The organism is Rhizobium mesosinicum (assembly GCF_019511345.1).
GTDB lineage: Bacteria > Pseudomonadota > Alphaproteobacteria > Rhizobiales > Rhizobiaceae > Rhizobium > Rhizobium mesosinicum.
On record NZ_JAEUAK010000011.1, the window covers coordinates 1 to 191,556 of the forward strand.

Sequence of the window (191,556 nt, forward strand, 5' to 3'; positions counted from 1 at the left end):
GCCCTATATCCGCCCCGGCAAAAGCACAATTGCCGGGAAGCCCAATGCCATCCACCTTCATCGCCAAGGGCGCCGAGGCCTATGAAGCCAGCATGGGCCGCTGGAGCCGCAAGCTCGCCGACCCCTTCCTCGCCTTCGCCGGCGTGCCCGCGCACGGCCGCGTGCTGGACGCCGGCTGCGGCACCGGCAGCCTGACATTGGCGCTGGCAACCCACCCCGAACTCACCGCCATCGAAGCCCTGGATTTCGAAGAAAACTTCGTGGCAGCACTCCGCGCCCGCACCGACGACCCGCGGATCTCCGCCCGCCAGGGCGACGTCTGCGCCCTGCCCTATGACGACAAGAGCTTCGACGCCGCCTATTCCCTCCTCGTCCTGCACTTCGTCTCCGACGCCGACAAGGCCATCACCGAAATGCGCCGCGTCCTCAAACCGGGCGCCACCGCTGCCGCCGCCGTCTGGTCCTACGACGGCATGCCGAGCTGGCGCCTCTTCTGGGACACGATCCGCGCCATCGAACCCGAAGCCGAAGGCAGCGGCATCCCCTCCGGCCCGCGGCCGATGACAGCGGAGGGGGAGCTGCGGGCGCTCTTTGCCAGCGCCGGCTTCGCCGATGTCACCGAAAAGAGACTGACGATCATGATGGACTACGCCGGGTTCGACGATTTCTACCTGCCGAAGGTCTATGGGCAGGGACGTTTCTCGGCGTTTTTCGAGGCATTGCCGGAGGCGCGACGAGAGCGGCTAAGAGAGGCGTTGAGGGCGGCCTATCTGGATGGCAGGTCAGAGGATGGGCAGCGTGGGTTCGAGAGCGTTGCCTTCGCAGTACGGTGTGTGGCTTGACGTGAGCCTTGCTCTGTCAGTCTCATTTGGAGATTGTGCCGTGTGGCACCCCCTCTGGCCTGCCGGCCATCTCCCCCACAGGTGGGGAGATTGGCTGGGGGAGTCGGTTTCCCCAAACAAACAGCGTTTCAAACTGCACCACATGCTCGATGCGCGAAGGTCAAGCCTCTTGTCGATCTCCCCCCTTGTGGGGGAGATGGCCGGCAGGCCAGAGGGGGTGCCACACGGCACGATAGAAATGGCAGACGTCCCGGTTCTCTACAGAACCCGGGACACGCTCTCCCCAAAACCTCACCAGGCCTGCTGCGTCGGCATCACAAATACCTCGGCAATATCCACATGCCTGGGTGACTTCACCGCAAACAGCACCGTCTCGGCAATATCCTCGGCCTTCAGGAATTCCATCTGCGTCTTCAGCTCTTCCATCTGCTGGCGCGCGGCCGGATCTGAGATCTGGTCATAGAGTTCGGTCTCGACGGCGCCCGGCTGCACGCAGGTCACGCGGATATTGTGCTTCTTGCCAAGCTCCATGCGCATGCCGTCCGACAGCGCCGTGACGGCATGTTTCGTCGCGCAATAAACCGTCAGCCCCGCAAAGACCTTGCGGCCGGCAATCGAGGAGGTGTTGACGATATGGCCGGATTTCTGCCGGATCATGTGCGGCAGCACGGCGGCCGTCGTGTTCAGCACGCCCTTGATATTGACGTCCACCATCCGCTGCCATTCATCCACCTTCAGCGCTTCGATATCCGAAAGCGGCATCAGGCCGGCATTGTTGAACAGGATATCGACGCCCCCGAACGCCTGCACGAGCCTGGAAACACCCGCTTCGACCGAAGCGGCGTCCACGACATCCATCTCCAATGCGATGCCCTGTCCGCCTGCCTTTTCGATCCGGGAGACGAGCTCTTCCAGCCGGTCGGCGCGGCGCGCGGCAAGGCCGACCCTTGCGCCATTGGCCGCAAGCTTCAGGGCCGTGGCTGCGCCGATACCGCTCGATGCGCCGGTGACGAGGGCGATTTTTCCTTCGATAGACATGGTCTTTCCCTTTCGTTTCCGTCCTTGAGACGGTTGGTTTCGACGGGAACAGACTAGAAAAACGCACGCATACCTGCGCTCGGCCGCTTGCTGAAACTGTCGCTCATTTGCTGCGAAAAGACAGCATTCCCGCAAGCACGCAGCCGGACTCGCGTGCTGAAACCCTACCCGCGATAATCGCGCGGGCTGACGCCGACCTGCCGGCGGAACACCTGCGCGAAATGGCTGGGGCTGGAATAGCCGAGATCGAGCGCAATCTGGATGATGCTGGCATCCGTCTCGCGCAGCAGCCGGCGTGCCTCGGCCATCTTCAGCTGGATGAAATAATCCGATGGCGAAGAACCGGTCGATTGTTTGAAGACTCGGGAAAAATGAAAGGGGCTGAGCTCTGCCTCGGCGGCAAGGTTTTCGAGATTGAAAGCCCGGTCGAGCCCCGCCTCCATCATCCGCACCACCCTCTGCAGCTTGAAGGCCGGCAGCGCCCCGCGCCGGGCGGGTGCTGCGCCATCCCGCCTGCCGTAATGCCGCACGAGATGGACGGCGAGCGCCTGCGCAATGCCCTGCACCGCCATTTCGCTGGGCTCGGCAGCCTCCGTCAACTCTTTCAGGATCATCCCCATCAACCCCGAAATCGCCTCGTCCCGCGCCCCCGAAACATCCGCCAGCCGAAACCGCTCCGCGCCCTCGGCGCCCAAAACCTCCGCTACCGCCCGCTGGTAGATCGGCAGCCCGAGATAGAGATGCATGACGCAAAGCGCCTCGCCGCCGCTCGTCTCCCACCTGAGCTCATAAGGCGTCTCGCTCTGCGTCAGATAAAAATCCCCCGCCGAGACCTCAACCGACATCCACTCCCCGCCGATATCCCGCTCCTCGATGCGCGCCGAGCCAGAGACGATCCAGACCACGAGAGGCTCGGCGACGGCAGGCACGAGGAGATTGGTTTCCAGCGGCTGGTGGGAGAGAAGGTGGACGGAAATGGTGTTCCACGCCGGGCCTTGGCTGCGGGCGAGAAGGCGGGCGTGGATACGCTGGCTTAGGGCTTCGGGGGTAGATTTTTCGGGCATAAGGGCCGGATTTTTAACTACCTAACTATCCGGGCATTTCCTCAAGCTTTGGTGCTGGCTCCGACAATCTCTGAAATCACACTCTTCATGCCTAAAGGCTTAAAGCCCGCGTCTACCATCTTACTCACGATAAGATTGCGTAAGGCGTCGTAAGCTATTGCGAGTCTTTGGTCATTTACAAACATCTTTAGGATTTCTCTCCCCGGTAAAAGCGATTTCCAACGACCGTTTGCAAATGCTTCCTCAATCTCGCTCTTCCACTCTTCCTGCTTCTTCGACAGTAGCTCTTTAGTTAGCTGATTCTCCGACCTTTCTTTCAACCGTTCAAGCGAACGTTGCGCGGCCTCGGCGATTGGAGCAACGACCTCTTCTGCGGCAGGGTCGAAACGGAGATCTATACATTGAACCATCTGCGAGTTTACATAATCACGCATTCGTTGCCTTAAAAGTCTAGGAACGACTTTGCGCGCCGCCGCTCTCAAGCCATCCAAAGCCGTTTCCGTGTCGATCGAACGCGTATGATCGACGGAATTTACGGCAGCCGCCACAAAACTTGGCTCCAGTAAATAGTTCTCGATATGATACACATCCCACTGGTATCGGCGCAAACCCTTCGGCGTAGCGATATTATCAGAGTCTCTATCAGTAATTGCGAAAAACCGTATCGGAAGATCGCCTTTGCTGTAGGCCCGATTCAAGACATCGTGTAGAGCTTCTACGCGCGCTTTATTACTACCAGAAAGAAGATTAATTCCGGCAACTTCTTTGGCAAAAAGTCGGGCAACAATGCTTTGATCAAAGTCGGTATCTCCACCTCCCTCAAAAAGAATCGCAGTTCCATCAGGTCGATAAGCTGCCAAATCACCGACAAGATCCGCCATTGCCAAATCCAAGTCTTCCGATGCCTTTAGCTCCCGAAGCTGTCCCTCACCATTATCTTGTCCACAAGGATACATGTGGAAAACATTGAATCCTGGCTTCCCAACAGCTTCGCGTAAAAGTGCATCCGAATGTGTCACCAGCCACAACTGGTTATTCAATGACTCGCCAAGATGTTTACGATAAAACTCCGGAAGATTCCTAATCAGGCGGGGATTGAGATGAAGTTCCGGCTCATCAAGTAAAATAATCGAATTCTTTGGAGCAGAACTCCTAATTCTTAGATAACCGTACAGGATCTCTTTTTCCCCCGCTGAAAGTTCATCCAGGTCATGCAGGTTGCCGTTGCCCGTCCTGACCGGAAACTCCAGTCGGCCATCGATAGTTGGCTTCGGTCCAAGAAACTCCTTTCCGGGAAAAAACGTCACAAATAGTTCTTTCAAAGTCTCGGTCAGCCCAGCGGCTGTTGCGTTTTCCGTACCCGCCTTTTCGGCCAAAAGCTCCCGGACGAACCCCGCGGCCATCTCGCTCTTAACGTTCGCGTACTTGTTAGAATAGTTGTACAGTGCGTGCTGACTATAGTTTTGGCTGTTTTGCTCAAGATTCAGGTTAATGCCTTGAACAGCTTCACGACCATAGTGACGTTGCGCGCCGTGATAGTCGATAACACCTAAGTCTTTTGGCCTGAAGTTACTGAAGACTGCAGAGAGAAGTCGAGACCCGCTCAGTTGGAGCTTGCCGCCAGGCTGCATTTCTACATGACCCACAACGGTCTCCTGACGCAACTCTTGCAGAAGCTCCGGCAACTGCGCGGCCACCTGCTCCGCAACCTCAGGCTGGCGCTCTCTAAATTGAGCGGAAAACATTGCCATCCGGAAACCGCCCCATTGGAAAGCCTCTGGAAGCAGCATCCGCCAAATACTTTCTTCAAGTAGACTCGGAGCGTTGGCGTTAATAAATGCCTTTTCATCATCCCTCAACTTGAAAAAGCAATCAATTAGAACTGGCCTACTTGGATCGTTAAAGAAACTCTTAAGATCTTCGGCCCTACTATTTGGATTTACCTGGAACTCTCCGAACCAGTTTTGCCACTCGTTTTGGTGATACCCACCATATACAGATTTCAAAAGTCGGATGGCATCAAATACACAGGATTTCCCCGATCCGTTTTGCCCCGCTATAATAACGGTATCACCAGCGTTACGAATTTCTGCTTTTTCAATCCCACGGAAATTTGAGATCAAAAGTGTATCGATGCGCATAGCATACCTCGAATCATAGCTGACCCAATTATACTACGCCGGCACGAATGGCGCTAAATAATGCTACTGCGGATTTATATCTCGACTTTGTATCCGGTTTACTCGGCTTATTTACTCCGATGAGACCATTGAAATTGAAGAACTGCGAACTGATGACGTTAAACAGAGACACATGTGGCACTGCTATCACCTGGGCAAAATAGATGGTAACTCACCTCCGAACGTCTTTAAAAGAGCAGAGTCATCCCACACCTTCCTCACTCCCCCACAGCACCCCCCGCCTTCTTCCAGGCATCAATCCCACCCTCAATATGGCACGCACTCCCCACTCCTGCATCCTGCGCCGCCTGCACCGCCATCGCCGACCTCTCCCCAAACGCGCAGTAAAACACCACCCTCTTGCCCGTCGCTGCCGCCAGCTCATGCAGCATCCCGCCCTCTGACAAATTCTCCTGCAGATCCGCATAGGGCGCATGCAGCGAGCCGGGGATCACGCCGTGCCGCTCCCGTTCGCTCCTCTCGCGCAGGTCGACGATGACGATATCGCTGCGCCCGCGCAGATCAAGCGCATCCTTCGCGCTCACCGCCCAGCCCTTCCGCGCAATCTCGTCCTGATGCAGCCCGACATGGATGTTGGCGGGGACGGCGACGTCCATCATCTTGGGGTTGGGCAGGTGCAGATTGTTCATCAGCTCGACATATTCGTCGATCGATTTCACCTGCAGGCGCGGGTTGAAGCGTTTTTCCTCGCCGATGGTGGAGACCGTGTCGCCCTTGTAGTCGTGGGCGGGGAAGAGCAGCGTTTCCTCCGGCAGGCGTAAGAGCTTGTTGAAGATCGAGTCATATTGGGCGCGGGGATCGCCGTTCTGGAAATCGGTGCGGCCGGTGCCGCGGATGAGCAGCGTGTCGCCGGTGAAGATGCGGTCGCCCATCAGGTAGGAATAGGAATCGTCCGTATGGCCGGGCGTATAGAGCACGTCGAGGCTGAGGCCCTCGATGGTGACGCGGTCGCCTTCGGCAACGCGCATGGCGACGACATCCGCCTTGGTCTGCTCGCCCATCACGGTGATGCAATGCGTCTGGTCGCGCAACGCGCCGAGGCCGGTAATGTGGTCGGCATGGAGATGCGTATCGACGGCTTTCACCAGCTTCAGGTCCAGCTCGCGCACGAGCTGCATGTAGCGATCCACCTTTTCCAGCACGGGATCGATGATCAGCGCCTCGCCGCCGCGCCTGGAGGCGATGAGATAGGTATAGGTGCCGGAGACACTGTCGAAAAGCTGGCGGAAAATCATCTGTCCCCTCCATTGCTGGCTGGTGCATTCTGGCTCTGAAATGCGAACCCCGCCTGCGGCTGCGATCTCAATCGGACGCATGCGCCTATGATATCTTTACGCCTGACAAAGCGGAAGCAGCCGAACGGGTGAGCGCCATGTTCGGCCCTCGCCCAATATAGCTAGCTGACGTAAGGCAAGGCACACTTTCCCTAGGGTAAGGTCTGCGCCGGCAAGCACTAACTGTATAAAAATAAAGCAAATGACCGGCAGCAAGAGCCGCCGGCCATTAAAAAAGCAATAGCTGAAATAATTCGCCGCGATTCAAAAAGTGAGCTTACGGCTTCGTCATTCCGGCCTACAATGCTCCACGCTGGATGCTGCAAACCAGTGGAGAAGGGTTGCCCACCACTCCTGTATCGCGGGCGGCCCTTCTCCTTCCATAGCGCAAGCGCCGGCCGGATTCTATTACATGCGTAACATTGTGCGTCTGCATGAAGAATTCTCCTTGGTGGGCCCGGGCTGCACGATGACGTGATCTTCCAAAAGTTGAAGAACACAATCTGCGCCCTAGAACGTTCGGGGGGACGTTTGAGGGAATGTCGATGATCAGAGAGAAAATGTCGGCGAGTCAGACGCCGATGCAGGAAGAGGATGTCGCAATCTGCCAGCGCGTCTATGACCATATCTGCGCGGCAAGGCAGATTGCCAGCGACGGCGAACGCGAGGAACTGGCCATCCAGATCCTGCATTTCTATCAACACGGCGTGAAGGACCAGGGAAGCCTGGAGCGGTTGTTGCTGTAGGGTGCCTGCTGGAGAGTCCGACGGCGTGAGGGCCACCATATGCGACACCCATTTGGGCAGTAGGGCTACCCCCAATCTCCCTCATTCCTGTGCTTGTCACAGGAATCCAGCCGGTTGCGTCTTCAAACCGAGAGGACTCTTGAAAGAGAGTGCTTACAGAAAACCACCCGCCGATTGGAACGCGCCTACTTCAGATTCTTCCGCCGCGTGGACACGCGGCTGCTGGATTCCTGTGACAAGCACAGGAATGAGGGAAATTGAGGTGGCCGCGCCCCTCTATCAAAACGTCCAACCCACCGCCCCGACAGTTGACCTACCCATACGAGCCCTACCTAAAACCCGGCTGACATGATCAGGAGGCACAGGTGACGGCACTTATCGAGGATTACGCCCTTATCGGAGATTGCGAAACCGCAGCACTCGTGTCCAGAAACGGCTCGATCGACTGGCTCTGTTTTCCCCGCTTCGATTCTCCCGCCTGCTTTGCCGCCCTGCTCGGCACGGAGGATAACGGTTTCTGGTCGCTCTCGCCCTCGGGCGGGAAATACAGCGTCTCACGCCGCTATCGCCAAGACACGCTCATTCTCGAGACCGAGTTTCAGACCGAGACGGGCACCGCCGTTCTCACCGATTTCATGCCGCTGCGCGATGGCACGAGCGATCTGATGCGCATCGTCGAAGGCAAGAGCGGCATCGTCGCCTTCGACATGGAGCTCAACCTTCGCTTCGATTACGGGCGAACCGTTCCCTGGGTCACGCATGGCGAAGACGGCGGCATCATCGCCATCGCCGGGCCAGACAGGCTGATGCTGAATTGCGCCGTTCCGCTGGAAGGCCGCGGGCTGAGCACGGTCGGCGCCTTCGAGGTTGCGGCGGGCGAGAGCCAGGTCTTCACCCTCACCTGGTCCCCCTCGCATCTGCCGCCGCCGGCCCGGCGGCAGGTGGAATATGCGCTGCCGGACACGGAGGAATTCTGGCAATCCTTCGCTGCCAAGTGCCCCAAGGTCGGCAAATGGACGGAGCAGGTCAAACGCTCCCTCATCACCCTGAAGGCGCTCACCTACATGCCGACCGGCGGCATCGTCGCGGCGGCCACGACTTCCCTGCCCGAAAAGATCGGCGGGCCGCGCAACTGGGACTATCGCTATTGCTGGCTGCGGGACGCGACGCTGACCCTGCTCGCTTTGATGAAGCTCGGCTATTACGATGAGGCCCACGCCTGGCGCAACTGGCTGCTGCGCGCCGTCGCCGGTTCGCCGGCGCAGATGCAGATCATGTATGGCGTCGCCGGCGAGCGCAATCTGCTGGAATGGCAGGTGCCCTGGCTGCCGGGCTATGAAGGCTCGCTGCCCGTGCGCATCGGCAATGCCGCCGCCGAGCAGGTGCAGCTCGATGTTTATGGCGAGGTGGCCGACGCCATGCTGCAGGCGCGCAAGGGCGGCCTGCCGCCGCATCATCGCACGCGCGAACTGGCGACCGCCATCCTGCCCTTCCTCGCAAAGACCTGGGGACAGCCTGATGAGGGCATATGGGAGGTGCGCGGCCAGCGCCAGCATTTCACCTATTCCAAGGTCATGGCCTGGGTCGCCTTCGACCGCGCCGTCAAGATCGCCGAGGAGGACGGCGAGCTCGAAGCCGCCGCCCGCTGGCGCGCGCTCGCCGATCGCATCCATGCCGAGGTCTGCCGGAAGGCTTTCGATCCGGAGCTCGGCTGCTTCACCCAGGCTTACGGTTCCAAGGCGATGGATGCCAGCCTGCTGCATCTCGGCATGGTCGGATTCATCGCGCCGGACGATCCGCGCTATGTCGCGACCGTCGAGGCGGTGGAGCGCAAGCTGCGGCGCGACGGCCTGCTCTTGCGCTACGAGACGCAGGAGGTCGACGACGGCCTGCCATCAGGCGAAGGCGCCTTCCTCGCCTGCAGCTTCTGGCTCGTCGACGCCCTCATCATGATCGGCCGCCGCGACGATGCGCAGCACCTGTTCGAGCGGCTGCTGGCGATTTGCAACGATGTCGGACTGCTGGCGGAGGAATATGATCCCGACGCCAAGCGCATGCTCGGGAATTTCCCGCAGGCGTTCAGCCATGTCGGATTGATCAACAGCGCGCTGAACCTTGCACGGGCGGAGGGGCCGGCGGATCAGCGCTCGGCGTGATGGGTGTGGCAAAACCCCTCCCCAACCCCTCCCCACAAGGGGGAGGGACTAACTTGGGGCGCCCTCCTTACCTCTTCCGAAACGTCTGACATGTGGAAGGCGGGGGCCGCAGTTTAAGCCCCTCCCCCTTGTGGGGAGAGGTTTGGGGCGGGGTCTTTTTGTTTCACGAGACGTTTCTTCAGAAATCCCACTATTCCAAAATCCGAACGATTCATTCGTTTCCCTTTTGTACTCTCAACCCCTTCCATTTCTACATGACAACAGCCATATTCCGCACATGGCAAAATCTCCGAAGAAATCCCCCGCCTCGACCGGTTTCGAGGAAGCCCCCCAATCGTCTTTCGAAGGCGCCCCCCTGTCCGGCTCCGTCGCCGATTGGGTGAAGCAGCTCGAGGCGGATGCGGAGGCCGCCGGCGTCGAAAGCCAGCGCGAAATCGCCTCCAAGGCGGGCAAGCACCGCAAGAAGGTGGAGAACGAGGCGCGCAAGCATACGGAGGCCGTCAGCGTCAACAAGAAGGCGACGGTGAGCAAGACGGCGCGCGGCGTTTCCATCGGCGGTTCGTCCGATCCGAAGATCCGTGCGGCCGCCGGCCTGAACCCGGTCGCGGGTCTCGATATCTCGCTGGAGGATGCCGGCAATCTGGCGCCCGGCGGCGTCACCGCCACGGTCGAGGCGCTGTCGAAGCTGATCGAGAGCGGCAACCCGCTGCACAAGAACGGCAAGATCTGGACGCCGCACCGCCCTGCCCGGCCGGATAAATCCGAAGGCGGCATCACCATCCGCATGGCCTCGGAATACAAGCCCGCCGGCGACCAGCCGACGGCGATCCGCGATCTCGTCAGCGGGCTCGAGACCGGCGAGCGCAGCCAGGTTCTGCTTGGCGTCACCGGCTCCGGCAAGACCTTCACCATGGCCAAGGTGATCGAGGAAACGCAGCGCCCGGCCCTCATTCTGGCGCCGAACAAGACGCTGGCCGCCCAGCTCTATTCCGAATTCAAGAATTTCTTCCCCGACAATGCGGTGGAATATTTCGTTTCCTACTACGATTATTACCAGCCGGAAGCCTATGTGCCGCGCTCCGACACCTATATCGAGAAGGAAAGCTCCATCAACGAGCAGATCGACCGGATGCGCCACTCGGCGACGCGCTCTCTGCTCGAACGCGACGATTGCATCATCGTCGCCTCCGTCTCCTGCATCTATGGTATCGGCTCGGTCGAAACCTATACGGCCATGGCCTTCCAGATGAATGTCGGTGACCGGCTGGACCAGCGCCAGCTGCTGGCCGACCTCGTGGCCCAGCAATACAAGCGCCGCGACATGGATTTCCAGCGCGGTTCCTTCCGCGTGCGCGGCGACACGATCGAGCTCTTCCCGGCCCACCTGGAAGATGCCGCCTGGCGCATCTCGATGTTCGGCGACGAGATCGACGCCATCACCGAATTCGACCCGCTGACGGGACAGAAGACCGGCGACCTGAAATCGGTAAAGATCTACGCCAACTCGCACTACGTGACGCCGCGCCCGACGCTGAACGCCGCCATCAAATCGATCAAGGAAGAGCTCAAGCTTCGCCTCGCCGAGCTGGAAAAGGCCGGCCGCCTGCTGGAGGCCCAGCGCCTGGAGCAGCGCACCCGCTACGACCTGGAAATGCTGGAAGCGACCGGCTCCTGCCAGGGCATCGAAAACTATTCGCGCTATCTCACCGGCCGCGACCCCGGCGACCCGCCGCCGACGCTCTTCGAATACGTGCCTGACAATGCCATCGTCTTCATCGACGAGAGCCATGTCACCATTCCGCAGATCGGCGGCATGTATCGCGGCGACTTCCGGCGCAAGGCGACGCTCGCCGAATATGGCTTCCGCCTGCCCTCCTGCATGGACAACCGCCCGCTGCGCTTCGAGGAATGGGACGCCATGCGCCCGGACACGATCGCCGTGTCGGCCACGCCGGGCAGCTGGGAGCTGGAGCAATCCGGCGGCGTCTTCGCCGAACAGGTCATCCGCCCGACGGGCCTCATCGACCCGCCCGTCGAGGTGCGCTCCGCGCGCAGCCAGGTGGACGACGTGCTCGGCGAAATCCGCGAGACGGCCGCCAAGGGCTACCGCACCCTCTGCACCGTGCTGACCAAGCGCATGGCCGAGGACCTGACGGAATATCTGCATGAACAGGGCGTGCGCGTGCGCTACATGCACTCGGATATCGACACGCTGGAGCGTATCGAGATCATCCGCGACCTGCGCCTCGGCGCCTTCGACGTGCTGGTCGGCATCAACCTCTTGCGCGAGGGCCTGGATATTCCCGAATGCGGCTTCGTCGCCATTCTCGATGCCGACAAGGAAGGCTTCCTGCGCTCCGAAACATCGCTGATCCAGACCATCGGCCGCGCCGCCCGTAACGTCGACGGCAAGGTCATCCTCTATGCCGACAACATTACCGGCTCCATGCAGCGCGCCATGGACGAAACGGCGCGGCGCCGCGAAAAGCAGATGGCCTACAATATCGAGCACGGCATCACGCCCGAAAGCGTCAAGGCCAAGATCTCCGATATCCTCGACTCGGTCTACGAGCGCGACCACGTCCGCGCCGATATCTCCGGCGCCTCCGGCAAGGGCTTCGCCGATGGCGGCAACCTCGTCGGCAACAACCTGCAGGCCCATCTCAACGCGCTGGAAAAGAGCATGCGCGACGCCGCAGCCGACCTCGACTTCGAAAAGGCCGCCCGCCTGCGCGACGAAATCAAACGCCTCAAGGCCGTCGAACTCGCCGCCATGGACGACCCGCTGGCCCGCGAGGAAGCCAAGTCGATGGAAGGCAAGAGCCGCAGCGGCTCCTCCCCTTCTCCCCAGCGGGGGTCCGAAGGACGGGTCGAGACCAGTGGCTCGACCCCGGGTGGTGCCCGCAGGGCGGATGAGGGGGCCACGCCCACCTACTTCACCAAACCCCACCTCGACGACATGGGCCGCCACGTCGCCACTCCCGCCGACGGCAAGAGCCTCTTCCGCCGCAACACGCTGGACGAGATGACGGTGGGCCGGACGGAAAAGCCGGTGACCGGGCATGTGCCGGAAAAGCCGGAAGCCGCCAAGGGCACGAAGCGGTTTTCGCCGTTGCTTGAAGGCCAGCCGGAACGCGACGACGTGCGCCCGCTGGTGCGCGGCACGACGGGTGTCGGGAGTTATGAGGACCCGGGCGAGCAGAAGCGCAAGGGGCGGACGAAGGGCAAGACCGGGCGGCCGGGGCGGTAATGAGGGCGTTTCTTTTGCCGCCTATAAAGCTCAAAGGAAGCCGCTATGTCCGACGCCGTCGTGCCTACGTCCCCGCCGCCGCCCTGGAGACGGCGGATACGACCGAAGAGCAGGTTCCGGCTATGGCGGTGTGTTGAGGCGCCGATACGGAAGATCTGAGCGCATAATACCGGCCAGTTTTAATATTTCTCAAAAGGGAGATTTAACCCCTTGATTTCTGATCGATAATTTTCGGCAAATTGAGATCATTAAGAGCTTTGCCGACCACCTCAATTGCCTGCACCATCTTTTCTAATTCCGCCGGCCCAGGCCCATCCTCGGGCATTACTGGTAACGGGAACATGCCTGATATCGCGCTCATGGCATTTCTTGCACGCGTCGACATCGCGATGTCGGCTGGCGGATTTCCATTTAAGTAATCCAAACTACTATCGATATACTGATAAATATTTATTTTCCCATTCTTGATCCGTACGTCGGGATGAAGAACAAATTTCTCATCTAAATGGGAATCTCCCACCAGATCAATTATATTCGTATAAGCCTCTTCTGTGAAAAGTATTTGCCCTCCGTCTGCCTCCGCCATCACTCTTGCCGCGAGATTCATAGCGTTTCCCGCAACGTTGTAATTTTTGTTCACATCACGATATATGATCGCCTTACCGTCAGAAATTCCGACAGCAAGTTTAAAGTTGGCGTGACAATTACACCAGCCCTGCTGCTCGAACTTGGCGCAGGGCGTTGCCTGATTTCTGGCTTCAGTCGCAGATAGCAAGCTTTTGGCGAAATTCAAATGAACGTCATGCAATCCCTCAAACGGAAAGCAAATTGCAGCTCCGTCCCCAGAGGGGATGAAGATAATATCTTCCTTGAAATTTACTCCATTAGCTTCGGCGTAGGTCAAATATAGTCTGGCAACGTCAGCCCTTGCTTCTTCAAGAACTGTCATAAAGTTTTCTACAACTTGCGCCTGCGTAAGGGAACGTCGGCGTGAATAAGATACAACATCGACAAAAACAATTTTTAGATTTGCCGAATTGTGACGATCTTTGATTATGCCATCTAGCAATTTTGATCCCATGCCATCCCCCGCTTCCTTACTATTTCTACTCACAGTGGCGATAGAAGGTCAACGCTACCCATGACCAAATTTCGGATGTTTCGACTATTGTCCGCTTCATTATCAGGGTTTCCAACACCCGTCCGCTACGTGGACAAATGAAGAGCAGGGCCAGCTACGACAGCCCCTCCACCGCTCATCCCCGCCAATCACGCCCCCTCCCGACCGCAGTGAAAACTCGTGACAAGAAGTGAGCAAAATCCCTGAATTGTGGCAGGTATTCACCAGATTCGATGAACATATCCTGATGGCGGCTACACAGGGCCGTCTTATAGGAAAAGTACCATGTCTATGCTTCGTAAGATCGCAGCAACCGGTCTTGTCTCCCTGACCCTCACAATTGGCTCCATTGCAACAGTAACGCCCGCGCTGGCGCATGGCGGAGGAGGTCACGGGGGCGAGAGCCATGGCGGAGGAGGCGAACACATGGGAGGAATGGGAATGGGCCACTTCGCCGAAAATCGCGGCGGGGGCTTTTTTGGTCGCGACAACTTCGGCCGCGACCGCTTCGATGGACGGTTCAGAGATCGCGACGCCGTTCTGTTCGGGAGCAATGACGACTACGACCGCTGCCAGTGGCAATGGATGGCGGCGCCTGACGGGCGTACGGTCAGGGGCGAAGTATGCTACTGACCCAAGGGAAGCGGAAGGTCTGGCCAGCGAGCCGATGACCGGCCCAAACCGGCAACCGGCACTCGGACGAACCTGACCCGATCTCCGCAGCTTGCCGCAGCTTTTCCTCCTGAAGCGCTGCGGCAAGATCATCGCTGCTGACAGGAACTGTCAGCACGCCTCCCGCACAATACCGGCGCCGCAACCATGCGAACAAAGCGCGCGGCAAAAATGTCCGGCCATGCCGAGGGAAGCGCCGGGCGTCCATCCAGACCGCACCGGAGGAACGCCCCGAAATGAAGCCCCATCACCGCATCTTCTTCATCCAGTTTGCCGTCGCCGTCTCGCTCGGCGCGCTGGTTTCGCGCCTGCCCGATCTGCAGCGCAAGTTCGGCGTCAGCGAAAGCGAGCTTGGCTTGCTGCTGGCTGTGATGTCGACAGGCGTGCTGTTCGGGCTGACATTTTCGGTGCGTTTCATCGAGAGGCTCGGGGCGCGCAGGATGGCCTTCATCACCGTGTTCGGCGCGTCGTTCTTGTTCGCGCTCATTCCCTTCGTGTCCTCAGCGCTGACGGCGCTGCCGTTGTTCTTCATTGCCGGGCTGTTCACAGGCGCCTTTGAGGTCAATGCAAATATCGAAACCGATCGTCACGAGGCGCTGCTCGGCTACCGGATCATGAGCCGGGCGCACGGCATGTGGAGCCTCGGCTTCTTCGTCACTGCTTTCATTGCCGCGGGCCTGCGCCAGGCCGGCGTCTCCATCGAGCTCCACAGCGTGCTCGTCCTCCTGACCGTCCTGATTTCAGGCTCGATCGTCTTTTCCGGCATCAGGAGCGCGCCGCCGCGCAAGGGTACGGAGACGGAAAAGACGCCGCTCGTCGCCTTTCCCACGGCCGGGCTGCTGCCTCTTTGCCTGATCGGCGCCGCGCCGCTTCTGGCGGAAGGGGCGAGTGTGGACTGGTCGGCGATCTATATGCGCGACGTCTTTGCGGCCGCCCCTTTCGTCGGCGGGCTCAGCGTCACGCTCTTCTCGCTCTGCATCGCGATCGGCCGGCTGGGCATGGACCCGATCGTCGACAGATTCAATCCGCGCCCGGTGGCGCTGACGCTGCTGGCGATCGCCGCGGTCGGCCTCGTCCTGGTCGCAACCGCCATGCATCCCCTGATCGCGCTCATCGGTTTCGGGCTGACAGGGATAGGCTGCTCTTCGGTCTATCCGCTGGCGATCTCTGCGGCCGCCCGGCGCACGGACCGCGCGGCCTCCGTCAATGTCGCAGCGCTCGGACAGACGACGTTCCTCGTCTTCTTCGCCGGGCCGCCGCTGCTCGGCTTCATCGCCGAACATTTCGGCATTCGCTTCTCCTATTGGGCGGTCGTGCCGGTCATCCTTGCAGCCCTTCTGGTCAGCCGGGCGCTAGCGGCACCCGCCGCTTCGATCGCCGGTGAACCGGAACCCGTGCAGGCGCGTGGCTAGACCACCATATCTGCTGTAGCCTTTTAGGAATCAGCCCCGGAAATCATCCATGCCAGACATCCGCATCGATCCCTTCCCCTCGCCCGACGAATTCGCCGCGCTATGGGCCGCCGCCTGGGATGGCGCCGAGGCACCGGATTTCGCCCGCATTCTGCCGCGCAGCCTCGTCCATCTCGGCGCCTACCACGAGGGCCGGCTGGTCGGCTTCGTCAATGTCGCCTGGGATGGCGGCGTCCATGCCTTCCTCCTCGATACCACGGTTCACCCGGATCTGCGCCAGCAGGGCATTGCTACACAGCTGGTGATGGAGGCGACGCGGATCGCGCGGGAGCGCGGGGCAGAATGGCTGCATGTCGATTTCGAGCCGCATCTGACCGGCTTTTACCGCGCCTGTGGTTTCAGGCCCACAGAGGCCGGGCTGATCCGGCTGACCTAGAGCTGTGTCTACGACAGAAGCGGCCGATAGCCACCGCCGGGTTCGCGCCGGGTCAGGAAGAAATGCAGGAGATTGGCATAGCCGCGGGCATCGTCGATGGCACGGTGCGTATGTTCGATATTGCCGAGCCATTCGCGTGGATAATGGGCGATATCGCATTCCCAGGGGCTGCGCCCCGTCGCACCCGCCACCAGCGACAGGATGCAGAGCGGCGGATGGCGAAACAGCCGGTCGCCGATCCACGGCCCTTCGAACAGCGGCCGGCCGGTAAAACGCTTCAGGTAATGATCGAGCCAGGGACCGTCGAGCGCCACGGGATGGGCGGCGAAGATCGGCTCGGCCTTGAAGGCTTTCACCCAGGCGACGAAGCGGGCCATGACCTCGGCCGCAGCGTCAGGGTCCTCGGTCGCGGCTGCAAAGGCTTGCGGATGGGCCTGCCAGAAGGCAGTCGTCACCGGGTCGCGCCCCGCGCCCTCCAGCGGCTGCAGCACGGCCTCGAACTCGCCAAGCATCTGCCCGGCCTCGGAAACGGCGACGGAGGCGAAAGACAGCATCGAATGGGCGCCCGGTATCGGGCCATCGAATTCGCAATCGGTGACGATGTAGATATGCGGCACGCGCAGTGTGCTCCCAGAAGTGTTTGGTGTTGGCGAGCATAGCGGGATATTTGCTGGTTGCCATGGGGGTGCGTGGTCTGTCGAACCAGTAACGTGGGACTGAGGTCGGAACTCCCTCTCCTCCCTCATTCCTGTGCTTGTCACAGGAATCCAGCCGGCTTGCGTCTGCAAGCCGAAAAGACTCTTGAAACAGCAGCGACACAGATCAAACTTCAATCATGAAGGGTTATGTCTATATCCTTGCATCGAAAAGAAACGGTACGCTCTATACCGGCGTGACGCGGGATATTGCCGGCCGCCTCTTCGAACATCAGAACGAGCTGACGCCGGGCTTCACTTCGCGATACGGCGTAAAAACACTCGTCTGGTTTGAGGAGCATGACCTGCTGACGGCGGCGGTCACCCGCGAGAAAACGATCAAGAAATGGCCGCGACAGTGGAAACTCAATCTCATCGAATAGAATAATCCGGAATGGGAGGATATTTCCTGGCATTTGATGGGGTTGTAAGGTTGTCGGAAGGTAAGAGTCTTCCTCCGCGTGGACACGCGGCTGCTGGATTCCTGTGACAAGCACAGGAATGAGGGAGGCTGGACGGCGGTCCCCCGCCTCCACCCATCCGCCGAGCCCGCTGCGCCGCAGCCTCCACAAGAAAACGCCCGGCCATCCCAGGACGACCGGGCATTTCTCGACCCGCGCCATATCCGGCTTCGGGAGATCAATTATTATGTGACGCGCAGGCTTCGTCCATCGGGGTGGCGTTGCTGGTGCCGCCCTGGGTCTGCAGCTTGCCGGAGCCGGTGCCGCTGCTGCTGGCGTGGTCTGGGCAGCGGACCTTGTCGGTCTTCGTACCCGTCTTCGTGCTGCCGGTCTTCATCTTGTCCGTCGCCATCGGCTTCTTGACGGTGGTGCCGGCGCCGCCGCCGGAATCGGTGGTGTTCTTGTCCATCGTGGCACCGGTCGGGGCCGGGTTGGACTGGGCGAAGGCTGATGTGGCCATGCCGAGGGCAAGCAGCGATGCTGCGACGATTTTCATCCGCATTGTCATTCTCCTGACAGGATCAATTACTGACCCCTAGGGAACCGCCGACCGCAGACATTGTTCCCTGGATTTTACCCTTTGCGCCCGGGGCCCCCTTTTCAATCTCTGCGCGAGCACCATCTCAAGCTTCAATCATTCTCTGCCGACAAGATCACTCCAGAGGAAAACGGCCCTATAAAGAGGCATGGCGGAAACGAGCCGCCGCGCCCATCGAAAGACTTCAAGCCCGGAAAACCCCGCCGGGCTTTCTTCTTGAGTGCAAGCTCACGCCTCGGCCATGCCGCGAGCAACTGCCCCCCAAGATCAATCCCCGGCAGGTCTGTCCAACTTGATTGCGATCCCAATTTGCGATATCAATTTTGATGTACGTACCTCATACTATTGCGGTCCGCGACGGCGGATGCTCGCTGGCTCAAAAGGGCCGACATCCAGGCCGATCGCCTGAGGGCCGACCACAACGGAACTTCGAAAGGAACTAAGGGATGGCATTCGAGTTCAATCCGGAATTTGCCATAGCGGATGAGCATTCTCTTCGAAGCCTGTTCGACGCGACCCATGCTCTGGCCATCCAGAAGTGTCGCAGCACTCTCGGCATACACGCACAGGAGTTCATCCGGCGCTCGCCATTTCTGTGCATCGGCACACAGAATCCGAACGGCAGGGCAGATGTCAGCCCCCGCGGCGACCCTGTCGGCTTCGTCAAAATCCTTGACGAGCGCACGCTGGCGATCCCCGACCGGCCCGGCAACAACCGTCTCGATACATTGGTCAATATTCTCGCCAATCCGAGTGTCGGACTGCTGTTCATGATTCCGGGTTTCGACGACACTCTGCGCGTGAACGGACGCGCCGTTCTGGTGAGGGATCCGGACCTTCTGGCGAGCATGAGCGTCAACGATCGCCTTCCCAAACTGGCGATCGTGGTCACCGTGGACGAGGTCTTCATGCATTGCGCCAAGGCGTTTCGGCGCTCTCACTTGTGGAGCCCGAAGCATCGCCAGGATCGCACCGAGATGCCGTCACTTGTAAAGATCATTCTGGACGAGACATCAGGCGCTCCTGACGACAAGGATGAGCAGCGCAGAATGGATGCCGATCTCGAGGATGCTTACAAGAGGACGCTGTACTGACGGGCTGCCGGGTCAATGCGATGCGGCGGAGAGGCTACCCGGTGGTTGCCTCAAAACAGACAGCAAAAATGTCGTGCGCACGGCGAGCACAACGTCATCCTATGCTTGCACGAGGACACGGGAAATGAGGGCCACCCCCTACTCCGCTGCCTCCCCGCGCTGCGGCTCCACCACGTCCACCTCTTCCACCGGCCCCAGGACTTCCACCTCATACGAATATCCTTCGAGCATCGTATAGGTATGCTCAATCGTCTCGATCTGCTTTTCCGTCTTGCGGATGGCCTCGGCGATGGCTTCGCCCCGGGCGCGCAGCATGGAGCCGAGCACGTCGGTTTCCGGGCGGCGGCCGAGGCGGTCTATGTGTTTGCGCACGCGGGCGCGGTGGCGTTCGAGTTCCAGGATGTGGAAGCGGCTTTTGACGATATCGTCGGAGAGTTTGCGGCGCATGGCGGCGACAGGGTCGAAGCTGCCGGGTTCGCGCTCGTCGAGGATGACCTCGTTGACGAGCGATTCCAGCATCAGCACGCCTTCGAGATCCCTGGGGTCGGCGAGCTGCGGATCGTAGCCCGTATCGTCATAGACGCGCCGGCGCACCGGATCCTGCAGGAGTTCGTAGGCGATCTGCAGCCGGTTGAAGTGATCGCTATCGCCGCCGGCATCCGGATGCGCGCCCTTGGCGGCCTTGCGCCAGGCAAGCCTGATCGCCTCGGCATTGGCGTCACGCTCCAGTCCAAGCATGGCATAGGGATCGATCACGCCGGCACTTCCTTCATTCACTGCTTCGTCCCTCCGAGACCTAACCGCAGGCGGACGCCGCATCAAGCCCCGAAACACCCTGCCATAATTGCGGCCGCTCGGGACGAAATTGTGGAACGCGCGGATTTTCCCACAGGTGAAGGGTTAAGGCGACGGGTTTTTCCGGTGTTATGACTGGGAGAGAATGCAGGTGGCGTTGGCTGTTAGGAACGGCCGGGTCTGAACCACCCGGAGCCCCCTCACCCTGCCCTCTCCCCGAGGGCAGAGGGAGTGTCGCGCCTGCCGCAAATGTCTTCTCCCCATCGGGGAGAAGATGCCGGCAGGCAGATGAGGGGGCTCTGGACGCCAGCCTTCCTCACTTGCGACTTGGCGAGGCAGGATTGAGACCCGCACGCACCATCGTCCGCAAGTGGCGACTTGTCGCCCAAAAGTTGCAGTCGTCACCTCGTCCCGCTTCGATACACGTTCATCACTCTATGCTAACGCCCCGCCAACCATTTGAATAGACATCGTTTCCCGCATCGCAAAAAGCCATGTCACAATATTGCCGCTTGCTTTTTGCCCGAAATGCTGGCACGAACTGCAACACTCGGGCATTTCGCATGCCGGTGACTGGACTGAAGTGGTAATGCCTCGTCGGAGCGCCAATTCCGATAAGGCGGCATGGGTGACACCCATGCGCGTAGATGTTCTTTCCCCGTACGTGACGTCTCGACTGACCCTTCGCGTCCGGCTTCCAGGGCCGAAAGCGCGAAAGCTAAAGCCGTCCGCCTCCCCACCGCCGGGGGTGCGGATAAACTAACTACCAATGGGAAAAGGACTATCCCCATGGCCACCAAGGGCACCGTAAAATTCTTCAACCAGGACAAGGGTTTTGGTTTCATCACGCCGGAAGGCGGCGCCAAGGACGTTTTCGTCCACATCTCCGCTCTCCAGGCTTCTGGCATCCAGTCGCTGCGCGAAGGCCAGCAGGTTTCTTTCGACACCGAGCCGGATCGCATGGGCAAAGGCCCGAAGGCTGTCAACATCCAGGCCTTCTGATCTGATTCAGATCTTTCTGCGTTAAGCAGGCGACGGCGCTCCCCAAGGGGCGCCGTTTTTGTTTTGCGGGGGTGTGAGGTTCAGATCCGTCCGTACCTCGAAAAAGACCCCTCCCCAACCCCTCCCCACAGGTGGGAGGGGCTTAACGTGCTGCACCCGCTTCCCAAATCTCCGGCGTTTCGAGAGGCGTAAGGCGGCGCCACGAGTTAGTCCCTCCCCCTTGTGGGGAGGGGTTGGGGAGGGGTTTTCATCTCACCGTCAATCCTCCTCACATACCCCGCGAAAACTCCCGCGCCGCGGATGCCGCATGGGAGACGATCGAACGGGCGGTGCTGCCGCTTTTCGCCGAGGTGCCGCTTGGCCGCGTCGGGACGCTGGACGAGATCGCCGACGCCGTCTCCTTTCTCGTCAGCCCGCGGGCGGGGTACATTACGGGGGTGAATCTGAGGGTCGATGGCGGGATGCTGCCGGCGATTTAAGGTCTGAGGACGGGCGGAACCGTAGCTCGACCCCGTTAGCGCGAGGACGAAAAGCTGGAGGAGCGCGCCCTGCACTCATTCGTTCTCGCCGAGATAGCTGCCGATATATTCCCCGCGCTTCCAGAGTAAGGCGCTTCGGACAGCTTCGCATCCTTCAAGTGTCACCGGCCGTAGACATAGGATGCTATCGGCGAGATCTTCTCCCGGCTGCAGGATCGCCTCGATGGCAGCGGCCTCCTGCGCGGTATCGGCATAATCAGGCATCGCCAGTATTTTGCAGTCCGCCACCCTTGCGGCGTCATGCAGCTTGCGCCGGAGCGCGATCAGCTTCGCGTCGTCACCATCATCGGGTGTTTGCTCCATCGCGCCGCCACTCGCCGCGATCTCCGCAAGCAGCAGTTCAAGATCCTCGCCAGCCGTCAGCCTCGTCTGCCATGCTTCCACCGCCTGCCTGCACCGCGCCCGTTCCCGGCCGATCGCCGAAGCGATCGCCCTCTCCTGGCAGAAGCCGCCCGAAAGCTGCGCGGCCCGCACCAGCACCATCAGGTCATCGGGAATATCCGTCAAGAACGCCACCTGCTGCACACAGAAAAGGCCGCCGTTTCAGCCGGCGGGAAGCATGTCACTGCACGGTGATAGGAGCCCGCGGACACAGCCGATAGCGCTGCGATCCGTCCGAATTTCGCCCCGCCAGCGAGTGCTTTGATGGTGGTGATGTCGCTCCTTTCGAGCGGGCAGGCATGCATGCAAAACTCTCCTGTTGGATATCGCTGCCGTCATAGGGTTGTAGCTGCCAATGCCTGCAACAATCAAGGAAATTATTCCTATCTTCGATCACGATCCATATCAGAAGAGACTTTTCAGAGACGTGGCAAACAAAGATAGGTTTGTTCCGCACCGGCACACGGGCGCTCAGACCGGCTCGCTGTGACGCTCTACGAGCTCGGCCCATTCCATTGCCGCGTGGCGGCCGAGGACCGTCTTGTCGTTCCCGATGACGGCGGCGATGCGGCGGAACAGTTCGTCGGCAAAGGGCGCCGGCCAGCCGGATTCGGCGTTGCCGGACGGGCGCAGCATGGTGCCCTCGGCAAGATGGATCGTCTCGACGCTGAACCCCTCATGATCGCCCGAGAGCTCGGCCGAGCCGTAGAGCAGCAGGCCGTTATCGTTCCGTCCGAGGATGGGGATGACGAGCTCATCGAAATCGAACCGCAGGCTGAAGGCATTCATCGGCCGACGACCTCCTGCTGGACGCGTTCCGCGCGGATGAGCTGGGCCTCATAGCGGCCCGCCAGCGAGATCACGAAGCCGGCGGCGAGGAGGAGGCCGGCAAGCGGCGGGAGCCCGCCGATGGCACCGAGGCAGCGGACCGCCTGGCTCGATGCAGGCGTGGGGAAAGACGCCCCGCCCCTTGCTTCAAAATATCTCGATATCATGCTGCAGCTCCTGCTTCGGCTTTCATTTCAGCGATGCAGGAGGATGCGATGCCAATGGTTGAGCGATGGAATGGGCCGGGTCGGGCCTATACGGCCAGCGAACGTATATCCTTGGCGACGTCGGCGAGATCATTGTCGAGCTGGTGATCGCGCCCCGGCAGAGAGCAGAGGACCGCATCCGGGATCGCCCGGGCGTAAGCCTCGATATGGGCAAAGGGCACCGTATCGTCCTCGCTGCCGTGATAGATAAGCACCGGCAGCCCCTCCGGCAGGCTTTCGGAAAAGTCGTCGCGCCCGGCGATCTCTTCGCTCTCCCATCCGCCGGCACCCATGAAGGGCGGCGCGATGAGGATGACGGCGCCTGGATCGAATGCCGGCCAGTCCTCGGCAAGCGTATGCACAAGCACGGTGCCGCCGAAGGAATGGCCGATCAGGATGGCGCCGTCTTCGAGGGTCTGGAACTCGGCGATGACGACAGCTTTCCAGGCCTGATAGTGCGGGTCCGCTTCATCGGGCATGCGGGGATAGTTGATGGCATAGGCCTCGCCGAGTTCACGCGCCAGACTGTCGACGAGCTTGTTGTCCCATTTGTCATGGGTGGTTTCGCCGGCGCCCTGGATGAAGAGGATCTGTATTGGCATGGAAGTGTCCCCCGATGTCGCCATCAGGGAGATGGGTCGATGCAACGGCAGGACAAGACTGACGTCTCCATCGCGATGCCGTTTCTCTTTCACGCAGGCAACCTGCGGACGTCGATCTCAGGAATGCTGGATTCCGAGAAGCTTCTGCTCGAAAACCTCGATCAGCCCGTAGGGAGCCGTTTCGCCGAATAAAAGTGTGCTGAGCTTGGAAGCCTCCACTGCCGCTGTCGTGCTACGAGCAAAAAGCTCTCCTTCATATGCAAGCAGCGCCGCTTCGATATCGCCAGACGATGCCGCGATCGACTTGCCGAGTTCGGCGCCGTCATAAATCGCGAGATTGGCGCCCTCTCCTGAAGGCACCATCAGATGCGCGGCATCGCCGAGAAGGGTAACGCCAGGCACCCGGCTCCAGCGATGCGTTTCCGGCAACGTGTAGATGATACGTGGCACCGGCCCCACGTCGCATCCCGTGATCAGCGCCGTCAACGATGGAGCCCAGCCCTCGAATTCCGTGGCAATGCGGCTTATGGCAGATGCCCGGTCGGAGACATCGATGTTGTCGACCCACGCCTTCGGCCTTTGCAGGGCGATATAGGCGTGCAGCACCCCGTTCGGTTCACGATGCGCCGTGATCCCCTTGCCGGGCGCGAGCGCGAACATGGAGCCGCCGCCAACAGCCTGCGCGCTGTCGGGGTGACGGACATCGGCATCGTTGAGCCATGTCTCGAAGAAGACCAGGCCGGTATAGGTGGGTGTCGCATCAGAGAGGAGCGGCCGCACTTTCGACCAGGCGCCGTCAGCGCCGATCAGCAGATCGGTCGTCACTCTCAGCCCGTTGGCGAATACGAGTTCGTGCCTCCCATTCCCAAAGGATCGCGCCGACGAGAGCTTGCAGCCCCAGCGCACCGCATCCCCAGGAAGAGACTCCAGGAGGATGCGCCTCAGTTGGCCTCGCTGCACTTCGGGACGCCCGCCCTTCCCGTCATCGGGATTGTCCATGAGGAGCGTCCCGTCCCGGTCGAAGAAGCGGGACTGCTGTCCGCCGGGATGGATGAGGTCAAGGAACTGTTCGTAGAGGCCTGCATCCTTCAGGCCGAGCTGTCCGTTGAAATCATGGATGTCGAGCATGCCGCCCTGCGATCTCGCTTCGGGAGAGGCATCGCCTTCGTAGACCGTAGCGCGGATGCCGTTGACGTGAAGGACCCGCGCAAGGACAAGGCCTCCGAGGCCGGCGCCGATGATGATAACAGGAACATGCATGTCGTTCTCCGGAATTATTTAAATGGAATGTCATTCCATACTTGGAATGCCGTTCCATCCATGTCAAGATGAGGCATGAGAAAACCCGATGGAAAGCGAAGACAGGATTCACTCACGAGAGAGCGCGTGGTCGATGCGTCCATCGCCATCCTCGACGAGGGTGGAGAAAAGGGGCTGACCTTTCAGGCGCTTGCGAAGAGACTTAAGACTGGCGCCGGCGCGATCTACTGGCATGTCGAAAACAAGAGCGACCTCCTCGTGGCCGCCTCCGATGCGATCGTAATCAACGTGATCGCCGCGTGTTCGGCCGGCGGATCTCCGGCAGATAAAATTCGAGCCCTCGCCCTCGACCTGTTCGACGCGCTGGACGACCGCCCATGGCTCGGCTCGGCCTTGGCGCAGGCACCTGGGTCGATGCCGACGATCCGGATCCTCGAACATCTCGGCCGGGAGGTTCGGGCTATGGGCGTGCCTCATGAAGACGAATGGACCGTTGTGGCCGCGCTGCTGAACTATGTGCTTGGCGTGGGTGGCCAGAACGCCGCCCACGCCGAGATGGCGCGAATGCAGCATCTCGAGCGCGAAGCATTCCTCGGCGAGATCGCGCTGAGATTATCGGCCCTCGATCCAAAAGATTTTCCCTTCGTGCAGAGCATCGCCCCGAAAATGCCCGATCATGACGACCGCGCCGACTTCCTGACAGGTATCGACCTCTTTCTTGATGGTATTGCTCGAAGGATCGCCGGCAGCCCGATGGCGTCGGACAGAACGACGAGAACAGAAGAGCCGTGACAGGCAAGAGATGATGGAGGCAACGAAACGTCCTCGCCTCCATCAACGGAAAGGCTAAGTCACCCTACGGTGACCATCTTCCCTCGCCTCAAAACCACAGCGATCAAAAACCCGCAAACCGCTGTCACTCCGCCGACGAGAAACACGCTCCCATACCCCGCCCGATCCGCCAGCACGCCCGCCAGCGGTCCGGTCAGCCCGTAAGCGAGATCCTGAAAGGCCGAGAAGCCCCCAAGCGCCGTACCGCGCAGATGCGGTGCCACGAGATGCACGACTTCACGCCCCATGGCCGGAAAGATCATCGAGCAGCCGAGGCCGGTCATGAAGGCGCCGATTAGTGCGACGGTGGGATCGGCAGCGCTCCAGATCAGCAACTGGCCGATCGCTTCGACCGCGAGCGAGACGACAGCGACCGCGAGCCCGCCGTAGCGATCCGGCAGATGGCCGAAGACGAGGCGCACCAGCACGAAGCCGCAGCCGAAGGCGGTTAGTCCCAAACCGGCATGATCCCAGCCGAGACCGCGGAAATAGAGGGTGAAGAAGGAGCCGATCGCGGCAAATCCCATGCCCTGCAGGCAGACGATCAGCCCGTGTACCCAGATGCGGCCGATAACGGCGGCAAGCGGCGGACGCTCCCGGCCAGGATGGGCGGCAACGGCGGGCACGCTGCCGATCGCGGCAAGCCCTAGCAAGGGCAGCACGGCGCTGACGGCCATCGTACCGGCAAAGCCGAGATGATCGAGCAGCAGCAGTCCGACAGGTCCGCCAAGCCCGAGCGCGCCGTAGATCGCCGCCCCGATGAGCGCCAGCACCCGGCCGGAACGGGCCGGCCCGACGAGCCCGATGCCCCAAGCAATGACGCCGACCGCGACAAGACTTTCGCCGAGCCCGATCAAAAGCCGGCCGACGACGAGGATGGCGAAAGCCGCAGCCGGCGCCCGCAGCGAAAGCCCGGCGGCAAGCGAGATCAACGCGCCCGCGACATAAAAGGCGAGGCCGCATTGCACGGCGAGCCTGGCGCCCCTGCTGTCCGCCAGGCCGCCGGCATAGCCGCGGGTAAGGATGGTAGCGAGAAAGGCAATGCCGACACCAAGGCCTGCCCAGCCATTGCCGAGGCCGAGCGAGCGGGTCACGAACACGGGCACGACCGGAAGCGCGATCGCAACGCAGAGATAGGATATGAAGAGGATCCCAACCAGCAGGTAAAGCCTTGCCTGCTCGCAATCACCAGTAAGACGGAAAGCCATGAAAACCTCCTGGCTGTTCCCTCGTCGACGGGCACAAAAAAACGCACTCCGACCGGCGAGGATCGATAAGTGCGTTGCTTGACGTCAAACGCTTACGGCCAGAGGACTGGCATGGGTTGGGAAATACGGGATATGCGGGCGGGTGTCAACGATGGCTGTGCCGTCACGCCACCCCTTCGTCCCTCTCCACGGCGATACCGCACTATCGTCCCGATACGGCCTCCATCAGCGGGCGTCTCATGAAGAGGCTTATGGGTGTCGCCGTATAAGGTGCAAAAGGCTCGCATGGCTTGTACCCGCCGCGGCGATACAGCTGTTGTGCTTCGATGTTGCGTGTTCCAACCTCGAGCAGCATGGTCTGTGATCCGAGCGTCAGGGCCTGGGCTTCCGCTCGCCGAAGCAGCGCCATACCGATACCGGCACCTCGCACGCCGGCATCCACGATCATGCGCTTGAGCTCCGTAGTGCCGTCACCTCGCTCAAACAGCACGCAAAGTCCGACCGCCCTGTCGGCGAGACGCGCGATGAGGACATGCGTGCCCGGTCTTGCCAGCGACGCCGCGGTGATCGGCCGACGGTACTCACCCGGATAGAGCGCTGCGGCGACAGAATCCGACTGCGACAGAAGCCCTGAGACTTCGTGCTGCAGCGCAGGTTCGAGATTGACGGAAACTTCAGACATCACGCCAGCACTCACCTCCTCAACATCGGACGAGCGCAGGTGAGTACGGCTGCCGCAGCTTGTCAACAAGCGCCGTATTCAGATCTGAAACGCCGCCGTATCAGGCCATGAGCGGTGTCGCGTCATCCCAGACGAAGACGCGCAGCCTCTTCTCCTCATTCCTGTGCGTATCCCAGGATTGAGGGAAGAGAAGGACGCGCCCTTACCGCCTCACATCACCTGCACCAACGACGCAACAGCCCCACCTAAGCGGATTTCACCACACCCGCATTGAACCTGGAGCGATCGACGAGAACATCCCGCTTCTGCCCCACGAACAGTCCGATAACGAGATTCCTCGCCTTGATGCTTTCGAGCTCAAGGCGGCGCGCGAGCTTGCGCACCTTGCTGAGCGGCAGGAAGACCAAATCCTTTTCCGGGCGCACGAAATCGGCACTCTCGGCCTCACCCTCCAAAAACCGCTGTTGGATGACGGGTGCCGGCTCGATCTGGTAGGCGGCAAGCCAGGAGCGGTGCCAGAAATGCGCATCGATCAGCGAATAGGTGGTGGTCTCGGTCAGCATGCGTTTTGCCGCCTCGGGGCCGATGACATAGCCCGCCAACCCAACGCGGTTCTGATAGACGCGGGTCGCGCCAAAACGGCCGGCCGCGTCCTGCCAGGCGCGCTTGCGGTTGAGGATATGGCGCCGCGGCGCGAATTCGAGGTCGTAGACGCTGTTCCAGGCATCGTTGCGGGCTTCGATATTGGCGAGAACCGCGGCGATATCGTCCGAAAGCACCGCATCGTCTTCGAGGATGAGCATCTTGGCGCCATGCTCTACAACGGCCTGCCATGCCTTGCGGTGGGACAGGAAGCAGCCGATGTCCTGCCGGCGCGTCGGGCTCGGCCAGTTGCTGGCAGCCGTCTGGCATTCCTCTGCGGTGAGATCGGCAGCTTCGAATGCGTCGAGAAATTCGAAGGACAGGCCATGTGCGGCCATCTGCCGGATCTGGAAGCTCCGCCGAACCTCCTCCGCCTTGCGGCTGATGATCAATATTCTCAAGTAAACTCCCTGGCGCCGAACGTTTGCCATCTCAGCGGAGACATATAGCTATGTTCCGACTTGACCAAAAGCGGGCCGTTGCGGGCGCCACAGTTTTTCAGAAATTCCTTAAACGCCGCCGGCTCACTGCGGATAAAGGGTCGAGACGCGCCCAGCGAAATAATAGGCGACGATGCCGATCCATTCCCGCAGGCCCGTCGTCAACAGGTCGGCATTGTCGATCGGATGGCCGGCCGACAGCGTCAGGCCCTGTCTTCCTGTCGTGCGATAATCGGCGACCCAAGGCGTGACGTCCATGCCGAGATTGCGGAAGATTGCCACCGCCCGCGGCATGTGGAAACCCGATGTCACGAGCAGGCAGTGGTTAAGGTTCAGCCGCTGCAGGATCGCCTTTGTATTGATGGCGTTCTCATAGGTATCGCGCGACTCCGCGTCATATTCGACACGGGCGGGGTCGATATGGAAATCGTCGAACATCCTGCGGATGACATCCGCTTCCTTGACGTTGCCGCCAAGGAGACTGCCATCGCCGCCGGACATGATAATCCTGGCATTGGGATAGACGCCGGCCAGCCGCACCGTTTCTATATAGCGATCGGCGGCGTCATCCAGGTTGTAGCCGCCGCGCACGCCATCAACCTTTGTTGCAATACCGCCGCCGAGCAGGACAATACAGGTGGCATCTGCAGGTGCGGCAGCCGGCCGCGGAAAACGATCCTCCAGCTCCTGCACGATCAGCGCACCTGATGTGGTGTAAAAGCTCACGAAGATGAGCACCAGCGACAGAAGCCCGGCCGCGACGGCGAGCCGCCGGAAGGAAAAGACCATGAGAAGCAGGCTGAACGCCATCAGGAGGAAGCAGATCGTCACCGGCTGGGAAGCGATCCAGAAAAGCTTGGCGAAAACAAACATGGGCGTGCCGGGTTCCTGCGGAAACGCGGCCACGAAAACCTAATTGCGGATTCGGGGCAAGCGGAAGTTGGACGCGACAGGAGTGATCGGGGAAAGGATGCGCCGTGTGGCGACCAATGCTCTCGCAAAATCCTGACTTCGCCCGCCTGATCTTCCCTACCGTTCTCTTTTGAAGATTATCGGTATTGTCGAGTAATATTCAAAAAAGAACGGTATAGTAGCAGAACACACATCGGATCTACAGCAACGAGGTCATTTCACAATCACGATCTATCTATCTGAGGAGGAAGGTAAATGTCGTTTTTGGAATCTCAGGTCAACACGTTCACGGTCAATTTTCAGTACAGTGCTGCGACCACCCAGCTGCCGGGTGGCGGATGGGTGATCACATGGGCCTCGATGCTGCAAGACGGCAGCGGTTCCGGAATCTACCAGCAGGTCTACGACGCGACGGGCGCCCCCGTCGGACCCGAAACCCGCGTCAACACCATCGTAGAGGGCAACCAGGATATGCCGGCCGTGGCGGTCCTTGCCGACGGGGGCTGGGTGATTACCTGGGGAGACCAGGGGATCTCCACGCCCGGTGTCTACCAGCAGGCATTCAACGCTGATGGCACGCCGCGCGGCGGCGAGACCCAGGTCAACACCTATGAAGGCGGCGGACAGGGCTCGCGGTCGGTCATGGGGCTTTCTGACGGGGGCTGGGTCGTCAGTTGGCTGTCGGTCGGCCAGGACGGTTCCGGATACGGGATCTACCAGCAGGCCTTCGCTGCCGACGGCTCCAGGATCGCGGGAGAGACCCGGGTCAACACCCATACCGATGGAAACCAGTGGCTGGGCTCGATGGCGCCACTCGACGGCGGCGGCTGGGTTGCAACCTGGTCATCGCCCGGACAGGACGGTTCCGAAACCGGCGTCTTCCAACAGATCTACAATGCCGACGGCACGCCGCACGGCGGGGAAACCCTCGTTAATACCTACACCAATTCCTATCAGGGCAGCCCAACGGTAATGGCACGCGACGGCGGCTGGGTCGTCGTCTGGGAATCGGCCGGCCAGGACGGATCGAGTGGCGGGATCTATCAGCAGGCTTATAATGCCGACGGAACGCCGCTCGGCACGGAAACGCGGGTCAATAGCACGACGGACGGCAACCAGGCCTATCATGCCTCCGCAGCGTTGGCTGACGGCGGCTGGGTGGTGATCTGGCTCGCGGGCGATGCCCATATGATGCAGCAGGCCTACAACGCGAACGGGACGCCGAAAGGCGGCGAGACGCAGGTCGATACCGACGGTGCATATGCGTCGAACCAGAAGGTGACGGCGCTGGCCGACGGCGGCTGGGTGGTGACCTGGACGGTGATGGGATTCACCGACACCTACTACCATGTCTATCAGCAGGCGTTTAATGCCGACGGGACGAAAAACGGCGATGAAACACTCCTCAACACGCTGACCCACACCTATCATGACATACCCCAGGTGGCGGCACTCGATGACGGCGGCTGGATCGTCACCTGGGCATCCGACAGCGACTACAACGGTCCCTACGCCTATGACTCCGGCATCTATCAGGTGCGCTACGATGCCGACGCCCATGCGGTGGAGCTTCCGAACCACAGCATCTACGGCACCTATCCCGGCATGAGCCTCTTCGGCACGGCCGGCGACGACGCCATCTATGCAAGCGCCGGCGACGATACGCTCTACGGCTATGCAGGCAATGACCATCTTTCCGGAAGCTCTGGCAACGACCGGATGATCGGCGGCCTCGGCAACGACACCTATAGCGTCGACACCACGGCCGACAGGGTCGTGGAACTGGCCGGAGAAGGTACCGACACCGTCCTGACCGAAGTGAGCTATACGCTTTCGGCCAATGTCGAGAACCTCGCGATGGTCGCCGAGGGCAACCTCTATGCGACCGGCAATGCGCTCGATAACGTCATGACCGGCAATAGCGGCAACAACACGCTGGCCGGCGCTCTAGGAAACGATACGCTCCACGGCCTCGACGGCAACGACTATCTCGATGGCGGCGCCGGCAATGACAGGCTGTACGGCGGCTCCGGCGACGACATGCTCGCGGGCGGCACCGGCGAGGACTTCATGGATGGCGGCGACGGAAACGACAAATACAAGGTCGACAGCGCCGGCGACGTGGTCCACGATACCGGCGACGGCCTCTGGGATCTGATCGATACCATCTATTCCACCGCGCAAGCCTATTCGCTCGCCGGAACGGGCGCTGAAGCGCTGATCCTTCAGGCGGGCGCCGTGATCGGGATCGGCGATGGCGGCAACAACCAGATCGTGGGCAATGCGGCTGCCAATACGCTCGTCAGCGGCGGCGGCAGTGACGGTCTGACCGGCGGCGGCGGTGCCGATACGTTCGTTCTCGCTGCACCCGGCCCTTCGAACTTCGTTTCCATCGCCGATTTCGGCGCGGACGATTTCCTGTCGTTCCGGTCCAGCGCTTTCCAGGGCATGACCGCATCCACCCTGGATTTCCATGTCGGCAAAACCGCCATCGGCGCAGACGCCCAATTCTACTTCAACACGTCCGACCGCACGCTCTATTGGGACGAGGACGGCACCGGCGGAGACGGCGCTGTTGGAATTGCCATGCTTAACGGAGCTTATGTCCTGCAGTCCGGCGACTTCCTGTTTGCGTGACTTCCTGTTCGCCTGAGGGGCCTCCTGCCGCCGACACATCGCCAGTCTATTTCGGTGAATGCGGATGCAGGCCATTTCAGCGGGTTGAGGTGCCGAAGTGGTTGTGAGGGTTACGCCTTGCGACGCATGCGTTCGTGCCCTAGCAAGCCCCCTCCCCAACGCCTCCCCACAAGGGAAGGGACTGGGGCAACGCCTCGCTCCTCCTGAAGCGCGAGGATTTGGAAAGCCGGTGCCGCAGGTTAAGCCCCTCCCTCTTGTGGGCCCCTCGTGGGGAGGTGTTTGGGGCGGGGTCTTCTTAAGGACAGAACCGGCACCACAATCTCCTACCGTCCCCCAGCTCCTGCCCGACCAGCGACAGCCAATAGCGCACCCCATGCGCGATCGCCCTGTCGTTGAAATCATAAGCCGGATGGTGCAGACCCGCACTGTCCCCATTGCCGATAAGGATCATCGCGCCGGGCCGTCTCTCCAGCATATAGGAGAAATCCTCCGCTCCCATCGATGGCGCGTATGCCGCATCCACCCGGCCCTCACCGGCAACCCGTGCCGCTGCCGCGACGATCGCCGACGTCCTGCCGGCATCGTTGACCGTGACCGGATAACCCGGTCGCCAGTCGATCTCGGCCTCGGTTTCAAACAGCTTCGCCGTACCATGCACGATCTCACGGAACCGCTGCTCGACGGCCTTCCGCGTGTCCGGCTGCATTGTGCGGATGGTGCCGCCGAGGCGCACCGAGGCGGGAATGACGTTCAGCGCCTTGTCGTTGCCCGCTTCCGAAAAGGTGACGGAGACGACGACCGGATCGAAGGGATCGGTGAAGCGCGAGGCGATCGATTGCAGGGCGGTGACCATGTGGGCACTGACGAGAACCGGATCGCGCGTCATGTTCGGCGAGGCTGCATGCCCGCCCTTGCCGTTGATGGTGATGACGAACCGGTCGGCACCCGCCATGAAGGGGCCTGCGCGCGTGGCAAAGGAACCGATCTCCAGCCCAGGCTCGTTATGCATGCCGTAGACCTCGTCGATACCAAATGTCTCGAGCAGCCCCTCCTCGATCATGACACGCGCACCGCCACCGCCTTCCTCGGCCGGTTGAAAGATCAGCACGACCTTGCCGGCGAAATCCCGGTCTTCGGCAAGGCATTTTGCGGTGGCAAGCAGCATGGCTGTGTGCCCGTCATGACCGCAGGCATGCATGCGGTTGGCATTTTTGGAAGCATAGGGAAGATTGGTCTGCTCCGACATCGGCAGAGCATCCATGTCGCAGCGAAGCGCAATCGTCTTGCCCGGCCCCTTCCTGCCCTCGATGACGGCAACGACGCCGGTCTTGGCAAGCCCGGTCGTAACGCTCTCGCAGCCGAATTCGGCAAGCTTACCCGTGACGAAGGCTGCCGTCTCAGGAAGATCGAAGAGCAGTTCCGGATTCTGGTGGATATGACGGCGCCAGCCCTTGGCCTCCTCGGCGACGGCTTCGATAGTGCTCATGATGGTATCCTCGTGATGGTGCGGCCGGGCGTGGGAAGCGGCGGCCGAAGGTGGGGTGGCGTGAGATTAGCCGCTGCGGCAGCAAGTTGCCACCGGGGAATGGATCGTAACTTCCCGCGCGATTTACCGACCCCTAGACCTCACGTTAACTATCCGGCTTGAGCGCAGTGGTTGGGTCATATGGACGCCTCACCAACAGCAGTCATCCTACCGCGCTGGCATATGCCGAAGCGAACGAAGTAATTGTGCCTAAGCTTTCGAGGCCGCGCGCCGTGCTGCGCTTGGCCTCTGATAGGATTGGGTTCAATATCGTGCTCAAGGCAGGACTTCGTGGCTGCCCTTTCGATAGGCGGCAACCGTCATCCACACGGCCGACAGCAGGAAATAGAAGGCGCCGAACCCGGCATAGGGGGCGATGTCGAGAATGCTCGGTGCCACGGTCCCATAGGCCCGGCTGATCATGAAGCCGCCGGCGAGCGTCGATTGCGCGCCGCTGAGGATCATGACCCATTGCGCGCCGTAGACGCGCCAGCGGCGCACGGCTGCCGCAAGCTGCAACAGGCCGGAGAAGATCGCCCAGACGCCGAAGACAGCGAGCACGGCATAGGTGCTGTTGAGGACGGCGATGATGACGGCAACCGTGGTGACCGTACTGACGGCAACGTTGAAGGTTTGGGCGGGGTTCGCCTTCAGGCCGCCATTCGAGCGGGCGTCGACGAGGTTCGCCACCGCATCCCAGGCCGGATAGATGACGAGCAGCACCGAGGCGAGCGCCGACTGTCCGCCAGAGAGAATGGCGGCGATGATCCAGCCGATCGAGAACAGTGCACGAATGAAGTAGTAGGATCGCAACCAGTTCGATTGCGGGGAAGATTGGTTCTGCATGTCAGGCTCCTTGTTGGCTATCCTACTAGTAGGTAGTTCAATTTGGAGAGTCAATCGTCGGATGCCGCCGCCCTCTGCCGTCAGGAACACAAGCGCGTGAGCACGGCCGGAGAGCCAGCTTGACAGCCTCCCTACCAGCAGATAGGCAAGCTGTATGGAACAGGCGACCTCGGAAAAGATCCTGGATATAGCGCAATCCCTCGTCGTGGCGGGAGGCTATAACGGCTTCAGCTATGCCGATATTTCCGAGGCAGTCGGCATCCGCAAGGCGAGCATCCACCACCATTTCCCAACCAAGGCCGAGCTGGTGCAGGTCCTCGTCGACCGCTATACGCAGCGCGCCGAATCCGGCCTGAACTCGCTGCGCGAGCACGTCCCCGGCCCTGTCGAGCAACTGCAGGCCTATTTGAACTATTGGCAGAAATGCATCCTCGATGCCTCGGAGCCCTTCTGCGTCTGCGCCATGCTAGCCGCCGAAATACAGATGCTGCCGGAGCCGGTCGCAACCCATGTGCGCCGGCATTTCGAGAACCTGGCGGCATGGCTGACATCGGTGCTGAAGGCGGGCGTGGAGCAGAAGCTCTTCCGGCTCGCGAGAGCGCCTGAGGAAGAAGCGCAGATCCTGATGGCGTCGGTCCACGGCGCCATGCTGTCGGCCCGTGCCCTGGGCAACCCCAGCCTCTTTGCCGCGATCGTCGGCCCGCAGCTCGCTAGACTTAAGGCATAGAGCACGCAAGGCATAGAAAAGGCCGCCACGTCATCCCGATGAACCGGATCGGTAAAGCCCGACGGCATCTGCGCTCTGGCGATCATCATCTTAACAAGAGTGATCTCTTCCGCGCTGCGGGCTTGCGCGGCATCAACGGCAGGCCGGCATCGCAATTGCGCGTGACCAGCGTTTCGGTGACGGATTCGTCCGCATAGGTCTCCGGCATCCGGATGTAGGCGGCCGACAGGCGCGGATTGAGGGAAAGGGCCTGCCGAACCAGGAATTCAGCCCTTCAGGCGGCTGAGTTCGAGTGTCAGATCGCCGGTAATGCCCTCCGCAAGGAAACATCGATCTGCAACGGCGCCGGGCGCTACGTCGAACCGCGCCACTGCGATCGAGTTGGTCCGGGGAGATTGCGCAGCATTGGGAGCGGAACGCGTTGGAGCGAACTGCGGCGATGGCAGGCGGACCATGCCAGGTCGGCGGCGGTCGGCATATCGAGGGGAATTTGACCTGGAGCAATGACGACGGGGGAGATGATGCGAGCATAGCCATGTTTGGAGGACCCGACATGACAAGCTCTTCTTCGCTGCGCCAATGCTCCGCCAGTATCATCAGCCAGTTTCATACGCTGTCAGAAAGGCGCCGTCTTCGTAGCGAATTATGGGCGTTACCGCCGGAAGAACGCCAGCGTGTCGCCGACGAGCTCCGTTTGACAGCAACCCAGCTGGAAAGACTCGTCGCAGCCGGACCGAAGGCATCGGTCGAAATCGGAAGCCTGATGGCCGCTCTCGGCATCGAAAGTCTGAAGGTGGAGGCTGACTTCCCGCACCTTATGAACGACCTTCAAGCGACCTGTGCGCAATGCAATGCGAAAAGGGCTTGTCGCCAGGCGCTCGCCGACGGCAATGCGCCGGAGCGGATGGAAGCCTTCTGTCCGAACGCCGACGAATTGTTCGCCCTCGTCGAGCGTCTGGCATAGATCTCCGCGCGGCTTGAAGGAGGTCTAGGAGAAATCCTGTGATTGTGCCAAATTCCCGCACGCACAGCGAGCGCCGGACACGTTCGAGCATCGGGCTTGCGCACCCGACCGGAAAATGGGAGACGTGCGGCCATGAGCGTTCTGGACGAGCCTGAGGCTCAGCCCCGAACTGGCATCTCCAGCGAACCGCGCGCATGGATGCCTGACGTCGGCTTGCGGTCGACGATCATGGCGGTCGCAGCGGTGCTCGGTCTGGCGGGTGCTTTCATCCTTTTCCTGCTGGATTTCGAAACGGCAAGCCGGCTCGCCCTTGCCGTAAGCACCAGTATTGCCCTCGCCTTCCTGCTGATCGACATCGTTGCCAAGCTCAGAAACGGTGATTTCGGTCTCGACCTGATCGCGGCGCTTGCCATGGGCTCGACCCTCTGGTTCGGCGAATATCTGGCCGGAGCGATCGTGGCCCTCATGTATGCCGGCGGCCAGTTTCTGGAAGCCTATGCGCATCGGCGTGCCGACGAAGGCATGACAGCCCTCCTGGCACAGGTGCCGCGAACCGCGCTGCGCCTCCTCGAAGACGGGATGGAAGAAGTCCCCATTCCAGATATTGCGGTCGGCGATATCCTGATGATCCGCAGGGGCGATGTGATCCCGGCTGACGGCACGCTCATTTCGGATAATGCTTCGATCGACGAGTCCGTCCTGACCGGCGAGGCCTTTCCGGTTCACCTGTCGAAAAGCGCACGGATCGAGAGTGGCGCGACGAACGCTGGGGATGCCATCGAAATCAGAGTGGAAAGCCGCGCCGAGGACAGCACCTATTCCGGCATCGTCAAACTGGTCGAGGCATCCCGGCGTTCCAAGGCGCGTTTTGCGCGGCTGGCGGATCGCTACGCGATTGCCTTTCTTCTCCTGACGCTGGCAATCGCGCTCGCCGCCGCCATCCTGTCCGGTGACACGGCGCGCATCGTCGCGGTCCTCGTCGTGGCGACCCCCTGCCCGCTGATCCTCGCCGTTCCCGTGGCGCTGGCGGCCGGAACCTCGAAGGCGGCCAAGGCGGGCGTGCTGGTGAAGGGCGCAGGGCCGCTGGAGATCCTGGCGGACACCTCCGTCGCGGTCTTCGACAAGACCGGCACGCTGACGGCAGGCGACCCTGAAGTCGTCTCGATCGAGGGGCTGGAAGGACCGGAGAGGATCCTGCGCCTTGCCGCATCGCTGGACCAGGCATCATCGCATGTCGTCGGCCGTGCGATCGTCAGGGAGGCCCAGAGGCGCCAGCTGACGCTGTCGCGCCCTACGGATGTATCGGAGCTTCCGGGCGCCGGCATCTCCGGATTTGTCGACGGGATCAAAGTGAGCGTCGGCGGCGACAATTACTTCACGCCGGATGGAAAGCCCTCCCTCCCGCCGGAGAAGAAAGGCAGGATGCAGGCAAAGGTCTTCTTCGATGGCCGGCTTGCCGGCGAAATCGGCTTTGAGGATCGGCTGCGCACAGATGCAGTCGAGCTTGTCGGCAAGCTGCGCAAACTGGGTTTCGGCCGGATCGTACTAGCGAGCGGCGACGAGCGCAGCGTTACCGCTGCCATTGCCGGTTCCCTGTCGCTGGATGCAGTCGAGGCGCGATTGTCTCCCGTCGAGAAGGTCGAAGTCATCACCAGGGAACGGGCGGCCGGAAGGGTCATGATGGTCGGCGATGGCGTTAACGATGCTCCGGCACTCGCAGCCGCCGATGTCGGCATTGCCGTCGGCGCCACCAATCTGGCGGCCGCCGCCGAAGCGGCCGATATCGTCCTGATCCGCAACGATCTGAACAGGATCGCCTGGGCCATCGAAATAGCAAGACGCTCCCGCGCCATTGCCGTCCAGAGCATTTTTGCGGGCATCGGCCTCTCGCTCGTCGCCATGCTCTTCGCCGGCGCCGGCTTTCTACCGCCGGTGACGGGCGCCATGCTGCAGGAAGTGATCGATGTGGCCGTGATCCTGAACGCGCTGCGGGCGCTGCGCTAGATAATGAGCCCTAAGCTTTGCCCAGATGTTTCGGCCAGAATTCCTGATGGATTGCGGCGGCTTCCTCTTCGAGGTTCGTCGGTCCCTCGACGGTCACGATGCGGGCGCCAGTCTGCAGCACCGCCCGGCTCGGCACGTTCAACCCGATCCCGGCAATCTCGCCTAGCCGCACCTCCGAGCACGCAAACACCATGCGCCCGATGCCCGACCAGTAGATCGCCCCGGAGCACATCGCGCACGGCTCCGTGCTGGTGTAGAGCGTGCAGCCGGCAAGATATGCGGTGTCGTAGTGCTGCGCAGCCAGCTTGATCAGGTTCAGCTCGGCGTGGTTGGTCATGTCGCGGCCGGTGAAGACGGTGTTTTCGGCGCGCAGGATGACCGCGCCGTCCTTCACCAGCACAGACCCAAACGGCTCGTCGCCGTGTTCCATCGCAGATTTCGAGAGCGCGATCGCCTCGCGCAAAAACGGCTCGTGGTCTTCCATCAGAGTCTCCCCCAAAGCCCACAGCTAGAGCGGACTGATTTTGTCTCCGATCGAGGGGAATTCCAAGGGCTGCAGCTCAGATTCAACATCGGCGGTCCCGCCGCAGGCAGAAGCAGACAACATCGCCGTCACCTGTGTCCCATCGGGATCGCGGATGGCGGCGACGATATCTATCGGCCTCTCGTTCAGTGGGCGAGGAACAAGGGCAGCTGGCAATCCTCGATCATCCTGCGCGTCACGCCGCCGAACAGGCTCTGCTGCCATCTCGGGTGATTGTAAGCCCCCATGACGATCAAATCCGCGCCCATATCCACTGCATGCCGGGTAATGATCTCGTCGGCGCTCTTGCCTTCGCTCGAAAGGCGATCGATCTGGACCTTGACGCCATGGCGGGCAAGGAAGGCCGCGATATCGGCGCCCGGCTCTTCGCCGTTCACACCCATGCGGGCCACAGGGTCGACCATGGTCACATGAACGATTTCGGCTCCTTCCAGGAGATCGAGCGACTGGCGGGCGGCCCGCGCCGCCTCGTTGCTGGAATCCCATGCCAGCACCACCGCTCTTGGCGACGTGGTGATGGCGTGCCGGCCGCGGTTGATGAGGATCGGCGTCGGCGCCTGGAAAAGCGCGCCATCGAAGATCCGCTTCCTGAGGTCGGCATCCCCGGCAGCATCAGATCCCAGAAGCACGAGATCGGCATAAAGCGCCCGCTCGGCGATATCCTGGTCGGCCCATGCAAATTCCGTATAAAGATCCTGCACCTCGAACGAGAGGTCGGTGGTTGAAAGCGTCTCCTTGATTTTCGCCGCCGCCGAGGCGAGCTCGTCGATCTCCCGCTGCCTCTCATCCAGCCAGATGGTCGAGATCGCATTATATTCCCCGAACGACGGGGCCGCACCGATGGAAACCGCAAGCGCGGTCAGATGTGCCCCATAGGTGGCGCAAAAGCTCGTCGCGCTTTTCAGATCCTGCTCGTATTTGTTGCCTCTGAGGATGCTCAGAACTGTCGTAATGGCCATGATGGCTGCCTCCGTGAATGGATGTCACGAAGCTAACAATCCGGCCCGGTGCGGTCTTTGACATTAGTCAACAACGATCCGCCGCCAAGGCCGATGCCTGCGGCTCCGACCAAAGCGGACGGACCGGAAAAGCGGCGCCATATCAGCCTCTTACTGGCAGTTCGGGCGCACCTGTGCGGACGAATCCGATCCAGGAAGTCCCGCCGACGCGCCGGTGCCTGTCATGCCGTTGCAATCCGGCGTTCCCCTGCCCATCCCATTGCCGGTGCCGGACGGGCCGCGCACTGCCGGATTCGTCGTATCGGGATTGGGCATGGTGCTGTTGGTGTTGGTGTTGTCGATGCTGTTGGCGTTCGGCAACAACGTGTTTCCGGTGCCGGCGCCCGTGCCTGTCCCGATGCCGCCGGAGGAGCCGGAACCGGTCAGACCGCCTCCGGAGGCGCCACCCACGCCACCTGAACTGCCGCCTATCCCGCCTATGCCGCTTCCTGCACCGCCCGCGCCACTGCCAACGCCAGATGACTGCGCCATCGCAGAGGTGGCGAGGCCTATGGAAAGGATGGATACCGTGATGAGCTTCTGAAGCATGAAAACCTCCATGTGCTTCATGGGTCATCAGACAGAACTTGAGGCTCGGCCCGAGGTTCCGTTCATCACGAACAAGTTTCGGCCTTTCGCCGGTCCCGATGCCGTGAGGACATTGGAATTCTGAAAGATCAGCTTACCAAAGGAAGGACAATGTCGAGGTTCTGCATCGTACCGATATGGTTCCAGGGCGGCGAATTGTAGAATTCATATCCCCCATTGCCGTCAGGCAGGAACATTTCGCCGGATGCCGTGAGCCAGTCGACGCTGACGAATTCATAGGTCCGAAGGATCTCAGCGTAAGAACCTGAATGGTTCATGGAAACATAGCGGCCCGCCCGAAACTGCAGCGGCGAAAGAGCGGTATCGTCGATGCGAAAGCCCTGATCCACGACAGCACAGTCGTAGCGGACGAGCTCCCCCGGCGTGATCAGCGGCGTGTCGAGAATGATGCCGACCGGCCGCGCCTCTTCAAGCGGAAAGCCGATCCGCTCCAGATAGCCGGCAAATTTCCGCCAGTTGTCCTCGAACGAGGCGTAGGATCCGTAGAATCGTATGGCCAGAAGCCTCATGTCCGGGCGCTGGCCGACTTTCACGCGCGCCAGGTCCGCCTTCTCCGGTCTCGGCGGAGCCGGCAGCACCTTCTGGGCCGCGACACGGTAATCCGAAGGCGTCAATCCGAATTGCCTTTGGAACGCGCGGATGAAAGCCTCATGGCTGGCATAGCCGGCATTGAACGCGATGTGCGTGATCGGCTGGCCGCTCATCTGCAGGTTCATCGCCGCGCGGTCGAGCCGTGTGCGGCGCATGTAGGCGCTCGGCGACTCCCCCATGACCTCCTGGAACTGCCGCTGGAAATGAAAGGGGCTGAGCCCGAGATGAGCCGAAATGTCCTGCAAGGTCGTCGACGCGGCGGGAGTACGCTCGATCATGCGCACGGCGCGCGCAATCCGCGGGTGGTCGAGCATTCGCGGAGGCGGAGCCTTCCGCAACGAGGACGCATTGTAACCCGCCGGAGGCGGATCGTAAGCCAGCTCCCGATCGGCATTTTCGAAATCATCGTTCATTGAAAACAGCAAAGACTACAGTTGGATAAGGGACTTCAACTTAGCCTCACCGCAAGTTTTATCAAGTCAGCAGACGCGCCTTCCGTGTAGAGAAGCTCATTCATGCGCGATATTTTTAAAACCCCGGCGAGTTTTTTTCATGACATTCTCCCTGTCCGGCCGTCCGGCCCCAACCTTTCGACGGCTGTCCGAGATGCCGGAAAGCAGCGGGAGCAACCTGCGTGATCGAACGTTTCCGGGCAGGCCATTCCTGCGGCAGCTCGTGTTCGGCCCGCTTTCCCTGATTCTTCTTACGATGATGGTGCTGCTTGGCGCGGCAACGTCTTCCGCCCAATCCGCCCCCGTCGTTACCTCCGTTTCGGTCCCTGCGAATGGATATTACGGGAACGGAGACAGTCTGACCTTTGTCGTGCAATTCAACGAGACTTTAATCGTCAGCGGCGCGCCATATGTTTCAGTGATCGTCGGCAGCCAGTCGCGGCAGGCAAGCTATCTCTCAGGAAGCGGGACGAGTTCGCTTCTGTTCCGATACGCGCTCCAATCCGGGGACATGGACATGGACGGCGTGGTGCTCGGCGCGATGAGCCTGAACGGCGGCACCATCGAGAACGCCGGAGGGGAAGCGGCCGACACCACCCTCAACAATGTCGCCCCGACTGCCGGCGTCCTGGTCGACACGCTGGGACCGACCGCCGTAACCGCTGTCGCAGGCACGCCGCCGTCGCACGCCACGCAGGTGGCATTCCAGATCGTGTTTTCCGAACCCGTGACCGGCTTCTCGATCGCAGACATGGTTCTGGCCACGACCGGAACTGCCACCGCTACGCTGGCCAACCTTTCGACGGCCGACAACACCACCTACACGGTGCAGGCGCAGAACATTTCCGGTACGGGCACGTTGCGTTTGAATATTGCACCGGGTGCTGTCATCGATGTTGCCGGCAATACCAACCCGGCGGCAACAGGAACGCCGTGGACCGTCGGCGCTTCGTCCAATGCAGATCTGTCGCAGTTGCAGCCCAGCCAGGGCAGCCTCAGCCCGGCTTTCAATGCGAATACGCTGACCTATTCGATCTCGGTGGCCAACAATGTCACCGCGATCGCGCTGACACCTGTCGTCTCCGAGCCGAACGCGACAGTCACGGTCAATGGTTCTCCGGTCACCTCCGGAGGCGCCAGCAGTTCCATCAGCCTCGCTGTGGGCGCCACGACGATCGCTGTCGTCGTCACCGCGCAGGACAGCACGGTGAAGACCTACAATGTCACCGTGACGCGTGCCGCCTCCGCGGGGCCGACAGCCGCGTCCCGCACCATCAACGTGATGGCGGGCACGACTATCGCAGTCGATCTTACGGCGGGCGCGACCGGGGCACCCTTCACCGCAGCGACGCTCACCTTCCTGCCGAACCCGGAAGCGGGAGGCGTCTCTCTCGACGCAGCGCAGATGCGGCTCACCTTCTCGGCGAGCCCTTCATTCGCAGGCTCGGCTGCGGTCGGCTATACGCTGTCGAATGCGTCAGGCACATCGGACCCGGCAACGATCACATTTGCCGTTGCCGCCCGTCCCGATCCGACTGACGATCCCGATGTGGCCGGCCTTCTCAATGCGCAGGTGGATGCCGCCAGGCACTTTGCCCAATATCAGACGCGCAACTTCAACAGCCGCCTGGAGCAACTGCACGATGAGGGCGAGCGCCAACGCCGATCGCTCGATATCCGCCTCGGGCTTCGCCGCTCCGACAATGGCAATGGTGGGGTCGTCAATACCGAGCGCCAGTACGGCTGGGCAGGCGGCAGCGAGCCTGACCTCACCGGCCCCTCCGTATCCGGCCGGCAAAACAACGGCGCGACCCCGCAGATCCAGGGGCCGGATCTCGGTCCGTTTGCGGTCTGGTCCGGAGGATTCGTCAATTTCGCCGATACCGGCAACGGCGACCTGGACATCGGATCGACCACGGTCGGCGTGAGCGCAGGCGTGGATTACCGCTTCTCCGACCGCTTCGTCGGAGGCTTCGGCCTGGGCTATGGCCACGACAAAAGCGATATCGGGAATGATGGTACGGAAAGCCGTGGCGCGGCCTACAGCGCTGCGATCTACGGCTCCTTCAAGGCCGCGGACAACCTGTTCCTCGACGGCCTGATAGGCGCAAGCCGGCTCGATTTCGATTCAAGCCGCTATGTCGCCTCATCAGGGGATCTCGCTGCCGGAAACAGGGACGGGCGGCAGATGTTCGGCTCCCTCACCGCTGCCTACGAATTCCGGGACAAGACATGGCTCGTCTCCCCATACGGCCGGTTCGAACTGTCCAGGTCATGGCTCGACGGGTTCACCGAGAAAGGCGGGGGCATCTACGGCCTGACCTATGGCGATCAGACGGTCGATACGGCCGCGGGCGTTATCGGCCTCCGCCTGAGCTATACCCTGCTGATGGACTGGGGAGCGCTGACACCAGGCATGCGGGCGGAATATACCCATGATTTCGCGAGCTCCAGCCGGCTGCGGCTCGGATATGCCGACATCGGCACGCTTCCGTACGAACTCGAAGCGGAGGAATTGGGGGACGACTATTCGTCCCTCGGGCTCTCGCTCGATGCTGCCTTACTGAACAACTGGGCGGTGGGCGTGGAATACCGGGCGGCGGTCGGCAGCGGAAGACAGGACCATGCCGTCGGCATCAGGGTCAGGAGTGAATTCTAAAGCAATTCCAGTAAAAGTGCACAGCGGTTTTGCGTCCGGAATTACGTAAAAACAAAGAGATAGAGCAATTCCATCTATTTCCGAACCACCGAAATGTTCTATATCAATGGCAGAGCGCCGGTGTGCCCACATTGCTATGGATCAAAGCGTGGACGGCAGAAATGCGCCATCCGCGGTCAGCGCTGATCGAGCGTCGGATCGCTGTTTAAATGGCCGGAACGCGTACCGTCCTTCGGCCGCGTGTCCAGAAGGCGCGAAAGCACGGTCCGCTTCCTCTTGCGCGGGATGAGATCGATGTCGCTCACGAGCTTTGCGCCGCCCTCGTGCCGCTCCAGGATGATCTTGCGGCTGTGGAACACTTCCAGCTCGGCGCGATGCGCCACACTGACGATGGTGACCTTGGGCAATTCCTCGATCACCATCTCCATCATCCTGTCCTGGCTCTTCTCGTCGAGCGCCGAGGTCGCCTCGTCGAGCACGATGATATCGGGGTTGTGGAGCAGCAGGCGCGCGAAGGCGAGCCGCTGCTTTTCGCCGCCCGACAGGATCTGGTCCCACGGCGCCTCTTCCTCGAGCTTCTCGTTGAGATAGGCCAGCCCCACCTTCTCGAGTGCGTTCTTGATCTCATCCAGCGGCCAGCCGTCTGCGGCATTGGGATAGGCGACGGCGCGGCGCAGCGTGCCCGACGGGATGTAGGGCCGCTGCGGCAGCATGAACAACCGCCTGTCGGGATGGAAATCGACGCTACCGTGACCCCACGGCCAGAGACCCGAAATGGCCCGCACCAGCGTACTCTTGCCCGAACCGGATTCGCCAGCGACTAGCACCCGCTCGCCGGCCTCGATCTCGACCTGGGTTTCCTTGACCACGGCCGTACCATCGTCCAGCGACACGGAGAGATCGTTAAGGCTCAGCATCGCCTCGCTCGCCGTTTCGCCATGCTGGATGCGCCCCAGCGCATCGCTCTGCTCGGCCCGTTCCAGCCCGTCGAGCGACATCATCAGCGAGGCGACACGCCGCGCGCAGGCGTTCCAGTCGGCAAGTCGCGGGTAATTGTCGACCAGCCAACCGAAGGCGGTCTGGACGATGGCGAAGGCTGACGCTGCCTGCATCACCTCACCCAGCGTCATGTTGCCCTCCAGAAATTTCGGCGCGCAGAGCAGTACCGGCACGACGGGCGCGATCAGCATCGATCCGTGCGAGACGAAGGTCGTGCGCATATACTGGTGGGACAGCTTCGCCCATTGGCGGAGCACATTGGCAAACGTCTTGTCGAGGTCGTTGCGCTCCTCCTCCTCGCCGCCGAGAAGCGCGATGCTCTCGCCGTTTTCGCGCACATGCGTCAGCGTATAGCGAAACTCGGCCTCCATCTGGTTCTTGACCTCGGAGACCTGGACGAAATGCCGTCCGATGACGGCGATCGTCGTCGAGGTGATGAGCGCGTAGAGCACGGCCGTCACGACGAGAAAGCCGGGAATGGTGATCGACATCCCGCCGATCGGCAGCGTCAGGGCGCCCCCAATCGTCCAGAGGACCACAATGAAGGTCGAGGCCGAGAGAAAAGCCGAGATGACGCCGGCGATGAAATCGACGGGAGATTCCGTCGCGATGCGCAGATCCTCGGAAATCCGCGCCTCCGGGTTGCTATGATCGCCGCCGATGAGGTTCAGCTGATAGTAGCGACCGTTCGCAAGCCACCGCGCGATCAGCGCGGTCGCAAGCCACCGACGCCAGTGCCGCTGGATCATCATGCGGACATAGACCTGACTGGTGACGAGGACGACACTGCCCGCCACGAGCGGCAGGAAGATCGCGCTCAGATAATAGACGGTGCCGGCATCGTGCCGCTCGATGGCATCGAAGATGCCGCGGTTCCACCTGTTGATCCCGTACTGGAAGCCGACATTCATGCAGATCATGACCAGGAGCCCGATGGAACACGGCCAGGCAAAACCATCGCCCTTGCGGCTCCAGTAGCCCCGCGCGCTGATCCAGAATCGCTTCAGCAGATATTTCTTGCGCGCCCGCTCGGCCTCCTCCGGCGTCAGGTCCGGATCGGATTCGATAACATCTGGCGGCGGCGCGACCTCGACGGTCGATGCCTTCCCCTTGGGTGTCTCCTCGGCACCATCAGGTTTGGCGCCGTCGACCGATGTCGGCTTCAATTTTGCGTCGGTCATGCCAGCGAAAACGGATTACCGATCGAAAGGTTTCACGAGCGGGGCCAAGCTCGGTGCTTGCCGGAAATTATATCGGGAGAACCCGAACCAGGACACAATCGACACGCGAGATCCCTATTCGACGCTTCCATCATGTGGCACTCGCCATCTGATGGCTCTCGCTGTCAAAACCGTAAGCTCGCTGCACCAGAGCGACGCGAACTTCGTATTTCGAGTACCAGTCCTGGCGACCTCGCCGCTGTGCTTCGACATGATCCATGACGCTCTTCCAAGCGCGTATGCTGTCTTCGTCTTTCCAGTATGAGATCAGTATTCCGAAGCCATCTGCGCCGCGAGCGCTTTCGAAGCCGAGATACCCCGGTTGTTGACTTGCAAGTTTGGTCATTGCGTAACCAATCTCGCCATAACCATCGTCTACGTTTGTTCGCTGCGAAGTGAAGCTGACCATATAGTATGGTGGCTCTGGCAGGGCGGCTATCTGCATGTGATTTCCTCTGTTTTCGAAGCAGAAGTTACTTGCGCAATCCATCTTCCATCCATTTCGGCGGGAGCGCTAAGTCTGCTTTCGAGGCCTGAAGCGGACAGGTGGCTTGTTGTTATTGACAGCCAGCACGGTGAACCGTACCTCTCGCTTTGGTCGATTGTTGTCTACAGCCTGTTTGTTGTGTGGGGCTTACAAGCGATTGGCCTTTGGCACCGGAACGCATTCAGCGGCGATAACAAATGACTACCGTGGAGAGGTTTTGTCCCTTTCCGGACCTGTGTCAACGTCGTCATCGCGATGCGGCCGGCATCACATCAGCACCCTCAATGACATAGGTCGCATAGCGATGGTCGCGGATCAGGCTTATCTTTTGCCCCCGCCATTCAAGCAGCATGAAATAGGAAGGACGATCAGACGGTTCGGCTGATACCAGTAATATTTCCCGGCCTTCCAGCCAGGCCGGTTCGAGCCTGACCGGCGGATATTCGGCATAATAGGTGAAAAACCGACCGACATCGGCAGCACCGTCGATTTCCGGCCGCCGCGCCTGACGAAGCCGGACATCGTCGGCCAGCAGGCGACGCAGGGCGTCCCAGTCCCGGGCGTTGAAGAGCGCCGCGAAGTTCAGAACCTCGGGGCTCGGCGGCGGCGCAACTTCCTGCCGCCTGTCGGAGATGGCGCGCAATCTCGCCCGGCCACGAGACAGATGGGCCTTGACGGCATCGACGCTCAGTTCCAGGAGCGCCGCGATATCCGCAAGCGGCTCTCCCAGGACATCCTTGAGGATGACAGTGCTGCGTTGCGTCACCGGCAATTCCGCAAAATGGCTGAGCGCCATCCGCACCGTCTCCTGCCGGATCAGCGCATCCTCCGGGCCGACGGCGCCGATATCGGCGAGATCGAAGGCCGTCTCAAGCGGCTCCGATCGGCGCGTGCTGCGCTGGCGCAGGGCATCGATGGCTCGGTTATGGACGATGCGAAAGAGCCAGGGTCGCAGGGCCGTGTCCGGCGGGATAGAGCCGGCCGTCGCAAATACCCTGGCAAACGCATCCTGAATCACGTCCTCGCCATCGATCACCGAACCCACCAGACGAGAGGCATAGCGATGCAGTTCCGGGCGAAGCGCGTCCGCTTCGCTAGCCAGGGCCGCCAGCAGGGCTTTCCTCTCTTCAGCGTCGAGAGCAGTGTCTTCCGTCATTCGATGACCGTCACCCCCGTATCTCCGCGAACGCCGTAGACCATGGCCTCGGCGAGGTCAGTCCTGCCGATCAGGTCGGCGACCATATCGCCAAACGCCCGCGGCGTCATGTCCGGCCAGGTGGCGGCCTGTTCGGCAAATGTCCGACCCGCCTTCGCAGCGTAAGCCTTAATTCCGGTATCGCCCACGCCGGTTCCGGCAAACATCTGCCGGGGAACGATGACCCGGAAGCGAAGGCCCAGACCGAGTTCCGCCGACAGGCTCTCGGCATATTTTGCAATGAACCACTGCGCGCGCTTCGCTCCCGCATAACCGCCCGATAGCGGCGACCCCTGCACGGCGGCTCCGCTGGAGACCAGCACGACAAGCCCGCCCGGCGCCATCGGCAGGGTCAGGGCAGCCTGTACCCAATGCAGCGCAGCCTTGACGTCCACATTCCAGTTTGTCGTGAACGCCTCCCAGCCAATCCGGTCGATCCGTTCCATGGGCGGCTCCGCACCGGCATTCATGATGACGAGATCGGGCCGCGTCTCTTCCGTGATCCGCCATGCCGCGTCGGCATCGGTTGCATCAGCCGATATGGCGGTGACGGCCGGCTGCTCGCCCGCCTCCTGCACGGCATCAGCGGTTCGGGCGATCACAGTGACTTCAGCCGCGCGAGCAACAAATGCCTCGGCAAGCCCCCTCCCCAAGCCACGGCTCCCGCCGACGACCACAATTCGCTTTCCTTCCAGATCCATCTCTCAGTCCTCATACGGCTCGGGTCCGACCGCTCGACGACGGTCGCAACAACGACGTTTCAAGGAGGAGAAAAGAGTCATCGCCATCTGCGATTTGTGGGGGGCCGGATCGAGCGCGGCGGATGACCCTGATATCTGTCCTCTGCACTCACCGAGGACATCTCGCCCGGAGCCCCCTCACCCTAACCCTCTCCCCGCCGGGGCGAGGGAACGTGGATACGGCGCCTTTTAGAATGGAGACGGTGCGGCAGTTTTCCTTCTCCCCGGCGGGGAGAAGGTGGCCCGAAGGGTCGGATGAGGGGGCCACATCCGCCGTCAGTCATCATTGAATCAACTCTCCCCCTCGACTGTCAAGGCGCGTCGATCCACGAACCAGACACCTGCCGATCAGGCCAACAGCCCGTGCAGCACGAGATCGATATGCGCTTTCACATAGGCATCTCTGTCCAAGGGCCGCCGCTCGTCGAAGAGCAGCTTGAAGAACAGGAAGGTGATGGCGGGAGCCACGACTGCTTCGGAAAAGGCAGCCGGCCCCGAACGGAATTCGCCGAGCCTTACGCCGTCATTGATGACGGACTGCAATTGCATGTCGAGGGGATCGATGAATGCCTCGTGGTGCCTGTCGACGATCTGGGGGAAGCGCGAACCTTCGGCGATGATGAACCGCATCATCTCGCGCAATCTGCGATCGCTGATCATGAGATCGTAGATCTGCTCGATCGTCTTCTGCAACCGCTCCACCGCGGTGCCCTTCTGTTCGGTTACGCGCGCCAGAAAGCCTTCCAACGGCACCGAAATGTGCCTGATCATCGCTTCGAAAAGCTGCTCTTTCGTCTCGAAGTAGACATAGACCGTGCCCTTCGTGACCCCCACCCTGGCGGCAATGTCTTCGACGCGCGTCGCGATAAAACCGCGCTCGACGAACTCTTCGAACGCCGCCTCCAGGATCTCTACCGGCCGGCGGGCCTTCTGCTCGGCGCGTGTCAGTTTGTTCGTATCGGGCATGCCTCACCTTGAGCTTTTTTTGTTGCCGGGCGTCAAGAAATTTTCATTGACTGATCGGTTAGTCAATATTATTCGTCTGCCGAACCAATGCAAGAGGTCAATCATGAAAACTGTCCTTGTTGCCGCCTGGCTGGGTGTAAGCGCCGTCGCGCTTGCCTCATGCGAGGAGAAAAGCGCGAGTGAGGCAAAACCCAGGAATGTTGAAGCCGTCGTGGCCAAGGTCACGCCGGCAGTCGAAACCAACGCCATCACCGGAGAGGTCAGCGCCCGCGTCGAGAGCGATCTGTCCTTCAGGGTCAGCGGGCGCATCGTCGAGCGTCTCGTCGATGTCGGCTCGTCGGTGAAAGCCGGCCAGGTGCTGGCGCGCATGGACGCCGAAGAGCAGAAGGCCGATCTCGGCGTCGCCACCGCGAACCTGCAGTCGGCCATTGCCCAGCGCACGCAAGCCCAGCTGGCCTTCGACCGGCAGCAGAGCCTGTTCAGAACGCAGGTCGCTACCCGCGCTGCACTCGATCAGGCCCAGGAAGCGCTTTCGACCGCCGAGGGCGGCGTGAAACTGGCGCAGGCGCAATTCGATACTGCGCAGGACGCGCTCTCCTATACGGAACTGCGCGCCGATGCCGATGGCGTCATCACCGCCAGAAATGCCGAAGTGGGCCAGGTCGCGCAGGCCGCGCAGCTCATATTCACGCTTGCGCACGACGGACCGCGCGATGCCGTCTTCAACGTCTTCGAGTCCCTCTACCTCGGCCGCAATCTGGAAAGCACTGTCAGCGTCAGCCCCCTCTCGGCGCCGTCCCGCAAGATCGAAGCCTCCGTGCGCGAAATTTCGCCGACGATCGATCCGTCGACCGGAACCATCAGGGTCAAGGTGGGTCTCGAAGCTACGCCGGACATGCAGCTCGGCGCACCTGTCGTCGGCTCCTTCCGCACGAAGGAAAAGGACGCGATCGAGCTGCCGTGGTCGGCCATGGCTTCAAAGGGCGGTCAGCCTGCCGTCTGGATCGTCGATCCCGCTTCATCGAGCGTATCCCTCCGCCCGGTCGATGTCTCCGACTATGAGACCGGCCGTTTTGCCGTACGCGCGGGTGTCGCACCCGGGGACATCGTCGTCGTCGACGGTACGAAATTCCTGCGACCCGGCGAGGTCGTCACCTATGACAAGGAAGCCGCAGAATGAATATCCGCACAACAGCCGGCCTTGCGATCCTCGCATCACTGTTGCTGACCGCCTGCCAGAAGCAGGAGGAAGCTCACGAAGAACCGCCCCGCCCCATCCTTTCCGTCGTCGTCGCTCCGACCGCGGCCTCCGCGCTGACCCTGCCGGGCACCGTCCAGGCGAGGATCGAGACGCAGCTGGCGTTCCGCGTGCTCGGACGCGTCATCGCGCGCAAGGTCAGCGTCGGCGACCTCGTGAAACAGGGTGACGTCGTTGCCGCCATCGATCCCTTGGCGCTGGAGCTTGCGGTCAAGAGTTCGCAGTCCGAGCTTTCTAACGCCCAGGCGCAGCTGGCGAACGCTGCTTCCACCGAAGAGCGCCAGCGCTCCCTGCTGGAAAGCCGGTCGGGAAGCGAAGCGGCCTATGAAGAGGCCGAACTCGGGCGCAGGAGCGCCGACGCTGCGGTCGCCAAGGCGCAGGCCAATCTGGACAAGGCCGAAGAACAGCTGGGTTATGCGCAGCTCAAGGCAGAGTTCGACGGCGTCGTCACGGCGACTTCGGCCGAAGTGGGCCAGGTCGTTTCCGCCGGCCAGAGCATCGTCACCATCGCCCGCCCGGAACAGAGCGACGCGGTGATCGACATTCCCGTCGCAAGCTTCGACGGCCTGAAGGTCGGCTCACCCTTCGAGGTCGCCCTGCAGCTCGACCCGACCATCCGCACGAGCGGCACGGTCAGGGAAATCGCCCCGGAAGCCGAATCCACGACGCGCACGCGGCGCACGAAGATCGCGCTCATCGATCCGCCGCCGGCCTTTCGCCTGGGCTCCGTCGTCACGGCAACCGCGACCGTAGACGCTGAGCCGACGATCCTGCTGCCCTCCTCTTCTGTCCTGATGAAAGACGGAAAGCCTGTTGTCTGGGTGGTCGACACCGCCGCCGCCAAGGTTTCCATTCGTCCGGTCAGGATAGACGGCGACCTTGCCGAGGGAGGCTCCGTCCGCATCGCCGAGGGCGTCAGCCCGGGCGATCGCGTCGTCATCGCCGGCGTTCACAAACTCGCCGATGGCCAGGCCGTCAGAATAGATTGAGGAAATTGCCCGTGAAAAAATTCAACCTGTCCGACTGGGCGCTCGAACACCGTTCGCTCGTCTGGTACTTCATGATCGTCTTCATTCTGGCCGGCGCCTTTTCCTATATCAGCCTCGGCCGTGAGGAAGATCCGAATTTCACCATCAAGACCATGATCATCCAGGTGCAGTGGCCTGGCGCGTCTGCCGAGGAAGTGACCAAGCAGGTCACGGACCGCGTCGAAAAGAAGCTCGAAGAGCTGGAATCGCTCGATTACACGAAGAGCGAGACGGTGGCCGGGCAGACGACGATCTTCGTGGAACTGCTGCCGACGACCAAGGCCAAGGATGTCAACGCCATCTGGATGCGCGTGCGCAACATGATCGGCGACATCAAGGGCGATTTCCCGAGCGGCGTCATCGGGCCGTTCTTCAACGATCGCTTCGGCGACGTCTTCGGCAATATCTACGCCTTCACCAGCGACGGGCTGACGCAGCGCCAGCTCCGCGATCTCGTCGAGGACGCGCGCGCCAAAGTGCTGACGGTTCAAAATGTCGGCAAGGTGGACATTATCGGCGCGCAGGACGAAGCGATCTATCTCGAATTCTCGACACGCAAGATCGCCGCCCTCGGTCTCAACCAGCAATCCGTGATCGAGACGCTCCAGGCGCAGAATGCCGTGACGCAGTCCGGTTTCGTCGATGCCGGTCCCGAGCGCATCGCATTGCGCGTGAGCGGCCAGTTCACCTCGGAGGAAAGCCTCAAGGCGATCAATCTTCGGGTCAACGACCGCTTCTTCCCGCTGACCGATGTCGCCACGATCAAGCGCGGCTATGTCGACCCGCCCTCCGCGCTCTTCCGCTATAACGGCCAGCCGGCGATCGGGCTCGCCATCGGCATGAAGACAGGCGCGAACCTGCTGGAATTCGGCGAAGCGCTCGACAAGGAGATCAAGCAGGTAACGGCCGACCTTCCCATCGGCGTGGATGTCGAACGCGTTTCCGATCAGCCCGCCGTCGTCGACGAAGCCGTGTCAGGCTTCACGCGTGCGCTGTTCGAGGCGATCGTCATCGTGCTTGCGATCAGCTTCATCAGCCTCGGCGTGCGCGCAGGGCTCGTGGTTGCCATCTCCATTCCGCTCGTTCTGGCGATCACCTTCCTGGTCATGGCCTATAGCGGCATTTCTATGCAGCGAATTTCGCTCGGCGCGCTGATCATCGCCCTTGGCCTCCTGGTCGACGACGCGATGATCGCAGTGGAAATGATGGTCGCCCGCCTGGAGGTCGGCGACGACCTCCGGAAGGCGGCGACCTATGTCTACACCTCCACCGCCTTCCCGATGCTGACGGGTACGCTGGTGACGGTCGCAGGCTTCATCCCCGTCGGCCTCAACTCCAGCGCGGCTGGCGAGTTCACCTTCACCCTCTTCGTGGTCATCGCCGTTTCGCTCCTGGTCTCATGGGTGGTGGCGGTCCTGTTCACGCCGCTGCTCGGCGTGACCATCCTTCCGAAAACAATGAAATCGCATCATGAGCAGAAGGGTCGTTTCGGGCGGATCTTCTCATGGCTCCTCGGCGTCGCCCTGCGCTGGCGCTGGATAACCATCGGCGCGACGCTGGCAGTGTTTGCCCTCTCCATCGGCGGCATGAGCCTGGTGCAGCAGCAGTTCTTCCCCTCCTCCGACCGGCCCGAACTGATCGTCGACTGGAACCTGCCGCAAAACAACTCGATTTCGGAAACGAACAAGCAGATGGCGAAGTTCGAAAGCGAGATGCTGGCAAACAACAAGGATGTCGACCACTGGACGAGCTATGTCGGCCAGGGCGCTCCCCGCTTCATCCTGTCCTTCGACGTACAGACGCCAGATGTCTCCTTCGGCCAGACGGTGATCGTCACCAACGGGCTCGACGTGCGCGACAAGGTCAAGGCCGAGCTGCAGGACTATCTGACGAAGACCTTCCCGGGCACGGACGCCTTCGTGAAGCTTCTCGACATCGGCCCGCCGGTCGGCAAGCCCGTGCAATACCGCGTGAGCGGACCCGACATCCAGAAGGTGCGTGATCTCTCCCACCAGCTTGCAGGCATCGTCGGAGCGCATCCGCTGCTCTCCAACATGACCTTCGACTGGAACGAACCGTCGCGCGTCGTCAAGGTCGATGTCCTCCAGGACAAGGCGCGCCAGCTCGGCGTCTCCTCGCAGGATATCGCAACCGCGCTCAACAGCATCGTCGAGGGCTCGGCGGCCACGCAGATCCGCGACGACATCTATCTCGTCAACGTGATCGGCCGCGCCCAGACTTCGGAACGCGGTTCGATCGAGACGCTGCAGAACCTCCAGCTTGCCGGCGCCAACGGCAACTCGGTGCCCCTGTCCGCTGTTGCCAATTTCCATTACGAACTGGAGCAGCCGACGATCTGGCGGCGCACCCGCATACCGACCGTCACGCTCAAGGCAGCCGTCGTTGGACCGACGCAGCCGGCGACGATCGTCACCGAGCTGAAGCCGAAAGTGGACGAGTTCCGCAAGGGTCTTCCGAGCGGCTACAAGATCGTCGATGGCGGCTCTGTCGAGGAAAGCGCCAAGGCGCAAGGCCCGATCGTGGCGGTCGCACCGCTGATGCTGTTCATCATGGCGACGATCCTGATGATCCAGCTGCAGAGTTTCAGCAGGCTCTTCCTGGTCTTCGCTGTTGCCCCCACCGCGCTGATCGGCGTCGTCGCGGCGTTGCTGCTCAGCAATGCACCTATGGGCTTCGTCGCCATCCTCGGCGTTCTGGCGCTGATCGGAATCCTGATCCGCAACTCCGTCATCCTCGTCGTCCAGATCGAGCATCTTCGAAGCGAGGGCGTGCCGCCCTGGCAGGCCGTCATCGAGGCGACGGAGCACCGAATGCGACCGATCATGCTGACGGCCGCTGCGGCGACCCTCGCGCTGATCCCGATCTCCAGGGAAATCTTCTGGGGGCCGATGGCCTACGCGATGATGGGCGGCATTGTCGTCGGCACGGTGCTGACGCTGCTCTTCCTGCCGGCTCTGTATGTTGCCTGGTTTCGAATACCCCGCGAAGCCTGACAACGTAGGCCCGCCCGGATCATTCCGGGCGGGTTTTTCTTCGCCCTGCCGGAAGGCTCGCAAGCGCTCGGTCAGCCGATATAGGCCGCCAGTTCGTCGGGCGTTCCCATCGGAAAGGCGGCTTTCAGATAGTCGAGAAAGGCCGATACGCGCGTACTCAGCAGCCGCCGCGAGGGATAAAGCGTCCAGAGCGCGATCTCCGGCCCGTCGGCATCTCCCCAATGAACCAGCGTGCCGGCGGCAAGGTCGCCACTGACGAGCGAGATGGGAAGGCGGGCAGCACCCACGCCCATGCGCACCGCGTCACGCACCATTGTCAGCGATGACAGCCTGAGCACCGTGTCTACGGCAATGCCCGACCCGGCGCCCGCTTGCCTGACATGCCAGACGGCAGTCTGATCGCCCGCTCCGCGCACGACGGCCGGAACGGCCGAACCATCCGCCGGCCGAGTAAGAGCCGGGTTCGCCACGACCACCAGCCGGTCACGCAGGAAGATTCGCCCGACGAGGCTCTCATCGGGATCCGGATTGACCCGGATCACCAGGTCGTAGCCTTCCTCCACCATGTCGACGGCCCGGTCTTCCGTCGTCACCTCAAGCCGCACGTCGGGATAGGCAAGCGCGAAGCCGGCGGCGAGCTTGCCCATCGCCGTCTGCGAAAATAGCAGCGGCGCACTGATCCGCAGCCTGCCGCGCGGCTTATCCGCACCGGAGGCGATCGCCGCCGCCGTCTCGTCGAGTTCGGTCAGCAGGGCTCCGGTGCGCTCGTAAAGCGCCCGTCCCTCCTCGGTCAGCTTCAAGACACGCGCGCCCCGCTCGAAGAGACGCAGGTCGAGACCTGCCTCCAGCTCCGCAACCCGGCGTGAGAGCGTCGCCTTCGGGCGCCCGGCGGCACGGGCGGCGCGCCCGAACCCGCCATGACGGGCAACGAGATTGAAATCGGCAAGCGCAAGCAGGTCCATGCGTTCCACCTATGAGACGATCTGTCTAAAATCATCGTCTACCGGATCATACCTGAACCGTCCATCTTGATTGTGTCAAGCAAACCGACACCAAAGGAGAAGACGATGATCTATTCAACCGCAACTGTTCCAGTTAATCCGGAAGGCGAGACCCCGCTCACCCGTGCGGAGGCATGGCAGGGCCTCGTCCTCAAGGCCCGCGACGCGCGCCTGTTCCTGCCGCCGAACCTCTGTACGGCGTGCGACGTGGTAGAAGAAAGCGCCACTCATATCGTGCGCGAGGCGACGATCGCCGGACAGGATCTGCGCGAAATCATCACCTTCGAACCGGAAAGCAAGGTCACCTTCTTCCAGGCAACCGGGCCGCGCGAAGGCGCGATCGTCAACGAACTGTTCGAGGACGAGCAAGGTGTCCTGCAGCTGCGCTTCTACTGCTACCTCGGCCTGCGCGGCAAGGAGCCGAACGGGCCGGAGGAACAGGCCGAACAGGCCTGGATGGATGGCGAAAAGGGCTACAGGAGCGCGCTTGTCTCGACACTGAAGCGGACCCGCGAACTTCTCGCAGAAGGCAATCTCTGATCATCGACCAAAACGGAGGGACGGCCCCAGGGCCGGGCGTCCCCCCTTGCGAAAAGGAACGGAGCCATGAGCAATATTCAAACCGATCACCCGAAAATCCTGATCCTCGGCGCAACCGGGCCGACCGGCCGGCTGATCGTCTCCCAGGCGCTGGCGCGCGGCTACGATGTCACCGCGCTCATCCGCTCGCCCGAGAAAGCAGCTGACCTGAAGGGCGCGAAACTCGTTGTCGGAGATGCGCGCGACGAAAAGGTCTTGCGCCAGGCGCTTGAGGGCCGCAACGCCGTCATCAGCGCGCTCGGCACGCCGGCAAGCCCCTTCCGGGAGGTCACGCTACTGTCGACGGCGACGCGCGCACTCGTCGATGCCATGAAGGCCGAGCATGTTTCCCGCCTCGTCTGCATCACCGGCATCGGCGCCGGCGACAGCGCCGGGCATGGCGGCTTCCTGTTCGACAGGCTGATCTTCCCGCTTCTCCTCAAGAAGGTCTATGCCGATAAGAACCGGCAGGAAGCGATCGTGAGAGACAGCGGCCTCGACTGGACTCTCGTGCGTCCGTCGCTTTTGAACAACAAGGCCGGCGATGCGCCGGTCCGTGCGCTGACCGACCTTTCCGGTTTTCATGGCGGCAGTATAGCGCGGGCGGCCGTTGCAGCCTTCGTTCTCCACCAGCTGCGTCAGGACCGCTGGCTGCACCAGGCTCCGCTGATCACGCAGTGAGCCAATGTCCGCTTCGTTTCCGCTGTCGGCAAGTCAGGGGCTGACAGCCGCATCGAAGCTTTCAAGCGCGTCCGTACCGGCTCCGAAGCGCCGGCATTTGAGGGTGGCTTCGGCATAGTAGAGGATGCGCGGTGATCGCCCTACTTGATGACCTTCACGTCGGCCACGCCCTCTTCGAGGCGGCCGTGTTCGACGGGGCTCCGCAGAACGAACATGTCACTGCCGACGTATCCTGGCTGCGATGTGTAATAAACTGCGACCCCATTCGCTTTGGCTTTATCGCACTTCATCTTTTTACCGTGTGAATTGGCGACAACCAGCTGGTGGAGAATGTCGATACGGCCGTGCTTAGGCTGCTCCACGATATCTATATTAGGGTACGCAACAAACTCGCAGTCCCCGTCGAGCTGAACATTCTCGAACACCAGTTTCTTTTCGCCGCTGCGTGCTGTTACGGGGTGGGATTCGCGTTTGGAAGCCGACGTCGTCGTGCAGTTCGAAAGGGAAATCGCCGCGGCTGCCAATATCGAATATGTAAAGATATTTTTCACTATAAACCCTCAACTTTGCTTGAACAAACATTGAATATTTCGGGGAGTCAAGCAGAGTGCACGGCTCAAATCCGGCAGTTTCTCCTGCTCCAAACATTGGCGAGGTTCGATCTTGAAAAGACGTGTCAAGGCGTGTGTGTTCTCGCTTGCAGCAGGGATTGGGCTGCTGGCGGCGGACATGGGAAATGCCGATGACATTCCTTTTTTCGTCAGCCGTGATGTGCCCGATTACAGGGTCCTGATGACGGTTCGAGAGGCCGATCGCCCGCCAAATACACATTTGCGCTCGGTTATTCATCATCATGGATGGACAAGGGTCGAAGAGCATTGGAGCCAGGGGACACGCGTTTCCTATGGAAGCTTCTTCGATAACGTCTTGCTGTCGACATGGAAGCCTCACGACGACGAAGACGTTACTGATATGACCATCACAAATGTCGCGCCGCTACGTAGGGGCATCAGCGTTAAGAACACGAAGGAGGTTGGGACCGCCATCCATCCGGCCGGTGAAGCTTGCAAATGGTGGGAGATCATCGACAAGCCCGAGCTGAAGGGGACTTTCGGACCCTTCGCCTATAGCTGCCTATCACATGATGGCATTGAAGTTGCCACAAAGGGGTTGATAAAGCGCAAGGAGCCTTACGGCGAAACGCAACTGGTCAAACTGGAACGAACACCTGTCGAGGAATCGGAAGTTAGACCTCCGAAGCGGCTCTTCGACCCCGCATTCTGGCTGAAGCCGCTCAGGCACTATCCCAAGAGACCTGCAAATCTTCCCGATTTTGAAGCGAGAATGATTGGCGACCGGTCGGAGAAAAGAGTGCTCAGGCATTATCCCTGGCGATTTGAAGAAGAGCACAGCAAGGATGGAAGGGTGGTGTTTTCGGTCTGGAACATGCTCGACGATCAAAATTTGACTGTCGGTTACTCCAAAACCGAGCGTTACTTCGAGGCTCGTCGCTCATCGATTGATCTTCGGCCATCAAGTAACCCTATCGGTGTTGAGATCGGTCCGACCGACTTGAAAAAGAACGGTCGTTACCTTGGAGAGTCCTGTGCCTGGTTCGAAACAACGCACCTTGCTGATGCGGGCAGGAGCGAATGCCTGACGCCGGATGGTGTGGCGCTGAAAGTCGAGTTCAGCTCGTGGGTGGGTCTCGGTGAAAACTATACCGCCGTCGAGGTCAAGCGTCGCCCCGTTGACCTCAAAGAGATGATCCCGCCGCCGGAATTGATCGATCCGTCATCATGGGGATTCACCGTCAGCGACTGATCTGTCGAGTGCCCGGTTTACTTGTCCACCCTCACACTCAACACGCCTTCTTCAGTGCAAGCCGCCGTTCGACCTCCGCACAAAGGAGGCGCGATCGGGCTGGCTGCGGCCGGATTAGCTGCCGACTGCCGCTCTCAGTCTCTCAAGCGCCTCCCGCACCCGCCCACGCGCGGCTTCCGGAAGACCAAGCACCGGGCGCGGCGGCGAAAACCGGCCGAGGCCGAGGAGATCGGCAATGGTGTACATGACCCGGAAACTGCCGAACTCCTTGAACAGCGCCCAGAGCGGCGCAAAGGCATCGTTGATGCGCGCCGCCTCTTGTGCGTCGCCCGCTTGCGCGGCCCGCGTCAGTTTCAATGCCTCGGCAGGCAGCAGGCCCGCGACCACGCTGTACCAGCCATCGGCGCCTGCCAGCACCGCATCGGCGGCACCCCAGTCGCCGCTATAGCCGACCGCAAAACCGTCAGGTGTCACCGAGCGCAGACTTGCGATCTCAGTCGCGAAATCACCATTGGTGGGCAGCGGCATCTTCACAGCCTTGACGGTGCCGAGCTTGGCGAGACGGGCAATCAGCTCAATGCTGAAGGTGAACTTCGTCGTGCCCGGATTGTTGTAAATGCAGAGCGGCAGCTTGCCGGCATCGGCGACGGCAGCGAAATGCTCGTAGACCTCGTCATCGGTGAGCGGCGTATAGGAGACCGGCGCCAGCAGCAGGCCATCCGCCCCGAGCTCCCGTGCATCTTGCGCCAGCGCCTGCGCCTCGTCCGTCCTGAGCGCCCCGACGCCGACGATGACAGGGATCTTGCCGCCGACCGTGGACATGGCCGTTTCCACCGCCCGGCGCCGCTCTCCGCGCGACAGGAAAGCGTAGGCGCCAGTGCTGCCGAGAAGACCGATGGCGTCGGCGTCGGCGGCCTCGATGCGGGCAAGCAGCGTGGCGAGCGCGTCGGTATCGACAATGCCGGACGGATCGGCCGGCGTGATCGGAAAGGCGGAAAGGCCATGGAAAAGCGGCATCGCGGATTTCCTTTATGCGCGTGACAGCAGGAGCTTCATGCCAGCCGCCCCGAAGACGAGCGCCAGCGTGCCCTCGATCCAGCGGCGCGCATGGCGATACATGCGCACCATCGGCGCAGTGGAAAAGACCAGCGCATAACCGCAGAAGATCGTGACGCTAAGAATGGCGCAGCCCGCAAGGATGATGGCGACCGTCGTCGGCGTCGCACCCGGCCCGAGGCCGAGCGTCATGGTCGCGATCCAGCCGAGCAGCGCCTTCGGGTTGGTCAGATGCATCAAGAGCCCGCGGCGATAGAGGCTGAAGCCGGAGGCCTTGACGGCACCGAGCGGCCTCGCCTGTTTCTCGTCGGAGGTCATGGCCGATCTGCCGGCCTTGAAGGCAAGGAACAGCAGGTAGAGACCGCCAAAGATTTTCAGGACGATCAGCGCCTGCGCATATTGCGCCAGAACGGCCGAAACCCCCGTCGCCGCCATCGAGCCCCAGAAGAGCGAGCCGCTGATGACACCGGCGGCGATCATCAGCGCCGACTGGCGACCCTGATGCATGGCGATCCCCATGATGCGCATGTTGCTGGGGCCGGGGCTGGCAGCGGCGATGATATAGGCGGTGAAGACGAGAGCAAGGTGATGCGGATCGAATGACATTCTGATTTTCCTGAAGTGCGCGCAGCCGTTACATGCCGTTCAGAAGTTTGAACGCGATCAGCCACATCACGAAGGCGATGACTGTTTCGAGAATGCGCCAGGAAGCCGGCCGTGAAAAGATGGGGCGAAGCCAGGCGGCACCATATCCCAGCGAAAAAAAGAACAGGAAGGAGCCGGTGGTGGCGCCCGCGGCAAAGGCTACCTGATGACCGGCAAAGCGCGTTGAGATCGTGCCGAGCAGGATCACCGTATCGAGATAGACATGCGGATTGAGCCAGGTGAGCGCCAGGCACATGGCAATGGTCTTGCCGAAGCCCGCCCCCGCCCCGTTTGAAACCTGCAGCACGCCCGATGTCCGCACCGCCGAATACAGGCTTTTTGCCCCGTACCAGAGGAGAAATGCCGCCCCGCCATAGCGCATGAGCGGATCGAGCCAGGGCATGAGATCCACTACCTGTTTCAGGCTGGTGACGCCGGCGACGATCAGGATCGCATCTGACAGTGCGCAGGCAAGGCAGACGGCGAACACATATTCGTTGCGCAGCCCCTGCCGCAGGATGAAAGCGTTCTGCGCCCCGATCGCCACGATCAGGCTAAGACCGACGGTCAAGCCGGTGAAATAGGTCGTAAGGTCCATGATATCAGCAATTTCCGCCTCTTTGCTGAAGCGCTGCATAGACCGGCCGGCTGGATTAGGCTACTTAATTATCCTTACGCCAATTAAGCGCAGCTTATCCATGATCGATTATCCCGCCCTTCGCGTCCTGCTTGCCGTCGTCCAGACCGGCAGTTACGAAAAGGCGGCCGCCGTGTTGAACGTCACGCCATCGGCCGTCTCGCAGCGCATCAAGCAGCTGGAAGAGCGCCTGGGCGCCGCCCTCGTCGTGCGCGGCACGCCATGCACGGCGACGGAAAAGGGCGACTGGCTCTGTCGCCACATGGAAAATGTCGGCATGCTCGAAAGCGAATTGCTCGAACACCTGCCTGATCTCAGCGACCGCGGCAATCCGGAACAGCGCGTCACGCTGCAGATCGCCACCAGCGCCGACAGCCTCGGCACCTGGTTCCTGGAAGCGATGGCGGATTTCTCCAAGACCTCGAACTACCTCCTGAACATCTCGGTCGACGATCAGGATTATACGGCCGAGTGGCTGGAGCGCGGCCGCGTCATCGCCGCCGTCACCAGCATGGAGAAACCCGTTGCCGGCTGCCGTCGTTACTCGCTCGGCGCGCTGCGCTACCATGCCACCGCAAGCCCCGAATTCATCCGCCGCCATTTCCCTGACGGCGTCACCCCGGAAGCGCTTGCCCGCGCCCCGTCGCTGACTTTCAACCAGAAGGACCGCCTGCAGGCAGACTGGATCCGCCGCACGCTTTCGGCCGATATCAACGTGCCGACCCACTGGCTGCCGGCCACCCAGGGCTTTATCGACGCCAGCCTGCTCGGCATGGGCTGGGGCATGAACCCGATCCACCTGACTGAGGACCACATCAAAGCCGGCCGCCTCGTCGAACTGATCCCCGATACGCCTCTGGATGTCGTGCTCTACTGGCAGATCAGCCGCCTTGCCGCAGACCGGCTTGCGGGGCTGACGCAGACGGTGATCGAGGTTGCGAGGCGGTCGCTGGTGGGTGACGCGCGGGGATAAGCGGCGCCTGCTTTGCGCCAGAAGCGGCCGTCGGAGCCATGTCGGCAAATCACAGAGGTCGTGAGCCCGAAGCGGATTGGCGGCTTGTCGATGGCGAGCCGCTCAGCGGACACCGCTGGTTATCGATCTGTTCAGAGCGGCGGGCCAGTAAAGGTGATGCCAAATACAGCCGCCGAACCGGCGACAGCGCCCATATCTTCCGGGATACGATACTTGTTGCGGCCCATCTCCAGAAAATACTCTTCGAAACCACCAGGGGTAAGCATGGTCAGCATGCGCGCAGGCTGGTCGCCCGCCACCCGGAAAGTGTGCTCCACGCCGCGCGGCAAGAAGACGGCTTCACCAGGTCCCTTGACCACAGTGCCGTCCTTTGTCCAGAACTCGACGTCGCCGGAGAGGACGAAAAAGGCTTCGTCTTCCTTCTGATGGACGTGTCTGGGCGGCCCGTAACCGGGTTCGGTGACACTATCGACGAGGGCAAAAGCGCCGCCGGTTTCCGGCTTGCTCAACACAAGCGTGTAGGTAGTGCCTAACCATTGAACGGTGCGGGTAGCCATCATGTCCATTGTCTTTCTCCGCGGTTGCGAGCAACGGGCGGAGTATGGTGCGGCTGATAAAATAATTGAAATCGTTTATAGACATGAAATATATTCTTGGGATGAATTTATCCGGTTTCGATCTTAATCTGTTGCGCGTGCTCGACGCACTGTTGAGGGACGAATCGACGGTCAAGGCCGGAGAGCGGGTCGGGCTCTCGCAACCGGCCGTCTCATCATCGCTCAATCGGTTGCGGGCGTCGCTTGGTGATCCGCTGTTCGTCCGCAAAGGGCAGAGAATTGTACCGACGGACTATGCGAAGAGCCTGGAAGTGCCGTTGCGGCAGGCGCTGGACGGCCTTGAGGCGCTGCTTGCCGGCCCCAGAAAATTCGATCCATCGGCAGCTCAGCAAAGTTTCAAGATCTCCGGATCGGATTCCTACGCCGAGTTACTGATGCCTGCGCTGGCGCGGCATCTTATGGCGGAAGCACCGGGCGTAAAGGCACAGCTTGTCGAGCCGGTGGCGCGCGATCACATCGCCACTCTTGAGAAGTTCGGTGTGGACATGGTGCTGCTGCCCAAGGCCCAGCAGTTTCCCGCCTGGCTCGACAGCGCACCGGCGTTCGAAAGCCGCTTCGTGATCGTTGCCAGGCAAGGACATCCGCGCCTGCTGCGCAACCGCATGACACCCGGAGACACAATACCGATGGATCTCTTCTGCGATCTTGGGCATGCGGTTTTCTCACCCGAAGGCAACCTCAAGGCAATGACAGACGCAGCGCTGGCGCAAATGGGCCGGGAGCGGAACGTAGTGGTCACGCTGTCGACCATGGGCGGGGTTTGCAGTGTGGTGATCGACAGCGATCTGGTCGGGATTCTTCCCGAGCCCCTTGCGCAGCGGATGGCTCCACGGCTCGGGCTCGATATCTACCGGGCCCCTGTTCCCTTGGGGCCGGGGCGAATTTTTCTCATATGGCACAAGCGCAACGCTGCCAATGCAGCGCACACTTGGTTCCGCAATCTGGTACTCGACGTGTTGAGACCGCTTGGCCGAGTTGAACAAAGCTAGGTCTCGCCACGAGAGCCAAACAACAAATTCTCGGTATCCTCCGCTGTGGCAGATTCTGAGTCCCCGAAAGCTTCGGCCGGACACCTTCTCGCACCCGCTGCAACAGGACGTCTTGGCGACCGGCGGGGGAGTCAACTGAGCACGTATCGAGCAGCTCAGTGTCCGGTTTGGGCCGAAAGCGGTCATTGCGCCCCCGAGAACCGCCCATATAATCGTTGCACTGCGAAAGGGCTGCCGACTTGAAGCTGGTAAAGGTATCGCGTCAATCTGAATGGGAAGCCTATCATCGGATTCGACGGCATGTGCTATTCGATCTGCGCGGATTGTCTGGATACGACGATCGACATCCCGATGACCGAAAGCCCGAGCACCTTCCTTTGATTTTTGTCGATGGAAGCGAGCCCGTCGGTGCCGTCCGTCTCGATTTCACGGGGGACGGGAATGGCGTGGTTCGCACGGTCGCAATTGTCGCGGAGCGACAGCGGCAAGGTATCGGCCGAGCCATGATGACCGCCGTGGAGACACTCGCCATGGCACAGGGGACAGTCAGGCTGGAAGTCCACGCAGCGCCCGACGCAGTGGGTTTCTACCATAGAATTGGCTGGGAAATGGTCGATGCCCATCGGCCCGATCCCCTTATGGCAAAGTCTTTGAGATGACCGCAAAACCGAGAGCCAGAACGGAGCCATCGATGACCGGGAACGCTTCTCTGCACACATTCGCCATCGGCGATGTCCATGGGCGAGCAGACCTGCTGGAGGTGATGCTGTCAGGCATTGCCGGCAAAGCGCGCGACGAGAGGATCGATTACCGGATCGTCTTCCTCGGCGACATCATGGACCGTGGGCCGGAGAGCCGCAAAGCGATGGATCTCGTCATCCGGACGCTGCGCGACAAACCGGGCTCGAAGCTGATACGCGGCAACCACGACGCCCTCCCCCTTCAGATCCTCGACGAGACGGACCCGGCCGTTCAGGCAGATCTCGTCAACCACTGGCGGGACCTCGGAGGCAGCGAGACGATGCTGTCCTATGGCCTGCCCCTTGGCGCAGCCATCACCGCAGACGAGATCCGCAGCAGGTTTGGAGACGAGCGCCTGCAATGCCTGCGCGCGGCCGAGCGCTATGTCGAACTCGACCATCACATCCTCGTCCATGCCGGCCTGAAACCCGATATCCCCCTGGCCGGGCAGGACGCGCATACGCTGATGTGGATTCGCGGCGAGTTCCTGAACGCCAGCGCCTCGTTCGGCAAGATCGTCGTCCATGGGCATACGATCACCGCCAGCGAACGCGTCGAAATCTTTCCGAACCGGATTGCCATCGATACCGGCGCTTTCGCGACGAATATCCTGTCTGCGCTTCACATCAGCCCGTCCGGCGATGTCGCGGTGCTGCAGGCAACGGAAGTCCTCCCCGGCCCCTGCCGCTTTCAGCAAGGCCGGCCGCTGAACCGGTCTCACGACGATGCGGGCATGCTTTTCTAAAGCATGTCGCGTAAAACTGTGCAGCATCGCGAAGCTGCCAACAAATGCCTGATATCGGCCAAGTTCTGCGTCAGTTCATCGACTTGAAGGTCTCAAAGATCAGTGCTCTCAGCCAGCGATGAACGGGATCTGCATCCATCCGCGGGTGCCACGCCTGGACGATGTCGAACCCCGGTACGGCGACCGGCAGCTCGAAGGTCCTGATCTGGCTTGTCGCGGCGGATGTGCGATAGGAATTCGGGATCGCGCCGATCAAATCGGATGCCGCCGCAACCGCGATGACAGCTGGAAAGCTTGGCACGATCAGTTTGACATCGCGGCAGACGCCGTGTTCGGCGAGCGCCCTGTCGACCGGACCGGTAAAATCCGCGTGCGGTGAGAAGAGTACATGGCCCCAGGCGGCATAGTTTTCGACCGTGATCTCATCTGCATCGAAAATCGGGTGTCCTGTCCTAGCAAGACCTACATACCGGTCTGCAAAAAGGGTCTGGCAGCGCAGTTCCCCGCTTTCCGTCGGCAGGACGCCGATATCCAGATCCACGGCCGCGTCTCTCAAGGATTGAAGGTCCTTGTCCGATCGCGGCGCAAACCGAAGCCTTATCCCTGGTGCCGCGTTCGCCACGGCAGCGCTCAGGCCCGCGGCAAAGATAAGCACGAAGGCCTCATTGGCGCGGATGGTGAAATCGCGGCGCACCTCGCGGATATCAACTGTTGACGGCGGACTGAGCACCGCTTTCACGGCGTCTTTCAACGAATGCACGTCTCCGGCAATCGCCAGGGCATGGGGCGTTGCGACCATGCCGCGCCCTGCCGGCACGAGGATCGGATCGCCGAGCGCTGCCCTTAACCGTGACAGTGTCCGGCTCATGGCTGATGTACTGAGGCCAAGCCGGCGCGCGGCGGCCGATACGCTTCTCTCGCGCAGCAGCGCGTCCAGGGCGACCAGGAGATTGAGATCGAGATCGGGCATGGCTCAATTTACGCAGGAGTGGCGTTTCATGCAACAGTCGTTTGATCTCGTTGCGTCTGGCGCGCGCAGTCGCCAAGGCCTAACTAGTCCGCCATCCGATAACGATTGGGAGTTTTCTCAATGTCCCTCGCCTCCACCGCACCGATTTCCCAGGATGGCCCGGCATCGCCTCGGCAGTACATGGCCATCGGGCTCATACTTCTCTCTGCTGTTCTCGTCGTTCTTGATGGAGCCATCGCAAACGTCGCCCTGCCTTCGATCGCGCTCTCGCTGCACGTGGAAGCGGGCAGCACCGTGTGGGTCGTCTCGGCCTATCAGCTTGCCGTGCTGGTCGCCCTGCTTCCGTGCGGCGCGCTCGGGGAAATCTATGGCGCGCGCCGCGTCTTCCTGATCGGCGTCGCGCTGTTTACCGCGGCCTCGGCCGCCTGCGCCTTCGCGGCCGACCTTTCCCTGCTGATCCTTGCCCGTTTCGCGCAGGGCCTCGGCGCGGGCGCGATCATGGCGCTTGCCATGATGAATCTGCGCGCGGCCCTGCCGCAGCACATGCTGGGTCCGATCATCGGCGTCAACGCCATGGTCATCGCGATTTCTTCTGCTGCCGGTCCGGGCATTGCCGGCGCCATCCTCTCCGTCACGACCTGGCCCTGGCTCTTTGCGGTCAATATACCGCTCGGCATCATCGTGCTGCTCAGCGGCGGCCTCATGGAGAAGATGCAGGGCATGAAGCGAAAGCTGAACGCCAAGGCCTTGCTCGCCAACACGTCGATGTTCATCCTCTTCTTCTGCGGCACCGACCGGATAGCGACTGCCCCGGCAAGCGGCGCGATGCTCATTGCCGCCTCGATCGCCTGCCTTGTCATCCTGCTGCGCCTGGAACGCAAAAGCGACGCCCCGATCATTCCGACGGATCTCCTTTCGGCACCTGCATTCCGCGTGGCGGTCATCGCCTCGGTATCCTGCTTCTGCGGCCAGATGCTGAGCTACATCGCGCTCCCCTTTTATCTCCAGCGCACGTTGCACATGGCTCCGGTTCTGGCCGGTCTCTACATGATGCCCTGGCCGGTAGCGACTGCGATCATCGCGCCATTTTCGGGACGTCTGGCAAACCGCATCAAGACCGCATGGCTTTGCGCGGCAGGCGGCGCGCTGCTGGCTGTCGGCCTCCTTGTGGCAGTTCTCGGCCCATCCGATCCGAGAGGCATCGCCTTTCTGGTCGGCACTGTCGTCGCCGGGCTGGGTTTCGGCCTGTTCCAGACGCCGAACAACCGCATTCTGCTGCTCTCGGCGCCGAAAGCCAGAAGCGGCGCGGCAGGCGCCATGCAGGGCACCGCACGGCTTCTCGGCCAGACGCTCGGCGGAATCTCCATGTCGCTCATCTTCGCGGCATTGCCGCAATCTGCCGCGCTCGAATTTGCGGTCGTCCTGTCGGCTGGTTGTGCGGCAATCGCCAGCCTGGTCAGCCTCAGCCGCGCCCGCTACGAACCGGCAGGACCCTGAACCTCGCACGCCGATAGCAGCATTCCGAACAACCAGCTCAGCCCTGCATCCAGCATTGCGGCGCGCGGGGCAACGGCGCTCAGCCGGAAACGCGGCAGCGGCAAGGGAGCATCGACCGTCACCAGGCCAAAGCGCGGCGCGTAGAGAGTGGCAAAGCGCCGGGGAACGGCAACCAGCATGTCGCTCTCCCCGGCGATGGCGAGTGCGAACATGAAGTTCGGCACCGTCAGCGCCATCCGCCTGTTCAAGCCTCGCTGTTCAAGCGCTATGTCGACGAAACCGTGCGGATCACCGCCAAGTGATACGACCAGATGCCGCATCCCGATATAGCTCTCGAGCGTCGGTTCCTGCGCGAAGGCATGACCGGCGCGCATGGCGATGACGAAATCCTCTTCGTAAAGGGTAAGACTGTGAAAGCGCGCCGGGATGTCACCGGAAGGCACGACAGCAATATCCATCGCGCGGGCTTCCAGATCGGTAAACGCATTGCGCCACGCCCGCGCCGGCGCGCTTTCGCCCTGCTCCGGCAGCAGCTGGCATATGCTGATATCGATCCCAGGCGCGGACTTTTCCAATTCGGCAAGCAGCGCGGACAGGAAGACCGCGGAAACGCCATCCGGCGCACCGAGCGTGAAACGGCGGCTCGATCGTGCCGGATCGAAGGGCTCGGCCGTCGAAATCACGCTTCGCACCTGGGCAAGGATTTCGGCAACCGGCGCTGACAGTTCCATCGCCCGGGCCGTCGCCACCACGCCCCTCGGCGTCCTTACGAACAGCGGATCGTTGAGCATGCGCCGCAGGCGCTGAAGCCCGTGGCTGACGGCAGATGGCGAGATATTCAGCCGGTCGGCGGCGCGGCCGACATGGCCCTCCTCGATGACGGCTTCGAAAAGCACGAGGAGATTGAGATCGGCACGCGAAAGATCAGTTTCATTCAGCATATCGCTGAAATCATATCATTGGCTTCAGCATCGGAAAACGGGCATGTCTGAAGCACGGGGCGTCGCAGCCCGCGTTCTTGAACTCCAGCCTTGCAGAGGAGCATGCCATGTCACCGTCTCGCCGATCCCTCCTCGTCGCCGGCCCGGCCGGTCTTGCCTCCCTTGCCACCGGCGCAGGCAGCAGCCGGGCATCTATGCAGGCGGCCGATCTCGCCCTGATCTCGGAGGAAGCCAACGCCGCGCTGATGCGGGGCGACGTCGCCACCTACCGGGCGCTGGTGCCGCGCACGCCGGATTTCACCCTGATGTCACCCTTCGGTGGCCCGCCATCGCGCGAGGCAGACATTACCGAGAAGATCTGGGATGGCCTGAGCCGCTTCTTCAGGAACGGCACGCTGGAACAGGAGCTTATAGAGACCTATGCGGGCACCGACATGATCGTGCTCGTCACCGTCGAGCGCGCCAATGTCGAAGTCGGCGGCCTGCCCGCACAGGACTGGGCGCTGCGTGTCACTCTCGTCTACCAGCGCGAGGGCGGAGAGTGGCGGCTTGCACACCGCCATGCCGATCCACTCCGCCATCCCATCACCCTGCAGCAATCGGCAGCACTCGGGCGCGGCGCTGCATCCTGAGGAACGCTTTGCGCCGGAGGCCAGACAAGACGTAAGGGGAGCGATCGCCCTGCCCGCCTCCCCCAGAATTATCTGCCTGATACCGCGTCTCTGAATTCCGCCAGATCACGGTTGAAGCGCGGCGCTTCCTCCAGAAATGGCGCATGCCCCGACTTTGCATAGATCTTGGTCTCGACCGCCGGATTGAGCGACCGGGCGCGCGCGATGCTCGGCTCGACATTCACCAGATCGTCCTTGCCGCCATAGAGCAGCAGGACCGGCACGCGTGTCTTGGGCAGACCCTCGGCGGCGGAAACGGTCATCGACGGGACGGTCCGCGTCATGATCCACGAGGCCATCGCGGCATTGGACAGCAAGCGTTCGAAGGTGGCCGTGTCGGGCTTCGTGGCAAAACACAGAGCCAGGAAGGTCTTCACCGCATCGAGGTGCACCTTCAGCTCATCCGAGGCCATGCCTGCATAGACTTCGGGATGGGCGGTGATCAGCGCAGCATTGAGTTCGATGACGCCGTCGACATAAACGATCCCGCCAAGGCCGTCGTCTCCATAGCCGGCAAGATAGTTTGAAATAACCACGCCGCCGAGCGACCAGCCGACGAGGACAGGCTTTTTCGCACCCGTCGCCTTCAGGACCGCCGCGAGATCGTCCGCCCAGCGGCGCCCGTCGCGATAGGCTTCGGCATCGTCGGGCTTGCCCGACAGGCCGTGGCCGCGCATATCGTAGCTGATCAGCCGATAGTGCTGCAGTTTCGGGCTGGCGACCTGCATGTCCCAGTTCAGATGGCTGCCGAGCAGGCCATGGATGAAAACGATCGCCGGGCCGGCGGGATCGCCCGATTCCTGCACCGCGATCTCGACGCCGTCAGGCGCCTTCACCGTGTAGTCCTTCTCCGCCGCCATCGCCATGGAAGACAGGCCCAGCAGCAGGACTGAAACCCAAATTGCGGGCATTATCCTTATCATGCCAAAATCCTTATGTTTAGCGATCACTACAAACTAACGGCTTGCCTTTTGCTGTCAAGCAGTCTTTAGTGATCGCTATGGATAAGGTTGTGAAAACACGGCGCGGCGGTCCGCGAACCTTCGACCGGGACGAGGCGATCGACATCGCCATGCGCCTCTTCTGGAAGCACGGATATGAAGGTGTTTCGCTGAACGACCTGACGGCCGCAATCGGTGTCGCGCCCCCAAGTCTCTATTCGGCTTTCGGCAGCAAGGCGGGGCTCTACCGCGAGACGCTCGATCGCTATCTCGGCCTGCCCCGGGCGTTGCAGAACATCAAAGCCACCGCGACCCTTCAGGAGACGATCGAAGCGATGCTTCACAAAGCGATCGATGCCGTCACCGACCCTGCGGGAGAACGGGGCTGCATGATCTCGAGCGGCATGATCCAGTGCGGACCCGACCATGCGGAACTGGCCCGCGAACTGGCGGAGCGCCGAAACGAGATGCGCGACATGATCGCAGAGACGCTCGGTCGCTGGCTCGACCCGGACCGCGCCGTCTCCCTCGCCCGCTATCTCGTCGCCGTCCTGCAGGGCCTCTCCATCCAGGCACGCGACGGCGCCTCGCGCCAGGAATTGCGGCAGGTCTCGGATGAGGTGATCGCGGGCGTGAAGGCGAGAGGCTTCGGCTGAAACGGCGCTGCCGCGCCGCCGCCCGCAACCTCACTCATCTTTCGCACCCTTGTCGTCGTCAGCCGCTTTCGGCTTGCGCGAAGACCGCAGATTGTCGAAGCCCATAGTGTGGTCGGCGTCGGACGCGTTCCATTTGCCGGCCAGATAGATGATCGTTATGGCCAACGCGAAGATGAGCAGGACATAGAGCGCTTCCATATTTCGGATGTAGCGCGCAGGACTCGATTGGACAGTCTCCGGCGATATGCCGCCGCCGTCAGGCGATCACCAGATCCCCGGCGGGCGCCGCGCGATAGGCTTCCCGGCCTGCGACCCACGTGCGGCGAACGGCGGGTGCTGCACCCTCAGGCCAATCGACCAGCACGAGATCCGCCCGCTTGCCGACTTCGATGACGCCGCGATCGGTGAGTCCCGAGGCGCGCGCCGGATTGCCAGAGACGAGCGGCCAGAGCGCGTGCAGCGGCGCCACGCCATCCGCCTTCAGCCTTGCAAGCCCGAGCAGCATCGCCGGATAATAATAGTCGGAGGCGAGAATGTCGCAGAGCCCTTCGCGGATCATGTCGGCCGCGCCGATCGAGGCAAGATGGCTACCGCCGCGCGTGGCGTTCGGTGCGCCGAAGACGATGAAGTCGCCGGCATCGCGCGCAGCCCGCGCCACGCGGCGGTTCATCGGGAATTCGCAGATCCGCGCGCCGCGCTGGCGGAAGAAATCGCGCGTTTCGATCTGGCTGTCGTCATGCGACAGCATCGGCGCGCCCGCGGCCTTTCCGAGTGCTGCCACGTCCTCGATTGCGCCAGGCACCTGCGGCCGGCGCTCCCACATGTTGCGCACCAGCGCCACCATGTCCGGCACCGGGATTTTCGCCCGCTTGGCGCGTTCCGCCATCTTCTCGGCGAAGGCAGGCGTTTCGGGATCTACTGTCGGGAAGGCCGGATCGAGGTCGAACGGCCGCTCCTGCAGCGGGATCGACGGATGCAGCATCACCATCGACGTGTGATCGTTGAAGGCAATCGACGGCAGGCGCGGACCGGCAAGCGCCTCGCGGATGAGGTCGATCGCCTCGAAGCAGAAGGTTTCCCAGCGCAGCTGCACGCGATTGTCTACCGTCAGCCGCGGCGTGAGCGCGTCGAGCGCGCGGACGATGGCATAACCGGTTTCGACCGAGCGAAGCCCGGGCTCCCAGCTCAGCGTCAGCGCATGATAGGCCGTCGCAATACCGTTGGCGGCAAGTTGGCGGTCGGTTTCGAGCAGCGCGGCAGGAACCGGCAGCATGGTGCCGGGCCGCGGCATGACCTGCCGCTCGAAGGCGTCGCCATGAATGTCCACGAAAGCGGGCCCAAGCAGATGGCCGCGTCCGTCGATGCTTTCGGCCCCGTCGCGCGCGCCGTCTATATTGGTGATCCGGCCGTCTTCGATCCGCACGGAAGCGGTCTCCAGACGATCGCCGAATACAACGGTTGCGCCCTCGATGGTGACTGCCGGATTGTTCTGCATGGTTCTCATCCCAGGAAAAAGAAGAGGCGCGGCAGCCGAGTCACCGGCTGCGCGCCATCTGCCGCTTCTAACCAGCCGACATGACAGATTTGCGACCGTCGCGGAACACCTCCGATCAAATATTTGAATGACAGACATCGACGGGACGCAATTGGTCGTGACCTCTTGCTCTGCTACCAGAGAGCCGATGACCAGACGCTCGAAACCCTCACTCCTGTTCGTCCTGATCGCCAGCGGAACCGTTCTCGGCATTGCCGGGACCGACCTGGTGCTTCCGGCCGTCCCGAGCCTGCCGGGGCAGCTTGGCGGAAGCATCGAGCTCGCCCAGCTCGTGCTGGCGGCTTACGCGTTCGGCACGCTGGTCGGGCTGCTAGCCTTCGGCGAACTGGGCGCCCGGTTCGATCCGTGCAAGCTGCTGATCTGGTCGCTTGCCTTGTTCGGGCTTGCTTCGCTTGCGTCGGCCGAATCCCCTTCGATCGAATGGCTGATTGCCCTGCGCTTTGCGCAAGGCGCCTTCGGCTCGGGTCCTGCCGTCTTCGCGCCCGGCTTCATCCATGGCCTCTATCCGCATGACAAGGCGGCGGCCGCCATGGGACGGCTCGGTTCCGTCGAGTCCCTGGCGCCGGCGCTGGCCCCGATTGCCGGAGCCTGGCTGCTGGAATTTGGCGGCTGGGAGATTTCCTTCGTGCTGCTGGCGGCGCTTTCGGCGCTGATATCAGCGGCCGTTTTCTGGCAGCGCGCCTCCTTCCCGCCTCCTTCGCAGACAGTTCAAGATCATCACAACTACCTAACCATTCTGAAGAATCTGGAATTTCTGAGCTACGCGTCGAGCCAGGCTCTGTCGCTCGGCGCGCTCCTCGTTTTCGTCTTCGGCCTGCCGGCCGTCCTGACCGGCCCGCTCGACAAGGGGATCGAGGATTTCGTCATCCTGCAGGTCTGCGGCATCGCCATGTTCATCCTGGCAGCGAATTCTTCCGCCTGGCTGGCGAAGAGATTTGGCACCCTGCGGACGATCCGCGCCGGCACGGCGATCATGCCCTGCGCCTTTCTGGCAATCCTCGCCTACACACTCACAGGCGCAAGCAGCCTTTACGTTCTTGTCCCGCTCTGGGCGATCTTGAATTTCGGCTTCGGCATCCGCGGGCCGATCGGCTTTCATCGGGCGATATCGGCGGCACGCGGCGATCATTCGCGCGCGGCTGCCATCGTCATCGCAGCGATCCTCGGCGTAGCGGCGCTCGGAACGACCGCCGTCGCACCCTACATCTCCGTCGGTCTCTGGCCGCTGGCGATCACCGGCGCCGTGATCTCGGGTTTCGCGCTGCTGTCGCTGGTGCCGCTCAGGGATTTCGATTGAAGCCGTCACCGTGGGAACATCGTGCCGCCGTAAATTTTTAAATCGTGGCCGCCAGGGATATCGCCAATGGGATGGGAAGCACTCGGGCAATGGGGCAAAGACGCGGTTCGCATCGAACCGCTCACCGGCGGAGTTGCCAACGATGTATGGAGCGTTCGCGTCCGCGGGCAGATCGCGGTCGGCCGTCTCGGCTCCAGGACCGACGCTGATCTCACATGGGAAACCGAACTGCTCCAACACCTCCACCGTGAAGGCATGACCGTTCCGGTCCCGATCCCTACGGCTGACGGCCGGCTGTTCGTGGACGGTCTGGTGGTGATGACATACATGGAGGGCGGGCCGCCCGAGACGGAATCCGACTGGCGCCGCGTGGCCGACACGCTCCGCGAGCTGCATCGGTTGACGCAGGGCTGGCCGCAACGCCCAGGCTGGCGGTCTTCGACCGACCTCCTGCATGCCGAAACCGGCACGAGGATCAACCTTGCCGCGATGCCGTCTGAGGGTGTTATCCGGTGCCGGGCAGCATGGGCGCGGCTGATCGGGCGCCAGACATGCGTTGTCCACGGCAATCCGAACAATCCCGGCAATGTCCGCATGACCGCAGACAAGGTCGCGCTGATCGACTGGGACGAGTCGCATGTCGACGTCCCCGACCTCGACCTGGTACTGCCCGGCAACGCTGCCGGTCTCGACCACGGCGCGCATGACATCGCCGCGCAAGCATCAGCCGCATGGGAAGCCGCCGTCTGCTGGCAGGACAAATACGCGGTCAGGCGGCTCGCCGAAGTTCGAGCAGTCTGAGCCAAACCCGATGGGCCGTCCTATGCCGCTTTGCGCCGGCAGGCGGGCATCGGGTCAGATCTTGTCGCTCTCTTTTTACAAAGGCGGCAAGCGCCGCTTGACGGACGTTCCCTTGATGACCGCCGTACTCGTGACGGCGTGCTCGGAAAGCGCTTCCAGAACATCGTCCATCTGTTCGATCGTGTGGACGACCAGGCGGGCAAGAAATGGGTCATCGCCTGTGATCTTATCGCATTCGATAAATTCCGGCCGCTCCTGAATGAGCCGCTCGACCAGATGCAGCTTGCCGGGGAGCGGTCTGATCCTGACCATCGCCCTGATTTGATAACCGATCGGACGTGTGTCCACATCGACGGTGAAGCCCTTTATGACGCCGGCAGCTTCCAATCGCCGAACGCGCTCGGATACACCAGGCGCGGACATGCCCACGAGCCGGGCGAGTTCGCTCATCGACAAGCGGGAATCGGAATCGAGCGCGGCAAGAATGCGCGCGTCCGTCGCATCGAGCGTCGACTTTCCGGTTTGAAGGTTATGGGGTGCTTTTGCCTTCGCCATGGCAGGCAATCTAGCCAAATTGCCCCGCCACTTCCATGGAAATCGCCCCGGTCGCATTGCATGATGGTCTCAACAGGAGACAATCATGCTGCTTGGGATCATCGCCGGCCTGACCACGTGCGCCCTGTGGGGGCTCACCTTCGTCGCTCCGCGCGCCGTTGCGCCTTTTACGCCGTGGGATTTGACCATCGCGCGCTATTGCATCTTCGGTTCGGCCTGCCTGTTGCTCATGGCCGACCGACGATTCCGGCCCACGGGCATTGCCCCCTCGCGGCTCCTGACCGGGCTCCTGCTCGGCGGGGCGGGATATGTCGGCTATTTCGTCAGCGCCGCTTTCGCCGTTCAGCTCTCCGGTGCAGCGGTGCCGCCTGTCATCGCAGGCACAATGCCGATTTTTCTGGCGATCATCGCCAATTTTCGGGATCGTTCGGCCCGATGGCGTTCCCTGACCGTGCCCCTGTGCCTGATTGCCTGCGGCGTGGCGATGGTGAACGTCGCGGCGATAAGCGCCGCCGATGTCGCGAATATGGGATCGGCTCTGCTCGGCATTGTTGCCAGCCTGGCCGCATTGGCGATCTGGATTGCCTACGGGCTTGCAAATGCCGCAGTCATGCGATCGGCAGATCCGCCTGACGGCCTGCAATGGACAGGCGTCCAAGGCATTGGCGCGGCGATCGGCAGCCTGCTGCTGCTGCCGCTGGCTTCCTTCGAGCCGGCCGATGCCGCATCCACTTATCGCTTCGTCGCATGGGCACTGGTCATGGGGCTTGCCGGTTCGTGGTTTGCGACCTGGTGCTGGGTGGTTGCTTCCCGTCGCCTGCCGTTGGCGCTCTCGGCGCAGCTCATCGTCGCAGAAACGGTTTTCGGCCTTGCCTACGGCTTCGCGTTCGAGGGCCGGCTTCCACATCCTGCCGAAGCAATCGGGGCGATTTTGCGGGTCTGCGGCGCCTCTTCCGCCATCGCAGCTTTCAGCAGGAACCGGCCGATGGCTATGGCAACCTGATCAATGGCGGCAAAGCGCCGAGTGGCAACATCTCCCGTCATCGAGCTGGTGATATCAACTCGATGGTCGGGAAGTAGGAGTTGTAACGGCCGACATCGCGCGTCAGGACTGGCAGCCTCTGAACCGCAGCTTGCGCGCCGATCAGAAGATCCGGCAGGACACCGGTCCGCGACCCGCCTGCACGGCGGTACTGCGTAAATGCTTTTCCTGCCAGAAACAGCGCAGCACGCGGGAAAGGCGTCAGAATCAGTCCCGCTTCATCGACGAACGCATCCAGTTCCTCGATATGCTCATAGCGGACGGCGAGCTCCGCATAAACGATGTCATTGATGAGCAATGGACCCGCGAGACTGGCCATTTCGAGCTGGTCTATCGACCAGTCGGCCCAGACCGGGTCGTTCGTTACGAGGTCGAGCAGGACGTTGGTATCGACAAGCGTCACGCATCACCGCGGGTGAGCGCCATGATCGCATCCGTGTCGAGGCCCTCTTCGGCGTCGCATTTGAAACTCTTGTTGCCTCCCGGCAACAATCCGTCGCCTTCGGCAGAGCGCCGTCGCTTTGCGATCGGCCCCGTCGCTTGTGGAACAAGCCGAAGCAGCGCACAAATGACGCACCCTATAATCGTATTTATATTAGTAACAACTTGGCAGAGGCAGCAGACATGGGCTTTGGCGTTGCCGGTATGGGCATTTTCAAAAAAACTGATTTTTTCTCGAGCGTCAGCCTGGCTACGCTGGCGCTCTGTTGCTGGCTCCCATCGGCGGCAACCGCGCGGGAATACCGGGTCGGCAACGAAACGGAATTGCGCAACGCCATCACCAGCGCGAATGGGGATGGCGACGCCAGTTCGACGATCGTCATGACGGGCAGCTTCACCATTACAACGGCGGTCATGCCGGTCCCGACGAAACCGATCACCATCGATACCAACGGGTTTGTCCTGTCGAATACCTACGATCCGGCAGCCGGCACCAGCAGAGGCACGCTCACGATCCAGCAGTCCGCCGGAGCGCTTGTCCCCGTCACCTTCTCGGGTACGCTGGTGGGAGCAAATGCCGGCGCCGCCGCCACGACAGTCGGGCAGATTGGCGTCGCCACTACTGCCACCAAACTCACCAATAATGGATCGATCCGCGGGGGAGATGGAGGTGGCGCCGGCGGCGCCGCCGCGTCGGGCGGCATCGGGGTGCGTGCGACCTTAGGCGCGTCCGTAACCAACGATGGCACTATAACGGGCGGAAACAGTGTTTCCTCGAACGGCGGAGCCGGGGTCGATTTCGGCACTCCGACCGGCGGTCCCGGCACATTGATCAACAGGGGAACGATCCAGGGCGGATCGGGACCCACGAACGGCGGAGGAAGTACCGGCGCAGGCGTCATAATGCGTGCGGGCGCCGGCCAACTTATCAACTCCGGCACGATTTCAGGTGGAACCGGAGCCGTCGCTATTGCCAGCGGCCCCGTGTCCAACCCGAATCTCGATCTGATCAATAGCGGCAGGATCCTTGCGGGCGCAGGACAGGCCAACGCGATCCTGCTGATACCATCAGCGACGAACTGGATCAAACTGGAGCTTCAAGCTGGCTCGGTGATCCAGGGCAACGTCGTCGCCAACGCGGCGGCAACCTCCGATGTTCTGCGCCTCGGCGGCATCGGCAGTGATACATTCGATGTCTCCAGAATCGGCGCTGCAGCCCAGTACCAGAACTTCGACACCTTCGAAAAAACCGGCAGCAGCACCTGGCTGCTGACCGGCGTCGGCACCGCCACGACGAACTGGACGATCTATGACGGCACGTTGCTGATCGGCGACCACAGCGCCGCTTCGAGCGTCATCGGCAATATCACCAATCTCGGCACGCTCGGCGGCAGCGGCACGATCATTGGTGACGTGACGAGTTCCGGCACCGTCGCGCCCGGCAATTCGATCGGCACACTGACGATCAACGGCGACTATACCGGTAACGGCGGCACGCTTGCGATCGAAAGCGTGCTCGGCGGCGATGCCTCGGCGACCGATCGCCTTGTCGTCACCGGCAATACGTCAGGCGCAACCAATGTGCGCGTCACCAATCTCGGCGGCAGCGGGGCGCAAACCGTCGAAGGCATCAAGATCGTCGATGTCGGCGGCACCTCGGCCGGGAGCTTTTCGCTGCTCGGCGACTTTGTCTTCCAGGGCGATCAGGCCGTTATCGGCGGCGCATACGCCTATCGGCTCTATCAGAACGGCATCTCGACCCCTGCTGACGGCGACTGGTATCTTCGCTCCGCACTGGTCGATCCGGCTGCGCCCGGCGCAGCCGCAGGGCCGCTCTATCAGCCCGGCGTTCCGCTCTACGAAGCCTATCCGCAACTCCTGCTCGCCCTGAACGGACTTTCCACCCTGCAGCAGCGCGTCGGCGACCGCTACTGGAGAGACGACGGCAAGGCGACGCCCGCGAGCCGCCCCGACAACATCTGGCTGCGCACCGAGGGCGCACATGCGAGGCTCGAGCCTGACAGCAGCACCACCGTCGACAGCTACGACTACGATCTGTTCAAGCTGGAGGGTGGCCTGGATGGCGAGCTCTATCAGGACCAGAGCGGCCGGCTGATCGGCGGCCTCACCGTCCATTACGGCACCATCTCCGGCGATATCGACTCTCTCTACGGCAATGGCGATACCGATACGACCGGACTCGGGTTTGGCGCGACACTGACCTGGTATGGCGATAACGGCTTCTATGCCGACGCGCAGAGCCAGATCACCTGGTATGACACCGACCTCAAATCCGATCTCGTCGACGGCGCCATGGAGAGCGGCAACAACGGCTTCGGTTATGCGCTGAGCCTTGAGGCCGGACGGCGCTTTGCTGCCTCCGGGCCATGGTCGATCACCCCGCAGGCCCAACTCATCTATTCCTCCGTCGATTTCGACAGGTTCAACGATCGCTTCGGCGCGCGCGTATCGCTCGATGACGGCAACAGCCTGGTCGGCCGGCTGGGCGTGGCGCTCGATCGCGAGGAGACGGTAGCGCGGGCCGATGGCCGGACGGCGCGGGCGAAGGTCTACGGCATCGCCAATCTCTACGGCGAGTTCCTGGATGGCACGGCAGTCGACGTCTCCGGCACCGGCTTCGAAAACAAGAGCGACCCTGTCTGGGCCGGCCTAACGCTTGGCGGCGCCTACACCTGGAACGACGAGCGCTATTCGCTCTACGGCGAAGTCGCCGCGAAATCCTCACTGAAGGATTTCGGCGACAGCTATGCGATTAGTGGGACCGCCGGCTTGCGGGTGAAGTGGTAGAGGCGGAAGCGGCAAATCTCCATAAATGGCGGTCTTTATTGGGTCAAAACCCCTCCCCAACCCCTCCCCACAAGGGGGAGGGGCTCACCTGGGACACCGCCTCACTCCTCCCGAAACGTCGAAAATCTGGAAAGTGGATGCGGCAGATTAAGCCCCTCCCCCTTGTGGGGAGGGGTTTGGGGCGGGGTCTTCAGCACCGCAGAGCTCGAACCTACCTCTTCACAAATTCCCTACCCCCGAACACCTCCGCAAGCACCCGCGTCCCCATATCCGCCTCCCCCTCCGAAAGCCCTGAGAACCCGAGCAGCAGCCGCGACCTGTCCGTCGAGACCACATTCATGCGCGACAGCGGCATCACCACGACACCCCTCTTCAACGCTGCAGCAGAGACCGCCGTGTCATCATCCCAGCTGCCCGTGCTCCGAACCGTGAGGTTGATCCCCTGATCCGGCAGCAGCACCGCCATATGCTCCGCCAACCGCTCCCCCAGAAACCCCGCCAGCATGTCACGCGAGGCCCTGAGCCGCTCTCGCAATCGCCGCAGATGTGCCGGAAAATAGCCCTCCTCCAGGAAATCTGCGATCACGCGCTGCTGGAAGCTCGGCGGGCAGCGGTCGACGGCGGGGCGCACGGCGCGGAAGGCGGGCACGAGATCGGCGGGGACGACGAGATAGCCGATGCGCAGGCTCGGCAGCAGCGCCTTGCTGAAGGTGCCGGTGTAGAGAACGCGGTTTGCCTTATCGAGGCCGTGCAGCGAGGCGATCGGGTGGCCCTGGTAGCGGAATTCGCTGTCGTAATCGTCCTCGATGATCCAGCAGTCGTTCTCTTCGGCATAAGAGAGCAGCCCGAGACGGCGCGAGAGCGAGAGGACGGAACCGACCGGATACTGGTTGGAGGGCGTCACGTAAAAGGCGGCGGGCGGCCGCAGCGTGCCGTCGAGCAGCCGGTTGATGTCGATGCCGTCAGCGTCGACCGGCAGGCCGACGACCTCGACGCCGTTCAGAACAAGGCATTGCCGGGCTGGCGGATAGCACGGGTCTTCGACGACGGCCGTATCGCCAGGCGTCATCAGCACGCGGAAGGCAAGGTCGAGCGCCTGCTGTGTACCCGCCGTGATAAAGATCTGCTCGCGCGCGCAGCGCACCCCGCGCGAGACGGCGAGATGGGCGCTGATCGCCGCTCTCAGCCGCAGGTCGCCCTGAATGTCGCCATAGCCTTCGAAAGCATAGTTCATATGCCTTGTCGCAATGCGGTTCAGAAGCCGCGCCGTGCGCTCGTCATGGGCGATGCGGCCGGTGACGAATGGCAGCGCCTTCTGCGGCTCCAGGCTCGGCCCGCGTGTCAGGATATTGGTGGCAGCGGCCGAAACGCCGCGCCGGATCGGCTGCGCGCTGCCTGCCCCGGCGGGATCGATCCGCGTCGCACCTTCGGGAACGGAAGAGGCGATATAGGTGCCCGAACCGTGGCGGGCGACCGCAAAACCCTCCGACATCAGGATTTCATAGGCTTCCGCGATGACGCCGCGCGAAATGCCCCATTCCGTTGCGGCAAGCCGCGTCGAGAGCAGCCGCTGCCCGCCGGCTAGCCGCCCTTCCGCAACGGCATTCCGTAACGAGAGGTAAAGCTGCCGCGGCAAGGGCGCCGATGACGAGGGATCGATATCAGGCCGGAATACCGCCGATGGCGCTTCGCGTCTTCTCACAATCGTCACCGGCTCTCCCACAGCCATTCAAGCGGCTCATTCCCGTGGTTCATCGCATTCCGCAATCCAAGTGGCCCACAGGATCACAGCAAAGTGGCTCTGTAAAATAGGGAAAACTTGCATCTAATGTAAGCCACTTTCTAACCGGGATTCGCATCGCATTGCCTTACGGAGATGACATGAACAAACCAGCACTCGACGTGCCCTATTTCAGCCAGTGGGAAACGCCCGAGATGACCCTGCCGGTGCTGGCCGAAGGGGCTGCTGCCCTGCACCGCGACCCGCTCTGGAAGAATTCAGGCGCCGAGACGATCGAGGAATATGCGCGCTGGGCGGTCAATGTCTGCGGCATGGCCTGCCTGAAGATGATCCTGGCCGCTCGCGGCGAGGCCCATCCGATCCTCTCGCTCGCAAGGGCCTGCACCAGCTATGGCGGCTATGTGGTCAACGAGGGGGACGCTTCGATCAAGGGCCTGATCTATGCCCCCTTCGTGACCTTCGTGCGCGAGCGCTTCGGGCTTGCGGCCGATGTGAGGACACAGGTGCCGGCGGAAATCATTCCCGAGATCCTCGCGGAAAACAGCTTCTTCATCGCCTCCGTCAGCAGCGCCATCCGCTGGCCGGAGCGCGAACCGCCTGGCAAGGGAGGCCATCTGGTGCTGGTGACGGCGGCGGATCAAGAGAGCGTCCGCTTCCACAATCCTTCAGGCCATGACCGCGCCAGCCAAGCTGATGTCACCCTGCCGCTTGCCACGTTCGACCGCTTCTTCGCCAACAGAGGCATCGCCGTCGGCTTTTAGAGGCTTTGTTTTCGCGCAATTCCGGACGCAAAAACCGCTGCACACTTTTGCTGGAATTGCTCACTTTTCAAGGAGATTTTGATGAGCCCTTCCCCATCCAGGCTGCGCATTGCCGTGCTTTTCGGCGGCCGTTCCAGCGAGCACGACGTTTCCGTCATGTCGGCAACCAATGTGATGCGCGCGCTCGACCCGGAAAGATACGACGCCCTGCCGGTCTTCGTCACTCGCGAAGGCCGCTGGCTGCAAAGCCGCATGACCGGCGGCGAACTTGAGAAGCCGGAGACCGGCACCGAACTCTGCCTCGTGCCCGGCGGGCGTGGCCGCCTGCTGGCGATCGCGCCCGATGGAAAGACCACTGAGGCCGGCAGGATCGGCATCGTCTTCCCGGTGCTGCATGGGCTGCATGGAGAAGACGGCGCGGTTCAGGGCCTCTGCCAGGTGGCGCGCGTGCCGCTTGCCGGCTGCGGCATTCTGGGCTCGGCAACGGCGCTCGACAAGGATATCGCCAAGCAGCTGCTGAAGGCCGCCGGCCTGCCGGTCGCCCGCTCGGTGACGCTCCATCAGGAGAGCCCGCCGGCGCTCGAAACCCTCGAAACGGAACTCGGCCTGCCGCTCTTCATCAAGCCGGCCCGCCAAGGCTCCTCGGTCGGCGTGCGCAAGGTCTCCGGCAGCCAGGAATTCGCCCCGGCGCTGGAAGAAGCCTTCAGCCACGACCGCAAGCTCATCGCCGAGGAATTCATCGCCGGACGCGAGATCGAATGCAGCGTGCTGGAAGATGTAAAGGGCGGCCTCTTCGTCTCCCGCCCCGGCGAGATCGCGCCTGCCGAAAGCCACGGCTTCTACAGCTACAACGCCAAATATATAGACGAGAACGGCGCGGCCCTGAAAGTGCCCGCCGAACTGCCCGCCGACGTAGAGGAGAAGATCCGCGCCACGGCCGCCCGCGCCTTCCGCGCGCTCGGCTGCGACGGCATGGCCCGCGTCGATTTCTTCCTGATGGAAGACATGCGCTTCGTCGTCAACGAGGTGAACACCATCCCGGGCTTTACCGATATCAGCATGTATTCCAAGGCGATGGCCGCAAGCGGTGTGGCTTACGCCGAGGTGATCGACAGGCTGGTGGAGCATGGGCTGGCGCGCGGGGCGTGAGCACCGACCGTAAGAAAAGGCCCCTCCCCAACCCCTCCCCACAGGTGGGAGGGGCTAACCTGCGGCACCGCCTCGCACCTCCCGAGACGTCGAAAATGTGGAAAGCGGGTGGGGCAGGCTAAGCCCCTCCCCCTTGTGGGGGTCCGAAGGACGGGTCGAGACCCGTGGCTCGACCCTGGTTACGGTTGGGAGGCGTTTTAGTTCAGCCCACCGAGGCTGCCGCCGTATAGCTCCGCCAACATCCGACGAGAGCCAACGGGCAGCCATTCAAGGCATCGCCAACGACATTGTCCTCAGCACTGCCGGTTAGGCTTGTTCCGATCTCGTAGCCGCCAAACGCCTTCTTCAGCCGCCCCGGCACTCCGAGAAGACCCCAAACCTCGGGCTCTCTCAAGCCGCAACGTCGCCGATCAGCGAGCCCGCCGGAATATTCCATTCCTTACTAAGCTTTCGAATCTGGTCCAGGTTGATTTCCCGTTTGCCGTTTAGAAGATCGGATGCTCGCGCTTTGGAGCCGATGACCGCCACCAGGTCGGCGCGACTGTAATTGTTCGCGGCCATCACCGACTTGATTACCTCGACCGGACTCGCAGCCGGGATCGGATAGTGCCTCGCTTCATACTGTTCGATCAGAAGGACGAGCGCGTCGAAATGAGCGGCTTCATCGGATCCTTCATCGGGTTCGTTCTCGAAATAAGGCCGGACTTCCTTCAACGCGGCATTATATTCATCCTCACTCCGAAGCGTCCGAAAAGCTTTCAAATCCAACATAATCGATTTCCTTCACCTCAGAGATCTTTCACGTCGATCGCATCGTATTCAGCGTGGGTCCCGACAAACAGAACGAAAATCCGTTTTGATCGAAACGCTACCAGCCCCACGATGCGATACTTGTTGCCGCCAACGTCGAAAATAACCTTGTTGCCGGCGACAATATCAGCCGAGTTGAACGTCTTCTTCAGCTCGCTGAAATTGCTCCAATTCGCCTTGGATGCGGTGGCATACCATTCCGTCATTGCAGCTTCAGCAGTCTCTCTGGGCACCCCTTTCGGCAGGCCATTCCAAAAATTGACCAGGGCGGACTTAGCGATAACGTTCACTCCCACTCCTATCTAGCGTGTTCCCAATCTGGAAACAAGTCCGAGATTCCCAATTTGGAAACTTTATCGGTGCATCACTTCAACTAACACCAACGAAATGGTAGTTTAAGCCACAGATCAATCGCAAACGCGCATTGGCGACACGATATCATTTCCACGCTGGCTCGTTCTTCTTCTCGTAGTCGCCAAACGCCTTCTTCAGCCCGCCCAGCACTTCGGCGGCGGTCTCGAACATGGCCTTCAGCTGCGGCTCGTCGACCTTTTCGATGTCTGCGCGCAAATGATCCATGATTTCCTGAAGGCGCAGCTGCATTTTCTGGGTGTGGTGACGCGGATCGCGATCGGCTTCGCTGGCCATTGGTATTCTCCTATGGTGCGTGTTTCGACGAACCGCCAATCCGTTTGACGGTTGCAGATCAAACTCTTTGCCTCTAGTCTCGGTTCCCGATATCGCTTTTCGAGAATGAGGGTTATTTGTGGTGATCGATGGAACATCAGGATCTTCTTTCCGGCTTTATCCGCCTCCATGTCCTGCATCACGCGGCCGAAGGCGATCTTCATGGTCTGTGGATGATCGAGGAGCTCGCCCACCACGGCTACAAGGTCTCCGCCGGGACGCTCTATCCGATGCTGCACGCCATGGAGAAGAAGGGATATCTCACCTCGCGAATGGAGCGGGTGGGCCGGACGCGCCGGCGGATATACAATGCCACGCCCTATGGGGTGGCGGCCCTGAAGATCGCCAGGGAAAGAGCCAGGGAGCTGTTTCGTGAGGTCGTCGGCGCAGGCAATTCATGAAGAAGCGGTCAGCCAGCCGCTGGGAACGCCCGGCGAAGTCTTTTTCGCGTTCCTGAAGCTCGGGCTCACCTCGTTCGGAGGCCCGATCGCCCATCTCGGCTATTTCCGCCACGAACTGGTCGTCCGCCGCAAATGGATCGACGAAGCCGGCTACGGCGATCTCGTGGCACTCTGCCAGTTCCTCCCCGGCCCAGCCTCGAGCCAGGTCGGCTTTTCCCTCGGCCTGTTGCGCGCAGGCCCGCTCGGCGCTTTGGCTGCCTGGGCCGCCTTCACATTGCCGTCCGCAATCCTGCTCGTCGCTTTCGCAATGGCGGCGACCGCTTTCGATGGGCCGACGGGAGCCGGCCTGTTGCACGGGCTGAAGATCGTGGCTGTCGCGGTCGTGGCGCAGGCGGTCTGGGGAATGGCCAAAAGCCTGACGCCCGACCGGGAGCGTGCGGGCATCGCGCTCGCCGCCGTCCTCATCGTCACCTTCTCGGCAGGGGCGATCGGTCAGATCGCCGCAATCTCCGTTGGCGCCCTCGCCGGCCTCGCGCTTTGCCGCAACGGCCCGGTCACGGGCGAGACGCACCTGTCCTTCCGGGTTTCCCGCTCGTTCGGCATTGCCAGCCTTCTCGCCTTTTTCGTCCTGCTTGCCGCCTTGCCGGTTATCGCCTCGGCATCGGGTTCCCACGGCCTGTCGCTTTTCGACGCCTTCTACCGCTCAGGCTCGCTGGTCTTCGGCGGCGGTCACGTCGTCCTGCCTCTGCTGCAGGCCGAAGTGGTCAATACCGGCTGGATGTCGAACGATACATTCCTCGCAGGCTATGGCGCCGCCCAGGCGGTTCCGGGGCCGCTGTTCACCTTCGCCGCCTATCTCGGCGCAGCCATGGGGCCTGCTCCGAACGGTCTTCTCGGCGCAGCCATTGGCCTGATCGCGATCTTTCTGCCGGGCTTCCTGCTGCTGCTCGGTGCCCTGCCCTTCTGGGACAGCTTTCGCAAACGCCCGACGGCGCAGGCTGCGATGCGCGGCGCCAACGCCGCCGTCGTCGGCATTCTCGGGGCGGCGCTCTACAGCCCCGTATGGACCAGCGCCATTCTTTCGCCGCGCGATTTTTCGCTCGCGCTTGCCGGCTTTCTGCTGCTCACCGTCTGGAAAGCCCCGCCATGGATCGTGGTCGTGCTCCTGGCGGCCGCCGCCATGATCCTGAACCTTGTCTGAAGGAGGAATTGCTATGGCCACTGTCAGCGTTCGTTACATCGTCGACGACGTCGACGCCGCGATTGCATTCTATACGCAGTCGCTCGGCTTCGCGCTCACCATGCATCCGGCTCCGAGCTTCGCCATGCTCACCAGAGGCGATCTTCGCCTGCTGGTGAACGGCACGACCGGGCCAGGCGGCGCATCCCAGCCCATGCCGGATGGACGCCGCCCCGAACCCGGCGGCTGGAACCGCATCCAGATAGAGGTCGACAATATCGAAGACGAGGTCGCACGCCTGAAGACATCGGGCGCCAAATTCCGCAACGATATCGTGGCCGGGATGGGCGGCAAGCAGATCCTCGTCGACGACCCCGCGGGCAATCCCGTCGAATTGTTCGAGCCGCCGAAGAAGTAGCGCGTTTGCAGCCAAGGCACTTTCCGGCAGCTCTTAACGTTCTGCGGACCTGGCTTCATAAAACCGTCATCGAGCCTTGGCATAGCTTTATCGATTTCCGATATCGCGTCCGAGGGGGACTGATGCAAGACGGAATGTATCGCGTGCTCTTTCTATCGCGCCGCAATTCCGCGCGCAGCGTGATGGCTGAAGCCATCTTGAACAAGATCGGCAAAGGGCGGTTCAAAGCCTTCAGCGCTGCCGTCGATCCGGCGCCGATGATCGAGCCGGCCGTCCTGGAGCTGCTGCGGAATACCGACTACCCGATCGAAGAGCTGACGCCGCGGCATTTCAGGGCGTTCGCGGATGCTGGCGCCGCAGAGCTGGATTTCGTCTTCACTCTCAGTGATACCGCCGCCGGGGAAGCGCTTCCGGAATGGCCCGGCCTGCCGATTACCTCCCATTGGCGCTGCCCTGACCCGGTCCTCGCCGAGGGCGAGCCCTGGGAACGCAAGCAGGCCTTCATGCAGGTGCTTGCCGGCCTGGAACGCCGCCTGAACATCTTCATCAACCTGCCCTTTGCCTCGCTGGACCGGATGAGCCTGCAGCACCAGATCAAGGGCATCGGTGATTCAGACACGGCTTAGGCTCCAACGAAACGGTCAATAGCACGAGCAGTCGTGGACGGGCTGACATCTGGCATTCCTGTTCAGACGGCCTCGGCCTTAATGCCAACAGCAGCCCCCTCGTCATCCGGATGTAGTTTTACAGAAGTACGTCCTTGTCGGAACTATTCCAAAAGCAACAAAGGAGACGCGCCATGACTGACATCGACACCAGCAAATTGTCCTGGGACGAATGGGACGAATTGCAAAATCCGCCGCCGGCGGAAACCGATTTCGATCGTGTCGTCGAATCGGCTATTTCGCGCCGCGGCTTCCTCGGCGGCATCCTGGCCGTCGGTTCGGCCGCCGCTGCCATGGGTACGCTCGGCAATCTTGCGAGCTCCACTTCGGCTCAGGCGCAGGAAGCCGCGTCCCGCTTCGCCTTCAAGCCGATCCCGGTCTTCACCGACAACACCGTGCATGTCCCCGAAGGTTATGTCTGGAAGCCGCTTGCCAAGTGGGGCCAGCCGCTGTTCTCCAACGTTCCGGATATCGATCCGGTCAACGGCGTCAGCGTCGAAAACTCGGACAAGGTCTTCGGTGAAAACACTGACGGCATGGAATTGTTCGTGATCGGCGACCATCAGGTCATTGCCGTCAACCATGAATATGTGAACAACGAAATCAATCTTCCGCATAATGAAAAGGGCATGCCGAAAAGCGCCGACGACGTGAAGATTCTGCAGAACCTGCAGGGCGTCACCGTCATGGAAGTCGCCGAAGGTGAGCATGGCTGGGAAATCGTCGTCGACAGCCCGTTCAATCGCCGCATCCACCACAATACGCCGATGAAGCTCTCCGGCCCGGCCGCCGGCTCCGATCTCGTCAAGACCGCAGCAGATCCGGCGGGCACCGACTGTCTCGGGACCTTCAACAACTGCGGCGCCGGCAAGACGCCGTGGGGCACCTATCTGACCTGCGAAGAGAACTTCAACGGCTACTTCGGCACCACCGCCGCCGACTTCAAGATGCCCGACGACTACAAGCGCTACGGCATTACGGCCGAGACCCGCTACGGCTATGAGAAGTTCGATGAGCGCTTCGACGTTTCGAAAAACCCGAACGAACCGCGCCGCGCCGGCTACGTCGTCGAAATCGATCCATCGGACGCTTCCTCGACGCCGATCAAGCGTACGGCGCTCGGCCGTATCAAGCATGAGAACGCCGCTGTCGTGATTGCCCGTGACGGTCGCGTGGTTGTCTACATGGGCGACGACGAGCGTGGCGAATTTCTCTATAAGTTCGTCTCCAACGGCATCTATGTTCCCGGCGGCGATACTTCCAAGCTGCTCGAAGACGGCACGCTCTCCGTCGCCAAGTTCTCCGACGACGGCAATGGCGAATGGCTGGCACTCACGCCGGAATCAACAGGCATGAAAATGGACGAGATCTGCGTCTTCACCCGCCAGGCCGCCTCCAAGGTCGGCGCCACCACCATGGACCGTCCGGAATGGGTCGCCGTCAATCCTGTCGCGATCGAAGCCTATTGCGCGCTGACCAACAACACCAATCGTGGCGTGAAGAAGAATGCCGGCGGCGACGAAATGCCGGTCGGCGGCGCCAACCCGCGCGAGAAGAACCAGTACGGCCAGATCGTGCGCTGGTATCCGGAAAACGACGATCACGCCGATGGCAAGTTCAAGTGGGACCTGTTCGTCATGGCCGGCAATCCGGACGTTCACAAGGACACCTATGCCGGCTCGTCGAATATCAACTCCGGCAACATGTTCAACTCCCCTGACGGCATGATGTTCGATTCGACCGGTCTGCTATGGATCCAGACGGACGGTGAAGACACCAACGAAGGCGACTTCCTCGGCCAGGGCAACAACCAGATGCTCGCCGGCGACCCGGCGACCGGTCGCATCGAACGTTTCCTGACCGGTCCGAAAGGCTCGGAGGTCACCGGCCAGACCTGGTCCGCCGACAAGCGCACCCACTTCGTCGGCATTCAGCACCCCGACGCTCCCTTCCCGGACGGCGAAGGCAAGCTTCCGCGCTCCACCATCATTGCGATCAAGCGAGACGACAACGGGCTTGTCGGGTAACCGATAAGTGTCGACAAAGACCTGGGGGCGCCGGCCTTGGCGCCCCTTCCGGCTCAGGCGGCGCGGTTTGCCGTAACGGCAGGTCGTGCGGCGGCGATCTGGAAGCGCGAAACGATCTCTTCCAGCGCCAGGACCTGCTCGTTGAGCCCCTTGCAGGCCGAGTTGGTTTCCGCCGCCATGGCGGAATTGCGCTGGGTCACCTCGTCCATTGCATGAACGGAGCTGTTGATTTCGCGGATCGCCGAGGACTGCTCGTTTAACGATGTGACCACCGCCTGGATCAGTTGCCCGACATGCTGCACCTTGGTTTCGATATGGGAGAGCGCTTCGCCGGTGCGGTTGACGAGCGCCACGCCCGAGCCGACCTGGTCCGACGATGTCGAGACCAGAACCTTGATCTCCTTGGCGGCATTGGCCGAGCGGGAGGCAAGTTCGCGCACTTCCTGCGCCACGACGGCAAAACCCTTGCCGGCTTCGCCCGCGCGGGCTGCCTCGACGCCGGCATTGAGCGCCAGAAGGTTGGTCTGGAAGGCGATGTCGTCGATGACGTTGATGATCGAGCCGATCTGGTCCGACGAACCCTCGATCCGCTGCATTGCCGCTATTGCCTCACGCATCAACTCGGTGCATTTCAGCGCAGCCTTGCTGGTCTCGTCGGTCACCTGGCTTGCCTCGGCCGATTGGGACGAGGAATTGCCGATGGCCGAGGTGATCTCGGTGAGTGCAGCCGATGTCTCTTCGATGGTCGTTGCCTGCTGCTCGGTCCGCTTCGACAGCGCCTCCATGGCGCCGGCGATATCCTGTGAAGAATGGCGCAGCGTGCTGGTCGCGCCGGAGACGGCGTCGATCGAGCCGGACAGCGTGTCGACACTGGCATGGAAGGCGGCACGGAGCTCTTCGTAGGCGGATGAGAACCTGGTATCGATATGGAAGCCGAGATTGCCGCGTGACAATTCATCCAGTGCGCGGGTGAGCGAATGGATCACCTCGTCACGCGCGGCTTCCTCGCCAGCGCGCTCGGCGGCCAACTGGCGTTGGCGGGCGACTTCGGCTTCCTTGGCCTCCGCTTCGCGCAGGTGGCCTTCGCGGCGCTCGAGCGAATTGGTGCGGAAGACGACGACGGCTTGCGCCATCTGGCCGATCTCGTCGCTGCGCTCGGCGAAGGGCACCTCCTGCGAGAAGTCGCCATTGGCAAGGCCGCTCATATAGCGCCTCATGCCATCGATCGGCAGGATGGCGCGGCGGCGGAAGAAATAGAGCCCGGCAAGCAGCAGCAGGAAGGACGCGAGCGAAGCCGCCGCGGCGGCCGAGGTCCATGTCATGATCTCGTCGGCAGCATTCTTCTCCTGACCCTTGAGATAGGTATCGGAATTGACCACGAGCTTTTCGACTGCATCCTGATGTTCGTGGAACGCGGTCCTGAGCTTCACCATCGGCCCGGTTGCAGCGCCATCCTGCTTCGCCTTGAGTGCCGGGATGACGTCCTCTTCCATCACCTTCCAGAAGATGTCGCCCTTGGCCACCACTTCCTTGTTGAGCTCGTCCTTGAGCGGCTGCGGCAGGCCGGTCGTCTGCCAATAGGCGCGGCGATCCTCATAGGCTGCCTTCAGCGTCGCGATCTTGGCGAGATTGGCATCTACAAGATCGGGAAAGTCGTTCGCCTCATGCGACAGCATGTAGGATTCGACTACGAAGAGCGGCGGCGGCAGGATATCGGCGATCAGGTCTTTGCCGTAGACGATCTGCTCGTAGATCGGTCCGTTGACCTTGAGCCGTCCAAGGGCTGCCTGCTGCAGCCCGAAGGACGCGAACATGCCGACGGAGACGGCGATGCCCACGACGGCGAGATTTCTTGCAATGGTGAGCTTCATGATGAATCCCTGAAGATGCGGCACCCGGCGTTACGCGCTCCACCCACCTCCTGGGCGAGCACATCTTCAGACTTTAATATTGCATGGTAAATAAATAGTCTCGAATGCCACCTTGTTATTTGACAAAACCAAGGCCGGAAATGTTGTTTGTCAAAAACAACAGATTTTATAGCAAAGACAAAATGCATCTCACACCTTCATGGGAGCAGATCCCATGACTCTATTGTCACCTCCCAATTTCCGATAGCATAACCGGCTCGACTTCGAGGATGAGCATTTGGGCCTGCTTTCAACTTGCTTTCGAGGCCGCAACTTCGAAGGCGGCGGCCACGGGCTCGGGAATTGGCAGGCATGGTTAAGGTCGGGCCGGCTCTCACGCGGCAGCAAGTTGAGGAGCGCGCGGCAGCGTGATCGCAAAGACGACCAGGCCAAGGAGCGTCAAGAGGAACCCGGCCCAGACCGCCGAGAGAAGACCGAACCCCGCCGCGATCGCCGCTCCGCCGGCCCAGGCGCCGATGGCGTTGGCAACGTTGAGGGCTGCCAGGTTCATGGCGCCCATCAAGGTCGGTGCTTCCGGCGCAAAGCTTGTCAGCCGCACCTGGATCGTAGGGATGGCAATCATCATCGTAGCGCCGACGCCGAAGAGGCCGATCATCAGCAGCGCGACATTCCCTCCTGATAAAGCGAGGACCGCCAGTACGACGAGCGCACTGCCGAAGCCGACGACGAGCCCCAACGAAGGATGGCTGTCGGCGATCCGTCCGCCGATAAGGTTCCCTGCCGTCATGCCGATCCCGAAGAGGGCCAGCGCCAGCGGGATCCATGCTCTGTCGATGACCGCGACATCCGTCACGAACGGTCCGATGAACGTGTAGACGGCGAAGATGCTTGCGACGCCGAGGGCGGCGACAAGCATCATGATCCAGACGGAACCTCGGCGGAGCGAACTCAGTTCCTGCGCGATCGGCCCGCCGTCCAGCACCTCGGTCCGCGGCACCCATGCCCAAAGGGCCAGAAGCGCCAGCACGCCGACACCGGCAACGGCGAAATAGGTGTTCCGCCAGCCGAGGTTCTGGCCAAGAAAGGTGGCGAGCGGCGAACCGATAATTGTGGCAACGGTCAGTCCGGTCATCACGAGGGCAAAGGCCTTGCCGCCATGCCCAGGTCCCACGATGTAGGAGGCGACGACGGCACCGGCACCGAAATAGGCGCCCTGCGGCATGCCGCTGATGAAGCGGGCAAGCGCGAACATGCCGAGATTGGCTGCAAGCGCGGAGAGCACATTGCCGATAATGAAAAGGCCGAGCAATGCCAGAAGCAGGCTTTTCCGGTTCAGCCGGGCAGCAGCAAGCGTGACAAGCGGCGCACCGATCACCACCCCGAACGCATAGGCCGTAATCGCATTCGTTGCCGCCGGTATGCTGATTTCAAGGCTTTCGGCAAAGAGCTGCAGAACGCCCATGCTTGCGAATTCGGATGTGCCGATACAGAAGCTTCCAAGCGCCAGCGCAAACAGCGTCAAACCGCGACGCCGGTGTTGGGCCGCATCTGTGCAATGGATCGCTACCGTCTTGCATTGCGGTTCGAAGGCCTTTTGGAACATGTGTCACACTCCTGTAGGCGGCGGGCCGCAGTGTCCTAGTTCGACGGCGCGGCCGCACTGGTGATGAAGTCCGCCACGTCCTGCGGATGCGAAAGCATCACGGCATGGCTGGACTCGACCTCGACGACCTTCGCTCCGGCCCGCGCGGCCATGGAGCGTTGCTGGCTGGGCGGGATCATGTGGTCGTTCTTCGTCACCATGAAATAGGTGGGCTTTTCCTTCCACGCCGGCGCGGTGATTTTGGTCTGCACGGCGCCGAGCCCCCAGGGAACCTGGGATTCGGCCATGAACTTTGTCTTGGCGGGATCGACATCGGCTGCAAAGGATGTCGGGAATTTGGCAAAGTCTACCAGCAGGAACCCGTCGCTTGGCGGAAGCAGCGGCGCCTTGTCTTCGCCGGGCGTCGGCGCCGTGCCGATGTCGTAGACCGACTCTCCTGCTTGAAGCGCGTATGCGGCGAGGTAAACCAGGCTCTTGACCTTTGGCAGGCTGCCGGCCTCGGTAATCACGGCCCCGCCATAGGAATGGCCGACAAGGACGACCGGCTTGCTGGCCCGGGCGATGACCTGCCTGGTGGCATCGACGTCACCCTGCAGGGTAATCGTCGGATTCTGGACGGCCAGAACCTCGTAGCCGTCGGCGGAAAGGATGTCGTAGACCTGCTGCCAGCCCGAAGCATCGACGAAGGCGCCGTGCACGAGCACGATCGACACAGGCTTGTCGGCTGCGTGGCCGACGACGGCGGAAGCGGTTGTGATCATGGCAGTGAGCAATCCTGTTATTGCGCTTTTCATCGGAATTCTCTCCAGGGTTAATCGACCTCGATCGGGTCGAGAGTGATCGGTGTTCGGTCGGCGAGATCGCCGATCCTGGCGGCATAGTCCTTGAAGTGCGGCGTATCGCGATGCGCGGCGACGGCCGCGTCATCGACATAAAGCTCATCGAGCACGAAGCGGTCGGGGTTGGCCTTGTCTCGCCAGATATCCCACCGCAGATTTCCGGGCTCGGCCCGGCTATGCACCCGCATTGCCGAAAGAAACGCTCCGAGTTCGGATGCCTTACCGGGGTGCCCGGTCAGTATCCCCACGGTCTTCACGCGCGTGGACATGGTTCATTCCCATCGTGGATGCGGCTCATCACGCCCGGTCCTTCAGAGCAGCGAGCAACTCTTTTGCCAGCGGTCCCGCCGAGGCGGGATTCTGGCCGGTGATGAGGCGGCCATCGACGACAACGTGAGGCTCCCAGTTGGATGCCGACGAATACTCGGCGCCCTCCCCCCTCAATGCGTCCTCGAGTTCGTAGGGCACGTCATCTCGGGCGTAGTCATATTCCTCCTTCTTCGAGAAGGACGTGAGCTTCTTGCCGCGCACGAACGGCGTGCCATCGCCGAGATCCACGCCGAGCAACGAGCACGGACCGTGACAAACGGCGCTCACCAGCTTGTCCGTGCTCCAGGCGCGCACAACAGCCCTCTGGACGTCTGCGTTGCGCTGGATATCGACCATCGGCCCGAGACCGCCGGGGATCAGGATGGCGTCGTAGTCGGCGGCGTCCACCTCGGCGAGCTTGCGGCTGTGATTGAGGCGACGGAAGGCTTTGCTCTCGAGAAATCCCTTCTGAGCAGGATCCTTCTCGTCATAGGCGTCATACGGCGTCCATCCGCCTGCGGGTGAGGCAAACTCGATTGCGATCCCGGCCTTGTCGAGCACATCGAAAGGATGAGCGACCTCGGCGAAAAAGAAGCCGGTCTTGCGACTGTGCGGCCCGATCACGGCTGCGTTGGTGACGATGAAAAGGACATGTTTTGTCATGGCTTCCCCCTAATTGAACGATGATACATCCGGGATTCGGGCTGCGGTCGTTCCGCAATCCCCGTCGCAATCCCATCAAGGCGACCTCACTCGTTTTGAGGTCACTCGCTTACCGTGTCTCCGGGCCGCGACGCGTGAAACGGCCTGGCGGCATTCCTGTCTCGATCCACGACCGCGTCACCGCCGCTGGCCTTGCCGGACACCTGGTCCCTGCTCCTCACTTGCGCTTGCCAAGTCACAGCCTGCCCGAGCTCGAGCATGCTCGAGCACGACAAAGATATCGGTGCCGCCGAATTCTATTAATGATATCTTAAATACTTGGCCGCCTGGGCAGCCACTGTGTTTCTTCCGAACCAATCAGGGCCACACCCAGTACGCAGGACTATCAATGCTGGGGGGACCAGGATCTTTACTTACCCAGGCAGTCTACATGCGATTGCGATCTGCTGTCGGTTAATTATGGTAAAATCTTGTTGTGAACCGCTGCGAGCCACGCCAGCTCTTCGACGACGAGGACGGCGAGACTTTCTCTTTGATCTGGCAGCCTTCATCGAAGGAAAAAGATTGTGACGAGCGACCTTGCCGAGCAGCTTTCCCGGTCCTTCTCCTTTGGACCTTTCGTGCTCATTCCCGAGCGCCAGCTGCTTTTGCAAGGCGACGCCCCCGTCCGGATAGGAGGCCGCGCGCTGGACATCCTGACAACCCTGGTCGAGCGCCCGGGCGAACTCGTGGACAAGCGCGAATTGATCGCGCGGGTTTGGCCGAACCTCGTCGTCGATGATGGCAACCTCAAGGTCAACATGGCGGCCTTGAGGCGCGCCCTCGGTGATGGCGTTGGGACCGCGCAATACATAGCGACGGTCACGGGGCGCGGCTATCGGTTCATTGCGCCGGTCCAGGTCGATGAATCGCCCGGCCTCGCGCCGTCCTCGACGGCGGCGGCGATACGCAGTCACAATCTGCCGATCGCGACAACGAGGGTCTTCGGGAGGAATGATGCGATTGAAGCCATCAGGCGCGATCTGGATGCATCCAGGCTAGTGTCCATCGTCGGTGCCGGCGGCATCGGAAAAACGACGGTTGCGCTGGCCGCCGCCGAGCAGGCGATCGGGTCTTTCAGAGACGGCGTCTGGCTGATCGATCTGGCGCTATTGAAGGATTCTTCGCTCGTGCCCAATGCCGTCGCGGCTGCGATCGGTCTGGCAACGCACTCTGCGAACCTGCTCGCTGCGTTGAGCAGCTATATCAGCGACTGTGAGATGCTCCTCGTGTTCGATAATTGCGAGCACATCATCGAGGCGGCAGCCTTCTGTGCGGATCGGATCCTGGCCGAAGCGCCAAGCGTCAGGATCCTCGCCACCAGCCGGGAGCCGCTTGGCGTGAGAGGCGAACGCGTCCGCAGGCTGCCGGGGCTCGGCGCGCCGCCCTCTTCGTCTGATCTGAACGCTGCGGAAGCGCTCAGATATCCCGCCATTCAACTCTTCGTAGACCGCGCGACCGACAGGCTTGAGTCGTTCGAACTGAGCGATGCCAACGCACTGACGGTCGCGGAGATCTGCCGGCGACTCGATGGTCTTGCGCTGGCGATCGAGCTTGCGGCGACGCGTGTCGATTCTTTCGGATTGGAGGGACTGCTCGCGCATCTGGACGATCGATTTCGTCTGCTGAGCGGGCATCGCGCCGGTCCCGAGCGCCATCGCACCCTGAGGGCGGTGATCGAATGGAGTTATGATCTTCTCTCGCAGAGCGAGCGCGCGGTCATCCGCCGGTTGTCGGTCTTTTCCGGCTCCTTCAGTCTCGATGCGGCCTGCGCCGTCGCCGGTGAGGGTCTCGAACGGGTGCGGATGATCGACGACGTGGCCAACCTCGTCGCAAAGTCTCTGCTTTCGATGGACGTGGCTGCCGACACGCTTGCTTATCGCCTCCTGGAGACGACGCGTGCATACTGTCTCGAACAACTGCAGTTGAGCGGCGAGGAGGAGGCAGTCCGCCGTCGGCATGCGGAGCAATTTGTGCGGTTCTGGAGCGCGCAGCGAGCGAGTGGGCCCTACGTCCGGCCCCCGATTGGGCACATGCTTATGGAGGCGTCCTCGACGACCTGCGCTCGGCGCTGGACTGGGCCGGAGGGATTGCCGCGGACGGATCGCTGTACGCCCGCCTCTCCGTCGCGGGATGCCTGCTCTGGAACCACTTCTCTCTTACTGAAGAATGCCGCGTTCACGTCTCTCGGGCGCTTGAGGAACTGGACGGAGCCGGGCTTGCCGGGACGGCGGCCGAGATGCAGCTTCAGGTGTCGCTCGCAGGCGTGACGATGTTCATGCGCGGCGCCATACCCCCCGCCATGGACGCCATGCAACGAGCGTTGGAAATTGCGGTTCGGATCCGCGATATCGACCATCAACTCCGTTGCCTGAGGCTGATCGGTACATACCAGTTGTTCGGCGGCGAACACGACGCCGGGATCGCGACGCTCGAGACCTTCGTTTCGGTCGCCGCCGCAGCCGACCCATCCGCGTTGCCGGCGGGCGAAACGCATTTGGCCGTGGCCGACCTGTTCATCGCCCGGTTTGACGACGCCCGGCAACGCATTGAACGCTTTTACGGAAACTATCTGAAAGACTCCAACGACCCGCGGTTCGCACGTTTCCTGTACGACAGGAATGTCGATGTCGGCAATATCCTGTCGCACATACAGTGGCTTACGGGCTTACCCGACACAGCCGCGCGCACTGCGGAGGTGACGATCGCGCTCGCGCGAAAGACCGGGCACGAACTTTCGCTGAGCAACGCTCTCGCATGGGCGAGCCTCACCTTCCTTCTGAGCAGGCGCTATCAGGAATGCGGCCGCTTTGCCGCGATGCTCGACGATCAAATCGTCCGGCATGGCATCGTCATCTGGCGGCCGGTCGCCATCTTCTGCCGCGGTGCGATGGCATGCGCTCAAGACGACACGGCGGCAGAAGGACTGGGGCTGCTCGAGCAAGCTGTCGGGGAGTTCCGCGCTATCAGGCATCTGGCGCGGTTCCCCTTCTATCTCGGCGGCTTTGCGGAGGCATTGGCGAAATGCGGCCGCCTGGCGGACGCCGCCGCCACCATCCGGGAAGCGCTCGATTGCGCCTATACGCAGAACGAGCAGTGGTGCGTTCCCGAGCTTCTGCGCATCCGGGCCTCCATTCTGAAAGCCGAGGTCCGGCCGTACGAGGCGGAGACGCTCCTCGTCGAGTCGATGGCGCTGGCCCGGGAAATCGGTGCATTGTCATGGCGATTGCGATCAGCCTGCGATCTCGCAAAGCTCTGGCGTGTCCGGTCGCGGGAACATGATGTACGCAAGATGCTGCAACCTGTTTATAACGAATTCACCGAAGGATTCGAAACGCCCGACCTTGCCGTCGCAGCCGGCCTGCTCGCCTCGTTCGCACAGCTTGGAGATGGCGAGGCGGTCTGAACGAAATGGTCGAAATCCGCGAGCTCAAAAACAGGAGAATTTTTGAATGGACGACGGTTGGACGTTGGTCAAATCCAGGACGATCCTGCAGGACCGGTGGCTGAATCTACGCGCCGACGACTGCGTGACTCCTGATGGCGTGACGATTTCGCCCTATTACGTGATGTCCTATCCCGATTGGATCAATATCGTTGCGATCACTCCTGATGACCGCCTTTTGCTCGTTCGCCAATATCGGCATGCGGCGGGCAGTTTCTTCCTGGAAGTACCGGGAGGCGGCCTCGACGCGCAGGACGGCGACAGCGAAAAGGCAGCCCGCCGCGAACTGGAAGAGGAAACCGGCTATATTGCCCAAAACTGGCAATTGATCAGCAGCCTCTATCCGAACCCGGCTTCTCACACCAACCGCCTTCACACCTATCTCGCAACCGGCGCCGAGCGCAGACATGGGCAACGCCTCGATGCCGGCGAAGAAGGCCTGACGGTTCATGCCCTTCCCATACCGGAGGTGCTGGATGGATTGCAGGTCGGCCTGATCGGGCAGGCTCTTCACGTCTCGTCCATCCTCCTGGCGCTCCGGGCAGCCGGGCGGCTGAAGTGACGACGGGCTCCGGTGAATAGACAGGCAGTTCCGGAGAAAAAGGCCCCTCCCCAACCCCTCCCCACAGGTGGGATGGGCTTAACCTGTGGCACCCGCGTTCCACATACTCAATGTTTGAGGATAAGCGAGACGGTGCTGCCCGTTAGTCCCTCCCCCTTGTGGGGAGGGGTTGGGGAGGGGTTTTACCTGGGTCCAAACCGGCGAGACGATTACACAGAAACAACCAGCCAGCCAGCTGCGCGATGGCGACGTCAGACCCCTCCCGCGCCGAGCGCGACGAGAAGCTCGTCCAGTTGCTCGAACTGCTCGGTCAGCCCGCCCTCCGCTCCGGAATTGGCGTCGAACGCCTCCTTCGAGGGATAGAGTTCGTGCAGCACCAGCAGCGTCTTGCCGCCTCTTTCCTCGAAGGTCACCGTGGTGATGGCAGCGTCGTCGCTTTCCTCATTCGTCCAGACCAGGCGCGCATTCGGTATCACTTCGAGATACTTGCCGAAGAATTCCATGGCGTTCGAGGCATCGTGGCCAAACGCAATACGGTAGCCGCCTCCGACGCGAACATCCATCTCGCAGGAAAGCATGGGCACGCCGATCGACTTCGGCGCCCACCACCGCATGAACAGCTCGGGCTTGGTCCACGCTTGAAACACGATATGCACCGGGCCGTCGAAGGTTCTGGTAACGACGAGCTCACGCTCGGACGTCCGTTCCACCGTCGTGGGGTTCTTCGTGAGGGCAGGCTTACTCTCCATCGTCCTTCTCCTTCTGTTTCAATTCCTCGACAAGCTTGTCCAATGCGTCGAACCGCGCGTTCCAGAGCTGGCGATAGCTCTCGATCCAACCCGCCTCCTCCTCCAGCTGGCGCACACCGAGCCTGCAGGTGCGCACGCGCCCGACCTTCTCCGTGGTCACGAGCCCCGCCTGCTCCAGGACGCCGACATGCTTCTTCATGCCTGTCAGCGTCATGTGGAACGTCTCGGCAAGGTCCGTAATCGAAGCGTCCCCGCGTCCGAGCCGCACGAGAATGCCGCGCCGGGTGGCGTCCGAGAGCGCGGCGAAGGAAGCATCGAGACGAGCTTTTGCATACTGAACCATGTGGTTCAGTTTATAGCGCAAGGACTGATGGCACGCAAGGGGACCGGGTGCGCGATGCTGCCGGCGGCCTCCCGCTCTGGCAGCGCCTCCCCACCCGATCAGGGCACCGGCAATAGGCGCGGCTTGCCTTCGTGACAAGTGTGGGAGAGATGACCATCATCGCACTGGTCCGCGTTCAGCCTGGCCGACGGTCAACCGAAACGTGCCAGGGCGGTCAGCCTGCGTTCGCGTCGCCCGGCGGTCGCCCGTAAGCACTGAGAATGGCCTGGATCAGACCGGGAAAGCGCTGATCCACTTCCTGGCAGCGCGAATGGTTGCGCATCTCCACGCCATGGCGCTCGCCGCGGATAAGCCCCGCCTCGCGCAGCACTTTCATATGCTGCGACAGCGATGATTTGGGAATGACGCGGCTGCCGAGATTGGCAAGCGCGGTGCACGTGCCGCTGGAGCCGACGCCCGCGATCTGCGCGAAGATCGCCACACGCTCGGGATCGGAGAGCGCATAGAGAATCGCCTCCGGCTTCAAATCCTCGACGGCTGGGTGAAAGAGCGGTCTCATGAAATTTTATATAGGGGCACTTGATATCTCGATCAACAGTTCCGAATTTCTGAACTACGGAACGAAGCCGCCACTACCGGTGGCACTCCGGGTTAAAAGGAACTGATATGTCTAAGCTTGCTGGAAAAGTCGCCGTGGTGACAGGAGCCTCCAAGGGGATCGGCGCTGCAATTGCCAAGGCGCTCGCCGCTGAAGGCGCAAAAGTGGTGGTCAACTACGCCTCGAGCAAGGCGGGTGCGGACGCCGTCGTCGAGGCGATCTCAGCCGCCGGCGGCAAGGCCGTGGCGGTACAGGGCGATGTCTCGAAGGCGGAACAGGCACAGGGACTGGTCGATGCCGCGATCAAGGAATTCGGCCGTCTCGACGTGCTGGTCAACAATTCCGGCGTCTACGAATTCGCAACGATCGAAGAGATCACCGAGGAACATTATCACCGTCAGTTCAACGTGAACGTGCTCGGCCTGCTGCTGACCACTCAGGCCGCCGTCAAGCACATTGGCGAGGGCGGCAGCGTGATCAACATCTCCTCCGTGGTCACCAGCCTCGCCCCGCCCGCCACCGCCGTCTATACCGGCACCAAGGGAGCGGTGGACGCCATCACCGGCGTGCTTGCCAAGGAGCTCGGCCCGCGCAAGATCCGCGTCAACGCTATCCTCCCCGGCATGGTCGAGACCGAAGGAGCGCACACCGCAGGCATCATGGGCTCCGATTTCGAGCACACCGCCGTGGCCCAGACCCCGCTCGGGCGCATCGGCCAGCCGGACGACATCGCCAGGATCGCAGTTTTCCTCGCCTCGGAAGATGCCGGCTGGCTGACCGGCGAGCGAGTGACGGCCGCCGGCGGTTTCCGCTGATAGCCTGTTGACAGCGCGCGCTCTTTCAAGGCGCGCGCCCCTGCCCCGGTCGCCGCTGCCTGTAAGGCCTGCGGCTGGGGACTCAACAACCGATCGATAGAAGCGCGCAGCCCTATTGCTGCTGCTGCGCCGGCGGCGGGGTGCCGATCTTTTCCAGAACCTTCTTGGCGAGAGCCGGATCGCTCTGTGCGGCGGTCAGGATAGACGAATATTCCTCGACGGAGATGTCGTTGGAGGCTTCGACGGTGTCGACCATCTCCTTCTTGGCTTCTTCCTGAAGCTTTTGCTTCGCAGCCTCGTCCTTTGTCGCGCCAATCTTGGCCGAATATTCCTTCCTGACCTTGTCGACCTGCAGATAGGCAACGGCGAAGGCCTCGATTTTCCGATCGCTGACGGGGGCGGCTGCGCCATTGCCGCCGCTCTGCCCCTGCATCGGCGCCTGGCCCTGCGCCGGCGGCTGCTGTTGCGCCTGGGCCATGTCCTCGGCGGATGCCGGGCTGAGAGCAAGCAGGCTGAGGACCGCAGCGGTCATCGTTGCGACGGGTGTGTAACGAGTGATCATAGACATTCCTTTTCACGTGCATGATGTGATCGGCAGCAGGACCGCCTCGGTCGATCGCTCAGCCGCTGGAGGCTGGCGAGGTCGCAACGATGGACTGTTAAGAGGGCACGATGCGGCCGTGGCGGGGCAATTTGCTGACGATTGAGCGGCAGCTTTGTGACCACCGGCATCCGGCCCGGCGCGGATATCAGCCCGCAAGCGTCAGCCAATCACCGATCGTTGTCCCGTGATGCCGCGTGGAGCGCTGAGCCGGAACAGCCGGGCGCTCGGTTGCCACGGTTTTCCGGATTTCTCGCGGGCTCAATCCGAATTCGTGACTGAAAGCGCGGGTAAAATTGGCGGCGACGGCGAAACCGGCGGCCTCCGCAATCTCGGAGATCGGCCTGCTGTCGGCCGGGTTGCTCAGATCCGCATAGGCCTGCAGCAGTCGCTGTTTGCGGATATAATTCAGCACTCCCCCACTCGCTTCGAACAGTTGATAGAGCCGCGTGCGCGAGATGCCCAACGCGCGGCAGATGGTGTCCGGCGTCAAATTGTCTGATTGCAGGTTGAGGTGAATGTAGCGATGCGCCCGCTCCATCATTCCGACCCCGGCCTGGACTTGACCCGGATCCGCCCTTGTGGATGAGGCAGCGCAGGCAACGACCATGTCGGCGATCGTCTGTATGATCCGCGGCACCTCGCCGGCCGTCAGATTGCTCAGCTTCGTTTCCAGACCGGCGATATAGCTGACGAGCAAGTCGGCCAGGCTGCCGGACAGAAGCGTGTTGTTGGCGCCCTGGAGGATGCTTGCATCCATGGCCAGCAGTTCATAGGGAAGGAAGACCAGCACGGCAGCGCTGTCGGTCATCCGCCCGCGATAGGGATAACCGAGAGATCTGAAAAACACCTCGCCGGCACCGGTTTCCGTGACGTGCCGGCTGACCTCGGTCCAGATCCGGCCGCTGCGAAGCAGGCCGACGTTCCAATGGTCTATCGGGCTCGAACGGAGCATGGATTGATCGCGGATATAGCTATGGGCCTCAGTGTGCTGCTGGACGATGAGCATATTGCCGAGATGCCAGCCGGTCTGTTCGGCAAGGAACCCGTCGTCAGGGGACTTTCCATCCGGCAGATGCACATCCACGAGCGGCGCCATATGCGCACGCCAGGCCTGGAACTGGTCTTTCCGCGGCAGATCTTTCGTCGAGAAATGCACGGGCTGCAGCGCAGGCGCAACGTCCTGGCGTCGCTCCTTCTCCGTGCCCGGCTCGCGCGGCCAGCGCCGCCGCTCCAGGTGAGCCGGCCACCCCTGCCCTGAAACGGGGTCATCTCCAGATCCGGAATCCGCAGCCATCCAGTCCCTCCAGCGTATCAGCCGACCCGACCGAGCCGTTGAACTTGAGAGTGAACAATCGTTTTTGTGGCAAATGGCCGCCGGAATCCGCTTAAGCCCGGAATCGGCAGGCAGCCACGCCCATAAGTTGTTTATCATACTTCTCTTTCCAGCAGAAATGTACGGAACGATAATTTTCAGGACGCGGGGATAACGACAATTGCGTCCTATGCCTGTATTTAAATAGGCACGGTTCATTCCTGAACGAAGACGGAAGAAACCAGAATATTTCGCCTGCGGGCGCTCCGCAAAGACGGCAGCAGTCCCAGGTGAAGCGGCAAAATTCAAGAAAAAACATGAGAATACCGGGAGGTAGTCGTGAACTATCCGAGCAATATTCGTGCGTGTTGGGCATAGGCTTCGGCCTACTACGAAGACTCTTCGTCACACATCGGCCGCCCCCGAAAAAGACTTATTACAACCGGCGGCTTAGGCCTCCTCGATCTCTCAGCTGGGGAAGGAGGCGATCGTTGGAAGGCCCGAGTGAGACGAAGCGAGGGGTTGCGCGCAAGTTGAGGCGCCACTGTCGATGCGTATGAGCCCGATGCTTACGCGCAACCCCGTCCTACCGATTTAAGAGAACTCTCAGGTGATAAACGGAGGCTACGATGATCACTACCGACAACCAGAACCACATCGAATTGAAGCCGACTTCGAACTGCAGAAGGGAAGTCGAAATCGCAATGATGGGAATGCTCAGCAATTTGCAGGACCGCGGATGGTCGGCAGCGGAATTGGCACTGGCGCTCGCGGATGCCTCGGAAGAACTCGTGATGCTGATCGCCAGCAAAACGGTGAAATCGAATTAATCATTGAAGCAAGACCATTACGCTTGCGGGCGTGATGCAGCAAATGTTAGCGGCGGTATGTCGTATCGCGTCGCGATACGACACCGCTGTTCGAACCTGACAAAGACGCACTGCCGGATTTCCTGCAGGGTCTTCGCCAAGGCCTAAAGCGGCGCTGCCGCCGCTCACAGGGTTCATCGCTGCGTGACGCGGCGCGCCGCCGCCAAATCGACGATTCCGGTTTCAACCGATCGAGCGTTGCGCCCGTGAACGTCTCCCCTCAAATTGCCCTCCAGCTGAAACTGGTTGACCAGGTCGCGCAAACGGCCGGCTTCCGAAGATAGCGAGGCGACGGCAGCAGTCGATTGCTCGACCATCGCCGCATTCTGCTGTGTCGACTGATCCATCTGGTTGACGGCGGTGTTGATCTCCGCAAGTCCGGTCGACTGTTCACGTGCCGCGGTCGCGATGGCGTCCATGACCTGGTTGATCTGCGCGACATAGTCGCCGATCGCTTTGAGCGACGTTCCGGTCTGGAGAACGAGTTTCACGCCATTTTCCACTTCAGCCGATGACTGCTGGATGAGCACCTTGATCTCCTTCGCCGCTTGCGCGGCACGCTGCGCAAGCTCGCGGACCTCCTGCGCCACGACGGCAAAACCCTTGCCTGCCTCGCCCGCCCGGGCCGCCTCGACACCCGCGTTCAACGCGAGAAGGTTGGTCTGGAAGGCGATTTCGTCGATCACGCCGATAATGTTCGAAATCTGCTGGGAACTGCCTTCGATGCGGCGCATCGCCTGCTCGGCTTCCGACACCACGGTCGCCGAATGCTGCGCGCTGGCATTGGCTTCCCTTGCCACGTGACGCGCTTCCTCCGTCCTCTTGGTCGCGGTCGAGACGGTCGAGGTAATCTCGTCGAGGGCCGCCGCCGTCTCTTCGAGAGAGGCTGCCTGCTGCTCGGTCCGCTTCGACAGATCCTGGGCACCCGATGCGATCTCGCTGGTGCCGTTGTCTATGCTGTGCACCGTCTGCAGCACGGCGCCGATCGTTGCCCCCAACTGGCGCAGCGACGCATTGAAGTCCTCGCGCAACGCTTCGTATTCCGCCGCAAACTGCTCGGAAAGCTGAAAGGATATGTCGCCTGCCGCCAGACGCCGCAGTCCTTCACCCAGCGTCGTCGTCGCGAAACGCAATTGCTCCGCCTCGCGCTCGGCCCGCAGCCGGGCTGCCGCGCGCGCCGCTTCGGCTTCGCTCCGCGTTGCGGCAGCTTCCCTTTCCAGCTTGACGACATTGAGCGCATTCTGCCGGAAGACTTCGACGGCACCTGCCATGTCACCGACTTCGTCGGCACGGCCGGCATAGGGGATATCGCTGTCGAGATCTCCGGCAGACAAGCGGCCCATTGCGGATGCGATCCTGCGGATCGGAGCGGCAATGCCGAGGACTGCGAACACGATACCGGCCACGGCAATCGTCACCGCAAGCGCCGCGATCGCCGCTGTCAGCGTGAAGGCCGAATTCGCCGAGGCACCGCTGGCGTCCACGAAGCCTTCCGCCTGATTGAGGATGAAGGCAACGAGATCGGCCACGCGGGCATTCACGACATCGGCCTGCGGCTCCATCGTCTCCTTGAAGAGGCGCGCGGCATCGGACGCCTTGCCGCTGGTCTGCAAGGCGACCATCTGCTCCGCCATGTCGCGGAATTTGGAAATTTCCGGCTTGATCTGATTGATGAGTTCACGCCCCCGCTCGGTGCGAACGCCCTTTTCATATTCGAGAACGAACTGGTCGACGGAGGTGGCTGCAGCGGCGATCCGTTGCTTGCCGACGCTCTGGTCTTCGGCTGTCGTATCCAGAAGGAAATCGGCATAAGCCACCTCCAGTTCGAGGAAACTGCCCTTGATCTCGCGCGCCGTCACGAGCCGCTGCATCCAGAAGTGACCGATCTGCTCTGCATGCGAGCTGATCGTGGAAATCGTGCTCAGCGAAACATAGGATAGACCGATGATGAAAATGCTGATGAGCGTCAGCGTCAGAATGAGGGCCTGCTTGATGCTTGGACGTTTCATGCGAGTCTCCTATCGAAGTGACCTGAAATGACCAGCTCGCCGGCCGATATAAAATTTCACCTCGCATCGATAATTTAGTATTAACTAAACATCTATCCCGCTCCATTTTCGGATAAGTCGGGGCTGGTTGAAACTTCTGCGATCATTCGATCGCAAAGCAATTTGCGGCTCCACAAATACCGGTATAAACGGCCCTCCAGGATGCAGCGGCCAGTAGAAACCGGCGATGCGCGAATCACCGCATGTGGCACGCTTCACCGATCATGGCAGCAGCAATATGCTTCCGGCCGACCGTCCCGTTTCCATCTCCTCATGCGCCTTCGCAACATCCGCCAACCCGTATTCCGCAGCGATCTCGCAGACGATGCCGCGCTCCATCGCTGATATGGCAGCCTCTGCGGCCTTGCGGTATCGGCCGACATCGGCGCACCAGGCCATGATGCTCGGATGCGAGAGCGACTTGCCGGGCCGAAGCTCTTCCACGGCAACGGGCGGAATGGGGCCGGCGGCCTGGCCGATAGTGATCGCCGTGCCGAAGGGGCGGACGGCACGGATGCTTTTGACGAGCATGTCGCCGCCGATGCCGTCATAGGCGACATCGACGCCATTTCCATCCGTCAGCCGCTTGACCTCCGCGACGATATCGGCCCCTCGCCCGACGATCAGGTGATCGGCCCCGTAGGAAGCGGCGAGCGCAGCCTTCTCGGACGAACCGACCGTGCCGATGACGGTGGCCCCGAGCGATTTCGCCCAGCGCACGAGAATGCTGCCGAGCCCGCCGGCGGCGGCATGGATCAGCACGGTGCTGCCGTCGCCGACATTGCAGCCCTTCTTCAGAAGCATATAGGCCGTCATGCCCTTCAGCAGCGAGCTTGCCGCCGCCTTGGCGGAGACCGTGTCGGGAAGCCGAATTGCCCTTTCAGCCGGCATGATGCGGGTGGACGAATAAGCCCCGGCAGGCGGGCCGCCATAGGCGATGCGGTCGCCCGGCGAGAAGCCGGTGACATCGCCCCCGACCTCTTCGACGACGCCCGCCGCCTCCACGCCGATGACGGCGGGATAGGAGGGCAGCGCGTAGAGCCCTTTGCGGTGATAGATATCGAGGAAATTGGTGCCGATCGCCTGATGGCGGATTTTGATCTCGCCGGCGCCGGGGGCTTGCAGCGGCTGATCCTGCAGCCGGAACTGGGTGACATCGCCGGGGGCGTCAAGCAGGACGATCTGGTCGGGCATCTCTCGTTTTCCTTCATCGGGTTCGCGGATGGAGAAACTAACCGCCGGCGCTATTCGCGAAAATTCCCCATCATTGCACAATGATTGGGAGGAAATTCACACAATTCGGCCGGGACGTGCGAGGCGAAAGGATCCGGACCGGTCCTTGCGATGGATCAGCGCCGGAGAAGCGATAGCGCTCGTGACAGTGGCGCAACCACCTGCCTCGTCATGGTTTGCCAACGACAGCCTATCCGATTTCGAAGCGCGCTCGATCGGTTAGGACCTTGGTCCGATACACCCCAGACTGAGGTCCCAGGGTTGGAACAGCCAGTATTTATCGCCGTTTGCCAGACAGCCGCCGGTCGAAACTGGCTGGGGCAAAATATAAACATCGGAGGAAATCAGATGATGAAGCTCACACGCATCGCGTTCGCCGCAGCCCTGCTCGCAAGCACGTCGGCGGTCGCGTTCGCTCAGTCGTCCAGCACGGTCGGCACAGGTGGATCGTCAGCAGGTGGCGGAACTTCGAGCAGCACCATTGGGACTGGTGGAAGTTCTGCCGGTGGCGGCGACTGCCCCGCGGGCGCCACGAACTGTAGCCCAGGTTCGGCCTCGACAGTCGGCACAGGTGGATCGTCGGCTGGTGGCGGAACCTCCAGCAGCACCGTCGGCACCGGTGGTTCTGCCGCAGGCTCTGGCTCGGGCTCGGCATCGACCCTCGGCACGGGCGGCTCCTCCGCAGGCGGGGGAACATCAAGCAGCTCGGTCGGCACGGGTGGTTCGGCTGCCGGGTCGGGCGATGCGAACTCGGCTTCTTCGGTTGGCACAGGTGCATCGTCGGCCGACGGTGACAAGACCGGCAGCACCGTCGGCACCGGCGCAAGCCAAGCAGGCTCCTCTCACGAGAACAATGGGAAGAAGGGCTGTGCTCCCGGCCAGACGAAGAAGAGCGGTTCCAACCATTCATGCTGAGGCTTTTGGCCGGCGTCCTAAGGCGTCGGCCCATTCACCGGAGAAAGCAAATGACCAACACAGCGAAAGCGATCGTCTATGGGGTCATGATCCTGGCAGCCGGTCAGGCCGCCTCGGAAGAGATCAAACTGGACGACGGTACGACCTGTACCGTCGTTGAAACTCAAACCTCAGCGGGCGACATGTCGACGACCGTGACCGCGGGAAACGGTAAGGTGTCCTCTTCGACGACAGCTGGCAACGGCTCCTCGACCTCGGCATCCTCGTCCGCTTCAAGCTCGGCAGGCTCGGGCAGTGTCGACAGCTACTCGACCGCGAGCGTCACCCGGCCGGATGGCACCGTCATCACCAAGCGCTCGGACGGCACCTGCTCGGTCACCAAGCCCAAGAAATAGGAGAGAGCACCATGAACATCACGACCTTGATCGGCGCTGCAGGTATCGCGCTCCTGTCGACCACGGCCGCCGTCTCCGCACAGGAGTGTAACGCGGCTGGGACCGTCGGAACGGCCGGAAGTGCGGCGGCGGGTGGAACCTCTGCGAGTTCTGTCGGGACGGCAGGCGTGTGTCAGACCGACGGGGGCACGACGTCCTCTATCGGCTCGGGCGGAAGCGCGGCGACCACTGACGGCAAAGCCATGAGCAAAACCCATGTCAACGACAACGGCGATAAGCTCAAGGCTCAGACGAAGGCCCAGGCCGTAGACCAGGGAACCTTTAGCAAATCGCGCACGAAAACGAGTGCCGATGACGACAGTCTCCAGAGCACGACCCGCACCATGTCGCATGTGCCTGGCCAGAAGCCCGTCAAGAGCACAACCGAAAACAAGATCATCCTGCCGCAGCAGTGATCGTCCCATAGCTTGGAACGCGATCCGGCGGAGCTGTCGACATCGGGAACAATAGCTTGAGAAAGGAAATCTCATGAACAACTTGATCTGGCTCGTAGGAGCGGTTGTGATAATACTGGCGGTATTGAGCTTCTTCGGTTTACGCTGAAAACCCTCGGCTTGTCCTTCGCCGGGCCGGCTCGATAGCGAATCCACCAGCCGATGGCCTTATGTGTGGAAATTCCCTATGATTGCACGATGATTGGGAAGGAATTCACACACCTCGACTGGGACGATATCAGGCACTTCCTGGCGCTGGCGCAGGCGGGAACCTTTCTCGGCGCAGCAAGGCAGATCGGCGTCGAGCACGCGACGATCAGCCGGCGCGTCGCAGCGCTTGAGAAGAACCTCGGCCGCAAGCTCGTCGACCGCCGCGGGCGGCGCATCGTGCTGACGGCCGAAGGCGAAGAGGTTGCGCGCCACGCGGCCCATATCGCCCAGCAGACGGCAGCGATAGAGCAGCTTGGCCGCACGAGCACCACCGACATGCGCGGCCATGTGCGGATCAGCGCCCCGCCTGCGCTATCGAGCGTGCTACTCGCAAAACCTGTCGCCGCCCTCAGGCAGCAGCATCCGGGCATCGAGATCACGCTGACTGGCGAAAAGCGGTTCGCCTCGCTGAACCGCCGCGAGGCGGATATCGCGGTGCGCCTGTCGCGGCCGGAAGATGGCGACTATGCCATCACCAAGCTCGCAGAAATCACCTTCCACCTCTATGCATCGAAAGCCTATCTCGAAAGCGTGCCGGAGGCGCAATGGACCTTCATCGGCTATGACGAAGGCATGAACGCCTCGCCCCAGCAACTGCGCCTCTTCGAGATCGCCGCCGGCCGCCCGATCGCCATCCGCTCATCGGTTCTTGAGTTTCAGTCTGCCGCCGCAAGGCTCGGCGGCGGTGTCGTCATGCTGCCGGATTTCGCGGTGTCGGATGGGGGCGGGCTTGAGCGCATCGAGGATGAAGACCCTCTGAGGCGGGAAGTATGGCTGGTGGTCCATGCCGAGATCAGGGACGTGCCGGCTGTGAGAGTGGTGATGGAGGCGTTGAAGGGGGCGTTTTGAGAGCTGTGCGCCGGATCTCTGCGCCTGCGAGGCAGCAGGTAGGAATTGTGCCACTATGGCCGGCGGAGCAGTTGAAAGCCTGGGTTCTGTCCCGCCCGGAGCCCCCTCACCCTAACCCTCTCCCCGCTGGGTAGAGGGGACGTGGCACACGACGCTATCGAGAGTGCGGAGACGGTCGCGGCATGCCCCTTCTCCCCCCCCCGCGGGCAGGCGGATGAGGGGGCCACGGGCGCAATATTAGGCCGCAATTTATCTCTGACCAAAGGCCGCTTTACGATGGCGCCTGATCACTGCACATGACAGCTGGTCGACCTCCCCGGCGCCTCCAATTGCGCATCGCTACCCTTGATCCAGAACAAGACTGTCCCATCCGTGTAACGCGCGCCGGAACCGGACAGGCCCTGCGGCAAGCGGAAGCTCTGCCCGCCCGTGGTCAGCAGCACCTCGCTCGGCTCACTCACGAAGCGTGCCGTGGCGCCCTCGCCGTCATCGCAGCGATAGATCACCGCCGCCTTGTTCTCGGCGAATACCGGCACAAGGCTCATCAAAAGCACGGCACCTGCCGATGCAAACACACTGCTGTTCATCCTGCTCATGCCCGTCTTTCGAGTGGAAATTGCGCGAGCGAGGCCAACAGCAGATGGCGGCCGCGGCCTTGCCGGCGCCACGAAGCTGAAAGGTTTTTCGGACGACCCGGCTTCTATACCGCGGCAGGTCCGGCCCCGTCAAAACTCCCATCTGGCCAGAGCCATGTGCACCGCGACCTGCCTCGGCGCCCGCGGCTGACGGTTCTTCCGCAGCATGACCAATGGAAAAATTAGCGCCAGCTGTCGAATTCGCGCCCGCTCGCGCGTCATCTTACCAGAAAGGTCAAGGAGAACAGCCATGGCGATGACCACGACGGCCACCGGATGCCCGCGCGAATTGCCTTGTTTTTGCCACTACCTTGACATGTGTTATTTACAAAGGCAACCTAATATAGGTAAGGATACTGGAGGACAGGCCATGAACGAGATGACCGCGTCGGACATGCTGAGGGATCCGCTGATCCGTCAGATGCTGCGGGCCGACAGGATCAGCCTTGCCTCTTTCGCCGCGCTGCTCGATGCCGCCAGCCAGCGGCAGGCCCGCCGCGCCGCCGAAAACGCTCCCCTGCGGCCTGTAACTCCGGAGGCCTGGAGCGGCGAGGTCCTTTCCACCGTTTGACGTTCCCCTGCCCGATCCGGGCTACCTTCGGCTCGCCCTAGCCAGGCGGGCTTTTTTTTGCGCCGTGCGCGACCGCGCTAGGCCACCCGGCGGCGATCAAAGCGGCATTGACAGGCAGCGGCGTGTACACCGGCAATGCGTCTCACAAAGTTCGTCAGGACAAACTGCAAGAATTTGCCACGGTCATAATCGAAGTTTCATGCGACTTTGCAGAAGATCCGTGATCGCCGCGGCCAGAAAATCGGCAACACGACGAATGCGGGCACTCGTGCGGACCTCCTCGTGCATGACCAGCCAGACCGGCATCGGCGGCATGAGATCGATCGGCACGCGCTCCAGCGTCGGAACTTTGTCAGCCAGCATGACCTGAGCGAAGCCGACGCCCAGCCCCGCGAGCGTCAAGTTCCAATAGACCATCTGATCGTCGCATCTGATTGGAAACATGCCTCTCTGAACAGGTTGGCCATTGGCCGCAAATACTTTCAGAATGACTTCGCTTCGGTCAAAGCCGATGATGTCGTGCTCCAAAAGATCCCGCATCGTGGCGATGCGGCCGCGCTTTTCGAAATATGATCTGGCTCCATAGAGGCCGAGGGGCGCATCCCCCAGCTTGCGCGCGATCAAGTCGCCATGTGTCGGATCGGCCATACGAATAGCGATGTCGGCGTCTCGTCGCAGCAGATTTTGATTTGTGTCCGAAGCGACCAGCTCGATCTGAATGCTGGGCTCAGCCTGTCGAAGCTCGGCCAGGATCGAGGGCAGCCACATATTCGCGACCATGACCGAACTCGTCACACGGACGGTGCCTGTCAACTGCTGCGAGCGGCCGAATGCCTTGAGAGCCAGGGCCTGAGCGGCCTCCCCCATGTTTCTGGCGTCGCCGATGAGCCCGAGTGCGGCTTCCGTTGGCTCGAGCCCGCGTGCCGTGCGTACGAACAGCGTTACACCAAGCACACCCTCCAGCTCGCGAACATGGCGGCTGAGCGTGGGCTGAGCCACCTTCAAGCGCGACGCTGCAGACGAAAGCGATCCCGATTCTACGACCGCCAGAAATGTTCGCAGCAAGGTCCAGTCCAGTCGCTCCATCGCTCTCCCCAAACCAATGCTGCGCTGCGATTTCCCGACCTGTCGGCGCATGGGCTATGCAAAACTGTATAGGTCAGATCCATTTTTAGCCAGTCCAAATTGTTCCAGTCCTGTCTAAGTTTAATTCAGCTCCATCGGCGAGCTGTTGAAAATGTTAGGTATTAAACGGGATTCGTGAGCATAACAGGATCATAAAAAATATATCCACAGAGTGGATTCACGATTGATGCTTGCATAAAGAGAGTAGTTCTGCGCTACGGCGCGTTAAAGAGGATGTGAAGATGAAAGTTGTATTCAAAGACGACCATTTCGCATTTGAACTCGTCAGAAATCTCGGCTTTATGTACTATGGCGGATCTGACCTTGGGGAGAGCGTAGCTACCGCCAGCAAGATCAAGGAAGGAGACTTTGAGAACTGGTTCGACGAATGGGACAAACGCGCTCGGCGCACATTGTCTCGTGCCGAGGTCAGCTTCTCCAAGGGGCACCTCGTCAGCGCTCGCGAGGCGTATCTGCGGGCGTCGACCTACTTCCGCATGGCGGAATTCTATCTTCACGGGAATCCGGACGACCCACGTATCCTCTCGGAATCCCGAGCCTCCCAGGCTGCTTACAAGAAGGCTGCGGATCTCACTGGACCGACATGGGAACGCGTAGAGATCCCCTACGAAAATACGACGCTTCCAGGATACTTCTACAAGGTCGACGACAGTGGCAAACCCCGTCCGACCATCATCTACCATGGCGGCTTCGATTCCAGCCTCGAGGAATTGTTCTACTATGCCGGCGCTCCCGCCAACAGGCGTGGCTACAATTGCCTGACCTTCGACGGACCTGGACAAGGCGCGCCGATGCGCGAACAAAAGCTGCCTTTTCGGTATGACTGGGAAAAAGTCGTCACGCCGGCCGTCGATTATGCCTTGACGCGACCTGATGTCGACGGTGCCAACCTCGTACAGATCGGCATGAGCCTTGGCGGCTATCTTTCTGCGCGCGCCGCTGCCTTTGAACATCGTTTCCGCGCGAACGTCTTTTTCGACGGCGTTTACGACTTCTACGAATCCTTGCACAAGATGCTGCCGGCAGATGCGATCGCTGCTTTCGAAGCGGGCGACGCTGAACGTTGTCAGAAGATCGTCGAAGCGGCTATGCCGAGCAGCACCTCTCTGCGTTGGGTTGTCACCCAGGGCCTCTGGTCTTTCGGCGTGAAGTCGGTCGCCGAATTTCTGGAAAAAAGCAAGGCCTTCAACATGCGCGACGTCATCAAGCAGATCAGGTCTCCGTGCCTGGTCATGGAAGCGGCGGCAGACATCTTCTTCGAGGGGCAGCCGAGGCACGTCTACAACGAGCTCACTTCGCCAAAGACATTTGCGGAATTCACGGCGGAAGATGGCGCTGAAAATCACTGCCAGTCCGGCGCCCTCGCATTCAAGGACCAGGTCGTCTTCGACTGGATCGACGAGACGTTGAAGTCCTGACCCATCGGGCGCAGGCGTGAACGGCTTCACCAGCCTTCACGCCTCCGGGCCATCGAACCAGTGAAAAGCAGGAGACAGAGATGCAGCACGTAGATAGCGGGCCAGGCGGGCGCTTGCCGCTCCTCGACCCGAAGGAGCTGAAAGGTGAACAGGCAGATCTCTATAAAACCTTGAGATCGACGCTGATCGCCTGGGCGGAAGAAAGCGGCTTCCAGGGCCAGACACCGGCTGGTGAATTGATCGGCCCGTTCAACCCCTACCTCTACAGCACCGGGATCACACCGGGATTCCTGGCATGGATGGCTGCCGACAAGACCGGCACCACCCTCGACAAGAGGGTTCATGAGGTTGTGATCCTGAGCGTCGGCGCGGTGTGGCAGTCGCCTTACGAACTCTATGCGCATTCAGCAGTGGCCCGGAAGGTCGGCGTCCCGGAGGCAGCCATCCAAGCCCTGGTTCGTGGGGAGCATTCCGATGAACTCACGCCCGCGGAACAGGTGGCTCGACGGTTTGCGACCCAGCTTGCGAGCGATCGTCGCGTGGACGACGAGCTTTACAAGGAAGCGGAACATATCTTCGGCACACGCGGGTTGGTCGACATGGTGTACCTCGTCGGCCTGTATCTTCTTACCTGCGCTTTGTTGAACGCATTCGAAATCCCTGCCCCGGAATAGATCTTCTTCATACCGGCTGCTTAGATTTTGGCAGCCGCCTGTGTTTTCAAGCAACGGAGGCAGGAATGTCAGATACGGTATCAATCTCCCACGCGACCTTCGGCCTGATGGGTCCATTGACGCATACACCCACGCGCTCGATGACGATCCATTGCGTGATCTTCCAGATCGGCGAACGGGTCATTCTGCTCGACACGGGCTTCGGCACGCGCGAAATGCTGGATCCGAACGGCCTCCTTGGCCAGGATGCGCTTTTCAAGCTGGGCATCGTCGTCGACATCAGGCTAACCGCATTGGAGCGCCTCAAGGCAAGGGGGATCAGACCTGAGCAGGTGAGCGATATCATCCTCACACATCTCGATAATGATCATGCCGGCGGCCTCTATGATTTCCCCGATGCGACGGTGCATCTCGCGAGTGAAGAGCTCGACGCTTTCGACGGACTGAAGCCAAGAGGTCCTTATAGGCCTTACCAGATTTCGCATCGGACGAAATTTCAGACATATGAACCGTCGGACGAGACGTGGTTCGGGCTGGCTGCCCGCAGCCTTAACCTACCGGGCGTTCTCGACGCGAAACTCATCCCCCTTCCCGGTCATACCGAGGGCCATTGCGGCGTCGCTTTCCGCGACGGTCAAAAATGGTGTCTCCACGCAGGCGATGCCTATTTCGACAGGACGATCAACTTCCTCACGCCTCCGCCGGGATTGCCGCTCGAGATCGCTTTCCAGACGAGCGCCGGCGACCGTGAGGCGAGCATCGCGAAGCTCAAACAGCTGAGGGAGGAGAATGGGCAGCAGGTCGACATATTCTGCACCCATGATCAAAGCGAATATCTGAGCCACACCGCCGGTCGCGGATCTCCCGACGCCCTGTCCGTCCTCGGATAGGGCGTCACCCACCCGGCCCGGTCACCGGCGCGACGATCTCCCGACGGGCCGGTTTCTAAACCCGGTATCTCAACGCAGCCTCGACAGCCGGCATTGCGGGCGCTGTCTCATCACCAATTGCCGATCAACAGGAGTAACATCATGCCATTCGCAAATTTCAAGGTTCCGGAAGCCGCGCTGACACGCGCGCAAAAGGAGGAGATCGTCCACCGCACCACGGCGATGCTTGTGGAATATTTCTCCGAAGCAGCGCGTCCCCACACGATGGTCTTGATCGAGGAGATCAAGGATGGCGGCTACGCCCGCGCTGACGAGGTTTTCGTCATCCCCGAAGCCTATCGCGCGAAAGATTGACCTTTAGGACTTCGTCGCCGTTAGTCTCATGGACGAGCGGTCCCATGTGGCCGCCTCGTTAACCACACTTGGGAGGCGCGCGGCAAAGACCCCGAACGGGAAGTCCGGACCCTTCAGCGTTTTACTGAATCTCAAGCCGGTAAGAATGGCTGCTGCGATGGCTACGCGGCGCCTGGTAAGCGACAGTTCCTGGTGCCGCATGGGCCTGGCGACGACGTCAAACATTGCGGCTACAGATAGCGCGGTCTGCCAAGGCCAGGAACAAATGAGAGTTGCCGGGGTTCATGCCTCACATGACAAAGGAGGAATCTCATGGACCATAGCAATCATGTTCGATTGGCAGCGGATGAACTCACGCCGGTAAACCTCGAGGGCGCGACCGTCTATGGAGCCAATGACGAGAAAGTTGGAACGGTAGATCACCTCCACGGAACCAGTCTCGCCGTCATAGATGTCGGCGGCTTCCTCGGGATTGGAGCCAAACCTGTCGCCGTCCCATTCAAAGATTTCGACTGGATGAGAGATGAGGACGGCGTCGTGCACGCCGTGATGGGCTGGACCAAGGACCAGCTCAAAGACATGCCCGAGCACCGGGATTGAAGCAAAGCCCGGCCCAAGTGCCGGGCTTTGCTCCGCTGTGATCTGGATTTGTTAAGATGGTGGAAGGCATGGAAGCGCAAAAGATGTTCTTTGACAAAAGCGACTGGGTGCCTAACAACCAGACGCTTCCGGTTATCGTCTACCGCGAAATCTTCATCTGCGAAGACGGGTGTGAGGAGTTTGCGCGCCTGTTCACCTCACACGGGTGGGAAGGTATATGGCGCGACGGGGTTTTCGATTATCAGCACTATCACGCGGGCGCTCACGAAGTGCTTGGCGTCGGAAGAGGAACGGCCAAGCTGCTGATCGGCGGCCCTACCGGTAAAGTGCTCGAGTTGCACCCGGGAGATTGTCTCGTTCTTCCGGCAGGGACGGGACATCAAAACCTGGGCGCGAGCAGCGACTTTCAGGTGGTCGGTGCCTACCCTCCAGGCCAACATCCTGATGTTCAGACAAGCGATGCGACCGCAGAACTCCTCAAAAAGATCGCCGAGGTCCCATTGCCGGAAACCGATCCGGTGCAAGGCGCCTCTGGTCCGCTGTTTGAGGCCTGGCATCTCGGCGACAGGCAAGCAACCGATTCAGGTATCGCTTCGGCGGGAAAAAGCGGTTGAGTATATTGGACGGTATCGCCCGTGTTTGCCTGTCTTGCCAGCACCCAGGCACACTGGCCCGTCAAAGGGAGGCGTAGAAGCCAATCACCGCCCCATATCCGGCGTCTTGCCCGCAAGATCGCCCGGCGTCTTGCCCGCAAGATCGCCCGGCGTCTTGCCCGCAAGATCGCCCGGCGTCTTGCCCGCATGATCGCCCAGCATCGCCAAGGCCAGATCGCGCGCGACATGGTGCGGCATATGGCCGATGCCGTCGAGCAGCTCGACCCTTGCCGCAGAATGCCTCTCCTGCAGCCAGTCGATATGCCAGCGGGGCTCGATGACCCGGTCCTCGCGTCCGAAGAGGACGGAGAGCGGCAGATCGGCCGGCAGGCTTTTAAGCGTCTCCATGTCGCCGTTGAAGGCCCGGAGTTCCTCGGCCATGGTGGCGATCGAGGCGGCATTGACCATATGCATGGCCGGCAGGGTGGAAAGCTCCGATGTCACCGGATTGGGATAGGACGAAGCGCGCAGGCCGCGCTCGAGGAAATAGGACGACCAGCGGGCGATCACGTGCTGGCGGATGACAGGACCCACAAACGGCGCCATGGCGCTGCGCAGCACGATGAACGGCTTGAAGGGAACCGGCCGGCAGCAGGGCGAGATCAGAAACAGGCCCTTGACGAGATCCGGCCGGCGGGCGGAAAGATGCAGCGCCGGCGCGCAGCCGATCGAATGGGCAGCGAGCACCACCTGCTCCTCCACCTCCAGGGCCTCCAGGAAACGCTCCAGCCAGAAGGACTGGCCGAGCGGGCCGCGCTCGCCGGCCGGCAGTGCCTGGCTGAAACCGTAACCCGGCCTGTCGGGCGCGATGATGTTGAACCCGCTGTCCGCAAACGGCATCATCACCTCCTCGGCGATACTGCCGCAGCCATGCAGCAGCACGACGGGATTTCCGTCTGCGCTTCCGCTTTCGAGCATATGGATCTGCTCGCGACCGGTTTCGATGATGTTGCCGACCTTCGGGGATACGGCCGGCGGAGGGAGAGGCTGCCCATACTTCATGGCGCCGAAACGCAAGTGCGGGGCAAAACGTTCCGCTCGCCCGCGAAAATCAGGCTGCTTTCAGACGGTTAGAGCATGACGCATGCCCTGCCCTCTTTGAGACATCAGCAAGGCGCCGCCCGTCAGTCATTGACGGCCACCGCATCGGCTGTGTCGAGATATGCCGCGAGCTTGGCCCGGTCATGCCATCCAAGATCGGCAGTCTTGCCCATCAGCTCGGCCGGAACCTTCCAGCCGGGATCGACGCCTCTCATGTCTGGCAGTTCATGGGCGATGCCCTTGTGGCAATCGATGCAGGTCGCCTTGCCAGGCAGCAGGTAACGCGTGTGGATCTCGGCAGCGCGCACGGTCTGTTTCGTCAGGTCCATGGCACCCATCGAGTGGCAGTTGCGGCATTCCAGGCTGTCATTGGCCTTCAGCCGCGCCCATTCGTGCTGGGCGAGTTCCAGCCGCTTGTCGAGGAATTTTTCGCGCGTGTTGATCGTCCCGAATATCTTGCCCCAGACCTCCTTCGACGCCTGCATCTTGCGGGCGATCTTGTTGGTCCATTGGTGCGGCACATGACAATCCGGGCATGTGGCGCGAACGCCCGAGCGGTTGGAGAAGTGAACCGTGCGGCTGAGCTCCTCATAGACGTTCGTCCGCATTTCATGGCAGCCGGTGCAGAAAGCCTCGGTGTTGGTCACCTCGAGCGCCGTGTTGAACGCGCCCCAGAACATGACCCCGCCGACGAAGCCGCCAAGCGTCAGGAAAGCCAGGCTGAGTGTCGCGGCCCGGGTGCTCAGCAAGCGCCAGCACCAGAGGACTATCGCTTTGATCCTGCCGGTCATTGCTCGCTTCCCGCAGGCTTGAAGCCCAGCTCGCTCATGTCCTTGAAACTGTTCGGAACCAGCGGCTTCGCATCCGCCTGCGGCACATGGCAGGCGGTGCAGAAATATCGACGCGGCGAGACGTCGGCCAGCATCTGCCCCTCGCGGGTCATGTAGTGGGTGACGCTGATCATCGGCGCGCCCGAGCCTTCCGTCAGCTCGCGCCGATGGCAGGACAGACAGCGATTGGTATTGACGGTCAGCTGGTAGCCCTCGATCGAATGCGGGATGATCGGAGGCTGGTCCGGATAGTTCCGCATCTTCCTGATGTCATCGACGACCCATTTGGGAACTGGTTTGGCCTCCTTGCTCTCCATCGGGTTTTCGTTGCCGGACAGCGAGGGCACCATCTGCGCCAGCGTGACGGTGCCGGTCAGCATAAGAAGAGCGACGGCCACGATCGCCCGGATGCGCCGCGTGATCAAGCGACGGCCAATCACGCGACCGGAAGAATCTTGACTGCGCATTTTTTGAAATCCGTCTGCTTGGAGATGGGGTCGGTGGCGTCGAGCGTGACCTTATTGATCAGCTGGCTGGCGTCGAACCACGGAACGAAGATCACGCCATGCGGCATGCGGTTGCGCCCGCGAATTTCCACGCGGCTGATGATCTCGCCGCGCCGTGACTGGATGCGCACTTCCGCACCCTGATTGATGCCCATTTTCCGGGCGTCGTCGCCGTTCATGAAACAGCGCGCGCCGGGAAAGGCCCGGTAGAGTTCGGGAACGCGCATCGTCATCGAGCCGGAATGCCAGTGTTCCAGTACGCGGCCCGTCACGAGCCAGAAATTGAACTCGTCATCGGGCGACTCGGCGGGCGGCTCGTAGGGCACAGCCAGGATGACCGCGCGGCCGTCCTTCTGCCCGTAGAATTTCAGCCCCTCGCCCGGCTTGACATAGGGGTCGTAGCCTTCGCGGTATCGCCAGCGCGTCTCCTTGCCATCGACGACGGGCCAGCGCAGGCCGCGCACCTGATGGTACATGTCATAGGGCGCCAGATCGTGCCCATGCCCGCGGCCGAAATGGGCATATTCCTCGAACAGCCCCTTCTGGATGTAGAAGCCGAAAGCCTTGGCCTCGCGGTTCTCGTACTCGGGCGAAACCTCCGACAGGGGAAATTCGTCGACGGTGCCGTTCTGGTAGAGCACCTGGTAGAGCGTCTTTCCCTTGTACTCGGGGTTCTTGTCGAGGATTTCGGCAGGCCAGACCTCGTCGGTGGTGAAGCGTTTCGAAAATTCCACCAGCTGCCAGAGATCGGAGCGGGCTTCGCCCGGAGCGTTCACCAGCTGGTGCCAGACATGCGTGCGCCGTTCGGCATTGCCGTAGGCACCCTCCTTCTCCACCCACATGGCGGCCGGCAGCACCAGATCGGCGCTCATGGCGGTCACGGTCGGATAGGCGTCCGAGACGACGATGAAATTGTCCGGATTGCGATATCCCTTATAGGTCTCGTTGCTGGTGTTCGGCGCGGCCTGGACGTTGTTGTTGACCTGCACCCAGTAGAAATTCAGCTTGCCGTCATGCAGCATGCGGTCCTGCTCGACAGCGTGATACCCGGGCTTGTCCGGCAGCAGTCCCTCCGGCAGCTTCCAGATTTCCTCGGCATGCTTGCGATGCTCCGGATTGGTGACGACCATGTCGGCCGGGAGACGATGAGCAAACGTGCCGACCTCGCGGGCCGTGCCGCAGGCAGACGGCTGTCCCGTCAGCGAGAACGGGCTGTTGCCCGGCTCGGAGATCTTTCCGGTGAGCAGATGCAGGTTATAGACCATCTGGTTGGCCCAGACGCCGCGCACATGCTGGTTGAAGCCCATGGTCCAGAGCGACATGACCCTGGTCTTGGGATCGGCATAGAGTTCGGCGAGCTGTTCCAGGAAGGCGCTGTCGACGCCTGAGAGCTCGACCGCCTTCTCGAGCGTGTATTCGGAGACCATCTGCTTGAATGCCTCGAAATCGATCGGCTCCATCTTGGCGGCGTCCGCGACACCCTTGGCCTTCAATTCCAGCGGATTGTCGGCACGCAGTCCGTAGCCGATATCGGTCGTGCCCTTCATGAACTTGGTATGTTTGTCGACGAAATCCTGGTTGACGCGGCCGGTCTGGATGATGTGGTTTGCAATGTAGTTCAGGATGGCGAGGTCCGAACCGGGCTTGAAGATCAAGGGGATATCGGCGAGGTCCATGCTGCGATGCGTGAAGGTGGAGAGCACTGCGACCTTCACATGCTCGTGCCCGAGCCGCCGGTCGGCAACGCGCGTCCAGAGGATCGGATGCATCTCGGCCATGTTCGAACCCCAGAGCACGAAAGCGTCCGCGTTTTCGAAATCGTCGTAGCACCCCATCGGCTCGTCCATGCCGAAAGTGCGCATGAAGGCGACCGCTGCCGAAGCCATGCAGTGGCGCGCATTGGGATCGAGATTGTTGGAGCGGAAGCCCGCCCGCATCAGCTTCGTCGCGGCATAGCCTTCGAAGATGGTCCATTGGCCGGAGCCGAACATGCCGAGCGCCGTTGGCCCCTTCTCCTTCAGCACGCGCTTGGCCTGCGCCGCCATCACGTCGAAGGCTTCTTCCCAGGTGACGGGTTCGAACTCGCCGTCCTTGGCGTAGACGCCGTCCCGCTTGCGCAAGAGCGGGCTCGTCAGCCGGTCCTTGCCGTACATGATCTTGGAGAGGAAATAGCCCTTGACGCAGTTGAGGCCGCGGTTGACCTCGGCCTCCATGTCGCCATGGGTAGCGACGACCTGGTTCTCCTTCACGCCGACCATGACGCCGCAGCCGGTGCCGCAGAAGCGGCACGGCGCCTTCGACCATTTGATCTCCAGCGCCGCCACTCCGCCGGGCACCGACTGCGCCGAAGCGGGCGCTGCGATGCCGGCTGTCGCAGCCGCGATTGCCGCCGCCTGCGCCTTCAGGAGATCACGCCGCGTCAGTTCGGTCGTCATCGATTGCCTCCTCGATATCCAATGCCTGTTCGAAAACCATGTGGGCGGCGAGCACGCCATCCATCCCCGAAATGCCGATCAGCTTTTCCCCGAGCACGCCCGAATGCGGCCCCTCGATCACGACGACGATCTTGCCCGGCGCCGTCGCGTGAACCTCGACCCCTTCGATATCCGCCAGACGCGCCGCGACATCTCCGGTCAGTTCCGGGCGGGTGACGACGACGGCGCTGGAGACGTGATGGCGGCTCTCAGGCATGGGCTGCCTCCCGCTGGTCGGGTTTCATCGCGATTGCATCGGCCGGACAGACCGCGATGCAGGCGCCGCATCCCGTGCAGGCATGCGCATCGAGCTCGGGAACGAACGGCCCGCCGAGCCGCGGCCAAAACCGGATGGCGCCTTCAGGACAGCTGTCGCGGCAGGCCTGACAGTCGACGTAATTATTGGCGAGGCACCCGTCATCGATAACGGCATGATGGGCAAAGCTGGCGGCAGGACCAGTCGGAAAGACGCTCTCGGGACATCGCTCCGCGCACTGGCCGCAAAAGGTGCATTCACCGAGCCTGAAATCCACGGTCGGAATACCAGAACGGATCGAAATGATCTTGGTCGGACAGGCATCGATGCAGGCGCCGCAGCCCGAACAGTTTTGAACAGATGTTTCAGTCGCTCCGGGAGGAAGTATCCCCCGGGGAGGAAGTGTCGCCCCGGGAGGCAAGATCGCAGCCGGATCTTGCGATGGCCTGCCGGTCAGAAAGCCGCGCCGGGTGCGCGTCGAGAGAACCATTGGAGATCCTCACTCTGCCGAGCCTGGAGGCGCCGGCCTGACATCATGCGGCCCCGGCGGCCCATAAACCACCTGGTACATCCAGACCAGAAAGCCATAACCGCCGACGACCCCGACGGCGAGAACGGGCCAAATCCCGAAAGCGAGCACGGCGAAGGTCAAAAGCTCGCGCCGGCGTTTCCGCCTGAACTCTCCAACGGAATCCGTGATTTGAGCCACAAAAACCTCCCCCCAGAGTTGCGAATTAGACTGCCACACTCCCCTATGCATGTCCAGCCGCCTTCATCTGCGGTCGCGACTTTTGAACGCGCTCACGACCGGGAATCGGGCACATGAGAACCTGTATCCTACGCTCGAACGGCAGTCCTTGACTGAGATCAAGGCGGGAAGCCGACCGGTTGGCGCCACCCGATTCGGGCCTGCCGGAGCGACATCCTTGCCATGCACCGCCCTTTCCGGCGCGCCATCGTTCCATGGAGAGCAATTGGGAAGGCAGGCGCCGCTTGCCGCGCGTGAAAACCATTTCCATCATTCCACTGTCGGATTGCCGTCCGTCCGGCCGTCTTCCAGACGATTGGATTAGGGACGGCAGATCAGGGAGAACGACCATGACGATTACCATCACCGCCTTCGAACGCTCGCCCGACCGAGGCAGGGGTCTTGCGCGCGACATGCGCGTTCGCTGGGCGCTCGAAGAAGCGGCGCAACCCTACGAGGTCCGCCTCGTTTCGTTCCAGGCGATGAGAGAGCCCGCTCATCTTGCGCTTCAGCCTTTCGGGCAAATCCCGACCTATGAGGACGGCGATCTCGCCCTCTTCGAATCCGGCGCGATCGTCCTGCATATCGCCAGCCACTATGCCGGCCTGCTGCCGGACGATAAAAACGCCCGCGCCCGCGCCATCGCCTGGATCTTTGCAGCGGTGAGCACGATGGAGCCCGTCATCGTCGACCGTGAGACCGCCCGATTCGAAGAGGGCAAGGAGAGCTGGTACGAAGAGCGCCTGGCCCACGTGGAAAGGCGCATCCGCAAGCGGCTCGGCGAACTCTCCGCCCGGCTTGGCGATGCCGACTGGCTGGACGGCCAATTCACCGCCGGCGACCTGCAGATGATCTCAGTGCTCTTGAGGCTGGAGGGATCATCCCTGCTGGAGGAGTATCCGAACCTTTGCGCCTATATCGCCCGCGGGAAGGAAAGGCCGGCGTACCAGCGCGCTTTCGAGGCGCAGAAGGCGGTGTTTTTGGCAGTGTCGGGTGGCGGGCAATCGTGATAGGGCCGATGGGCGGCGGGAGCCATGGCCGCTTTCCGCTAGCTATGGTCATGCGACCCGCGTGAACAGTTGCGCTCACATCCAAAAGCTGCTTTTTTGGCGGCGCAACCATAGGAAATTCTTTGCCGAACAGAATTCAATTTTTTGCCGCACTCATCACAGCGGTCGCGATGTCGTCTTTGGTCCGGGCTGATGGCGGTGCATGGAACAGAGAAACTTTCGAATACTACGCTTCTATCATTCGTAAACAGCCGGCGACCCATTCACGAATTATCCAAGCATGTACTGAGAATGGGTTGGCAGCGATGACCGACCGAGTACGGACAGAGGTCGAACGGAATAGCAAAATGCCTCCAGAGAAGGCAACTGCCGAGGTGTGCCGTCGCATGATCAAGGGAATTGCGTCCGGTGCTGTGAAATATGAGGCCTATCGAGCGTGGGCAGATGCGCCTGATGACAAGAGGGTAGCCTTTCCCGACTACACGTAAGGTTCGCTTCGGGCCGAAAGCGGATCCGCTCCCGAACCGTGAGGAGCAAGGGATACTCTGCCCTGCTCGGTTACCTCGTTCATTCCCAGGACCTGCAATTTCGGGTAGCCGTCCATGAGCCGCTCCCCTGATATCTGACAACACCTCTGCATGGCTTGGTTGAGGTGGTGGCAGACGAACGAGCGACGTGAGGCCCAAAGCCGTTCTAAGATCAGGGCTTTCGCAATCAGCGATCCTGGAATGAGCGATCCCTGGCTTCAATACGAAACTGCCGCGGCCCCAGAGTTCGGCCGTCCCGGGCGGCAAGCTGAAGCTTCTGCAAGGGCTGCGCGTTCAGGCTGTCCACGACTGCGTAATCGAGTTCCCCTGGGGCAAAGCAATGCTCCTCCCCCCACTGCCAGAGAGCGACGAGAACCACGCTCAGCTCATAGCCTTTCGGCGTCAGAACATAGAGATGGCTGAGCGCGGAGTCGGGGTCGGGCTCCACCGTAAAGATGCCCTCCTCCACAAGCTTTCGCAGGCGAACCGACAAGATGTTCTTTGCGAGCCCGAGGCTCTTCTGGAACTCGGAAAATCGCCGACGCCCCTTGAAAGCCTCCCTGACGATGAGGAGCGACCACCAATCGCCGACGGCCTGGAGGGAACGCGCGATCCCGCATTGAGCGTCCCCCATGTCAGTGCGTTTACCCTTCACCTACTCCGCCTTTCATCCAAATAATGGTTGCAAAGTTAAACCATTTTGAGGTAGATGTCGATAGGTTTCAAAGTTAAACCTTTTGCTCACCATGAACCGGAGGGTCTTGAAGTGACTGACCTATTGGATTTCGCAATCGAGGCGCACGGCGGCTGGCGGCGCTGGCAGCAGATCGAGCAATTGCATGCGCATATCAAAGTCGGCGGCGCGGTCTGGCATGTGAAGGGCTGGCCGGATGTCTATGCCGACATCCACACGTCGGTCTCCACCCGTCGTCCGCACACCGAATTCAGCCCTTTCCTGGAGGAAGGACAGCACTGCGTCTGGGAGCCGGAGCGAACGGCTGTGGTCGCAGACAGCGGCGAAATCATCGAGCAACGCGCAGCACCGCGCTCCTTCTTCGAAGGACACACGATCCCCACACCGTGGGACAGGCAGCACCTGATCTATTTCACCGGCTACGCCATGTGGACCTATCTGACGACGCCGTTCCTCTTCAGGCTTCCAGGTTTCGAAAGCGAAGAGATCGAGCCGTGGCAGGAAGAAGACGAAATCTGGCGCAGGCTGCGGGTGAAGTTCCCCTCGACCGTCCCCAGCCATTCCACGGTACAGACGTTCTACTTCGATGCGGACGGCCTCCTGCGGCGCCATGACTATAGCGTCGACATCATGGGCGGCACGAGAAGCGCCAACTATGCAAGCGACCACAGGAGCGTCGACGGTCTGACGATCCCGACGAAGCGCAGGGTTTATGCAACCGACGCGGACAACCGGCCCATCCTCGATCGGGTCGCCGTCTCGATCGATCTGCTCGAAATCGGCATCGAACCGCGGCCCGCTGCACCGGCAAGCGTCTGATCAGACGCTCAGCCGTCACGCCCCCTCGCCACCCATGCGGCGGTGTCGTGATCGGGATGCTGGTTGCTGCTCTTCTTGATCGCAGCCGCCCAGTCGGCGCCGTTGTTTTCAGTGGCGCCGGTATTTTCAATGCCCGTGATCGTATCGAACCACGCCACCATGTTCTCGGTGCAGGTATTGGCATGCGGCGGGAAAAGGTTGGGATTGTCGAGCGAACCGATCATCAGATTGGTGCGGCCGTTTTCGAGATGGTGGAAAAACAAGGGCGTCCCGCAATTGGCGCAGAAGCCGCGCTCGACAAGCTCCGAGCTCTTCCAGACATCAGGCTTGCCGCGTGTCCAGGTAAGCGCATCATCGGGCGCGGCGACGAGCGCCGCAAAGATGTTGCCCGAGGCTTTCTGGCACATGCGGCAATGGCAGAGATGCGAATTGTCGAGCATGGCGGTTGCGCGGTAGCGCACCGCACCGCACTGGCAGCCGCCGCTTACTTCCATCTCGATGCGTTTCAATTTTTCCTTCTCCCTCAAGCGGCGGTTCTGAGGTTTCTCTTTTAGGTTCACGTCTTTTGATCGTCCAGCAGAAGAATGGACCGGCCACACCGCTCGATGTCGTGCTTCTGCTGGCAGATCAGCCGGCTTGCGGGTCCGGTGCGGAAGGTGATGGAGATGGCGAGGCGGTCGCTGGTGTGACGGTAACGTACGGGTATGAACAGCGTCTGCTCTGCCGCTGGAAGGTGTCATAGCCAGATTGTCAGCGGCGATTTCCCGTGTTGTCATAGCGCAGCGTGGCCGCCTCGACCTTGTCGCCGTTGGCGGCTGCCCATGCACACAGTGCTTCAAACGGCTGCCGCAGCGAATGGCCGAGTGGAGTAATTGCATATTCCACGCCGATCGGCTGCGTCGGGAGTACCGTTCTCGTCACTAGGCCGTTCCGCTCGAGCCTCTTCAAAGCGTCGGCCAGAGCCTTGTGCGTGATCCCATCGAGACGCCGCTTGATCTCGTTGAAGCGCGAGGGTTTGGGGCAGATCACTGTCAGGATCAGGATCGTCCATTTGTCAGCGATCTTGTCGAGCACCGGGCGAACCCGTGCCATGTCGTCAAAGGCGCACTGAGAAAGTGCTTCCAGGTCGGTATACTCGTTCATATCTAGGCTACTTCAGGTGCGTAATTGATACCAGATATAGGACGTATATCATGACGAGACCATCAATTGAAAGGATTCACGATGGCTCGAATGAGTAACAAGGTTGCCCTGATCGTCGGGGGCGCCAAGGGTATCGGCTTGGCGATTGCAGAGCGGCTTTCTGCCGAAGGGGCGAAGGTCTTCATTACCAGTCGCAGACGTGAAGATGCCGAGAAGGCGGCCAAGGGTATCGGCCATGACGCGGTCGGCATTGCCGCCGATGCGAGTGTCCCCGAAGATATGGTGGAGGCTGTCGAAAAAGTGCGCAGAGCATTCGGCCGCATTGACGCGCTCGTATTGAATGCAGGCCTCTCCGAACCCGCGCAAATCGCCGACATAACGCCTGAACACTTCGACCGCCATTTCGGCGTCAACGTCCGCGGGATGGTTTTCGGCCTGCAGGCGGCTCTCCCCGCGATGACGGGAGGCGGATCCGTCGTCCTCGTCGGATCGATCGCCGATAGCGGGGGCTACGCTTCGTACGGAACCTATGCCGCCACCAAAGCAGCCGTCCGTTCCTATGCCCGAACCTGGACGGCAGAGCTCGCACCCAAGGGTATACGCGTCAACGTTGTTGCGCCCGGCCCAACGGATACGGAAATGATGGCTGCGGTTCCGGAAGACATGCGTGCAACGCTTGTCGCTCCGATCCCGATGGGGCGAATGGCGCGGCCTTCGGAAGTAGCTGCGGCCGCCTTGTTCTTGCTGAGCGACGAGGCGAGCTACATCGCCGGTGCCGAACTGTGCGTCGACGGCGGCTTGCGGCAGGTCTAAGATCCCGTCGAAACGCTGTACCCGACCTGATCGGGTCGGGTACAGCAAAAAGCGCTCGATGACAGACCGCTTCTATTTGTTCAAATCCTTCGCCATTTGCAGGTGATGCTCCAGCGCCGGGCGCGTCTTGGCGGCCCAGGCCTTCAGGTCGGCATTCTCGCCTTCCTCGCCGTAGCGCTTGAAGAGATCGACAGCATCCTCGTGGGCCTCTTCCTGGTCGGAATGATATTGCTTGGTGAAATCCTCGCCCTGCAGGCCCTTAAGCTTGTCGAGCATGGATTGCTGCCCCGATGTCATAGCCTGCGGGATCGTCGCCTTCACCTTGCCGCCGGAAACCAGCGCCTTCAATTCCTGCGTCGTCTTCTGGTGATCCTTGACCATCTGTTCTGCGAAAGCCTTGGTCGGTGCATCGGCGCGCTCGACCGCAAGCTTGCTGGATTCGATCTCGAACATGTCTGATGTCGCAGCTTCCGCCACGAAATCCTCCGTCTTCGGCGCAACGCCGAGGGCGGAATTGACACCGGTTTTTTCTGCCGCCGACTGAGCGAGCACGGGGGACGCGATCAGCATGGCAAGTCCGGCGATGAGGAAAGGCTTCATGATTGTTCTCCTGATTGGGGCGTCATCAGGCAACAATTCAGGCGGGTAAAAGTTCCTCTAGCCCGTCATAGAACTTCGAAGACATCGTAGTCGACCCCACCTGCACGCCGGCGCCTTGCGCAACCGCGACAATCTGGTTGAGCCACGCGCATTGACGGCAAGGCCGCTTTAATGCGTCAGCGATCCCTCATGCTCGCGCTCGGCCGCCGGCACGACGATGCCGGAATAGAGGATGGGGGATCCGCTCTGATCGCGAAAGGCGCGACCGAAGGCGGCGACCATCCGGTATTGCCCGTCCCTGCCCTGCACACGATAGGTATTCTGCTGTGCGATATCGGCAACGAGCACTTCGGAGATCTTCTTTGCCAGTTGCGGCCGGTCATCGGGGTGGACACGCGCAAGATAATCTGCCAGCGGCAGGCCGCGCACCGTGGCGGCAGCGTCGAGGCCGAAAAGTTCGGCGAGCGCGCTGTCGGCGAAGACGAGGTTCCTGACGATATCCCAGGTATAGATCCCCGCATCGCAGGCTGCTTCCTCGAATATCTCGAACGAATGAACGGATTGCCCAGTCATTGCCTGCATGTTCCCGCTATTATTATAGTAGAAACTAAAGATTTGGCGGATAACTTCAAGGCAGCATTGACCGCAATGCTGCGAGGCCGCCAGCGCATTCAGACCGCGACGTTGAGATGATGCCGTGTTTTCGCGCCCGACCTTTGTGACTTGCGACGAATGGCACGGCCAGAATTGGCGCAGGTTCGCTTCTGTTTCAGAATCGGCGATCGTAAATGATGACGCAATCTGGCATTCTGGGTCACGATCATTGACCGGAGGGTACGACATGAGCGATCCCCAAGAACACAACCCGTTTGATGGCCCTCAGATGCAGGGAGCGCATTACCAGCGCGCCGATATGTCAGGCGCTAATTTCGATGGCGTAAACCTGGCGGACGCACGGTTTTACGCTGTTTTGACCAAGGCAAGATTCACCGACACCAATTTAAGCGAAGCGGTTTTTGACGATATCACCCTTGCGGACGCGCGCTTTAATAACGTCAATCTGTCTGGAGCCGCCATCACGAATGCAAACCTGTCGCGACTGACCATAAGCGGCGTCACGTTGGCAGATTCAGACATCAAAGATGCCGATTTGACTGGGATGCGGATCAACGGCGTTCTCGTAACCGATCTATTCATGGCCTATGAACAGGCGAAGGCCTGAAAGCCATACTCCCGAGTTAATGCATGAAGTCGCAAATATCCTGCAGACCGTCTGAAAACCCATCAGGACCCGCACTGAGGGTTTTGGGACGGTCTGCCTGAGTTTCGCGACAGATCGGCAAAGCCAGGGAACGTGCGCGGTCAGTTTACCTCGCTCAGCCCAACCCTTCCTCGGCAAGGGCCTGCGTCACTGATGGCAGCGTTCGCATATGCGCGAGGAACCTGCCGAGCGCATCCGGCAATTCGACGCCGCTCTTCGGCGCAACCATCAACACCCAGAACAGGTAGCAGTCGGCAATCGTCATCTCGTCGCTGACAAGGAATGTCTTGCCGCCCATCTGCTCGGCAAGAATTGCGAAGGCCTGCGCGAGTTTTTCGCGTGCTCGCTCCTTCTTGAGCTCGGAGAAATCCCTGAAGAAAGGCTGGTACCTTGAATGAATCTCGGAGGACATGAAGGCGAGCGCCTCGAGCGCGCGCCAACGCACGATGCCGTCCTTTGGCAGGAGCTTGCCGCTCTTCTCGGCGATATAGGCGAGGATCACCTGGTTCTCCGTCAGGACCGTTCCGTCCTCGAGTTCAAGCGTCGGAATATAGCCCTTGGGATTGATCGACAGGAAATCGCGGCCATCCTCCGTCGTCTTGTCATGCCTGATGCTGATCAGCCGGTAGGAAAGCCCGGCCTCGATGAGCGCGATATGATCGGCCACGCTGCAGGCGCCGGGATAGTAGAAGAGGTTCATGGTGGTCTCCTGGTGGCGACCCATCCCGCATTTCGTCTGCGGGAGAAGGTCTGGAACGTTGACCACAGCCATTTATGAGACCTAAAATTGTCCGTCAAAAGCATATCTTTGGGAGCAGGTCAGATGGATGTGACTGCGAGACCCGCAGCGGCCGACTGCAGGGCTGTCAGCGAGATCCTGAGCCGGGTCGGCGACAAGTGGACGATCCAGGTGGTCGTCGCCCTTCGGCTGGGGGCGCTGCGCTTCAACGGGCTCAAACGGCAGGTCGGCGGCATTTCGCAGCAGATGCTGACGCGGACGCTGAAGACGCTGGAGCGCGACGGCATGATCGAAAGAACCGTTCACCCCAGCACCCCGCCGCAGGTCGAGTACAGGCTGACCCCGCTCGGCCATTCCCTGTCGGAAACCGTGCGCCAGCTGGCCGACTGGGCGGCAGCGCATACGGAAAACATCTGGGAAAACCGCCTGCGCTACGACACCGATCACCCATGACACGATCCGCGCCGTCCGGTGGCTAAAAGCGCAAGATCGGTCGAGCGCGTCACGCCTGCCCGCGCTTAGTTGGTGCTGCCACGGAGAACACGCAACGATGAAGGCAGCGCTTCGAAACTACCATGCCCGGATGCAGCGGGTGCTGGATTACATAGACCGGCATCTGGACGACGATCTGGACCTGGACGCTTTAAGCGCCATCGCAGCCTTCTCGAAATTCCACTTTCACCGGCAGTTCTCGGCGACCTTCGGCCTGTCGGTGCATCGCTACGTCCAGCTCGCCCGTCTGAAGCGCGCGTCGCACCGGCTGGCTGCAAACGCCGGCGAGAGCGTCACCGACATAGCGATGGACGCCGGGTACGGTGCGCCCGATGCCTTCGCCCGCGCCTTTCGGCAACGGTTCGGGCAATCGCCTTCGTCGTTCCGGAAATCGCCCGACTGGGCTCCGTGGCTTGCGGCCTTCGGGCCTCTTGAAAACGCAAGGAGCAAGCTGATGCAGATAATCTACGAAGAAGACGACGTGACGATCCGCGATGTGCCTGAAACGCCCGTTGCGATCCTGGAGCATCGGGGCGACCGGGCAAACCTCGGCGCCAGCATCGAGCGCTTCATCGCCTGGCGCAAGGCCGCCGGCCTGTCACCCGAGACGAGCCCGACCTTCAATATCTTCCGTTCTCCGAGGATGCCTGCAAACCCCGCCGATTACAGCATGGATCTGTGCGTCGGGACAGACAGGGCGATCGATGCCGATGACAAGGTGATGAAATCAGGCATGATACCGGGCGGGCGCTGCGCGGTCATCCGCGTTGTCAATGATACCCACAATCTGGAGCCCGCCGCCCTCTACCTCTATCGCGACTGGCTGCCGGCGAGCGGCGAGGAAGCGCGCGATTTCCCGATCTATTGCCAGCGGCATTTTTCCTTCTTCCCCGACGGGCCGATCCATGAGGTCGTCGTGGAACTGTTCCTGCCGCTGAAATAGCGCGCTGCGACGGCGGCCCGCCCTTCCGATACCTGCGACGGACGGGCCGGCTCGCGCGATTATCGCCACCGCGCCTCGCATCCGGCTTTCCCGGCCGCCCGCCTTCCCTTACAATCCCTTCCGGATAAAGAGGAGTCCACCATGAGCGAAGACGCCTTCAATATGTCGATCCGCAAGTTCCTGAAGGAAGTCGGCGTGACCTCGCAGCGCAAGATCGAGGAGACGGTGCGCGACGGGCAGATCGGCGGCAAAAGGCTGAAGGTCCGCATGACGCTGACGGCGGAAGGCGCTGCCCTCCACCACGTGGTCGAGGGCGAAATCGAGCTCCCCTAAAAGCATGTCGCGCAAAAGTGTGCAGCGGTTTTGCGACAACGACATGCGTAAAACAAAGACCTAAAGCGCAGCGAGCGGATCTGAAAGATCGCGACGCGCTTTAGGCAGGCGAACGACGCGACAGAAGCACCGCGCTACGTTAGCCGATCCTCACCTATAGTAAGGCGAGACGCACGCCTGCCGCGGGCCGTAATAGGGCTGGAACGTGTTGTCGTAAGCCCGGTAGGACCGGTAGCGCGCATAGCACCAGCGCACATGCGCATTGCCGCCATAGTAGGCGCGGCGATAAACGCGCGGCGCGTAGTATCGCGGCGCATAATAGCGCGGTGCGTAGTAGCGTGGCGCGTAATAGCGTGGCGCGTAATAGCGCGTCGAGCCGTAATAGTACGGACCGTAATAGCCGGAACCGTAGTAGCCACGATCATAATAGTCGGAGCCATAATATCTGGGCTGCGACAGCGCTCCACCGATGATCAAGCCTGTGGCCAGGCCGCCGAGCGCCCAGCCCCAGTCGTCGCCGCCATGGTGGCGGCGATGGTAGCCGCCATAATAGCCGCCATAATAGCCGCCACGGTGACGCACCGGCTGCGCCTGCAGCGCCTCGACCTCAGGGGCGGCAATGGTGGGAAACGCCTCGGCCGGCAGCGCGCTCGTCAGCGCCGACACCAGCGATAGGGCAATGATTGAGAGCCTCTTCATTGGCTTCACCTCCGTCTACATCGCCGCACCTCATTATAGCGCGGAAAAGATCGCGTGGCACTTAATTTTCAAGCCGGCGACGGTATTCCAGTAAGGCTGACCGAGGGCGCCGTGCGTCCGTTCGGACGCACAAAGGACGCTCGGCACTTTGAACTTACGCATTGGGCTTTCCGAAAACCGGTTCCGATTTTCGGGCCGATGCTGTCGTCGCCATTTCCCGCGGCGCGCTGCGCTGCTCACCCGCTCCTCTAACCCGAATGCAGCATTGACGGCCAGCCGCTCCGGCATAGAATCGCTTGAGGGTCGATCGCATCGGGCTGGGGCTGGCGCATCTTGAGGAGGGTGCCATGCAGAAAACCGATATGCAGAAATCCGATATGCAGCAACCTGACATGCAGAAAGTCGACGCGCTTGTCGGTCGCCTCGTGGGCGATCTCGGGGCCAGCGTGTCGGGCGTTCTCGTCGTGCTCGGCGATCATCTCGGCCTGTTCCGAGCGATGATGGACGGGCGGCCGCGCTCCTCCATGGAGCTGGCGGAAACGACCGGGCTTGCCGAGCGCAACGTGCGCGAGTGGCTGGCTGCCATGGCGGCTGCCGATTACATCACCTACCACGAGGCTTCCAAAAAATTCGCCATGACGCCCGAGCAGGCGCTGGTTTTGGCCAATGAGGACAGCCCCGCCTTTTTCGGCGGCGCCTTCGAAATCGTGCAGTCCATGTGGATGGACGAGCCGAAGGTGGAGGATGCCTTCAAAACGGGGCGCGGCCTTGGCTGGCATGAGCACAGCACCTGCCTGTTCCGCGGCACCGAGCGCTTCTTCCGGCCGGGCTATAACAGCCATCTCGTGACCGAGTGGATCCCGGCGCTCAAGGGTGTGAAGGAAAAGCTCGAACGCGGCGCTGAAGTCGCCGATATCGGCTGCGGCCACGGCGCCTCGACGATCCTGATGGCGCAGGCCTTCCCGAAGTCGCATTTCCACGGCTTCGACTATCACGGCCCGTCGATCGAGCGGGCGAAACGCGCCGCCAAGGAGGCGGGTGTCGACGACCGGGTGACCTTCAGCAAGGCTTCGGCCAAGGAATTCCCCGCCGGCAACTACGATCTCGTCGCCATGTTCGACTGCCTGCACGACATGGGCGACCCTGTCGGCGCCGGCCGGCATATCCGCGAGACCATGGCCAAGGACGGCACCTGGATGATCGTAGAGCCCTTCGCCCATGACGGCCTGAAAGACAATCTCAACCCCGTCGGTCGCGTCTATTACGGCGCCTCGGCAATGATCTGCACGCCTGCCTCCATGGCCCAGGAAGTCGGCCTCGGGCTCGGCGCGCAGGCGGGCGAGATGAAGCTGCGCAAGGTGGCGATGGATGCCGGATATCACCATTTCCGCCGCGCGAGCGAAACGCCTTTCAACATGGTGTTTGAAGTGCGGGCCTGAATGGGTTTCTACGGCGCACAGGTTCGCGCAAGAGGGCCAGAGGGTGGCGCCCGGAGCCCCCTCATCCGCCCTTCGGGCACCTTCTCCCCGCCGGGGAGAAGGGGGAGCCAACACGGCGGCAACGACACCCCTTCTCCCCCAATGGGAGAAGGTGCCCGAAGGGCGGATGAGGGGGCCACGGGCGCATACCTTGCTGATTTTCTGATCAAGCATGGGAGAGCGGACGGGGGACCGCGAGACGCCTGTGAACAGGTACAGGGATGGGCAGAGCGGTAGATGGCCAGCGGCGCAAGCTCGGCGAACTCCGGAGGCCTCGATACCTCACGCAAATTCACGACGCCTTACCACAATTAACTCGTCCTGGAGCTTCGTCAGGCGTAGCAATCGATCGGAAGCTCTGCCGAAACTAGATCGAGGCCAGCCACCACACACGCCTCCCTGCGTGGCGGCGCTCATCACCGAGGCTGTCAACACTGATGGAGCCGGAAATGAACAAGCACGATTACGCACTGTCACGACGTGGTTTCTGCCTCTGCTGCCTCGGTGGAGCAACATTTGCCGCCTCTGGGGGATGGCTGACGCCAGCAGAGGTATTCGCCGCAGCGAAGAGTGTCGTCATCCAGTTCCGTGAGGCGGCGGCCGCGGCGGATATCAAGACCACCACGCTTCGCGGCGGGATCAGCGCGCTTTCCGGTTCTGGAGGCAACATCGGCGTCCTCATCGGCGATGACGGCAAGCTGCTCGTCGACGCCGGGCTCACAGCTTCCCGTCCCAGGATCGAGAAAGCTCTGGCCGACCTCGGTCAACAGCCGATCAAGCACCTCATCAATTCGCACTGGCATTTCGACCACACCGATGGAAACGAGTGGCTCAATTCGGAGGGCGCCATGATCATGGCCCACCCGAACTCGCTCAAGCACCTGGCTGTCGCGACGCGCGTCGAGGACTGGAACTTCGATTTCCCTCCGTCGCCGAAGGGGGCGCTGCCGACAATGGTTATGAAGTCAGAGGAGGAGACGCTGAAGCAGAATGGCCAGACGATCACGCTGAAATACTACGGCCCCGCGCATACCGACAGCGACATCTCCGTGTTTTTCCAGGAAGCCAACGTCGTCCAGATGGGCGACACCTTCTGGAACGGCGTCTATCCCTTCATCGACTATTCGACGGGCGGCAGCATCGACGGGCAGATCCAGGCCGCTGAGGCGAACGTCAAGATGGTGGATGATCAGACGATCGTCATTCCCGGGCATGGAGAGATCGCAGGCAAGAAGGATCTCATCGCCTGGCGGGACATGCTCGTCGGAGTCAGGGAAAACGTCGCCAAGCTGAAGAAGGATGGTCGCAGCGCCGAAGACACAGTCGCCGCCAAGCCCACGGCGGAATGGGATCCCGTCTTCGGGAACTGGGCGATCTCGCCGGCGCTCTTCACCCGCCTTGTCTACGAAGGTGTGTGAACCGACACTCTCCGCGGCGGTGTATGGCTTCGGAAGTCCTCCCTCATGTCGACAGTCTATACTGCCCGGCATATAGCCGGTTCGGACCTGAAAAGACCCCTCCCCAACCCCTCCCCACAGGTGGGAGGGGCTGACTGGCGGCACCGCCTCGCTTCTCCTGAAACGCCGAAGATCTGAAAAGCGGGTGCGGGTTACACCCTTCCCCCTCATGGGGGTTTGGGGCGGGTTTTTCTATAAATTCGGAGGGACCTGTTCCTCTCTCTTCGGCCTCACGGCAAACCGCGCCGCGCCTGCCTGCGGGCGCGCCGTGCCGCTCGCATCCGAACTGAAGAGCATAGGAACCCTTCACGAAACCGCGAAACAATTCGCAAGCTGTTAAGTATTCATCCGAGAACATGCTGCAGAGTGGGAACTATAACCGGTCATGCCGGTTATATTCGCAGCAAAGGATACGGCCATGACCAAGGTCCTCAATTCACGCGCAATTATTATTTCCGCGGATCGTCTTGACGATTGCAAGGAATACCTCGGAACCGACGTCCACCAGCTGATCGACCATGCTCTGAGCGCCGGCTGGTCCATCGACGAGGTGGTCGTCGCACTCAGCGGCCTCGCAGAAGAAGAGATATCCGTGCCGGAGCGGGCAGTTACGTTCCATTGAAATCCGCAACGGACCGCCATCGTTTAGAAGGCCGGGGCTTTGAAACCCCGGCCTTTTCGTGACCGCTTCGGAAATGTGGCCTGCACCAAGATCGCTGCCTCATGAGCCGGACAGATCAGCTATCCGCCAGTCTCACGAGCAGGCGTTCCTTGTGGCGCCCCCTCTGTCCTGCCGGACATCTCCCCACAAGGGGGAGATTAGGCTGGGCGCACGGGCTTCCTCAACCAATGAGCGTTCCAGCCCGGCGAAACGATAGAGGTGTGTGAAGGTCAGGCCACTTGTCGATCTCCCCCCTTGTGGGGAAGATGCCTGGCAAGGCAGAGGGGGGTGCCCACGGCTCGACACAAAAGTGACGGAGCCTGAACCAGCCAATACATCTAGTCCGACGCCCAACCACAAAAAACGGCGCCCCAAAACCGGAGCACCGCTTCAAAATCATCAGCACACCAACGCCACAGCGAGGCCCGAAAGGCCCTACCCCTTCTTCGGCGCCCTGGTCTTCTTTGCCGGCGCTTCCGGCGCAGGCTGGGCGAGCCTCAGCGCGCGCAGCTTTTCGGTCTTCTTCTGCCGCGCGGCGGCTTCGCTTTCGAGGATGTCCCTGGCGATGGACGTCGTCTGCTCGGCCCTCGCCTGTGGCGAAAGCTTTTCGGGCTTGAAGAACGTGTCTTTCGACTCGGCCATGTCTCCTCCTTTTCGTTGGATCCTTAAGACCGGGAAAAGATCAGCGGGCGCCGCGGGCCGGCATTACCTTCTTCTTCGGCGCCGGCAGGAGGCCTTCGCGCTGTGCCTGCTTGCGGGCGAGCTTACGGGCGCGGCGAATCGCTTCGCCCTTTTCGCGGGCGCGCTTTTCCGACGGCTTCTCGTAGGCGCTGCGTTCCTTCATTTCACGGAACACACCTTCGCGCTGCAGCTTCTTCTTGAGCACGCGGAGGGCCTGATCGACGTTGTTGTCTCGGACGAGTACCTGCAAGTTTTCTCCTTAATCAGCGTTGCTGCTGTTATTTCCTGATGCGGATCGAATTCGAATTGATCCAGCTCGATGTCGAACTCTCGGAAGCCGCCTGCACTTTGGAGGGCAAGGGAGCCGAAGGCGATGCGAGCACGTCTATATCATCCTGACGGATGCTGCGCTCGAAATTCTCGTTCTGGAACCGGACGCGATAATGGGTAAAACCCTGCGCGGCCGGCAGAATGGATAGTACGTTGCCCGAGCCCGAAGGCTGGGCATTACCGAGAACGCCATGCTTGAGCATGATGGTGTCACCCGGCCGGTAACGACGGTTTACCATATCGTTCTCCGTAAGAAATCAAAAAACAAAAGGCCGGGACTACTCCCGACCTTCCCCGGCCAGCTGACTGGCCTCAGTCATCGCCTTTGCGCGCCAGTACATCCGTGGTCGCGCGAAGTCGTGACAATTTCTTAGGCAGCGCGGAGGTTGTCGGCAGAGCTCTTGCCCGAACGACGGTCCTGCACGATGTCGTAGGTGATCTTCTGTCCGTCCGAGAGCGAGCGCATGCCTGCGCGTTCAACTGCGGAAATGTGGACGAAAACATCCTGGCTGCCGTTATCCGGCTGGATAAAACCAAAACCCTTGGTAGAGTTGAACCACTTGACTGTACCTGTATTCATAACGATCTCCTTTCAAAGCAACCGTTGATTTTCCCGCGATACCCTGCGGGCTTGGGTCGATTATTTGTAAGGAAATCTGACGAGAGCACAGATGGCTGCTCAACGACGTCACAAGCAATGGTCGATGCCCGTAATATACGGTCAATTTTAAATTTGGCAACAGACGCAGGCGGAAATTCTTCGAACCGCTTGCAGGTTTTTGATGTAAGCGACTGATATAATTAATATTATTCGCGAGACAGCGACCCAGCCCGTCTCGGCGTCATCCTCGGGCCTGTCCCGAGGATCTGCCATGACCCGCAGCAGATGCTCTGGCCAAACCCGGACATGACGGAAGAACTGCCCACCCGGCATATGGCCTTGCGCCCGGCAGCGATGTAGGAAGGATCTCCGCACAGCCTGCGGGTTTAAGCGAAAGCCACTGGAATCACCATGCCGACGACGCCGGTTGAACACGCAGTCAAAATCCGCCCCGCCACATCGGCCGACATGGAAGTCCTCGGCGGCTTCGGCGCCCTGCTCGTCGCGCTGCATCACGAACTGGACGGCAAACGCTTCATCGAAGCGGCCAAGAGCACGCCGCTCAGATACGGGCAGTTTCTTCAAAGCCAGCTCGCGCGGCCCGACGTCATTGTCATCGTCGCCGAAGACGATAGCGGCCTAGTCGGATATGCCTATGCTGCATCCGAAGGCTTCGATTATATGTCGCTGCGCGGGCCGGCCGGCGTCATCCACGATCTCTTCGTCGATCCCGGCCGCCGGCGCGAAGGCGTCGGCAGGATGCTCATGGAAGCGGCAATGGCCGGATTGAAATCCCTCGGCGCCGAACGCTTCGTGCTGTCGACCGCCCATCGCAACGAGGCCGCCCGCAGCCTCTTTGCCACCATGGGCTTCCGCCCGACGATGATCGAGATGACGCGCGAGGCGGATGGCTGAAGCCGGCTCGAAGCGGGCCGGTATCTTATTACCGGATGGGGCTTTGCCCCTATATGCGCCGCCGCGAATAAAACTGTGCAGTGCCGCTCTCCTGTCTTGCCCTTGGCCTCTGTTGACGGTTTTTGGGAACTTCCGGCTGCAGGGAGAATTCATAGTATGACGCACCCCTCGCCCCTCGTTCGTACGGCAGGAGTGGACCATGGCAAAGGCAACTGAGTTGAAGACCATCCGGGCGCTCGCCATCGCGTTTTGCGCCGCTCTGCTTTTCAGCGGCGCCGCCAAGTGGCCGGCGCTGCCGAACTCGGGCTTCCTGACCGGCCGGGGTGCTGCACCCGAGGATGTCGATAACGGAACCGCGATCTTTGCCACCGGGCAGGATGAGCGAAGCTACGGAAAGCCGCTCGATATCAAGATCCCGCAATACGCCTACTTCCGGCAGGAAGACAAATACGTCATCATCCTGCAGGCCGAGAAATACGACGGCAAAAGCATCATCGGCGCCGAGACGTTCGACGGCGAAAAGGTGGTCGGCCTGCTCGACGAGTTCGATCTCTTGGGCGATCACGGCCGATAGTTTCCGGCGCTGACACCGCAGCCGTGATGGCGCATAAAAAAATGAGGCACGTCTTGAGAGACGGCCTCGAAGTTGCGTCAAGTCGGCCCAGCTCCACAAGGCCGTCTTCACTCTATCCGTCAGCCGGGCAAGCGCTACCCCCAATCGGGTGATATCTGGCGGGATTGCGAAGATTTTTTAAGAAAAGTGGAAAGATTTAAGTGGCTTACGTAGCGTGAACCACTATTCCTCGCTCTCGCCTTCTTTCCCGGTCATCAGCGTCAAGCCGTGGTTACGAGTCAGGAGATGCCATGCTTCGCACCCTATTCACCTTCGCTCTCATTCTTGCCGGCGCGCTTGCCGCAAGGGCCGAGGCGTCCGACACAGACAGCACGCAGCCGCCTGCAGATCCCTGCACGCGCCAGAGCTTCGAAGGCGCCGCCTATATCGTCTGCCCCGTCGATCCCGCAAAGGCGGATCTGCGCCTGTTCTGGAAGGGCGCCGGGGGCAAGCCCTATCGCTATTTTTCAGATGTCGCCGATGCCGTCACCGGTCACGGACATCGCCTTCTGTTCGCGATGAATGCCGGCATGTATCGCGAGGATTTCACGCCGATGGGGCTTTATGTCGAGGATGGCGAGGCGCTGATAGAAGTGAACAGAGAGGCGCCGCCCAAGGTCTCCGGGCCGGTGCCGAACTTCTTCAAGCAGCCGAACGGCATCTTCTATCTTGACGAGGCCGGCGCTCACATCATCCCGACCGTGGAGTTCCTGAAGCAGAGCTCGAAACCGCGCCTCGCCACCCAATCCGGCCCGATGCTGGTCATCGCGGGCAGGATCAACCCGATCTTCATAGAGGGCTCGACCGACCGCACGCGCCGCAACGGCGTCGGCATCTCCTCGGACGGCACGTTGCGCTTCGTCATCAGCGAGAACGACGTGAACTTCCACGATTTCGCAAGGTTCTTCCGCGACGAGCTTAAATGCGCCGACGCGCTCTTCCTCGACGGCGGAAACGGCACCGGGCTCTACAATCCCGCCCGCCGCCGCAACGATACATCCTGGCACGGCGGCTACGGCCCGATCTTCGGGCTGGTGGGGGAGCGGGATTAAAGCGATTTCAGGAAAGGTGTGCAGCGGTTTTGCGCAGGCTGCTGACAAACATTGCAAACCCCGCGACGTCATCCTCGGCCTTGTGCCGAGGATCTGCTCCGGCCGATTAAATATCTGAAAAGAAATGCTTTCTCGCCAAGAGGATTGCAGCGGTCAGATGCTCGGCACAAGGCCGAGCATGACGGATGAGACTTTGTCAATAAACTGAGCAAAAGTGCGATGCGGCCTTGCGTCAGGAACTGCTTCAGGCCGCCTTGGGGGCCACCAGCTGCCGTGTCTCGACGATCTCGGCAAAATCGGATTCCAGATGCGCCATCGTCACATCGAAGATCGTGCGCGCCGAAAGGTTGGCATCCGGCAGGTCGAAGCCGAGCACGGCGTCGCGGACGACGCTCATCTTGAAGCCGAGGTCAGAGCCGGCCCGCACGGTGGTATTGACGCAGAAGCCGGCGACTGCCCCGGTCACGAAAAGATGCGTGATCCCGACCTCGTTCAGATAGCCTTCGAGCTCGGTTGAGGCAAAGGCCGACGAAGTGCACTTGATGAAGACCGGTTCGTTCTCCCGCGCCACGGCGCAGGGCATCGGCTGGTATCCGGGCGCACCTTCATTGAGCGCCGAGCTCTCGTCGGCCTCGCGATGGCGGATATGGATGACCGGCCTGCGGTCGGCGCGAAAGGCAGCGGCAAGGGCTGCGATCTTCTCTCCCGCCTCGCCGTTCACACGCTCGCGCCCGGCATCGAGCCGCGCCTGCATGACCATCTGCATGTCGATGATGAGGAGCGCTCTCGTCATGGTTGAATTCCTTCGGGCTTTCTGTCGATATTCTCACAATGTGCCCCGAACTTTACCATCTGCTGCAGGGCAAGTCGCTCCCGAAATCTCGTGAGGGGCCTGCGATAATGCAGTCGTGATCGGAGCGGAGGCGGCCGCAGAAACCAGAGGTTGAGCAACTGGGAGATCGCATAGGCTGCACCGCAAAATGCGGCCATATTCCCCGCCATTGAGCAGAGTCAGAAACGATTTCGTCGGTTCGAAACCCGCGAAAGGGGGACATCGACATCGCTCTTCTTTTGTACGGCAGCGTAGATTTTGCGCCGGGGTGTCAAAAAAAAGCGGAACATCGGCAACGCCTTCGGGTTGAAGCCTTTATCACCAACGTCCAACTGAAAGGCGAACCCAATGCTTTTGAAAATTCTCGCGACTTCGGCCCTTGCCCTGTCACTGGCGACCTCGGCCATGGCACAGTCCTCCGGTACATCCGGCAGCGGTACGTCCGGCAGCGGTACGTCAGGTACGGGCACCACCGATGGCAACAGCAATGGCACCGGCGGCAACACGGACGGCAGCAGCACCAACCGCAGCGGGATGGACACCAATACAACCGGCTCCACCAACAACGCCGGCAATCCGTCCAGCGGCACCGTCAACCCGGGCGCCTCCGGCGGCGACCCGAACGACTGCCAGCGCACGACCAACAGCGGCACAGGCAACCCGGCGCCGACACCTTCGGTGAATGCGATCCAGCCGGATGCGGCAAACGCCTGCTGATCCCCCGAGACGGCACCGGCCGGCCCGCAGCGGATGAGCTTCTGCTGGGGGCCGGGTCGCGGCGCGGCATCTGGGGTTCGCGCGAGCGGACCCTCGCGAACGCGTTCTCGTTGGTCAGCCCTGGATATCAGGACCAGGCGCTAATGCGCCGGCGCCGCCGACGTAAAGGTCCTGATCTCAATGCTTCATGAGCGGCGACAATATCCAGACTGCCGCTGCTGTCGCAGCGATCGCTGATTGCTTTCAGCTGTGCCAACGGCTGTGCAGGGTCGCCGATCTCTTTCGCAAGCTTGACACGGCTTGTTGCAGCCCGCAGCGCAAAACCGAGAGCGCCGCTCTTCCGACCCAGGTCTATCGCATCCTGAAGGCGCCGCATCGCGGAAACGGTATCTCCATCCCGCCAGCACACCAAGCCTCGAAGATGCAGAAATTCGGCGTCGCACCATCTGTCTCCGCGCTGCCTGCAATAGTCCACGCCCTCATCGATGCTCTGGCGAGCAACCTCGACCTGATCATGCGAAAGTGCCGCGTGAGCGAGCATCGCATACCGCAGGGGTAAATGGATGAGAAAATTGCACTCGCGAATGGCGGCGATTGCATCCCTCAAACGCTGGACTGCCTCCCGCTCTCCACGTGCGGCATCGATCGCCGCCTGATGAAAGCGGGCGAATGGCGGCCAGGTGTCGATCTGGCGGGTCTTGAGGCGCTCGGCCAGCATCGACGCTCGCTCCTGCGCCAAATCAATCCGTCCGCATAGCAACGCTATGGGCGTGGCCGCGACCGCAAGCGAATGCGCGCAAGACAAGTCGTGGTTCAAAGTCAGCGCGGCGTTCAGTGCTTCCTCCGCAATCTCAAGTGCACGCCGATGCTTGCCGACCACCCAAGTGGACCATGAAAGATGATTTCGGAAATTGACGAACCTGTCGATCTGGAACCTCGAGGTCTGACCGCGATTGCCGAAAGTTGCATGCTCGCGAGCCAGACGCTCGAGACCCGCATGCCCGGATCTGATGTTGCCTTGGTAGAATTCGCACGTAAACAACTCTCGATCGACATTGGGAGCCGCGGAATAATCGTCTACGGACGCCATGAAGCGGCGGAGATCGGCAATCGTCTCAAACGCCCGCTGATGAAAGCCCATCGCGGTCTGAACCATTGCCAGGCCCACCTTCGTGCGAAGACAATGTTCCACGCTTCCGGCCTCCAAAGCGAGCTCGAACCCCCTCTTCCAGGTTGCTTCCAGTTCGTCGCCGAAAGGATAACGATAACAGAGATTCCAGCCGTGGGCTGCCACCAGCTTCATACGCAGCAGGAGGTGATCGCCAGATAGGTTGTCCAGCGCCGACAGTGCCTTTTCGACCCGTGCCCCGCTTTCCGCCATCGTCGAGAACTCGACCCAGAACGGCAAAGCAGCAACGGTCAGCCGTACCCCAAGCTCGGCCTGCCCATCAGCATCATAGGCCCAATCGATCATGCGGCGGAGATCCGCGCTCCAGCCGCCGTAGAGCGCCACCCAGTCTTCACGCGGCCGCCACGTCCATTCCTCTTCTGCCCGTTCGAACAGCGCAAGAATGAAGCGGCCATACGCGATCATAGCCGCCTGCTGCTCGCCCTGCCCTATGAGCCGTTTGTTGGCGAAGGTTCGGGTAGTGTCGAGCAGCCGGTATCGGCGACGCCTCCCCGTGTAGTTGACCGACACCATGGACTTGATCGCGAGGGCTTCCAGCCACGCGGTAAGGTCTTCCTCATGCGCAAGATGCCCGAAAGCGTCGATGACATCGTCAAGCGCAAAGGTGCCGCCGAAAACGGAAAGGTGACGGAGCAGCCAGGCCTCGTTTTCTGAAAGCAGCCGATAACTCCAGTTCAGCGTCGCCGTCAGTGTCTTGTGACGATCCATGCCATCCCCGCGCGACGACAGTGCTTCGAAGTCGCGTTCAAGCATTTGCAGCAGCCCCGCAGGACCGTTGGCCTGAAGTTGCGGGGCCGCCAGTTCGATCGCCAGCGCAATGCCGTCAAGACGCCGGCTCAAACTCGTGATCGAAGGGACATCCGCGTCCTCCAATCGATAGCCATGTGCCTCCGCGCGCCGAACCAGCAACTCGATCGCCGAAAAACCCATTGCCGACCCGGCATCGAGAGTCGCATCCTCGGGCGGGCACTGAAGCGGCGGAAGCCGATGGACAGTTTCGAACCTGCATCTCAACGGCTCGCGGCTTGTCGCGATGATATTCAATCCGTGCAAGGCATGGTTCAGTCGATCTGCTATGCCGGCTACGTCCGCCAGGAGGTGTTCGCAATTGTCAAGAACGAGAAGCTGGTTGCGGCCGCGCAGCGCGTCGATGAGACCTTCCACCTCGTCGATCGGGTTGCTTACGATGCCGAGCGCGCGACTAACGGCCAGGGCGACGAATTGTCCTTTTTCGATCGCGGCCAGATCGACGAAGCACACGGCTTGGTGCTCGCCGTTGGCGATCGCTCTTGCGGCTGCGATGGCGATGCTTGTCTTGCCGACGCCGGCAGGTCCGACCACCGTGAGCAATCGGGTCTGCTGCAGCGCCTCGACGATCGCCGCCAACGCACCGGCGCGCCCGACCAGCGGCTTTGATGGCGGCAGCACCCCGTCAATCTCCCTGATCGACGCGGGAAAGGCCGCCTCCCTCGGCCTCTCGACCGTCAGCGATGCAACGAAGCGATATCCGCGGCCCGGGACTGTCGCTATGCAGGGAACGTCGATGCCGCCTGTCTCCAGCGCACGGCGCAGAGCGGCGATGTTGACCTTGAGATTGCTTTCGTCGACGAACAGGTTGGGCCACGCCGCTTTCAGAAGTTCGCTTTTGTTGACGACCTGCCCAGGCTGGCGCACGAGCGCATGAAGCAGATCCATGGCGCGCGATCCAAGACGTATCGGGCTATCGCCGCAGAGCAGCGACTGGCGAGCGGGCGTGAAACGGCAGTTGCCGAAGCAATATGTCGTCGCATCGATCATATCAGCCTGTTCCATTTCCCCTCCTTTCGCGGCTCACTTTGAGAGCGCTGCGCCTCGCGGATCCACGCCCGGACGACGGCGGCCATCGAATGGATCTCAGGGTTGGTCCCGCCCCGATAGCCTTATACCAGCAGATTTACCTCTTTTAACCAGCTATGCCGGTGCCGCGGTGATATCAATGTAGCGGGCTGACCGGGTATAGAGATCCCAAGCGCTCGCGCAGGTTTGCCCTATTCTTGAGGTTCGAGTTTCGTGTGGTCGTTGTTGGCCATGGCTGCTCGCGCCCCGGACCCGGAGTGATCCCCGGAGTAATCGAGGAGGCCGCCATGCCCCGCGCGCTAAGCACACTGACATTGTCGGACGCCAAGCGGATGATCGACGCGGCCGAAGCAAAGGCGGCCGATCTCGGCATTCCCTACAACATCGCTGTGGTCGACGTCGGCGGCGCGTTGATTGCGTTCGCGCGTCAGGATGGCGCTCTGGAAGGAAGCATCGATCTCGCCATCGGCAAGGCGAAGACAGCGCGGATGTTCAACAAGACGACCGAATATCTCGCCGAACTGGCACAGCCCGGAGCGCCTCTGTTCGGGATCGACCAGAGCAATGCCGGCCATGTGGTGATTTTTGGCGGCGGTCTGCCCGTCACCATCGACGACCAGATCGTCGGTGCCGTCGGCACCAGCGCCGGTTCGGTCGAACAGGACATTGCGGTCGCCGAGGCGGCGGCCGCCGCGATGGCAACAAATCCAAAAACCTGAAGGAGACCAGTGATGAGAGCTGCGCGCATTCTTGAATACAGGAAGCCCCTCGTCCTCGAGGACATCAAGGTTCCCGACATCCAGCCCGACGAGGTTCTCGTGAAAGTCGCCGCCTGCGGCATGTGCCGCTCGGACGTGCTGCTGATCGACGGCTTCTTCCAGGGCTATGGCGATATTCCGCCGCCCGTCATTCCCGGTCATGAGATAACGGGCACGGTCGAGAAAGTCGGCGGTGTCGTGGCCAAGGCTGCGGGATTGCAGGAAGGCGACCATGTCGTGGTGTCGCCCGGCTGGGGTGATGGCGTCTGCAGGCATTGCCAGGTCGGCAACACGCATATCTGCCCCAATGTCCGCTGGCCGGGCTTTGGTACTTACGGCGGCTTTGCCGAATATATCCCGGTGCCGGCCCGCTATGCGATCAAGGTCGCCAAACATCTGAAATTCGAGCAACTTGCACCACTCACCGACGCCGGTCTGACCCCCTATCGCGGGCTCAAGAAGATCCGCGATGCCGGCGGGCTCGGCCCGGACCGGGTGATCGGCGTCTTCGGCATCGGCGGCCTTGGCGCCTACGCCGTCCAATATGCCAGGCTGCTGGGCGCAGGCGGTCCCGTCGTCGCTGTCGCCAGAAACGAGCAGAAACTTCAGGTCGCGAAGAAATATGGCGCCGACCACATCATCGCGATCGAAGGCAAGTCCTCCGAGGAGGTCGGAAAGGAGCTTAAAAAGGCGACCGGCCAGGACAAGTTCGACGCGATCATCGACTGCGCCGGTGCGACCGAGATGATGCAGCTCGCCTTCTCGCGCCTGGCAATCGGCGGGCACTATGTCGATGTCGGCTTCATCGGCGACCGGATCAACGTTCCTTTGTTCCCGCGCGTCCATGGCGAGCAGACTTTTCACGGCTCTTTCTGGGGAAACAACGCCGATCTCATCGAGGTCATGGCGCTCGCTGCAGAAGGCAAGATCCAGCACACGATCAAGACGATCTCGTTCGACGATATCAATGAATATATCGACCTGTTGCGGGACAATAAAATCGTCGGTCGTGCAGTCGTCACCTTCTGACGGCATCGAACGCGTCGCTTGAAGATAGGACTGTACGGAGGATTTCCCATGCTTGAGGTGGTGCAAGCCTATGATCGTGAACATATCGCTGACCTGCCGACCGACGACGCGGCTGCGCTCGAACGCAAGCTGAGCCTCGCCCGCACACGTTTCGAAGACCGGGGCGGCTGGCTGAAGCCGCACCAGCGGATAGCCGTGCTGCATCGGCTTGCGGATCTCGTTGCCCAGCAGCGCGAAGTCTTCGCGATGAGGATCGCGCGTGAAGGGGGAAAGCCTTACACCGATGCGCTGGTTGAAACCGACCGCGCCACCGACGGGATACGCAACGCCGCCGACCTGCTTCGCATCCGCGGCGGCTCCGAAATCCCGATGGGGCTGACCCCGGCCAGCGAGGGGCGGCGCGCCTGGACGATCCTCGAGCCCATCGGCGTGGTCGCGGCGATCTCAGCGTTCAACCATCCCCTGAACCTCATCGTGCATCAGGTCGCGCCGGCGATCGCAACGGGCTGCCCTGTCATCGTCAAGCCTGCGGCGGCCACGCCGCTTTCCTGCCTGGAACTCGTAAAGCTCGTTCATGAAGCCGGGATGCCGGAGGGTTGGGTTCAGACCCTGCTCCCCGAGAGCCGCGATCTGTCCGGCGCCTTTGCGAGCGACCCGAGAGTGGCCTTCCTGAGCTTCATCGGCTCGGCCGCGGTCGGCTGGCGTCTGCGCGCCAACCTGGCGCCGGGAACACGCTGCGCGCTCGAGCATGGCGGCGTGGCGCCGGTGATCGTCGACCGCACCGCCGACATCGACGCGATCATCGAGCCGCTCGCGAAGGGCGGCTACTATCATGCGGGTCAGGTCTGTGTCTCGGTCCAGCGGATCTACGTGCATGAAGCGCTGAAGGATGCCTTCGTGGAACGGTTCGCCGAGCGCGTCGGGCGCCTGCGCGTCGGCGACCCCCGCCTTGCCGAGACGGAGGTCGGTCCCCTCATTCAACCGGCTGAAGCCGAACGGGTCGCCACCTGGATTGAGGAAGCCGTGTCAGGCGGTGCCCGTCTGATCGGAGGCGGACGGCTGAGCGACACGACGCTGGCGCCTGCTATTCTCGTCGATCCGCCCGGCACATTGAAGGTCTCGCGCGAGGAGGTCTTTGGCCCGCTCACCTGCATTTTCGGTTTTGCCGATCTCTATGATGCCATCCGCGAGGCAAATTCGCTGCCGGTCGCATTTCAGAGCAGCATCTTCACCCGCGATCTCGCCGTCGCGCTCGACGCAGCCGAACGTCTCGACGCCTCGGCCGTCATGATCAATGACCACAGCGCCTTCCGTACCGACTGGATGCCTTTCGCCGGGCGAAAGACATCCGGCTACGGGGTCGGCGGCATTCCTTATACCGCCCGTGAAATGACGGCGGAGAAGATGATCGTCTTCAAACGGTGATCGGGACCCGGCCGCTCAATACCTGCAGGAGAGTGCGTTGGTCGGCCTGAAGCCCTGGCTGCATGCCGGATTCCTCGAATTCCAGGGCTGATACTGGAAATCGGCACTGTTGGTTCGTGGATGCGTCGTGCACGATGACGCCAACGTGGCGAAGCCGACAATCAATCCAGCTATCGCAAACATCCAAAGTCTGGTCATCACGGTCACCTTCACGCAGCAGCTCGAAACAAGAATCCACGGCGTGACGGCAGTGTCAACGCGGAGCGCAGCCCGATCCCTGAAGAGGGGTGCGACCCGGCAGGCTGGGCGTGAGTTGGCCTAGAGAAACTTCAGCATCATGTGAAACAAATCCCAGAGTTGCACGTTTACACGTGCTGCTTTTAGCTCGGCAGCTAACCGGATTGGGGGGCAAAATCCTATTTTGTATGTGAATCTTCAATCGCCCGATTGCGGCGAGACGCCCACGAGCGGAAGGTAACCGATGTCGATTGTTGAGGAATTTCCGCTCCCAGCCCGCAGGTTGAGCGAATATGACGCGCTTGTTGCGGCGGCGCCGAGCGTGCTCGACGCCATCCCCGGCGCCGTCTACCTCTGCGATCACGACGGCTGGCTCGTCCGCTACAATAAGGAAGCCGCGAAACTCTGGGGAAGAACGCCGCCGCTCGAAGAAAAGCGCGAGCGTTTCTGCGGCTCGCATGCACTTTTCCTGCCGGATGGTACGCCGTTGGCACACGAAATCTGCCCGATGGCGATGGCTGTCCTGGAGGGAACGGAGATACGCAATGCGGAGGTCGTCATTGAAAGGCCTGATGGCTCGCGCTCCGTCGCGCTCGTAAATATCCGCCCCCTGAAAGATCAGGAGGGAAGGATCGAAGGGGCGATAAACTGCTTTCAGGACATTTCGGCGCAGAAGGCGATCGAAGAGGAGGTCCGCAGCAAGAACGCCGATCTCGAGGATTTCTTCGAAAATAGCGCGATAGGCCTCCATATCGTCGGTGGCGACGGCATCATCCAGCGCGCCAACAGGGCGGAACTCGCCCTGCTTGGCTATACCGCCGACGAATATGTCGGCCGGCATATCGCGGAATTTCATGCGGATGCGCCTGTCATAGGCGACATTCTGCATAAACTGTCATGCGGCGAGAAGCTCGACCGCTATCCTGCGCGCCTTCGCGCCAGGGACGGCTCGATCAAGCATGTGCTGATCACCTCCAATAGCCGGCTTGAAGACGGAGAGTTCATCAACACGCGCTGCTTCACGACTGACGTGACCGATCTCCACGAAGCCGAGAGCGCACGCCGCGACAGCGAGGACCGGCTGGCGGCGACCTATGAAGCTGCCAATATCGGAATTGCGGAAGCTGACCCGGCAGGGCGCCTGCTCCGGGTGAACGATACTCTTTGCCGCATGCTCGGGCGCAGCCGCGAAGAGTTGCTCGCCATGACCTTCCGCGATTACACCCACGAGGACGACCGAGCGCAGGATGCCGCGCTCTATGCACGTCAGATCGCCGGAGAACTCGACGGCTATGTGCTGCGCAAGCGCGCGACAAAGTCGGACGGCAGCACAGTCTATCTCGATATCCATAGCTCGTCGGTGCGCGATAAGGCCGGCGGCTTCCGTTACGGCGTGCGGGTGATACAGGACGTCACCGCTTCCAAGCAGATGGAGGACCAGATCCGCGCGAGCGAAAAGCACATGCGCGATCTGCTCGAGGCACTGCCGGCCGCCGTCTATACGACCGACTCGACGGGGCGGATTACATTCTACAACAAGGCGGCCGTTGAGATGTCCGGGCGAGCGCCACAACCGGGCGACATGTGGTGCGTGACCTGGCGCCTGTTCAACCCGGACGGCACGCCGCTGCCGCACGACCAATGCCCGATGGCGGTGGCACTGAAGGAAGACCGTGCGGTACGGGGGGCGGAAGCGATCGCCGAACGGCCGGACGGCAGCCGCGTTCCCTTCATCCCCTACCCCACACCGCTTCACGATGCCGATGGGCGTTTGGTCGGGGCCATAAACATGCTGGTCGACATTACCGAACGCAAGCAGGCCGAGAGCAGGCAGAAAGTGCTCATCGACGAGCTCAATCACCGGGTCAAGAATTCGCTTGCGACCGTACAGTCGCTGGCCGGACAGACGGCAAGACATGCCGACGGCCTGGACGACTTCCTGCGCCGCTTCGAAGACCGGCTGCTGGCCCTGTCGCGCGCTCATGATCTCTTGACCAGGCGCCACTGGGAGGACGCTCCCCTGGAATCGCTCGCGCGGGAGGTGCTGATGCCGCTCGCCGGGGATGCCGCCGGGCGGATCAAGATCGACGGACCGCCTGCCGCGCTCAATTCCCGCACGGCGCTCAGCCTGACAATGGCGCTCAATGAGCTCGCCACCAATGCGATCAAGTATGGCGCTTTGTCCTTGGAGGCAGGTTCGCTCTCCCTCGCCTGGCGGCTGCCGGATGAGGCCGGGGCTCAGCCGAGGCTGATCCTCGAGTGGCATGAACATGGCGGACCGCCGGTCACGCCGCCGACCCGACGCGGGTTCGGCACCCGCCTGATGGAACGCTGCATCGAGCGGGACCTCGGGGGCGAATTCGACCTTGCCTTTGAGCCGGCGGGCCTGTCCTGCCGCATCTCGATCCCCGTTGAATTGGTGAATGCATGAGAAACGCACCCGGCCGGAAGGTTCTCGTCGTCGAGGACGAGGGTATGGTGGCCCTCATGATCGAGGACATGCTTCAGGATCTCGGTTTCGAGGTGGTCGCGTCCGTATCGAGGCTTGCCGAGGCACGAACGGTCGCAACCGAAGTGGACGCCGATCTGGGGGTGCTGGATGTCAACCTGGCTGGCGAGCCCAGCTTTTCGATCGCGGAGATCCTGCGCAAACGCCGGATCCCCTTCATTTTCAGCACCGGATACGGACTGAGCGGATTGCCTGATGAATTTGCCGATCAGCCGTTCATCGGCAAGCCTTTCTCCATGAGCGAGCTCAAGCAGACGATCGAGGCGGCCTTGAACCGCTGATGAGCGGTATAGGCAACCTTCAGGGGCTGGAATACGCCGATAGAACCTCCACGCACGAGGCTTGAATGGTCTTTACGCAACCTCTTAAGACAATCCGCGCAGGCGTTTTGGAGATCGCCTATATCGAGACGGGTCCCGCAGATGGCTGGCCGGTCGTGCTTTCGCACGGCTTTCCCTATGACGTGAACGCCTATGCGCAGGTCGCGCCGATCCTGGCGGCACGCGGTGCCAGGGTGATCGTGCCTTACCTGCGCGGATATGGCCCCACGCGCTTTCTATCGGCAAAAACGATGCGCAGCGGTCAGCAGGCGGCGCTGGGGAAAGACCTGATTTCGCTGCTCGACGCATTGGGCCTTGAGCGCGCTATCCTTGCGGGCTTTGACTGGGGCGGCCTGGCATCCTGCGTTGCCGCGGCATTGTGGCCGCAGCGGGTCGAGGGGCTGGTCTCCTATGCCGGCTATGATGTCATCGACCTCCGCAGGCAGCGCCACGCCTTTGCCCCTTCGCTGGAATGCGCGATGTGGTATCAGCACCTCTTCCAGAGCGAACGCGGCCGCGAATGCCTTGAAGACAATCGCCGCGAGCTTTGCCGGATGCTGTGGGAGCAATGGTCGCCGCAATGGAAATTTGACGACATCACCTTCGACCGGTCGGCCGCCTCTTTCGAAAATCCCGATTTCGTCGACGTCGTCCTCCATTCATACCGCTTTGCCTTCGGGACGGAGAGCGGCGATCCCGAGCTTCAGGATCTGGAAAACATCCTGGCAACGAGGCCGCAGATCGCCGTTCCCGCTATCACCCTCGACGGCACGCAGGACCCGCTCAAACCGGGCGGCACGGCCGATCATTCGGTCATGTTCGCCGGGCCTCACCAGCACCGGGCCTTCGCCTGCGGCCACGCTTTTCCCTTCGAGGCTCCCGAGGCTTTCGCCGAGGCGATCCTCGACCTCCATGAGGTCTCCACGAGCGCGTGAACCGCGTCAGATCGAACGGCTATCGTAAGCCCAATGCAGCAGGGCCTGGCGTTGACGCGGCCGGCACCAGCAGTCCCCAGGCTCGCAGGCTCGGCGAAGCTGAGCGACATGGCGGCGAATGGCTTTCCAGCGGGCGATCTGCCGCTCGTCCTCCCCTTGCATGCGGCGACCATGATAGTAGCGGCAGTACCACTGGAACCAGCCGCGAGGATCGTCGGGATGGATCCATCCCTTGGCTCGCCAGACGCTGAGCGGCTGGCTGGCGTCGACACCGAAGCAGTTGATCGACGGATCCTTTCGCAGCGACAGCCGCGCCTGCGCAAACCAGCTGTCGGGGAATTCGTCGCGGCAATCGGTCATGTACTTGCCGCCGAATACGCCGAGCGCAAGCATCTCGGCAGGCGTCAAATCCGGCTGGAAATCGGGATGAAAGTCGCGGCCGAGCGGCGCGACGAGAGCGTAGCGGTAGCCTTGCTGCATCCGGTCGTTGACGACGATCCACCGGGGCTTCATCGGGCACCCTGCCACAGTGTTCTCGAGCGGTTGCGCCGCCAGATGGACAGGTTGAGTGCCGCCGCGAAACTCACCCATGCAAGGTAAGGAACGAGCAGCAGGGCCGCCGCCGCGTTCACGGGGTGAAACACGATAATCGTCGCCAGGATCGCAGCCCAAAGCATCATGATTTCCACCACGGCCAGCCCGGGTCGGTGAAGGCCGAAAAAGATCGGCGACCACGCAGCATTGAGCAGAAGCTGGGCCGCATAGACGCCGAGAGGCAGTGCGGCAATGCCGATCTCCCGCCATACCAGCCAGCCCGACAGCCCGATCGACGCATAGAGAACCGTCCAGACCGGCGCAAACAGCCAATCGGGCGGGCGCCATCTCGGCTTGTTCAGCTCATTGTACCAGTCGCCCGGCCTGAAGATCACGCCGGTAGCCGCCGCAGCAAAGCTTGCGGCTTCGAAGACGGCGAGCACGAGAAGGGAATGGGTGTCCATAGGCGCAAGATGGAGGGAACCGCCGGCGAGGCCAGCGGTCCCTCCAATATCCCCTATCGGTTCGGGCCGGCAGCGAACTCGCCGGAGCCCATTGCGGAAGACAGCGGGATGACCTGCCAGGCCGCCGACAGCCCGACCAGGACGTAAACGATCCGGGCGAGCGCCGAGCCGGGGCCGAAGATGGCGGCCACGAGGTCAAAGCCGAACAGCCCGACCAGCCCCCAGTTCAGCCCGCCGACGATGACGAGAATGAGGGTGAGAATGTTGAGGAATTTCATGGTTGTTCTCCAGGTTGAGGGGTGAGCGTTCAGCCTTTCGGAGGCATGATCACCTTGTCGATGACGTGGATGACCCCGTTTGACGCGGCAATGTCGGCAGAGGTGACGGTGGCGTCGTTGACATTGACGGTGGAGCCCTTGACGTCGATGTCGATCATCTTGCCATTGACCGACTTCGCCTCATCGATACCGGCCACATCCGCAGCCATCACCTTCCCCGCGACCACATGGTAGGTGAGGATCTGGGTGAGCTTCTGCTTGTTCTCCGGCTTCAGCAGGGTTTCGACCGTACCGGCCGGCAACTTGGCGAAGGCCTCGTCGGTCGGAGCAAAGACCGTGAAAGGCCCCTTCCCCTTGAGAGTGTCGACCAGGTCTGCCGCTTTGAGCGCGGCAGCCAATGTCTTGAATTGACCGGCCTCCACTGCGGTGTCCACGATGTCCTTTTCGGCGGCGAATGCGCCGATGCTGCTGCCGAGCGTGATCGCCGCGGCAAACACAAGGCTTTTCACTTTCATGGCTTTTTCTCCTCTCGATCACGGGTGCGAGATGCACGCGTATATTTTCAGTTAGAGAAAATGATTTTTCTTTCCATTCAAATTATCGTGAGAAGAAACAGGATTATCTTGTGGAGATAATTTCCATTATGGTAGTTTCTCGAGATGAAAAGGAGTTTTGAGAAGTGCTATCCGACACGCTGTCCAACGAGCTCCAGCGCTACGCGATCGGCCCGCGTATCAAGGCGCTGCGCCTGAGAAAAAAGCTGGGGCTGGTGCAATTGGCCGGGCATACGGGGCTCTCGCCTGCAATGCTCTCGAAGATCGAGCGCGGGCAGATGTTTCCGACCTTGCCCACGCTGCTTCGCATCGCCATGGTTTTCGGCGTCGGCCTCGATCATTTCTTCAAGGCCGACAAGGAAGAGCCTCTCATCGCGATCGTGCGAAAGCATGAGCGCCTCAAACTTCCGAGCCCCCCGGGCGAGAAGCACCCGGCCTTCTTCTTCGAAAGTCTCGACTATCCCGCTTCCGATCGCCGCATGGAAGCATTCTACGCCGAGTTCCCGACCGATTCCCCGCCCTCGGAGCCGCATCGACACGGCAACGCGGAATTCCTCTACGTGCTGACCGGCCGGCTGATCATCGACGTGGACGGCCGGGAGGCCACGCTGGACGCGGGAGACGCCGTCTATTTCGACTCCAGCGTTCCCCACAGCTACCGCCGTGACGGCGAGGAGATTTCGACCGCGCTTGTTGTGACTTCGTGATGGGAAAGACGGACGTTGCCCTCGGCTGATCATACCGCCGCAGCGCAATCAGCCGAAGGAAGAGCCGCCGCGGCTGTCTCGGACCTGATTTGCGACGACCTCTGGATAAATCAGCAATCGCTTTTTTTCGGCGGGAAAGCCTCTTGACGATTCTTTAGCACTGCCTCAAATGTTCTTCTTATGTTCCACAAGACGTGCGGCCGTCTCCGATTAACGCGAACAGGGCAGAACAGGAATGAGTGAAAGTGCCGCCGCGAGTGCTATCGATATCGGGAATGCAGCAGGCAGGTTACGACAAGATTGTCGTTGATTGCCGGATATGCCCCCGGCATGGCGAATATGTCATTGACCGCCTTCTGGAGCAGTGCAGCCCTGATCTGCTCGTTAGCGTCTTTGTGAACCTCGCTTCTGCCGATTGTCGCTACAAGTGCGAGCAAGGCCATCAAGAAATCTGCGGCGCCTATTGTGGCGATGCGGATGCCCTGCGAACCCAAGCGCCGACCAATCCTTACGCGAAGGTCAAGGGCGGCGAATGAAATTTCAGGACAAGAAGCCGACCTTCGAGGGGCGCGATGGTGTCATTTGCGAAGAGTGCGAGATTCTGAAATTCTTTCAGCCCGGTGAATTGGAAGAGAAGTTTCCGGCTGCAGACGGCATGGATAGCATTCGCGTGATGGCACTGAACTTGTTCGGCTGCGAGCGTGTGAAAAACCAATGGTACGACCGTTGCAAGATGCATTTCTATTTCAGCCCGCAAGAATGGGCGCGCCGTATGGGCTACGTCCATCCCGACGAGTTGAAGGCGGCAGCGGCGGGGCGGACGATCGGCGAGCTTGCTGAATGGGAGCAGATGAAAGCCACCTGCTTGAAATGCAAACATAGCCGCTGGCTCGACCGATGGGCGCTGCAGAAGCGATATGGCAAGGGGCTAACGCTGTCGGAACTCGGCGCGCGCCTGACATGCAGATGCGGCAAGCGGGGTGCCGAAATCGGAATCGGCTATATGTCTCGATAGGACGGAGGAAATGGCATGTGCGGAAGAGTATTCGTCAGGTCCGATCTGGCAACGCTGATGCAGGCTTTTGCCTTTGCCGGCCGCGAAGGCGTGCTCGGCATGGCAAACCAGTTTCCGCGCTATAACGGCGCTCCGAGCCTCGAATATCCCATCATCATCATGCAGGCCGATCGCAGCAACAAGGTCGGCCCTGTTTTCGAAAGCGCTTATTGGGGATTGAAGCCGGCTTGGTGGAAAGCCGGTATGCCGACGCCGGTCAATGCCAGGTGTGAAGAGGTTGGCAGCAAACCGATGTTCCGGTCGGCCTATCAGGCGACCCGTTGCCTCATCCCGATCGACGGATTTTTCGAGTGGCACAAGCTCGATGAAAAGGGAAAGAAGAAGCAGCCCTATGCTATCGCTATGAAGAGCGGACAACCGTTTGCGCTCGCGGGCCTTTGGGAGATATGGCGCGACCGGGAAACCGATTTGCAGGTTCGAACTTTCACCATCGTTACATGCGCGGCAAACGAGATCATGGCGACGATCCATGACCGGATGCCCGTCATCCTGCATGAAAAGGACTATGAGCGTTGGCTATCCGATGTACCGCCGCCGCATGACCTGATGACGCCGTTTCCGAGCGAGCTTATGACCATGTGGCCGATCGGGCCGGGCGTGGGCAATCCGCGGAATGACCGGCCGGATATCATCGAAGAGATCGACCCCGATCCGGAGCCATCTTTCCTCTGATCAGCGGCGGAACGAATCACAGCGTGGACAGTTGAGTCGCAGTTTAATTGCGCGAGGTGCCGAGATGCCCGAGCTATCCCCCGTCCCAATCAAAAAGATATCCGCCCAAATTCACGGCGTCGGCGGCTACAGGACCGTCCACACCGTCGCCGGCCTTGCTGGAATTCTCATGTCGGACAACTGGCCGAAGAAAGCGGGCGATCCGTTTTTCCAACGGGCGATGGCCGCATGTCTGACCGCGCTGGAGGTGCAGGGTCAGGGCGATAAGGCGCGGAAGGCCTTTGTCAACGCCGCCCGCAATGCTGGCATTACCATTCTGCCGGACGACGCAGCCAAGCACTAGCGAATAATTCTCATTTGTTTGCTGCTCGACGGGGCCGGTCGCGCCCTCACGCCTATCCGTAATCTCCTTCTGGCGCTGGCACGAGGAATGTCATAGGAATGAGAGGGCGGGGTAGCGCCTCGGCCTCATCCCGGAACATTTATTCAGCGATCGCATCGATGATCGATCGTATTTCCCGGCTTTTGCTGGAAGTATCATCTGCCAGAAATAACTGAAGACCATTTTGGCAGAATTCGATCACATGACTAAGATCTTTCCTGATACTGAGGTACGTTTCGAGGTCGCCTTCGCGAAGGACGAACATGCCTTCTGCTGCCGAGGCGGCTATATGACCTTCCCAATCTAGGTGTGACTGTTTGAACACGGCAATTTGTTCAGCCGTTCGAAGGGGGACACCAGTGTCGGCGGGATAATGCAAATTCACGATATAATCGAAGTCTGCGATTGCGTAAACGCGAAGGCCAAAGCTTGAAAACAGACTTCTCCACTTCGGCAATTCTTTCTTTCCGCCGACATGCAGAACCGCAATTTCTTGTTCGAGGAGACGGTGCCGTTGCTGGAGCAATGCCCTGAAGAAATAGCGGTCGGTGTCGCCTTCCACTAGGACCACTTTTTTCGAGAAGAAGGCATAGGTGGACCGGGAGTTGTCGAGAATGCGTATGAGACTTTTTTCATCTGCGGAAAGTGTTGGCGAAAAGATTGACGTGTGACCATTCGCGTTAAGCGCAAACCGACGCACAGAACTTATGGTGTTCGAATTGATGAGCGATTCCGAATGGGTAACGAGAATATATTGGCAGTTCTGCGTCCGGTTCAGCTCTCGAAGTACTTGCAGATACTCGTGCTGAAATTGATAATGCAAATGGATTTCAGGTTCATCAATGATGACGACGCCTCCCTTCAGCTCACCCCTCCCGTACGCCTCGAGCACTAGGTGGATAATGGCTTTTTGACCCGCGCTCAGGCTGTTAATGTCGCCGATCGGCTTGTTGCGACGGGTGTCGTAGAATTCAAAGCTGTACTGCCAAAGCCGCTGGTCCAAGAGCTTTATTTGACAGTGGAGATTTACGACGCGCAGTCGCTCATTTACCGACCTCACGAAGGGAAGATCGTTCGCTTCTTGCTCACACTGTGCAACATCTTTTGCTTCTGACATGAGGTTGAAATGGCGCTGAGCGACCTGCAGCCGCACGAGAGCGAACACAGGCGGCTCATTATTATCGATGGCATTGAGGCTACGATTGAAATCTTGATCCCGTATGCTCTGAATTTGCTGAGACGCTGACGCGCCACTGAGCGAAATTGAGGGCTGAAACGCGTGGTAGTTGCGATAGCTCCCGATGAGGGTAAAGCTCTCATAGAGCGGTGGGATCGGCTCACCGCGCGTAACGACATTGCGAATTGAAATGGCTTCTCTGAAAAGGTGATAGTCAGTTAGATATGTGAAGCCAAAGTCGAGTCCCCCACCCTTTAGCTGAACCGAGAAATTATTCGAAGCACGATCTAATATCACCTCAATAACGTAGCTCTCACGCTCTTCGCTGTTGGGGTGAAGGTCGTAACTAGCGTACGAGCCTATCGTTTGGGCAATCTCATCAAAGTAAGCTCTTATGTTAGCGATGTTCTGGCGGTCGATAGCGTCGAGCCGCACGGCTATACGAATGCGCTGCTGTTGATCCTCGCTATCCCAATTTGGGTCCAGCCGAAAACCGTTGATGTTGGTGTGATTGACCGGCTGCAGAACCTGCCGCCTATCCTGTATTGAAAGGGTTGAGCGGCGTCCGAACAGCTCACCATTGAAACTGAACTGACGATATATGACCCTTCGAAAGAGGAAATTCACAACCTCGAGGGCTGTCGATTTTCCCGAGCCATTCTCGCCGATAATAATATTCAGACCATCGTCAAATTCTAGCTTATCGGCTTGGCCCACATCGGCACGATATGGAAAGCTCAGGACGTTTGATATTTGAAGATATTCGATTCGCATGCGTAAATCCTACGCCCTTACTGTAACAGCATAGCGAGGGCCGATCTTTTGCTCAAGCTGCGGTTGAAATGGATCGGATATATATGCCCCTTGCCATCCCGCCTCATGATCCAGGTTCGGCTGTAGAACCTTACCACAGGCGGCTTTCGGTACCGGCGTCACCACCGACGAATGGCAGCTAAGCCGCCGCCGACCATACCCGGATGCGCCCCCGTTTTGGCCGATCATGGATTAGCATAATGTGGCGTTCGAAATCGATCGATGCAAAGGTGGCTTCGGGTTAAACACCCGGCTTGGCCTTAGCGTTTAACTAGGCTTCACTGTCATAGTTGACGATTCGAAGGATCTTCTTGCGCGGATTGACCTACTGTGACCCACGACGCTCTTAACAACCATCTCGCCGCGCGTCCTCCGTACATTGGGATCAATGGCAAAAGGGAGCCGAGGCTATTCCACTACACAACCTACCCGGGTTTTGTAGGAATTTTCACCACAAAACAGCTATGGGCAACCAATATTCATTACCTCAACGACGTTGAGGAATTCAAACATGGCCTCCAGATCGTAGCGTACCAGGCAACGAAACTCGCGAAATCCGCGTCCCGCGAGCAAGCTATCCTCCTGAGGAGCATAGCTGAGAATGTCGAGCGGTTTCAGCGGATCAATATATTCGTGTCGTCGTTCTCCGAAAAGACCGATATTTTGAGCCAATGGCGCGGATACTCAGCGGGCGGTGGGATCGCGTTAAACTTTGATTACGAGCACCTTCGGAGGGTTTCCGACCGCAGTTCACTGCTTCTCGTGAAATGCATCTACGATAGCGAATCAAAAGCACAACTCGTCGACGAGATGCTAGCTGATGTCCTCGCGGCATTCGTTAATTCGAAATACCAACCCGAAGTGCCGGTGGACAACTATGTCACCGTTTTCTTGTATAATTTTCTACCCATCGCGGCCTGCTTCAAGCATTCAGCATTCTCTGAGGAAGCAGAGTGGAGAATCGTGTCCAGGCCTATCGACATGCGAGACCAACGAGTCGACTTTCGGCCCACCCTGAAGATGATCACTCCCTACTTCAAGATTGATCTCGAAGATGGGCTTAACGATCTGCTTAAGAAACCAGAGATTGGCGTTCAAGAGGTGATGATTGGTCCAACCGCAGAGAAAGACCTCCTGATGGAGGCGGTATCAGGTGTGATCCAGAACCGAAACATTAGTGTTAAATCGATCTCGCACTCTGCTGCGCCCTATCGGGAAATGTGATGTTAACTGAAGCGGGGGCTCAATGTCGAACGTGGAAATCTCCGCCGCTGTGTAATAACTCCCAAGCCACTGACTTAGCTAAAAGACTCGGTGATATGATTTCCGCGAGAGCGTGGAATTCTTCTTTAGTTTTGATGCGCGAACTAGCGGTCCTGCACCGGCAACCTCATTAATCTCCACAGGTGGCCTTCGCGGACTGCGGCGTTTCAAGCTGTCAGAGATGACGCCCACCATTCTACGTCCACCCGACCAAAGCCTTATTTTTTATGAACTCTCGCCTGTTCCCGTTTAATCCCGGATAGGCAACGCCCCCGTCCTTCCTGCAACGTTGGAGAGCCGGAAGGTAGTGCGACGGATTTTGCCTCTCCCGCGGTACCGAAGGACAGTCGTCCCCCACAGGTCTGGGGGCAGCACCGTCAGCGACAGCACCACCCCCATCCCTTGGCGCGTGCAGGTGGCCCCTCGCCTACACCTCGCCGGCGGACCCCTCAGTTTGGCTCGCGGATCGCGTCGTCCAGTCCGCGCAGGAGCGGATAGAGGAAATACGAGATCACCGTGCGTTGGCCGACCTTGATTTCGGTCGAGACGGTCATGCCCGGAAGCAGCCGGACCGGCACGTCCGAGGCGTTCAGCCTTGTATCCGCCAGCAGGATGCGGGCCTTGAAGAAGGGTGCGGAGGGCTGGCTGGGTGTCGCGGTCTGTTCGGGCTGGCCGGTCAGGAACGTGTCCTGGCTGATGGTGCGCACTTCGCCCGAGGCCGTGCCGTATTTCTGGAAGGGATAGGCGTCGAGCTTGATGCGGGCTTGCCTGCCGACGGCGATGCGGCCGATGTCGCGGGTGTTGATCGACACCTCCGCTTCGAGCGGGACGTTGATCGGCACCAGTGTGACGATCGGTTCGGCCTCGCGCACGACGGAGCCGACCGAGCGCTGGGCGAGATCGAGCACGACGGCGTCGGCGGGTGCGGTCAGCGCCACCATGTTGCGGCGCAGCTCCATCTTCTTCAGTTCTTCGCCGGCCATGTCGCGCTGGCCGCGCAGGTCGACAAGCTGCTCCATCGCGGCGCGGCGGAAATCCTCGATGAAGGCCTGGCGGTCGGCGCGCAGTTTCGCATAGGCGTGGGCCGCTTCGTCCGCCTTGCCGCGCACGGCGGTGATATCGGCCTCGACATCGAGGCGGGCGTCGCGCGAGCCGAGCATGGTGAGCAGCGAGCCGCTTTCCTTGTCGTAGAGCTTCTTTCGCGTCGCCTCGATCTGCGAGAGGTTGTCGCGCCGGTCGTTCAGCACGGCCTCCTGATTGCGGTTTGCCGCAAGCACGGAGGATTGTCCGGCGATCTGCTGTTCGAAATTCTGCATCTGCGCCATGTAGAAGGCGCGCCGCTGGCCGAAGAGCTGCAGCTGCAGCTGCTCGTCCTGCGTGTTGCCGGCCGTTTTCGAATAGTCCTCGCCGGTCAGCTCAGCCTCCAGCCGCTTCACCTGCGCGTCGAGGGCGGAGAATTTCGCCTTGAGCTGGCCGACATCGGCCTGGCTGAAGGTGGCGTCGAGCGTCGCCAGCGTCTGGCCGGCACGCACCAGCTCGCCGGCCTTCACGTCGATCGTGCGGATGATCGAGGTTTCGAGCGGCTGGACGACGATGGTTGGCTGGGTGGTGACGAGCTTGCCGGGCGCAATCACCACCTCGTCGATGGAAGAGACGGAGGCCCAGGTGATCGCCGCACCAAGCAGCGCCGTGACGCAATAGAGCGTCATGCGCGCGACACGCGGCGGCGCGCGTTCTTCGAGCTCGACCGCGTCGGACTGGAACTCGGCGATAACAGGCGGCAGCGGCGGGCGGGCGACGAGCGTATTGCCCCTTTCCTGGCCTCTACCCTGACCCTTGTCCTGGTCCTTGTCCGAGGGGACCGGCAGATTGTCGTCTGATTTTCTGACATGCGCGTTCATGCGACCTGCCTCATCTGCTGTGCCCAGAGATGGCGGTAGGTCATGCAGCGCGACACGAGCTGGTCGTGCCGGCCGATATCGGCGACCTTGCCGCGATCGATGACGAGAATGGCGTCGGCATCGACGAGCGTCGAAAGCCGGTGCGAGACGATGATGACGGTGCGCCCGGCCGCGATGCGGCTCAGATTGTCGCGGATGATCGCCTCGCTGTCAGGGTCGAGCGCGCTTGTGGCCTCGTCGAAGATCAGCAGTTTCGGATCGGTGATCAGCGCTCGCGCAATCGCCAGCCTCTGCTTCTGGCCGCCGGAAAGGTTGGCGGCATTTTCCTCCAGCATCGTGTCGAAGCCGCGCGGCAGGCGCTCGATGAACTCTTCGGCCCCGGCGATGCGGGCGACCTGCATGATCTCCTCGATACTGGCGTCGGGCTTTGCGGCGGCGATATTGTCGCGCACCGAGCCGCGGAACAGGAAATTGTCCTGCAGCACGACGCCGATGCTGGTTCTCAAATGCACGAGGTCGATCTCGCGGCTGTCATAGCCGTCCATGCGCACCAGCCCTTCCTGGCTCTGGTAGAGCCCCTGGATGAGCCTGGTGATCGTCGTCTTTCCCGAGCCGCTCTTGCCGACCACGCCGAAGACCGAGCCCGCCGGAATGGCGAAGGAGACGTTGTCGAGCGCGGGTGCCGCATCCGGCGCATAGCGGAACGAAACCCTGTCGAATTCGATACGGCCATGCAGATGCGGGCGCACCCCTCGCCCGCGGCCCGCCTGTTCCGGCCGCTGGTTCATGATCTCGCCGAGCATGCGTACGGACAGAGCCACTTCCTGATATTCGTGGACCATGGTGACGATCTGCACGAGCGGCCCGGAGACGCGGCCGGCGAGCATGTTGAAGGCGACCAGCGCGCCGATCGTCATCGCGCCCGAGAATACGTCCAGCGCGCCGAGGCCGATGATCGCGACACTCATCAGCTTTTCCAGCAATCCCGTCATCGACTGTGCGAAGGTCGAGATCTTCTCGACGCGGAAGCGCACGGAGATCGACTGCGCCGAATAATCGTCCCACACCTTGCGCTGGCGCGGCTCCAGCGCCAGCGACTTGACGGTGCGCATGCCGTGCACGGTTTCCACAAGCAGCGCCTGCCGGTCGCCTTCGGCCTGATAGAGCGCCTTGAGCCGCCGCTGGAACGGGCCGACGAGCAGCATCACCACGAGGCCGACGAGGGCCGCGAAACCGAGCACGACGAGCGTCAGCTTGACGCTGTAGAGAAGCAGGATCGGCACGAAGACGAAGAGCGACACGCCGTCGAGAAGCGTGAGGAACAGCCGCCCGGTCAGGAATTCGCGGATTCGCCCCGTCTGCTGCATATGCTTGACGAGCACGCCCGCCGAAGCCTGCTCGAAGAGCGCGATCGGCAGGTTGAGCAGATGGCCGAAGGTGCGGGTCGCAATCCGGATATCGATCCGGTTGGTGGCGTAGAGCAGGAGATAGCGGCGCAGGAAGCTGAAGGTCGCGTCGAAGATCAGCGCGATCGCAATGCCGACCGTCAGAACCGTCAGCGTCGCGTAGCTCTGGTGCACCAGCACCTTGTCGATGACCAGCTGGAAGAAGATCGGCGTCATCAGCCCGAGGCCGTAAAGCACGAAGGCGGCAAGCGCCACGTCGCGGAAAAAGCTTTTCTGCCGGAGGATCTCGGGGACGAACCAGCGGAAGCCGAAGGGCCGGTCCTCGTCCGACATGCGGTAGTTGCGCTTGAGCAGGATCACCGATCCGAGCCAGGCCTTGGCGAACTGCTCTTCGCTGAGCATCATCACTTCGGCGCGCGAGGCGAGCGGATCGAGAACGCGGATTCTCTCATCCTCGCCCTCCCCGACGGCGCCTGCGATCACCACCCAGTTGCCGTTGGTCAGCTCCGCCAGCACCGGGAAGGCCTCGCCGAGCTGGAACAGGCTTCGCCAGGTGAGATCGGCATGCCTGGCCCTCAGGCCCGCATCCTTGGCCATGCGCAGCAGCTGGCGCACGGCGACCGGATCGTTACCGACGGCATAATCGTGCTGCAGCCGCTCAGGCGAAAGATCGACGCCGTGATGGCGCGCGACGAGCGCAAGACAGTGCAGGTTCGTATGCAGAAATGAACTCATGGCCCACCCGAAACAAAAGAGACCGAGGATCGACGATGATCAGTTGAAGTTCGGCGAAGCGTTCGAAGCGCCGGCCTGCGCCGCCTGGATATCGGCAGCTGCGGCAGCCGACATGTCGCCGATGCGGCGAACCGCGCCTGCCTCGACGAGCCCGCCCAGCGCCTTCTGCATGAGATCGACCGCATTGGCGAAGGCATCGACCGGCATGATGATGCGCTGGCGGAAGACCGGCTTCGGGTTGTTGTTGGCATCGCGGTCGGTGGCCGAGAGCGACATCAGGTCGATGCGCACGATCGTGCCGGTGATGGTGATTTCGCCGATGCCGTCTGCATAAAGTTCGCTGCTCATTGTTCTCTCTCCCTCTGGATTGACGTCAAACTTTTCGGTGCGATGCGTGCGTATCGTGCCGCCATGCCGGAAACGGATCGCGCAGGCCGATGGCGCTCTCCGGGTCGAAACCCGTCTCCTCCCCGGTCAGGCAATCGTCGAGTGCGGCGCGGATCGCCGCCTCGTCGAAGCCGGAGCCGATGAAGACCAGCTCCTGGCGGCGGTCGCCCCAGACCTCGTCCCAATGCCTCTCGATCAGCTGGCGGAATTGCGGATGGCGCGGCCATTGCGCCTGCGGCACCGATGCCCACCAGAAGCCTCTGGTGCCGATGCGGCATTGCGTGCCGGCAATCGAAAGCAGGCCGATCTCGTCCGGCCGCGTCGCCAGCCAGAAATGGCCTTTCGCCCTGATGATGCCGGCAAGCGGCTCATCGAGCACGCGGGCGAGCCGTGCGGGATCGAAGGGCCGCCGGCTGCGATAGACGAAGCTTGCAATGCCGTATTCCTCGGTCTCCGGCACATGGTCGCCCCAGCCGAAAAGCTCCTTGTGCCAGAGCGGATGGCGGGCGGCCTTGGCCTCGCTGAAAAGGCCGGTATCCATGATCGCGGCAAGCGGCACCTGCCCGAAGACCGCCTCGATGACGCGGGCATCCGGATTGAGCGCCGCGATCACCTTGCGAACCTCTGACAGCACGGCGCAGGACACATCGCCTGCCTTGTTGATGATGACGACATCGGCGAATTCGATCTGCTCGACGAGCAGTTCCACGAGCTTGCGCTCGTCCTCCCCGTCTCGCCTTTCACCACGGTCGGCAAGGAACTCGGCGCTCCGGTAATCGGCGAGAAGATTGACCGCGTCGACGACGCAAACCATCGTGTCGAGCCTCGCCACGTCGCAAAGGGCCGCCCCGCTCTCGTCGCGGAAGGAGAAGGTGGCGGCGATCGGCAGCGGTTCGGCAATGCCGGTGCCCTCGATCAGCAGGTAGTCGAAACGGCCGGCGGCCGAAAGCCGCCGCACCTCGCTCAGGAGATCGTCGCGCAGCGTGCAACAGATGCATCCGTTGGTGAGCTCCACAAGCGTCTCGTCGGTGCGCGAGAGGTCTGCACCCCCCTCGCGCACGAGATCCGCATCGATGTTGACCTCGCTCATATCGTTGACGATGACAGCAACGCGACGGCCCTCACGGTTACTCAATACATGATTGAGGACAGTCGTCTTGCCGGCGCCGAGGAACCCGGCGAGGATGGTAACCGGCAATCTGTTGTCTGTACGCATCATCGATATTACTCGTTACACACGCTTGGTCTGACATCCTCGCGGCTTTTGTATTCACGCAATTCCGAACGCAAAACCGCTGCGCACTTTTGCTGGAATTGCTTTACGCCGCGAGCTGCGGTTTGAATCCCACATCCACATAGTAGTTGGTGCTGTTGTAACTGCTCGTCGGGAAGAGCCCCGCCGAGCCATAGGCATAGACGCCGTTATTGCCGGATGGCGCCTTCAGGTCGCCGTTCGTCAGGTCGCTGCTGAAGTAATTGCCGGTCGCCGAATAGTTGCCATTGGTCGAGTAGGACACGACGTAGGTCGTATCCGCCTCTATGGCGATCTGCTGGCTGAGCTGGGCGGTCTGCCAGCCGCTCGCCGTCTCGTTGTCGAACGTGACGCTGCCCAGCAGAGTGCCGGAAGCCGTCCACAGATAGCCGTTATGCGGGCCGGTATTGTCGGCACCCTTGTAGAAGCGGATGGAGGTGATCCAGCCGGCGGCATCGGCCTGGAATTTCATGCCGAGATTGACCGGCTGGTTGTCGTTGACCGAGATGACCGAAGGCGTCGCGTTTGCCGCAAAGAGGTTCTGCTCCGGCCCTGCCGACGGGTTGTTGACGGTGAGCGCGACCTGGGCCGAGGCCGTGCCGCCCTTGCCGTCCGATATCGCGTAGCTGAAGCTCGCCGGCCCCGAATAGCCAGCCGTCGGCGTGAAGGTCACCGTCTGGGCCTGGGCATTCCAGGCGACAGAGCCGTTGACCGCGCCGCTGACGCCGGTGATCGTGAGCGCATCGCCATCGGCATCGGTATCGTTCGCAAGCAGCGCCGAGGCCTGGATGGTAACCGGCGTGCCCGTGTTGGTCGTAAAGCCGCTATCATTGGCGGCGACCGGGACCGCATTCTGCGCCCCCTGCTGATAGAGCACGTCCACCCAATAATTGGTGGCATTGTAGGAAGAGGTCGGAAACAGGCTGCCGCTGCCATAGGCATAGACGCCGTTGCCGCCGCTGACCGAACTTGCCGGCGCCGTCAGCGCCCCGCTCGTATGGTCGGTCGTGAAGTAGTTCGCGGTCGCCGAATAGAAGCCGTTGGAATGGTAGCTCGCCACATAGGTCGTGCCGGCGGTGACGCTGATCGGCTGCGAGAAGGAAACCGTCTGCCAGCCGCTCGCCGTCTCGTCGATGAAGCTTGCCTGGGCCAGAAGCTGGCCGCTCGCCGTCCAGAGCGAGGCGACATGCGTGCCGGTATCCTGGGCGCTCTTGTAATAGGTGAGCCCGGTGATCAAGCCATTGGCCGAAGCGATGAACTTGACGCCGAGCTCGACCGAGTTGGGGTCGTTCGCCGCTGTAACACCCGACGTATCGGCGCCGGTAAACAGGCTCGTCGTCGTGCCGCCGCCCGGCTGCGAATTGACCGTGAGGTTGACGGTGGCGGACGACGTGCCGCCATGCCCGTCCGAGATCGAATAGGTGAAGCTGGCGACACCGGTATAGCCCGCGTTCGGGGTGAAGGTGACGCTGTTCGTCTGGCTGTTGAAGGTGACCGTGCCGTTCACCCCGCCGGTAGCACCGGTGATCGAGAGCGGATCGCCGTCCACGTCGGTATCGTTGGCAAGCAGGCTCGCCGCGGCAATCGAAAGCGCGGTGTTGGAATAGGTCGTATAGCCATTGTCGTTGGCCGCGACCGGCGCCGTATTTGATGTGGACTGGTTGAAGACGACGTCCACCCAGTAGTTCGAGGACTGGTAGCTCGACGTCGGGAATGTCGTGCCCGATCCGTAGGAATAGACGCCGTTGGCGCCGGCAAGGCCGGTCAGCGCGCCGTTCGTATGGGCAGTGGTGAAATATCCCGATGTCGCCACATAGCTGCCGGTCGTGTGGTAGGACGCGATATAGGTCGTGCCTGCCGATATCTGCAGCGGGCTGGAGAAGGTTGCGGTCTGCCAGCCGGAGACAGATTCAGTCCCAAAGCTGACCGTCGCAAGCAATGTGCCATTCGCCGACCAGATCGAGCCCGTATGCGGCCCCGTATCGCCTGATGCCTTATAGAAGCGGATGCCGGTGATCGTGCCGCTTGCCGAAGCCGAGAATTTCATGCCGAGTTCCAGCGGCGAATTTTCCTGGACAGCGCCGCCGGTCGGCCCCTCATTGGCGGCAAACAGGCTCTGGCCGGCCGGACCCGGATCGACAGTGAGGCTGACATTGGCCTGGTCGGTGCCTCCGCGCCCGTCCGACAGCGTGTAGGAGAAGCTTGCAGGCCCTGCGTAATTGGCAGCCGGCGTGAAGGTGACGGTGCCGGCCTGCTTGTTGAGGGTCACTGTGCCGTTCAGCGCATTGCCGACGGCGCTGATCGTCATCGCATCGCCATTGGCATCGGTATCGTTGGCCAGCAGCGAGGCGATGGAGATCGTCAGCGTGCCGTTGCGCGAAATCGTCAGGCCGCTGTCGTCGCCGGCAACAGGCGCACTGTTCGGTCCGGCATCGAAGACCACGTCCACCCAGTAGTTGGACCCGCCGGGGTTCTGGCCCGGGAATGTGCCGGCATTGTCGCTGTAAGCATAGACACCGCCGCCATCGACGGCCTTCAGCGCGCCGCTGGCATAGGTGCCGCTGAAATAATTGTCGGTGACGGAGTAGAAGCCGTTGCTGTGATAGGAGGCGACATAGGTCACCCCGGCCGCAATCTGGACCGGCTGGGAGAACATCACCGTCTGCCAGCCGGAGAGCGATTCGCCTGTCGACACGCCAGTTGCCAGCAGCGTCCCGTCGGCCGACCAGAGGCTGACGACATGCTCGCCGACATTGTAGAAGCCCTTGTAGAAACGGATGCCCTGCACGGAACCCGCGGTCGTCGCCTGGAAGCGCAGGCCGAGTTCGACCGGATCGCGGTCGATCGCCACTTCGGTCGCCGGCTTTTCCGCAAGCGTCCACAGGCCCTGTGTGCTACCTGGCAGTGTGACGGTGACCTGCTTGCCGGCCGAGGGCGTCTCCAGATTGACGCTGTCGTCGACGGCGCGCGACATGACCGTATAGGTGCCGCTTGCCTGGACGACCCAGTTATAGCTCCAGCTCTCGCGGCCGGTCGCCTTGAACCAGTGCTGGCCGCCATCGGTGGAGACTTCCACGCCGGCGATGATGCCGCCGCCGAAATCCTGCGCCGTGCCCGTGATCGTCACATGCTGGCCTTCGACGAAGCTGGCGCCGACGATCGACGAACTGATCGACGAGGTCGGCTTCAAGAGGTCGGTCGATTGGACCGCAAGGAAGAGGCTCGCATCGAGCGTGGTCGGCTGTATGCCCATGTCGGCAAACATGTTGACCATCGCCTGCTGCACGTTGCGGTCGGTCGATGTCGTCGGCCCCTGGTGGTTGTCACTGAGGCCCCAGGACCAGAAGACGGTGCCGGCGCCGAAGACGAGCGCGCCGCTGGCCGCCCGGTACATGGTGAGGCTGTGGGTGGCGACGGCCGAACCGACCGTCGTGCCGTAATCGCGCAGATAGGTTTCCACCGAGATCGACGAAAGCGACAGGTTGACCAGTCCAGCCGGCCGGAAGCCGTTCTCGACATCGGAATCCCACTCGTAGCCGAGCAGGTTCTGCACGAGATTGTAGGTATCCCCTTCATTCAGCTGGGAGACTTCGGTGTTGCGCCAGAAGCGCAGGTTCGAATAGTCGTAGGGGATGGAGATCGTATCCAGGCGGTAGCCGTCGACGGTAAACATCGTACCCGTCAGCGAATTTTCCGGCTGCTGCCCCGGATCGGCATAGCGCGGATCGCGCCAGGTGCCGGTGCCGGTATTGCTCGGATCGGTGCTCGTGCCCCAGGTCTCCTTGTAGCAGACCATGGTGCGGTAAGCCTGGCCGCTGCCGTCGATGCTGCTTTCCCAGCGAACCTTCCAGTAGCATTCGTTGCCGCTCCAGAAGGCGAGGTTGACGCCGGCATCGCGTGCGGCCTCGACATTGGCGCGCTGTTCGGCAGACCAGTATTCGTCATGGCCGACCGAGAGATAGGCGTCGTGGTTCAGCAGCAGGCTGCCGCTGCGCGCCGCATCGACGCCGGAGATATAGGACACGTCGTAGCCGTTCTGCTCCAGCCACGAGATGGCGGAGGATTCGACGCCGAAGATGTAATCGTGGGTGCCGCCGATCGGGCTCGTATTGGTGATGATCGGGCGGTTATAGCTGATCGCCGAGGCCCGGCCGATGGCCTGCAGGCCGCAGCTGCAGTTCGGCGGCAGGTAGCCGATCATGTCGGCGGGATCGACCGGCACGTCGCCATAATAGAGGCTGGCGCCGCCCCAGGCATTATAGGCCTGCCAGGTCGTATCCGAGGTCTGGAAGACGATATCGCTGGTGGAGGCGTCGTCGCGCACGACGAAGGGAATAATGCTCGCGTCCTCGACCCCGTCCTCGCGCACCAGCTTGGCGAAATAGACGCCCGAGACGAAATCGGAAGGGATCTGCCAGCTCGCCGACACCGACCAGTTGCCGCAATCGATGAGACCGAGCGACATGTCGACGATCGGATGCGGCTGGATCTGCGCCGTCGTCAGCTGCTGCTCGATCGAATCCACCTTGCGCGCGCCCATGCCGCCGTAATAGCCCATGCGGTAGATATCGATGCGGTAATGGGTGGAATCCGTGGCGATCTTGAAATCGACCGTCCCGCCGATATTGGTACTGATCTCGGTTGCGAAGCCCTGGATGGTGCCGTTGCCATCGCCCTCCAGCCCCCATTCGCTGATCGGGTTGCCCTGCTTCATGTTCTCGAGCGCGATCTTGTTGAGCGTCACCGCCGGAACCGCAGCCGCCGGCGCTGCGAGCGCCACCGATCCCACGGGAGTATCGGCGGAAACCTCCTGGCTCGGCTGCAGCGAGATGGAGGCGATCGAGGTCTGCATGCTCAACGACTTCGTGCCGGAATCGGCGGCGGGATCGGTCGGTGACGTGGTGGTGGCTGCCGTGCTGCCATCGCTGGTAATCCCTGTCAGCGTCGGCGCCGGCGGCAGCGTCGCGGCTTCCTGGTACGGGTCCGGGCCGAGCACGGTCTGCTCTGTCGTCGTCGTTGTCGTGGTGGTCGTCTGCAGCGCCGGCAGCAGCGCCGCCGTCTTGGTGGACGTGTCCTGCGCGCCGCCGTCGCCCGAAGGCGCCGACATCGGTGTCGGCGTCAGCGAGGCCGTCTGCATGCCGCCCGATGAGATCGACGCGGAAAGCTGCGTGATACTGCCTGTGAAGGAGGACGGGACGACAGCGCCGCCCGGATCGGCAAAGCTGCCCTGACTGGAAAAGCTAAAGGAGCCATCGGCACTCGTGGACGATACGACCGTCGCGCTTCCCAGCACCGCGCTCCAGGCAGACGGTGCTCGACCGATACTCAACGCTCCACCAAATATACTCAGATACTCGAGGTTACTAACGCGAATTCTCCGCATAAGCGGCGTCCCCTTCCCGTCCACCAGCTCCCCGGACCGGCCCCTCAACCGGCCCGGTGAAGCAGCACTTCAAGGGATCATTCTGGCAGTTTTCGCGCGGGACCGTACGACAGCAATCCGGGGTATGCGGGTGGTGCCCCCTACGTCGATATGATGATGCTGCCGTATGGCGGGTTGGCATGGCGGCGGGTTTGCCTGTGGAGGTTGAGAGGAAATTTGGCGTTGCGCGACCGGTCGGGCGCTTGGGATATTCGGGAAGCGTGTGCCTGTGGCTTGCCGCCATCTTCCGACGTGCTCGTGGCCCCCTCATCCGACCCTTCGGGCCACCTTCTCCCCGCCGGGGAGAAGGGACGTTTGCCGCGCCGCCCCTGGCCGAAGCCTTCGTCATTAGCGTGAGGTCGCGCCGCTTGCTCCCTCTTCTCCCCTCGGGGGTTCGAAGGACGGGTCGAGACCCGTGGCTCGACCCAGGTCAGGTGCCCGAAGGGCGGATAAGGGGGCCGCAAGCACGGATATCACCACCCTCGTCCCTACAGCCACGAGGCCGCCGGCCTCATCGCAAGATCACGCCGGAACGTAGCTGAGCCGGATCACGTCCTCGTCGATACGATCGCTGGCAGCAAGGCGCAGCCGCGGCCGGGGCGCGGTGAAGAATGGCGTGCCGTGGCCGAGCACGACGGGATGGAAGTAGAGCTGGTACTCATCGATGAGGCCGAGGTCGGTCAGGCTTCGCGCCAGGTCCGATCCGCCAATGCCGATCTCCCCGGTGAGCCGGTCCTTCAACCCGCGTATGGCAGTTTCGAGGTCCCCTTCGACGAGCGTGGCATTGGGGCCGACCGATGTCAGGGTGCGTGATACGACCCACTTCTGCCGGCTCCGCCACGCCGCCGCGAACTCGCCTCCCGCCGGCTCCCAGTCCGCATGATCTTCGTCCCAATAGCGCATGATCTCGTACATGCGGCGACCGTAGACGATGGCTGCCGCGCCGCGGACGCTCTCGATGAAATGGCGGAACAGTACGGGACCGGGCATGAATCTGTCGTGGTCGATGTAACCGTCCAGTGACACGTTCAATCCGAACACAAGCCTGGCCATGCGCTCCTCCTCGAGACTCCGACCGATTGCGATATACAATCAGTCACAGAATAACCAGACCAATTTCAATTCGCAATCGGTATTTCGAGTGCGAATGACATGAAACGGCCCTCGCCGAGCGCCCGGAAATGCCTAGATATCGCCAAGCCGGAGCTCGATCAGTTCGCGCGCCAGCTCGTAAGTTCCGTTCTCGTCGTCGCCGGAGGCTTCGTCGATGATCTCGGCGGCGGTGCGGTAGACTTCCCGCTCTTCTTCAGGTGAAAGCAACCCCTTGTTGCCAAGAAGCGAGATGAGCGAATTCAAAACGGCGGCAGCCGATAGTGTAATGGCTTCGGATGTGAGACGCGCGGACTCTGGAGACATTTTAGTTCCTCGAACGGTAGAACAACGCTTTAACAATACGTCTTGGCCTGCAACAAGTTCCAAGTCGAAGACCGGCCGGTAAACCGGGTTGATCTTATCGCGACAACAATATCTGCACCACCCCTGAAGATTGCAAGAATTGAACCGGATTCGCTGAAATATTTTCCCGGCGGAAGCGCCATTTTTGCTACTCTAACGGGGAGTTTCATTGCTGCACAATTTTGATATGTGCGGAAATGGCACAGTCATCATGGCGACTTATCCGGCTGCACACTTGCTCATGAAGAGGCCCAAGCGGCTCGGGCTCTCGGATAGCGGCCCTGATCGAGAATGCCGCAATATCGGCGGCCCTGCCGCCGGACTCGTCCAATCTGGTTATGCGACATCCGAACGATATCGAAATGCGTCTGCCGAAGGCCCGATTGCGCTATCCTATTGCTAATCCGTCATAATACTAATCTTCGACGTGCAATCGGTGTATAATGACGTTCGGAGCCTGCTAGCGGTACATGCCGGGGTTCCCATGAAATCGAGGATGCGGTCATGCCTCTGGCAGGCGCGCGACTCCGAAACCCTACCTGGTTCGGAATTCGCGTGACAACCTTATGCTTGTGAGGCAACGCCATGAAACTCCTCCACCCAATGCCAACGCTCCTGGATGAACGGGCCGGCCTGATCGCCGGCTTCACAGCCACGGTCGTACTTTCCATCCTGATGATCGCCAAGAATTCTGCGGGCCTCTTGCCGCAGCTCGATCCAATCGCTGACATCGCGCATCTGGCCCGCCTGCCGGAAGGCACGATCCAGGCCCTGTGGTTCGGGTGGATCGGCCACTTTGCCCTCGGGACGATCATCTGGGGCACCCTCTATGCGGCGATACACGCAGACCTTCCGGGCCTCCCGGTCGTCAGGGGCCTCATTTTCGGAGTCCTCGCCTGGCTCGCTATGATGATCGTCTTCATGCCCATGGCCGGCCACGGGCTGTTTGCACTGTCTCTCGGCCTTCCGGCGATGATGGCCACGCTTGTTCTTCACCTCGTCTACGGTGCAGTTCTGGGCATGACTTACGCCAGGGCTGCGCATGAATAGCATCCGAGGTTGGAAAGGCTGAAAACGTCGACCCGCGTCCGTCAGCGATGAGGGACGCGGTGGCGCGCGGAAGCTCCTGACGGACAGGCACCCTTCAACGACGTCGGACGAGGCCTTCCCCCCACCCTCATCCCTGTGCTTGTCACAGGGATCCAGCCTGCCCAAGTCCTTGGGCAGAAAAGACTCTTTCCCCTTATCTCCTGCCCGCAGAAAGTAATCGCAGGATCATAATTGCCGCAATTTTCTACGGCGCGCAGGACCGTATCAGACATATGCTTGCCCGCATGCTGGCGGGATAGATCTCGGCGGGTCAGTTGCCGGAACCATCGATCACACCCGACCCAGGAACGCGAGCACCCTTTTGATAAGCAGCGCGGTCGCATCAGCGTCATAGGACGCAAGCGAGCTGTCGGCGAAATAGTGCTGGTCGCCGGGATAGAGGAAAAGCTCCGCGTCCTCGGCCGTCTCCACGATCTCGCGGGCGGCGTCGATATCGCCCTCACCGACGAAGACCGGGTCCTTGTCCATGCCGTGGATCTGCACCGGAACGCCTTCCGGCCACGGCCCGAAGGCCCATTCGCCGCTGATCGGCAGGCAGGAGTAGAAAAGCAGGGCTCCGCGGGCGCCTGGCCGTGTCTGCGCAAGCTTCTGCGCCGGCAGCACACCGAACGAGAAGCCGGCATAGACGATCCCCGAGGGCAGGTCGTCGGCAAAGCGGACGCCGCGCTCCCGCATGGCGTCGAATCCGGTCTCACCAATATAGGCGAGACCGTCGTCGATGGTCGGGAATGTGCGCCCGTCGAAGAGATCTGGCGTGTGCACGATATGTCCGGCGGCCCTGAGATCCTCGGCGAAGGCGCGAATGCCGGGGGTGAGCCCCTGTGCGTGGTGAAACAACAGGACCTCGGTCATAGGGAGCCTCCGGATGAGATGGTCTGGCGCGGTCCGGCCAGTCTATAGAGGGATCGCCTCGCCGAGAAGAGCGCGGCGGCGTCACGGGAGCCAAATATCGCCCTCACTTCCCCCTAACCCATTGTTCCTGAATAACTATTTTCGACAATGCGGCAAAAACGGCCAAAATTCCGGCTAAGTCATTGATCCTGAATAAGTGTTCCACTTTCTCCCAAAAATACGCGTAAAGAGATTCAAATCAGGAGGGAGTGCCGGATGACCGGGAAAAATATAAAAGTTTTCCCGCTCTTTCTGCGTCACTTATTCAGGATCAAAGGGTTAGACAGCAATACGCTGATTATAGTTCAGGAAAACTGGATAACCATTTGCACCTAAATCAATATTTCACACAGATCGATTCCAGGCCGGCTCCGTAATATGCCGGCAGCAATCGGCCTCGTCAGGCGAGTCAGCCCCGGCGATCTCGCCGTCTCAGTGACGATGGCTGCGGGCGCGAGGCCAGGGGAAGGCAATGCGTGGATGAGGCCCGTCATCGCGGGGGAAGGCATCGCGGATGTGCTGCGTGTAATACCAGCCGGGCGATGGCGCGGTGATCAGGTTGACGACGACGCCGGGAGGCACGTCGAGATAGCGGCGGTGACCTCGAAGGCGCAGCTCCACCTCGAGGACGTGTGTCGCCGGATCGTAGGCGACCTCCTTGATCAACCGTGATGAGAGTTCCATCCTCGCCACCCTAAAGCAGCCCCCGGATCTCAAGAGCTATCTCGGGAGAGATCTCAGGACTGCGCTTCGCGCTGTTCGGCGGCAGATGCCGCACTTGCTCCCCTGCCCGTGCCCGCCCCGGTGCCGCCGGCTTCCAGCGCCGGGTTCATCGGCTCGATCTGGGATTCGTAGAAGCTGAGCTTGTCCTCGGCGATGCGCAGGCCGACGATGTGGCCTTCGAGAACATTGACATGCGTGCGCAGGCTGCCGTCGGAAAATTCGACGACCAGCCTGGAGGGTTTTTCGCTGTAGCCGATCCTGCTGATTTCCCTGTCCCGGCGCGCCTTTTCCGCAGCACCGATAGCGTTCTTCAGCTTTTCAAGCATCGGCAAGCTCCTTCTGCCATTATCTTCCTCGATGAGATCAATCCCCAGGCGGTGCGCTTTCCCATCCGGGACGGATGGGGCGAACCTCGCCGAGGCACGAAACGCGAGGCTTCCGAAAAGGTTCCCGCCGGCCGCTCGAATTTTATCCGTTCGCTTACCCATTCGCCGGGCCAACCATTGCCGCGTTATCTCCTCGGCAAACCGGGTGTGATGACATGAGCGAACTGACGGCGCGCCAGCGGCGCTTTGTGGAAGAATATCTCGTCGATACTGTGGGCGCGCAGGCGGCGATAAGGGCGGGCTTTTCGCCGCGAAGGGCCAAGCAGACAGCCTACCGGCTCCTGAAGAAACCTGAAATCGCCGCAGCGATCGCAGAGGCGAAGGCGGAGCGTTCCGAGCGCACCAAGATCGATGCGGACTGGCTGCTGACGCGGCTCGCCGCCGAGGCCGAAGCCGATCTCGGCGATCTCTATGACGAGAACGGCGATTTCAAGCCGATCAAGGAATGGCCCGCCATCTGGCGGCAGGGGCTGGTGACGGATGTCGAGATCTCCGCGCTCTATGAGGGCACGGGCAAGGAGCGCCGCGAAGTCGGCCATGTGAAGAAGGTGAAATTCGCCGAGCGGCTGCGCCGGCTGGAGCTGATCGGCAAGCATATCCGCATCAACGCCTTCAAGGAGATCGTCGAGCACAAGGGCCTCTCCGCGCTCGCCGAGCGGCTGGAGCGGGCGCAAAGACGAAACGAGACGCCGGATGACGGCGAGGCGGAGCAGACCTCGTGATGCCTCGCAAGCCCCTGCCCGCGCCCCATGATATCAGCGATCCCAACGACGCGATCATCGAGCTTGCCGCCGCCTGCCGCTTCAGCCCCAAGCGCTGGAGCCGGCTTGCCTGGGACTGGGGCATCGGCGAACTCAAAGGCTACGATGGCCCCCGCCCCTGGCAGGACGAGATCAACGAGGTGATCGGCGCCCATCTGGCCGACCCCGCCACCCGCTACCAGCCGCTGCAGATCGCGGTCGCCTCCGGCCACGGCATCGGCAAATCTGCCGAAATGGGCATGCTGTCGAACTGGGCGATGTCCTGCTTTGCCGATTGCAGGATCGTCACGACTGCAAACACCGAGGGACAGCTGCGCACCAAGACGGCTCCGGAGATCGGCAAGTGGTTCCGGCTCTCGATCACCGCCCACTGGTTTGATCAGCAGGCCATGTCGATCAAGTCGCGCGACCCAGATCGCAGCGAGAGCTGGCGGCAGGATTTCATCTCCTGGAGCGAGCACAATACCGAAGCCTTTGCCGGGTTGCACAACAAGGGCAGGATCATCCTCCTGCTCTTCGACGAGGCCTCGAAGATCCATGACAAGGTCTGGGAAGTGGCCGAGGGGGCGCTGACGGACGAGGACACCGTCATCATCTGGATCGTTTTCGGCAACCCGACGAGGAACAGCGGCCGCTTCCGCGAATGCTTCCGCCGCTTCCGCCACCGCTGGGTGGGACGGCAGATCGACAGCCGCTTGGTGCCCGGCACCAACAAAGACTTCCTTCAACGTCTCGTGGACGATCACGGCGAGGATAGCGATATCGTCAAGGTGCGCGTGCGCGGCCAGTTTCCGAGCCAATCCGCCATGCAGTTCATCTCCGCCGACGATGCCGACCGGGCGCGCAGCGTCCATCTGCGCTCCGAGCAATATGCCTTCGCCCCCGTCATCATCGGCGTCGACCCGGCCTGGACCGGCGACGACCCGACTGTCATCATGCTGCGCCAGGGCCTCTACTCGAAGCGCCTCGCCACCATCCCCCGCAACGACAACGATATCGAGATCGCCAATCTCATCGCCCGGCTGGAGGACGAATACCAGGCCGATGCCGTCTTCGTGGACGCCGGCTACGGCACCGGCATCGTCAGCGCCGGCACGGTGATGGGCCGCTCCTGGCAGCTCGTCTGGTTCGGCTCCACCAAGGTCCTGGACGCCGGCTATTACAATATGCGCGCCTATATCTGGGGCCAGATGAAACGCTGGCTGAAGGCCGGCGGCGCGATCGACCCCGCCAACGAGGTTCTCTACCAGGATCTGGTCGGCCCGGAGACCGTCGCGCGGCTCGACGGCAGAATCCAGCTGGAAAGCAAGGACGACATGAAGGAGCGCGGGTTGCCCTCGCCCAACGAGGGCGACGCGCTGGCGCTGACATTTGCGCAGCCGGTGGCAAAGAGGGTGCGTCACCGGGCGGGGACTGAGGTGAAGGCGGCGGTGGACTATGATGTCTATGGGTAATGCGGGGATGGCGCGGCAAAAACCCCTTCTCCCCACCGGGGAGAAGGTGGCCCGAAGGGTCGGATGAGGGGGCCACAGGCGATGAGCTTGATCTCTCGCTCCCGCCTCCCATCGAGTGCGAATGGTGGATTTGGAAACGTTCGCACGCGCGGCCCCCTCACCCTAACCCTCCCCCCGCTGGGGCGAGGGAAGTGGCAAACGACACTTTCAAGCGTGCGGAAACGGTGCGGCATACCCCTTCTTCCCTGAGGGGCCGAAGGACGGGGCGAGACCCGCGACTGGCGTCTGCCAATGTCGCTAGCATTGAATTCCCCCTCCTGCAGTACGGGGTCCATCGTTGCCAGCAATGTCGCAAGGTCGGTCACGGCCGCCATAGTCTTCCCTTTCGAAAAACTGACGCAGATCATGCCGGACGGCATTCGCATGCCTCCTGAACCCGTCCGACCTTATCATGCTTTCCGGAACCCTAGTCAGGTTTCTACGTCTTCGGCGGATGTCCACATCAAGTCGTCCGCCAAGATGGCCTGAACAACTGCTTTGGCCCTAACGACCGTGTTCTGCCTTTCTCCAAGGCCCATGGTGTCGATTTCTACATGCGCTAAATAGTTTACGACTTCGGCTTCCGGCGCTCCTCCGCGAAGCTTTGCCGCCGCGCTTTTCAGATAATGGTCGTATTCGTCTTCGAAGCCGGATGCAGCATCGTCACGCCAATTCCATCCTTCCGGCATCAGTCCGATAGGATCCCACAGCGACCAACCGATGTCTCTCAGTCTGGATAGACTTGGCTCTGATGAGTGGGATGACGAACCCAACTCCGACAATTCCGACCGGGAGCCTTCTTTGAAACCGCGGATCTGATCGCGGCTCGCAGCCGGCAGGCGCCGTTCACTGGAAACGAAGCGGTGCTCTAACGCCGCGCTTTTTCATAGGGCGACTGCCGGAGCGAAGCAGCGTCAAAACGTGACCATCTTGACACGTGACCATTTAGTCACGTATTATCGTCTGCATGGATGAAATCTTCAACGCCCTGGCGCATCCGCTCCGGCGCGAGCTTCTGGACCGCCTGCGCGAACGGGACGGCCAGACGCTGAGCGAGCTTGAGCGCGACCAGCCCGTCACCCGCTTCGGGGTGATGAAGCACCTCGGCGTGCTCGAAGACGCCCATCTCGTCGTGACCCGCAAGATCGGCCGGGAAAAACTGCATTATCTCAATCCGCTTCCGGTTCAGGAGATCGCGGATCGCTGGATATCGCGCTTTTCTGCGCCTTTCGCCCGCACGATGAGCGACCTTAAAACCGCTGTCGAAAGAAGGGACGCGACCATGGCATCTGCTGCACCGAAACATGTCTGGGAAATGTTCATTCGCGCCACACCGCAAGACGTGTGGGCCATCCTGACCGATGACGAGAAAACGCCGCTCTGGCAGCATTTCAATATGACCTCGAAAACGGAATGGGTCGCAGGCGGCGCCATTACCTTCCAAGTCGGCGACCGCGCGATGATCGTCGGAAAAGTCCTCGAGATCGATCCGCCCCGCCGCTTCGTGCATTCCTTCAGCGCGCAGTGGTCGCCCGATGTCGCCGTGGACCCGGCCTCGCGCGTGACCTGGCTGCTGGAACCCGTTGGCGACAAAGCCTGCAAGGTGACGCTGACGCATGACGATTTCGGCGGAGAAACCGCCACCAGCAAGGCCGTCGGCGGCGGCTGGCCGGAAGCGCTGTCGCGATTGAAGACACTCGCGGAGACCGGCGAGCCTTTCTATATGCCAGCACCCGTATCGGCCTGATCGGGAACGAGCGGATAGTGTTTCCGGCTCTTGCCTTCCGCGGTTTGCAGGCCGCGGCCTGCAAGCCATCGCGTCAAGCCTTCACTCGGCCGAGAATTTGACCGTCACCCCGCGCTGGCGGAAATAGGCCTGCATCAGCTTCCTGCCGGAGCGGTTGTTCTGCACGAGCCTGGCGGGGTCGAATACGGCCTCTTTCTGGCCCGCGCGCGCCAAGGCTGCCTTGAGCGTGGCGATATGCAGGTCGATATCCTCATTGTCGGCACGCAGTGACTCGTAAATGCGGTTTGTTGCATCTGCTACGCTCGGTTCGCTCACTATGACACTCCTGTTGTTATCAGGCTGCCGCTTAACACATTTTTCGGCTTGACCCTATGGCGGCACGGATTAGACCAGAAGTTGCAACGGGCTAATCACAATGTATCATTCTGATTTTATCCACAGGTTTATTCCCCGGCTCCAGGCGTAAAAAATACCGCAGGAGCAGTGATTTCGTGGCGCAAACATCATGACTAACCCAACTGGTCGAATTGCTGCGCTTCAGGCGCGGGGGTCTAATCGTGGTGTCGCGGTGGAGAACGCAGATGAGACGATCACCGGGGCTGGGGCTCGTCTAGGTGCTGGGTGGCGAGCCCCCCACTGTTTCGCCGGCCGTCTGACAAGCTGCGTCAGAAAAGCACTGCCTCGGGGGGACGCTTAGGGATGAACTCCATCTTCGGAAGGTCCGCCAATGCCGCCCTTGCTAGACGCCGACGACCCGAACAGCCTTGATATTGTCTGCGATGTCATCCTGACAGACTGGTATAATGCCGGAGTAGACACCTTCGATATCAGAGATTTCCGGGAAGAAATGGAAGCGCATTATCAGGAGATGGGCAGGCCCGTCCCCGCGGAAATCGCCGATCCCCAAAAGCTCGTTCCGACCCTGCGGCTGCTGCAGGCGCGCATGCACATCGTCAAGCCGACGCGCATTACCGGTATCGAGTGGCAATTCATCCGAAATGGCAATGGTAACGGTAACGGCGATTGGGCGCACCGGCCGCCAAAATAGCGAAAGCTTTCTCCTTTCATACATTTTCGCGTAAAAGTTCGATGGCGATGTCGAAAATCGTCTCCCGCAAACGTCTTCTACATGTTGTGAACGAGGCGATGACCATCGCCATGCCGGCCGCTCTCTAAAGCGAGCGGCGCGGTGCCCGAACCATTGCGACCAAAGGGAGCGAGCATATGGACATGACCGAGTTGAAACCGGCCAAGGAGCTGGCCGCGAAGCGTGTGACGAAGTTCGAAAACGAAAGTCGCGCCTACGCGGAGGCGAGAACCGCACTCCTGGCCGAGGAAATCGAGGTGCGTCGCCATCTTACCCGCCTTGCCGAGCAGCGTCGCCGGCTTCCCCCCGGCCCCATCGTAACGAAGGACTATCGCTTCAAGGATGAAAACGGCGCCGAGGTAGGTCTTGCCGAGCTGTTCGGCGGGCACGATACCCTGGTGACCTATTTCTGGATGTACGGGCCGCAGCGTGAACGGCCATGCCCGATGTGCACGAACTTTCTCGGCGGTGTGAATGGAAACGCCGCCGACGTGAAGCAGCGGGTTGCCTTCAAGGTGCTGGGGCGCAGTCCGGTGGCGCGGCAGAGGGCGTTCGCGCTTGAGCGCGGGTGGCGCGATCTCGATTTCGTGCAGACTGTCGGCGACGACTATGCCCGCGACCTCGGCCTTCTCGACGACAAAAGCGGCGAGTCTCCAGCCTTCACCGTCTACCAGAAGAACGGCGACGGCATACACGTCTTCTATAATGCCGAGATGCCCGACGAAGCGGCCGATCCAGGGCAGGATCCGCGAGGAGCCGTCGACATCGCACCGCTCTGGAACATTCTCGACATGACGCCTGAAGGGCGCGGCACGGATTGGTATCCCAAGCTGGTCTATTGAGATCGGCTAGAGCACTTTCGTTTTCCTCCGAAGCTCGAAAGTGCTCCTCAGGATCTGGCGGTGCCGGAGAGGCGACCGCCAGCTCGAGTGCGCCGAACTCTTGGGATCGGTGGCGTGGAGGATCTCGCGCCCTAAGCGTCGGATTTCAGCTTGCCGCCGACCGCCCAGGAATCCCTGGTGATCTCGGTGATCAGGATTTCCAGCGATTCGGGCGGGCATGCCAGCGTTTCGACGGCGGCCTTGGTTGCTTCCCGCACGAAGGCGCGCTTCTGATCGTCGGTGCGGCCGGGATGCATCTGCAGGTGGAGAATGGGCATATCAATTTCCTTGGTCACGTTGGCAATGTCCCGTCGCCTCGGCGCGGGCATGACGACTATGTTGTAAATCCCGGGGTTGATAAATAAGCTGCAGGTATCGTCATTCGAAACCTGTGGGTATGCAATCATGGACAAACTGGCCGGCATGGCGATGTTCGTCAGGGTCATCGACGCCGGCAGCTTTGCGGCGGCCGCTGAGATCGCGCGCGTGACGCCTGCCATGGTCGCCAAGCATATCAAGGCGATCGAGGCCCGGCTCGGGGCGAAGCTCATCCATCGCACCACGCGGCGCCATCAGCTGACGGAGGTTGGCCAGCTCTACTACGAGCGCTGCAAGCGCGCGCTGGCCGAGGTGGCGCTGGCCGAGGCTTCGGCAAGCGAGCTGCAGTCGGCGCCGCGCGGCCGGCTTCGGCTGGTTGCGCCGGTGAGCTTCGGGACACAGAACCTGGTTCCGGCGCTGATCGACTATCAGAACGCCTATCCCGAGGTCAGCATCGAGCTGTCGCTCGATAACAATGCCCATGACCTCGTCGGCGAAGGTTTCGAACTCGGCATCCATATCGGCCCGCTCTCGGACAGCAACCTGGTCGCCCGCCCGCTGACACCCTATCGGCGGATTCTCGCAGCCTCGCCCGATTATCTCGCCCGCCATGGCCGGCCGGCCTCTCCGGAGGATCTCGCAAACCATCTCTGCCTCGGCCACTCCTATTGGCGCCTGCAGGATCGCTGGCATCTGATCGGCCCGGGCGGCGAAATGCGCGATGTGCTGATTTCCGGAAAATTCTCGACCAACCAGGGAGCGGCACTGCGCATGGCAGCGCTCAGCGGCGCGGGAATCGCGCTTCAGCCGGAACTGCTGCTCACTGCCGACATCGCCGAAGGGCGGCTCGAGCAGGTGCTGCCGGAATGGTCCTACAGGCCTGTCCCGATGTCCCTCGTCTACGCGCCGAACCGGCGGCCGACGGCGATGTTGCGGACGATGATCGATTTCCTGGTGGAACGGTTCGGCTAAAGCATGTCGCGCAAAAGTGTGCAGCGGTTTTGCGGTAACGACATGCATAAAACAAAGACTTAAAGCGTGGCGAGCCAATCTTGGAGATCGCGACACGCTTTAACGAGATCAGCTCCTGGCCTTCTCGGCTATTTCTGCAGGTTCGACATCCGGGTCGTGTCGTACCGGGAGGTTCGCCGCTCATGTGGGCCAAATCCTGCCCTGAAACCCACGAAAACGACGTAAAAGCGCCCCAGTACTCGCAACCCCGCCTAACCCGGCGAGGGGTCAGGCCCGCCGGCGGCTCTTTGGATCAGGCGGGCAACCACTTCGGTTCGGTTCTGCGCCTGCAGCTTGCGCATGATGTGCTGCAGATGCATCTTCACCGTATGCCCCGACAAATTGAGTTTGCCTGCGATGACCTTGTTCGAGCAACCGGACTGCAGCTCTGCCAGCACATCCGCTTCCCGCGGAGTGAAATCGGCGATCGCCAGATACTGCATCCTGTCGTCAAGGCTTTTCTCAGCCTCGCTTCGCACCGGACCGTGTTCGCTTGAGCCGTTTGCGGCAGCCCCCAGCAGCTGCGGGAAAAATGTGCCTCCTGCCAGGACGAGACGAAGGCCGGCAAGGGCAAGGTCGACGGCGAGCGACGTCGAGAAAAGCCCGCGTATGCCCATCTTCAGCGCCCGGCGGGCTATGTTGACGTCGTCGGTGCCTGAGAGCAACGTGACAGGAGCCTCGGGAAAACGTTCGGCGATCGCCGCGAGGTCATCACGCAGGCTGGTGCTCTCGATGCCCCTGCCCGCCAGGTCCAATGCGATCAGACGTACCTCGGCTCCAAGAGCCCGGTCGAGACTCTCGGTCGAAATCAGATCGATGAAATTCCACCCGGCGAGTTCATGCTGAAGAAGCTTCACCACGGTGGTGCGTGTCAGTGTAGAATGCCCAATAATGATCACAGTTGGTGCACTGCGCCCAATACGGCGCTTGGTTTTAACACTGTCGGACACTTGCGTGCTCCCCGGAAGATTTGCAACCCAACAGCTATTCACATTATTCCTGTTCTCGCTTCATGTCATGAGAAAAAATGAGTGTATTGACCGCATCAATAGTCTGATCTCTCATGATAATTCTTATAGTCTATAAGATCTAAGCGAGAGACGACTGAGGATGCAGTGCAATTTTTAAAGCTTATCTAGGGGAGCCGCCACAGCGACTTGTCGTTGCAGACTTTCCGCTCATTGTCGAATTCACGTACGGCAAACGGGTCAACAAAGTTTTCAAAGGCACTGAAAAGGCAGGCGATCTTCTTCAGGTCCCTTCCCGCAAGAGCCGTTGGATGAAACGACCTGCCGATCGGCTGGGCTTTGTATCCATATCTCGATTCAAAGCAGAAGCGGGCCTCGACGGCAAAACGGCCGATGCGAAAAGCGACAAAGAACTTGGCATTGGCGATAACTCATTATGATTACTGATTAACTAGGGGTTTTGACGGCGCATAGATACCGGTTGGCATCGTTTTCACGTTGGCAACATTGCGCCGGCACCGCCAGGCTTTTGGGTGAAGTTGCTCGATGCTCTCATGCAGACCGGCGCAAGAAGCCTTTTTGCTATGACCAGCAGCGATACCGGGCGCGACATCTGATCGAGAAGGTCTTTTGCCGCCTCAAGGATTTTCGTCGTATCGCCACCCGATACGACGAAATGGTCACCAACTTCCTGTCGGCAGTGTCGTTGGCTACCATGAGATCCTTCTGGCTTTGAAAGGAAGCGTCATGCACGCAGTGATGAACAGCGCAAAATGGAACGAACTTAGGTTGGAGATGTACGCGCTAACGCCGACTCCGGCATGGAGCACGCTTTCCACGAACGGCTACAATTACGGGCCTGATCGGGAATGGTTCTACCACTTCAGGGAAGGCGGTTACGAAGACATCGTCCACGTCGATATCCACGTCGAAACACCCTATCAGCGTGAACTTGTCCGATCCGCACCCAGGAAAGTTCATGTGCCGGGCGAGGAGACGCCTCAAGGTTTTCGTGTGTTCGGCTATCTTCAGGATGGCCAAGGCGCCGACTATATTTGAATTTCGCGCTGGACTGATTGAGTCTCAGCCCTGGGACGACGATAAAGCGCAAGATCTGAGAGATTTCGTCAGGGGCCTGCCGCGTCCTGCATTACCGCCTTGGATGGGAAATGCCCTAGCTGTGCATGAAGTCCATGATATCGTCGACGAGAGCCGAATGGGCGGTCGTCAGGTTGCCGTCTCCGCTGTGCCCTCCGATGCCGGCCAGTTGGAGCGCGTGCTGGTCGTAGAGAATATGATCGATCTGCTGGGCATCCGCCGTCCCGCCGGCGGGAACGGCGATGTTGATCGGATGGAAATAGGCGAAATTGACGTCGACCATGCTGCCGGTCGACGATCCGATCCCGCCGCCGCCGCCTGCGTGATTGCCGGTGAAGATCGTGTCCGACGACAGGTTGAAGCCACCGCCATTGCCGCCGATGCCGGCGATCTGCACCGCGCCCTGATCGAAAATGACATTGTTCGTCTGATGCGCCTCAGCCGAGCCGCCTGCGGCGCCGATCGCGATGTTGATCGGCGAGAATATGGCAATACTCACGTCGACCATGCTGCCGACGAAATATCCATTGCCGCCGTGGCCGGCATAGAAGTCGCCGGTCAATGTCAGCGACGTTCCCGGGCTCAACGAGTCATGAACCGCGCCATTATGGTCTCCGCCAGAGCCGCCCATGCCGCCGATCTGGGTTGCGCCCTGCAGGAACAGCGCGTTGTTCGACTGCTCGGCGTGGGCCGTGGCACCCGGGCCTGCAGCCACTGCAGTATTGACGGGCACAAACAGCGCGGTTTCGGTGCTGACGAGCCCGCCGTAGAAGAGCCCCATGCCGCCGCTGCCGGCATGATTGCCGCCCTCGCCGCTGCCGATGACAACGTTGCCGCTGCCGCCATTCCCGCCGATCCCGGCCATTTCGGTCGGATGCTGATTGATGAGCGCATCATTGCCCTGGAAGGCGTCGGCAGACGAATGCGGCCCTGCAATAGCGGCATTGGACGGCATGAAGACGGCGAAAGCATTGGCGCTGATCACGCCCTCGCTGATGCCGTCACCGCCGCTGCCGGCTGAACTATAGGCTGGACCGGAAGCTGCATCCAATGGAAGCCAGGTCGGCACCAACGCCAGATGCCCCGCGGCCACATTGGAGACGAGGTTTTGATCGGTGCCTGCCTTGGGCAAGTCTTCCAATAGGGGACGCGTTTCCGTCATTACCGTCTCCATTCGCGGCCAACCGCACGGCCACCGGGCGTGCAGCGGTATGCAGCCTGAATTGTTCCGGCATTGTGCATCCGAATGCGCAAAAAGCAGAGCCTGCAATTCGTCTACATACCCTCGGCTAGTTCTGTAGCCATTTGGCTGTCATGGCCGCAGCGCCGGTTGTGCGCGTCTGAAAGCACCAAATCGCTCCTTGGATAAGAGGCCCCTGCGGCCCTTCTTCGCGGCGAGACACGAGCGTTTTCCGGCACCGAACAGTATCTCCCTTGCCAAGCGCAGCCGGCACTCCGACACCGACCGAAAACAACGCTCCGTCTCTCCAAGTATACGCCCAAAGGAACGTCGCCGAATATCCGGCTATCTCAGAGATTAAATCCTGCCACTATTCGCCGGCGGCTGTATTGGCTGGCGGCGGCAGACTGAACAACCCACGCCGTAAAGGGGACGCCGTAGAAGAAATCCGGACGAAACCAAGCACCAAGGAGCGACATCAATGCCTATTCCTCAATTATCCGACACGATCTATCTCCACGACCCGATTGCAGGCGACGCGAATGCCGGCAACGGCGGCGACGGCATCAGTAATGGCAACATCGATTATAACCCGGTTGCCTATGTGAGCCCCGTGCAAACGGTCTACGGGGCAGATACCCATCTGCACAACGGCGATCACGTCTGGCAGGGGGCAGATTGGGACGCCGGCGGCGGTGGAGCCGGTGGCTTCAGCCAGGCCCAGAACGGCTTCCTGGCATCGCTCACCAGCGGCGCCGGCGGCGCAGGGGGAGCGGCTCACTCCAACGGCGATCAAGGAAACACGAGCGGCGGCGACACGGCGACCGTGAATGCGGCGACGACTGCGACACAATATACGCAGCTGATGGCCGATCAGCATGCCACCATCCTCGCAGGCGTCGGCGGCAACGGCGGCAACGGGAACAACGCTCTCGGCGGCGATATCTCCTCGGCAGTGGTTCACACCAATCCCGAAACGACGACCGTGAACAATTCTCTCGATCATTTCATAAACGCCTTCGGCCATTTCGACATCAGCCATCTCGGCTCATGAACTAGCGCATCACCCCGAAAATCGGAATCGATCTTCGGAAAGGATTGCGCAGATTCAAAGCGATAGAGCGTCCTAGCGCGTCTGAAAAGACGCGCGGCGCTCTAGCCCTGAGGGTCGCCGGTTTCGGCTGGCGACCCTCCACTATTGCCGACCCTGCAGCAGCCTCTTCCTGTCGGTATCGAATGCAGCGAGATCTGATAATGGCAACGATTTCGATAAAGCCATCGCGCCCGCAGACACATCTCGTTGTCGCGCTGCGCGCCTGTGCCGGGGCCTTCGGGCTGGTCTTCCTCTATAGCTGCGGCTACAATCTCTTTCTTCTGGCGCCTTCCATCTATCTCCTGCAGATCTATGACAGGGTCATGTCGAGCCGAAGCGCCGACACGCTGCTGATGCTGACGATCATCATCGCCGTCGCCGTGCTGGTCGGGTCCATGCTTGATATCGTGCGCAGGGCCGCTCTTTCGCGCATCGGCAGCTGGCTGGACCACAGGCTGCGGCCCATGGTGCTGACGGCATCGTTCGAATATGCCACGCTTGCCGATACCGGATCGGCCACGGAGTGCTACCGCGATCTGGCCTCATTGCGCCAGTTCCTCGATTCACCGGCAAGCTCCCTGTTTTTCGACGTTCCCTGGGCGCCGGTATTCCTGCTTCTGCTCTTTCTCGTTCATCCGCTGCTCGGGACCATCGGTCTTCTGAGCGCAGTTGCGCTTCTCTTCTTTGCGTTCCTGACGGAAGTGGCGACGAAAGAGCCGCTGACCCAGGCCAATTTTGCCCTTTCGAGCAGCTATCTGCGATTTGCGACCGCCCTCAAGAACATCGAGGTGATCAGGGCAATGGGCATGCAGGATGGCGCTGCACAGATCGTCTATCGCGATGCGGAAATGGCCAGAAAGGCACAGGACGTCGCGATGCATCGCACGGAGATCATTCTCGGTTTCTCCAAATCGATCCGCACGCTGGCGCAGATCCTGATGATGGGATCGGCGACATGGCTGGTGCTCGAAAACAGCGGCAGTCCCGGCATCATCTTCGTTTCAAGCCTGCTGCTCGGACGCGGGCTTGCGCCGATCGAGGGCGCAATCGGTGCGTGGCGCTCCCTTACCTTTGCGCGCAATGCCTTCAATCGCCTGAACAGGATGCTGATAACGGTTGCCTCGCAACATGGCGGCCTGACGGTGCCGATGCCGGAACCCAATGGTCTCGTTCTCGATAATGTCGGCTATATCGTCCCATTCGCCAACCGGCCGATATTGAGCGGCATCACATTGCGCCTGGCACCTGGCGATTGCGTAGCGCTCATCGGCCCGTCGGGATCGGGAAAATCGACACTCGGCCGCATCATGGCCGGCGTCGTGCCGGCAACGAACGGATGTGTTCTTCTCGGCGGGGTGGATATCTCGGCCCTGCGCCTTTGCGGGGGGACCCGCCATGTCGGATACCTGCCGCAGGATATCGAACTTTTCGGCGGAGCGATCAAGGACGTGATCGGCCGGCTGGACGGCGGAGATCCCGGCAAGGCGATCGACGCTGCGAAGCTGGTCGGATTGCACGAAGCGATCATGCGGCTTCCCCGCGGCTATGAGACCGATATCGGCGAAGGCGGAAACCTGCTCCTTCGCGCCCAGCGCCAGCAGCTGGGGCTCGCCCGCGCAGCCTATGGAAATCCGTCCCTCATCGTTCTCGACGATCCGAATTCGAGCCTGGATTATGACGGCGAACGCATGCTGTTCAAGGCAATCGAGCGCATGAAATCGCGGGGCATGACCATCGTCATCATTACGCACCGGATGGGAATCCTGCCCGTCACCAACAAGATTGCCATCATGCGCGACGGCACGCTGGCAGCCTTCGGCGACAGCGACCGGATTTACGACACCTATCTTCAACCGCCGTCGCGAACGGGAACATAGGGAAGGACGCTGCCGTGACCCTTGTTCAACTGGACGCAAAGCCGGCGAAATCGTCGAACTGGTCAAGGACCGTCCAGCGCTTCGCCCGGCGGTCGACGGCGAGAGCCGAACGACAGACGGCTTATTTACCGGTCATCGATCCGAAACAGCGCGGCCCTGCGCCCCCCTCGCCCATGCCCGGGCTCAGGAGCGTTGTGCGGACCGGCAACCTGCTGATCCTGGTCTTCATCATTGGATTGGGAATGTGGTCGGCCTTAGCGCCGCTGAAAAGCGCTGCGGTCGCGTCTGGCGTGATCGAGCCGGAATCCAGCCGCAAGACCATTCAGCATCTGGAAGGCGGGATTATCAGGCGGATCCTCGTCAGAAACGGCGACGCGGTCATGGGCGGGCAGATCGTGATAGAGCTCGACGACACCAAGTCCCGCGCCGAGCGCGACAGCATTCAGGGGCAGCTTTGGGACGCCGAGGGAAGCCGCGCCCGCCTGCTTGCGGAGCAGACGGGCAGCGACCGCATTGCCTATCCCGCAGATCTCAGGGCGGCGATGGAGAGATATCCCTCGGTCGGCGCCATCCTGGCCGGGCAAGAGAAAATCTTCGAAGCCCGCCGCCGGGTCATGCAGGCGGAAATCCAGATCGCCAATGAAAAGATCGCGCAGGTGCGGCAGGAGATCGCCGGACTGGGCGCACAGAAGGCGGCGCTCGCCGACAGAGCTGCAATCTCCGGCCAGGAACTGGATCAGGTCGCCACCCTCAACGCCAAGGGACTGGAGAAGAAGAGCAGGCTTCTCAACCTCCAGCGGGAAAAGGCAGACCTCGACGGCCAGCAGGGTCAGGTAGAGGCGCAGATCTCCCGCGCCTACCAGGTGATCAGCGAGGCACAGGCCGATCTCGCAAAGCTCGAGAGCGACCGGCTGAGCGAAGTCGCCCAGGGCATGCGCGATACGGAAGGCCGGATCATGCAGCTGCGCGAGCGCCTGCGGGCGATCGACGACCAGGTTTCAAGGACCGATATCCGCGCTCCCGAAGACGGAACGATCATGAACCTGCGCGTCCACACGGCAGGAGGTGTGATCGGCGCGGGCGAACCGCTCGTCGATCTCCTGCCGCGCGCCGACCGTCTTATCGTCTCTGCCCATGTCAGGCCCGAGGACATGAATCTCGTCCGTGCCGGGCTCGAAGCACAAGTCCACCTCCTGCCATACAATCAGCGGCGCGTTCCGCTCCTCAAAGGTCGCGTCGAATATGTATCGGCCGACCGTCTCACCGATACGCAGACCGGCCAGCCCTACTTTGCCGCGACGATCCGTGTCACTGACGAGCGGCTGGCGAAAATGAGGGATGTCGAACTGGTCGCGGGCATGCCCGCGCAGATACTGATCGAAACGGGCCAAACCAGCGTGGCGCTCTATGCCATCAGACCACTCCTCGACAGTTTCAACAGAGCATTTCGCGAGGACTGACCGTGTGATGGGCAAGAGAAAATTCGACGACGACCAGATTACGGGCATTCTCAGGGAACACCAGGCCGGCGTGACGGTGGCCGATGTCTGCCACAGGTACGGCATCAGTGAGCCGACCTTCTATCGGTGGCAATCCCTGCAGTCGGGAAATCTCGGTCTCTCTGCCAAAAAGTTGAGGGCGCTGGAGGAAGAGAACCAGAAGCTCAAGAAGCTGCTGGCCGAAGCCATGCTCTCGGCGGCAACGCTGAGCGAGATGCTGGCGAAGACATCGAAAGGGTGAAGCTGACTTGCGGATCGAGGTGGTTTGTTTCGCTGTGGGCCGAGGTCCTGATCTTGCGCCCTTTGTGCAACTCGACGAAACCCCTCCCCAACCCCTCCCCACAGGTGGGAGGGGCTTAACCTGCCGAACCCGCTTTGCCAGTCTTCGACGTTTCATGAGAGGCGAGGTGGTGCCGCAAGTTAGCCCCTCCCCCTTGTGGGGAGGGGTTGGGGAG

At 61.3% G+C, this 191,556-nt stretch carries 194 protein-coding genes and 5 pseudogenes; 100 read left to right on the top strand and 99 right to left on the bottom strand.

Translation table 11 applies throughout. From position 1 onward, the window contains the following. Positions 1–44 precede the first annotated feature (44 nt). Positions 45–842 carry a class I SAM-dependent methyltransferase gene (locus tag JNB85_RS24025; protein ID WP_220336800.1) on the top strand — a complete coding sequence of 266 codons (798 nt, stop codon included), beginning with the start codon at positions 45–47 and terminating at the stop codon, positions 840–842. Between the two features lie 291 nt (positions 843–1,133). Here JNB85_RS24025 and JNB85_RS24030 read toward each other — a convergent pair whose 3' ends face one another. The 4 genes from JNB85_RS24030 to JNB85_RS24045 all read right to left on the bottom strand — a co-directional run bounded on the left by JNB85_RS24030 (position 1,134) and on the right by JNB85_RS24045 (position 6,380). Next, a complete protein-coding gene (locus JNB85_RS24030; protein WP_220336801.1) occupies positions 1,134–1,880 on the bottom strand; it encodes an SDR family oxidoreductase in 747 nt (248 codons plus the stop codon). A 164-nt stretch (positions 1,881–2,044) separates the two neighbouring features. Then, positions 2,045–2,944 carry a helix-turn-helix domain-containing protein gene (locus tag JNB85_RS24035; RefSeq protein WP_220336802.1) on the bottom strand — a complete coding sequence of 300 codons (900 nt, stop codon included), beginning with the start codon at positions 2,942–2,944 and terminating at the stop codon, positions 2,045–2,047. Positions 2,945–2,985: 41 nt separating this feature from the next. Then, entirely contained in the window at positions 2,986–5,085 is a 2,100-nt protein-coding gene (locus tag JNB85_RS24040) for an AAA family ATPase (protein ID WP_220336803.1), read from the bottom strand. 257 nt (positions 5,086–5,342) lie between these two features. Then, positions 5,343–6,380, bottom strand: coding sequence for an MBL fold metallo-hydrolase (locus JNB85_RS24045; protein ID WP_220336804.1), 1,038 nt, complete (start codon positions 6,378–6,380; stop codon positions 5,343–5,345). Between the two features lie 584 nt (positions 6,381–6,964). On the opposite strand from JNB85_RS24045, the gene JNB85_RS24050 reads away from it, so the two are divergent. The 3 genes from JNB85_RS24050 (at position 6,965) to uvrB (ending at position 12,571) form a co-directional block, all read left to right on the top strand. Further along, a complete protein-coding gene (locus tag JNB85_RS24050) occupies positions 6,965–7,165 on the top strand; it encodes a hypothetical protein (protein WP_220336805.1) in 201 nt (66 codons plus the stop codon). 365 nt (positions 7,166–7,530) lie between these two features. Continuing rightward, positions 7,531–9,321, top strand: coding sequence for a glycoside hydrolase family 15 protein (locus tag JNB85_RS24055; protein ID WP_220336806.1), 1,791 nt, complete (start codon positions 7,531–7,533; stop codon positions 9,319–9,321). Between the two features lie 277 nt (positions 9,322–9,598). Then, complete coding sequence (gene uvrB, locus JNB85_RS24060) at positions 9,599–12,571, top strand: excinuclease ABC subunit UvrB (protein WP_220336807.1); 2,973 nt, start codon at positions 9,599–9,601, stop codon at positions 12,569–12,571. Positions 12,572–12,773: 202 nt separating this feature from the next. On the opposite strand, the gene JNB85_RS24065 is transcribed toward uvrB, so the two are convergent. Further along, positions 12,774–13,652, bottom strand: coding sequence for an adenylate/guanylate cyclase domain-containing protein (locus JNB85_RS24065; RefSeq protein ID WP_220336808.1), 879 nt, complete (start codon positions 13,650–13,652; stop codon positions 12,774–12,776). Between the two features lie 324 nt (positions 13,653–13,976). Between JNB85_RS24065 and JNB85_RS24070 the strand changes: the two genes are divergently transcribed. From JNB85_RS24070 to JNB85_RS24080, 3 genes are all read left to right on the top strand, one after another. Beyond that, on the top strand, positions 13,977–14,324 hold the full coding sequence (locus tag JNB85_RS24070; RefSeq protein WP_220336809.1) for a hypothetical protein: 348 nt from the start codon (positions 13,977–13,979) through the stop codon (positions 14,322–14,324). 275 nt (positions 14,325–14,599) lie between these two features. Next, positions 14,600–15,775: an MFS transporter gene (locus JNB85_RS24075; RefSeq protein ID WP_220336810.1), complete on the top strand. Its 1,176-nt coding sequence runs from the start codon at positions 14,600–14,602 to the stop codon at positions 15,773–15,775. A 49-nt stretch (positions 15,776–15,824) separates the two neighbouring features. Further along, complete coding sequence (locus JNB85_RS24080; RefSeq protein ID WP_220336811.1) at positions 15,825–16,211, top strand: GNAT family N-acetyltransferase; 387 nt, start codon at positions 15,825–15,827, stop codon at positions 16,209–16,211. Between the two features lie 8 nt (positions 16,212–16,219). Here the strand turns inward: JNB85_RS24080 and JNB85_RS24085 are convergent, their stop codons facing one another. Further along, the gene (locus JNB85_RS24085; protein WP_220336812.1) at positions 16,220–16,828 is read right to left on the bottom strand and encodes a 3'-5' exonuclease family protein; all 609 of its coding nucleotides are present in this window, start codon (positions 16,826–16,828) and stop codon (positions 16,220–16,222) included. A 218-nt stretch (positions 16,829–17,046) separates the two neighbouring features. Between JNB85_RS24085 and JNB85_RS24090 the strand changes: the two genes are divergently transcribed. Continuing rightward, positions 17,047–17,289: a GIY-YIG nuclease family protein gene (locus JNB85_RS24090; protein ID WP_220336813.1), complete on the top strand. Its 243-nt coding sequence runs from the start codon at positions 17,047–17,049 to the stop codon at positions 17,287–17,289. Positions 17,290–17,545: 256 nt separating this feature from the next. On the opposite strand, the gene JNB85_RS24095 is transcribed toward JNB85_RS24090, so the two are convergent. Next, a complete protein-coding gene (locus JNB85_RS24095) occupies positions 17,546–17,869 on the bottom strand; it encodes a hypothetical protein (protein ID WP_220336814.1) in 324 nt (107 codons plus the stop codon). Positions 17,870–18,351: 482 nt separating this feature from the next. Between JNB85_RS24095 and JNB85_RS24100 the strand changes: the two genes are divergently transcribed. Beyond that, the gene (locus JNB85_RS24100) at positions 18,352–18,999 is read left to right on the top strand and encodes a pyridoxamine 5'-phosphate oxidase family protein (RefSeq protein WP_220336815.1); all 648 of its coding nucleotides are present in this window, start codon (positions 18,352–18,354) and stop codon (positions 18,997–18,999) included. 138 nt (positions 19,000–19,137) lie between these two features. On the opposite strand, the gene JNB85_RS24105 is transcribed toward JNB85_RS24100, so the two are convergent. Then, the gene (locus JNB85_RS24105) at positions 19,138–19,737 is read right to left on the bottom strand and encodes a J domain-containing protein (protein ID WP_220336998.1); all 600 of its coding nucleotides are present in this window, start codon (positions 19,735–19,737) and stop codon (positions 19,138–19,140) included. A gap of 846 nt (positions 19,738–20,583) precedes the next feature. On the opposite strand from JNB85_RS24105, the gene JNB85_RS24110 reads away from it, so the two are divergent. Further along, positions 20,584–20,796, top strand: a complete 213-nt coding sequence (locus tag JNB85_RS24110) for a cold-shock protein (protein WP_007818490.1) — start codon at positions 20,584–20,586, stop codon at positions 20,794–20,796. Positions 20,797–21,077: 281 nt separating this feature from the next. Next, positions 21,078–21,275 (top strand): annotated as a pseudogene (locus JNB85_RS24115) (SDR family oxidoreductase); the annotation flags it as partial. 75 nt (positions 21,276–21,350) lie between these two features. On the opposite strand, the gene JNB85_RS24120 reads toward JNB85_RS24115, so the two are convergent. From JNB85_RS24120 to JNB85_RS24140, 5 genes are all read right to left on the bottom strand, one after another. Then, positions 21,351–21,842 carry a hypothetical protein gene (locus JNB85_RS24120; RefSeq protein ID WP_220336816.1) on the bottom strand — a complete coding sequence of 164 codons (492 nt, stop codon included), beginning with the start codon at positions 21,840–21,842 and terminating at the stop codon, positions 21,351–21,353. A gap of 345 nt (positions 21,843–22,187) precedes the next feature. Then, positions 22,188–22,505, bottom strand: coding sequence for a hypothetical protein (locus JNB85_RS24125; RefSeq protein WP_220336817.1), 318 nt, complete (start codon positions 22,503–22,505; stop codon positions 22,188–22,190). Then, positions 22,502–22,711: a hypothetical protein gene (locus JNB85_RS24130; RefSeq protein ID WP_220336818.1), complete on the bottom strand. Its 210-nt coding sequence runs from the start codon at positions 22,709–22,711 to the stop codon at positions 22,502–22,504. The genes JNB85_RS24125 and JNB85_RS24130 overlap by 4 nt, the downstream gene beginning before the upstream one ends. An 86-nt stretch (positions 22,712–22,797) precedes the next feature. Beyond that, on the bottom strand, positions 22,798–23,352 hold the full coding sequence (locus tag JNB85_RS24135; RefSeq protein ID WP_220336819.1) for an alpha/beta fold hydrolase: 555 nt from the start codon (positions 23,350–23,352) through the stop codon (positions 22,798–22,800). Positions 23,353–23,469: 117 nt separating this feature from the next. Continuing rightward, positions 23,470–24,612: an FAD-dependent oxidoreductase gene (locus tag JNB85_RS24140; RefSeq protein WP_220336820.1), complete on the bottom strand. Its 1,143-nt coding sequence runs from the start codon at positions 24,610–24,612 to the stop codon at positions 23,470–23,472. Positions 24,613–24,738: 126 nt separating this feature from the next. Here JNB85_RS24140 and JNB85_RS24145 point away from each other — a divergent pair, with 126 nt between their 5' ends. Next, complete coding sequence (locus JNB85_RS24145) at positions 24,739–25,404, top strand: TetR/AcrR family transcriptional regulator (RefSeq protein ID WP_338050349.1); 666 nt, start codon at positions 24,739–24,741, stop codon at positions 25,402–25,404. 59 nt (positions 25,405–25,463) lie between these two features. Here the strand turns inward: JNB85_RS24145 and JNB85_RS24150 are convergent, their stop codons facing one another. The 4 genes from JNB85_RS24150 to JNB85_RS24165 form a co-directional block, all read right to left on the bottom strand. Continuing rightward, positions 25,464–26,651, bottom strand: a complete 1,188-nt coding sequence (locus JNB85_RS24150; RefSeq protein WP_220336822.1) for an arabinose transporter — start codon at positions 26,649–26,651, stop codon at positions 25,464–25,466. 202 nt (positions 26,652–26,853) lie between these two features. Further along, positions 26,854–27,333, bottom strand: coding sequence for a GNAT family N-acetyltransferase (locus JNB85_RS24155; RefSeq protein ID WP_220336823.1), 480 nt, complete (start codon positions 27,331–27,333; stop codon positions 26,854–26,856). Positions 27,334–27,578: 245 nt separating this feature from the next. Next, the gene (locus tag JNB85_RS24160; RefSeq protein WP_220336824.1) at positions 27,579–28,376 is read right to left on the bottom strand and encodes a glycosyltransferase family 25 protein; all 798 of its coding nucleotides are present in this window, start codon (positions 28,374–28,376) and stop codon (positions 27,579–27,581) included. Positions 28,377–28,499: 123 nt separating this feature from the next. Next, positions 28,500–29,288, bottom strand: coding sequence for a YdcF family protein (locus JNB85_RS24165; protein ID WP_220336825.1), 789 nt, complete (start codon positions 29,286–29,288; stop codon positions 28,500–28,502). Positions 29,289–29,582: 294 nt separating this feature from the next. Between JNB85_RS24165 and JNB85_RS24170 the strand changes: the two genes are divergently transcribed. Beyond that, positions 29,583–31,964, top strand: coding sequence for a calcium-binding protein (locus JNB85_RS24170; protein WP_220336826.1), 2,382 nt, complete (start codon positions 29,583–29,585; stop codon positions 31,962–31,964). Positions 31,965–32,259: 295 nt separating this feature from the next. On the opposite strand, the gene JNB85_RS24175 is transcribed toward JNB85_RS24170, so the two are convergent. Both JNB85_RS24175 and JNB85_RS24180 read right to left on the bottom strand, forming a co-directional pair. Continuing rightward, positions 32,260–33,450, bottom strand: a complete 1,191-nt coding sequence (locus tag JNB85_RS24175; RefSeq protein WP_220336827.1) for a M20 aminoacylase family protein — start codon at positions 33,448–33,450, stop codon at positions 32,260–32,262. A gap of 315 nt (positions 33,451–33,765) precedes the next feature. Continuing rightward, a complete protein-coding gene (locus JNB85_RS24180) occupies positions 33,766–34,335 on the bottom strand; it encodes a DUF308 domain-containing protein (RefSeq protein WP_220336828.1) in 570 nt (189 codons plus the stop codon). 154 nt (positions 34,336–34,489) lie between these two features. Here JNB85_RS24180 and JNB85_RS24185 point away from each other — a divergent pair, with 154 nt between their 5' ends. The 3 genes from JNB85_RS24185 (at position 34,490) to JNB85_RS24195 (ending at position 38,030) form a co-directional block, all read left to right on the top strand. Then, positions 34,490–35,062, top strand: a complete 573-nt coding sequence (locus JNB85_RS24185) for a TetR/AcrR family transcriptional regulator (RefSeq protein ID WP_220336829.1) — start codon at positions 34,490–34,492, stop codon at positions 35,060–35,062. A 553-nt stretch (positions 35,063–35,615) separates the two neighbouring features. Next, complete coding sequence (locus tag JNB85_RS24190; protein ID WP_220336830.1) at positions 35,616–36,026, top strand: hypothetical protein; 411 nt, start codon at positions 35,616–35,618, stop codon at positions 36,024–36,026. A 198-nt stretch (positions 36,027–36,224) separates the two neighbouring features. Further along, complete coding sequence (locus JNB85_RS24195) at positions 36,225–38,030, top strand: heavy metal translocating P-type ATPase (RefSeq protein ID WP_223216601.1); 1,806 nt, start codon at positions 36,225–36,227, stop codon at positions 38,028–38,030. A gap of 10 nt (positions 38,031–38,040) precedes the next feature. On the opposite strand, the gene JNB85_RS24200 is transcribed toward JNB85_RS24195, so the two are convergent. From JNB85_RS24200 to JNB85_RS24215, 4 genes are all read right to left on the bottom strand, one after another. Continuing rightward, on the bottom strand, positions 38,041–38,514 hold the full coding sequence (locus tag JNB85_RS24200) for a nucleoside deaminase (RefSeq protein WP_220336832.1): 474 nt from the start codon (positions 38,512–38,514) through the stop codon (positions 38,041–38,043). 185 nt (positions 38,515–38,699) lie between these two features. Next, a complete protein-coding gene (locus JNB85_RS24205; RefSeq protein ID WP_220336833.1) occupies positions 38,700–39,533 on the bottom strand; it encodes a universal stress protein in 834 nt (277 codons plus the stop codon). 150 nt (positions 39,534–39,683) lie between these two features. After that, positions 39,684–40,121 carry a hypothetical protein gene (locus JNB85_RS24210; protein WP_220336834.1) on the bottom strand — a complete coding sequence of 146 codons (438 nt, stop codon included), beginning with the start codon at positions 40,119–40,121 and terminating at the stop codon, positions 39,684–39,686. Positions 40,122–40,249: 128 nt separating this feature from the next. Further along, complete coding sequence (locus tag JNB85_RS24215; protein ID WP_220336835.1) at positions 40,250–41,185, bottom strand: AraC family transcriptional regulator; 936 nt, start codon at positions 41,183–41,185, stop codon at positions 40,250–40,252. Between the two features lie 139 nt (positions 41,186–41,324). On the opposite strand from JNB85_RS24215, the gene JNB85_RS24220 reads away from it, so the two are divergent. Next, entirely contained in the window at positions 41,325–43,883 is a 2,559-nt protein-coding gene (locus tag JNB85_RS24220) for an autotransporter domain-containing protein (RefSeq protein WP_220336836.1), read from the top strand. 176 nt (positions 43,884–44,059) lie between these two features. On the opposite strand, the gene JNB85_RS24225 is transcribed toward JNB85_RS24220, so the two are convergent. From JNB85_RS24225 to JNB85_RS24245, 5 genes are all read right to left on the bottom strand, one after another. Next, positions 44,060–46,063, bottom strand: a complete 2,004-nt coding sequence (locus JNB85_RS24225; RefSeq protein ID WP_220336837.1) for an ABC transporter ATP-binding protein/permease — start codon at positions 46,061–46,063, stop codon at positions 44,060–44,062. 130 nt (positions 46,064–46,193) lie between these two features. Continuing rightward, complete coding sequence (locus JNB85_RS24230) at positions 46,194–46,547, bottom strand: antibiotic biosynthesis monooxygenase family protein (RefSeq protein WP_220336838.1); 354 nt, start codon at positions 46,545–46,547, stop codon at positions 46,194–46,196. Positions 46,548–46,836: 289 nt separating this feature from the next. After that, positions 46,837–47,745, bottom strand: coding sequence for a sigma-70 family RNA polymerase sigma factor (locus JNB85_RS24235; RefSeq protein ID WP_220336839.1), 909 nt, complete (start codon positions 47,743–47,745; stop codon positions 46,837–46,839). After that, positions 47,742–48,485: an SDR family NAD(P)-dependent oxidoreductase gene (locus tag JNB85_RS24240; protein WP_220336840.1), complete on the bottom strand. Its 744-nt coding sequence runs from the start codon at positions 48,483–48,485 to the stop codon at positions 47,742–47,744. Before JNB85_RS24240 ends, JNB85_RS24235 begins: the two co-directional genes overlap by 4 nt. Positions 48,486–48,872: 387 nt before the next feature. Beyond that, the gene (locus tag JNB85_RS24245; protein WP_220336841.1) at positions 48,873–49,490 is read right to left on the bottom strand and encodes a TetR/AcrR family transcriptional regulator; all 618 of its coding nucleotides are present in this window, start codon (positions 49,488–49,490) and stop codon (positions 48,873–48,875) included. A 103-nt stretch (positions 49,491–49,593) separates the two neighbouring features. On the opposite strand from JNB85_RS24245, the gene JNB85_RS24250 reads away from it, so the two are divergent. From JNB85_RS24250 to JNB85_RS24260, 3 genes are read left to right on the top strand one after another with little or no spacing between them, the layout of a single operon-like run. Further along, positions 49,594–50,670, top strand: coding sequence for an efflux RND transporter periplasmic adaptor subunit (locus JNB85_RS24250; protein ID WP_220336842.1), 1,077 nt, complete (start codon positions 49,594–49,596; stop codon positions 50,668–50,670). Next, positions 50,667–51,737: an efflux RND transporter periplasmic adaptor subunit gene (locus tag JNB85_RS24255; RefSeq protein ID WP_220336843.1), complete on the top strand. Its 1,071-nt coding sequence runs from the start codon at positions 50,667–50,669 to the stop codon at positions 51,735–51,737. The genes JNB85_RS24250 and JNB85_RS24255 overlap by 4 nt, the downstream gene beginning before the upstream one ends. Positions 51,738–51,748: 11 nt before the next feature. Continuing rightward, on the top strand, positions 51,749–54,790 hold the full coding sequence (locus JNB85_RS24260) for an efflux RND transporter permease subunit (RefSeq protein ID WP_220336844.1): 3,042 nt from the start codon (positions 51,749–51,751) through the stop codon (positions 54,788–54,790). Between the two features lie 71 nt (positions 54,791–54,861). Here JNB85_RS24260 and JNB85_RS24265 read toward each other — a convergent pair whose 3' ends face one another. Further along, complete coding sequence (locus tag JNB85_RS24265) at positions 54,862–55,752, bottom strand: LysR family transcriptional regulator (protein WP_220336845.1); 891 nt, start codon at positions 55,750–55,752, stop codon at positions 54,862–54,864. A 105-nt stretch (positions 55,753–55,857) separates the two neighbouring features. Between JNB85_RS24265 and JNB85_RS24270 the strand changes: the two genes are divergently transcribed. Beyond that, the gene (locus tag JNB85_RS24270) at positions 55,858–56,331 is read left to right on the top strand and encodes an AtaL-like protein (protein WP_220336846.1); all 474 of its coding nucleotides are present in this window, start codon (positions 55,858–55,860) and stop codon (positions 56,329–56,331) included. 66 nt (positions 56,332–56,397) lie between these two features. Next, a complete protein-coding gene (locus JNB85_RS24275) occupies positions 56,398–57,051 on the top strand; it encodes an NAD(P)-dependent oxidoreductase (protein ID WP_220336847.1) in 654 nt (217 codons plus the stop codon). 140 nt (positions 57,052–57,191) lie between these two features. Here the strand turns inward: JNB85_RS24275 and JNB85_RS24280 are convergent, their stop codons facing one another. After that, complete coding sequence (locus tag JNB85_RS24280; RefSeq protein ID WP_220336848.1) at positions 57,192–57,602, bottom strand: hypothetical protein; 411 nt, start codon at positions 57,600–57,602, stop codon at positions 57,192–57,194. 112 nt (positions 57,603–57,714) lie between these two features. Between JNB85_RS24280 and JNB85_RS24285 the strand changes: the two genes are divergently transcribed. Further along, on the top strand, positions 57,715–58,875 hold the full coding sequence (locus JNB85_RS24285; RefSeq protein ID WP_223216591.1) for a hypothetical protein: 1,161 nt from the start codon (positions 57,715–57,717) through the stop codon (positions 58,873–58,875). A 114-nt stretch (positions 58,876–58,989) separates the two neighbouring features. Here the strand turns inward: JNB85_RS24285 and JNB85_RS24290 are convergent, their stop codons facing one another. Genes JNB85_RS24290 through JNB85_RS24300 form a run of 3 tightly spaced genes read right to left on the bottom strand, consistent with a single transcriptional unit; the run spans position 58,990 to position 61,174 of the window. Continuing rightward, a complete protein-coding gene (locus JNB85_RS24290; protein WP_220336849.1) occupies positions 58,990–59,892 on the bottom strand; it encodes a dihydrodipicolinate synthase family protein in 903 nt (300 codons plus the stop codon). A 12-nt stretch (positions 59,893–59,904) separates the two neighbouring features. Beyond that, positions 59,905–60,537 (bottom strand): LysE family translocator, encoded by a 633-nt coding sequence (locus JNB85_RS24295; protein ID WP_220336850.1) that lies wholly within the window; start codon positions 60,535–60,537, stop codon positions 59,905–59,907. A 28-nt stretch (positions 60,538–60,565) separates the two neighbouring features. Further along, the gene (locus tag JNB85_RS24300; protein ID WP_220336851.1) at positions 60,566–61,174 is read right to left on the bottom strand and encodes a LysE/ArgO family amino acid transporter; all 609 of its coding nucleotides are present in this window, start codon (positions 61,172–61,174) and stop codon (positions 60,566–60,568) included. A 100-nt stretch (positions 61,175–61,274) separates the two neighbouring features. Here JNB85_RS24300 and JNB85_RS24305 point away from each other — a divergent pair, with 100 nt between their 5' ends. Next, positions 61,275–62,186, top strand: a complete 912-nt coding sequence (locus JNB85_RS24305) for a LysR family transcriptional regulator ArgP (protein WP_220336852.1) — start codon at positions 61,275–61,277, stop codon at positions 62,184–62,186. A gap of 131 nt (positions 62,187–62,317) precedes the next feature. Here the strand turns inward: JNB85_RS24305 and JNB85_RS24310 are convergent, their stop codons facing one another. Further along, entirely contained in the window at positions 62,318–62,752 is a 435-nt protein-coding gene (locus JNB85_RS24310; protein WP_220336853.1) for a cupin domain-containing protein, read from the bottom strand. 74 nt (positions 62,753–62,826) lie between these two features. On the opposite strand from JNB85_RS24310, the gene JNB85_RS24315 reads away from it, so the two are divergent. The 3 genes from JNB85_RS24315 to JNB85_RS24325 all read left to right on the top strand — a co-directional run bounded on the left by JNB85_RS24315 (position 62,827) and on the right by JNB85_RS24325 (position 65,278). After that, a complete protein-coding gene (locus tag JNB85_RS24315; protein WP_223216592.1) occupies positions 62,827–63,792 on the top strand; it encodes a LysR family transcriptional regulator in 966 nt (321 codons plus the stop codon). A 302-nt stretch (positions 63,793–64,094) separates the two neighbouring features. Then, the gene (locus JNB85_RS24320; RefSeq protein WP_338050350.1) at positions 64,095–64,451 is read left to right on the top strand and encodes a GNAT family N-acetyltransferase; all 357 of its coding nucleotides are present in this window, start codon (positions 64,095–64,097) and stop codon (positions 64,449–64,451) included. 32 nt (positions 64,452–64,483) lie between these two features. After that, positions 64,484–65,278 carry a metallophosphoesterase gene (locus tag JNB85_RS24325; RefSeq protein ID WP_220336855.1) on the top strand — a complete coding sequence of 265 codons (795 nt, stop codon included), beginning with the start codon at positions 64,484–64,486 and terminating at the stop codon, positions 65,276–65,278. A 70-nt stretch (positions 65,279–65,348) separates the two neighbouring features. Here JNB85_RS24325 and JNB85_RS24330 read toward each other — a convergent pair whose 3' ends face one another. After that, complete coding sequence (locus JNB85_RS24330) at positions 65,349–66,248, bottom strand: LysR family transcriptional regulator (protein ID WP_220336856.1); 900 nt, start codon at positions 66,246–66,248, stop codon at positions 65,349–65,351. 180 nt (positions 66,249–66,428) lie between these two features. On the opposite strand from JNB85_RS24330, the gene JNB85_RS24335 reads away from it, so the two are divergent. Continuing rightward, positions 66,429–67,745, top strand: coding sequence for an MFS transporter (locus tag JNB85_RS24335; protein WP_220337004.1), 1,317 nt, complete (start codon positions 66,429–66,431; stop codon positions 67,743–67,745). Here JNB85_RS24335 and JNB85_RS24340 read toward each other — a convergent pair. Further along, complete coding sequence (locus tag JNB85_RS24340) at positions 67,724–68,686, bottom strand: LysR family transcriptional regulator (RefSeq protein WP_220336857.1); 963 nt, start codon at positions 68,684–68,686, stop codon at positions 67,724–67,726. The genes JNB85_RS24335 and JNB85_RS24340 overlap by 22 nt on opposite strands. A gap of 107 nt (positions 68,687–68,793) precedes the next feature. On the opposite strand from JNB85_RS24340, the gene JNB85_RS24345 reads away from it, so the two are divergent. After that, on the top strand, positions 68,794–69,318 hold the full coding sequence (locus JNB85_RS24345; protein WP_223216593.1) for a YybH family protein: 525 nt from the start codon (positions 68,794–68,796) through the stop codon (positions 69,316–69,318). 68 nt (positions 69,319–69,386) lie between these two features. Here the strand turns inward: JNB85_RS24345 and JNB85_RS24350 are convergent, their stop codons facing one another. Continuing rightward, positions 69,387–70,268: an alpha/beta fold hydrolase gene (locus JNB85_RS24350; protein WP_223216594.1), complete on the bottom strand. Its 882-nt coding sequence runs from the start codon at positions 70,266–70,268 to the stop codon at positions 69,387–69,389. Between the two features lie 89 nt (positions 70,269–70,357). On the opposite strand from JNB85_RS24350, the gene JNB85_RS24355 reads away from it, so the two are divergent. Next, positions 70,358–70,954: a TetR/AcrR family transcriptional regulator gene (locus JNB85_RS24355; protein ID WP_220336859.1), complete on the top strand. Its 597-nt coding sequence runs from the start codon at positions 70,358–70,360 to the stop codon at positions 70,952–70,954. Between the two features lie 30 nt (positions 70,955–70,984). Here JNB85_RS24355 and JNB85_RS24360 read toward each other — a convergent pair whose 3' ends face one another. Beyond that, complete coding sequence (locus JNB85_RS24360; protein ID WP_220336860.1) at positions 70,985–71,152, bottom strand: hypothetical protein; 168 nt, start codon at positions 71,150–71,152, stop codon at positions 70,985–70,987. 58 nt (positions 71,153–71,210) lie between these two features. After that, positions 71,211–72,449, bottom strand: a complete 1,239-nt coding sequence (locus tag JNB85_RS24365; protein WP_220336861.1) for an alpha-D-ribose 1-methylphosphonate 5-triphosphate diphosphatase — start codon at positions 72,447–72,449, stop codon at positions 71,211–71,213. A gap of 187 nt (positions 72,450–72,636) precedes the next feature. Here JNB85_RS24365 and JNB85_RS24370 point away from each other — a divergent pair, with 187 nt between their 5' ends. Continuing rightward, positions 72,637–73,806 (top strand): MFS transporter, encoded by a 1,170-nt coding sequence (locus tag JNB85_RS24370; RefSeq protein ID WP_220336862.1) that lies wholly within the window; start codon positions 72,637–72,639, stop codon positions 73,804–73,806. A gap of 66 nt (positions 73,807–73,872) precedes the next feature. Beyond that, a complete protein-coding gene (locus JNB85_RS24375; RefSeq protein ID WP_220336863.1) occupies positions 73,873–74,607 on the top strand; it encodes a phosphotransferase in 735 nt (244 codons plus the stop codon). Between the two features lie 75 nt (positions 74,608–74,682). Here the strand turns inward: JNB85_RS24375 and JNB85_RS24380 are convergent, their stop codons facing one another. Beyond that, positions 74,683–75,162: an Lrp/AsnC family transcriptional regulator gene (locus tag JNB85_RS24380; protein WP_220336864.1), complete on the bottom strand. Its 480-nt coding sequence runs from the start codon at positions 75,160–75,162 to the stop codon at positions 74,683–74,685. A gap of 85 nt (positions 75,163–75,247) precedes the next feature. On the opposite strand from JNB85_RS24380, the gene JNB85_RS24385 reads away from it, so the two are divergent. Continuing rightward, the gene (locus tag JNB85_RS24385) at positions 75,248–76,165 is read left to right on the top strand and encodes a DMT family transporter (protein WP_220336865.1); all 918 of its coding nucleotides are present in this window, start codon (positions 75,248–75,250) and stop codon (positions 76,163–76,165) included. A gap of 37 nt (positions 76,166–76,202) precedes the next feature. Here the strand turns inward: JNB85_RS24385 and JNB85_RS24390 are convergent, their stop codons facing one another. Beyond that, the gene (locus tag JNB85_RS24390; protein WP_220336866.1) at positions 76,203–76,607 is read right to left on the bottom strand and encodes a type II toxin-antitoxin system VapC family toxin; all 405 of its coding nucleotides are present in this window, start codon (positions 76,605–76,607) and stop codon (positions 76,203–76,205) included. 221 nt (positions 76,608–76,828) lie between these two features. On the opposite strand from JNB85_RS24390, the gene JNB85_RS24395 reads away from it, so the two are divergent. Further along, a complete protein-coding gene (locus tag JNB85_RS24395; protein WP_223216595.1) occupies positions 76,829–79,453 on the top strand; it encodes an autotransporter family protein in 2,625 nt (874 codons plus the stop codon). Positions 79,454–79,664: 211 nt separating this feature from the next. On the opposite strand, the gene pdxR is transcribed toward JNB85_RS24395, so the two are convergent. Beyond that, positions 79,665–81,164, bottom strand: coding sequence for a MocR-like pyridoxine biosynthesis transcription factor PdxR (pdxR, locus tag JNB85_RS24400; protein ID WP_220336867.1), 1,500 nt, complete (start codon positions 81,162–81,164; stop codon positions 79,665–79,667). 170 nt (positions 81,165–81,334) lie between these two features. On the opposite strand from pdxR, the gene JNB85_RS24405 reads away from it, so the two are divergent. Both JNB85_RS24405 and JNB85_RS24410 read left to right on the top strand, forming a co-directional pair. Further along, a complete protein-coding gene (locus JNB85_RS24405) occupies positions 81,335–81,955 on the top strand; it encodes a C39 family peptidase (RefSeq protein ID WP_220336868.1) in 621 nt (206 codons plus the stop codon). A gap of 81 nt (positions 81,956–82,036) precedes the next feature. Continuing rightward, entirely contained in the window at positions 82,037–83,104 is a 1,068-nt protein-coding gene (locus JNB85_RS24410) for a D-alanine--D-alanine ligase family protein (RefSeq protein WP_220336869.1), read from the top strand. Between the two features lie 390 nt (positions 83,105–83,494). Here the strand turns inward: JNB85_RS24410 and JNB85_RS24415 are convergent, their stop codons facing one another. From JNB85_RS24415 to JNB85_RS24425, 3 genes are all read right to left on the bottom strand, one after another. Further along, positions 83,495–83,875, bottom strand: a complete 381-nt coding sequence (locus JNB85_RS24415; protein ID WP_220336870.1) for a helix-turn-helix domain-containing protein — start codon at positions 83,873–83,875, stop codon at positions 83,495–83,497. A 17-nt stretch (positions 83,876–83,892) separates the two neighbouring features. Beyond that, a complete protein-coding gene (locus JNB85_RS24420; protein WP_220336871.1) occupies positions 83,893–84,204 on the bottom strand; it encodes a type II toxin-antitoxin system HigB family toxin in 312 nt (103 codons plus the stop codon). Between the two features lie 148 nt (positions 84,205–84,352). Further along, positions 84,353–84,562 (bottom strand): hypothetical protein, encoded by a 210-nt coding sequence (locus tag JNB85_RS24425; protein ID WP_220336872.1) that lies wholly within the window; start codon positions 84,560–84,562, stop codon positions 84,353–84,355. 128 nt (positions 84,563–84,690) lie between these two features. Here JNB85_RS24425 and JNB85_RS24430 point away from each other — a divergent pair, with 128 nt between their 5' ends. The 5 genes from JNB85_RS24430 (at position 84,691) to JNB85_RS24450 (ending at position 89,292) form a co-directional block, all read left to right on the top strand. Then, complete coding sequence (locus JNB85_RS24430) at positions 84,691–85,002, top strand: PadR family transcriptional regulator (protein ID WP_183824129.1); 312 nt, start codon at positions 84,691–84,693, stop codon at positions 85,000–85,002. Next, on the top strand, positions 84,974–86,203 hold the full coding sequence (gene chrA / locus JNB85_RS24435) for a chromate efflux transporter (RefSeq protein WP_220336873.1): 1,230 nt from the start codon (positions 84,974–84,976) through the stop codon (positions 86,201–86,203). The genes JNB85_RS24430 and chrA overlap by 29 nt, the downstream gene beginning before the upstream one ends. 13 nt (positions 86,204–86,216) lie before the next feature. Beyond that, entirely contained in the window at positions 86,217–86,600 is a 384-nt protein-coding gene (locus tag JNB85_RS24440; protein ID WP_220336874.1) for a VOC family protein, read from the top strand. 122 nt (positions 86,601–86,722) lie between these two features. Continuing rightward, complete coding sequence (locus JNB85_RS24445) at positions 86,723–87,226, top strand: arsenate reductase/protein-tyrosine-phosphatase family protein (RefSeq protein ID WP_220336875.1); 504 nt, start codon at positions 86,723–86,725, stop codon at positions 87,224–87,226. A gap of 173 nt (positions 87,227–87,399) precedes the next feature. Then, positions 87,400–89,292 (top strand): PhoX family protein, encoded by a 1,893-nt coding sequence (locus JNB85_RS24450; protein WP_220336876.1) that lies wholly within the window; start codon positions 87,400–87,402, stop codon positions 89,290–89,292. A 53-nt stretch (positions 89,293–89,345) separates the two neighbouring features. On the opposite strand, the gene JNB85_RS30975 is transcribed toward JNB85_RS24450, so the two are convergent. The 5 genes from JNB85_RS30975 to JNB85_RS24475 all read right to left on the bottom strand — a co-directional run bounded on the left by JNB85_RS30975 (position 89,346) and on the right by JNB85_RS24475 (position 94,577). Further along, complete coding sequence (locus tag JNB85_RS30975; protein ID WP_220336877.1) at positions 89,346–91,163, bottom strand: methyl-accepting chemotaxis protein; 1,818 nt, start codon at positions 91,161–91,163, stop codon at positions 89,346–89,348. A 373-nt stretch (positions 91,164–91,536) separates the two neighbouring features. Beyond that, positions 91,537–92,766 (bottom strand): MFS transporter, encoded by a 1,230-nt coding sequence (locus JNB85_RS24460; protein ID WP_220336878.1) that lies wholly within the window; start codon positions 92,764–92,766, stop codon positions 91,537–91,539. A gap of 35 nt (positions 92,767–92,801) precedes the next feature. Continuing rightward, a complete protein-coding gene (locus JNB85_RS24465; RefSeq protein ID WP_223216597.1) occupies positions 92,802–93,560 on the bottom strand; it encodes an alpha/beta hydrolase in 759 nt (252 codons plus the stop codon). A 17-nt stretch (positions 93,561–93,577) separates the two neighbouring features. Then, positions 93,578–93,874: a putative quinol monooxygenase gene (locus tag JNB85_RS24470; RefSeq protein ID WP_220336879.1), complete on the bottom strand. Its 297-nt coding sequence runs from the start codon at positions 93,872–93,874 to the stop codon at positions 93,578–93,580. A gap of 28 nt (positions 93,875–93,902) precedes the next feature. Continuing rightward, the gene (locus tag JNB85_RS24475) at positions 93,903–94,577 is read right to left on the bottom strand and encodes a type 1 glutamine amidotransferase domain-containing protein (protein ID WP_220336880.1); all 675 of its coding nucleotides are present in this window, start codon (positions 94,575–94,577) and stop codon (positions 93,903–93,905) included. Between the two features lie 566 nt (positions 94,578–95,143). On the opposite strand from JNB85_RS24475, the gene JNB85_RS30795 reads away from it, so the two are divergent. From JNB85_RS30795 to JNB85_RS24485, 3 genes are read left to right on the top strand one after another with little or no spacing between them, the layout of a single operon-like run. Then, positions 95,144–96,886, top strand: coding sequence for an ATP-binding protein (locus JNB85_RS30795; RefSeq protein ID WP_338050352.1), 1,743 nt, complete (start codon positions 95,144–95,146; stop codon positions 96,884–96,886). Then, positions 96,856–98,022: a hypothetical protein gene (locus JNB85_RS30800; protein ID WP_223216598.1), complete on the top strand. Its 1,167-nt coding sequence runs from the start codon at positions 96,856–96,858 to the stop codon at positions 98,020–98,022. Before JNB85_RS30795 ends, JNB85_RS30800 begins: the two co-directional genes overlap by 31 nt. A 46-nt stretch (positions 98,023–98,068) precedes the next feature. Next, on the top strand, positions 98,069–98,623 hold the full coding sequence (locus tag JNB85_RS24485; protein ID WP_220336881.1) for an NUDIX hydrolase: 555 nt from the start codon (positions 98,069–98,071) through the stop codon (positions 98,621–98,623). Between the two features lie 251 nt (positions 98,624–98,874). On the opposite strand, the gene JNB85_RS24490 is transcribed toward JNB85_RS24485, so the two are convergent. The 3 genes from JNB85_RS24490 to JNB85_RS24500 all read right to left on the bottom strand — a co-directional run bounded on the left by JNB85_RS24490 (position 98,875) and on the right by JNB85_RS24500 (position 100,274). Then, positions 98,875–99,372, bottom strand: a complete 498-nt coding sequence (locus JNB85_RS24490; protein ID WP_220336882.1) for an SRPBCC family protein — start codon at positions 99,370–99,372, stop codon at positions 98,875–98,877. After that, positions 99,362–99,715, bottom strand: a complete 354-nt coding sequence (locus JNB85_RS24495) for an ArsR/SmtB family transcription factor (protein ID WP_220336883.1) — start codon at positions 99,713–99,715, stop codon at positions 99,362–99,364. Before JNB85_RS24495 ends, JNB85_RS24490 begins: the two co-directional genes overlap by 11 nt. Positions 99,716–99,929: 214 nt before the next feature. Continuing rightward, entirely contained in the window at positions 99,930–100,274 is a 345-nt protein-coding gene (locus JNB85_RS24500; protein WP_220336884.1) for an ArsR/SmtB family transcription factor, read from the bottom strand. Positions 100,275–100,381: 107 nt separating this feature from the next. Here JNB85_RS24500 and JNB85_RS24505 point away from each other — a divergent pair, with 107 nt between their 5' ends. After that, positions 100,382–101,128: a glucose 1-dehydrogenase gene (locus JNB85_RS24505; RefSeq protein ID WP_220336885.1), complete on the top strand. Its 747-nt coding sequence runs from the start codon at positions 100,382–100,384 to the stop codon at positions 101,126–101,128. A gap of 112 nt (positions 101,129–101,240) precedes the next feature. Here the strand turns inward: JNB85_RS24505 and JNB85_RS24510 are convergent, their stop codons facing one another. Together JNB85_RS24510 and JNB85_RS24515 are read right to left on the bottom strand one after the other, a co-directional pair. Further along, on the bottom strand, positions 101,241–101,690 hold the full coding sequence (locus JNB85_RS24510; RefSeq protein ID WP_220336886.1) for a DUF4168 domain-containing protein: 450 nt from the start codon (positions 101,688–101,690) through the stop codon (positions 101,241–101,243). A gap of 187 nt (positions 101,691–101,877) precedes the next feature. Beyond that, positions 101,878–103,026 carry a helix-turn-helix domain-containing protein gene (locus tag JNB85_RS24515; protein WP_220336887.1) on the bottom strand — a complete coding sequence of 383 codons (1,149 nt, stop codon included), beginning with the start codon at positions 103,024–103,026 and terminating at the stop codon, positions 101,878–101,880. A 647-nt stretch (positions 103,027–103,673) separates the two neighbouring features. On the opposite strand from JNB85_RS24515, the gene JNB85_RS24520 reads away from it, so the two are divergent. Next, positions 103,674–103,874 carry a hypothetical protein gene (locus JNB85_RS24520; protein WP_220336888.1) on the top strand — a complete coding sequence of 67 codons (201 nt, stop codon included), beginning with the start codon at positions 103,674–103,676 and terminating at the stop codon, positions 103,872–103,874. A 173-nt stretch (positions 103,875–104,047) separates the two neighbouring features. On the opposite strand, the gene JNB85_RS24525 is transcribed toward JNB85_RS24520, so the two are convergent. Continuing rightward, entirely contained in the window at positions 104,048–105,922 is a 1,875-nt protein-coding gene (locus tag JNB85_RS24525; RefSeq protein ID WP_220336889.1) for a methyl-accepting chemotaxis protein, read from the bottom strand. A gap of 261 nt (positions 105,923–106,183) precedes the next feature. Next, positions 106,184–107,155, bottom strand: coding sequence for a quinone oxidoreductase family protein (locus JNB85_RS24530; protein ID WP_220336890.1), 972 nt, complete (start codon positions 107,153–107,155; stop codon positions 106,184–106,186). 387 nt (positions 107,156–107,542) lie between these two features. Here JNB85_RS24530 and JNB85_RS31140 point away from each other — a divergent pair, with 387 nt between their 5' ends. From JNB85_RS31140 to JNB85_RS24550, 4 genes are all read left to right on the top strand, one after another. Beyond that, positions 107,543–108,109, top strand: a complete 567-nt coding sequence (locus JNB85_RS31140; RefSeq protein WP_338050353.1) for a hypothetical protein — start codon at positions 107,543–107,545, stop codon at positions 108,107–108,109. A 50-nt stretch (positions 108,110–108,159) separates the two neighbouring features. After that, entirely contained in the window at positions 108,160–108,504 is a 345-nt protein-coding gene (locus JNB85_RS24540; RefSeq protein ID WP_220336892.1) for a hypothetical protein, read from the top strand. Positions 108,505–108,515: 11 nt separating this feature from the next. Further along, positions 108,516–108,959: a hypothetical protein gene (locus JNB85_RS24545; protein WP_220336893.1), complete on the top strand. Its 444-nt coding sequence runs from the start codon at positions 108,516–108,518 to the stop codon at positions 108,957–108,959. 237 nt (positions 108,960–109,196) lie between these two features. After that, positions 109,197–110,057, top strand: coding sequence for a LysR family transcriptional regulator (locus JNB85_RS24550; RefSeq protein WP_220336894.1), 861 nt, complete (start codon positions 109,197–109,199; stop codon positions 110,055–110,057). 287 nt (positions 110,058–110,344) lie between these two features. Here JNB85_RS24550 and JNB85_RS24555 read toward each other — a convergent pair whose 3' ends face one another. Continuing rightward, positions 110,345–110,653: an MliC family protein gene (locus JNB85_RS24555; RefSeq protein WP_220336895.1), complete on the bottom strand. Its 309-nt coding sequence runs from the start codon at positions 110,651–110,653 to the stop codon at positions 110,345–110,347. A 409-nt stretch (positions 110,654–111,062) separates the two neighbouring features. On the opposite strand from JNB85_RS24555, the gene JNB85_RS24560 reads away from it, so the two are divergent. Next, the gene (locus JNB85_RS24560) at positions 111,063–111,263 is read left to right on the top strand and encodes a hypothetical protein (RefSeq protein ID WP_220336896.1); all 201 of its coding nucleotides are present in this window, start codon (positions 111,063–111,065) and stop codon (positions 111,261–111,263) included. Positions 111,264–111,446: 183 nt separating this feature from the next. Here JNB85_RS24560 and JNB85_RS24565 read toward each other — a convergent pair whose 3' ends face one another. Next, the gene (locus JNB85_RS24565) at positions 111,447–112,349 is read right to left on the bottom strand and encodes a LysR family transcriptional regulator (RefSeq protein ID WP_220336897.1); all 903 of its coding nucleotides are present in this window, start codon (positions 112,347–112,349) and stop codon (positions 111,447–111,449) included. Between the two features lie 281 nt (positions 112,350–112,630). Here JNB85_RS24565 and JNB85_RS24570 point away from each other — a divergent pair, with 281 nt between their 5' ends. The 6 genes from JNB85_RS24570 to JNB85_RS24595 all read left to right on the top strand — a co-directional run bounded on the left by JNB85_RS24570 (position 112,631) and on the right by JNB85_RS24595 (position 116,959). Next, positions 112,631–113,827 carry an alpha/beta hydrolase family protein gene (locus tag JNB85_RS24570; protein ID WP_220336898.1) on the top strand — a complete coding sequence of 399 codons (1,197 nt, stop codon included), beginning with the start codon at positions 112,631–112,633 and terminating at the stop codon, positions 113,825–113,827. Positions 113,828–113,907: 80 nt separating this feature from the next. Further along, the gene (locus JNB85_RS24575; protein WP_220336899.1) at positions 113,908–114,501 is read left to right on the top strand and encodes a carboxymuconolactone decarboxylase family protein; all 594 of its coding nucleotides are present in this window, start codon (positions 113,908–113,910) and stop codon (positions 114,499–114,501) included. 65 nt (positions 114,502–114,566) lie between these two features. Continuing rightward, entirely contained in the window at positions 114,567–115,391 is an 825-nt protein-coding gene (locus JNB85_RS24580; protein ID WP_220336900.1) for an MBL fold metallo-hydrolase, read from the top strand. A 141-nt stretch (positions 115,392–115,532) separates the two neighbouring features. Then, complete coding sequence (locus JNB85_RS24585; RefSeq protein WP_220336901.1) at positions 115,533–115,745, top strand: tautomerase family protein; 213 nt, start codon at positions 115,533–115,535, stop codon at positions 115,743–115,745. 312 nt (positions 115,746–116,057) lie between these two features. Next, entirely contained in the window at positions 116,058–116,345 is a 288-nt protein-coding gene (locus tag JNB85_RS24590) for a PRC-barrel domain-containing protein (RefSeq protein WP_220336902.1), read from the top strand. Positions 116,346–116,413: 68 nt separating this feature from the next. Then, positions 116,414–116,959, top strand: coding sequence for a cupin domain-containing protein (locus tag JNB85_RS24595; RefSeq protein WP_220337010.1), 546 nt, complete (start codon positions 116,414–116,416; stop codon positions 116,957–116,959). Positions 116,960–117,043: 84 nt separating this feature from the next. Here the strand turns inward: JNB85_RS24595 and JNB85_RS24600 are convergent, their stop codons facing one another. The 7 genes from JNB85_RS24600 to napE all read right to left on the bottom strand — a co-directional run bounded on the left by JNB85_RS24600 (position 117,044) and on the right by napE (position 122,814). Beyond that, entirely contained in the window at positions 117,044–118,000 is a 957-nt protein-coding gene (locus JNB85_RS24600; protein WP_220336903.1) for an alpha/beta fold hydrolase, read from the bottom strand. Positions 118,001–118,122: 122 nt separating this feature from the next. Then, on the bottom strand, positions 118,123–118,830 hold the full coding sequence (locus tag JNB85_RS24605; protein ID WP_220336904.1) for a NapC/NirT family cytochrome c: 708 nt from the start codon (positions 118,828–118,830) through the stop codon (positions 118,123–118,125). Next, the gene (locus JNB85_RS24610; protein ID WP_220336905.1) at positions 118,827–119,336 is read right to left on the bottom strand and encodes a nitrate reductase cytochrome c-type subunit; all 510 of its coding nucleotides are present in this window, start codon (positions 119,334–119,336) and stop codon (positions 118,827–118,829) included. The genes JNB85_RS24605 and JNB85_RS24610 overlap by 4 nt, the downstream gene beginning before the upstream one ends. Further along, on the bottom strand, positions 119,306–121,810 hold the full coding sequence (napA, locus tag JNB85_RS24615; protein ID WP_220336906.1) for a periplasmic nitrate reductase subunit alpha: 2,505 nt from the start codon (positions 121,808–121,810) through the stop codon (positions 119,306–119,308). The genes JNB85_RS24610 and napA overlap by 31 nt, the downstream gene beginning before the upstream one ends. Next, positions 121,785–122,066: a chaperone NapD gene (locus tag JNB85_RS24620; RefSeq protein WP_220336907.1), complete on the bottom strand. Its 282-nt coding sequence runs from the start codon at positions 122,064–122,066 to the stop codon at positions 121,785–121,787. Before JNB85_RS24620 ends, napA begins: the two co-directional genes overlap by 26 nt. Beyond that, a complete protein-coding gene (napF, locus tag JNB85_RS24625) occupies positions 122,059–122,595 on the bottom strand; it encodes a ferredoxin-type protein NapF (protein WP_220336908.1) in 537 nt (178 codons plus the stop codon). The genes JNB85_RS24620 and napF overlap by 8 nt, the downstream gene beginning before the upstream one ends. Before the next feature lie 9 nt (positions 122,596–122,604). After that, complete coding sequence (napE, locus tag JNB85_RS24630) at positions 122,605–122,814, bottom strand: periplasmic nitrate reductase, NapE protein (RefSeq protein ID WP_338050354.1); 210 nt, start codon at positions 122,812–122,814, stop codon at positions 122,605–122,607. Between the two features lie 389 nt (positions 122,815–123,203). On the opposite strand from napE, the gene JNB85_RS24635 reads away from it, so the two are divergent. Both JNB85_RS24635 and JNB85_RS24640 read left to right on the top strand, forming a co-directional pair. Further along, positions 123,204–123,863 carry a glutathione S-transferase family protein gene (locus JNB85_RS24635; RefSeq protein WP_220336910.1) on the top strand — a complete coding sequence of 220 codons (660 nt, stop codon included), beginning with the start codon at positions 123,204–123,206 and terminating at the stop codon, positions 123,861–123,863. 122 nt (positions 123,864–123,985) lie between these two features. Further along, positions 123,986–124,351 carry a hypothetical protein gene (locus JNB85_RS24640; RefSeq protein ID WP_220336911.1) on the top strand — a complete coding sequence of 122 codons (366 nt, stop codon included), beginning with the start codon at positions 123,986–123,988 and terminating at the stop codon, positions 124,349–124,351. Between the two features lie 226 nt (positions 124,352–124,577). On the opposite strand, the gene JNB85_RS24645 is transcribed toward JNB85_RS24640, so the two are convergent. Beyond that, positions 124,578–125,045: a winged helix-turn-helix transcriptional regulator gene (locus JNB85_RS24645; protein ID WP_220336912.1), complete on the bottom strand. Its 468-nt coding sequence runs from the start codon at positions 125,043–125,045 to the stop codon at positions 124,578–124,580. A 111-nt stretch (positions 125,046–125,156) separates the two neighbouring features. Between JNB85_RS24645 and JNB85_RS24650 the strand changes: the two genes are divergently transcribed. After that, positions 125,157–125,903, top strand: coding sequence for a hypothetical protein (locus JNB85_RS24650; protein ID WP_220336913.1), 747 nt, complete (start codon positions 125,157–125,159; stop codon positions 125,901–125,903). Positions 125,904–125,911: 8 nt separating this feature from the next. On the opposite strand, the gene JNB85_RS24655 is transcribed toward JNB85_RS24650, so the two are convergent. Together JNB85_RS24655 and JNB85_RS24660 are read right to left on the bottom strand one after the other, a co-directional pair. Continuing rightward, positions 125,912–126,412 carry a GFA family protein gene (locus JNB85_RS24655; RefSeq protein ID WP_220336914.1) on the bottom strand — a complete coding sequence of 167 codons (501 nt, stop codon included), beginning with the start codon at positions 126,410–126,412 and terminating at the stop codon, positions 125,912–125,914. A gap of 241 nt (positions 126,413–126,653) precedes the next feature. Further along, a complete protein-coding gene (locus tag JNB85_RS24660) occupies positions 126,654–127,046 on the bottom strand; it encodes a winged helix-turn-helix transcriptional regulator (RefSeq protein WP_220336915.1) in 393 nt (130 codons plus the stop codon). 81 nt (positions 127,047–127,127) lie between these two features. Here JNB85_RS24660 and JNB85_RS24665 point away from each other — a divergent pair, with 81 nt between their 5' ends. Then, positions 127,128–127,859: an SDR family NAD(P)-dependent oxidoreductase gene (locus tag JNB85_RS24665; protein WP_220336916.1), complete on the top strand. Its 732-nt coding sequence runs from the start codon at positions 127,128–127,130 to the stop codon at positions 127,857–127,859. Between the two features lie 72 nt (positions 127,860–127,931). Here the strand turns inward: JNB85_RS24665 and JNB85_RS24670 are convergent, their stop codons facing one another. Beyond that, a complete protein-coding gene (locus JNB85_RS24670; RefSeq protein WP_220336917.1) occupies positions 127,932–128,459 on the bottom strand; it encodes a DUF4142 domain-containing protein in 528 nt (175 codons plus the stop codon). 168 nt (positions 128,460–128,627) lie between these two features. Then, the gene (locus JNB85_RS24675; RefSeq protein WP_220336918.1) at positions 128,628–129,032 is read right to left on the bottom strand and encodes a PAS domain-containing protein; all 405 of its coding nucleotides are present in this window, start codon (positions 129,030–129,032) and stop codon (positions 128,628–128,630) included. Positions 129,033–129,300: 268 nt separating this feature from the next. On the opposite strand from JNB85_RS24675, the gene JNB85_RS24680 reads away from it, so the two are divergent. Next, positions 129,301–129,681 carry a pentapeptide repeat-containing protein gene (locus JNB85_RS24680; protein WP_220336919.1) on the top strand — a complete coding sequence of 127 codons (381 nt, stop codon included), beginning with the start codon at positions 129,301–129,303 and terminating at the stop codon, positions 129,679–129,681. 154 nt (positions 129,682–129,835) lie between these two features. Here the strand turns inward: JNB85_RS24680 and JNB85_RS24685 are convergent, their stop codons facing one another. Further along, complete coding sequence (locus tag JNB85_RS24685) at positions 129,836–130,420, bottom strand: glutathione binding-like protein (protein WP_220336920.1); 585 nt, start codon at positions 130,418–130,420, stop codon at positions 129,836–129,838. Between the two features lie 123 nt (positions 130,421–130,543). Here JNB85_RS24685 and JNB85_RS24690 point away from each other — a divergent pair, with 123 nt between their 5' ends. From JNB85_RS24690 to JNB85_RS24700, 3 genes are all read left to right on the top strand, one after another. After that, positions 130,544–130,912 carry a winged helix-turn-helix transcriptional regulator gene (locus JNB85_RS24690; protein WP_220336921.1) on the top strand — a complete coding sequence of 123 codons (369 nt, stop codon included), beginning with the start codon at positions 130,544–130,546 and terminating at the stop codon, positions 130,910–130,912. A gap of 97 nt (positions 130,913–131,009) precedes the next feature. Beyond that, the gene (locus JNB85_RS24695; RefSeq protein ID WP_220336922.1) at positions 131,010–131,894 is read left to right on the top strand and encodes an AraC family transcriptional regulator; all 885 of its coding nucleotides are present in this window, start codon (positions 131,010–131,012) and stop codon (positions 131,892–131,894) included. Between the two features lie 141 nt (positions 131,895–132,035). Next, positions 132,036–132,227 (top strand): DUF6494 family protein, encoded by a 192-nt coding sequence (locus JNB85_RS24700; protein WP_183824247.1) that lies wholly within the window; start codon positions 132,036–132,038, stop codon positions 132,225–132,227. Positions 132,228–132,377: 150 nt separating this feature from the next. Here the strand turns inward: JNB85_RS24700 and JNB85_RS24705 are convergent, their stop codons facing one another. Beyond that, positions 132,378–132,926 carry a BA14K family protein gene (locus JNB85_RS24705; RefSeq protein WP_220336923.1) on the bottom strand — a complete coding sequence of 183 codons (549 nt, stop codon included), beginning with the start codon at positions 132,924–132,926 and terminating at the stop codon, positions 132,378–132,380. A gap of 377 nt (positions 132,927–133,303) precedes the next feature. Here JNB85_RS24705 and JNB85_RS24710 point away from each other — a divergent pair, with 377 nt between their 5' ends. The 3 genes from JNB85_RS24710 to JNB85_RS24720 all read left to right on the top strand — a co-directional run bounded on the left by JNB85_RS24710 (position 133,304) and on the right by JNB85_RS24720 (position 136,483). Further along, positions 133,304–134,365, top strand: a complete 1,062-nt coding sequence (locus JNB85_RS24710; protein ID WP_220337011.1) for a class I SAM-dependent methyltransferase — start codon at positions 133,304–133,306, stop codon at positions 134,363–134,365. A gap of 488 nt (positions 134,366–134,853) precedes the next feature. Next, positions 134,854–135,822, top strand: a complete 969-nt coding sequence (locus JNB85_RS24715) for an MBL fold metallo-hydrolase (protein WP_220336924.1) — start codon at positions 134,854–134,856, stop codon at positions 135,820–135,822. Positions 135,823–136,279: 457 nt separating this feature from the next. After that, the gene (locus JNB85_RS24720; RefSeq protein WP_220336925.1) at positions 136,280–136,483 is read left to right on the top strand and encodes a hypothetical protein; all 204 of its coding nucleotides are present in this window, start codon (positions 136,280–136,282) and stop codon (positions 136,481–136,483) included. Between the two features lie 474 nt (positions 136,484–136,957). Here JNB85_RS24720 and JNB85_RS24725 read toward each other — a convergent pair whose 3' ends face one another. From JNB85_RS24725 to JNB85_RS24740, 4 genes are all read right to left on the bottom strand, one after another. After that, positions 136,958–137,164, bottom strand: coding sequence for a hypothetical protein (locus JNB85_RS24725; protein WP_220336926.1), 207 nt, complete (start codon positions 137,162–137,164; stop codon positions 136,958–136,960). 40 nt (positions 137,165–137,204) lie between these two features. Then, complete coding sequence (rpsU, locus tag JNB85_RS24730) at positions 137,205–137,453, bottom strand: 30S ribosomal protein S21 (RefSeq protein ID WP_216758608.1); 249 nt, start codon at positions 137,451–137,453, stop codon at positions 137,205–137,207. Positions 137,454–137,481: 28 nt separating this feature from the next. Then, entirely contained in the window at positions 137,482–137,772 is a 291-nt protein-coding gene (locus JNB85_RS24735) for a cold-shock protein (RefSeq protein WP_183739429.1), read from the bottom strand. Positions 137,773–137,903: 131 nt separating this feature from the next. Then, positions 137,904–138,113 (bottom strand): cold-shock protein, encoded by a 210-nt coding sequence (locus JNB85_RS24740; RefSeq protein WP_220336927.1) that lies wholly within the window; start codon positions 138,111–138,113, stop codon positions 137,904–137,906. A gap of 432 nt (positions 138,114–138,545) precedes the next feature. On the opposite strand from JNB85_RS24740, the gene JNB85_RS24745 reads away from it, so the two are divergent. The 3 genes from JNB85_RS24745 to JNB85_RS24755 all read left to right on the top strand — a co-directional run bounded on the left by JNB85_RS24745 (position 138,546) and on the right by JNB85_RS24755 (position 140,714). Then, the gene (locus tag JNB85_RS24745; protein ID WP_220336928.1) at positions 138,546–139,049 is read left to right on the top strand and encodes a GNAT family N-acetyltransferase; all 504 of its coding nucleotides are present in this window, start codon (positions 138,546–138,548) and stop codon (positions 139,047–139,049) included. 199 nt (positions 139,050–139,248) lie between these two features. Then, positions 139,249–139,623, top strand: coding sequence for a hypothetical protein (locus JNB85_RS24750; RefSeq protein WP_220336929.1), 375 nt, complete (start codon positions 139,249–139,251; stop codon positions 139,621–139,623). A gap of 290 nt (positions 139,624–139,913) precedes the next feature. Beyond that, positions 139,914–140,714 carry a phosphodiester glycosidase family protein gene (locus JNB85_RS24755; RefSeq protein WP_220336930.1) on the top strand — a complete coding sequence of 267 codons (801 nt, stop codon included), beginning with the start codon at positions 139,914–139,916 and terminating at the stop codon, positions 140,712–140,714. Positions 140,715–140,958: 244 nt separating this feature from the next. Here the strand turns inward: JNB85_RS24755 and JNB85_RS24760 are convergent, their stop codons facing one another. Further along, positions 140,959–141,507 carry an isochorismatase family protein gene (locus JNB85_RS24760; RefSeq protein WP_220336931.1) on the bottom strand — a complete coding sequence of 183 codons (549 nt, stop codon included), beginning with the start codon at positions 141,505–141,507 and terminating at the stop codon, positions 140,959–140,961. 387 nt (positions 141,508–141,894) lie between these two features. Between JNB85_RS24760 and JNB85_RS24765 the strand changes: the two genes are divergently transcribed. Continuing rightward, positions 141,895–142,263 (top strand): oxidoreductase, encoded by a 369-nt coding sequence (locus JNB85_RS24765; protein WP_220336932.1) that lies wholly within the window; start codon positions 141,895–141,897, stop codon positions 142,261–142,263. A 127-nt stretch (positions 142,264–142,390) separates the two neighbouring features. Here the strand turns inward: JNB85_RS24765 and JNB85_RS24770 are convergent, their stop codons facing one another. Beyond that, entirely contained in the window at positions 142,391–145,264 is a 2,874-nt protein-coding gene (locus JNB85_RS24770; RefSeq protein WP_338050355.1) for an ATP-binding protein, read from the bottom strand. Positions 145,265–145,575: 311 nt separating this feature from the next. Between JNB85_RS24770 and JNB85_RS24775 the strand changes: the two genes are divergently transcribed. The 6 genes from JNB85_RS24775 (at position 145,576) to JNB85_RS24800 (ending at position 152,501) form a co-directional block, all read left to right on the top strand. Beyond that, a complete protein-coding gene (locus JNB85_RS24775) occupies positions 145,576–146,007 on the top strand; it encodes a GlcG/HbpS family heme-binding protein (protein ID WP_220336933.1) in 432 nt (143 codons plus the stop codon). 12 nt (positions 146,008–146,019) lie between these two features. Continuing rightward, positions 146,020–147,075, top strand: a complete 1,056-nt coding sequence (locus JNB85_RS24780; RefSeq protein ID WP_220336934.1) for an NAD(P)-dependent alcohol dehydrogenase — start codon at positions 146,020–146,022, stop codon at positions 147,073–147,075. A 48-nt stretch (positions 147,076–147,123) separates the two neighbouring features. After that, positions 147,124–148,500 carry an aldehyde dehydrogenase family protein gene (locus tag JNB85_RS24785; protein WP_220336935.1) on the top strand — a complete coding sequence of 459 codons (1,377 nt, stop codon included), beginning with the start codon at positions 147,124–147,126 and terminating at the stop codon, positions 148,498–148,500. Between the two features lie 481 nt (positions 148,501–148,981). Continuing rightward, positions 148,982–151,168 (top strand): PAS domain-containing sensor histidine kinase, encoded by a 2,187-nt coding sequence (locus tag JNB85_RS24790; RefSeq protein WP_220336936.1) that lies wholly within the window; start codon positions 148,982–148,984, stop codon positions 151,166–151,168. Further along, positions 151,165–151,527: a response regulator gene (locus JNB85_RS24795; RefSeq protein WP_220336937.1), complete on the top strand. Its 363-nt coding sequence runs from the start codon at positions 151,165–151,167 to the stop codon at positions 151,525–151,527. The genes JNB85_RS24790 and JNB85_RS24795 overlap by 4 nt, the downstream gene beginning before the upstream one ends. 65 nt (positions 151,528–151,592) lie before the next feature. Further along, on the top strand, positions 151,593–152,501 hold the full coding sequence (locus tag JNB85_RS24800; RefSeq protein WP_220336938.1) for an alpha/beta fold hydrolase: 909 nt from the start codon (positions 151,593–151,595) through the stop codon (positions 152,499–152,501). 6 nt (positions 152,502–152,507) lie between these two features. On the opposite strand, the gene JNB85_RS24805 is transcribed toward JNB85_RS24800, so the two are convergent. The 4 genes from JNB85_RS24805 to JNB85_RS24820 are packed head-to-tail and all read right to left on the bottom strand — an operon-like array spanning position 152,508 to position 154,292. Further along, on the bottom strand, positions 152,508–153,014 hold the full coding sequence (locus tag JNB85_RS24805) for a hypothetical protein (RefSeq protein ID WP_220336939.1): 507 nt from the start codon (positions 153,012–153,014) through the stop codon (positions 152,508–152,510). Then, positions 153,011–153,499, bottom strand: coding sequence for a TspO/MBR family protein (locus tag JNB85_RS24810; RefSeq protein WP_220336940.1), 489 nt, complete (start codon positions 153,497–153,499; stop codon positions 153,011–153,013). Before JNB85_RS24810 ends, JNB85_RS24805 begins: the two co-directional genes overlap by 4 nt. 53 nt (positions 153,500–153,552) lie before the next feature. Continuing rightward, on the bottom strand, positions 153,553–153,777 hold the full coding sequence (locus JNB85_RS24815; protein WP_220336941.1) for a DUF378 domain-containing protein: 225 nt from the start codon (positions 153,775–153,777) through the stop codon (positions 153,553–153,555). A gap of 29 nt (positions 153,778–153,806) precedes the next feature. Continuing rightward, on the bottom strand, positions 153,807–154,292 hold the full coding sequence (locus JNB85_RS24820; protein ID WP_220336942.1) for a fasciclin domain-containing protein: 486 nt from the start codon (positions 154,290–154,292) through the stop codon (positions 153,807–153,809). Positions 154,293–154,456: 164 nt separating this feature from the next. Between JNB85_RS24820 and JNB85_RS24825 the strand changes: the two genes are divergently transcribed. The 5 genes from JNB85_RS24825 (at position 154,457) to JNB85_RS24845 (ending at position 157,128) form a co-directional block, all read left to right on the top strand. Continuing rightward, complete coding sequence (locus JNB85_RS24825) at positions 154,457–155,038, top strand: helix-turn-helix domain-containing protein (RefSeq protein WP_220336943.1); 582 nt, start codon at positions 154,457–154,459, stop codon at positions 155,036–155,038. Between the two features lie 275 nt (positions 155,039–155,313). Continuing rightward, on the top strand, positions 155,314–155,574 hold the full coding sequence (locus JNB85_RS24830) for a hypothetical protein (RefSeq protein WP_220336944.1): 261 nt from the start codon (positions 155,314–155,316) through the stop codon (positions 155,572–155,574). Beyond that, the gene (locus tag JNB85_RS24835) at positions 155,571–156,053 is read left to right on the top strand and encodes a hypothetical protein (RefSeq protein ID WP_220336945.1); all 483 of its coding nucleotides are present in this window, start codon (positions 155,571–155,573) and stop codon (positions 156,051–156,053) included. The genes JNB85_RS24830 and JNB85_RS24835 overlap by 4 nt, the downstream gene beginning before the upstream one ends. Before the next feature lie 15 nt (positions 156,054–156,068). Beyond that, entirely contained in the window at positions 156,069–156,785 is a 717-nt protein-coding gene (locus JNB85_RS24840; protein ID WP_220336946.1) for an SOS response-associated peptidase, read from the top strand. Between the two features lie 64 nt (positions 156,786–156,849). Further along, positions 156,850–157,128 carry a DUF982 domain-containing protein gene (locus tag JNB85_RS24845; RefSeq protein WP_220336947.1) on the top strand — a complete coding sequence of 93 codons (279 nt, stop codon included), beginning with the start codon at positions 156,850–156,852 and terminating at the stop codon, positions 157,126–157,128. A 139-nt stretch (positions 157,129–157,267) separates the two neighbouring features. Here JNB85_RS24845 and JNB85_RS24850 read toward each other — a convergent pair whose 3' ends face one another. Next, positions 157,268–159,118: an AAA family ATPase gene (locus JNB85_RS24850; RefSeq protein WP_220336950.1), complete on the bottom strand. Its 1,851-nt coding sequence runs from the start codon at positions 159,116–159,118 to the stop codon at positions 157,268–157,270. A 369-nt stretch (positions 159,119–159,487) separates the two neighbouring features. Between JNB85_RS24850 and JNB85_RS31145 the strand changes: the two genes are divergently transcribed. Then, on the top strand, positions 159,488–160,381 hold the full coding sequence (locus JNB85_RS31145) for a DUF2971 domain-containing protein (RefSeq protein WP_220336952.1): 894 nt from the start codon (positions 159,488–159,490) through the stop codon (positions 160,379–160,381). A gap of 488 nt (positions 160,382–160,869) precedes the next feature. Here JNB85_RS31145 and JNB85_RS24860 read toward each other — a convergent pair whose 3' ends face one another. The 7 genes from JNB85_RS24860 to JNB85_RS24890 all read right to left on the bottom strand — a co-directional run bounded on the left by JNB85_RS24860 (position 160,870) and on the right by JNB85_RS24890 (position 172,939). After that, on the bottom strand, positions 160,870–162,321 hold the full coding sequence (locus JNB85_RS24860) for an HlyD family type I secretion periplasmic adaptor subunit (protein WP_220336954.1): 1,452 nt from the start codon (positions 162,319–162,321) through the stop codon (positions 160,870–160,872). Continuing rightward, complete coding sequence (locus JNB85_RS24865) at positions 162,318–164,462, bottom strand: peptidase domain-containing ABC transporter (protein WP_220336955.1); 2,145 nt, start codon at positions 164,460–164,462, stop codon at positions 162,318–162,320. The genes JNB85_RS24860 and JNB85_RS24865 overlap by 4 nt, the downstream gene beginning before the upstream one ends. A 39-nt stretch (positions 164,463–164,501) precedes the next feature. Then, positions 164,502–164,810 (bottom strand): hypothetical protein, encoded by a 309-nt coding sequence (locus JNB85_RS24870; RefSeq protein WP_220336956.1) that lies wholly within the window; start codon positions 164,808–164,810, stop codon positions 164,502–164,504. A 25-nt stretch (positions 164,811–164,835) separates the two neighbouring features. Continuing rightward, complete coding sequence (locus tag JNB85_RS24875) at positions 164,836–166,068, bottom strand: GTP-binding protein (RefSeq protein WP_220336958.1); 1,233 nt, start codon at positions 166,066–166,068, stop codon at positions 164,836–164,838. A gap of 100 nt (positions 166,069–166,168) precedes the next feature. Beyond that, positions 166,169–171,484 carry a DUF4082 domain-containing protein gene (locus JNB85_RS24880; RefSeq protein ID WP_220336960.1) on the bottom strand — a complete coding sequence of 1,772 codons (5,316 nt, stop codon included), beginning with the start codon at positions 171,482–171,484 and terminating at the stop codon, positions 166,169–166,171. A 561-nt stretch (positions 171,485–172,045) separates the two neighbouring features. After that, complete coding sequence (locus JNB85_RS24885; protein WP_220336961.1) at positions 172,046–172,576, bottom strand: dihydrofolate reductase family protein; 531 nt, start codon at positions 172,574–172,576, stop codon at positions 172,046–172,048. A 132-nt stretch (positions 172,577–172,708) separates the two neighbouring features. Then, entirely contained in the window at positions 172,709–172,939 is a 231-nt protein-coding gene (locus JNB85_RS24890) for a hypothetical protein (RefSeq protein ID WP_220336962.1), read from the bottom strand. A gap of 624 nt (positions 172,940–173,563) precedes the next feature. Between JNB85_RS24890 and JNB85_RS24895 the strand changes: the two genes are divergently transcribed. Beyond that, on the top strand, positions 173,564–174,028 hold the full coding sequence (locus tag JNB85_RS24895; protein ID WP_223216599.1) for a DUF1440 domain-containing protein: 465 nt from the start codon (positions 173,564–173,566) through the stop codon (positions 174,026–174,028). Positions 174,029–174,222: 194 nt separating this feature from the next. Beyond that, a pseudogene (locus tag JNB85_RS30810) lies at positions 174,223–174,327 on the top strand (type II toxin-antitoxin system RelE/ParE family toxin); the annotation flags it as partial. A gap of 31 nt (positions 174,328–174,358) precedes the next feature. On the opposite strand, the gene JNB85_RS24900 reads toward JNB85_RS30810, so the two are convergent. The 3 genes from JNB85_RS24900 to JNB85_RS24910 all read right to left on the bottom strand — a co-directional run bounded on the left by JNB85_RS24900 (position 174,359) and on the right by JNB85_RS24910 (position 176,028). Next, complete coding sequence (locus tag JNB85_RS24900; protein ID WP_220336964.1) at positions 174,359–174,940, bottom strand: dienelactone hydrolase family protein; 582 nt, start codon at positions 174,938–174,940, stop codon at positions 174,359–174,361. A 471-nt stretch (positions 174,941–175,411) separates the two neighbouring features. After that, positions 175,412–175,663 carry a KTSC domain-containing protein gene (locus tag JNB85_RS24905; RefSeq protein WP_220336966.1) on the bottom strand — a complete coding sequence of 84 codons (252 nt, stop codon included), beginning with the start codon at positions 175,661–175,663 and terminating at the stop codon, positions 175,412–175,414. Between the two features lie 53 nt (positions 175,664–175,716). Further along, positions 175,717–176,028 (bottom strand): KTSC domain-containing protein, encoded by a 312-nt coding sequence (locus JNB85_RS24910; RefSeq protein WP_220336968.1) that lies wholly within the window; start codon positions 176,026–176,028, stop codon positions 175,717–175,719. A 215-nt stretch (positions 176,029–176,243) separates the two neighbouring features. Here JNB85_RS24910 and JNB85_RS24915 point away from each other — a divergent pair, with 215 nt between their 5' ends. Beyond that, positions 176,244–176,810, top strand: a complete 567-nt coding sequence (locus tag JNB85_RS24915) for a terminase small subunit (RefSeq protein WP_220336970.1) — start codon at positions 176,244–176,246, stop codon at positions 176,808–176,810. After that, entirely contained in the window at positions 176,810–178,303 is a 1,494-nt protein-coding gene (locus tag JNB85_RS24920) for a terminase (RefSeq protein ID WP_222858771.1), read from the top strand. Before JNB85_RS24915 ends, JNB85_RS24920 begins: the two co-directional genes overlap by 1 nt. Before the next feature lie 470 nt (positions 178,304–178,773). Here the strand turns inward: JNB85_RS24920 and JNB85_RS24925 are convergent, their stop codons facing one another. Beyond that, positions 178,774–179,031 carry a hypothetical protein gene (locus JNB85_RS24925; protein WP_220336974.1) on the bottom strand — a complete coding sequence of 86 codons (258 nt, stop codon included), beginning with the start codon at positions 179,029–179,031 and terminating at the stop codon, positions 178,774–178,776. A gap of 278 nt (positions 179,032–179,309) precedes the next feature. On the opposite strand from JNB85_RS24925, the pseudogene JNB85_RS31150 reads away from it, so the two are divergent. Then, a pseudogene (locus tag JNB85_RS31150) lies at positions 179,310–179,618 on the top strand (ArsR/SmtB family transcription factor); the annotation flags it as partial. A gap of 54 nt (positions 179,619–179,672) precedes the next feature. Beyond that, positions 179,673–180,089 (top strand): annotated as a pseudogene (locus JNB85_RS24930) (SRPBCC family protein); the annotation flags it as partial. 81 nt (positions 180,090–180,170) lie between these two features. Here JNB85_RS24930 and JNB85_RS24935 read toward each other — a convergent pair. Then, entirely contained in the window at positions 180,171–180,407 is a 237-nt protein-coding gene (locus tag JNB85_RS24935; protein ID WP_220337014.1) for a hypothetical protein, read from the bottom strand. Between the two features lie 409 nt (positions 180,408–180,816). Here JNB85_RS24935 and JNB85_RS24940 point away from each other — a divergent pair, with 409 nt between their 5' ends. After that, positions 180,817–181,137, top strand: a complete 321-nt coding sequence (locus JNB85_RS24940) for a hypothetical protein (RefSeq protein WP_220336979.1) — start codon at positions 180,817–180,819, stop codon at positions 181,135–181,137. A gap of 176 nt (positions 181,138–181,313) precedes the next feature. Continuing rightward, positions 181,314–182,018, top strand: a complete 705-nt coding sequence (locus JNB85_RS24945; RefSeq protein ID WP_220336982.1) for a DUF899 family protein — start codon at positions 181,314–181,316, stop codon at positions 182,016–182,018. A 131-nt stretch (positions 182,019–182,149) separates the two neighbouring features. On the opposite strand, the gene JNB85_RS24950 is transcribed toward JNB85_RS24945, so the two are convergent. Then, a complete protein-coding gene (locus JNB85_RS24950) occupies positions 182,150–182,386 on the bottom strand; it encodes a 4-oxalocrotonate tautomerase (RefSeq protein ID WP_220337015.1) in 237 nt (78 codons plus the stop codon). A gap of 76 nt (positions 182,387–182,462) precedes the next feature. On the opposite strand from JNB85_RS24950, the gene JNB85_RS24955 reads away from it, so the two are divergent. Next, on the top strand, positions 182,463–183,347 hold the full coding sequence (locus JNB85_RS24955) for a LysR family transcriptional regulator (RefSeq protein WP_220336985.1): 885 nt from the start codon (positions 182,463–182,465) through the stop codon (positions 183,345–183,347). Positions 183,348–183,598: 251 nt separating this feature from the next. Here JNB85_RS24955 and JNB85_RS24960 read toward each other — a convergent pair whose 3' ends face one another. After that, positions 183,599–184,336, bottom strand: a complete 738-nt coding sequence (locus JNB85_RS24960) for a LuxR C-terminal-related transcriptional regulator (RefSeq protein ID WP_220336986.1) — start codon at positions 184,334–184,336, stop codon at positions 183,599–183,601. A gap of 329 nt (positions 184,337–184,665) precedes the next feature. Between JNB85_RS24960 and JNB85_RS30980 the strand changes: the two genes are divergently transcribed. From JNB85_RS30980 to JNB85_RS24965, 3 genes and pseudogenes are all read left to right on the top strand, one after another. Next, the gene (locus tag JNB85_RS30980) at positions 184,666–184,794 is read left to right on the top strand and encodes a hypothetical protein (protein WP_262928192.1); all 129 of its coding nucleotides are present in this window, start codon (positions 184,666–184,668) and stop codon (positions 184,792–184,794) included. A 125-nt stretch (positions 184,795–184,919) separates the two neighbouring features. Further along, positions 184,920–185,090 (top strand): annotated as a pseudogene (locus JNB85_RS30815) (IS5/IS1182 family transposase); the annotation flags it as partial. 11 nt (positions 185,091–185,101) lie between these two features. Beyond that, complete coding sequence (locus tag JNB85_RS24965) at positions 185,102–185,413, top strand: DUF6678 family protein (RefSeq protein WP_223216600.1); 312 nt, start codon at positions 185,102–185,104, stop codon at positions 185,411–185,413. Between the two features lie 115 nt (positions 185,414–185,528). Here the strand turns inward: JNB85_RS24965 and JNB85_RS24970 are convergent, their stop codons facing one another. Beyond that, complete coding sequence (locus JNB85_RS24970; RefSeq protein ID WP_220336988.1) at positions 185,529–186,614, bottom strand: hypothetical protein; 1,086 nt, start codon at positions 186,612–186,614, stop codon at positions 185,529–185,531. Between the two features lie 499 nt (positions 186,615–187,113). Here JNB85_RS24970 and JNB85_RS24975 point away from each other — a divergent pair, with 499 nt between their 5' ends. From JNB85_RS24975 to JNB85_RS24990, 4 genes are all read left to right on the top strand, one after another. Next, the gene (locus tag JNB85_RS24975; protein ID WP_220336990.1) at positions 187,114–187,686 is read left to right on the top strand and encodes a PE-PGRS family protein; all 573 of its coding nucleotides are present in this window, start codon (positions 187,114–187,116) and stop codon (positions 187,684–187,686) included. A gap of 200 nt (positions 187,687–187,886) precedes the next feature. Beyond that, positions 187,887–189,602: a type I secretion system permease/ATPase gene (locus tag JNB85_RS24980; RefSeq protein ID WP_220336992.1), complete on the top strand. Its 1,716-nt coding sequence runs from the start codon at positions 187,887–187,889 to the stop codon at positions 189,600–189,602. 14 nt (positions 189,603–189,616) lie between these two features. Further along, on the top strand, positions 189,617–191,062 hold the full coding sequence (locus JNB85_RS24985; protein ID WP_220336994.1) for an HlyD family type I secretion periplasmic adaptor subunit: 1,446 nt from the start codon (positions 189,617–189,619) through the stop codon (positions 191,060–191,062). A 7-nt stretch (positions 191,063–191,069) separates the two neighbouring features. Beyond that, on the top strand, positions 191,070–191,342 hold the full coding sequence (locus JNB85_RS24990; protein WP_220336996.1) for a transposase: 273 nt from the start codon (positions 191,070–191,072) through the stop codon (positions 191,340–191,342). The last annotated feature ends 214 nt before the right edge of the window (positions 191,343–191,556 follow it).

Bases quoted from the DNA above. Each gene is read 5' to 3' on its own strand.
- JNB85_RS24210 (WP_220336834.1), bottom strand. From the start codon at position 40,121: ATGCTTCAGAAGCTCATCACGGTATCCATCCTTTCCATAGGCCTCGCC.
- JNB85_RS24785 (WP_220336935.1), top strand. From the start codon at position 147,124: ATGCTTGAGGTGGTGCAAGCCTATGATCGTGAACATATCGCTGACCTG.
- JNB85_RS24375 (WP_220336863.1), top strand. From the start codon at position 73,873: ATGGGATGGGAAGCACTCGGGCAATGGGGCAAAGACGCGGTTCGCATC.
- JNB85_RS24040 (WP_220336803.1), bottom strand. From the start codon at position 5,085: ATGCGCATCGATACACTTTTGATCTCAAATTTCCGTGGGATTGAAAAA.
- JNB85_RS24800 (WP_220336938.1), top strand. From the start codon at position 151,593: ATGGTCTTTACGCAACCTCTTAAGACAATCCGCGCAGGCGTTTTGGAG.
- JNB85_RS24310 (WP_220336853.1), bottom strand. From the start codon at position 62,752: ATGGACATGATGGCTACCCGCACCGTTCAATGGTTAGGCACTACCTAC.
- JNB85_RS24750 (WP_220336929.1), top strand. From the start codon at position 139,249: ATGGCAAAGGCAACTGAGTTGAAGACCATCCGGGCGCTCGCCATCGCG.
- JNB85_RS24895 (WP_223216599.1), top strand. From the start codon at position 173,564: ATGAAACTCCTCCACCCAATGCCAACGCTCCTGGATGAACGGGCCGGC.
- JNB85_RS24845 (WP_220336947.1), top strand. From the start codon at position 156,850: ATGCCCGAGCTATCCCCCGTCCCAATCAAAAAGATATCCGCCCAAATT.
- JNB85_RS24545 (WP_220336893.1), top strand. From the start codon at position 108,516: ATGAACATCACGACCTTGATCGGCGCTGCAGGTATCGCGCTCCTGTCG.
- JNB85_RS24065 (WP_220336808.1), bottom strand. From the start codon at position 13,652: ATGGGATCAAAATTGCTAGATGGCATAATCAAAGATCGTCACAATTCG.
- JNB85_RS24025 (WP_220336800.1), top strand. From the start codon at position 45: ATGCCATCCACCTTCATCGCCAAGGGCGCCGAGGCCTATGAAGCCAGC.
- JNB85_RS24105 (WP_220336998.1), bottom strand. From the start codon at position 19,737: ATGCTTGGACTGGAGCGTGACGCCAATGCCGAGGCGATCAGGCTTGCC.
- JNB85_RS24550 (WP_220336894.1), top strand. From the start codon at position 109,197: ATGATTGGGAAGGAATTCACACACCTCGACTGGGACGATATCAGGCAC.
- JNB85_RS24705 (WP_220336923.1), bottom strand. From the start codon at position 132,926: ATGAAGAGGCTCTCAATCATTGCCCTATCGCTGGTGTCGGCGCTGACG.
- JNB85_RS24225 (WP_220336837.1), bottom strand. From the start codon at position 46,063: ATGACCGACGCAAAATTGAAGCCGACATCGGTCGACGGCGCCAAACCT.
- JNB85_RS24815 (WP_220336941.1), bottom strand. From the start codon at position 153,777: ATGAAATTCCTCAACATTCTCACCCTCATTCTCGTCATCGTCGGCGGG.
- JNB85_RS24585 (WP_220336901.1), top strand. From the start codon at position 115,533: ATGCCATTCGCAAATTTCAAGGTTCCGGAAGCCGCGCTGACACGCGCG.
- JNB85_RS24190 (WP_220336830.1), top strand. From the start codon at position 35,616: ATGACAAGCTCTTCTTCGCTGCGCCAATGCTCCGCCAGTATCATCAGC.
- JNB85_RS24195 (WP_223216601.1), top strand. From the start codon at position 36,225: ATGCCTGACGTCGGCTTGCGGTCGACGATCATGGCGGTCGCAGCGGTG.
- JNB85_RS24685 (WP_220336920.1), bottom strand. From the start codon at position 130,420: ATGAACCTCTTCTACTATCCCGGCGCCTGCAGCGTGGCCGATCATATC.
- JNB85_RS24240 (WP_220336840.1), bottom strand. From the start codon at position 48,485: ATGGATCTGGAAGGAAAGCGAATTGTGGTCGTCGGCGGGAGCCGTGGC.
- JNB85_RS24565 (WP_220336897.1), bottom strand. From the start codon at position 112,349: ATGGAGCGACTGGACTGGACCTTGCTGCGAACATTTCTGGCGGTCGTA.
- JNB85_RS24975 (WP_220336990.1), top strand. From the start codon at position 187,114: ATGCCTATTCCTCAATTATCCGACACGATCTATCTCCACGACCCGATT.
- JNB85_RS24205 (WP_220336833.1), bottom strand. From the start codon at position 39,533: ATGGCCATTACGACAGTTCTGAGCATCCTCAGAGGCAACAAATACGAG.
- JNB85_RS24850 (WP_220336950.1), bottom strand. From the start codon at position 159,118: ATGCGAATCGAATATCTTCAAATATCAAACGTCCTGAGCTTTCCATAT.
- JNB85_RS24075 (WP_220336810.1), top strand. From the start codon at position 14,600: ATGAAGCCCCATCACCGCATCTTCTTCATCCAGTTTGCCGTCGCCGTC.
- JNB85_RS24700 (WP_183824247.1), top strand. From the start codon at position 132,036: ATGAGCGAAGACGCCTTCAATATGTCGATCCGCAAGTTCCTGAAGGAA.
- napF (WP_220336908.1), bottom strand. From the start codon at position 122,595: ATGGTTCTCTCGACGCGCACCCGGCGCGGCTTTCTGACCGGCAGGCCA.
- JNB85_RS24165 (WP_220336825.1), bottom strand. From the start codon at position 29,288: ATGTTTGTTTTCGCCAAGCTTTTCTGGATCGCTTCCCAGCCGGTGACG.
- JNB85_RS24605 (WP_220336904.1), bottom strand. From the start codon at position 118,830: ATGACCGGCAGGATCAAAGCGATAGTCCTCTGGTGCTGGCGCTTGCTG.
- JNB85_RS24235 (WP_220336839.1), bottom strand. From the start codon at position 47,745: ATGACGGAAGACACTGCTCTCGACGCTGAAGAGAGGAAAGCCCTGCTG.
- JNB85_RS24445 (WP_220336875.1), top strand. From the start codon at position 86,723: ATGCAAGACGGAATGTATCGCGTGCTCTTTCTATCGCGCCGCAATTCC.
- JNB85_RS30980 (WP_262928192.1), top strand. From the start codon at position 184,666: ATGAAACGACCTGCCGATCGGCTGGGCTTTGTATCCATATCTCGATTC.
- JNB85_RS24050 (WP_220336805.1), top strand. From the start codon at position 6,965: ATGATCAGAGAGAAAATGTCGGCGAGTCAGACGCCGATGCAGGAAGAG.
- JNB85_RS24340 (WP_220336857.1), bottom strand. From the start codon at position 68,686: ATGCTGAATGAAACTGATCTTTCGCGTGCCGATCTCAATCTCCTCGTG.
- JNB85_RS24925 (WP_220336974.1), bottom strand. From the start codon at position 179,031: ATGCCGGAAGGATGGAATTGGCGTGACGATGCTGCATCCGGCTTCGAA.
- JNB85_RS24185 (WP_220336829.1), top strand. From the start codon at position 34,490: ATGGAACAGGCGACCTCGGAAAAGATCCTGGATATAGCGCAATCCCTC.
- JNB85_RS24950 (WP_220337015.1), bottom strand. From the start codon at position 182,386: ATGCCCGCGCCGAGGCGACGGGACATTGCCAACGTGACCAAGGAAATT.
- JNB85_RS24245 (WP_220336841.1), bottom strand. From the start codon at position 49,490: ATGCCCGATACGAACAAACTGACACGCGCCGAGCAGAAGGCCCGCCGG.
- JNB85_RS24790 (WP_220336936.1), top strand. From the start codon at position 148,982: ATGTCGATTGTTGAGGAATTTCCGCTCCCAGCCCGCAGGTTGAGCGAA.
- JNB85_RS24915 (WP_220336970.1), top strand. From the start codon at position 176,244: ATGAGCGAACTGACGGCGCGCCAGCGGCGCTTTGTGGAAGAATATCTC.
- JNB85_RS24345 (WP_223216593.1), top strand. From the start codon at position 68,794: ATGTCACCGTCTCGCCGATCCCTCCTCGTCGCCGGCCCGGCCGGTCTT.
- JNB85_RS24330 (WP_220336856.1), bottom strand. From the start codon at position 66,248: ATGCCCGATCTCGATCTCAATCTCCTGGTCGCCCTGGACGCGCTGCTG.
- JNB85_RS24180 (WP_220336828.1), bottom strand. From the start codon at position 34,335: ATGCAGAACCAATCTTCCCCGCAATCGAACTGGTTGCGATCCTACTAC.
- JNB85_RS24900 (WP_220336964.1), bottom strand. From the start codon at position 174,940: ATGACCGAGGTCCTGTTGTTTCACCACGCACAGGGGCTCACCCCCGGC.
- JNB85_RS24465 (WP_223216597.1), bottom strand. From the start codon at position 93,560: ATGAAAAGCGCAATAACAGGATTGCTCACTGCCATGATCACAACCGCT.
- JNB85_RS24255 (WP_220336843.1), top strand. From the start codon at position 50,667: ATGAATATCCGCACAACAGCCGGCCTTGCGATCCTCGCATCACTGTTG.
- JNB85_RS24965 (WP_223216600.1), top strand. From the start codon at position 185,102: ATGCACGCAGTGATGAACAGCGCAAAATGGAACGAACTTAGGTTGGAG.
- JNB85_RS24450 (WP_220336876.1), top strand. From the start codon at position 87,400: ATGACTGACATCGACACCAGCAAATTGTCCTGGGACGAATGGGACGAA.
- napA (WP_220336906.1), bottom strand. From the start codon at position 121,810: ATGACGACCGAACTGACGCGGCGTGATCTCCTGAAGGCGCAGGCGGCG.
- JNB85_RS24875 (WP_220336958.1), bottom strand. From the start codon at position 166,068: ATGATGCGTACAGACAACAGATTGCCGGTTACCATCCTCGCCGGGTTC.
- JNB85_RS24560 (WP_220336896.1), top strand. From the start codon at position 111,063: ATGAACGAGATGACCGCGTCGGACATGCTGAGGGATCCGCTGATCCGT.
- JNB85_RS24670 (WP_220336917.1), bottom strand. From the start codon at position 128,459: ATGAAGCCTTTCCTCATCGCCGGACTTGCCATGCTGATCGCGTCCCCC.
- JNB85_RS24860 (WP_220336954.1), bottom strand. From the start codon at position 162,321: ATGAACGCGCATGTCAGAAAATCAGACGACAATCTGCCGGTCCCCTCG.
- JNB85_RS24525 (WP_220336889.1), bottom strand. From the start codon at position 105,922: ATGAAACGTCCAAGCATCAAGCAGGCCCTCATTCTGACGCTGACGCTC.
- JNB85_RS24045 (WP_220336804.1), bottom strand. From the start codon at position 6,380: ATGATTTTCCGCCAGCTTTTCGACAGTGTCTCCGGCACCTATACCTAT.
- JNB85_RS24840 (WP_220336946.1), top strand. From the start codon at position 156,069: ATGTGCGGAAGAGTATTCGTCAGGTCCGATCTGGCAACGCTGATGCAG.
- JNB85_RS24665 (WP_220336916.1), top strand. From the start codon at position 127,128: ATGGCTCGAATGAGTAACAAGGTTGCCCTGATCGTCGGGGGCGCCAAG.
- JNB85_RS24515 (WP_220336887.1), bottom strand. From the start codon at position 103,026: ATGGCTGCGGATTCCGGATCTGGAGATGACCCCGTTTCAGGGCAGGGG.
- JNB85_RS24265 (WP_220336845.1), bottom strand. From the start codon at position 55,752: ATGGACCTGCTTGCGCTTGCCGATTTCAATCTCGTTGCCCGTCATGGC.
- JNB85_RS24680 (WP_220336919.1), top strand. From the start codon at position 129,301: ATGAGCGATCCCCAAGAACACAACCCGTTTGATGGCCCTCAGATGCAG.
- JNB85_RS24380 (WP_220336864.1), bottom strand. From the start codon at position 75,162: ATGGCGAAGGCAAAAGCACCCCATAACCTTCAAACCGGAAAGTCGACG.
- JNB85_RS24405 (WP_220336868.1), top strand. From the start codon at position 81,335: ATGAACAAACCAGCACTCGACGTGCCCTATTTCAGCCAGTGGGAAACG.
- JNB85_RS24980 (WP_220336992.1), top strand. From the start codon at position 187,887: ATGGCAACGATTTCGATAAAGCCATCGCGCCCGCAGACACATCTCGTT.
- JNB85_RS24290 (WP_220336849.1), bottom strand. From the start codon at position 59,892: ATGCCGCTTTTCCATGGCCTTTCCGCCTTTCCGATCACGCCGGCCGAT.
- JNB85_RS24130 (WP_220336818.1), bottom strand. From the start codon at position 22,711: ATGATATCGAGATATTTTGAAGCAAGGGGCGGGGCGTCTTTCCCCACG.
- JNB85_RS24425 (WP_220336872.1), bottom strand. From the start codon at position 84,562: ATGGCCAGCGAAGCCGATCGCGATCCGCGTCACCACACCCAGAAAATG.
- JNB85_RS24170 (WP_220336826.1), top strand. From the start codon at position 29,583: ATGTCGTTTTTGGAATCTCAGGTCAACACGTTCACGGTCAATTTTCAG.
- JNB85_RS24720 (WP_220336925.1), top strand. From the start codon at position 136,280: ATGACCAAGGTCCTCAATTCACGCGCAATTATTATTTCCGCGGATCGT.
- JNB85_RS24735 (WP_183739429.1), bottom strand. From the start codon at position 137,772: ATGGTAAACCGTCGTTACCGGCCGGGTGACACCATCATGCTCAAGCAT.
- JNB85_RS24395 (WP_223216595.1), top strand. From the start codon at position 76,829: ATGGGCTTTGGCGTTGCCGGTATGGGCATTTTCAAAAAAACTGATTTT.
- JNB85_RS24335 (WP_220337004.1), top strand. From the start codon at position 66,429: ATGGCCATCGGGCTCATACTTCTCTCTGCTGTTCTCGTCGTTCTTGAT.
- JNB85_RS24500 (WP_220336884.1), bottom strand. From the start codon at position 100,274: ATGAGACCGCTCTTTCACCCAGCCGTCGAGGATTTGAAGCCGGAGGCG.
- JNB85_RS24830 (WP_220336944.1), top strand. From the start codon at position 155,314: ATGCAGCAGGCAGGTTACGACAAGATTGTCGTTGATTGCCGGATATGC.
- JNB85_RS24430 (WP_183824129.1), top strand. From the start codon at position 84,691: ATGGAACATCAGGATCTTCTTTCCGGCTTTATCCGCCTCCATGTCCTG.
- JNB85_RS24250 (WP_220336842.1), top strand. From the start codon at position 49,594: ATGAAAACTGTCCTTGTTGCCGCCTGGCTGGGTGTAAGCGCCGTCGCG.
- JNB85_RS24370 (WP_220336862.1), top strand. From the start codon at position 72,637: ATGACCAGACGCTCGAAACCCTCACTCCTGTTCGTCCTGATCGCCAGC.
- JNB85_RS24745 (WP_220336928.1), top strand. From the start codon at position 138,546: ATGCCGACGACGCCGGTTGAACACGCAGTCAAAATCCGCCCCGCCACA.
- JNB85_RS24215 (WP_220336835.1), bottom strand. From the start codon at position 41,185: ATGAACGATGATTTCGAAAATGCCGATCGGGAGCTGGCTTACGATCCG.
- JNB85_RS24530 (WP_220336890.1), bottom strand. From the start codon at position 107,155: ATGCCCGACCAGATCGTCCTGCTTGACGCCCCCGGCGATGTCACCCAG.
- JNB85_RS24415 (WP_220336870.1), bottom strand. From the start codon at position 83,875: ATGTTGGATTTGAAAGCTTTTCGGACGCTTCGGAGTGAGGATGAATAT.
- JNB85_RS24880 (WP_220336960.1), bottom strand. From the start codon at position 171,484: ATGCGGAGAATTCGCGTTAGTAACCTCGAGTATCTGAGTATATTTGGT.
- JNB85_RS24315 (WP_223216592.1), top strand. From the start codon at position 62,827: ATGAAATATATTCTTGGGATGAATTTATCCGGTTTCGATCTTAATCTG.
- JNB85_RS24715 (WP_220336924.1), top strand. From the start codon at position 134,854: ATGAACAAGCACGATTACGCACTGTCACGACGTGGTTTCTGCCTCTGC.
- JNB85_RS24200 (WP_220336832.1), bottom strand. From the start codon at position 38,514: ATGGAAGACCACGAGCCGTTTTTGCGCGAGGCGATCGCGCTCTCGAAA.
- JNB85_RS24275 (WP_220336847.1), top strand. From the start codon at position 56,398: ATGAGCAATATTCAAACCGATCACCCGAAAATCCTGATCCTCGGCGCA.
- JNB85_RS24505 (WP_220336885.1), top strand. From the start codon at position 100,382: ATGTCTAAGCTTGCTGGAAAAGTCGCCGTGGTGACAGGAGCCTCCAAG.
- JNB85_RS24725 (WP_220336926.1), bottom strand. From the start codon at position 137,164: ATGGCCGAGTCGAAAGACACGTTCTTCAAGCCCGAAAAGCTTTCGCCA.
- JNB85_RS24805 (WP_220336939.1), bottom strand. From the start codon at position 153,014: ATGAAGCCCCGGTGGATCGTCGTCAACGACCGGATGCAGCAAGGCTAC.
- JNB85_RS24540 (WP_220336892.1), top strand. From the start codon at position 108,160: ATGACCAACACAGCGAAAGCGATCGTCTATGGGGTCATGATCCTGGCA.
- JNB85_RS24090 (WP_220336813.1), top strand. From the start codon at position 17,047: ATGAAGGGTTATGTCTATATCCTTGCATCGAAAAGAAACGGTACGCTC.
- JNB85_RS24300 (WP_220336851.1), bottom strand. From the start codon at position 61,174: ATGGACCTTACGACCTATTTCACCGGCTTGACCGTCGGTCTTAGCCTG.
- JNB85_RS24110 (WP_007818490.1), top strand. From the start codon at position 20,584: ATGGCCACCAAGGGCACCGTAAAATTCTTCAACCAGGACAAGGGTTTT.
- JNB85_RS24940 (WP_220336979.1), top strand. From the start codon at position 180,817: ATGCCGCCCTTGCTAGACGCCGACGACCCGAACAGCCTTGATATTGTC.
- JNB85_RS24890 (WP_220336962.1), bottom strand. From the start codon at position 172,939: ATGTCTCCAGAGTCCGCGCGTCTCACATCCGAAGCCATTACACTATCG.
- JNB85_RS24610 (WP_220336905.1), bottom strand. From the start codon at position 119,336: ATGCGCAGTCAAGATTCTTCCGGTCGCGTGATTGGCCGTCGCTTGATC.
- JNB85_RS24485 (WP_220336881.1), top strand. From the start codon at position 98,069: ATGGACGACGGTTGGACGTTGGTCAAATCCAGGACGATCCTGCAGGAC.
- JNB85_RS24410 (WP_220336869.1), top strand. From the start codon at position 82,037: ATGAGCCCTTCCCCATCCAGGCTGCGCATTGCCGTGCTTTTCGGCGGC.
- JNB85_RS24140 (WP_220336820.1), bottom strand. From the start codon at position 24,612: ATGCATGTTCCTGTTATCATCATCGGCGCCGGCCTCGGAGGCCTTGTC.
- JNB85_RS24695 (WP_220336922.1), top strand. From the start codon at position 131,010: ATGAAGGCAGCGCTTCGAAACTACCATGCCCGGATGCAGCGGGTGCTG.
- JNB85_RS31140 (WP_338050353.1), top strand. From the start codon at position 107,543: ATGATGAAGCTCACACGCATCGCGTTCGCCGCAGCCCTGCTCGCAAGC.
- JNB85_RS24795 (WP_220336937.1), top strand. From the start codon at position 151,165: ATGAGAAACGCACCCGGCCGGAAGGTTCTCGTCGTCGAGGACGAGGGT.
- JNB85_RS24475 (WP_220336880.1), bottom strand. From the start codon at position 94,577: ATGACAAAACATGTCCTTTTCATCGTCACCAACGCAGCCGTGATCGGG.
- JNB85_RS24460 (WP_220336878.1), bottom strand. From the start codon at position 92,766: ATGTTCCAAAAGGCCTTCGAACCGCAATGCAAGACGGTAGCGATCCAT.
- JNB85_RS24970 (WP_220336988.1), bottom strand. From the start codon at position 186,614: ATGACGGAAACGCGTCCCCTATTGGAAGACTTGCCCAAGGCAGGCACC.
- JNB85_RS24835 (WP_220336945.1), top strand. From the start codon at position 155,571: ATGAAATTTCAGGACAAGAAGCCGACCTTCGAGGGGCGCGATGGTGTC.
- JNB85_RS24820 (WP_220336942.1), bottom strand. From the start codon at position 154,292: ATGAAAGTGAAAAGCCTTGTGTTTGCCGCGGCGATCACGCTCGGCAGC.
- JNB85_RS24510 (WP_220336886.1), bottom strand. From the start codon at position 101,690: ATGATCACTCGTTACACACCCGTCGCAACGATGACCGCTGCGGTCCTC.
- JNB85_RS24125 (WP_220336817.1), bottom strand. From the start codon at position 22,505: ATGAATGCCTTCAGCCTGCGGTTCGATTTCGATGAGCTCGTCATCCCC.
- JNB85_RS24675 (WP_220336918.1), bottom strand. From the start codon at position 129,032: ATGACTGGGCAATCCGTTCATTCGTTCGAGATATTCGAGGAAGCAGCC.
- JNB85_RS24575 (WP_220336899.1), top strand. From the start codon at position 113,908: ATGCAGCACGTAGATAGCGGGCCAGGCGGGCGCTTGCCGCTCCTCGAC.
- JNB85_RS24100 (WP_220336815.1), top strand. From the start codon at position 18,352: ATGGCATTCGAGTTCAATCCGGAATTTGCCATAGCGGATGAGCATTCT.
- JNB85_RS24305 (WP_220336852.1), top strand. From the start codon at position 61,275: ATGATCGATTATCCCGCCCTTCGCGTCCTGCTTGCCGTCGTCCAGACC.
- JNB85_RS24365 (WP_220336861.1), bottom strand. From the start codon at position 72,449: ATGCAGAACAATCCGGCAGTCACCATCGAGGGCGCAACCGTTGTATTC.
- JNB85_RS24755 (WP_220336930.1), top strand. From the start codon at position 139,914: ATGCTTCGCACCCTATTCACCTTCGCTCTCATTCTTGCCGGCGCGCTT.
- JNB85_RS24520 (WP_220336888.1), top strand. From the start codon at position 103,674: ATGATCACTACCGACAACCAGAACCACATCGAATTGAAGCCGACTTCG.
- JNB85_RS24035 (WP_220336802.1), bottom strand. From the start codon at position 2,944: ATGCCCGAAAAATCTACCCCCGAAGCCCTAAGCCAGCGTATCCACGCC.
- JNB85_RS24620 (WP_220336907.1), bottom strand. From the start codon at position 122,066: ATGCCTGAGAGCCGCCATCACGTCTCCAGCGCCGTCGTCGTCACCCGC.
- JNB85_RS24710 (WP_220337011.1), top strand. From the start codon at position 133,304: ATGCAGCAACCTGACATGCAGAAAGTCGACGCGCTTGTCGGTCGCCTC.
- JNB85_RS24955 (WP_220336985.1), top strand. From the start codon at position 182,463: ATGGACAAACTGGCCGGCATGGCGATGTTCGTCAGGGTCATCGACGCC.
- JNB85_RS24350 (WP_223216594.1), bottom strand. From the start codon at position 70,268: ATGCCCGCAATTTGGGTTTCAGTCCTGCTGCTGGGCCTGTCTTCCATG.
- JNB85_RS24220 (WP_220336836.1), top strand. From the start codon at position 41,325: ATGACATTCTCCCTGTCCGGCCGTCCGGCCCCAACCTTTCGACGGCTG.
- JNB85_RS24155 (WP_220336823.1), bottom strand. From the start codon at position 27,333: ATGTCTGAAGTTTCCGTCAATCTCGAACCTGCGCTGCAGCACGAAGTC.
- JNB85_RS24885 (WP_220336961.1), bottom strand. From the start codon at position 172,576: ATGGCCAGGCTTGTGTTCGGATTGAACGTGTCACTGGACGGTTACATC.
- JNB85_RS24635 (WP_220336910.1), top strand. From the start codon at position 123,204: ATGACGATTACCATCACCGCCTTCGAACGCTCGCCCGACCGAGGCAGG.
- JNB85_RS24230 (WP_220336838.1), bottom strand. From the start codon at position 46,547: ATGCAGATAGCCGCCCTGCCAGAGCCACCATACTATATGGTCAGCTTC.
- JNB85_RS24690 (WP_220336921.1), top strand. From the start codon at position 130,544: ATGGATGTGACTGCGAGACCCGCAGCGGCCGACTGCAGGGCTGTCAGC.
- JNB85_RS24295 (WP_220336850.1), bottom strand. From the start codon at position 60,537: ATGTCATTCGATCCGCATCACCTTGCTCTCGTCTTCACCGCCTATATC.
- JNB85_RS24070 (WP_220336809.1), top strand. From the start codon at position 13,977: ATGTCTATGCTTCGTAAGATCGCAGCAACCGGTCTTGTCTCCCTGACC.
- JNB85_RS30975 (WP_220336877.1), bottom strand. From the start codon at position 91,163: ATGAAGCTCACCATTGCAAGAAATCTCGCCGTCGTGGGCATCGCCGTC.
- JNB85_RS24810 (WP_220336940.1), bottom strand. From the start codon at position 153,499: ATGGACACCCATTCCCTTCTCGTGCTCGCCGTCTTCGAAGCCGCAAGC.
- JNB85_RS24905 (WP_220336966.1), bottom strand. From the start codon at position 175,663: ATGGAACTCTCATCACGGTTGATCAAGGAGGTCGCCTACGATCCGGCG.
- JNB85_RS24570 (WP_220336898.1), top strand. From the start codon at position 112,631: ATGAAAGTTGTATTCAAAGACGACCATTTCGCATTTGAACTCGTCAGA.
- JNB85_RS24910 (WP_220336968.1), bottom strand. From the start codon at position 176,028: ATGCTTGAAAAGCTGAAGAACGCTATCGGTGCTGCGGAAAAGGCGCGC.
- JNB85_RS24775 (WP_220336933.1), top strand. From the start codon at position 145,576: ATGCCCCGCGCGCTAAGCACACTGACATTGTCGGACGCCAAGCGGATG.
- JNB85_RS24865 (WP_220336955.1), bottom strand. From the start codon at position 164,462: ATGAGTTCATTTCTGCATACGAACCTGCACTGTCTTGCGCTCGTCGCG.
- uvrB (WP_220336807.1), top strand. From the start codon at position 9,599: ATGGCAAAATCTCCGAAGAAATCCCCCGCCTCGACCGGTTTCGAGGAA.
- JNB85_RS24495 (WP_220336883.1), bottom strand. From the start codon at position 99,715: ATGGTTCAGTATGCAAAAGCTCGTCTCGATGCTTCCTTCGCCGCGCTC.
- JNB85_RS24600 (WP_220336903.1), bottom strand. From the start codon at position 118,000: ATGAAGTATGGGCAGCCTCTCCCTCCGCCGGCCGTATCCCCGAAGGTC.
- JNB85_RS24770 (WP_338050355.1), bottom strand. From the start codon at position 145,264: ATGGAACAGGCTGATATGATCGATGCGACGACATATTGCTTCGGCAAC.
- JNB85_RS24095 (WP_220336814.1), bottom strand. From the start codon at position 17,869: ATGCGGATGAAAATCGTCGCAGCATCGCTGCTTGCCCTCGGCATGGCC.
- JNB85_RS24030 (WP_220336801.1), bottom strand. From the start codon at position 1,880: ATGTCTATCGAAGGAAAAATCGCCCTCGTCACCGGCGCATCGAGCGGT.
- JNB85_RS24870 (WP_220336956.1), bottom strand. From the start codon at position 164,810: ATGAGCAGCGAACTTTATGCAGACGGCATCGGCGAAATCACCATCACC.
- JNB85_RS30800 (WP_223216598.1), top strand. From the start codon at position 96,856: ATGCAGCTTCAGGTGTCGCTCGCAGGCGTGACGATGTTCATGCGCGGC.
- JNB85_RS24990 (WP_220336996.1), top strand. From the start codon at position 191,070: ATGGGCAAGAGAAAATTCGACGACGACCAGATTACGGGCATTCTCAGG.
- JNB85_RS24360 (WP_220336860.1), bottom strand. From the start codon at position 71,152: ATGGAAGCGCTCTATGTCCTGCTCATCTTCGCGTTGGCCATAACGATC.
- JNB85_RS24760 (WP_220336931.1), bottom strand. From the start codon at position 141,507: ATGACGAGAGCGCTCCTCATCATCGACATGCAGATGGTCATGCAGGCG.
- JNB85_RS24440 (WP_220336874.1), top strand. From the start codon at position 86,217: ATGGCCACTGTCAGCGTTCGTTACATCGTCGACGACGTCGACGCCGCG.
- JNB85_RS24945 (WP_220336982.1), top strand. From the start codon at position 181,314: ATGGACATGACCGAGTTGAAACCGGCCAAGGAGCTGGCCGCGAAGCGT.
- JNB85_RS24175 (WP_220336827.1), bottom strand. From the start codon at position 33,450: ATGAGCACTATCGAAGCCGTCGCCGAGGAGGCCAAGGGCTGGCGCCGT.
- JNB85_RS24780 (WP_220336934.1), top strand. From the start codon at position 146,020: ATGAGAGCTGCGCGCATTCTTGAATACAGGAAGCCCCTCGTCCTCGAG.
- JNB85_RS24490 (WP_220336882.1), bottom strand. From the start codon at position 99,372: ATGGAGAGTAAGCCTGCCCTCACGAAGAACCCCACGACGGTGGAACGG.
- JNB85_RS24595 (WP_220337010.1), top strand. From the start codon at position 116,414: ATGGAAGCGCAAAAGATGTTCTTTGACAAAAGCGACTGGGTGCCTAAC.
- JNB85_RS24660 (WP_220336915.1), bottom strand. From the start codon at position 127,046: ATGAACGAGTATACCGACCTGGAAGCACTTTCTCAGTGCGCCTTTGAC.
- JNB85_RS24080 (WP_220336811.1), top strand. From the start codon at position 15,825: ATGCCAGACATCCGCATCGATCCCTTCCCCTCGCCCGACGAATTCGCC.
- JNB85_RS24590 (WP_220336902.1), top strand. From the start codon at position 116,058: ATGGACCATAGCAATCATGTTCGATTGGCAGCGGATGAACTCACGCCG.
- JNB85_RS24920 (WP_222858771.1), top strand. From the start codon at position 176,810: ATGCCTCGCAAGCCCCTGCCCGCGCCCCATGATATCAGCGATCCCAAC.
- JNB85_RS24150 (WP_220336822.1), bottom strand. From the start codon at position 26,651: ATGGCTTTCCGTCTTACTGGTGATTGCGAGCAGGCAAGGCTTTACCTG.
- JNB85_RS24740 (WP_220336927.1), bottom strand. From the start codon at position 138,113: ATGAATACAGGTACAGTCAAGTGGTTCAACTCTACCAAGGGTTTTGGT.
- JNB85_RS24270 (WP_220336846.1), top strand. From the start codon at position 55,858: ATGATCTATTCAACCGCAACTGTTCCAGTTAATCCGGAAGGCGAGACC.
- JNB85_RS24385 (WP_220336865.1), top strand. From the start codon at position 75,248: ATGCTGCTTGGGATCATCGCCGGCCTGACCACGTGCGCCCTGTGGGGG.
- JNB85_RS24135 (WP_220336819.1), bottom strand. From the start codon at position 23,352: ATGCCAATACAGATCCTCTTCATCCAGGGCGCCGGCGAAACCACCCAT.
- JNB85_RS24355 (WP_220336859.1), top strand. From the start codon at position 70,358: ATGGATAAGGTTGTGAAAACACGGCGCGGCGGTCCGCGAACCTTCGAC.
- JNB85_RS24580 (WP_220336900.1), top strand. From the start codon at position 114,567: ATGTCAGATACGGTATCAATCTCCCACGCGACCTTCGGCCTGATGGGT.
- JNB85_RS24765 (WP_220336932.1), top strand. From the start codon at position 141,895: ATGCTTTTGAAAATTCTCGCGACTTCGGCCCTTGCCCTGTCACTGGCG.
- JNB85_RS24555 (WP_220336895.1), bottom strand. From the start codon at position 110,653: ATGAGCAGGATGAACAGCAGTGTGTTTGCATCGGCAGGTGCCGTGCTT.
- JNB85_RS24325 (WP_220336855.1), top strand. From the start codon at position 64,484: ATGACCGGGAACGCTTCTCTGCACACATTCGCCATCGGCGATGTCCAT.
- JNB85_RS24470 (WP_220336879.1), bottom strand. From the start codon at position 93,874: ATGTCCACGCGCGTGAAGACCGTGGGGATACTGACCGGGCACCCCGGT.